Here is a 202643-nt window from a genome sequence, read left to right as displayed (position 1 = left end):
ACTCCGCCGAATACCGTTTCCGTTTTCCCGTCATCGGGTCCGTCCTTCTTCCTGGGCGAACCAAGCTTAGCGAACTGTCCGGGAAACGGGGGCCAGCTCAGGGGCCAGCTCAGACAAACCCGGAGCGGTTCACATCGATCGTGCTGCCAAGCGCTCCCTGGAGATAGCGGAGCCCCGCCCTCAATCTCTGGTTCGGACCCATGATCCTCCATATTTGTTCAGGGATTTGACGCAAATCAACGCCAACTAATACCCTTCAAGGTGACGGTCGTCTCACGGGTTTCCCTGTCTTTCGGCTAACCCTTCACACGCATGCAGTGGAAAAATAGCGCGATACACCCATTGCTGCCCTGGCAAATAGTTGATTTCTAGGTCATGTCATCCGGGAGATGTTCTTTGAACCAAATGGGGCAAGTGAGAGTGGGCAGTCTCTTCTGCGGGTTCGGTGAAGATCCTTGGATGGAGCAGACTGGAGGCCTTGAGGAGCGGCTGCAATCGTTGCATGAGGAGATCCGCGAATGGCCCGGACTGGAGCATCTGCACCGGGTCGCCGTGGCGACCTACGATGCCAGGGGTGAGCGGGTCCGGACGTTCGTCCACAGCAACGTCGGTCCACGGCCCCTCGATCCCCTTTCCCGCAGGCTGTGCGATCATCCTCTTCTAAAGGCGGTCGCCGAGACGGGACGTCCGTGGATTGACAATGCGATCACGTCAGCCCCCGGTTCCACCGGTCCGGGCGGCCAGTTGCTGAGGCAGGGTTTCCGCTCGCGCTTTGTGAGCCGCATTCACTGGCAGGGCAACCTGTATGGATTCCTGTTCCTGAACTCAAGGAAGGAGGGATTCTTCACCGAACCCATCGTGTCGGCGCTCATTCCGTACCGGCGGGTGATCGGTGTGCTCGTTGCGTCCGAGATGACCAGCACACGCGCCATGCTGGCGGCCGTGCACACGGCCCTCGAGGTCAGCCACTACCGTGATGAGGAGACCGGTGCCCATCTCAACCGCATGAGCCGCTACGCCCAGCTTGTCGCAGCGAGAATCGCATCGAAGCACGGCCTTTCGGACGAGTTCATCGAGTATGTTCTCCAGTATGCCCCTCTGCACGATGTCGGTAAGGTGGCGGTACCGGACAGCATCCTGCTCAAGCCTGGCAAGCTGTCGCCGGACGAGTTCGAGGTCATGAAAACGCATGTGACCAAGGGCTTGGACATCATCAACTCGATGATTCACGACCATGGCCTTGGTGCCCTGCCGCATGTCGCCATCTTGCGCAATGTGGTGGCCTGTCACCATGAGGCCTTTGACGGCTCCGGCTATCCCAACGGCCTTTCCGGGGTGGCCATTCCATTGGAGGCCCGCATTGTCGCGGTCGCTGACGTGTTCGACGCGCTCACGTCGGAACGTCCCTACAAGGGGGCCTGGACGAACGAGGCTGCGGCGGCTTTCCTCCGGGAGCAGGCGGGCCGAAAGTTCGATCCGGACTGTGTTGCGGCGCTGCTCACGGACATGAGCGCCATCGCGGCCATCCAGCAGCAGTTCCGCGATACCCCCTCGGGCGATGGCTCCCGATATTTCTCTTGATCGGAGGCGGATCGGCCAGCAGCACTCTGGCCCAAGCCATGTGATTCCGAGGCGCCTCGGCCACCGGCCCGGCCGGCGTGCGCTGTGCCCGAGTCGATCGGGCCAGCCGATCGCTGGCACAACCCGCGCGGTTAACTGCCCATTGAACACCTTGCGCGCGGCTCATTGCTCAGTTGCGGCGCATGCTTCATGCGTGACCGTCGGCCAGGGCCTTGAGTTCGGGTCCACCGCCAACACTACCTCTGGCGGGCGGTCGATCGGGACGGCTTCGTTCTCGACACCCTGCTCCAGAGTCGGCGCGACATCAAGGCAGCCAAGCGCTTGGCTCGCGCAAGCTGTTGAAGAAGCAGGGCCGGGCACCGCGCATGCTGATCACCGACAAGCTGAAACCCCACGCCGCCAAGCGGGAGCTGGCCATGGGCGGGGAACACCGCCAGCACAGGGGGCTGAACAACCGGGCGGAGAACTCCCACCAATCCACCCGGCGGCGTGAGCGGCAGAGGAAGCGCTTCAAGGAGCCCGCCCAGGTCCAGCGCTTCCTATCCTCCACGACCCGATCGCCAACCTCTTCCACCTTCGTCGCGACCGCCGCCCTGCCGCCGACGATCGGGAGGTTCGCACCCAGGCGTTCCAGGTCTGGGCCGCAACGGCCGGCGCGCCACTGGCCGCCCAATCAGCAAACCGTTCCTGGCCGCCGCGCCTTCACTCTGTCCGGTCATCGACACGTTGACGGTGCCGATCCGCCAAAGCGGATTTCAACGCGGTTGGGAATCGGCCACCGGCAGAGCGTGAACCTTCAGGAATTCATCAAGCGCATCCGACAGCGCATCCACGATCCTTTGTTGGGCGATCCGCCCAGCCCACGCGACATGCGGCGTGACGATGACGCTCGGATGGCCCAGAATGGCGCGCACCGGGTCGTCGGCCGTGATTGGTTCCACCGCCAGCACGTCCAGCCCGACGCCGGACACCTGCCCCCTGCCGACCGCGGCGACCAGCGCCGGTCCGTCGATCAGCGCGCCGCGCGCGGTGTTGATCAGGATCGGCCGGCGTTCCATCCGCGCGAACGCCCGGGCGTCGAACAGGCCGCGCGTCTCCGGGGTCAGCGGGCAATGCAGCGACAGCACGTCGGCGGTCGCCAGCGCCTCCTCGAAGGGGATGCGCCCCTCTGCCGCCGCCTGGCCCTTGCGGGCGGCGACCACCACCTCCATGCCGAAGGCCTCGGCGATGCGGCCGACGGCGCCGCCGATGGCCCCGCCGCCGACCAGAGCGAGGCGCGATCCCTGAAGCTCGCGCACCGGGAAGTCGTGGTAGCAGAACTGCCCGCTCTCCTCCCACCGGCCGTCGAGCACGCTCTGACGGTAGGCGATCAGATTGCGACGCAAGGCCAGCAGCAGGGCGAACACATGCTCGGCGACCGTCGCGGCGCCATAGCCGACGACGTTGCGCACCACGATGCCGCGCTCCGCGCAGGCGGCGAGGTCGATGTTGTCCATGCCGGTGGCCGCGACCAGCACCAGCCGCAGCCGGGGCGCGGCGTCGAGCGCCGCGCGGTCGAGGCGGACCTTGTTGACCACCGCGACGGTGGCGTCGCGCAGACGCTCCGCCGCTTCCCCGGTGGCGGTGCGGTCGAAATTCCGCCAGACATGCGGCACGGCGGGGCGGCGCAGGGCGATTCCCGGCGCCAGCGTTGCCCCATCCAGAACGACGATCACGGGGGGGATCACGGGGGCGATCACGGGGGAGGTGTCGTCTGCAAGGCTCATCGGATCAGCACCGCGCGGAAATCGTTGACGTTGGTCAGGGTGGGCCCGGTGACGACGAGGTCGCCGAGCGCCGCGAACACCGTGTAGGCGTCGTTGTCGCCCAGGCGGTCGGCGGGATCAAGACCGGCGGCGCGGGCCCGGCCGGCGGTGGCGCCGTCGGCCAGCGCGCCGGCGTTGGTCTCCGACCCGTCGATGCCATCGGTGTCGCAGGCGATGGCGGCGATGCCCTCCACCTCCTGGATGCCGAGCGCGAAGGACAGCAGGAACTCGGCGTTCCGGCCGCCGCGCCCCTGACCGGCAACGGTCACGCTGGTCTCGCCGCCCGACAGCAGCAGGCAGGGGCGGGACGCCGTGGTGCCGCCCTGGCGGATGGAGCGGGCGATGCCGGCCATGACCGTGCCGACCTGCCGGGCCTCGCCCTCGATGGCGTCGCCCAACACCAACGGCTCGATGCCGGCCGTCCGCGCCGCCTCCGCCGCCGCGTTCAACGCCGACAGGCCGGACGCCATCAGATGGAAACGCCCAGCCCCGAAGGCGTGATGATCGGCGGCAGGGGGCCGCGCGGCGTCGGAGGCGAGGAAGGCGGCCAGCCGTTCCGGCACCGGGATCCGGTAACGGTCCAGCACCGCGTGGGCGAGCGCCGGGCTCGACACCGGCGGCACCGTGGGGCCGGAGGCGATGGTCGCCGGCTCGTCCCCCGGCACGTCGGAGATCGCCAGCGTCACCACCGGGGCGGGCCACGCCGCGACCGCCAGCCGCCCGCCGCCCAGCCGCGACAGCACCGAGCGCACCCGGTTCATGTCGCCGATGGGGGCGCCGCTGCGCAGAAGCGCGCCGTTGACCGCCTTGACCTCCGCCAGGGTCAGCCCGTCGGGCGGCAGCATCATCAGCGACGAGCCGCCGCCGGACAGCAGGCACAGCACCAGATCGTCGGGACCGAGCCCGTCGACCAGCCGCAGGAGCTCGGCCGCCGCCCGCTCGCCCTCCGCGTCGGGGTCGGGGTGGCCGGCCTCGACCACCCGGATGCGGGCGCAGGGGTGGCCGTGGCCGTGGCGGGTGATGACCAGACCGTCCAAGGGGCCGGGCCAATGCGCCTCCAGCGCGGCGGCCATCGACGCCGCCGCCTTGCCGGCCCCGACCACCACCGTGCGCCCGGCGGGCGGTGGCGGCAGGTGCCCGCCGAGGATGCGGTCGGGTCGGCAGACCTCCACCGCGCGGTCGAAGCAGCCGCGCAGGAACCGCCGGGCGCCGTCATCCCGATCCGGAAGCGGGATCATTTCAGCACCCCCGGCAGCCACAGCGTGATCTGCGGCAGGTAGGTGAGGATCAGGATGTCCAGCAGCAGGACGAGGTAGAAGGGCAGCATGTCCTTCAGGATCTGCTCGATGCGCAGGCCGGCGACCTGGCAGGCGACGAACAGGTTGACGCCGACCGGCGGCGTGGTCATGCCGACGGCGAGGTTCACGATCATCACGATGCCGAAATGGACCGGATCGACACCCAGCTTGACCGCCACCGGCGTCAGGATGGGGGCGAGGATGATGATCGCCGCCCCGGTCTCCAGGAACATGCCGACGATCAGCAGCAGCAGGTTGACCAGCAGCAGGAAGACGTAGGGTTCCTGCGAGAACGCCACGAAGGCCTGGGCGATCATGTCCGGGATGCGGTTGGCGGTGAGCACCCAGCCGAACACGCTGGCCGCCGAGATGATCAGCAGGATCACCACGGTGCTGAGCAGGGAGGCGCGCAGCGCCGCCATCACGCTGGCCGCCGTCAGCGTCCGGTACACGGCGCCGCCGAGGAACAGCGCGTAGAACACGGCGACCACCGCCGCCTCGGTCGGGGTGAAGACGCCGCCATAGATGCCGCCGAGGATGATGAGCGGCATCAGCAGCGGCAGGAACGCCTCGCGGAAGGCCCGGCCCTTGGGCGGCGGGTCGCCCAGCGCCCGGAGGCCATGGTCCGCACCGGCGGCGCCGAGGCCATAGCCGCGCTTCCTGCTGATCAGAGAGACGGTCAGCATCAGGGAACCGCCGATCATGACGCCGGGAATGACGCCGGCCACGAACAGATCGCCGATCGACACCGGCACCCCGGCGGTCAAGGCGAAGATGATCATCGGAATCGACGGCGGGATGATGACGCCGAGTTCGCCCGACGCCGCCTGCACGGCGGTGGCGAAACTCTTGGGATAGCCGCGCACGGTCATCGCCGGGATCAGGATGCTGCCGATGGCCGCGGTCGTCGCGGCGCTCGACCCGGAGATGGCGGCGAAGAACATCGCCGAGATGACGGTGACGAGTCCGAGACCACCGGTCGCCCGCCCGACCAGCGACTGCGCGAAGTTGATCAGGCGGTTGGAGATGCCGGCCGATTCCATCAGCGCACCGGCCAGCACGAAGAAGGGAATGGCCGACAGCGGAAAGGAATCCAGCGCCGCGAACATGCGCTGGACCATCGCCTCCAGCGGAATGCCGGATCCGTGCATCGACACGGCCGCCGTCATGCCCAGCGCGACGGCGATGGGGATGCCGGCGGCGAAGAGCAGAAGAAGAATGGCGCCGAAGGCCATCGGTGTCATGGTCGGAGCCTCCTCAGTCGATGATGCCGTCGAGCGATGGCGGTGGCGGGTCGATGGCGACGATGAGCGTGTTGACCAGCGCCAGGGCCGCCCCGATGGGAACGGCGAGATAGACGACCGACATCGGGATTTCCATGTTGCCCGACGTGATGCCCTCCACCGCGTCGAGGATGGCGACGCCGTAACCCAGCAGCACCGCCCAGAACAGGGCGGAGACCAGGGCGCAGACCAGCGACAACGCCCGCCGCAATGGACGGGGAACCGTCTGGGCGATCAATTCCACCGAGGCCAGGAGCCCGCGACGGACGCCGATCCCGGCGCCGAGAAAGACGATCCAGATCAGCGCGTAGCGGATCAGCTCCTCCGACCAGATCAGCGGTTCGCCGACGACGTAGCGGGCGATCACCTGGACGAGCGCCAGGCAGGCCAACACCCCCAGCCCCAGCGACAGAACAGCCAGCAGCGCCGCGTTGAAGCCGTCGACGACGCGGATGACCCGGCGCAGGGCCGGCGGAAGCGGCGCGGGGCCGGCGCTCACCGGCGCCGGCCCCACCGCGCCATGCCCGTCAGCGGGCAACGGCGACGCTTTCATCGACCACCTTCTTGTAGATCGGCTTCAGGGACGGGAAATCGCGGTCGACCACCGGCTCGACCTTGGCGCGGAAGGCCGCCTTGTCCGGTTCGATCAGCGTCATGCCCTGGGCCTGGAGCTGCTTGAGGAAATCGGCCTCGCCGCGCGACACCTCGGCCGCCGCGAACTCCTTGGCACGGGCGTTGACGGCGTCGATGATCGCCTTGCGCTGGTCCTCGGGCAGCTTTTCAAGGCGCTTGCTGTTCATGACCACGGCGATCGGCTCGAACACATGCTCGGTGCGGACGAGATGCTTGACCACCTCGGAGAATTTGGAGTTCAGGATCAGCGACAGCGGATTCTCCTGCCCGTCGATGACGCCCTGTTGCAGGGCGGTGAACACCTCGCCGAAATTCATCGGCGTTGGCGCGGCGCCCAGCGCCTGCCAGGATTTGACGAAGACCGGGCTGTCCGGCACCCGGATCTTGCGGCCGGCGAGGTCGGCCGGGCTGTTGACCGCGCTCTTGGTGGTCAGCCAGCGCGGACCGCGCAGCCAGTAGCCGACCACCTGGTAGCCGGATTCCTTCTTGATGCGTTCGGTGATCTCGGTGCCGACCGGGCCGTTGTAGATCGTCTTGAAATGGTCGATGCCGTTGATCATGAAGTGGATGGTGAAGATCTTCGCGGTGTCGGAGGCGGCCGACAGCACGCCGGCCCCGCCGACCCAGAAATCGACGGTGCCGAACTTCAGCCCCTCGACCAGTTCACGGTCGCTGCCCAGCGTGCTGCCGCCGAACACCTGGATCTTCACCGCGCCGTTGGTCGCCTTGGCGACGTCCTCGGCGAACATCTCGGCCGCCTTGGCGTGGATTTCCGTCTGCGGCCAGACATGGCCCAGCTTCAGAACGGTCTGCGCGAAGGCCGCGCCGGGCAGCAGGGCGGTCGCCGCGACGGCGGCGAACAGAATGGATTTCAAGGTCATCGTTTTTTCCTCCCGGATGGGGCGTGTCGTGTTGTTGTTTGGTGTCGGTCAGGCCTGGACGTAGGCGGCCTTCAGTTCGGTGAAGAAATCCTGGTTGCTGTGGCCGATGGAGTAGGCGCCGTAGCCCGACCCCTTGACGCCGCCGAAAGGCAGATGCGCCTCGCTGGCGGTGCCGTGGTTGACGTGCACCATGCCGGACTGGCTGTCCCGCATGAAACGGAAGGCCTGATCGACGTCGCGGGTGAAGATCGACGCGGCCAGACCATACTCCACCGCGTTGGCGACCTCGAAGGCGCGGTCGGCGTCGGGAACGGCGATGACCGACAGCACCGGGCCGAAGACCTCCTCGCGCGCCAGCTTGGTGTTGGGCTGCACGCGGTCGAGCAGCGTCGGTTCCATGAAATGGCCGGATGCCAGGGCGCCCTGGTCGAGCACGCCGCCGCCGAAGCGCAGCCGGGCGCCCTCGTCCAGGCCGGCGGCAAGGTTGCGCAGGACCGAGACGCGGTGCTGTTCGGTGATCAGCGGCCCCATGGTGGCGGCGGGGTCCCAGGCCGGGCCGACGCGAATGGCGGCCAATTCGGCGGTCAGCGCCTCCGTCACCTCGTCGGCGAGGCTGTCGAGCACGACGACGCGGCTGATCGCGGTGCAGCGCTGGCCGGTGCAGGCGAAGGCGGCCGAGGCGATTTGCTTGGCGACCGGGCCGACGTCGCGGTAGCTCAGCACCACCGCCGGGTTCTTGCCGCCGAGTTCCAACTGGGCGCGCACGAAGCGGCGGGCGAGCTGGGCGTTGATGTCCGCCCCGGTCCTGGTCGAGCCGGTGAAGCTGACGCCGCGCACCAGCGGGTGGCGGACCAGCGCCTCCCCCGCGCCCCGGCCGGAGCCGAGCACGAGGTTGACGACACTCTTCGGGATGCCGGCGTCGCGGAACACGTCCATCAGCCGCACCGCCGACCAGGGCGTCAGGTTGGCCGGCTTCAGCACCACGGTGCAGCCATAGGCCAGCGCCGGACCGATCTTGCGCACCGGGGTCACGATCGGGAAGTTCCACGGCGCGATGGCCGCGACGACGCCGACCGGCGCGCGCATGGTCATGGCGAAGCCGTTGCGCTTCTCGCTGGGCAGGGTGGTGCCGTCGATGCGGCTCGCCTCGCCGGCGGAAAAGCGCAGCTCCTTGGCGGCCCGCATCACCTCGCCGCGCGATTCCGCCAGCACCTTCCCCTGTTCGGCCGACAGGATGAAGGCCAGCTCCTCGACCCGCTGCTCCAGCAGGTCGGCGGCGCGGAACAGCAGGGCGCCGCGTTCGGGCCCCGGCACCTCGCGCCACGTCTTCCAGGCGCGATGGGCCGCGGTGACGGCGCGGTCGACGTCGTCGTTCGAGCTTTCGGCGAAATGGCCGAGGCACTGGTCGCGCCGCGCCGGGTTGTGGATGGCGGAGGCGTTGCCGTTGGCCTCCTCGGCCACGCCGTCGATGATGTTGCCGTAACGGCCGCCGACGGCGCCGTTCAGCCAGCTCTGCATGTCCATGGACGTTGTTCCAACCGGTTAGAGTTCGGCGCGCAGGAGGGACTTCATGTCCTCCAGCGTCGGCTGCCGTGGGTTGACCGGCACGTTGCCGGACTGCATCGCCTCGGTGGCGACGCTGTCGAAATCGGCCTCGGTCAACCCGAAATCGCCGAGCTTGGCGGTGATGCCGATGTCGGTCTTGAGCTGTTCGATGGCGGAGACGGAGCGTTCCGCCGCCTCGCGCAGGCTGAGATGCGCGACGCGTTCGCCGAAGATCTCGGCGATGCGGGCGTATTTCGGCAGGTTGCCCGGCAGGTTGAACCGCATCACCGCCGGCAGCAGGATGGCGTTGACCAGACCGTGCGGGATGTGGAACCGCGCGCCGAGCGGCATCGCGAAGGCGTGGACCAGACCGAGGCGGGTGCTGTTGAAGGCCATCGCCGCGATGGTGCTGGCCAGCAGCAGATCGCCGCGCGCCTGGGCGTTGCCGCCCTGGGCGACGCCGACGCGCAGGCTGCGGGCGATCAGGGTCATCGCCTGTTCCGACATCGCCTCGGAAATCGGCTGGGTCGCGGTGTTGACGTAGGATTCCAGCGCGTGGGTCAGCGCGTCCATGCCGGTCGCCGCCGTGAAGGCCGGCGGCAGCGACATGGTCAGCGCCGGGTCCAGCAGGGCGACGCGCGGGCAGTTCAGCACGCTGCCGACGCTGATCTTGACCTTGTTCGCCTTGTCGGACAGCACCGACCAGATGGTCAGCTCGCTGCCGGTCCCGGCGGTGGTGGGGATGGCGACGACGGGGGCGCCGGCCGTCCCGACCTTGCCGATGCCGACATAGTCGCGGATGGTGCCGGGGTTGGTCAGCATCAGACCGACCGCCTTGGCGGTGTCCAGCGCGCTGCCGCCGCCGACGCCGACCACCAGATCGCAGCCCTGCTGCTTGGCAAGGCGGGCGCCGGCTTCGACCGACGACACGTCGGGATCGCTCTCCACCTCGGTGAAGGCGGCGGCGGGGATGCCGGCCTCGGTCAGGGTGGCGACCACGCGGTCGACGATGCCGGCGCGGGCGACGCCGGGGTCGCCGACGACCAGCACCCGGCTGCCGCCGAGGTCGCGGGCGATCCCCGGCAGGCGGGACAAAGCGCCCCAGCCGAATTCGATGGCCGTGGGGATGTGATAGCTGAAGGACGGAATTCCGGTGCTCATGTGATGAACTCTCCTGGCCGCCGGACGCTCATTGGATCCAGGCGACGTCGTATTGTTGGCCGAGCGCGATCAGTTCCTCGGCGACACGGTCGGGAAGCTCGATGCCGTCGCGGCGGCGGGCGGCTTCCAGCCGGTGCTCCACCTCGCCGGCGTGCAGGATTTCCAGGGTACCGGGGGCCTTCGGCTCCGCCTTCATCAGGTCGATGAAGCCGCCGAGCCGTTCGGTGAAGGTGGGCAGCGGCATGAACCGCTCGATGTCGATGGCGATGAAGAAATGCCCGACATTCTGCGGCTCGGCCCAATTGTCGTACATGTTGTTGACGGTCGGGCCGTAGCCGGCGCCGGTCAGCACGCCGGCCAGGATGTCGATGGCCATCGACAGCCCCGACCCCTTGGCGCCGCCCAGGGGCAGCACGGCGCCGTCCAGCGCGGCCTCCGCGTCGGTGGTCGGGTTGCCGTCCTTGTCCACCGCCCAGCCGAGCGGGATGCTCTCTCCCCGCTTGGCGGCGACGATGATCTTGCCGCGCGCGACGAGGCTGGTCGCCATGTCCAGCACGAAGGGAACCGGCCGTCCGGTGGGAAAGCCGAAGGCGATCGGGTTGGTGCCGATGAAGGGCCGCACACCGCCGGCCGGCGGCATGGTCTGCGAGGCGTTGGACAGCACGATCAGCGCCAGTCCCCGCTCCACCGCCCGCTGGACATAATAGGCGCCGGTGCCGAAATGGTTGGACTGGCGCACGCCCAGCGCGCAGACGCCGTGCCGCTTCGCCCGCTCCATGGCCAGATCCAGCGCCACCGCGCCGACATGGGCGCCGAAATTGTTGCCGCCGTCGGCCAGCGCCGTGCAGCCATCGTCCCGCACCAGCGTCACCGGGGCCTGAGGGTCGACCATCCCCTCGGCGGCGCGCTTCAGATAGATGCCGGTGCGCACGACGCCATGCGATTCCACCCCGCGCAGGTCGGCGTAGACCAGGCTGTCGGCCACCGTCGCGGCGACCGTGGGAGGAACGCCGGCACGCATGAACACGCGGCCGCAATAAGCCGCCAACCGGTCGTGCGGGACGCGGACGCTCATGGGGCCAGCCCCCGCTCGGCCAGCATGCGGTCCACCCAACTGCGATCGACGGTGCCGTCGGCGATGCTGCGCAGGATGCCGCCCTCGCGCTCCTGCTGGGCGCGCGCCAGCGCCAGGATGGCCGGGGCGTCGGCCTGCGGCACCACCAACAGGCCATCCTCGTCGCCGAGCATGATGTCGCCGGGAGCGACCACCATGCCGCCGACCGACACCGTGACGTTGATTTCCCCCGGACCGTCCTTGTAGGGGCCGCGATGGGTGGCGCCACGGGCGTAGACCGGCAGGTCGCCCGCCGCAAGGACCGCGGTGTCGCGCACGGCCCCGTCGATCACGAAGCCGGCCACGCCACGGGTGCGGGCGTAGGACCACATGATCTCGCCGATGATGGAATTGGTGGTGTCGCCGCCGGCGTCGACGACGATCACGTCGCCGGGCTGGGCAAGGTCGAGCGCCTTGTGGACCATGAGATTGTCGCCCGGACGGGTGCGGACGGTCAGCGCCGGTCCGCACAGGATGCCGCTGTGATGAATGGGCCGCAACGCCGTGCCGCCGGCGAACATGCGGTTCATGTTGTCGCTGACGATGGCCGTCGGAACGGTCCTGAACGCGGCGACGAGATCGTGTGACGGACGCGACGGTGCGCGTTCGATCCGGAAACCAATGGTCATCCTGGAGCTTCCCCACTGGGCGCCGACGGCGCCGACTGTTGTCCTACGCCCAGAATGTTGGTTCACAATGCATTCATGGTCCAATATATTGTAGAGCCCCGATTGATACCGTCCTGTTATCAAATGATCGACATTCGCCAGCTCCGCTACTTCCAGGCAGTCGCTGAAGAGTTGCATTTCGGGCGCGCCGCCGCGCGAATACGGATCGCGCAACCGGCGCTTTCCCGCCAAATTCAGAATTTGGAGGAGGACATCGGTGTTGTTCTGTTGAAGCGGACACAACGCACCGTGGAATTGACACCGGCTGGGACTCTGTTCCTCGACCGTGCGGCGCGCATCCTCGACGATCTCGTGAAGGCGCGAACCGACGCCCGCCGTGTCGGCATGGGGGAGTATGGTCATCTGGTCGTCGGCTTCATCCACTCCTCGACCTACGATCTGCTGCCGGCGATCCTCGAACGGTTCCGCCACCTCTACCCGGATGTGGAGTTGGAGTTGCGGGAGATGACCATCGCGCAGCAGTTCGATGCGCTGGGGCGCGGCCTGATCGACATCGGATTGCTGCGCCCACCGTCCTCCGACCCGCGGCTGGAGGTTCAGACAATTCTGACCCAGAATTTCCAGCTCGCGGTTCCGGCCAGCCACCCCTTGGCCGGTCTGGACAGTCTGCCGCTCGCCCGTGTCGCCGAGGAACCGTTCATCATGTTCTCGCAACGGGAGAGTCCGCTGTTCCATTCGCGGATCATGCGGATGTGCGAGGCCGTCGGCTTCGCGCCGCGCGTCGTTCAGAACGCCACGCAAATCCACACCGTGGTCGGTCTGGTCGGCGCCGGAATGGGTGTCGCGCTGGTGCCAGAGGTGGCGCGCAATCTCCATATGACCGGGGTTCGGACCCTGACCCTGGAGGACGCCCACGCACCGGTGCATGTGGCGCTGGGCTGGCAAAGGATGAACGAAACCCCGGCCATTCGTTCGTTCCGTCAGGTCGCGCTGCTGGTCGTGCAACAGCTGGCCGCCAAGCATTCGGGCCACGGTCCGCAGGGCTGAGCTGGTCCCGGGAAACGGGGACCAGCTCTTTTGTCCATGTGCAAACATTTTTGTCCGCCGACAATTATTCCCCATTTGGGGTACTCCAGCGGGAAAGGAAAAATTAACCATAAAAGCGTTTCCTCCGGCCCACAGCACTGGAGGACTTGACCATGACGACCACCGACCAGACGGCCTTCTACGTTTCGACGCAGGGCAACGACAGCTGGTCCGGCCGGCTTGCGGCCCCCAACGCCGACGGCACCGACGGCCCCTTCGCCAGCCTGGAGAAGGCGCGGGATGCGATGCGGGCGGGTGATACCGACACCACCCACGTCCGTGGCGGCACCTACCGCCTCGATGAAACGCTCACCCTCGATTCCCGCGACAGCGGCCACAGCTTCGCCGCCTACGAGGGCGAGACGCCGGTGATCAGCGGCGGCGAGCTGGTGCGCGGCTTCACCGCCGAGGGGAGGGGCCTCTATTCCGCCAAGCTCGATCACGCCAGCGGGCTCGACCTGACCATCGGTGGCGTCCGCCAGACGGTCGCCCAGACCGGCGACGTCGACCCGGCCGACCCGACCAGCGGCTGGCACGTCCTGCGCGCCGCCGAGGGCGGGGCCAGCAAGACCGTCTTCGCCGCCAAGGACGGCGACATCCCGGCCGACCTGACCACCCATGACGGGCTGGTCGTCCAGACCTTCGACACCGAGCGGCTGAAGGACGACATCACGGCGGTGCGCGCCATCGACGGCGACCGCGTCACGCTGGCCGACGACGCCTCCTACGCGCTGCGCTCCGGCGGCACCTACCGGGTGATGAACGACGCCGCGCTGATCCGCGACGCCGGCGAGTTCGGCTGGCGCGCCGGCGACGACGCCCTGGTGGTGAAGCCGGAGGATGCCGCCGCCCTGCTCAAGGACGGCGCCGTGGTGGCGCGGCTCGGCACGCTGATCAGCGCCAAGGACGCCAGCGACCTCTCCATCACCGGCCTGACCTTCACCGATGGGCAATACGACGGCGCGGCGCTGTCGCTGACCGGCGGGCACGGCAACGCGGTCGGCGGCAACCATTTTGTCAATGTCGGCACCGCCATCGCCCTGAACGGCACCGACAACAGCCTGATCGGCGGCAATGCCATGGAGCATCTGGGCTCCAGCGGCATCACCATGAGCAACGCCGCCAACGGCAACCACATCTATGCCAACCGCATGGAGCACATCGGCGAGATCGTGAAGGGCGGGGCCGGGGTCGGGGGCGTCGGCAGCAGCGACAGCGTCATCAGCCACAACGACATCTCCCACGCGCCGCGCTACGGCGTGTCGCTGAAGGAGTGGGATGACGGCCAGATCAACCGAAACAACATGGTCGAGTTCAACAGCATCCACCATGTCGGGCAGGAGACCGCCGACGGCGGCGGCATCGAGATGCTGGGCCGCTCCGGCACCCCGACCGGCTCGGTGATCCGCGGCAACGACGTGCAGGACACCGGCGGTCTTGCCACCGACTCGGATGGCAACTGGTTGACCGACCACAAGGGCTGGGGCATCTCGCTCGACGACCTGACCGGCGGCGTCACCGTGCGCGACAATTTCGTCAAGGGCTTCTCCTGGGGCGGCATCTACGTCCATGGCGGCGACGGCAACCTGCTGGAGAACAATTTCGGCGTCGTCGGCGACCCGGACCACGCCTTCATCCGCGTCGAGTGGGTGCCCAAGGCCGGCGACCAGGCGCGCCCCGACGACACCACCATCATCCGCAACCTCACGGCCGGCGACATGCCGATCGAACAGTATTGGAAGCTGATGAGCCCCGGCCAAAATTTCCTGATGGACGGCAACCTCGCCGCCAACGGGAAGGGCTACGGGCCGAACGACGCGGTGTTCAATCCCGGCTTCACCGACAGCGCGAACGGCGACTATTCGCTGAAGGAGGACGCGGCGGCGCTCTCCCACGGCATCCATGACCTGAGCTGGTCGTCGATGGGCAGCGACGGCTACGGCGCCGACGCCACCATGCCGCATTTCTGGGGCGACGCGGCGTAACGCCGCCGCACCCGCTTCCAGCCCGGCCATAGGCCGCCGTCCAGCCGGACGGCGGCCTTTTTGCTGCCCCGGCTCTTTTTCGAAAAAAACCGCGCCAGCTTTCCCGCCCCGCCCCGTGGATACCCACAGAACGAACGGGCGGCGCCGTCGCGCGGCCCTTCCCTGGACAACACCGGCCTCGCCGCCGCGGACACCCGACCCGGAGTCCGCGAACGGGCCGCGATTTGGGTGGAGAAGGCGATGTCGGTGTCAGCACTCAGCTCCACATACGCGACCAGTTCGACCGCGACGGCCAGCTCCTCGTCGAGCCGCTCGTCGGCCTCGCTGGCCGAGAACTACCAGTCCTTCCTGACCCTGCTGCTGAAGCAGCTGGAGGTCCAGGACCCGACCGATCCGGTGGACGCCAGCGAATACACCAGCCAGCTCGTGCAGCTCGCCTCGCTGGAGCAGCAGATGTCGATCGGCGACAAGCTGGACGATCTGACCACCGCCGTCTCGGCGCTCGGCACCGGCAGCAGCGCCATCGGCTATCTCGGACGCACGGTGGAGGCCGAGGGCGACACCACGGCGCTCCAGGACGGCAGCGCCGAGTGGGAGTACGACCTCGACTCCACCGCCTCCAAGGTCACGCTGACCGTCACCGATTCCTCGGGCAAGACGGTCTACACGACCAGTGGCGAGACGTCGTCGGGCACCCATGCGCTGAGTTGGGACGGCACCGGCAGCAACGGCAGCTCCTACACCAGCGGCACCTACACCCTGGCGGTCACCGCCTTCGATTCCAGCGGCAGCGCCGTCGGCGCCACCACCCGCATCAAGGGCACGGTGACCGGCGTCGACAGCAGCTCGGGATCCGCCGTGCTCGACGTCGGCGGGGTCAGCGTCTCGGCCGACGACGTGCTGGCGATCTCCTGACCGCCATCTCCTGACCGCCATCTCCTGGCCGCCATCTCCTGACTGCCGCATCCACCCGAATTTCCCGATCTATCGACAGGTGCCGCCATGAGCATCACCAGCGCGATGTACAGCGCCATGTCCGGCCTGACCGCCCAGAGCAAGGCGCTCGCCTCGATCTCCAGCAACATCGCCAACTCCAGTACCACCGGCTTCAAGGGCACGGTCACCAGCTTCACCTCCTACATCAACAAGACGACCACGGTCGACGAGCAGGTCGGCGGCGTCATCGCCTCCAACACCCGCAACATCAACCGCCAGGGCGAGATCCAGTCCTCCGCCACCACCACCAACATGGCGATCAATGGCGAGGGCTTCTTCGTCATCTCCGACGCCTCGGCGAACGGCGGGATCGCCTTCACCCGCAACGGCTCCTTCTCGGCCGACGCGTCGGGCTACCTGAAGAACGACGAGGGCAACTACCTCTACGGCTGGAAGCTGGACGAGAGCGGCAAGATCACCGCCAGCAACAAGACCTCCACCGACAGCCTGGAGGCGGTCAACCTGACCAGCATCAAGGGCACGCCCAAGGCGACCTCGACGCTGGGGGTCGAGGCCAACCTGCCGTCCGACGCCGAGACCGGCGACAGCTTCACCACCGACGTCGAGATGTTCGACGCGCTCGGCAACAGCCATTCGGTGACGCTGAGCTGGACCAAGACCGCCGACAACACATGGTCGCTCGACGCGTCGGACCCGGCCAAATCGTCGGACGGCACGGTGACCACCGGCACGATGGCGGGCTTTCCGCTGTCGATCAGCTTCAACAGCGACGGCTCGCTGGCCTCGGCGACGCAGGACGACGGCACCGGCACCATGGTGTCGGTCGATCCATCGGCGATCTCCTTCTCGGTCGGCGGGTGGACCACCGGCGCCACCGACAGCGCGGTCACGCTCGATCTGGGAACGGCCAACGGCACCGACGGGCTGACGCAGTACGCGTCGGGCGACAGCGATCCGTCGGTCGGCGACTGGAGCAGCGCGCAGAACGGCTACGCGCCGGGCACGCTGACCGGCACCACCATCGACGACAGCGGCGTCATCCGCGCCACCTTCGACAACGGCGAGACGCGGGCGATCTACCAGATCCCGATCGCGACCTTCGCCAACGCCGACGGGCTGGACAGCGAGACCGGCAGCACCTTCACCCAGACCTACGAGTCCGGCGCCTACCAGCTGCGCACCGCCGGCGACGGCAAGGCGGGCGAGATTGCCGCCGGCTCGCTGGAAAGCTCCACGGTCGAGCTGACCGATGAGTTCAGCCGGATGATCACCGCGCAACAGGCCTATTCCGCCGCCTCCAAGGTGGTGACGACGGCGCAGGACATGCTGGACACGCTGATCGCCATGAAGCGGTGAGGGCCGGGGCATGGACGCCGATCCGGACCGCTTCGCCGAGCAGGACGCGCTGCTGCTCGACCACAGGCGCGTCGTCGCGCGGGCGCGGCGGCTGCTGGTCGGACCGTCGACGCGGACGGAGCGGCTGGCGCTCGCCGACGACCTGCTGACGCTGATCGAGCGGTTGCAGGAGGCCAGGGCGGCGCTCGGCGTGACGATCCGGCGCGGCGACGCGGCGCGGACGGCGGCGACGGCCTATGGCCGGGCCGGCGGGCTGCGGCGGTAGCGGACGCCGGACGCCGCGGCCCGCCGGCTCACAGCACGGCGAGTTCATGAAACCAGCGCTTGAACGCATCCGAGACGTTGGTGGGCGAGTTGCTCACCCGCTGCGAGCTGGCGCGGGCGTCGCGCGGCGCCATGCCGAACGCGGCGCGGAAGGCGCGGCTGAAGGCGGTTTCGGAGCTGAAGCCCCAACGCCGGGCGATGTCGGCGATGCGCTGGGGCCGGTGCGCCATCAGGTCGGCCAGGCTGCGGGCGAGCCGGCGTTGCAGGATGTAGGCGGCCACCCCGCCCATCGGCTCGAACAGCCGGTACAGCGTCGGCCGCGACATGCGGAAAGCCTCGGCGATGCGCGCCGCATCCAGCTGCGGATCGCCGAGATGGCTGTCGATGTGCCGCTTGATGGCCCTTACGCGCGACGCCTGCATTTCCGGCCGGACGAGATCGAGCGCGTCGACGGTCGGCCCCAGGCAGCCGGCGACGAAGGCGGCGGCGCCGCGCGCCACGCTCAGCGCCTCGCGCGCCGACAGGGTGGACGCGACACGGTGCAGCGATCGGACATGGCCGGCCAGCATCGCGCCCAGCGGGCTGCGGCCGGGCAGCACCAGCCCGTGCAGCGCGTCGGGATCCACCACCAGCGGGGCCAGCATCTCGCGCGGCAGGCAGAGGGTCAGGGTGTCGATGTCGTGGTCGACGGTGCTGACCGTCTGCGCCAGATCCAGGATGCAGACGTCGCCCGTGCGGACGTCGACCTCCCGCGCGCCCATTCGGCCGCGCGAACCACCCCGGTGCTGGAACTGGACCAGATAATGATCGATGCCGCTGCGGGCGATGATCGGCCGGCTGCGTTCGAAGCTCTGGGTCACCGACGCGCAGCGGCCCAGCAGCACGCTGCCCATGTGGTAGGTCTCCAGCACGCCATGGAAGGCGCCGACGGCGTCCCGGTCGGGAACGCTGATCTCGAAGATCGGCGACATCTGATCGCGCCAGAGCCAGAATCCCTCCTCCGGCGCCATGCCGGCGCTGTCGAAGCGAAGAACGGGGGACGCTTCCCCTCCGGTGTCGGCCATCGAACGCGCTCACGCCAGTTCCCCGACATAGCACCATCATTGCACCCGGCTCCTGTCAAGCCGGCTTCCACCGCCGGCCCGTGACCATTTGAGACGGCCGGGCAAGTTTCTGGGACGCCTTGAAGGGTGGGCGCCCACCGTCCCGGCTAAGCTCCCGGCGATCATCAACCGGGGGACGACGGCCATGAGCCAAGCGGAACTGGAGCGGTTCGCCACCGCGGCCCTGAACGAGCCGGCGCTGGCCGAGCGCCACGCGGCGGCGGCCAACCTCGCCGAGCTGGCGGCGCGGCTGCGCGCCGACGGCTACGACGTCACCGACGCCGAGGTCGCGGACGCCCACCGCCGCAGCGTCGAGCTGCCCGACGAGATGCTCGATCAGGTCAGCGGGGGCGCCGGGGTGCTGCTCGGCCTCGGCGGGCTGGCGCTGGTCGGCGGGCTGGTGTTCGGCGCCGTGGTCGCCGCCGACGGGATCAACAACCTCGTCACCGGCAGGCCGGCGGTGATCAACGACGCCCTGCGCAACTTCGCCTCCAAGCTCTATCCCCATTGAACCAGGGCCCGCGGAATCGCGCCCCGATGAGACGCCGCGGCAAGTTTCTGGGACGCGGCGGCGGGCGGCGCCCCGGCCCGGCCTCTAGCATTCCCGGCGGCATGCAGGCGAGACAGGAGTCCCGAACATGAGTCAGGCCGAGATCGAGCGGTTCGCCGCCGCGATCCGGGAAACCCCGGAACTGGCCGAGTCCTACGGCGCGGCGGCCGATCTGCCGGAGCTGGCGGCGCGGCTGCGCGCCGACGGCTACGACGTCGGCGACGACGAGATCGCCGAAACCGCGTCCCGCCTCGCCGAAGGGCCGGACATTGGGCGCCTCCATGAGGAGCGGCCGGATGGGGAGCTGTCGGACGGGGAGCTGGACAGGGTGTCCGGCGGCCTCAAGCAGCGTCCGACGCCGGCCCTGCTTCTCAACATGATCCGGTTCTGACCACCCCGTTTCCCGAGCATCGGAGTCCCCGGGATGAGCCAAGTCGACATCCAACGCTTTGCCGCCGCCGTCCAGGCCGACCCGTCGCTTCTCGACGCCTACCGCGACATCGCCGACCCGGCCGCCCTGGTGGCGCGGCTGCGCGCCGACGGCTACGACGTCAGCGACGACGAGATCGCGGCGGCGATCCGGCGTGGTCGGGAACTTTCGGACGAGCAGCTCGACCAGGTGTCGGGAGGCGGCGTTCTCGTCGCCGTCGGCGTGGCCGCCACGGCCCTGGCCGTCGTCGCCATCACCGGGCTGATCGGCGTGGGGGGCTGGGCCGCCTTCGAGATGGCCAGGGCGGGCCGGCCGCTCGGCGGGCGCTGACACTTTCGACACCAAGGGGGAACCGGACATGAGCCAGACCGATCTTCAGCGTTTCGCCGACGCGATCCGAACCACGCCCGATCTGCTCGAACGCTACGCCGGCCTTGCCGGCCCGGCGGAGGTGGCGGCCCAACTGCGCGCCGACGGCTACGACGTCAGCGGCGACGAGGTCGAGGCCGGGATGCGCCGTGGCCGGGAGCTCTCGGACGAGCAGCTCGACCAGGTGTCGGGCGGCAGCATCCTCGCGACCGCCGCGATCGGCGTGGCGGTCGGGGCCGGCGCCCTGTTCGCCGCCGGCGTCGCCGGCACCTGGATCTGGGCCGTGGCCACCATCGCCCAGGGCGCCGGGCAATCCGCCCCCGCCACCCCCGATCCCCGCAGCTACCGGATCGGCTGGCGGTCCTGAAGCACCCGACCGGAACCATCCGACAGGAAAGGACGACACCCCCATGAGCCAGGCGGAGCTTCAGCGGTTCGCCGCCGCGGTGCAGGCCGATCCGGGGCTGGCCGAATCCTACGGGACGGCCGCCACCCCGGCGGAGCTGGCAGCCCGGCTGCGCGCCGACGGCTACGACATCGGCGACGGCGAGCTGGCGGCGGCGCACCGCGGCGGCAGCGAACTGTCCGACGAGCAGCTCGACGGGGTGTCCGGCGGCTTCGTCGTCGCGACGGTCATGGCGAATCTCTTCGCGCTCGGGTTGGGCGGCGCGCTCGTCGGGGCCGTCGCCGGGATCGTCGCCGACTCCGCCCGGAGGGGCACGCTGCCCAAGGCCTGACCCGCCGTCGGGCCGGACACCGGAAAGGAGGCACGCGCATGAGCCAGACGGAACTCCGCCGGGCGCCCGCCGTCACGGCCCGGGACGATCCGGCGCCCGCGTCGCCGGTGGCGCCCAGCACGCTCGACCTCCTCTTCGCCCAATTGCAGCAACGCATCGGCACGGCGAACCGCGTCGCCGAACCGCCGGACCGCGACCCACCGGAGAAGCAACGATGAGCCAGACCGAATTGGACCGCTTCGCCGCGGCCGTCAGCGACAACCCCGCGCTGGCACAGGATTACAAGGATCTGGGCAGCGCCGCCGCGATGGCGGCCCGCCTGCGCGCCGACGGCTACGACGTCAGCGACGCCGAGCTCGAGGACGCCGCCCGTTCGGGCCGGACCCTGTCGGACGAGCAGCTCGATCGGGTCACCGGCGGGGCGCTCGGCCTCGTCTTCGGCGCGCTGACGGCGGTCGGCGCGGTCGCCACCTTCGGCACGGTGGCGGTGCTCGCCATCGTCCATGGGGTGAAGCCGCCGCCGAAGGCCGGCTGAGCCCGCCACGCCCACCACCAATTCCGCCTGGGAGCGCACGCCATGAGTCTCAAGGAGTTCGAGCGTTTCACCACCGACCTGCGCGCCGATCCGGCGCTGGCCGACGGCTACCGCTCCCTGTCGACCGCCGCCGAGGTGGCGGAGCGGATGCGCCGGGACGGCTACGGCGTCACCGACGACGAGGTCGCGGAGGTCGCCCGCATCGGCGCCGAGCGCGCCGGCAGGCCGGCGGCCGAGCTGGAGCACGAACAGCTCGACCAGGTCACGGGCGGCAGCCTCGCGCTGACCTTCGGCGCCCTCGCCGTCACGCTGGCCATCGTCGCCATCCCCGCCTTCGCCGGGGGAGCCGTCGGAATCGCCCAGAAGCTGGGTGCCCGGATTCCCTGAGCCGGCCCCCGAACGAGCCCACATGTCCCTGTTCCGCAAAAGCGCCCTCGACCGCCTGTCCAGCCCGGAGCGCCTCGACACCGTGTTCGTCGCGGCCTCGCCGGGCTACTGGATCGCCTTTCTCGCCCTGGCGCTGCTGGTGGCGTCGGCGGTGGCCTGGTCGCTGATCGGGCGGCTGCCGACCCGCGTCGCCGGGGACGGCATCCTGCTGAGCGCGCGCGGCGAGGTGTTCTCCGCCGCCGCCAAGGGGCCGGGCTCCCTGCGGGAGTTCCTGGTCCAGCCCGGCGAGCGGGTCTCGGCGGGCCAGACGCTGGCCGTCATCGACCAGTCCCTCGCCGTGCGCCGCCGCGACGCCGAGGCCGCGACGCTGGCCCAGATGGAGGCGCGCCAAGCCGACCTCGTCGCCGAGGACCGCGCCCAGGGCAACCGCCGGGCCGAGATCATCGTCGCCCAGAAGATCGCGCTGGTCGGTCAGCTCCAGCGGGCGCGCGAGCGGCTGGTGGCGGTGCGCGGCCAGGCGACCGACCAGCGCGCGCTGATGGAGCGTGGATTCACCACCCGCGCCCGCGTGCTCGACAGCGACCGCGAGCTGAACGACCTGACCGAGCGCATCGAGGGGCTGGAGCAGAAATCGCTGTCGCTGACCTCCGACGAGATGGCGCGGCAGGCCGAATGGCGGCTCAAGCTGCTCGACCACGAGAACGACGTCAAGCGCCAGCGCGACAAGCTGAAGACCGTGGAGCTTGAGCTGCGCGCCAACTCCGCCGTCGAGGCGCCGGTGGACGGCATCGTCACCGAGCTCGCCGCCTCGCTGGGCGACGTCGTCGCCGCCGGCGCCCCGGTGCTCCGCATCGTGCAGGAGGCGGCGGCGATGGACGCGCTGGTCTTCCTGCCGCCCCTGAAGGCCAAGCAGGTCCGGCCCGGCATGGCGGTCCAGGTCGAGCCCGGCGTGGCGAAGAAGGAGGAGTACGGCGCCGTGCTGGGCCGTGTCCGCACCGTGTCGGACCTGCCGGCCTCGCGCGAGGCCCTGGCGGCGATGCTGCACAACGAGGAGCTGGTCCGCCTCTTCATGAAGGAGGGGCCGCCGGTCATCGTCCGCGCCGATCTGGAGACGGACGGGGAGGGCGTCTCCGGGTTGCGCTGGGCGGGCGGGCGCGGCCCGGACTTCCGCATCGAGCCCGGCACGCTCGCCCGCCTCACCGTGTCGGTGCGCGAACAGGCGCCCGCCTCGCTGGTGCTGCCCTTCCTCCGTTCGCTGATCGGGGCCTGAGATGGCCAACTGGTTCGGGCGCCGCGTGCGGACGCCGACCCTGCTCCAGATGGAGGCGGTCGAGTGCGGCGCCGCGGCGCTCGGCATCGTCCTGCACCACCATGGCCGCCACCCGCCGCTGGAGGAGCTGCGCGTCGAATGCGGGGTGTCGCGCGACGGCAGCAAGGCCAGCGACATCCTGCGCGCCGCCCGCCGCTACGGCTGCGAGGCCAAGGGCATGCGGCTGGAGCCGGCCGCCGCCCTGGAACTCCCCTTTCCCTTCATCGCCCACTGGAACTTCAACCACTTCCTGGTGGTGGAGGGGGTGCGGGGCGGCAGGGTCTTCCTCAACGACCCGGCCACCGGGCCGACCCGCGTGACGCTGGAGGCGTTCGACGCCGCCTTCACCGGCATCGCCCTCACCGTCGAGCCGGGCCCGGAGTTCCGCCGCGACGCCCGGCCGGCCGGCACGCTGCGCCAGTTCGTGCCGCTGCTGCGGCAGGCCGGGTCGGCGGTGCCGCTGTCGGTGCTGATCAGCCTGCTGCTGATCGTGCCGGGGCTGCTGATCCCGGCCTTCACCAAGGTCTTCGTCGACGACGTCCTGATCCACGAGAAGACCGACTGGCTGCGCCCGCTGATCGCCATCATGATCGTCACCGCACTGGTCTATGGCGCGCTCAGCTGGTTGCAGCAGCTCGTCCTGCTGCGGGCGCAGACGGCGCTTGCCGTCGGCGGCTCGGCGCGCTTCCTGTGGCATCTGCTGCGCCTGCCGGTCGAGTTCTTCACCCAGCGCCACACCGGCGACGTCGCCAACCGCGTCGCCGCCAACGACCGGCTGGCCGGGATCGCCGCCAACCAGCTGGGCGCCAGCGCGGTCAACGCCGTCACCGCGCTGTTCTACGCCCTGGTCATGCTGTCGCTCGACACGCCGCTGGCGCTGGCCTGCATCGCGCTCGGCACCACGAACCTCGCGGTGTGGAAGCTGCTGGCCCGCCGGCGCGAGGATGCCGGCCGCCGCCTCGCCCAGGATCTCGGCCGGTTCGAGAGCGCCACCGTCACCGGCATCCTCGCCATCGAGACGCTGAAGGCCACTGCCACCGACGACGACTATTTCGCCCGCTGGTCGGGCTTGCAGGCCAACCACAACGCCAACCAGCGCCAGCTCGGCGGCTACGGCCTCGCCACCGGCGCGGTCGAGCCGCTGATCGGCGGCCTGACCACCGCCGCCATCCTGGGGCTGGGGGGCCTGCGCGTGGTCGAGGGCGACATGACCATCGGCACGCTGGTCGCCTTCCAGATGCTGGTGCAGAGCTTCATGGGGCCGCTGTCCGCCCTGGTCGCCGTGTTCGGCACGCTGGTGGAGGCCAAGGCCGACCTCGCCCGCGTCGGCGACGTGATGCGCCATCCGCAGGCGCGGCCCTTCGCCGAGCCGGTCGGCGAATCCGGGGCGGAGCCGCGCCGCCTGGAGGGCCGCGTGACGCTGGAGGGTGTCGGCTTCGGCTACCAGCGCCACGCGCCGCCCCTGATCGAGGATTTCAATCTGGAGGTCGCGCCCGGCGCCCGTGTCGCCCTGGTCGGCGGTTCGGGCAGCGGCAAGTCGACGGTGGCGAAGCTGATCGCCGGCCTGCACCGGCCATGGAACGGCGTCATCCGTTTCGACGGGGTGCCGATGGAGGATGTGCCGCGTTCCACCCTGATCGCCTCGGTCGGGGTGGTCGGCCAGGAGATCCATGTCCTGTCGGGCAGCGTGCGCGAGAATTTGTCGATGTGGGATCCGACGCTGCCCGACCGCGCGCTGGCCGGCGCGCTGGCCGACGCCGACGTGATGGAAGTGGTGACGGCCCGCCCGCGCGGCCTGTCGGGGCTGATCGACGAGGGGGGCGCCAATTTCAGCGGCGGGCAGGCCCAGCGCCTCGCCATCGCCCGCGCGCTCGCCCGCGACCCGTCGGTCCTGATCCTCGACGAGGCGATGTCGGCGCTCGATCCGCTGACCGAGCAGCGCATCGACGAGGCGATCCGGCGGCGCGGCTGCACCTGCATCGTCGTCGCCCACCGGCTCAGCACGGTGCGCGACGCCGACGAGATCCTCGTGCTCGACCGTGGCCGGGTGGTCGAGCGCGGCAACCACGACGCGCTGATCGCCCGCGACGGCGCCTACCGCCGCCTGATGGGGGCGGAGTGACCGCGATGCTCGGTGACGCGATCCGGATCGGTGGCGAGCCCCTGACCCTGCTGGGCAACCGGCCATTGCGCCTCGATGGGGCGCGGCACCCGCTGCGGGTGACGGACGGGCGGGTCTCCGTCTTCGCGATCCACCTCGACGCGGGTGGCGGGCCGACCGGGACCCGCCGGCATGTCGTCACCGTCGGCGCGGACGACGCCTTGCCCGGCTGGCCGCGGCGCGGCACCGGCATCGGCCTGTTCGCCGTCGCCATCGGCGCCGCCCGGGCGGTTCCCTGGCCGCGTGAAAATCCGGAACCGGGCGAGGCCGGCCGGCTGGACGCGGTGCTGGCCGCCTTGGGCGCCGCCCGCGCGACGACCGGCATCCCGGCGGGGGCGCTGCGCGTCGGGCCCGGCGAGACGTGGCGGTTCGATCAGGCCCGGACGCTGGTCGGCCACCACGTTCTGTGGGCGGAGGTCGAGGGCGACCCCACGCCCCATCTGCTGACGCAGCGCTCCTGGCATCGGGTGGAGGCCGGCCGCGCCGTGCAGGGGCTGACCACGGCGGCGATGGTGGCCCGCCACGGCTGGGCGCCGGTCGACGCGGTGTGCGAGGAGGCCCTGCTCTGGCTCGCCGCCGAGATCGGCGTCGCCGGGCTGGAGGCCCGCGAGGGCATCGCCACACGCGGGGAGCACGACCGCAAGGCCATCGACGGCGCGCTGCGCGCCGCCGCCGGCATCCTGGGCGGTGCGGCCGCCGTCGAGGCGACCGCCATTCCCGACGACCCCGCCGCCGCCGCGCTGCACCGGGTGGCGCACGACCTCGGCATCCCGCTGCGCCCCCCGCCGGAGAGCCAGGGACCGGCGGCGGGCCATGCGCCGGAGGGCGGGGCCGGCGCCGACCTGATGGCCGTGGTTCAGCGCCATGCCCGCAGCGGCGGCTTCCGCTGCCGCGCCATCACCCTGCCCACGGGCTGGTGGCGCCGCGACATCCCGTCCTTCGTCGGCTCGTGGGCCGGAGGCGAGGGGGCGGACGGCGGCGCGGGGAACGGGGCGCCCTGCGCCGTGCTGCGCCGGGGCGTCCGACGCTACGAGGCCATCGATGCCGACGGTCGCCGCCACGCCGTGACCGCCGACGTCGCCCGCCGGCTGGCGCCGGGCGGGATCGCCCTCTACCGCCCGCTGCCGGCCCGCGCGCTGACACCGCTCGACCTGCTTTCGGCCGCCTTCCACGGCTCGGGCGGCGATGTCGGCGGGGCGGTGCTGCTCACCCTCGTCTCGGTGCTGCTCGGCCTGCTGACCCCGGTCGCCACCGGCGTGCTGGTCGACGAGGCGGTGCCCTTCGCCGAGACCGCCAGCATCCTGCACATGGCGCTCGGCCTCGCCGCCATCGCGGTGGGCAGCGCCATGTTCGCCCTGACCCGCGCCCTGCTGCTCCTTCGCTTCGAGGGCCGCGCCGACGCCCAGCTCCAGGCCGCCGTGTGGGACCGGTTGCTCCGTCTGCCGGCGGGGTTCTTCCGCCGCTTCCACACCGGCGACCTGCTGATGCGGGCGCTCGCCCCCACCCAGCTCCGCCGGGTGGTCGCCGACACGCTGCTGTCCACCGGGCTGTCGGGCGTCTTCTCCGTGGTCAATTTCGCGCTGATGCTGACCTACGATTCCCGCCTCGCCGTCGCGGCGCTGGGCGTCGCCGGGGTGGCGGCGCTGCTGCTGTCCCTCACCGGCCTGGTGCAGCTCCGCTTCGAGCGCCGCTCGGTCGAGCGCGCGGCCGAGACCTCATCGGCGCTGATCGACGTGCTGAACGCGCTGCCCACCGTCCGCGTCAACGGGGCGGAGGACCGGCTGTTCGCCCGCTGGCTGCGCCTGTTCGCCGCCCAGCGGCGGGAGGGCTTCCGCGTCGGGCTGGCCGGCGCCGTGTTCGCGGTGCTCAACGCGCTGGTGCCGCTGCTGTCCACCCTGGTGTTCTTCCTGGTCGTCGCGTCGGCCGCCAAGCCCATCCCGGTCGGCGATTTCGTCGCCTTCAACGCCGCCTTCGGGCAGTTCCTCGGGGCCGCGCTGGGCGTGGTGACCGCGCTCACCGCCTCGCTCGACGCGGTGCCGATCCTCAAGCGCATGCGGCCGATCCTCGACGCCGTGCCGGAAAGCACCGACGACAAGCCGGAGATCGCGGCGCTGCATGGCGCGGTGTCGGTCGGCGGCGTCACCTTCCGCTACGGCGACGGGCCGGCGGTGCTCGACGACGTCAGCCTCGACGCGCCGCCGGGGTCCTTCGTCGCCCTGGTCGGTGCGTCCGGCTCGGGCAAATCGACCCTGTTCCGCCTGCTGCTCGGCTTCGAGACGCCGGAGCGGGGGGCGGTGTCCTACGACGGGCGGTCGCTGGCCGACGTCGATCCCGCCTCGGTGCGCCGGCAGCTCGGCGTCGTGCTCCAGCGCGGCGCGCTGCTGCCCGGAAGCATCCTGGAGAACATCGTCGGCTCGGCCCCGCTCGGCCTCGACGACGCCTGGGAGGCGGTGCGGCTCGCCGGGCTCGAGGAGGACGTCAAGGCGATGCCGATGGGTCTGCACACCCTGCTGTCGGACGGGGCGGCGACGCTGTCGGGCGGTCAGCGCCAGCGCCTGATGATCGCGCGGGCCATCGTGCGCCGCCCGCGCGTCCTGCTGCTGGACGAGGCGACCAGCGCGCTCGACAACCGCACCCAGGCGATCGTCGCCGACAGTCTGGCGCGGCTGAACGCCACCCGGATCGTCATCGCCCACCGGCTGAGCACGGTGGTCCACGCCGACCTGATCTGCGTGATGGAGCGCGGCCGCATCGTGCAGCGCGGCACCCACCGCGAGCTGATGGAGCAGGACGGCCCCTTCCGCGCGCTGGCGCGCCGGCAACTGCTGGAGAGCGCCCCCTCCTGACCGGGGCCGGGCGGTCAGGCCGGCCCGGCCGGCTCCACCGGGTTGAGCGAGCCCATCCAGTGCCGGAGGACGCGGTCGGCGGCGCCGGCGTCCTTGGGCGCCAGCAGGCGGCGCATGGCGTCGGCGGTGTCGCGCGCCTCGCTGGGCGACAGGCCGTAGGCGGCGCGGAACGCCCGGCTGAACGAGGCTTCCGACCCGAAGCCCCAGTGCAGCGCGACGTCGATCACCCGCGTCCGCCCCGCCCGTGGCGCGACGAGGTCGGCGAGCGCCCGCGCCAGCCGGCGCCCGCGCACATGGGCCGCCACCCCGCCCAGCGGCTCGAACAGGCGGTAGAGGCTGGACCGCGACAGTCCGAAGTGGCGTCCGATGGCATCGCTGTCGAGGTCCGGCGTTTCGAGCCGCTCGTCGATGAAGCGCTTGATCCGCGCCAGCGTCGCCGCGTGCAGGTCGGCGACCGCGCGTTCTCGCGCGTCGAGCGCCGGCCCCAGGCAGGCGGCGACCAGACCGGCGGTGCCGCCCGCCACCGCCTGGGCCTCGCGGGCGGTCATGGCGGGAATCTGGTCGTGGAGCGTGCGCAGATGGTCGCCCAGCAGCGAGCCCATCGCCGACTCCCCCGGCAGGATCAGGCCGTGCAGCGCGTCCGGCGCCTTGACCAGGGGGGCGAGGCTCTCGCGCGGGACGACGATGGTGAGGTTGCGGAAGTCGCTGGCCCGCGTCGACAGCGGTTGCGTCATGTCGAGCACGCAGACGTCGCCCGTCCGCATCGTGACCTCCTGCCCCCCCACCGTGCCGGCGTAGCCGCCCTCCAGATAGACCTGGACCAGATAATGCTCGATGGCGCCGCGGGCGATGGTGGCGCCGTCGCGGTGGAAGCGCACTCCGGAACCGGCGGTGTCGGACAGCAGCAGCCCCCCCAGATGGTAGGTCCGCATCGATCCGGTGAAGCCGTCGGCGTCGTCGCGATGGGCCAGCTCCACGTCGAAGACGATCGAGAGGATGTCCCGCCACCGCTCGAAGCACGCACCCCCCGAAAGATCGCCACGGTCGAACGCCAGCACGGGAAGCTGGGGAGTGATCGGCGCCATCGCGTCATCCTGCATCGTCAGCGGTGTCTTCCGGGGTGGAGGCACTGACAGAGTGCATCACCGACCGCAACGTTTCCATATGATGCGGCTCCGGTCCGATCCTTTCCCGCTCAAAGGCGTCGGCGTCGGCGTCGTCGCCGCGCGGCGACGGTTCCGTTCAGTCCAGGGCGTTGCCGCGCAACCGCCGCAGCGCGTCCGTCCCGCGCAGGCCGGCCGCCAGCCCCGCCCCGGCCGCCGCCATGCCGACCGGGGCGGCCAGGAAGGCGGCCACGGCGACCATCCCCCCGGCCGCCGAGCCGGCATCGGTGACGCCCGCGACGACGGCCGTCCCGCCAAGCCAGCCCAGAGGTGCCGCCACCGCCGCCACCGCCGCGCCGAGAAGGGAAAACTCCAGCACCACGGCCAGGCCGATCGAACGCCGTCCGATCCCGAGGGCGTGCAGGATCGCCATCTCATGGAGCCGCCGTCTTGCGCTGTTGGCGATGGCGCCCAGCAGGACGAGGCCGCTCGCCCCGAGCGCGACGAACGACAGGCCGTCCAGCAGCCGGCGGACCTGATCGACGGTCGAGCGGAGCGTGCGCAGCAGCCCGGCCGTGCGCAGCGCGGCGGCGTCCGGGACGGCCGTCGCCATCGCCGCTTCCACCGCGGGCACGGCCGCCGCGCCGGACCAGACGGCGGCGACGAGGCTGTGGCGCGGCGGCTCGGCGAAGGGCGAGAGGATCACCGGAAAGTCCAGGTCGAGCCTTGTCCAGTCGATGCGCCGGAGATTGGCGACCGTCGCGGTCAGCGGACCATCCGCCAGGGCCAGGGTGACGGTGTCCCCCACCGCCAGACCCAGCCGGCCGGCCACCTGCGCGTCCAGCGAGGCGAGCGGCGGACCGTCGTAGGCCGGAGGCCACCATGTCCCCGCGACGACCCGGTCCGTCGCGGCGGGCCGGTCGCGCCAGGACAGGCCCCGGTCGCCACGCACCGCCCAGGCCACGGAGCGCGGGACATCCGCCTCGGTCACGGGGATCCCGTTGACGCGGCTGATCCGGGCGTGGAGGAAAGGCGCCGTCTCCACCCGCTCGACCCCGGACAGGGCGGAGAGGCGCTCCCGCACGTTGCGGTCGGCGTGGGGGGCGACGTTCAGGAAGATGAGGGACGGCGTTTCGGCCGGAAGCGTCGCCTCGACATGCTCGACCGCCGCCGTTCCGGTCACGCCGACCGCCACCAGCACGGTCAGCCCGACGCCCAGGGCCACCGCGACCGGAACCGTCGGCGCTCCGGGCCGCCCGAGGTTGGCGACGGCCAGACGGACCAGCGGCCCACGGCCTCGCGCCAGGCGGCGGGCGGCCAGGGCGAGGCCGTGCCCGAGGAGCGCAAAGCCGGCCGCCACCGCCCCGGCGACCGACAGGAAGCCCGCGACCGCCAGCGGCATGCCCGTCCAGGCGGCGAGCAGGCCGGCGAGCGACAGCCCGAGAACGCCGACGGCCATGCGGATCCGCCATCCATGCCGCCATCCGCGCCATTGCCGGGGAGGGCTCCCGGGGCTCCGCCAGATCGCGGCAGGGCTCGTTCCGACCGCGCGGCCCAGCGGCGGCAGGGCGCAGAGGAGCGCCGCAAGGAGGCTCACCGTCGCGGACAGCAGAAAGGCCGGCGGATGGAGGGCGCCCGCCGTTTCCGGAAGCCAATCGAGCGGCAGCGCGTGTGCCACCGCGCCGGCGAGGCCGGCTCCGGCCGCCAGCCCGATCAGGAGCGCGACGGCGACCACGAACAAGGTCTGCAACAGAAAGGCTGTGAAGAGAAGGCGCGGTGAACCGCCCGACGCCTTCAGCGCGGCGATCACCGGCAACCGCCGGTCGAGATGCGCCGACAGCGCGCGACCGATCCCCACGCCACCGACCAGGGTGATCGACAGCGCCCCCAGCAGCAGCAGGGTGCGGGCGAGCTGGACCGTGCGGTCGACGCCGGGGATGCCGTGTGCGGCATCGACGATCCGCCAGCCGGCGTCGGGAAAGCGGCGCTCCAGGTCACGCAGGACGGTGCCGGAGCGGCCTTTCTCCGGCAGGAGAAGGCGGTAGTACCAGTAGACCGGCGCTCCGGGGCCGGCGAGTCCGGTCGCCGCCAGGGCGGGGCGGGCGACGACGACCCGCGGGCCGAGGGAGAAGGCGCGGAACGCCCGGTCCGGCTCATGCCCCAGCACGGCGCGGATCACGACCTCCCCCACGCCGATCCGCAGCCGGTCCCCGATCCCCAGCCGCAGCGCGTCGAGAAGGTCGGCGGAGACCGCCGCGCCCCAGAACCCGTCCCGATGGGCCACGGCGGCGGCGAGGGAAGCCGCGCCGGAGACGGTTGCCGCGCCGACGAGCGGATAGGCCCCGTCGACCGCCTTCAGCTCGACCAGGATCCGGGCGCTGCCGCTCACCGTCCCGGCGGCCGGTCTCAGTTCCGCCGTTTCGCTGACCGTGCCCGCCGCCTCCAGGAAGGCCCGCTGCTCCGGCGTCGCCGGGGCGTGGAAGAGGCGCACGGACAGGTCGCCGCCGACGGCCTCGCGGGCGGACGCCTGCATCCCGTCGAGCACGGCGCCGCCGAGCGAACCCACGGCGGCCATCATGGCGGTGCCGAGCGCCACCCCGAGGACGACGATCCACAGGCCGGCGGTCCCGCCACGCAGGTCCCGCCACGCCAGCCTCAACGCGATGCGCAGGAAGGTCATGCCGGAACCATCGTGGAGGTCCGGCGGCGTGGCAACCACCGGCGTGGCGTTTCCCGCCCGCTTTCCGGCTTCATGTCTCCGGCCTACGCCTCCGGCTTCACCAGATCGCGGTAGGCGTGCCAGCTCGCGTGGCCGATCAGCGGCAGGGCGACGATCAGGCCCAGCATCGCGGTGGCCAGCCCGATGCCGGTGATCAGCACGATCAGCCCGGCCCACAGCATCATGGCGCGCGGATTCCTCAGGACCGCCATGATCGAGACCAGCGCCGCCGCGAAGATGTCCTCCTGGCGGTCGAGCATCATCGGCAGGGCCGTCACGTTGGTGACGAAGGCGATGGCGGCGAAGGCGAAGCCGAGCGCCGTGACGAACAGCGTGAAGGCGATGCCGTCCAGCGTGAAGGTCTGCGCCAGCAGGCTGGACAGGGTCATCGACACGTAGGGGAAGAACAGCGCGAAGGCGATGACGTTCAGCCGGATCCAGATCATCATGAACAGCATCAGCACCAGCCCGGCCGTCAGGATGTGATAGGGGTTGGCCCGCCACGCCATCAGCGCCCGCCCGAAGCGCGGCTTGCGGCCCTCCTCCACATCCTTCGACACCTGATAGAGGCCGAGCGTCAGCAGCGGCGCCACCAGCAGGAAGGCGCCGATCATCGGCGCGATCAGATAGGCCATCCCCGCCAGCGTCAGCCCGGCGGTCAGCGCGAAGCCGATGGCGACGAACAGGGCGCCGTAGGCCATGCTGACCCACCCGGCCGCCCGCATGTCGGCCCAGCCCCTCCACAGCCAGCCGACGACCTGGGACGGCGCGATCGCGCACACCCGGTCCTCGTAGGGGAGGCCGGCAAGGGACGAAGGGGCGGTCGGTCGCGTGTCGGTCATGTCCTGTCTCCACCTGTCATCGGAACGGAATCTGGTGTGTCGGGAGGCTGTTGAAAGTTGGTATGACGAATTATTTAGTAACGAATCTTTTTGCGTATCCGGCAACCGGAAAAAAAGCGGCGGCGGCACGGGACGGCACCGCCGCCGTCACATCCGCCATTGTGCGCCCCTTGCGAATGGGGGCAGAAATCGCCTGTCCGCGATCTGGGAACACCGAAGGCATCCATGGAGTCGACCATCACGCGGCCCGGCGTCCGGCGGCACAAGCCCGCGTCGCGTCGCCGCCGCTCCGCCTTGCGGCTCGTCGCGCTGGCGGTCTGGCTCGTTGCCGGCCAGAGCGCCGCCCAGACTGCCGCCCAGACCGCCGCCACCGCGCAGGCCGTCGCTCCGCCCATCCGTGTCGGCGTGCTGGCCTACCGGGGCGGCGACCACGCGAACGCCGCCTGGGAGCCGACCGTCCGCTATCTGGCCGAGCGCTTTCCGGAGCGCGGGGCCGAGATGGTTCCCCTGGACCTGCTCGGCATGGACACCGCCGTTCAGGCGGGCAGCGTCGATTTCGTGCTGACCAACACCGGCAACTACGTGGAGCTGGAGGCGCGCCACGGCGTGACGCGCATCGCCACGCTGCACTCCGCGCGGGCCGGGGCGTCGGGGGCCGCGATCGGCTCCGCCGTGATCGTCCGGGCCGACCGTTCGGACATCCGCGAGCTGGGCGACCTGAGGGGGCGGACCGTGATGGCGATCGACCCGGACGCCTTCGGCGGTTTCCAGATCGCCTGGGGGGCGATGCTGGAGGCCGGGGTCGATCCCTACCGCGACCTGAGGGAGCTGCGCTTCTCCGGCTTTCCGGTGGACCGGGTCGCCTTCGCGGTCGGCGAGGGGGAGGTGGACGCCGGCATCCTGCGGGCCTGCGTGCTGGAGGAACTGGCGGCGGAGGGCCGCGTCGACGCCGGCCGGTTCCGGGTCCTGGGGGGCGGGGCGTCGCCGGGCTTCGGCTGCGCCCTGTCCACCGGCCTGTACCCGGACTGGCCCCTGGCGCGGCTCGCCTCGACGCCGGAGGAACTGGCGAAGGCGGTCGTCGTCGCCCTGTTCCAGATGCCCGGCGACCATCCGGCGGCCAAGGCCGGCGGCTACGACGGCTGGACGGTGCCGCTCGACTACCAGCCGGTCCACGCCCTGTTCCGCTCCCTGCGCATCGGGCCGTACCGCTCCCTGCGCGAGGTCTCGCTCGTCGAGCTGGCGCGCGAGCATTGGGAATGGCTCGCCGCCGGCGCGCTGGCGCTGCTGTGGTGGGCGGTGCATTCCCTGCGGGTGGAGCATCTGATCAAGGTGCGCACCGCCGAGTTGCGGGCGGCCAACCGCGACCTCCGGCACGAGATGGCCGAGCGGCGCCGCGCCGAGGAGACCGCGCGCGAGCGGCAGAAGGAGATGGACCATGTCGCCCGCCTCTCCATCCTCGGCGAGATGGCCAGCAACCTCGCCCACGAACTGAACCAGCCGCTCGGCGCCATCGCCAACTACGCCCGCGGCTGCACCCGGCGCCTGGAGACGGGGACGGCGGAACCCGCCCAGCTGGCGGAGATCACCCGCGCCATCGCCGAGCAGGCGGAGCGCGCCGGGCACATCATCGCGCGAATCCGCGGCTTCGTGCGCAAGCGGGCCGCCCGGCCGGAGCCGATGGATCTCAACGAGGCCGTCCGCGCGGCGATCCTGCTGTGCGAGCCCCGCGCGCGGGGCGACGGCGTCGCCATCCGGCCGGACCTCGCCGACGGCCTGCCGCCGGTCGTGGCGGACGGCGTCCAGATCGAGCAGGTCGTCCTGAACCTGATCAAGAACGCCCTCGACGCCCTGGAGGGCGCGGCGTCCGGCGCACCGCCGATCACGGTCCGCACCGGGCTCGACGGGGAAGGGCGGGTCGAGGTCGCCGTGGCCGACCGGGGCCCCGGACTGACCGGCGATGCGCGGTCCCGCCTGTTCGATCCCTTCTTCACCACCAAGCCGGATGGCATGGGGCTGGGGCTGTCGATCTGCCGCACCATCGTGGAGGCCCATGGCGGCCATCTTTGGGCCACCGACAACCAGGGGGAGGGGACCGTGATGCGCTTCGTCCTGCCCGCCGCGACCGGCGGGCAAAGGATCGCCGGCAAGGAGCCGCGCCATGCCGTCTGACACCAGCCGCGCCGCCGCCGACCGGATCGTCGCCAACCGCGTCGTCTACGTCGTCGACGACGATCCGGCCATGCGGCACTCGCTGGCCTGGCTGATCGGGTCGCTCGGGGTGCCGGTGGAAAGCTTCGGTTCGGGCGAGGAGTTCATCCGCGCCGTCCGCCCGGACCATCCGGGCTGTCTCGTGACCGACGTGCGGATGCCGGGGATGAGCGGGCTGGAGTTGCAGGACACGCTCGCCCGCGCCGGGTCGCTGCTGGCGGTGGTGGTCATCACCGGCCACGCCGACGTGCCGATGGCGGTGCGGGCGCTGCGGGCGGGGGCCGTCGATTTCATCGAGAAGCCGCTGAACGACCAGATGCTGCTGGACCGGGTCCACGAGGCCCTGGAATCCTCGCACCGGGCCTGGGCCGTGCGGGCGCGCAAGGAGGAACTCCGCGCCCGGCTGGCGCGCCTGACCCCGCGCGAGCGGCAGGTCGCCGATCTGGTCGTCGCCGGCAAGCTGAACAAGGTGATCGCCGCCGAGATCAATCTCAGCCTGAAGACGGTCGAGGTCCACCGGCACAATGTGATGGAGAAGCTGGAGGTCGCCTCGGTCGCCGACCTGACCCGGTTGCTGATCGAGGCCGGCTCCCAGTGATCCCCTGCGGCATGGCGTCACTGGGGAAAACCCCAAAAACTCTGGCGATAGCCCCAATGGGAGGCGGCTGACCGGTCCGCCTATCCTGGGCGCCCAAGGGGGTCGCGGAGCGCGACGCCCGTCAATCCAGGCGCGAGGGGACCGGCCATGGACCGATCACGACGGAATTTCTGCCTTGGCGCCGGGGCCGTGGCGGCGGGCGCGGCATCGCTGGAGCCGGCGCCGGCCGCCGCGATCCAGGCCCGTCGGGGCGGCGATCCGGCGCACCGCTGGGGCATGGTGGTCGATGTGCGCAAATGCGTCGGCTGCCAGGCCTGCACGGTCGCCTGCATCATGGAGAACGACGTCCCGGAAAACAGCTTCCGCACCATCGTCTCGACCTACGAGGTGACGGAGCGGGGCAAGGCCGGCTCCACCATGCTGCCGCGCCTGTGCAACCATTGCGAGGACGCGCCCTGCATCCCCGTCTGCCCGACCGGCGCCACCTTCCAGCGCAGGGACGGCATCGTGGTGGTCGACAACAGCGTCTGCGTCGGCTGCGCCTACTGTGTCCAGGCCTGCCCCTACGATGCGCGCTTCATCAACCACGAAACCCAGACCGCCGACAAATGCACCTTCTGCGTCCACCGGGTGGACGCCGGGCTGCTGCCCGCCTGCGTGGAGACCTGCGTCGGCGGCGCGCGAATCTTCGGCGACCTGAACGACCCGGACAGCAGCGTGTCGCGCCTCGTCCGCGAGGCCGACCCGAAGGTGCTGAAGCCGGAGCAGGGCACCCGGCCACGGGTCTTCTACGTCGGCCTCGACCCGAAATTCCAGGGCAAGGTGGACGGCACGCCGACCCTGTGGCGCCCCAGCGCGCACGCCGACCGCGCCCACGCCGAGAAGGAGCACGCGTGATGGACACCAGCATCGTCGAGCTCATCAACGTGACCCGCGAGGTCGCGTGGCTTCCCTGGGCCGTGCAGTATTTCTTCCTGATCGGCCTGTCGGTCGGCGGCCTGCTGCTGAGCCTGCCCGGCTACGCCTTCGCCACCACCTTTGCTCAGGAGGGCTGGCGCCGGCTCGGCCGGCTGGCCCTGCTGGTGGCCCTGACCTGCGGGCTGGCGGCGCCGGTGGCGCTGCTGTCCGACCTGCACCAGCCTGGCCGCTTCTGGCACTTCTACGTCGTGTTCCGCCCGAGTTCCTGGATGTGGTGGGGCTCGGTCTTCATCCCCTTCTACGTCACCGGGCTGCTGGTCTACGCCTGGGCCTGCCTGCGCGAGGAGTTGCAGGAGCATGGCCGGGTCGACAGCCGTCTCGCCGCTCTCTACCGGCTGGCCGCGCTCGGCGGCGGGCGCGACGACCGGCTGATCCGCGCCACCGGCCTCGTCGTCCTGGGCGGGGCGGCCCTGGTCGCCCTCTACACCGGCGTCGAGGTCGCGGTGGTCAAGGCGCGCCCGCTGTGGCACACGCCCATCCTGCCGCTCCAGTTCCTGACCACCGCGCTGGCCGGGGCCGCCGGGCTGGTGCTGGTGCTGAACCGCTTCGCCGCCGGCAACGACCGCGGCGTCGAACGGCTTGCCAACCGGCTGCTCGCCGGCTTCCTGGGAGCGGTGATGCTGTTCGGCGGGCTGTGGCTGGCGCTCGGCCTGTCCGGGATCGAACGGACGCACGCCGAGGCGCTGGAGAGCGTGGCGAACTCCGAAGCATGGCGCGTCACCGCGCTGTGGGCCGTGCTGGCGACCGTGGTGCCCTTCGCGATCGCCGTCGCCAGGCCGGTGGGAAGCGGCCTGCTGACCGGGCTGATCGCCGTGCACGGCGCCTGGATGTTCCGCTGGACCGTGTTCATCGGCGGGCAGACCGTGCCGAAGACCGGCGCCGGCTTCTACGAGTACGCGCTTCCGGCCGGTCCGGACGGCCTGCTCGGCATCGTCGGCACCGCCGGCCTGTGGCTCTTCCTGCTTCTCGTCATCACCGCCTTCCTGCCGGTCCCGCCCGATCCGGCGTCGCGCCCGATGTCCCGGCCGCTGCGCGCCATGGCCGCCGAATGACCGGGCGCGGGATCAAAGGAGTTTCCACCATGTCCATCTCCCCCAAATCCATTTCCCGTCGCATCCTCTTGAAGACCACCGCCGCGGGCGGCGCTCTCGCCGCCTTCGTCGGCGGCTTCTCCGAAACCGGCCGCAAGCTGGTCAGGGGCGCCTGGGCCGGGGAGCGGCCCGCCGACCCGATCTCCGGCAACGCGCCGGCGCCCGAATTCCGCGTCGATCCGGCGAGCGGCGACATCGCCCTCAATCCAGACCAGATCGTCGCCAACGTCGCCTGCCTCGGCTGCACCACGCTGTGCGGCGTGCGGGTGCGGGTCGACGTCGCGAGGAACAGGGTGCTGCGGGTCGCCGGCAACCCCTACAACCCGCTGTCCACCGACCCGTTCCTGCCCTACGGCACGCCCATCAAGGAAAGCTTCCGGTCGCTGTCGCGGCTGGACGAGAAGGGGCTCCAGGGCCGTTCGACCGCCTGCGGGCGCGGCAACGCGGCGCTGGAGATGCTGACCTCGCCCTTCCGGATCACCACGCCGATGAAGCGCGTCGGCCCGCGCGGCTCCGGCAAATGGGAGCCCATCGCCTTCGACCGGCTGGTCGAGGAGATCGCGGAGGGCGGCGATCTGTTCGGCGAGGGGCCGGTCGAGGGGCTGCGGAGCCTGCGCGACCTGAAGACGCCGATCGATCCGGCGGCGCCGGAGCTGGGCGCGAAGGTCAACCAGGTGGCCCTGCTGTCCTCGGTGAACGACGGGCGCGAGCCCTTCGTGCGCCGCTTCTTCAACCAGGCGTTCGGCACCATCAACTTCGTCGGCCATGGCTCCTATTGCGGCGGCGCCTACCGTTCCGGCTCGGGCGCGGTGTTCGGCGACGCCAAGGCGATGCCGCACGCCAAGCCGGATCTCCAGAACGCCGAGTTCGTGCTGTTCATCGGCACCGCCCCGTCGAACGCCGGCAACCCGTTCAAGCGGCAGGCCATGCTGCTGGCCAAGGGGCGCACCGACGGCGTGCTGAACTACGTCGTCGTCGATCCGGTGCTGACCAACGCCGACAACCGCGCGGTCGGCGGGCGCTCCGACTGGATTCCGATCCGGCCGGGCACCGACGGCGCGCTGGTCATGGGCATGATGCGCTGGATGTTCGAGAACGGGCGCATCGACGCCAAGTACCTGTCCCAGCCCAACGGCAAGGCGGCGGAAGCCGCCGGCGAGGCGGGCTGGTGCAACGCCACCCATCTGGTGATCGTGCGGAAGGGCCACCCGCGCGAGGGACGTCTGCTGCGCGCCTCCGACATGGGCTGGGTGACGCTGGACGAGACGGAGCGCTACGGCGCCAAGGACGCTTTCGTGGTGCTGGACACCGACGGCAAGCCCGTCGCGCACGACGCCCTGGCGGCGGCGGCGACGCTGTTCCACGACGGTCCGGTGGCGACACCGTCGGGCGAGGTGGCGGTGAAGACCGGCCTGACCCTGCTGCGCGATGAAACCATGAAGATGGACCTGCCCGGTTGCGCGGAGGTCTGCGGCGTCCCCGCCGACGTCATCGCCGGTCTGGCCCACGAGTTCACCAGCCATGGCAAGAAGGCCGCCGCCAACGCGCATGGCGGCATGATGGCGGGCAACGGCTTCTACAACGCCTTCGGCGTGGTGACGCTGAACACGCTGATCGGCAACCTGAACTGGAAGGGCGGCACCATCGTCGGCGGCGGCCGCTTTCCGGACGAGCAGGACGGCCCGCGCTACAAGCTCGCCAGCTTCCCCGGTCAGGTGAAGCCCTCGGGCATCGCCATCAGCCGCCCGGTCCCCTACGAGCGGTCGAGCGAGTTCAAGGCGAAGAAGGAGGCGGGCAAACCCTACCCGTCCAGGGCGCCCTGGTACCCCAACGCGCCGCAGCTGACGACCGAGTATCTGACCAGCGGCCTGGTGGACGGCTACCCGTACCCGCTGAAGGCGCTGGTGCTGTGGAACAGCAACCCGGTCTACGGCATTCCTGGAATCCGCGCCGCGGTGGAGGCGAAGCTGCGCGACCCGAAGGCGCTGCCGCTGATCGTCGCCATCGACCCCTTCATCAACGAGACCTCGGCCTTCGCCGACTATCTCGTGCCCGACACGGTGCTGTACGAGACCTGGGGCTGGGCGGCGCCCTGGGCCGGCGTGCCGACCAAGACGACGACCGCGCGCTGGCCGGTGGTCGATCCCCGCACCGACGCGTTGGCGGACGGGCGGCACGTCCAGATGGAGAGCTTCCTCATCGCCATGGCCAAGCGCCTCGGCCTGCCGGGCTTCGGTCCGGACGCCATCGAGGACATGGCGGGCAACACGCATCCCCTGGAACGGCCGGAGGACTGGTACCTGCGCGGCGGCGCCAACATCGCGTGGCTGGGCAAGCAGCCGGTGCCCGACGCCAGCGACGAGGACATCGCGCTGTCCGGGGTCGGGCGCGTGCTGCCCGCGCTGAAGACGGTGCTGAAGCCGGAGGAATGGCGCAAGGTCGCCTTCATCCTTGCCCGTGGCGGCCGTTACCAGAACCAAGCGGAGGGCTTCGAGGGCGACAAGGCGACCCACCGCTTCGCCAAGCCGCTGCTCGTCTACAACGAGGCGCTCGGCGCCTCGAGGAGCAGCGTCACCGGCCGGCGCTGGACCGGCACGGCGGCTTGGATGGCGCCCGTCTTCGCCGACGGCACGCCGGTGGACCGCGTCCACAGGCCGGCGGACTGGCCCTTCCGTCTGGTCAGCTCGAAGTCGGTGCTGGTCAGCGCCTACACCATCGCCGCCAGCCGCCTGCGCCATCTGCACCCGGAGAACCCGGTCGGCATCAACGCGGAAGACGCCCGGAGCCTCGGCATCGAGACCGGCGACCGCATCCGCATCGCGACACCGGGCGGTGCCGAGCTGGCGACCGCCATCGTCCGCCACGGTGTCATGCCGGGCGTGCTGGCGGTGGAGCACGGCTTCGGCCACAAGGAGTACGGTGCCCGTCCGCACGTCATCGGCGGCAGAAGCCAGCCTGCGGTCCCGGAGATCGGCGCGGGCGTCAACCTCAACGACCTCGGCCTCGCCGACCCGACCCGCCAGGGAGCGTCGGTGTGGGTCGATCCCGTCGCGGGGACGGCCGTCCGCCAGGGCATTCCGGCGCGTCTGGAGCGTATCGCCGCCGCGGCATGAGTCAGCGTGGCGAGGCCTATGCCGTTGGCCATGGCGGATCGGCGGAACCGCCGAGTCTGGGCGGGGCGGACCGTTGGCGGTAGAACGCATTTCCGAGCGTTCTTCGACCAAGCTCCTGTTTTCCCGGTGCTTTCTCCGAATTAGCTTTGGATGGCACGACCGAGACCGGCGGCACCCCGAATGGCGGGGCCGCCCTTCACAGCAGGGAACCCGGCCATGACCCCGACCACCGTTGTCCTCGTCGACCCGAACCGTCTGTTCCGCGAGGGAATGAAGCGGTTGTTCGACGGCTCGCGCTTCCAGATCGTCGGCGAGGCCGCCGATCCGCGCGCCACCGTCGCGTCGCAGGCCGCGATCCTGCTGATCGACCCGGTGGAGGACCTCACCTCCGACACCGTCCAGACGCTGCGCGCCGCGCATCCGAAGGCCCGCCTCGTGGTGCTGACCGGCGAACTGGACGCCCAGCGCCTGACCAGCGCGCTGAAGGCCGGCGTCGACGGCTATCTGCGCAAGGACATCGCCAGCGAGGCGCTGATGCAGTCGCTGACCCTGGTGACGATGGGCGAGAAGGTGTTCCCGACCGACCTCGCCGCCCTGCTGATCGGCGGCCGTGGCGAGGCCCTGGTCGAGGAACCGGCCCCGCGCAAGGGACTGTCGCAGCGGGAGCGGCAGATCCTCCAATGCCTGCTGCGCGGCCACAGCAACAAGATGATCGCCAACCATCTGGCCATCACCGAGGCGACGGTGAAGGTCCACCTGAAGAGCCTGCTGCGCAAGATCAACGCCTCCAACCGCACCCAGGCCGCCATCTGGGCGATGAACAACGGCATCGGCCAGGATGCCGCCGAGACGGCGGCCATGCCCGTCTGACCCAGGCCGACCGGCCTTCGTCTTCACCGGTCGGGGCTCCGGCTCCGCCGGTTCCGCCGGGTTCATCGGGGCGACCGTGCCGTCATGGCGCGGTCGCCTTTTTCTTGGGCGCGCGGCGGATGGCCGACGGCGCGGTTCGCCGGCCTCCCCGGCGGGCGCGTCACCAGGGAGCGAGGGCGTTCGGACGCCCGGTCTCCGCATCCCTGAAAAAACCGCGCCAGTTCCTTCCCCTCCACCCGTGCAAGGAAGCGTTCGACCCCACCCAAGGAGCCCCGCCATGACGACCACGCCGGCAAACACCGTCTTCCTGCGTGTCGATCCGGTGGAGGTTCTGGAGGGCTTTGCCGCCGAGCTGGACGCCCACGCCGCCGCCGCGGCGAAGGCCGTGCGCGAGGGCCGCGCGCGCGACGCCCTGCTGGCGGCCGGCGCCATGCAGTCGCTGCTCGCCGCCTGGAAGGATCGGCTGGCCGATGCGTTGGGGCAGGCGCGCAGCAAGCGCGTGCCGCCCGCCGTCCGCGCCGCCGCCCGGCGGGCCGCCGCGCGCGTGCTGCCGGTGCTGCGCGACCCGATGCGCGAGATGGAGGCGCGGATCCGCATTCACCGCGACCGGCAGGCTGCCATTGGTGCCGCCCTGCGCGCCGCCTCCACCGCCCCGGCGATGTCCTACGGCGCCAGCGCCCGCTACGGCGTGCGGGTGGGGGAGCGCACGGTGCGCCACGCGCTGGCCGTCACCGTCTGACGCCGCGAGCCCGCCCCCACATCCCCCCGTTCTTCCGGAGACGCCGCCATGTCCCTTCGTGTCGCGGGTTCCATCGCCACCTCGGCGCTCCGCACGGCGGAGGTCGGCATGGCGGTGGCCGCCTCCAACGTCGCCAACGCCGGCACCGACGGCTACACGCGCAAGGTGGCGTCCAACGCCACCAGCGACACCGCCGTCGGCTACGCCAGCGTCGACGTCGCCAGGATCGGCAGCACCGTCAACCAGTTCCTGCTGAAGACCATCGTCACGGCGATGTCCGGCCTGGGCGCCGCGGAGACCCGCAACAGCTACCTGGACCAGCTCCAGTCGGCGATGGGCAGCGTGACGGCCGACGAGGACAGCGGCGGCAGCGACCTCGGCTCAATGATCAACGCGGTGGCCGACGTCGCCGCCACGCTCGCCACCTCGCCGGAAAGCCAGAGCGCCAAGGCGGCCGTCGTGCAGTCGGTCTCCGATCTGGCGGAGAGCCTGCGCAACATCTCGGCCTCGGTGCAGGCGCTGCGCGCGCAGGCCGACGACGGGATCGCCACCACGGTCGACAGCATCAACCGGTCGCTGGGCACGCTCGACGACCTCAACGGCCGCATCGTGAAGGGCAGGGCGCTCGGCCAGAACACCGCCGACCTGGAGGACCAGCGCAACGAGGCGCTGAAGGGCCTCGCCGAGACCATCGGCGTCACCTACCAGATCGACGGCAACGGCCTGATGCGCATCTCGACGACATCCGGCAAGTCGCTGCTGGATTCCTCGGTCCACGCGCTGTCCTACACGGCGGCGGCCTCGGTCGGCGCCGGCACGCTCTACAGCCCGACCGGGACCAGCGGCTTCCAGGGCATCATGATCGACGGCATCGACATCACGACGTCGCTGAAGGGCGGCACGCTGAGCGCGCTGGTCGCGTTGCGCGACACCGACCTGCCGGCGCAGCAGGCGCAGCTCGACGAGCTGGCGACGACGCTGAAGGAGTCGCTGAACGCCATCCAGAACCAGGGCACCGCCTACCCGCCGCCGCAGAGTCTGACCGGAACCGCGACAGTCGCCGGCACCGACGCGCTGGCCGTCACCGGCGGCACGTTGCGCGTCGCCGTCACCGACGCCACGGGCACGGCGGCGGAGGTGCTCGACATCGACCTGTCGACGATGGCGACCATGCAGGACGTCGTCGACGCCATCAACATGATGGGCAACGCCAACGCCTCGATCTCCACCGACGGCAAGCTGGTCATCTCGGCCAACGGCGCCGGCAGCGGCATCGCGCTCGGCGGCGACGGCGGGGCGTTTTCGGCCGCCTACGGGATGAACGACCTGCTGACCGGCTCCGGAGCCTCGGACATCCGGATTTCCAGTGCCGTCGGGGCCAACAGCGCGCTTCTGGCAACCGGGGCGCTGTCGGCGGCGTCGGGTCTGGCGGCGGGGGACACCGCGCTGACCAGCGGCGACGGGTCGGTGGCGCGCTCGCTCAGCGCCGCCTTCTCCGCCTCGCGCGGCTTCGACGCGGCGGGTGGGCTCGCCGGCCGCAGCACCAGTTTCGCCGGCTACGCCGGGGCGGTCATCCAGAGCGCGGCGACGCTCGCCGCCAAGGCGGCGACCGCCTACGAGAGCCAGAGCAGCTACGCCAACGGCCTGGAGACGAGTTTCGCGTCCCAGAGCGGCGTCAACGTCGACGAGGAGACCGCGGCGATCTCCACCCTGCAATCCGCCTACGAGGCCGCCGCGGCGGTGATGTCGGCGTTGCAGGAGATGTTCGACGCGGCGCTGAACATGGTCCAGTAGAGGAGACCGCGATGGAACGGGTCGCGACCTACAACCACCAGAACACGCTCGTCCAGTACATGATGAAGGCGGAGGCGAAGGTCGCCGCCGAACAGGTGCGTTCGGCCAGCGGTCTGAACTCGACCGACTACAAGGGCATCGCGACGGACAGCGGCCGGCTCGTCAATCTGGAAAGCCACTACAGGCGGCTGGAGCGGTACATCGACGAGGGCGAGGTCGTGAACGGCCGGATCCAGAGCATGTACGACGCGGTCGGCGGCATGGCCGACCTGACGTCGCGGCTCAGCGCGCTGGTGGTCGGGCTCCAGGGCAACAACGCCGCCGGGGTCGAGGGCGTCGTCGCCGAGGCGGCGGAGCTGATGAAGGAGTTCGCCGGTCTGCTGAACACCCGGCAGGAGGGGCGCTACCTGTTCGCCGGCGGGCGCACCGACCAGCCGGCCGTGACCATCGACGGCGCCGCCTACCCGGCGGCGACGACCGTGCCGTCGAGCGCCGACACCCGCTATTACCAGGGCGATTCGACGGTCGCGCATTTCCAGGCGGCCGACGATCTGATCCTGTCCTATGGCGTGACGGCGAACGAGCCCGGCTTCGAGAAGGCGCTGCGCGCCTTCAACCTGCTCGCCAACCTGGCGACCAATCCGGTGGACACCGCCGTTCTCGACGAGGTGACGAGGCTCGCCTCGGATTCGACCGACGCGCTGGCGGTGACGCAGGCCAGGCTGGGCGCGGCCAGCGCCTCGCTGGAGCGCACCATCGACCGCCACGTCGACGAGCAGCTCGTGCTGCAAAGCCACGTCGACGACATCCGCAGCGTCGATCTGGCGGAATCCACCACCCGCCTGTCGCAGCTCCAGGCCTCGCTGGAGGCGACGATGAGCCTGATGAAGATCCTCGAAGAGAACAATCTGTCCAAGTACCTGTGACGGCTTCGCTTTTCCTCCCTCTCCCGCCCCTGGGGAGGGAATTCGGGGGAGAGGAAAAAATCGAAGGCACCGCGAAAAACCCCGCCAGCTTTCGGTCCACCGCCCGTGAGTCCCTGTGAGGGTCGCCGAAACGGCCCGGTTCGATCCAGGAGACCACACCATGCCCGTCATCACGACCAACACCGCCTCCAACTCGGCCCTCCGGTACCTGAACATCAACTCCGACAACCAGGCGAACTCGGTGTCCAAGATCGCCAGCGGGTCGCGGATCACCAAGGCGTCGGACGACGCGGCCGGTCTGGCGGTCGGCACCTCGCTTCAGTCGGACATCACGGTGCTGAACCAGGCCGCCACCAACGCCTCGCACGGCTCGTCGATCCTGCAAACCGCCGACGGCGGCATGTCCAGCATCTCCGACATCGTGCAGCGCATGCGCTCGCTGGCGACCCAGGCGCTGTCCGGCTCGGTCACCGACAACGAGCGCACCTATCTCGACGCCGAGTTCCAGCAGCTCCAGGACGAAATCGACGGCATCGCGTCGGGCACGCGATTCAACGACGAATCGCTGCTCGACGGCACCGAGAACTGGGCGACCGGCGTCGATTTCCGCGTCGGCACCACGGCCAACGACAAGATCACCGTGTCGATCGCCAACGTGACGACCACCGGGCTCGCCATCAACACCAACGACATCACCAGCTCGGCCAACGCCGCCACCGCGCTGACCGCGCTGGACGCGGCGGTCACCACCCTGTCGGACGCCCGCGCCGACGTCGGCGCGCTGATCTCGCGCTTCGAGTTCCGCAGCGACATGATCGACACGACCATCGAGAACACCGAGGCGGCGCAGTCCGCCATCATGGACGTCGACGTCGCCGCCGAACAGTCGAAGCTGGCCTCGACCAAGGTGCTGACCCAGGCCGCCATCGCCGTGCTTTCCCAGGCGAACTCGATGCCCGAGCAGCTTCTCTCCCTGCTCCGCTGACGGTTCGTCGACCGCCGGTCCCCAGGGAAACCCGGACCGTCCGCGCCGCCTCGCAAACGGCGGGCGTCCGCCACGGACCGGCGGTCACTTCCCTTTCGTCCCTTCGCCCGCACCCCCGCCGCCGACGCGCCGCCGTCCGCTGGCCACAGGATGGGTTTGCCGCCATGACGACCGTGTCCTCGACGTCAACGACCACATCGACCTCGGCTGGCACCGGCTATTCCGCCCTGTCCTCCAGCAGCTCCGGCACCGGCATCGACTATTCGCTGCTGATCGAGGCCAAGGTGCAGGCGCGTCTGGTGCGGGCCGACCGCATCGACGCCAAGATCACCGCCAACGAGGCGAAGGTCAGTGCCTACGGCGACCTGCAAAGTCTCCTCCAGACCGTCAACAGTTCGCTGGACGGCCTGCGCAACCGCTCCACCGCGACCGGCGCGTCGAGCAACCTGTTCGGCCAGCGCACCGCCTACATCGGCGACGGCGACGTGTTCAGCGCCACGGTGGCCGACGGGACCGAGACCGGCACCTACTCCGTGGTCGTCCAGCAGCTCGCCACCAGGCACAAGATCGGCGCCGACGCGGTCGGCAGCAAGACGAGCGCGCTCGGCCAGTCGGGCAGCTTCACCCTGCAAGCGGCCGACGGCAGCGCGGTGACGATCGTCATGGACGCCGACGACAGCCTGACCGACCTGCGCGACGCCATCAACGCGCGGAAAGCGGCGAGCGGCGTCACCGCCAGCATCGTGCAGGTCAGCAACAGCAGCTACCAGCTCATCCTGACCGCCAACAACACCGGCGAGGCGATCTCGGTGACCGACGGCGGCGGCAGCGGGCTGGCGGGCGCGCTCGGGCTGACCGACGGCTCCGGCAACGTGAGGAACGAGCTGGTCGCCGTGCAGGAGGCCATCGTCCAGATCGACGGCGTGACGATCACCCGCAGTTCCAACACCATCGCCGACGCCATCGAGGGCGTGACGCTGAACCTCTACACCGCCAGTCCCGACACCGCGGTGTCGATGGAGGTGTCGACCGACCTGTCCTCGATCAAGACGGCGATCACCGGCTTCGTCGACGCCTACAACGCGCTGCGCGACTTCGTGGTGCAGCAGCAGGCGACCAACAGCAACGGCACCAAGACCGACAGCGCCACCCTGTTCGCCGACAGCCTGCTGCGGCAGGTCACCAAGTCGGTCTATGCGGCGCTGAACACGTCGGTCGCCACCGACGACGGCAACGTGCTGTCGCTCGCCTCGCTCGGCATCGGCTTCGACAGCTCCAACAATCTGGAGCTGGACGAGGACACGCTGAACAGCTTCCTGACCAGCGACATCGACGCGGTCCGGCAGCTGCTCGGCCTGAACATGACCGCGTCGTCGAGCCAGATCTCACTGCTGCGCTACAACACCGGCCTGACCAGCGCGTCCTTCACGCTGGACATCGAGGTCGGCTCGGACGGGTCGCTCGGTTCGGTGTCCGTCGGCGGTGACAGCTCGCTGTTCACGGTCAGCGGCAACCGCATCATCGGCGCCACCGGCTCGATCTACGACGGCATCGTCATGGTCTACACCGGGGGAGGCGGCAGCGTCGACGTCGACTTCTCCCAGGGGCTGGCCGACCGGCTCTACACGACGATCGACAAGTTCGCCAACCGCTACAGCGGCGACCTCGCCACCATCATCAACAGCCTTGAAGCCAACGACACCGAGCTGCAAAGCCGGTCCGACGACATCCGGGCCAAGGCGGAAACCTACCGCACCACCCTGACCGCCTACTACGCCCGGCTGGAGGCCGCCGCCGAGACCGCGGCGCTGCTGCTGAAGCAGCTCACCTACAAGTCGAACGACGACGACGATTGACGACGGCCAAGACGGCGACCGACGGCGGGCGCTCCCCTCCACCCGGCCGGTTTCCCTCCGGCCAGACCGCACAGAAGGACCTGCGCCATGCGCAACCCGTTCCTCAACAAAGCCATTTCCGCCTACACCACCGCCAACAGCGCGGTGCCGCCGCTGGTCGCCGTGGTGCGGCTCTACGAACGGGCGATGGCCCATCTGTACGCGGCGCGCGCCGCCGCCGCCGCGGGCCGGTTCGAGGCGCATCACGACGCGGTGAATCGCGCCGTCATGATCTTCGCGGGCCTTGATTCCATTCTGATTTTCGACAAATATGAGGATGTGGCTACGACGCTGCGGCAGTTCTACCGCCGCCTCATCGTCCAGGCCGGGGCAGCGGCGAGCCGGCGGGATCCGGTGGCCGCCTGCGACTCGCTCATCAGCCAGCTGTCCTTCATGCTGAAGGCGTGGCAGTCCATCGCCGCAGAACGCGGCGAGGCATCCAGTGTCGCCGGTGCGACGGCCAAAGGGCCGCATGCATCCGTCGTCGGGAGAACGATGGATCATGCACATGGCGGAATCTCGGCTTGACGAGCGCGGCGGCGCCGTGAACCGCGGGCCGGTCACGGCGGGCGTCAACATCGCGACGGGCGAGGAGCCGGACGAGGCGCTGATGGCGCTGATCCGCGCCGGCGACCAGACGGCCTACCGCCGCCTGGTGCACCGCCACCTGAAGCGCACCTACGGGCTGGCGCGCCGCCTGTGCGGCAACGAGGCGGAGGCCGAGGACATCGTCCAGGACGCCTTTCTCCAGGTCTGGCAGCGCCGCGCTCAATGGACCGACGAGGGGGCGAAATTCACCACTTGGCTGTACCGCGTGGTGGTGAACCGCTGCATCGACCACAAGCGCCGCCCGGTCGGCCAGGACATCGAGGCGGTGCCGGAACCCGCCGACGTCGCTCCCGACGCCGTTCACACCATCCAGCGCCGGCAGGTCGCCGCCCGGCTCGCCGACGCCCAGACAATGCTGACGCCGCAGCAGCGCGCCGCCGTGACCCTGTTTTATTACGAGAATTTAAGCAACGCGGACATCGCGATCGTTATGCGGATCAGCGTGGGTGCTGTAGAGTCCCTGCTGAAACGCGCGCGCCAGCAGCTCCGCCTGCTGCTGCGGGCGAGCGCGCAGGCGGCCAAGGATTCGTTCGATGACGGATGAGGAGTTCCGCGACCATCTGGATCGCTTCGGCGGCGACCTCGCCCTGTGGCCGCCCCCGGCGGCGCGGGACGCGCGGCGCCTTCTGCTGCGTTCGATTCCCGCGCAGAGGATGCTGGACGAGGCAACGGCGGTCGAGCTGGGGTTGAGCCGGCCGGAACCGGGGCCTCCGGCGGGGCTGGCCGACCGCATCTTCGAGGCGGCCTTCCGCTCGGAACCGTCCGACCGGGGATTCGACGAGGAGCTGGAGCGGCCGAAACGGCTGATGTGACGGGTCAGCGCCTTTTCCGGCCGCTTTCCTTCTTTCCACCCTCCACCCGCGGCAAACGGCGCAGTTCCGCGGCGATGCGCGCCAGCACATCCCCCAGCCCCTGGCCGGACAGCGGCTGGAACACGCGCATCGACGGGTACCAGGGGCGGTTGGCGGTGCCCAGATGGGTCCAGTCGCGATGGCCGAAGCGCCAGACCGGGACGCCCAGCGCCCCGGCCAGCTCGGCCACCGAATTGGCCGGGGCGATCACCAGATCCAGGTTGGCGATCAGCGCCGCCGTCTCCTCGAAATCGTCGCGCAGGTCGAGCCCGGTCCAGCCATGGATCGGGCGGCCGAAGCGCGCCTCGGCCTGCGCGATCTCGGCGCGGCATTCGTCGTATTGCAGGTTGACGAAGGTGACGCCCGGCACCGCGAAGACCGGCCCCCATTGATCGAGCGGCAGGTAGGACGCCCGGCGTTCCTCGGCCATCAGCTGGCTGCGCCAGCTGATCCCGACCCGGAGCCCGGTCCCGTCGGCCTCCAGCCGCTCGCGCCAGTCGGCGACCAGCGCCGTGTCGGGGAACAGCCAGGAGGACCGCGCGGGAAAGCTCCCCAGCGTGTCGCGCAGCCGGCGGGGCAGCGAGCCGGCCGGGATGTGGCAGTCGCAATCGACGACCTCCGCCTCGGTCAGCCCGTGCAGCGGCTGCTCGGCGCGGACCAGGGCGCGCGGGAAGGAGCGGGTGAACAGCGGCACCAGCCGCCGCTCGCATTCGATCACCACCGAACCGGCCATGCGGATGGCGTCGGCGTAGCAGGAGGCGAAGAGGAACTCGTCGCCGACCCCCTGCTCGCGCCAGACGAACAGCCGCTTGCCGGCCAGCGGCTCGCCCTGCCATTCGGGAATGGTGAAGCGGCGCTCCGGCCGCGCCCGCCCGGCCCGGAACCGGCTGGCGTAGTCGGCCCAGCCGCTGCTCAACGCGCCCTGTTCGAGCGCCAGCAGGCCGCGGTTGAAGCGGGCCAGCGCGTGGCCGGGCAGGGCCGCGACCGCGCGGTCGAACAGGCGGTGCGCGCCGGGCCGGCCCAGGCGCTGCTCGACCAGCCCCAGCGTGCAGAGCGGGTCGGCCAGCGCCGGCGCCAGCGCCAGGGCGGTGCGGCAGGCGCGGGCCGCCTCGATCAGGCGTCCGGCGCCGCTCAGCGCGTAGGCGAGCACCGCATGCAGCGGCGCGTGCTCCGGCATCAGCCGCAAGGCGCGGCGCAGATGCAGCGCGGCCGGGGCGAAGCGCTCCTGGTCGCGCAACTCGCCCCCGAGGTTGCCGAGCGCGTCGGCAAAGCCGGGGTTGAGCGCCAGCGCGCGTGCCCAGCACTCCGCCGCCTCGGCGCGGCGGCCGGTGGCTTTCAAGACGTTGCCGAGGTTGTTCCAAGCCTCCGGTTGCCGGCGGTCGAGGGCGATGGCGCGCCGCTGGAAGGCTTCGGCCGGACCCCAGGCGCCCAGCGCCGCGTTGGCCAGCCCGATGTTGATGAGGGCCGGCGCATGGTGCGGGACCAGCGCCAGCACGGCGGCGAAGCAGCCGCGCGCCTCGGCGTGGCGTCCTAGCCCGTGCAGCAGCAGGCCGAGGTTGTTGCGCGCCTCGACATTCTCCGGCTGCCGGCGCAGCGCCTCGACGTGGCAGTCCCGCGCCCGTTCCGTCTGTCCCAGGGTCTGCCAGACCGCTCCCAGGTTGGCCCAGACCGAGGCGTTGCCGACGTCGCGCTTCAGGGCCTCCTGGTAGGCGTGGACGGCGTCGGCCGGGCGGCCCCGGCGGCGCAGCGCGTTGGCCAGCGTGATCCAGGCGCCCGCGTCGCCGGGGCGCATCCGCACCGCCAGCCGGTAGCAGCCGATCGCGGCGTCGATCCGCCGCAGATCCTCGAGCGCGCGGCCCAGCCCGAGCCGGGCTTCCGGTGCCGTCGGGACCAGCCGGACGGCGGCGTTGAAGGCGCGGAGCGCCAGCGTCGGCCGCCCCAGCCGGCCGGCGGCGGCGCCCAGCAGGCACAGCGCGTCGGCGTCGTCGGGGTTGAGCGCCAGGGCGCGCCGGGCGCAGGCGAGGGCCGGGGCGGCACGCCCCTCCTCCAGCAGCGATTGGCCGAGCGCGAGATGGTAGGAGCCGACGGTGGCGTTGCCGCGCGCCGCCGTGACGAACAGCGCGGTCGCCGCCTTGCGGCGCCCGTCCTGGTAGACGATGTGGCCCAGCAGATGCGCCGCGTCGCTGTGGGTCGGGTCGATGCGCAGGATTTCGCGGTAGAACCGCTCCGCCCGCTCGGTCTGTCCGGCGTTGTGATGCTGAACCGCCAGCCGCAGCAAGCTGTCGGTCTGCCGTGTCGCGTTCCCGGTCATGGTCCGTCGCCGTCCCGTCTGTCGGATGATGGGCGGTGAGTTCACCGCGCCTGTTCCTTGTACGGGGCTGTTGGGAATTTCCTGCGGCGGCGTGCGGTCTTTTCTTTCGGATGTTCGGACTTTACCTGCGCGCCGTTCGCGGCTCAGCCATGAAGCAGCGGTCGGGCGGGGGCGTCGGGGTGCTCCCCGTGATGCCTCAGGTAGGCGCGCGGGTCGCAGTCCTGCCCCAGCGCCACGGCGCGGGCGCGGTGGATGTGCTGCATCAGGATGTCGCGGAACTCCTGCGCGGCGAGGTCGCTCCATTCCGGGGTCTCGCTGGCGAAGGTCATCTGGCCGGCGGTCGCCTCGAACAGCCGCAGCCACTCGTCGGCCTTGGCCGCCGGGTCGCCCGACTGGCGGAACAGCTCCTCCATCAGCTTGGCCATCAAGGTGCCCAGGGCCAGCAGATTGACGTGCAGCAGCATGTTGCCCAGCTTCACGTCCGGCTTCGCGTCGAGCATGGGATCCTCTCCTTGGGGGCGGGTGATCCATCACACGGACGGGGCGGCGAAAGCTGGCGCGGTTTTTCTTGGTGCGCCGCGCGGCGGTCAGGTCGTCGACGTCACCTTGGAGAGGTTGGCCGGCCGGTCGGGGTCGAGCCCCCTGCGGCGGGCCACCGCCTCGATCATCCGGTAATAGCAGGCGATCGACACCAGCGGGTCGATCAGGCCGAAGCCGGTCGTCGGAACCGTGCCGCCGGAACCGGGCAGGGGGCTCGCCGACAGCGGCCGGGCGATGGCGCCGAGGGCGGTCAGCCGTTCCAGGGCCTGCCGGCCGTGGTCGAAGGCGGCGTCGTCGGGGACGAAGGCGACGACCGGGAAGCCGGCGCCGACCAGCCGCAGCGGCCCGTGCATCAGCTCCGCCAGGGAGAAGGCCTCGGCGTGGATGCCGGCGGTCTCCTTGGCCTTCAGCGCCGCCTCCAGGGCGATGGCGTAACCGGGGCCGCGACCGGCGGTGTAGAAGGAGGTCGCTTCGGCGAGCGCGTCGGCGATCCCCGAGCTGTCGACGGCGGCCGTGGCGGCGAGCGCTTTGGGCAGCGCATGGACGCCTTTGCGCAGCGCATCGTCCCCGGAAACGGCGGCGACCGTGGCGGCGAGCGCGGCGCCGGTGGCGATGAAGGACTTCGTTGCGGCGACGCTGCGCTCCGCCCCCGCGTGCAGCGCCAGCACGAGGTCGGCCTCGCGGGCGAGCGGGCTGTCGGTGACGTTGACGACGGCGACGGCGACGGCGCCGCCGCGCCTGGCGGCGGCCTGGAGCGCCACGATGTCCGGGCTCGCCCCCGATTGCGAGACGGTGACGTGGACGCCGCCGTCAAGCCGCAGGGGCGCCTCGTAGACCGAGGCCACCGACGGGCCGATCGAGGCGACCGGGATGCCGGTCCGGATCTCCATCAGATATTTGAAGAAGGTCGCGGCGTGGTCGGACGAGCCGCGCGCGGCGGTGGTCACCACCGTCGGGCGCCGCGCCGCGAACAGGCGGGCGATCTCGGTGAAAACCGCCACCTCACGATCGAGCAGGGCCGCGACCACGGCCGGCGATTCGTTGGTTTCGGTCAGCATCAGCGATTGAGTGGTCGTCATCGGTCGCATCCCGTCATCAGGAGGTCTCAGGCCGCCGGGCACGGGGCGCCCCGCCGGCGTGGCCGACCGAGGCGCTGCCGGTGGCGATCGCCGCCGCGAGGCAGTCCCGGTGCCCATGCCCGTCCAGCCAGGCGTCGAGGAAGCCGGCGTTGAAGGCGTCCCCCGCCCCGGTGGTGTCCACCACGGAAACCGCTTCCGCCGCCATCGCCAGCCGCCGGCCGCCGGCCCCGGCCAGCAGCGCGCCGGCGCCGCCGCGCTTCACCACCGTCAGCGGAAAGGTATCGGCGAGGCGGTCGAGCCCGTCCTCGACGCCGGTGCAGCCGGTGATGGCGCGCAGTTCCTCCTCGTTGGGGAGGAACAGGTCGATCCCGGCGCAGGCCGCCAGCAGGGCGGGGTCGCGGATCAGCGCATCGTCCCAGCTCGGGTCGAGCGACAGCGTCAGGCCGCGCGCCTTGGCTTGGCCGATGAGGCCGGGGATCTCGTGGAGTGTCGCGTATTCGGCGATGTGCAGGTGACGGACCCGCCGGTCGGCGAGCGCCGCGTCGAGCGTCGCCGGGCGCGCGCTGCCGGCGCGGCGCGAGACGAAGGCCCGCTCGCTGCCCCGCACCAGCGCGACGGTCGGCTGCGGTCCGGCCCCGGCGGAGCGCTCCAGGTGGCTGAGGTCGACGCCGCTCGCCGCCAATTCCGCTTCCAGCGCGCAGGACAGGGAGTCGAGCCCGAGACGGCTGGCGAGGAAGGCCCGGCGGCCGCGCGCCGCCAGATGCGCGGCGGTGATGTAGGCGCCGCCGCCGGCCGAAAGGGTGAAATCCTCGGCGAAGCGCTCCCGCCCGAGCTCGGGCATCGCGGCGAGTCCGGTGAACAGCAGGTCGCAATAGAGGCGCCCGAGGCATAGGATTCCGTGGGTGTCGGCGTTGGTCGGCATGGGTCAGGGCTGCTGGAGAAGGGGGCGCGGGAAGGCGCGCTCCGTCGCGGCGTCGAACAGGTGCAGGGCGGCCGGGTCGGCGGCCAGCGTCACCCGCTGGCCTGGAACCGGAACGGCCCGGCCGGGGGCGAGTCCAATGACGCTGCGGCGGCCGATGTCGACATGGACCAGCGTCTCGGTGCCCAGCGTCTCGACGACGGCGACGGTGCCGGACAGGGTGAAGGCGCCGGCGTCGGGCGAGCCCGTCAGCACCAGATCGTGCGGGCGGACGCCGAGCAGCACGTTTGTCCCACCACCACCGCCAGTCAGCGCGATGGGGGGGCGGACGAAGGCACCGCCGTCCTCCAGCGCCACGCCGTCGGCGCCGTCGCGGCTGGCCAGGGCGCCGGGCAGCAGGTTCATCGTCGGACTGCCGATGAAGCGGGCGGTGAAGACGTCGATTGGCCGTTCGTACAGCTCCATCGGTGCGCCGATCTGGAGGATGCGGCCCTCGCGCATCACCACGATGCGGTCGGCCATCGTCATCGCCTCGACCTGGTCGTGGGTGACGAAGACCGAGGTGGCGCCGAGCTTCTGGTGCAGCCGCTTGATCTCGATGCGCATCTGGCCGCGCAGCTGGGCGTCGAGGTTGGACAGCGGTTCGTCGAACAGGAAGGCCGAGGGGTTGCGCACCATGGCGCGGCCGATCGCCACGCGCTGGCGCTGGCCGCCCGACAGCTGCGCCGGCCGGCGGTCGAGCAGCGCCTCCAGACCCAGCGAGCGGGCGACCTCCTGGATGCGCGCCTGCTTCTCCGCCTTCGGCAGCGTGCTGGTGTAGAGCCCGAAGCCGATGTTCTCGGCGACCGTCACATGCGGGTAGATGGCGTAGTTCTGGAACACCATCGCGATGTTGCGGCCCTTCGGCTCGACCTGGTTCACCACCCGGCCGTCGATGCGGATGAGGCCGTCGGAGACGTCCTCCAGCCCGGCGATCATCCGCAGCGTCGTCGATTTGCCGCAGCCGCTGGGGCCGACCAGCACGACGAATTCGCCCTCGGCGACCGTCAGGTCGATGCCCTGGACGATGGTGGTCGGCCCATAGCGCTTGACCAGCTTTTCCAACGCGATCGTGGCCATGGGATCAGTCTCCGAGAAGGGCGGCGAAGGCGGCGGCGCGGCGTTCGGCGGCGTCGCGCTCGCGGGCGGCGTTGGCGTCGGCGTCCGCCTTCAGGGCGGCGAGCTCGGCGTCGTAGCGGGCGAAGGCGGCGTCGAGCGCCGCCGGGGCCGGGCCGCCCAGCCGGTCGCGCACGGCGATGAAATGCCCGACCGAGACGATGCGGGCGTAATCCGCGGCGGACAGCACGCTCTCCCGGCCGGTGGCCTGGGCGAAGGCGGCGCGGAACGGCTCGTAGCCGTCGCTGGCGATGTCGCCCTCCACCGCCACCACGGCGCGGGCGACGGCGGCGGCGATCTCGTGCGCCTGCCGGAAGGACAGATCCTCGCGGCGCACCAGGCTGTCGGCCAGCTCGGTGATGGTGATGCAGCTCCGCCGCGTGTTGCGGGCGACCTTGGCCGGGTCGATGCGCACCGCCTCGATCAGCGCGGTGTAGAGCGCCAGCACCCGGTCGGCCTGGGCGAAGGCCTCGTGGCCGAAGCCTTGGGACTCGCCCTCGCTGTCGTTCATGTCGGTGAAGGGGGTGTTGTGCATGATGGTGACGACCGCGTGGGCGCGCGCCGCCGTCTGCGAGGCGAGGTGGCGCAGATGCTCGATCGGCACCGGGTTGCGCTTCTGCGGCATGATCGAGCTGATCTGCACGAAGGCGTTGGGGGCGTAGATCTGCCCGACCTCGAAGGAGGTCCAGACCTGGAGATCCTGGATCGGGCGGCCGAGATGCAGCGCGAACAGTTCCAGCGCCGAATAGGTCGAGGTCACGTAATCGACGGCGGCGATGCAGCCGTAGGAGTTCTCCAGCGGCCGGGCGAAGCCGAGCAGGTCCGCCATCCGCGCGCGGTCGATCGGAAAGCCGGAGGTGGTGATCGCCGCCGCCCCCATCGGGCAGCGGTCGACGATGCCGCGCGCCGCCGCCATGCGGGCGGTGTCGCGCAGCACCACCTCGATCACCGCCGACAGATAATGGCCGAAGGTCGATGGCTGGGCCGGCTGGCCGTGGGTGTAGGCGACGATGGGGGTGTCTCGGTCGCGCCGGGCGACGCGCAGCAGCGTCTCGGCGAGCGCGAAGGCGCGGGCCAGGAAGCCGTCGATGCGGTCCTTCAGCGCCAGCTTGAACAGCGTGTGGTCGATGTCGTTGCGCGAGCGCGCGGTGTGCAGCCGGCCGGCGACGTCGGGGCCGAGCCGGCCCTTCAGCTCCTTCTCGATCAGGAAGAAGAAGTCCTCGACCTCGCCGGTGTAGGTCAGGGCGGGGACGTCGATCTCGCGGTCGATGGCCTCCAGCGCGCGGGCGATGGCCTGGGCGGTCGATTGGTCGAGGATGCCGGTCTCCACCAGCATCACCAGATGCGCGCGGTCGATGGCGCGGAAGCCCTCGACATGCGCCGCCTTGGCGCCGTCGAACAGCGGGCGCAGCACCGTCTCCTTGTAGACGGGGTCGGGGAAGCGGCTGTCGTCCGCGCCGCGCGGGTCGAGGCTGCGCGGGTCGGGGCTGCGTGGGTCGGACATCGCGATCACCCTTTCAATCCGGCCAGCATGACGCCGCGCACGATGAAGCGTTGCAGAACGAGGAAGACGAGGAGAGTCGGCAGCGTGGCGATGGCCGCCCCGGTCATGATCATCTCCCAGGCGACCGACTGCTCGACCGAGAAGCTCGACAGCCCGACCGGCAGCGTGAACATCTCGGCGCGGGTCGAGACGATCAGCGGCCAGATGAAGGCCGTCCAGTTGCCGAGGAAGGTGAAGATCGCCAGCGCCGACAGGGCCGGCGTCACCAGCGGCATCGCCACCTTCCACCAGATGGTGAACTCGTTCAGCCCGTCGATGCGCGCCGCCTCCAGAAAGTCGTCGGGGACGGTCTCGAAGAACTGGCGCATCAGGAAGGTGCCGAAGGCGGTCATCAGGCCGGGGAAGACGATGCCCCAATAGCTGTCGAGCCAGCCGAAGCGGCTCGCCATCAGGTACCAGGGGATGACCAGCATCTCGGTCGGGATCATCAGCGTCGACAGGATGGCGAGGAAGACCAGCCGGCGGCCGGGAAAGCGGAACTTGGCCAGCGTGTAGCCGACCAGCCCGTCGAAGAAGACGTTGGAGACCGTCGCCAGCACGGCGATGAACAGCGAGTTGAGGAACCAGCGCAGGAAGCGCCCGTCCTCCAGGATGGTGCGGTAATTGTCCAGCGTCGGCTCGGCCGGGACCAGCCGCAGGTCGAAGACCTGGGAGGAATCCTTCAGCGAGGTCGAGAACATGAACAGGATCGGCGTCACCATCACGACGCCGCCGAGGAACAGCAGGGTCCAGGCCACCACTTGGCCGGGCCGGGCCTTCGAAAGGGCGGTCATGTCGGTTGCCTCATCAGCCGGAGCTGGAGCAGGGAGAGCACCAGCAGGATCAGGAACAGCACCACCGTCTGGGCCGACGCGTAGCCGATGTCGTAGGACTTGAAGGCGGTCTGGTAGATCATGATCACCAGCGGCTTGGTCGAATCGAGCGGCCCGCCGGGATCGTTGGTGTTCATGTTGTAGACGTAGTCGAAGATGCGCAGGAAGCCGATCGAGGCGAACACCACCAGGAAGACCAGCGTCGGCTTCAGCAGCGGCAGGGTGATGCGCCACAGGATGGCGCGCTCGCTCAGGCCGTCGATGCGCGCCGCCTCGTAGTAGGAGGTCGGGATGGCGCGCAGCCCGGCCAGGAAGATGATGATCTGGAAGCCCATGCCGGCCCACACCGCCGGCACCAGGATGGTCGGCAGCGCCTGGACGGTGGAGCGCAGGAAGGGCTGCGCCGGCAGGCCGAGCGAGGCCAGAAGATTGTTGATCGGCCCGATCGGCACCGGCTGGAAAAAATAGCGCCACACCCAGGCCATCGCCACGGCGGTGGTCAGGAAGGGCAGGAAGTAGAGCGCGCGCAGGAAGCCGTGCAGGAAGCGCACGCGGTCGAGATGGTAGGCGATGGCGAAGGACAGCACGAGGCTGACCGGCGTTCCCAGGATCAGGTAGAGGAAGGTGTTGGCGAACACCTTCCAGAACAACGGATCGGCGAGCAGCCGCCGGTAGTTGTCCAGCCCGACGAACTGGGCGGGGCGCAGCAGGTTCCAGTCGGTGAAGGAGATCCAGAAGGCCTCCGCCGTCGGCCAGAAGCGGATGGCCCCGTAGAAGACCACCGGCACCGCCAGGAACAGCCACGCCCACAGCACGCGCTTGGTGGAGAGGGTGAGCCGGTCCGACAGGCGGCCGGCCTTCCCCTCCGTTCCATGCGCCGTTGCCGGAGCCTCGCGCATGTCCAGCCCCGTCACTTCTTGGTCACGCGGTCGATCAGCGCCTGCTCGGCGGTCGCCGCCGCCGCCACGGCGTCGGCCGGGCTCTGGCCTTGCAGCAGCACGCGGTTGACCATGTCCATGGTGATCTGCCGCTGGGCGGCCTCGTCGACGAACATGGTGGTGTGGGCGTTGGTCAGCCCGGCCAGGAAGGGGCCGTGGATCGGGTTGGCGAGGTTGGCGTCGGTCAAGGCCACCGCGCGGCGCGCCGGCAGCTCGCCCACCACCTTCAGCCAGACCTCCATCGCCTCGGGCGAGGTGAGGTAGGACAGGAACTTGGCGGCGGCGGCCTTCTTCTCGCCCTCGGCCTTGGCGGTGATGGCGTTGGCGAAGTAGCTGGCGTAGTTGCTGCGCACCCCTTGCGCGTTGGCCGGCAGCTCCGCCACGCCCCACTCGAAGCCCTTGATGGCGGAGAAGGCGCCGAGGCGGAAGGTGCCGTCGATGGTGAAGGTCGCCTTGCCGGCCTTGAAGGCGGCCTGCGCCTCGTCCATGAAGCCGAGCTGGCCGACCTTCCGCTTGAGCTGGAGGTCGGTGTAGAAGGCGAGCGCCTTGGCCCCGGCCGCGTCGCCGTAGGTCACCTTGCGGTCGCCCTCGGCGTAGGGGGCGCCGCCGAACTGGCGCACCAGCACCTCGCGCCACCACTGGTGGTCCTGCCCGGCCATGTCGAGCGCGAAGCCTTCCGACGTGATGTTGCCGGCGCCGTCGCGCTTGACGGTCTTCTCGGCCATGGTCACGAGGTCGTCGAGAGTCTTGGGCGGGGCGTTGGGGTCGAGCCCGGCGTCGGCCAGCAGCTTCTTGTTGTAGAACAGCGCCAGCGAGCGCACCGCCGTCGGCAGGCCGTAATAGTCGTCGCCGCGCTTCATCGCCGAGACGATGGGGAAGAAGTCGGCCTCGATCGCCGCGTTGGGGAAGGCATCCTTGGGCAGCGGCTGGATCAGCTTGGCGGCGACGAAGCCGTCGAGCCAGCCGTAGAAGAGCTGGACCACGTCGGGGCCGTTGCCGGCGGCGACGGCGGCCGACACCTTGGTCTGGTAGTCGGCGTAGGGGAAGGTGGTCTGCTTGACCTTGATGTCGGGGTTGGCGGCCTGGAACTTGCCGATCAGCTGGTCCATCGCCTTGACGCGGGTGTCGAAGATGTACTGCCAATACTCGATCTCGACGGCCCCGGCCTGTCCGGCGAGCGTCAACCCGATTCCGAAGGCCGCACCGGCGAGGAGCTTTTTGGTGAAGGAATTCCTGGCAATCCGTTTCGACATCCGCATGCGTCACCTCCATCGGGGCCGGCGGCGCGAGGCCGGGCCTGCGAGCGTTGTTGGTTCACCCACGGTCGCTGTTGCCGCGCCGCTGACACAAAGGTGACCCACCCCCGACGACCCTGTCAATAAGATAACTAACTTGAGTTATTCATGAGACGACCGCATCCTCCGTTCCGGGGGCGAAGGCTCCGCACCACGCCGCGAGGACCAGAATGACGCCGCCATCGCAGCACGCCATCGGCAACAACCCCGGACGCAGCCGCTCGCACAACCGCCGGGTCGTGCTGGAGGCCGTCCGCCTGCATGGCCCGCTCGGCCGCACCGACATCGCGCGGATCGCCCATCTGACGGCGCAGGCGGTGTCCAACATCGTCGGCGAACTGCTCGCCGAGGGGCTGCTGGTCGAGGACGGCCGGCGGCGCAGCGGGCGCGGGCAGCCGCCGATCCAGTTCGCGGTCAACCCGGATGGCGGTGTCACGCTGGGCATCGAGATCGGCGCGCACCGGCTGACCACGCTGGCGGTCGATCTCGCCGGGCGGCTGCGCGCCCAGCGCGAGCGGCCCATCGCCGCCACCGACCCGGCCCATGTCCTGCCGCTGATCGTGGAGGAGGTCGCGGCCATCCGCGCCACCGGCTCGATCCGCCGCTCCGCCCTGCTCGGCGTCGGGGTGGTGATGCCGGGGCCGTTCGGGGTGGATGGCTTGATCGCCGGCGGGCCGACCACGCTGGGGGGCTGGGACGGGCTCGACCCGGCGGCGCTGATCGAGGCCGCTCTGGCGGAGGCGGAACTGGGCGAGCCGGTGCTGCTCGGCAACGACGCCACCGCCGCCGCCGTCGGCGAGCGGTTGCACGGTGCCGCGCGCAGCCTGCGCAACTTCTGCCACCTCTATTTCGGCCAGGGACTCGGGCTCGGCATCATGATCGACGGGCGGCCGTTCGGCGGCGCCTTCGGCAACGCCGGCGAGATCGGCCATGTCGTCGTCGAGGCCGGCGGCCGTGCCTGCGCCTGCGGCAACCGGGGCTGCCTGGAGCAGTACGCCTCCCTACAGGCGCTGGAGGAGCAACTCGCCGCCGCCGGGATCGGGGCCGTGGACAGCGACGCCATCGACCGGCTGCACCGCGAGGGCCATCCGGTGGTGACGGGCTGGATCGCCGATGCCGCCGCCCGGCTCGCCCCGCAGATCGTGACGCTGGAGAATCTGTTCGACCCCGAGGCCATCGTCTTCGGCGGGATCCTGCCCGAGGGCGTCATCGCCGCCCTGATCGCCGCCCTGGATCCGCTGCCGACCTCCGTCGCCGGCCGGCGCCACCGCGGCGTGCCGCGCGTGATCGCCGGCACCACCGGCCGCCTGACCGCCGCGCTGGGCGGCGCCGCCCTGCCGCTGCTGGAGACGATGACCCCGAAGCTCGACCGCACCCCGCCGCCGGAGGTGGTGGGCTGACGTCCCGTGGGAACCGGGCTTACGTAATTTCTGGAACGGAGAGGGGGATGATGCTCAGGGACGGAATTTGAACCACCGACACGGGGATTTTCAATTGCAATCGAACCAAGTGAAGTTCTTGTTTCATATATGCTGCAACGCAGCATGTGCTGGGTGTGTGCTAGCGGTGCGGACCAGATTCTCTGAACGACGCGTTGAACCGCTGGTACGCCTGAGTTCCAAGCGGTCTTGATCAACGAGTGGCGGGATCGCCGAGCAGGGCATCGAGGCCACGGTCGGCCCTGCGCTTCGCACCAAGCGCGGCTCGGCACCAGCGCGCTCAGCACCGGGAGTCCCCAGATATGACTGGTAATGGGAATCTCGACCAGTAGAACAGCGGTCGTCCAGCGCAACCCGCGGCTGGTGACTGTCTGCTCCGTCAAGGATCGGGCGGAATTAAAGCAATGGCTGGCTGGACGAACATGCGTTCCACGACGCCGCTCCAGGGTGTGCTCGACCCCGATGACGGGCGGCTCGTCCGGGACAAAGGTGTTGGCAAGGACGTTCAGCAGGAAGCGTGCAAGGTTCTGAAATAACCAAAAGTTGTATTCGGGCGTGCGGTGAAAGGCGGTGAAGCCGTGTCGCCGGTCAAGCCGAAGATGCGCGGCAGGGTGACCACGGTGCAAGGGAGTATCTCAATGCTGTATAGGGGTTGCTCCTAGATATTTTCGATATCGACATATGCGGTAAGCAGGGAGGACTGCGGAGGAACACATCCGCGCCTCCTGGAGCCGACGAATGGCCGACCCAACCCCACACGTCACGGTTGTTTTTGACAAGCCGGCGACGATCATATCCATCGAAGCCATCTGCAATCACTTGAATGACGCGCTCCAGACGGCCTCGGTGGTTGAGGTCGACTGCCGGGCGGTGACAGAGGTGGATGTCTGCTTTCTGCAAGCCCTCATCTCGGCTCGGGTGGTGGCCAAGCGGCGTGGGGTGGAGTTGCGGTTGCGGCAGCCACTTGCCCGGACGCTCTCCGACGCACTGGAGCGCAGTGGCCTCGTCGCGAAGTCCGGGCCTCCGCGTCCGGATCAGGCATTCTGGGCTGGGGGGGTGTAAAGACATGACGAAATCGATCCTCGCCGTCGATGATTCCGCGAGCATGCGCCAGATGGTCAAATTGACCTTGTCTTCCGCCGGCTACCAAGTGGTGGAGGCCGCAGACGGGCGCGAAGCGCTGACCAAGGCCAAGTCCGGCACCTTCCATCTGGTGCTGACCGACCTGAACATGCCGAACATGGACGGCTTGGCGCTGATCCGCGAATTGCGGGCCTTGCCGGCCTATCGCGGCGTTCCGATCGTTTTCCTGACCACCGAGTCCGACACCGGCAAGAAGGCCGAAGCCAAGACGGCCGGCGCCACCGCCTGGATCGTCAAGCCGTTCCAGCAGGACCAGCTGCTGGGTGTCGTCCGCAAGATCGTCGGCGCATGACCGCCGGCGATCCGGGCCAGATCTTCCGCGAAGAGGCGGCGGAACTGCTGGCCGATCTCGAAGCCGCGCTGCTCCAGCTGGAGCAGAATCCCACCGACCGTGAGCCGCTCGACACGGCCTTCCGCGCTCTGCACACGATCAAGGGCTCCGGCTCGATGTTCGGGTTCGAGGGCGCGGCGAGCTTCACCCATCATCTGGAAAGCGCGTTCGATCGGATGCGCAAGGGCGAACTGGCCGCGACGCCCGCCATGATCGGCATCGCCCTTGCCGCCAAGGACCACATCCGCATCCTGATCGACGATCCGGCAAGCGCCGACGCCGCGGCTGGCGACGGCATCCTGGCCCGGTTGGTCGAACAGAGCGGCAGCGCCACGCTGTCGGCGTGCCCTCGTCAGGAGCATGACGATGCGGAACGCCGGGCGAGCTGGCGCGTCCGCTTCCGGCTCGCCCCCGACGTGCTCGAGCGCGGAACAAACCCGCTGCTGCTGCTCGACGAACTGCGCGAGCTGGGGGAGGCCGAGGTCGTCGCCCTGACCGACGGGGTTCCGCCTCTGGAGGAGTTGGAGCCGACCCGCTGCCACATCGCATGGGACGTGATCCTCACCACCGCCCACCCGCGCTCGACCATCGAAGACGTGTTCATCTTCGTGATCGACGAGACCGAGCTGACGATCGAGCCCCTGTCGGCATCGGCATCGGCATCGGCATCGGTATCGGCGCCCGTGCTGGCGATGGCGTCCGACGGGCCCGCCCCGTCCCCCCAGGAGCCGCTTGACGCTGTTCCGCAGGCGCGGCCGTCGGCCCCGTCGAAGGCGGAGGCCGGGCCGGAGAAGGGAAGGGCGCAGCCGGCGACCAATTCGATCCGTGTTCCGGCGGAACGGCTCGACGATCTGATGGATCAGGTCGGCGAACTGGTGATCGCCCATGCCCGGCTGAAGCAGCTCATTTCCGACGGCGTCGATCTTCAGATCAAGTCGGTCACCGAGGAGATCGAGCGGCTGTCCAACGGGCTGCGCGACATCACCATGGGGATCCGCATGGTGCCGGTGGAATCGCTGTTCGGCCGGTTCCGCCGGCTGGTCCGCGATCTGTCGCAGGAACTCGGCAAGGACGTGGTCCTGACGATGTCCGGCGAGGAGACCGAGCTGGACAAGACGATGATCGAGCGGTTGAACGATCCGCTTGTCCACATCATCCGCAACAGTCTGGACCATGGGCTGGAGCCGGCGGCCGACCGGGTCGCGGCGGGCAAGCCGCCGCAGGGCCGCATCCACCTGTCGGCGCGCCATGCGGGAACCCGCGTGCTGATGACCATCCGCGACGACGGGCGCGGGCTGGACCGCGACCGCATCCGGGCCAAGGCCGAGGAGCAGGACCTCATCCCGCCCGGCGCCAAGCTGTCGGACGCCGAACTGTTCCAGCTGATCTTCCATCCCGGCTTCTCGACGGCGCGGACCCTGACCAGCGTGTCGGGGCGCGGCATCGGCATGGATGTGGTCAAACGCACGATCGACGGGCTGCGCGGCACCATCGAGGTGTCCAGCACCGCCGGCGGCGGCACCGAGATCACCCTCGGCCTGCCGCTGACGCTGGCGATCATCGACGGCCTGCTGGTCCGGGTCGGGCAGGGGCGCTACGTCATTCCGCTGTTCGCCGTCGAGGAATGCGTGGAGCTGCCGCCGGACGTCGAGCGGCGCCACGCCAACCGCAATTTCCTGAACATACGCGGCGCGCTGGTGCCGTTCCTGCGGCTTCGCGACAGCTTCGGCGTCCGCCATCCTCCCGATCTCTACCAGAAGGTCGTCATCATCTCCTCCGGCGACAAGCGGGTCGGGCTGGTGGTGGATCAGGTTCTGGGCGACCACCAGACCGTCATCAAGTCGATGTCGAAGCTGCACGCCGACGTCGCCAACTTCTCCGGCGCCACCATCCTGGGCGACGGGTCGGTGGCGCTGATCATGGACATCGCCCAGATCGTCGCGGCCGGACAGATCCAGGAGCCGCGGCGCGAAGCCTCGTGACATCCGCCGGGCACCGCGCCGGCCTCTCTTCAAGAGACTGACTTCAGGGGGACGACATGACCGTCACCGAAACCCGATCCTTCGAAGCGCTGACCCTGGGGCTGGGCGGCGAGATCTTCGCCATCGACGCCAATTCGGTCCACGAGATCCTGGACATCGTTCCGCAGACCGAGGTTCCGGGCGCGCCGCCGCTGGTCAGCCATCTGATCAACGTGCGCGGCAAGGTGGTGCCGCTCGCCGACCTGCGGATACGGTTCGGGATGGACCGCACGCCGCCGACCATCGACACCCGCATCGTCGTCGTCGAAATCCTGCTGGACGGGGAACCGACCGTGGTCGGGCTGCTGGCCGACAAGGTCCATGAGGTGACCAGCATCGCCGGCGCCTCGATCGAGGAAACCCCGGACATCGGCATGCGCTGGAACCCCGACCTGATCAAGGGAATCGGCAAGCGCGGCGACGACTTCATCGTCATTCCGGACATCGTCCGGATCGTCACGACCCACTGACCCACTGAAATTCCGGCCAACGGAAACCGCCCGACCGGCCCCGTCCCACCAACAGGGCGCGCCGTACCAGCAAGGAACGACCATGCGCATCTCCATCAAAGCCAAAATCGTCGCGGCATTCGGCACGGTCATCCTGCTGTCCGCCGCCACCGCCGGCATCGCCCTGAACGGCTTGTCGGATCTGAACGAAAAGATCGAACAGCTGGTCAGCGTCTCCGCCCAGCGGATCAACATCGCCCGGCAGATGCCGACCACGGTCTATCTGCTCCAGCGCGAGGAAAAGAACTTCCTGCTGTCGAACAACGAAGAGGACATGGAGCGCTTCGACAAGGGGATGCTGGCCCGCCGGGAGGAGTTCAAGGGGATCCTGGAGCAGTTCCACCGGATCGCCGATGCCGAAGGCAACCGCAAGGCGACTCAGATCGAGGCGCTGATGACGGAGTTCACCAGCGCCCAGGACAAGGTCCGATCGATCGGCCGCATCCACTCCAATTCCAAGGGTGCCGAACTGCTGACCGGTTCGGGCAACGATTCGGTCGCCACGGCGCAGGAGGCCCTGCGGCCCCTGCTCGATCGGGTGGAAAATGGGTCCCAGGCGACGGGGGAACAGGTCGCCATCGCCCATCTGGTCCGGCGCATGACGACGGACTGGGCCAATGCGCGCATCATCGTCAGGAATTCCCTGCTTGTTCCCGACGATGTGGCGACCGCTGCGATCCTCAAGCCGCTGCCCGATCTTCTGAAGAACATTTCCCAGCAGCAGGATTACATCCGCGGCCGCCTGACGGCCGACGAAGACATCCGGGCGTTCAACAGCTTCCTCGACCGCTATCGCGCTTACGAGCGCATCACCAACGATGCCGTCGCCCTGGCCTTGAAGAACACCGAAGTCAAGGCGCTGGCGCTGTCCATCGGCGAGGTTCGCACGGCCGCCAGCAAGCTGGGCCTGGCCGCCAACGAACTGGTCGCCGACGCCGAAAAAGGCATGGCGGCGGACAAGCAGGCGGCCGAGGCGACCTACGCCCAGATCCGCGCGCTCACCATCGGTGCCGTCGCCCTTGCCCTGCTGATCGCCATCGCCGCCGGCGCCTACATCGCGATTTCCATCGCCCGCGGCCTCGGCAAGGCGGTCGGGCTGGCCGACGCGGTGGCGGTCGGCGACCTTGGCCAGAAGGTCGAGGTGTCGAGCGACGACGAGATCAAGGATCTGGTGACGGCGCTCAACAGCATGACCGCCAACCTGCGGGCGACGGCGGATGTGGCCGAGGAAATCTCCCGCGGCAACCTGACCGTCCAGGCCCGTCCGCTGTCCGACAAGGACACGCTGGGCATGGCGCTGGAAACCATGCTGGAGAAGCTGCGCGGCGTCGTGACCGACGCGCTGTCCGCCTCCGACAACGTGGCGGCGGGCAGCCAGCAGCTCTCGGCCAGCTCGGAGGAGCTGTCGCAGGGCTCCACCGAACAGGCCTCCGCCGCCGAGGAGGCGTCGGCCTCGATGGAGGAGATGGCCGCCAACATCAAGCAGAACGCCGAGAACGCCACCCAGACGGAGAAGATCGCCCGCCAGTCGTCCAAGGACGCCCAGTCCTCGGGCGAGGCGGTCAACAAGGCGGTGCAGGCGATGCAGACCATCGCCGAGAAGATCAGCATCGTCCAGGAGATCGCCCGCCAGACCGACCTGCTGGCGCTGAACGCGGCGGTGGAGGCGGCGCGGGCCGGCGAGCATGGCCGCGGCTTCGCCGTGGTCGCCTCGGAGGTGCGCAAGCTGGCCGAGCGCAGCCAGGGGGCGGCGGCGGAGATCAGCTCGCTGTCGGCGGAATCGACCAAGATCGCCCAGGAGGCCGGCCAGATGCTGGCCCGGCTGGTGCCCGACATCCGCAAGACCGCCGAACTGGTCGAGGAGATCAGCGCCGCCTGCCGCGAGCAGGACATCGGCGCCGAGCAGATCAACCAGGCGATCCAGCAGCTCGACAAGGTGACGCAGCAGAATTCCAGCGCGTCGGAACAGATGGCGGCGACGTCGGAGGAACTGTCCTCGATGGCGACACAGTTGCAGGGGACGATCTCCTACTTCACGGTGGAGGAGAAGGCCGCCGCCCGGTCCGCCGTCCGGAGCCCGGCCGTCCAGGCAGCCCAGGCGCGGCCGACGCAAGCCCAGGCCTCCCGCCGTCCCGCCTCGGTCATCGCCCTGCCGCACAAGCCGGCGGCGAAGCCGAACGGCAAGGACCGCGGGGTGAAGATCGCGCTCGAAGGCGGCAACGGCCCCGACGAGCTGGACGCCCGCTACAGCGCGTTCTGATCGCACCGGGAGGGGGCGGCGCGCGGAGCGCCGTCCCCGGAGTGCAGCCCCCGTCCCCCCGAACCGGAAGCCGCAGATGACCAGCGCGACCGCGCCCCGCGAACCGGCGCAATATGTGACGATCGGCATCGATCGCGAAGTGTTCGCCATAGAGGTCGGCATCGTGCGCGAGATCCTCGACCTCCAGCCGATCACCCGCCTGCCGCACGCGCCCCCGTTCCTCATCGGCATGATCGACGTGCGGGGACAAGGGGTGCCCACCGTCGACCTGCGGGTCAAGCTGGGGTTGCCGGCGGCCCAGCCCACCGCCAACACCCGGATCATCGTGCTCGACGTGCCCCAGCAGGGGCAGGGGAGCTTGCCGGCCGAGGGGCGGGGGGGCCCGCTGACCGTTGGTGTCGTCGCCGACCGGGTTTTCGAAGTCACGTCGCTCGACGGTCAGGAGCTGGAAACGCCGCCCCAGGTGGGGGGGCGCTGGCGGTCCGACTGCATCCAGGCGATCGGTCGTTCCAATGGAACCTTCGTCATCGTCTTCGACATCGCCCGCCTGTTCGCCCAGGACGACGTGGCCCTGCTGGGCAGGGCGGACGCGGCATGATGAGCGAGGTCGAGGCCCCGCGGTTCATCGGCGAACCGGCTCCGCCGTCTTCCCGCGACGGTCTGTCGCCGCGGGATTTCGGCCGGCTGGCCGTCATCATCGAATCCCACACCGGCATCCGCATGCCGCCGACCAAGCGGACGATGGTGGAAGGCCGGCTGCGGCGCCGGCTGAGGACATTGGGCTTGCCGGACCTGAACGCCTATTGCCGCCATGTGCTGGACGGCGGCGGGCTGGACGGCGAACTGGTCAACCTGATCGACGCCGTTACCACCAACAAGACCGACTTCTTCCGCGAGATCGACCATTTCCGCTACCTGATGGGCACCGCCATTCCGGCATTGTCCCGCCTTCCCCATCACCCCGGCCGCGACCGCCCGTTGAAGATCTGGAGCGCCGCCTGCTCGACCGGGGCCGAACCCTACACGGTGGCCATGCTGCTGCTGGAGCAGGCACGCGCCGGCATGCCGATCCGCCACGAGATCGTCGCGACCGACATCTGCACGGAGGCGCTCGCCACGGCCAGGATGGGCATCTATCCCGCCGATATGGCCGGGATGGTGCCCGAGCCCTTCGCATCCCGCTATCTGATGCGGTCGCGCGACCCGGAGGACGCCACGGTCAGGCTGGTGCCGCCGGTCCGCCAGTCCGTCCGTTTCGGCCGACTCAACATGATGGATCCGGCCTATCCGGTTTCAACGGACATGGATGTGATCTTCTTCCGCAACATATTGATCTACTTCGACAAGGCGACGCAAAAAAAGGTGCTGGAGAAGCTGTGCGGCCATCTGCGCCCCGGCGGCTGCCTGTTCATCGGCCACAGCGAGACCATCACCAACATGGACCTGCCGCTGAAACAGGCCGGCTCCGCAATCTTCATCCGGAGTTGAGCGATGAGCCAGAGGATACGCGTGCTGATCGTCGATGACTCCGCGACCGTCCGCCGGACCCTGACGGACATCCTGTCGTCCGATCCGGAGATCGAGGTGATGGGGACGGCAGCCGATCCCTACGCCGCCGTCCGCCGGATCGGGGAGGAGGCGCCGGACGTCATCACCCTGGACGTCGAGATGCCGCGCATGGACGGCATCACCTTCCTGCGCAAGCTGATGAGCCAGCACCCCATACCGGTGGTGATGTGTTCCTCCCTGGTGGAGGACGGCAGCGAGACCCTGATGCAGGCGCTCGAAGCCGGTGCCGCCGACGTCATTCTGAAGCCGCGGATCGACACCCGCCAGAGCCTGCTCGACGCCCAGGTGCGCATCTGCGACACGGTCAAGGCGGCGGCCCGCGCCCGCGTCCGCCCGCGCCCGCGTGTCGCCGTTGCCGCGCAGGCGACCGCAAGCCCCCGCATCCCGGAGCCGAAGCTGAGCGCCGATGTCATGATGCCGGCGCCCGGAAAAGGGGCGATGGCGCGCACGACCGAGCGCATCGTCTGCATCGGCGCCTCGACCGGCGGCACCGAGGCCCTGCGCGAGGTGCTGGAGGCGTTGCCCGCCGACAGCCCCGGCATCCTCATCGTCCAGCATATGCCGGAAAGCTTCACCGCGGCCTTCGCCCGTCGCCTCGACAGCCTGTGCGAGGTCACGGTGCGCGAGGCGCGCGACGGCGACACGGTTCTGCGCGGACAGGTTCTGATCGCGCCGGGCAACCGGCACATGCTGCTGCAACGCAGCGGCGCCCGCTATCTGGTGGCGGTGAAGGACGGGCCGCTCGTCTCCCGCCACCGGCCGTCGGTCGACGTGCTGTTCCGCTCGACCGCGCACTGCGCTGGGGCCAATGCCGTCGGTGTCATCATGACCGGCATGGGTGACGACGGCGCCACCGGGATGCGCGAGATGCGCGAAGCCGGCGCCTTCACGCTGGCCCAGGACGAAGAGAGCTGCGTCGTGTTCGGAATGCCGAAGGAGGCGATCGCCCGGGGCGGTGTTGGAAAGGTGGTCGGGCTTTCCTCGATCACCCGCGAAATCCTGCGCCATGACCGGTCGTGACGCAGCCTGCTCTCCTTCCGACACATCTGACCGCACAAAGGCTTCGGCATGGACAGCATCCTTGACACAGCCGCCTTCGGGGATTTTGCCCGCGCCGACACCGGGATTCCATCGTCCGGCCTCGGCATCGGGGTTGTTCGGTCGCTGAAGGCCGAGCTGCACGACGCATCGGCGCCGATCGAAACGGCGTTCCTGGCAGTCGGCGAGACCCTGTCGCAGATTCTGGACCGCATGGCGGCCATCGGCGAGCGGTTTCGCGCCCTGTCGGTGCTGATCGACAGTGAAGACGGCGTCGATGCATCGGGCCGGCTGGGGAGAATTCGCGCGGTGACCGACGGGCTGGCGGCGAATCTCGAACAGACGCTGGCTGACCTGACCGGCCTTGACGAGGCGGGCGCCGACATGGCGGCCCTGCTCGGCAACCTGTCCCGGATCATCGGCGAGATCACCGCCCTGGCGATCAACGCAAAAGTCCAATCGGTTCAGATCCGCTCCGGCACCGATGATTTCAGTGTCTTCAATCGCGAGATCGACCGCCTCCATCGGTTGGCGGAGGAGGCGACGACACAGGCGATCGGCCATCTCGGGGCTTTGCGGAACGCCATCTCGTCGGCCAAGGATGGCGCGGCCGTCTTCCAACGTGACAACCGGATGCGCCTGGTCGATGTCGGGCGCCGGTTGCAGGACAGTCTGGACAAGCTGACGGCCTGCCGCAGCACCGCGCAGCAGGCTGCCCGCCGTTTCGCCGACCGTATCGGTGAGGTCGGCCAGCGGATCGCCCGCTGCATCAGCGAGCTCCAGGTCGGCGACCTCACCTGTCAGCGGCTGTCCCACATCGGTGCGGCGCTGGATGTGCTTGGGCTGCTGGCCGAGACGCCACAGGCAGCGGCGTTGCCGCAGGAGCGGCGGTGGCTTGCGGATCTGGACGACCGTCACCGGATCGACCTGTCGGCGGCGATCTGTGCGCTCCAGATCCGCCAATACGAGGAGGCGAGCGGTGATTTCAGCAGCCAGGTTGCGTCCCTGAAGGCCAATCTGGAGGCGTTGGTCCGGGATGCCGACGCCATCGCACGGGAAGCGGCGACGCTGTTCGGTTCGGAGCGTGGCCATCTCGGGGGCGATCATCCACCAGGTGCCGCCAAGACTCCCGGCGGCTCCATGCTTGGGGATGTCGCGACCGATGTCGACCGCGCCCTGGGCCTGTTGCAGCACTATTGCCGGTCCGACGACGCTCTCAGGGAGCGGGTGTTCGAGGTTTCGCATGGCTTCGATGCCATGGGGCGGGATGTCCTGGCCATCCGCTCCATCGACACCGACATGCGCCTGATGGGGCTGAACACGACGTTGAAATGCACGCGTCTCGGACCGGAGGGGCGCGGGCTGGGCGTGGTGGCGCAGGAGTTGCGCGCGTGCAGCCGGCGGACCGAGGGCGTGTCGAAGGCGATCACCGGAGCCATCCAGTCAGCCACCCGGCGCGCGGCCGCACTGGACCAGAGGTCGGGCACCAGTCATCAGGCAGCCAGGGAAGTGGCTGGAGAGATGTCGAATTCGATGGATTGCCTGAACCGGCTGCACGCTGATCAGATGCGCTCCCTGTCGGCTCTGACCGGGGATTGCCTGGAGGTGTCGAGGCTTCTGACCGGGACCATAGACCGTCTTGCCATCGAGCAGCGGCTGGAGGCTTCCACTCTGCGCTTTGTCGAACGGGTGGAGGCGGCCTCCAAGATCGGGGAGATCCACGCTTCCGGGATTGCCGACGATCTGCATCGCCTGTTTGCCAATCTCTACACCGCGGAACGGGAGCGGAAAACGCACTCGCAACTCTTCGGTGGCGGTTGCCCGGACGAGAGCCAGGGCCAGGGCCAGGATGGAGCCATGGATGACTTTTTCCTGTAAAAACCTGTCCTAAAAGATTGTTTCCGCCTGAGGCGGCGACTCATCGGCCGGATCACTGCGATTCGGATGAAGGCGACGGATGTCGACAGGTACGCTTCTTGATGGCGCACCAAGCGGCGGCATCGGGTGAACCATGACAGGATGCGCGCTCAAGGCCGGCGATCATGGTCCGCGTCGTCGAGATCCAGGTGCCGGCCACTGCGCCGAGTCGGCGCGGGACCAACACCTCCATGACCTGTCACCGCTCACCGCCTGCGCCCTCCGCATCACACGGCGCGGGGATCCGATCATGGAGATGCGGGCGGACCGGCTGGAGCAGCCGACGCTCGAAGTGGCGGCGCCGGGATGGCCGAACTCGCCGAAGCCGGCCACCCGGGGCTTCTCGCCTTCCTGGCGGCCCGGGCCAGGGCTCGGCTGGTGGAGCGATGGGCCCGCCCTTCTCGCGATGCTGACGGACGAGACCGACCGTTATGAAATGGTGATCGGCGAAATGGCGATCGGCGCTTTTCGCCACGCCACGCCGGGCGGCATCGACCGACTGCGGTGGAGCGATCGGGCGCGCTGGCGCGACGGTCCTCGCGCGCGCCATCGACCTGGCGTGCGGCCGGCACCCCGCTCAGACGAACACCATCGCCCTGCAGGGGGCCGCCGCCAGCAGGATCGGCCCGCCGATGCGGGAGGAAATCTGCTCCGCCGGCGGCAGCGGAGCGAACAGGTGGCTGGCCCAGGCAGCGGACCGCTACTCCGCCATCCCTTGCCTTCACCATGCGGACGGGCTGGTCAACCGCTTCGTGTCCGCCACAAGGTTCGAAGCAGCGGAGGCACCGCTGGGGCGTTCTGGCACGTCACACCCGGTCGGGCAGCACCGCCCCGGTTGCTTCGACGTTCGTTGTCCTTCGTCGAGAACCCCGCGGTCGAGGAGGCTCTCGACCAGCGCGACCTTCTCCATCACCGGGTAGTTGCGCCAGATCTCGCGCTTCATCGCTTCCGGCGAGCCGCCCCCGTGCAGGGAGATGACCGAATACCAGCCGGCTTGGTTGGACACGGTCAGATCCTCGATGAAGCGCGACACCTCCAGGCGCTGTTCCATCGGAATGTCGGTCCGGCCGCCCAGCACCGCGGCCAGCGACCCCTTGGTCTCGGGATTGTGGTCCTCGTCCGGACCCGGCAGGGCGACGATCAACCCACCCGAAACGTAATGGGCGATCCGGTGCATGTCGTAGATCCTGGTGGCGAGCAGCAGCTTGCCGATGTTCGAAAACACAGCCTCCGGGATCACCGTCCCCGACGGATCCTTGGTGCAATAGACCGACGCGGCGACGCCGCAGGCGTAGAAGCTCTCGGTGATGGTGATGAGTTCGACCATCGCCTCGCGGATGTGGCCGTGGCGCTCGGGATCGAGGCCGTTGGCCTCCACCATCAGGGCACCGGCCCCGATCAGCAGATCGCCGAAGCCGGCGCGGGCGCCGATGCAGGAGTGGCGGTGGTGCGCGGCGTAGGTCGTGGTCAGGAAGCCGCCCTCCTCCGTCTCGCCGGCGAGGAACACGCGGTCGTGCGGCACGAGCACGTCGTCGAAGATCACGACGCCGGTCGACTGCCCATACTTCGCCGAGAACTTGGCGGCGGCCTCGCCCGGCCGTCCCGCCGGGCGCGCCACGATGGTGACGCCCGGCGCGTCGATCGGCACGGCGCAGCACACGGCGAAGGCGGCGTCCTCCGGGCTGTGCGTCCGGCATGGCATGACCAGGAACTCGTGCATGTAGGGGGCGCCGGTGACGATCGCCTTGGTGCCGCGGATGACGATGCCGTCGGGCCGGCGCTCGACGATGTGGACGTAGACGTCGGGGTTGGCCTGCCGGCCCGGCCGCTTTGAGCGATCGCCCTTGGCGTCCGTCATCGCCACCCCCAGCGTCAGGTCGCGGTCCTGCACCTCGTGGAGGTAATTCAGGAAGCGTTGGCTGTAGTCCGTGCCGTGCGCGTCGTCGGTGCGCCTGGCCGCCTGGAAGATGCCGTTCAGGGCGTCGTGCGTCAGGTAGCGCTGCGCGCAGCCGGACACCTTGCAGACGAGCCGGACGGCTTCGAGCTTGTGGAGGAGGTCGGTCGAGCTCTCGTTGATGTGGAGCATCCGGTTGACCGTTTTCCCCGACGTCCCCTGCCGGGCGGTCATGATGGCCCGATGCTCCGGCGCATGGGCGAAGTCATAGGTGATGCCGACGGCGTTGACGCCGGGCGCCAGAAGCGGCTCGTCGGCCACGCTCTCGACGACCCGTCCGTTGACGAACACCCGCGGTTTGTAGGCACGCAGCGACTCCCGATAGTCGGCGGCGGTCATCAGCATGAGATCCTCCCTGATTAATGTTCTAAAATTTGAACATTGTTCATAAAAATGATCAACGATAGAGTCTCCTTCGGGATCGTTCGAGGAGGCATCGTGGCGGAGCGGCAGCGGGTCAGCCGGCGGGAAGCGGTGAGCGAGCATAAGCGTGGCCTGATCATGCAGGCCGCCCGCGACGTGTTCGAGGCCGAAGGGTTGGAAGGCGCCAGCCTGCGCGCCGTCGCGACGCGCGCCGGCTACACGCCCGGCGCGCTCTATTCCTACTTCGATTCCAAGGAGGCGATTTACGCCGAGGTGCTGCGGACATCGCTCGCCGCGCTGGGCCAGGCGGTGGACGAGGCGGTGGCGAGGGTCGAGGCTCCGGCGGACCGCCTCGCCGCCGCCGCCATGGGGTTCTTCGGCTTCTACGCCGCCAACCCGCGCGACCTCGATCTCGGCTTCTACCTGTTCCGTGGCGGCATGAAGCCGTTGGGCCTGGGACGCGAGCGCGACGAGGAGCTGAACCGGGCGCTGAACGCCGCCCTCCGGCCGGTTGCCGACGCGGCCGAGGCGCTGGGCGCGTCGAAGGCGGCCGCCGACCTGCTCCTGGTCGATGTCTTCGCCCACGCGACCGGGCTGCTGCTTCTGCTGCACACCGGGCGCATCCGCATGTTCGGTGCCTCGGCCCCGGCGCTGATGGAGGCTTATGTCCAGCTTCGGATCGACACCCTGAGGCAGGGTGAGCCCGGACGCGGCGGGTGACGTCCGCCGCGCCGACGGCCCTCCTCAGGCAGGGGCGACCATGGCCCGCCGCACGATCGTCCGGGCCATGGGCTGATCGACGGTCAGGGCCAACGTCCCATAGTGCGCGCCCCAGGCCCCCGCGGCCCCGGGCGCGCGGGTGGCGAGGAACACGTCCACCACCTCCCGTGGGCTGTGGCGCAGCAGTTCAGCGCCCTGTAGAACGCGCGCCACCGCCTCGGTCATCGGGCGGGCCAGGAACTCGTCCCGCACCGCCTCGCGCACCAGGGTTTCGGTGTGCCGGACCAGGGCGTCGAAGCGGGCGTCCTGGCCGGCGAGCGGCCGGACCTCGTCAAACAGGGCGTCGATCGTGCGCGTGTCCTTGATCATGGCCCGGCGGACATCCATGCACATCATGTTGGCGGTGCCTTCCCAGACGCTGTTGAGCGGGGCTTCGCGGTACAGGCGCGCCATCGGGTTCTCCTCGATGAACCCGTTGCCGCCGTGGCACTGCAACGCCTCGTAGACGATGGACGGCGCTCGCGAGCAGTTGAAGAACTTGGCCGCCGGGGTGGCCACGCGCGCCAGCAGGCGCTCGTGCTCGTTCTCCGCCAACTGGTCGGTGGCCTTGGCCACGCGCAGCGCCATCAGCGTCGCCGCCTCGACCTCGACGGCCATGTCCGCCAGCACGTTGGTCATCATCGGCCGGTCGGCGATGGTCGTCCCGAAGGCGTTACGGGTCGTGGTGTGCCGCAGCGCCAGCGTCAGCGCCTGGCGCATCAGCCCGGCCGAACCGATGGCGAAGTCCAGGCGGGTCAGATGGGCGTGCGAGAGGATCTCGCGGATGCCGCGCCCCTCCTCGCCGACACGGATCGCCAGCGTCCCGGCGTACTCCACCTCGCTGGAGGCGTTCGACTTGTTCCCGGCCTTGTCCTTGAGGCGCTGGACGAAGAAGCGGTTGTAGCTCCCGTCGGGCAGCGTTCGCGGCAGGAAGAAGCAGGTGACCCCGCCACCGACCTTGGCCAGGGTGAAGAAGCCGTCCGACTGCGGCACCGAACAGAACCATTTGTGGCCGGTCAGCTCGTACCAGTGCGCCGTCTTTCCGTGGTAGTCGGCCGAATGCGAAAAGCGCGCGGTGGTCTGGGTCTCGCGCAGGTCGGACCCACCCTGCTTCTCGGTCATGGCGTAGCCGATGACGACCGACGGCTTGTCGCCGACCTCCCTGCGGCTGAACTCATACTCGGTGCCCTTGGATTTTTCCGCCCAGACGGCGAGGGCCGGCTCGGCCTCGAAACCGGCGTGGGAGGCGTAGGCCATGCCCGTGGGACAGCCTGTGCCCTGCTCGACCTGGTTCCAGAGGTAGGACAGCACGGCGCGGGCGACGTGGCCATTCTTCTGGTTGGTGCGCCAGGCGAGGGTGGGGACTTCGTGCTTCCACGCCAGCGACATCAGCTGGTGCCAGCTCGGGTGGAAGTCGACCCAGTCGACGCGGTTGCCGAAGCGGTCGTGCGTCTTGAGTTCGGGCAGGTGCCGGTTGGCCAGGCGCGCCAACTCCTGGACGGCCTCGTCGCCGGCGACGGCGCCGAGCGCCGCGCAGCGGTCCGCCGCCCAGGGTGCCTCGCGATCGATGGCCGCGCGGAGCACCGCGTCGCCGCTGAAGGCGTTGAACCCGCTGGCGGGCTGCGCCTGGTTGAGGACCGTGTGCGTGCTGTAGCGGCCGGCCGTCTCGGTCTGGATGGCGGCGGAGAGGGTGCTGCTCATGATGGACTCCACGAGAGGTTCCGAACCGTGGCCGTCGAGGGCGCCACGCCGACGCGGGCCGGCGCGGCGGTCGGATCGGCCGGCATGGCCACGTCATGCCGGCAGGAATGCGCTGTGAAATGGCGGAGGACGGCGATCTCCTGGTGCCGGTTGGCCTTCCGGAGCAGGCTCTTCTGGATCGTGCCCGCCGCCGCGCGGTTCCACGAACGCCCACCGGCCCCTCGCCCCATTCTTCGTCCGGCGTCGCCACCACGGGCCGCCGCCATGAGCGCTGCCATGACCGCCGTCATAACCGCCGGGTGAGCGCAGAGGATGACGGCAACGCCGGTGGTCAGGAGAACTGGGTCAGGGTCAGGGTCGCAGCGGAATGGCCTGTGCGGCGCTTTCCGTGCGGGGGGCGTGGTGCAGAAGCGGATGCCCGGACTTTGCCACGGCGGCCAGGCACAGGTCGGCGATCGCGTCGGCGATTTCGTCGGCCCGCTCCTGAATGCCGCCGGTGTCCGGCGCGAGCGATCCCACCAGCCCCTCCATGAAGGCGCCGACCAGAAAGGCGCCCGCGACCTCGACGTCGACATCCCGGAACTCGCCGGCAGCGATGCCCTCGCGGATGATGGTCTCGAACACCCGCGCGATGGCGCGCCGGTACTTCAGGCGGGTGCTTTCCACCTCCGGATCGATCGGCTCGAAGATCAAGCCGTAGGCGAGCCGGCGGCCGCGCATCGCGCGGGCGGCGAAGGTGCGCACGGCGTCCCGCACCTTCCGGGAAGGCTCGCCCTCGGCCACTGCGATCCCCGACAGGACGTCGACCTCGCGCTGGGAGGTGACGCTGACGATGGCCGCGCACAGCTCGGCCCGGGACGGGAAGTAGCGGTAGATCGTGCCCACCGCCACGCCGGCGGCGGCGGCGACCGCGTTCATCTGCAACTCGCGAAAGCCGCCATCCATGACGACGGAGCGGGCCGCGCGCAGGATCTGGGTCTTCTTGTCGAGCGCGCGGCTGGGCTTGGGGCTCATGATGGGCTGTCCTCGATGAGCGATGTGGCAGACGGCGGTGGCGCGAAGCGGTTGTGATGGATGGTCCGCATCGCCCTGACCACCCCCGATGAGCCTCCCACCGAAATGAATATGAATTCATTTTCATTTCTAAGCCGGGCATCACTGAACGTCAAGACCTTTGTACGCCTCGCAATCAATCCGTTTGGCCAGCGTGGCGGCATCATGAAAGTGAATGCCAATTCAACAAAACCCGAGGGGCAGGAGAAGCCGACCGCAGGCCGGCGCCATTCCCGCCAACGACATGGGACCCAAGCCGCTTTCGTCGCCCGCCTGTCCGGTGTCGCCATCTGATGCCGCCGTCACGGCACGCCGCGCCTGCCGGCAGGCCGTGCAACGGAACCGCAAAACACGTTCACACCCCCGTCGACCCTCGGGCTGCCACGGCGATTTCCTCCCGAAGCCAGCGATGCGGCGCGTCCTTTTCGCGACGACGATGCCAAGTCTGCACGAATGGAAAGCCGGCGAGACGGAACGGCGGTTCGCTGCACCGGAGGCTTCCCTTCCCCAGAGTCTCAAGGCTTCGCTTCGCCGCGGTCAGCACGAGATCGGTGCCCCTGACAAGCTCGGGAGCGGCGGACCAATGCGGGATTTGGATGGCGATGCGGCGCTTGTGGCCCAGGCGGGCAAGCGCCGCGTCGATCTCGCTGTCATCCTCCAGCGCGACGGTGACCCTGACATGCGGCCGCGCAAGGTAACGCTCGATCGAGAGCGCCCCCGGTTGGTCCGATTCATCGGACAGGCAGGCGAATGTCTCTTGGAACAGAAGATCGCTCCTGAGATCGCGGCGACCCGCCGTCGCCAGTTCGGGATAAACACCGACGGCCAGATCGATCTCCCCGTCGATCAGCGCCGCAAGTGCCCGGTCCCTGCCATAGGACACGACGGACAGATCGATGAGCGGCGCGGCCTTTCGCAACCGCGCGACCAGGGGCGGCAGCAGGATCGCCGTCCCATAATCCGACAGGGACAAACGGAAGTGGCGGCTGCATCGCCCGATATCGAAGGTCGGCGGATCGGCCATCGAACGCACCAGCGCAAGGGCCTCGGCCAGCGGTTCGGCAAGTTGGAGTGCGCGCGCCGTCGGCTGTAAACCTCCTTCGCCCCTCACCAGCAGCGGGTCGCCAAAGATGTCCCTCAGCCTCGCAAGGGCATGGCTGACCGCTGGTTGCGAGCGGTTCAGCCGCATCGCCGCGCGCGAGACATGCCGCTCTTCGAGCAGGGCCTCGAGCACCAGCAGCAGGTTCAGGTCGGAGGACGGAAGATCATTCTTTCTGTGCATGGTCTGCATATCACATTCTAATTTCCATAATTTTCATCGATGAAGCAAGCTGTCCCGGAAAGGAGATGTGAGCATGACCCAATCCCTCAATCCGGATCTCGGGCTGTCCCATGTGGCGCTGCTCGTGCGCGATCTCGACAGCAGCATCGCCTTCTATCGGGAGTTTGCCGATCTTCGGGTGGTTCATCGCCGGACCGCGGGTGGCGATGTCAAGGAGGTGGCGTGGATGGCGGATGGGGTGCGCCCGTTCGCCCTCGTCCTCGTGGCATCGGCACGTCTGACCGACACGCCGCTCGGACCGTTCGGGCATCTCGGTGTCGCCTGCGCGACGCGCGAGGATGTCTTGAACCGGGCGGCCGAAGCCGGACGCCGGGGCATCCTGCGCTCCGCTCCCCGCGATTCCGGACCTCCCGTCGGTCTCTGGACCTACATCGCCGACCCGGATGGCAACACGCTTGAACTGTCCTTCGGGCAGGAAATCGCCTTCACGGTGGAGAGGGCCGACAACAAGGCCGGAACGTCCTGACGTCCGGCTCCGGCATCGGCCGCGACGGCGGGGCGGCTCGCTCCCTGGGAAATCGGGGCGCGGCCCCCGCGAACCGGTTCCTACCCCCGTCCGCAGTCCAGCCGGAAGGCGAGCCGGCGCCGCCATCATGGTCGCCGTTCCCATGCCGCGAAGGAAGGGGCGCCGACCGCTGGCATCTTCTGCACAATCTCACCGATGCGTTGCGTGAGATTCTTACCGGTCGTCATCGGGACCTGCGGGCGGCGGCCAAGCTGGCCGTCGCTCCCGTTGACGGAACCGGACAAGAGGCGCAGGCGCCACAGCCCGATCAGGATGGCAAACCACCGCCCCGTCGCGAGCAGCGGGGTGCAGCCATCCAAGCCGCCCGCCATGCCCGTTTCGAGGAGGTCGTCGCGCTGGACGCTTGCGGCTGGTCACAAATCCGCATCGCCCAGACGCTCGGCCTCGATCGCAAGACGGTGCGGGCGTGGCTGCTGGCAACCGACGGCACGGCCATGGCGGGATTCGCCGGTGGCCTGAAGCGTGATCCGGCGGCGGTGCGCGCGGCCTTGTCGTTGCTGTGGAGCACCGGCCCGGTGGAGGGCCAGATCAGCAGTCTGAAGACGATCAGGCGCACGATGAACGGTCGCGGTGGCTTCGACCTGCTGCGTCAGCGAGTCCTCGAAGCTGCCTGCATGGTACCGTTCACGCTGACCCCCTGCACCGAAAATGCGGATGGACCCATCTAGCGCCTGATGATGCCGGGGAACTACACTGCTGTCGAGGCTGTGCGAGCACAGCGAAAATCGGCATTCAAAAATGGAAGAAAACAACGGCTTAGCGGGAGAGGAAAGTTGTCCTCTGCGACTGCGCTGGGTCTGTGCTAGGTAAGCCGGCTTTGCCCGCTTCGCCATTAACTCTTTGATTTATAAGAGAAAATGGTGCCCAGGGACGGAATTGAACCGCCGACACGGGGATTTTCAGTCCCCTGCTCTACCAACTGAGCTACCTGGGCATCCGGCGCTGCGCGGTTGGCCGTGTCGGCCGGTGCAGCGCGTCGAGGGCCGCTTTGTAGAAAAAATCCCACGGCCTGTCCAAACAAAAATCGACGATTCTTCACGCCGCATTCGAGACTCTGGCGGTCGCCGGTGGCACGCGCTAGGGTTCCGCCTCCCAAGTCACGGCAACGCGACGGGCCAGGAGGCCGGAGACCAGGATGCCGAAGGCGATGCCCAGGCCGGCAATGCGCAAGCGGACGACGGCCGTCGAGGTGGCGCGGCTGGCCGGGGTGTCGCAGTCGGCCGTGTCGCGCTGCTTCACCGACGGGGCCAGCGTCTCGCCCGACATGCGGGCGCGCGTGCTGGAGGCGGCGGAGCAACTCTCCTACCGGCCGAACGTCATCGCGCGCAGCCTGACCACCGCCCGCACCAACCTGGTCGGCGTCGTCATGGGCGACCTCGACGGGCCGTTCCAGCCCTATCTGTTCGAGAGCCTGACACGCGGCCTCGCCGGGCTCGGCAAGCAGCCGCTGCTGATCCGTGGCGGGCCGGCCGACGGGCTGGGCGGGGCCTCGATGGCGGCGCTCGACTATCAGGTGGATGCCGTCGTGGTGACGGCCGGAAGCGTGTCGCCGGCGGTGGTCCGCTCAATCTGGCGATCCGGCTGGAGGCGGGCGGGCGCGTCTTCGCCTATTCCGGCGACGGCCGGCCGACGGCGGAATCGGAGGGATTGTTCCGCGGTGCCGACCTGCTGTTCCACGAATGCTTTACGGTCGAGGCCGACCCGAGCCAGATCTTCCACGCCAGCTTCGCCATGCTGGCCGACACGCCGGAGCGGTTGGGGATCGGAGCGTTGCGCCTCTACCATGTCCGGCGCGACCGGCGGGCGGTGCTGGCGGCCTGCGCGGGGAACGGCCGGATCGCGCTCGCCGTGCCGGGCGAGCGCATCGCGGTGTGACGCCTTTTTTCGGTGTCAGCGGGCGAGTTCGAAGCGGATCGGCTGCGCGCCCTGCCACAGGGTGCGCTTGCCGAGTTCCGCCAGATTCTCCAGCCCCTCGGTGATGGTGATGAAGTGGTTGCCGGCGAGCTGGCCCATCTTGCTGGAGAACTGGACGCCGCCATAGGCCAGCAGGATCTCGGTCTCGCTGATGCCGCCCGGATAGAGGATGATCTGGCCCGGCGCCGGGTGGCTGGTGTGGTTCTCGTAGCCGAGGCCGAAGTCGGTGTCGCCCAGCGGGATCCACACGCCTTCGCCGCTCCAGCGGACATGGACGATCTGGCCCTCGTAGGGCAGCAGGCTGCGGAACTTGGCGCAGGTCTTGGGCGCTGCGGCGGACTCGAAGCGGGCGCCGAAGGTGAAGGGGCCGGCGGTGATGGTCAGGGCGTCCATGGTTGGGTGATCCTCGTTTCTTGGGGGCAAGTGTTCTTTTAATCCGCCGCCACCTTCGGCCGCGCCAGATCGGGCGTGTCGCAGCGCAGGAAGGTACCGCGGCCGGGCTGCGCCACGCAGGTGCCGCCCTCCACCACGATGTCGCCGCGCGACAGCACGGTCTCCGGCCAGCCGGTCACCTCCAGCCCTTCGTACGGCGTGTAGTCGACGTTGTGGTGCAGCAGGCTGTTGGTGATCGTCACCTTGCGGTCCGGGTCGTAGATCACGATGTCGGCGTCGGCGCCGATGGCGAGGCTGCCCTTGCGCGGGTGCAAGCCGTACATCTTGGCCGGGTTGGTCGAGGACAGCTCGACGAAGCGTTGCAGGCTGATGCGGCCCTTCTTCACCCCTTCTGAGAACAGGATCGGCAGGCGCGTCTCGATGCCCGGCACGCCGTTGGGGATCCAGTTGAAGGGCGTGTTGGCGCCGTGCAGCATCTTGCCCTTCGGGTCCTGGTAGCGGAAGGGCGCGTGGTCGGACGACACGATGTGGAAGGTGCCGCCGGCCAGCGCGTCCCAGATCACCGCTTGGTTCGCCTTGTCGCGCGGCGGCGGGCTGCAGATGCACTTCGCCCCCTCCATGCCGTGGCCGTGCAGGTCGTGCTCGGTCAGCACCATGTATTGCGGGCAGGTCTCGGCGTAGATGCGCATGCCGCGGCCCTGCGCCCAATGGATCTGCTCGATCGCCTCGCGCCCGGAGACATGGACGATCAGGATCGGCACGTCGGCGAGCTCGGCCATGGCGATGGCCCGGTGGGTCGCCTCGCGCTCGACCAGCATCGGCCGGGAGTCGGCGTGGTAGCGCGGCGCGGTGTGGCCGGCGGCGAGCAGCTTGTCGGTCAGCCAGCCGATGAAGTCGGCGTTCTCGGCGTGGATCATCGCCATGGCGCCGTCGCGCCGGGCGACGCTCAGCAGTTCCAGCACCTGCCGGTCGTTCAGCTTCATGTCGTCGTAGGTCATGTAGATCTTGAACGACGTGTAGCCGTCATGGATCAGCGCCGGCAGATCCTGGCCGAGCAGCTGGTCGGTCGGGTCGCTGACGATGAGGTGGAAGGCGTAGTCGATCACCGCCTTGCCGTCGGCCCGCCGGTGGTAGTCGGTGACCGCGTCGCGCAGCGACTGGCCCTTGAACTGGCAGGCGAAGGGGATGACCGTCGTCGTTCCGCCGCAGGCCGCCGAGCGCGTGCCGGTCTCGAAATCGTCGGCCGACTGCGAGCCGTCGCTGGTCGGCTGGTCGAGGTGGCAATGGCCGTCGACGCCGCCGGGCAGCACCAGTCTGCCGGTCGCGTCGATCTCGCGCGCCCCCGGCCCCAGCCCGGTGCCGATGGCGGCGATGCGGCCGCCGATCACGCCGAGGTCGGCGGCGAACACGTCGGACGCGGTGGCCAGCGTGCCGTGGCGGATGACGGTGTCGAACTGCGGCATGGAACTCTCCTTGGTCCTTAAGGGGCGGTCCTTGGAACGCGTGAACGAATGCTTCCGGCTTTCCGACGCGTCATGCCCGTGCTCGACACGGGCATCCATGGGCAAGCCTGACGTTTCCGCGTGGATGACCGGGCCAAGCCCGGTCATGACGAAAGACGGCGATGGAGCGGGCTTTCCAAATCACAGGAAATAGCCGCCCGGATTGGCCTCGGCGGCGATGGCGCGGCGGGCGTCGTCCTGGAGGTTGCGCAGATGCGCCAGCATGGCGGCCTTGGCCGCGCCGATGTCGCGCCGCTCGGCGGCCTCCAGCACCGCCCGGTGCTCGGTGTCGATCTCGCGCTTGCGATGGAAGGTGCTGGAGATGCGGAACAGACGGGCGACCACCCGCATCCGCGTGATGGTGTCGGCCAGCGTCGCGTTGCCGCTGACGCGGGCGAAGAAGCTGTGGAAGTGGTTGTCGTAGAGCCAGTGCTGCATGTCGTCCTCGCCGTCGCTTTCGAGCGCGTCGAGTCCGCGCCGCAACTCGGCGAGGTCGGCGTCGCCGACCAGCGGCACCGCCGCTTCGATGGCGTGGCACTCCAGCAGCTCGCGCATCTGCATGCACTCGAAGAACTCGCGGGCCGAGACGACGCGGACCCGGTAGCTGCGCTCGCTGGTGCGCTCCAGCAGCCCCTCGCCGACCAGCCGGACCAGCGCCTCGCGCATCGGCGTGCGCGACACGTTGAGCCGCTCGGCGAGCCGGCCCTCCGGCACCTCGGCGCCGCCGGGGATCTGGCGGCTGAGGATCAGCTCGCGCAGATGCCCGTGGGCCTGATCGCCGAGGTTGGCGGGTCGGGGGAACAGCGGGTCGGCCGGGGGGAGGGGAGGACTCATCGGCGGGCGCCTTACTGGCCGTCGACGATCGCGATGTTGCGGTAGGCGCGGCCGAAGTGACGCTCGATGCGGCGCTGGACGATGTCCCACAGCGAGGTCATCAGCAGGTAGTAGAGGGCGGCCACCGTGAACAGCTCCAGCACCATGAAGCGCTCCTGGATGAGCAGCTGGGTGCTGCGCAGAAGCTCCTCCATCGAGATGACCGAGGTGACCGAGGTGGTCTTCAGCAGCCCGTTCACGCTGTTGCCCAGCGCCGGGATGATGATGCGGATGGCCTGCGGCAGCACGATGTAGACCATCACCTGGGCCGAGTTGAGGCCGAGCGCGCGGCCGGCGTTGCTCTGCCCGGCGGCGACGCCGAGGATGCCGCCGCGGATGATCTCGGCCAGATAGGCGGCCTCGTTGAGGATCAGGCCGATCAGCGCGGATTCCGTCACCGACAGCTTGATGCCGATCTGCGGCAGGCCGGTGTAGATGATGATGAGCTGGACCAGCAGCGGCGTGCCGCGGAACACCCAGATGTAGGCCTTGGCCGCCGCCGACACCCAGCGGTAGGGCGATAGCCGCAGCAGCGCCAGCAGGCAGCCGACCACGAGGCCGCCGGCGATGCCCGCGAGCGTCAGCCACAGAGTGGTGATCGCCCCGCTGAGCAGATACCCGTTGAACAGGTACTCGAAGAAGCCGTCCCAGTTCCAGCCGCTGGTCATTCCATCAACCTTTCGCTCTTCTTATCCGGCGTGCCAGGCGGCGGCGGGGACACACCCCGCCGCCGCCTGGCACCCGCGTCTCACATGCCGGGGCCGTTGACCTTGAAGGCGCCGTCGTTGGGCAGCAGGCCGTATTCGTCCATCAGCTTCTTGTACGACCCGTCCTTCTGCATGTCGTTGAGGACGGCCACCACGGCCTCGCTCAGCGGCTTGCTCTTCATCGCCAGGGCGACCGGGGTCGGGAACAGGCCGTGCAGGGCGCGGTCGAAGTCGCCGCGCTTGCTGTATTCCGCCGCCGTCGGGTCGATCGCCACCGACGCCTCGGTCTGGCCGGCGCGCAGCGCCTGGTAGGCCGTGGCGAAATTGTCGAAGGTCTTGATCTCGATGCCCTTCAGGCCCTTGGCGGTCAGCATCTTGTCGAGCTCGCGCAGCTTGCGCTCCTCGAAGCCGCCCAGCTCGACGCCGACCGGCCGGCCCGCCAGATCCTCCGGCTTGGTGATCTTCAGCGGGTTGCCCTTGGCGACCGAGATGCTGATCGCCTGCGATTCATAGTTGATCATCGGCATCATCTTGGCCCGCTCCTCGGTCCAGAAGATGCCGGTGTTGATCAGGTCCCAGCGGCCGGCCTGGAGGCCGGGGATCATCGCCGAGAACTCGATGCGGACATATTCCGGTTTCAGGCAGAGCCGCTTGGCGATCTCGTCGCCGAGCGTGACGCGCATGCCCTTCAACTGGCCGTTGGAATCGACGAACTGCATCGGCGGCAGGGTCGGGTTCATCGACATCACCAGCGTGCCCGGCTTGACCAGCTCGGAATCGGCGACCGCCGGTTTGCAGGTGGTTTGGGCGGCGGCCGGCAGGGCGAACAGGGTCAGGCCGGCGGCGATCAACAGCTTGCGGATGGTCATCATGGTCACCTTCTGTGTTGGTTGGCCGTCATACTCGAGTGGCCCAGCACTCACACCCGGTCAGCGCCCGGCCCCGGCGGGGGAGGCACCCAGGGAATCGATCAGGCCGTACGCCGCCAGATCGGCGCGCAGGGCCTCGGCGTCGGCCGCCGGCAGCGGCAGGCGCGGCGCGCGCGGATCGCCGACCGGCAGGCCCATCATGCCCAGCCCGGTCTTCGACGCGGCGACGTAGCGGTGGCCGCCGACCCAGCGGACGATCGGCAGCATCTTCTTGTAGAGCGCCAGCGCCTGCTCCTTGTCGCCGTGGTCGGCCACCAGCTCGAACAGCCGGGCCGAATCGCGCGGGATCAGGTTGGAGCAGACGGCGACCCAGCCCTGGGCGCCGAGCCAGAAGGATTCGTAGCCGAGGATGCCGGCGAACACCGTCATGCGGTCGCCGCACAGCTCGATGATGTCGCGGACCCGCGTCACCTCGAGCGTCGATTCCTTGATGTAGAGCACGTTGTCGATCTCGCTCAGCCGGGCGACGATCGGCGGGGTGAGGTCGACGTTGGCGGTCGCCGGGTTGTTGTAGATCATCACCGGCAGCGAGATCGCCTCGCCGATGCGGCGGTAATGCTCGAACAGCTCGTCCGGGGTGGGGGAGCTGTAGAAGGGCGGGATCACCATGATGCCGTCGGCGCCCATCCGCTCCGCTTCCTTGGCGTGGGCCACCGCGTCGCGGGTCCATTCGGCGCCGGTGCCGATCAGCACGGGCACGCGGCCCGCCGATTCCTGCACGCAGATCTCGATGACCTGGGCCCGCTCCTCCGGGGTCATCGACAGGAACTCGCCGGTGCTGCCGAGCGGGATCAGGCCGTGGATGCCCTGCTCGATCTGCCAGTTCACCAGTCGCTTCAGGGCGGGGACGTCCACAGCACCACCGTCGGCGGTGAAGGGGGTGATCAGGACCGTGTAGGTGCCGCGCAATGCCGTCATGGGTCTCCCCAAGCTCCTGCCTAATTTTTGACCTTGCCTAAATACTACTCGTATACTATCTGTATACAGGAATCCAGCGCAAATTGACGCAGCCCTCGAAAACCGCTTCCCTCGCCGCCGCCTTCTTGAAACCGCCTCCCCACCGCAATCCGGAAAAGCCGCCCCACCCATGCGCCTCGAACATCCCAGCGTCCGCCGCGACGGCGCCTTCATCGAGATCACCTATGACGGCGAGCGCGTCCCCGCGCTGGCCGGGGAGACGGTGGCGGCGGCGCTGGCGGCGCATGGTGTCGCCGCCTACCGCCATACCCGCGACGGCGGGCGGCGCGGCCTCTATTGCGGCATGGGCGCCTGCTTCGAGTGCCTGGTGACGGTGGACGGCAAGGCCAGCCAGCGCGCCTGCCTGACCAAGGTGGCGGATGGCCAGACCATCCGCTCGCAGCCGCCGGCCGGCACACCGGAGGATCCGCTGGCCCCGCTGGTGCCGCCACCGCAGGGCAAGGCGCCGGAGGAACGGACGCTCGACCTGCTGGTCATCGGCGCCGGGCCGGCCGGTCTGGCGGCGGCGGAGGCCGCGGCGCGGCGCGGCGCCGACGTGGTGGTGCTCGACGAGCGGCCGCAGAGCGGCGGCCAGTATTTCAAGCCGCTCGCCCCCTCGCACCGCGCCGACCGGCCGGCCGACCGCCAGTTCCGCGCCGGCCTCGCCCTGGTCGAGGCGGCGAAGGCGGCTGGTGCGTCCATCGTCCAGGAGGCGACGGTGTGGGGCGCCCACGCCCCCGACGAGGTGGTCGCCGTCGTCGCCGGGCGCGAAACCGTCTACCGGCCGCGCCGGCTGGTGATCGCCGGCGGCGCCTACGAGCGGCCGGCGCCCTTCGCGGGCTGGACGCTGCCCGGCGTGATGACGACCGGCGCCGGCCAGACGCTGGCGCGTGCCTACCGGGTGGCGCCCGGCCGCCGGGTGGTGGTCGCCGGCAACGGCCCGCTCAACCTGCAACTGGCCTGCGAGCTGGTGGAGGGCGGCGTCGAGGTGGTCGCCGTGCTGGAAAGCGCGCCGCGCCCATCGCCCGGCCAGTGGCGCGACCTGCTCAAGGCCGTGCGCTCGGCCCCCGGCCTGATCGGCGACGGCGCGCGCTACATGCTGACGCTGCGCCGCGCCGGGGTGCCGGTGTTGTGGTCGCACGGGATCGTCGCGGCGACGGGCGGGGAGCGCTTGGACCATGTCCGCTACGCCCCGCTCGGCGCCGACGGCGCCCCCCGGCTGGCCGAGGCCGTCACCGTTCCCGCCGATGCGCTGTGCCTGGGCTACGGTTTCATCCCCTCGACCGAGATCGCCCGCGCGCTCGGCTGCGCGCACCGGCTGGTCGACCGCCATCTCGGCTACCTCGCCACCGAGACGGCGGTGGACGGCGCCACCAGCCTGCCGGGGGTCTTCGCGGTCGGCGACGGCGTCGATCTCGGCGGCTCACGGGTGGCGCAGGCGCGCGGGGCCCTCGCCGGCATCGCCGCCGCGACCCAGCTCGGGCTGGCCGACAGCTTTCCGGAGGACAGCCGGCGGGCGCTGGCCGACCTGAAACGGGCCGACGGCTTCCAGGCGGCGCTGTGGTCGATCTACCGGGCGCCGCCGGTGCGGCTCGATTCCGTGCCCGACGACGCCATGCTGTGCCGTTGCGAGGAGGTCACCTTCGGCCGTGTCCGCGCCGAGATCGCCGCCGGTCACGACAGCCTCGCGGCGCTGAAGCGCAACACCCGGCTCGGCATGGGCCGCTGCCAGGGCCGCTACTGCGCGGCGACCGCCGCCCTGCTGCTGGAGCAGGCCACCGGCCGGCCACGCACCCCCGATCAGTATCTGGCGCCGCGCCTGCCGGCCAAGCCGACGCCGGCCGGCGCCTTCGCCTTCGAGAAGCCGGAATGGGGCGGCCACCAGCGCGCCATCACCCCCAACCTCGCCCGCCCGCTGGAGGATGGCCCGCTGCCCGACCAGGAGGCCGAGATCCTGATCGTCGGCGGCGGCGTGGTCGGCGCCTGCCTCGCCTACTACCTGACCCAGGCCGGCCGCGACGTGCTGGTGGTCGAGCGCGGCGACACCAACCTCCAGGCCTCGGGCGCCAACGCCGGCAGCCTGCACGTCCAACTCCTGTCCTTCGACTTCGGCGCGCGGGCCGAGGCGGGCGGCGGCCCGGCAGCGGCGACGCTGACGCTCGGCCCGCGCTCCGTCGGGCTGTGGCGGGAGTTGGAGAAGGCCTGCGGCGCCGACTTCGAGCTGGCCGTCACCGGCGGGCTGATGGTGGCCGACAGCCCGGCCGGCATGGAGTTCCTCCGCGCCAAGGCGGCGCTGGAGCGGCGGTACGGCGTCGAGAACGCCATCATCGACGCCGCCGAGTTGCGCCGCCTCGCCCCCGCCCTGTCCGACGGGCTGGTCGGCGCCGAATACGCCCCGCAGGAAGGGAAGATCAACCCGCTGCGCGCGACCTACGCGGTGCTGGAGCAGGCGCGCCGCCAGGGTGCCCGCTTCCTGCGCGGGGTCAACGTCACCGGCATCGCCGCCGCTCCGGCGGTCGAGGGCGGCGGCTGGCGGGTCGAGACCCCGCGCTGCCGCATCCGCGCGAAACAGATCATCAACGCCAGCGGCCCCTGGGCGCGCGAGACCGGGCGACTGGTCGGCATCGACGTGCCGGTGCACAGCGCGCCGCTCCAGATGATCGTCACCGAGCCGGCGCCCAAGCTGGTCAGCCAGCTCGTCGCCCACGCCGACCGCCATCTCAGCCTGAAGCAGGCGGTCACCGGCGGGCTGATCATCGGCGGCGCCTGGACCGCCGTCTTCGACCCGGCGCGCCGCTTCAACACGGTGTCGCGCCCCAGCATCGAGGGCAATCTGTGGGTCGCCCGCCATGTGCTGCCGCAGGTCGCCGGGCTGCATGTGGTGCGCGCCTGGGCGGCGATGAACATCAACATCGACGGCGCGCCGATTCTCGGCCCGGTGCCGGGATTGCCGGGGTTCTTCAACACGGTGACGTCGAACGGCTTTACCCTGGCCCCGGTGGTCGCCCGCATGACTGCCGACCTGCTGCTCGACGGCCGCACCGACATCGACCCGACGCCCTTCCTGATCGACCGCTTCCGCTGAAACGCCTCCCTTCCTCCAACCGTTCCGGCGCCGCAGCGGCGCCGCCCATCCGCAAGAGAAGCCGCATGATCGCCATCGAGAACGTCAGCAAGCACTACGGCACCTTCCAGGTTTTGAAGGACTGCACGACCACCGTGCGGAAGGGGGAGGTGGTGGTGGTCTGCGGCCCCTCCGGGTCGGGCAAGTCGACTCTGATCAAATGCGTCAACGGGCTGGAGCCCTTCCAGTCGGGCAGCATCAAGGTGGACGGCATCGACGTCGGCGGGCGGGGGACCAACATGTCGGCGCTGCGCGCCCGTGTCGGCATGGTGTTCCAGAATTTCGAGCTGTTCCCCCATCTGACCATCATGCAGAACCTGACCCTGTCGCAGCGCAAGGTGCTGGGCCGCGCGACCGCCGAGGCCGAGGCCAAGGGCGAGGCGCTGCTGGCGCGGGTCGGGCTTGCCAGCCAGGCGCACAAGTTCCCCGGCCAGCTTTCCGGCGGGCAGCAGCAGCGCGTCGCCATCGCCCGCGCCCTGGCGATGGACCCGATCGCCATCCTGTTCGACGAACCGACCTCGGCGCTCGACCCGGAGATGATCAACGAGGTGCTCGACGTCATGGTCGAGCTGGCCAACGAGGGCATGACGATGATCTGCGTGACCCACGAGATGGGCTTCGCCCGCAAGGTCGCCCACCGGGTGATCTTCATGGACCATGGCAGCATCATCGAGGACTGCACCAAGACCGAGTTCTTCGAAACCCAGCGCTCGGAGCGCGCCACCCAGTTCCTCGCCAAGATCCTGCAACACTGAGTGCAGCGTGCGCGGCGCACCCCGCCCGCCGGACGGATCGTTGAGAAGCTTTGCAGGACAACGATCCGTCTGCTTTGTTAGGGAGGGATCAGCGTCAGGTGGCAGGACTTGGTATGAGCATGGACATGGACAGCCCGAAAACCGCCGCTCCGGCCGCCGCCGGTGTGAATCTGGCGAGCATGGCCTACCGGACCATCCTGGAGATGATCCTCGACCGCCGCATTCCCAGCGGCGAGGTGATCGTCGAGGACCGGCTCGCCACCGCGCTCAGCATCTCGCGCACGCCGATCCGCGAGGCGCTGGTGCGGCTGGCCAGCGAGGGGCTGATCCGCAAGGAGTTCAACCGCCCCTACCGCGTCCGCGAGGTCTCCAACCGCGAGTATTTCCAGAGCATGCGGCTTCGGGAAATCCTGGAGGGGGAGGCCATCGCCGCCGCCGCGCCGCGGATCGACCCGGTCCGCCTCCAGGCGATGAAGAATGAAATGCTGCGGCTGCGCGACGAGCCCAAGATCCGCTTCGAGGACCATTGGGCCGCCGACGAGGAACTGCACACCCTGATCGCCGAGGCGTCCGGCAACGCGGTGCTGGCGCAGATCATCCGCGACCTGCGGGTGACGACGCGGCTCTTCGAGCTGTCCGGCCTGCCGTCGCGCATCCGCCCCGACTGCGACGAGCATCTCGACGTCATCGCCGCGCTGGAGACCGGCGACCCGGCCGAGGCCCGCGCCGCCATGGAACGTCACATCCAGAGCTTGGCCAAGGACGTGCTCGGCGAGATCGCCAAGAGCTGACGCGAGGCCCGTCCCGGTCCCGCGCCAGCCCTGCGGCCGCTCGGGCTTACAGCCCGTAGGGCGGATCGCCGGCCAGGATGTCGGCGGTCACGTCGCGGACGTCGCGCAGGCCGCACATCGCCATGGTGACGTCCAGTTCCTTGCGGATGACCTCCAGGCATTGCGACACGCCGGCCTCGCCGCCGGCGCCCAGCCCGTAGAGGAAGGCGCGGCCGATGTAGACGCCCTTGGCGCCCAGCGCCAGCGCCTTGATCACGTCCTGGCCGGTGCGGATGCCGCCGTCCATGTGGACCTCGATCCTGTCGCCGACCGCCTCGACGATCGACGGCAGCGCCGCGATCGAGGAGACGGCGCCGTCGAGCTGGCGCCCGCCATGGTTCGACACGATCAGCGCGTCGGCGCCGGAGTGGGCGGCGGCGGCGGCGTCCTCCGGATCGAGGATGCCCTTCAGGATCAGCTTGCCGTCCCACTGGTCGCGGATGCGCTTGACGTCGTCCCAGTTCAGCCGGGGATCGAACTGCTCGGCGGTCCAGGAGGACAGCGAGCGCAGGTCGCCCACCCCGGTGGCGTGGCCGACGATGTTGCGGAAGGTCCGCCGCCGGGTCTGGAGCATGTTCAGACACCAGTAGGGCTTGGTCGCCATGTCCAGCATGTTGGGGATGGTCAGGCGCGGCGGGGTCGACAGGCCGTTCTTGATGTCCTTGTGGCGCTGTCCGAGGATCTGGAGGTCGAGCGTCAGCACCAGCGCCGAGCATTGCGCCGCCTTGGCCCGCGCGATCAGCCGGTCGATGAAGTCGCGGTCGCGCATGACGTAGAGCTGGAACCAGAAGGGCCGGTCCGTGTTCTCGGCGACGTCCTCGATCGAGCAGATGCTCATGGTCGACAGCGTGAAGGGGATGCCGGCCCTGGCCGCCGCGCGCGCCGCGTGGATCTCGCCGTCGGCGTGCTGCATGCCGGTCAGGCCGGTCGGCGCGATGGCGACGGGCATGCCGACCGGCTGGCCGACCATCGTGCTGGCCAGCGTGCGGTTGGTCATGTCGACCGCGACGCGCTGGCGCAGCTTGATCTTCTGGAAGTCGCTCTCGTTCGCCCGGTAGGTCGATTCCGTGTAGGAGCCGGAATCCGCGTAGTCGTAGAACATGCGCGGGACGCGCCGCTTGGCGAGCCGCCGCAGATCCTCCACGCAGGTGACGTGACCGAGGGAGAACAGCTTCTCCCACTGCGACGGCGGCTTGGAGGAGGGCATCTTGGTGGCGGTCATGACGGGGCGTTCCGGTTCAGGTCGGCGACGGGAAGAAGGCCGCGATTTGGCCACCGACGGGGCCGCATCGTCAAGCCCGCGCTGCCGTCTTTCCAGAACTCCTCAAGCTCCCTCCCGCGTCGGAATGCCGCGCCCCGGCAGCCGTTCGCGGCCATGCGGCGCGTCGAGATCCAGCGCCGGCCCCTTCGGCACGATCAGCGTCGGGTTGATCGCCGGGTTGGTGTAGTAGCCGGTCTTGATCGCGTCGATCCGCACCGTCGCGGCGATGCCGGGCCACTGGTACAGCTCGCGCAGATAGCCCGACAGGTTCGGGCGGTCGGCGATGCGGTGCAGGTTGCACTTGAAGGCGCCGTGATAGGCGGCGTCGAAGCGCACCAGCGTCACGAACAGCCGCCAGTCGGCCTCGGTCAACCATTCGCCGGCCAGATAGCGGCTGGAGGCCAGATGCTTTTCAAGCGTATCGAGCGTCGCGAACAGCGCGTCGAACGCCGCGTCGTAGCTGGCCTGGCTCTTGGCGAAGCCGCAGCGGTACACGCCGTTGTTGACCGTCGGGTAGATCAGGTCGTTCCAGCGGTCGATCTCCGGGCGCAGGGACTCCGGGTAGAGGTCCAGCCGGTTCCCGGTCAGACGGTCGAAGGCACCGTTCAGGATGCGGATGATGTCGGCGGATTCGTTGTTGACGATCCGCCCCTTCCGCCGGTCCCACAGCACGGGCACGGAGACCTTGCCGGTGTAGGTCGGGTCGCTCGTCGTGTAGAGCTGGTGGTGGTACCGGAAGCGGGGCAGGGCGGGGCCGGCGTCCTCGTCGGTGGGGTAGACCCAGCCGTCCTCGCCGATCACCGGTCCGGCGACCGAGACGCCGACGACGTCCTCCAGCCCCTTCAGCGCGCGGAAGATCAGGGTGCGCGACGCCCAGGGGCACAGGTAGGAGACGTAGAGGTGATAGCGCCCGGCCTCGGCCGGCAGCGCCGCCTCGCCCTGCGGGCCGGGCCCGCCGTCCGGCGTGATCCAGCCGCGAAAGCGCGTCGGCTCGCGGTGGAAGGCGCCGTCCTTGATCTCCCCGGCGGCGATGTCGCCCTTGACCCACACGCCGTTCACCAGTTGCGGCATCCCGCCCTCCCGCTGCTTGGAAAAGAAAAGGGCGCGGCGGAGGACTCCGCCGCGCCCCTCATGCACAACACGCGATCAGGCGTGCGAGGTCAGGACTTGACCGCCTCGGCCTCGATCAGGATCTGGATCTCGTCGCCGATGTTGGGGACGCCGTACTTCATGCCGAAGTCGCTGCGCTTGATCGTGCCGCGCGCCGAGAAGCCGGCGGTCTCCAGCTTCGAGGCGGCGCTGACGCCGTCCTTGTTGAAGGTGACGTTCAGAACCACCGGCTTGGTCACGCCCAGCATGGTGAGATCGCCGGTCAGCGTGCCGGTGGCCTCGCCGGTCTTCTCGATCTTGGTGCTCTTGAAGGTCAGCTTGGGGAACTCCTTCGTGTTGAAGAAGTCCGGCGAGCGCAGGTGCTCGTCGCGCTTGGCGTGGTTGGTGTCGATGCTGGCGGCGTCGATGCTGACCGACAGGCTGCTCGTCTCGACGGCGGCCTTGTCGAAGCTGAGCTCGCCGGCGGCGGTGTTGAAGCGGCCGATCAGGTTGGCGAAGCCGAGATGGTTGACGATGAAGGCGACGCTGAGGTGGCCCGGGTCGATCTTGTAGGCGACCGGGGCGGCGAAGGCCGGGGCCGTGGTCAGCGAGGCGAACAGAACGGCGGCGGACAGAATCTTCTTCATGATGCTTTGGGTTCCCAGGATAGGAGGATGGAGGAAGGACGTCAGTAGGGGGAGGCTTCGCCGCCGGTCAGCAGCCAGGAGGCGCCGATGGCGACGAGGGCGGGCAGGACGGCCAGCACCGTCACCGCCACCGTGCCGAGCGCCGGGCCGAAGCCGGTGTCGGGGATCGGCAGGCGGCGGCGCAGCGGGCCGGCGGCCAGGGCGGGCAGGGCAAGCAGAAGCGTGGCGGCCTGCACCTGGGTGTAGAGGGCGAGGATGGCGGCGAGCAGCACCGGCAGGCCGAGCGCGATCCGGCCCGACGCCCCCCACAGATGACGCTCGGTCGGCCAGTTCCACAGCAGGAAGCCGCCGGTCGCCGCCGTCAGCGCCAGCCCGAGCTGGGCCAGCGAGGCCGAGGATCCGATCAGCGCGGTGACGCCGACCGACAGGGAAAGCGCCAGCAGCACGGCGGCCGAGGCGGCGGGCCGGTCCTCGGACGCGGCCGAGTCGGCGAAGGCGACCCAGGCGCCGACCGCCAGCAGCACGGCCAGCGGCAATGCGGCGGCGACCGAGTCGAGGGCCGGTCCGGCGATCCAGCCGAGCGCCAGCGCCAGCCAGCCGGCGACCGCCAGCGAGGCCGCGCGGCCCTTGACCCCGGCGAGGTCGAGGCTGGCGCCGAGGACCAGGCCGCCAGCGGCCGACCAGAACAGCTTGCCCATGCTCGACGGCGGCGGGAAGGCCGGGACGCCGACGACCAGCGCGAAGATCAGCAGGAAGGCCAGCGCGATGCCGGCCGGCGCCAACGACCGCCCGGATTGGCCCCCGGCCAGCCGCAGCAGCCCCACCGCGGCCACGCCGAGCAGCAGCGGCAGCAGGCTGGATTGGACGAAGGGATCGTGCAGCAGGTCGGTCATGGCGGGGCGCGGGTCCGTGTTGGTGAGAAACCGGCGTCGGTGCGCCGTCTCTCTTCCCGCTCAAGCTAGCGTGTGCGTAAATGAGCGGGAATTCGGTTTCGTCGCATAAGGGGTCTGCATGAACGCACAGAACGACTGGGACGACGTCCGCTATTTCCTGGCGGTGGCGCGGCAGGGCTCACTGTCGTCGGCGTCGCGGCTGCTCGGGGTCAACCACTCGACCGTGCTGCGCCGCGTCGCCGGGCTGGAGGCGGCGATGGGGGTGCGGCTGTTCGACAAGCTGCCGCGCGGCTATGTGCTGACGGCGGCGGGCGAGGATCTGCGCGACAGCGCACTGGCGATGGAGGAGACGCTGGCGGCGGCCAGCCGCCGGCTGTCCGGGCGCGACACCCAGCTCGAAGGCAGCCTGCGGGTGACGACGGTGGACATCATGGCGATGCATGTGCTGCCGCGCCATCTGGTCGCCTTCCGCGCCCTGCATCCCGGCATCCGGCTGGACGTCAGCGTGTCGGAGGCCAGCCTCAGCCTGACCCGGCGAGAGGCCGACGTCGCCATCCGCCTGATCGCCCACCCGCCCGACAATCTGGTCGGGCGCGCCCTGTCCGGCCTCGCCTTCGCCCCCTATGGCGCGGTGTCGCTGGCGGAGCGCTCGGGCGGTGCCACCCCGGATCAGGCTGGCTGGGCCGGGCTGGACGAGAGCTTCGACCACACCGCCATGGCCCGCTGGCTGAAGGCGGCGGTGCCGGCTGAGCGGATCGTCTACCGGGTCAATTCGGTGGCGACGCTGGTCGAGGCGGTGCGGGCCGGGGTGGGTTTCGGCCTGCTGCCCTGCGTCCTGGCCGACCGCATGCCGGATCTGCGGCGCGTCGGCCCGCCAGTGGAGGATTTCGGCGTCCGCGTCTGGCTGCTGACCCACCGCGACCTGCGGATGATGGGGCGGGTCCGCGCCTTCCTGGATTTCATGGCCGCCGCGCTCACCGGCGACCGCGACCTGTTGGAGGGGCGCGGCGGCTGAGCCGCCCGCCCCCCTGGCTCCTACCGCTCCACGGCGACGGGAACGTTCAGCGCGTTGCGTTTCGCCACCGCCTCGTAGACCGGCGGGAAGGCCGGCCGGTTCACGTAGCGGCCGGCGCCGCGCACCGCGCGGCTTTCGCCGAGCGCGTGGACGACCCGGCCCTGGCTCAGCGTGTAGGCCGGTGCGCCGGTGACCGTCATGCCCTCGAAGATGTTCAGGCCGACCTTCTGCATCTGGGTCTTCGCCGAAATCGTCTTCGTCGCCGCCGGGTCCCACACCACCAGATCGGCGTCCGCCCCGACGCTGACCGAGCCCTTGCGCGGGTAGAGGTTGAAGATCTTCGCCGCGTTGGCCGAGGTCACCGCGACGAACTCGTTCATCGTCAGCCGGCCGGTGTTCACGCCGTGGGTCCACAGGGCGGTCATGCGATCCTCGATGCCGGCGGTGCCGTTCGGAATCCGGGTGAAGTCGTTCCTTCCCATCGCCTTCTGCTCGGCGCAGAAGCAGCAATGGTCGGTCGCCGTCGTGTGCAGCCGCCCGGACTGGAGCCCGCGCCACAGCGCCTCCTGGTGCTCCTTCGGGCGGAAGGGCGGGCTCATCACATGGCCGGCGGCGAAGTCCCAGTCGGGGCTGCGGTAGACGCTGTCATCAATCAGCAGGTGGCCGGCCAGCACCTCGCCGAACACCCGCTGGCCGTCGTTCTGGCCGCGCTCGATGGCGGCGAGCGCCTCCTTGGCCGAGACATGGACGATGTAGACCGGCACGCCGAACACCTTGGCGACCTGGATGGCACGGTTGGCGGCCTCGCCCTCGACCTCCGGCGGACGGGACAGCGGGTGCGCCTCCGGCCCGGTCAGGCCGCGCGCCAGCAGAGTCTTCTGGAGCTGGAAGACCAGCTCGCCGTTCTCGGCGTGGACGGTGGGGATGGCGCCCAGCTCCAGGCAGCGCTGGAAGCTGTTCACCAGCGTCTCGTCGTCGGCCATGATGGCGTTCTTGTAGGCCATGAAGTGCTTGAAGCTGTTCACCCCATGGTCGGCGACCAGCGTTCCCATGTCGGCGCGCACGCTCTCGTCCCACCAGGTCACCGCGACGTGGAAGGAATAGTCGCCGGCCGCCTTCTCCGCCCAGCCGCGCCAGGTGTGGTAGGCCTCCATCAGGCTCTGTTTCGGGTTGGGAATGACGAAGTCGATGATCGTCGTCGTTCCGCCCGCGAAACCGGCCGCCGTGCCGCTGAAGAAATCCTCGGTCGTCACGGTGCCCATGAAGGGCAGCTCCATGTGGGTGTGCGGGTCGATGCCACCGGGCATGACGATGCAGCCGCCGGCCTCCACCAGCTCCGCCCCGGCCGGCACGTCGAGCGCCGGCCCCACCGCCTTGATCGTTCCGTCCTCGCAATAGACGTCGGCGCGGAAGGTCTGTTCGGCTGTGACGACGGTTCCACCGCGAATGACGATACCCATGGACGGTGCTCCCTTATGCGTTTGGCGGGGAAGGGTTGAGTTCGGGCGTTTCGACGTCCGGCAGCCCGGCGGCGCGCAGGACCAGTTGTAGGACCCCGGCCGTGATGTGGGCGAAGTCCTGCCGCGTCAGCGCGCGGCGGCCCAGCAGCTTGCGGATCTGGACGTCGAAGTCGGCGTAATGCTGGGTCACCGCCCAGATCATGAAGAGGAACTGGCGGGCGTCGAGCGGGGCGATCCGGCCCGCCGCCACCCAGCCGTCGATGACGGCGGCCTTGGCGTCGACCAGCCGGCGCAGGTCGCCGGCCAGGAAACCCTCGATCTGGGTGGCGCCGTGCAGGATCTCGTTGGCGAAGACCTTGGAGGCGTGGGGACGGGTGCGCGACAGCTCCAGCTTGGCGGTGACGTAGGCGGTCAGCGCCGTGGCCGGGTCGGCTTCGGGGGTCAGCGCCTGGATCGGCGTCAGCCACAGCCGCAGGATGTTGTCGAGCACCGCCCGGTAAAGGTCCTCCTTGGTGCCGAAGTAATAATGCAGATTTGCCTTGGGCAGTCCGGCCCTGTCGGCGATGTCGGCCATGGTCGCCCCGGCGCAACCGGCCTCGGCGAAGACGAGTTCGGCCGCCTTGAGGATGCGCTCGACATTCTCGCGGCGGATGCGCCCCTGGGTGGGGGCCGAGGTCGGGGGCGGGTCGGTGTCCAGTGTCATCGCCTTTGTCGTTCTGTTGGATTTCCTCTCCCGGGGCGGGAGAGGGACACCATCATTCGGTGGCATTGGCCCTTTCCAGCACGGCGTGCAGCAACACCTCGCAGCCGGCCGTCGCCCATTCCGGGGTGGTCTCCTCGATCTCGTTGTGGCTGATGCCGTCGATGCAGGGGATGAAGACCATGGCGGTCGGCGCCACCTTCGACAGATAGCAGGCGTCGTGCCCGGCGCCCGAGACGATGTCGCGGAAGGAATGGCCGGTCCGCTCCACCCCCTGGCGCACCGCCGCGACGCACGCCTCGTCGAACCTGATCGGCGCGTAGTACCAGATTTGCTGGAGGTCGCTTTCCAACCCGATGGTCCTGGCGATCTCGGCCACGGCGGCGCGCAGCTCGGCGTCCATCGCGGCGAGGACCGCGTCGTCGGGGTGGCGGAAATCCACGGTGAAGAAGACCCGCCCCGGAATGACGTTGCGCGAGTTCGGATGGATCTGCATCAGCCCGACCGTGGCGCAGGCGAAGGGGGCGTGCGCCAGCCCGATGCGGTTCACCGCCTCGACCACCCGCGCCGCTCCCAGCAGGGCGTCCTTGCGCCGGCCCATCGGTGTCGGGCCGGCGTGCGCCTCCTGGCCGGTGAAGGTGATCTCGTACCAGCGCTGGCCCTGGCAGTCGGTGACGACGCCGATGGTCTTGCCCTCGGCCTCCAGGATCGGACCCTGCTCGATGTGGGCCTCGAAATAGGCGCCGACCTTGCGCCCGCCGACCGGCAGGTCGCCGGCGTAGCCGATGCGTTCCAGTTCCCCGCCCATCGTCTTGCCGTCGAGGTCGGCGCGCGACAGACCGTACTCCAGGTCGAACACCCCGGCGAAGACGCCGGACGACACCATGGCCGGGGCGAAGCGCGAACCCTCCTCGTTGGTCCACACCGCGACCTCGACCGGCGCCTCGGTGACGTAGCCGAGATCGTTCAGGCTGCGCACCACCTCCAGCCCGGCGAGCACGCCATAGACCCCGTCATACTTGCCGCCGGTCGGCTGGCTGTCGAGATGGCTGCCCATGATGACGGGGGGCAGGCTGTCGTCGCGGCCGGGGCGGCGGGCGAAGATGTTGCCCATCTGGTCGACGCTGACGGTGCAGCCGGCCTCCTCGCACCAGCGCACGAACAGGTCGCGGCTCTCGCGGTCGAGGTCGGTCAGGGCCAGCCGGCAGACGCCGCCCTTGGGCGTCGCGCCGATCCGCGCCATGTCCATCAGGCTCTGCCACAGGCGGGAGCCGTTCACGGCGACGTTCTGAGGATAGGACATCGGGGTAGTCTCCCAGGCTTATTCGGCGGCGGCAGGAACAGGGGACGGGGAGGCGCGCAGCGGGTTGCGGGCGTCCTCCGGCCAGGTGACGTAGGGAAGCCCGTTCTCCTCGGGCCGCATGGTGATGCAGTCCGGCACCGGGCAGACGTGGGAGCACAGGTTGCAGCCCACGCACTCCGCGTCGATCACCGTGAAGAGGCGGTGCCCCTCCCGCCCCGCGCCCGGATCGATGCGGATCGCCTGGTGCGAGGTATCCTCGCAGACGATGTGGCAGCGCCCGCAATCGATGCACAAGGCGGGGTCGATCACCGCCTTGGTCGAGAAGTTCATGTTCAGGTCGTTCCAGTTCACCACGTTGCGCACCGCGCGGCCGGAAAGCTGGTCGAGCCCCTCATAGCCCTTCTCGTCCATCCAGTTGGACAGGCCGTCGATCATGTCCTCGACGATCTTGAAGCCGAAGGTCATGGCGGCGGTGCAGACCTGCACGTTGGTGGCGCCGAGCGCCAGGAACTCCGCCGCGTCGCGCCACGTCGTGACGCCGCCGATGCCGGAGATGGGCAGGCCGCGCGTCTCCGGGTTGCGGGCGATCTCCGCCACCATGTTGAGCGCGATGGGCTTCACCGCCGGGCCGCAATAGCCGCCGTGGCTGCCCTTGCCGTCGACCACCGGGGTCGGCGCCATGGCGTCGAGGTCGACGGCGACGATCGAGTTCACCGTGTTGATCAGCGACACCGCGTCGGCGCCGCCGCGCTTGGCCGCCTCGGCCGACCACAGGATGTTGGTGATGTTGGGAGTCAGCTTGACGATCACCGGCATGCGGGTGGCGGCCTTGGCCCATCGCGTGACCTGCTCCACCAGCTCCGGTACCTGTCCGGTCGCCGACCCCATGCCGCGCTCGCACATGCCGTGCGGGCAGCCGAGGTTGAGTTCGATCCCGTCGGCTCCGGTCGCCTCGACCTTGCGGATCAGCCCGGCCCAGGCCTCCTCCTCGATGCGGGCCATCAGCGAGACGACCAGCGCGCGGTCCGGCCAGTCGCGCTTGACCTGGACGATCTCCTGGAGGTTGACCTCCAGCGGGCGGTCGGAGATCAGCTCGATGTTGTTCAGCCCGATCAGCCGGCGCTCGTTGTCGAGATGGGCGCCGTAGCGGCTGGAGACGTTGACGACGGGCGGGTCCTCGCCCAGCGTCTTCCACACCACGCCGCCCCAGCCGGCCTTGAAGGCGCGGACGACGTTGGTCAGCTTGTCGGTGGGCGGAGCGGAGGCCAGCCAGAAGGGATTCGGCGAGCGGATTCCGGCGAGGGTGCTGCGCAGGTCGGCCATGGTTCGGCTCCCTCCTCAAGCGCTCAGATGGCGGTGGATGGCCAGGGCGGCGAGCTTGCCGTCCTGCACCGACTGGACCGTCAGATCCTCGCCCGTCGCGACGCAGTCGCCGCCCGCGAAGACGCCGGCCAGCGCGGTGCGGTACTCCGCATCCACGGCGATCTTGCCGCCGGCGATCTCCAGCCCCGCCAGCGATTTCCGCGCCAGCATCTGGCCGACCGCCTTCAGCACTTGGTCGGCGGCGATGGTGAGGGTCTCGCCGGTACCGACGAGCCGGCCTTCCTCCAGCCGGGTGCGCTCGAAGGTGACGCCCTCATCGCCGATGGCGACCGGAGCGGCGAAGGTGCGCAGCGTCACGCCGTTGGTCTGGGCCAACTCCTGCTCCCACGCGGTGGCGCCCATCTGGGCGCGCCCGCGCCGGTAGGCGAGCGTCACCTCCTCCGCCCCCAGCCGTTTCGCCTGGATGGCGGCGTCCACGGCGGTGTTGCCGCCGCCGATCACCACCACGCGGCGGCCGACGGCCGGCGGAGCCTCCGGCGTCGCCTGCCGCACCCGCTCGATGAAGGCGGTCGCGTCCTCCACGCCGGCGCGCTCCTCGCCGGGGATGTTCAGGCGGTTGTTGCCGCCGAGCCCGACGCCGAGGAACACCGCGTCATGACCGGCGCACAGTTCCTCCAGCGACAGGTCGGCGCCGAGGCGGCGGCCATGCTCGACCGTGATGCCGCCGATGCCGAGGATGAAGGCGACCTCGCGCTGGGCGAAGTCGTCGGCCATCTTGTAGGGGGCGAGGCCGTATTCGTTCAGGCCGCCGGCCTTCGGCTTGGCCTCGAACACCGTGACCGCGTGGCCCATCATGGCGAGCCGGTGCGCGCAGGACAGGCCGGCCGGGCCGGCGCCGACCACGGCGACGCGCTTGCCGGTGGAATCCGCACGGGCGAAGGGATGGGCGGCGGCGGTGGCCAGAAGCCGGTCGGTGGCGTGGCGCTGCAAGCGGCCGATGGCGACCGGCCTCTCCTCCGCCGTGTTGCGGACGCAGGCCTGCTCGCACAGCGTCTCGGTCGGGCAGACCCGGCCGCAGGTGCCGCCCATGATGTTTTCCGACAGGATCGTCCGCGCGGCCCCCTTCAGGTTGCCGGTGGCGATGGAGCGGATGAAGGCGGGGATGTCGATCCCGGTCGGACAGGCCCGGACGCAGGCGGCGTCGTAGCAGAACAGGCAACGGTTGGCCTCGGCGAGCGCCTGCACCGCGGTCAGCGGCGGCGTGAGGTCGGCGTAGGGCGAGGCCGGGCGGTCGGCGGTTGGAGGCGTGTCAGCGGTCAGGGTCATGGCGGATGGCTTCCCTTGTGTCGCTAGACGTGTGTGTCGCTGGGCGTGTGATCGATTGGCTTGTGTCTCGCTGGATTGGCCTGCGCCATGTGGGCGTGGCGTCCCGAGCCTCAGCAACCCGCATGCCAAGCCGGACCAAGGGCGACGCAGGGGCGGAAAAGCTGACTGTTCGGTCAGAAATTGACGCTTTGGACAATCATGGCAGCCATGCGCGTTGCACGCAACTCAGCCTTTCGGCGCCTGCTTTTGCGGCGTTCGCGGGAAGTGGAGGGAGGATGCGGCCGGTAGCTGGCAGGAAACGCAACCCGTTCAACGGCTTGTGGGACCGGGGGGATGCCTCGCTTTTCGGCAGCCGGAGGACGGCCCACCACACCGGCCGATCACGCAAAGGGGCTATGCCCGGAAAGGCCCGCGTGGAATCCTGCCCCGGCTCCTCCGCTGCACCGGACCGCCCGCCGATGGCCGAACCGCTCCACCTGCTGATCGACCGGACCGACACGCCCATCGGCGAACTGATCGTCGTCGCCGATCCGGACGGCCATCTGCGCGCCGTCGATTGGACCGAGCACGAGCCGCGCATGCACCGGCTGCTGCGGCTTCATTACGGCACCGGATTCACCCTCACCCCGGCGCATGACCCGGCCGGGCTGACCGACGCGATGGCCACCTATTTCGCGGGCGACCTCGCGATCATCGACCGTCTGCCGGTTCGCACCGGCGGCACCGGCTTCCAGCGGACGGTGTGGGAGGCGCTGCGCGGCGTTCCCTGCGGAACCACCATCACTTACACGGAACTGGCGCGGCGGGCCGGACGGCCAGCGGCGGTGCGGGCGGCCGGGCACGCCAACGGGGCGAACCCGGTGGGCATCGTGGTGCCCTGCCACCGGGTCGTCGGCACCGACGGGTCGCTCACCGGCTATGGCGGCGGCATCGAGCGCAAACGCTGGCTGCTGGCCCACGAGCGGCAGAGCCGCGCTGCGGTGGACGCCCCGAGCGGAGCGTGACGATCCGCCGGCGGGCAATTGGTCAGGGCGCGTTGCGGCTTCCGGTTCGCAAGGCCGGCAGCAGCAGGTCGCGCAGCACGGTCATCGGGACGCGCCATTGGTCGGGGGCGTCGTAGTTGCCGGCAAGGACCGTGACCACCAGCCGCAGCCGGGGCAGCAGGAACAGATACTGTCCGCCGTTTCCGATGGCGCGGACGGTCTCCTCCCACCGCACGCCGCCCGCGCCGTCGTCGGCCGGAACGGCCCCCAGATACCATTGGTAGCCATAGTGCCGCCCGTCCGGCAGCGGCACCGCCGGGCTGAACGAGGCGGCGAGCCAATCCGCCGGCACGATCCGCCGTTCCCGCCAGAAACCGCCGTCCAGGATCATCGTGCCGATCCGCGTCAGATCGCGTGGAGCCATACGCAGCCCGGACGCCGCGATCGCCTCTCCGTCCGCTCCGGTTTCCCATTCGGTGCGCATGATGCCGAGCGGTTCGAACAGGGTCTCGCGCGCGAACGCTTCCAACCGCCGCCCTGTTCCCTTCGCGATCAGGCGCGCGAGCAGCGCCGTAGCGCCACCATTGTAGATCCAACGCTGTCCAGGCGGTTCGACGACCGGCCGCCCCAGCACGTAGCGGCAGCGGTCGGCCGCGTGGTCCATCGCGATCTCGCTGTTCCGCGGGTCGGAATAGGGGAGGGTGGTTTCGTCCCACTCCGTGCCGAGCGTCATCGTCAGCGCGTGCCGGACGGTCAGGGCGTCCCGTGCCCGGTCTCCGGCGAGTTCGGGATATTCGGGGAATTGCGCGACCAGCCCTGCTTCGGGAGACGGAACCTGCCCGTGCGACATGGCGATTCCATAGAGCAGCCCGACGATGCTCTTCGTGACCGAGCGCAGATCGTGCAGCGTGTCGGGTTCGAAGCGCACCACGCCCAGCGGCCGGGCGCGGGCCGCGTCGAGCCCTGCCCAATAGCGTTCGAAAAGCACCCGCTCTCCCCGGGCCGCCACCACGCCGTGGACGTTCGGCAGAAGCCCGGCGTCTCGGGCGATGTCGAAAGCTTTGTTCAGATCGGCGGCGAACTCCGTTTCGACGACCGCCGCCTTCGTTCCGGTTTCCATCGTCGCCACGAGCCTCCCCGTTCCGCCCCGGTTCGGAAATCCGGGCATCGGCCGCATGGTGAGGCGGAGAGGCTCGCCCTGTCGAGCGCGTCTGGGCCGATCCGAAGTCGCCTGCGTCGGATTGCCGCAGTCCTGGCCGGTCGCCCACGAACGGCCGGCCCGGTCTTGCCTCATCCCGTCAGGCGCGTCAGGTGGTTGTCCCAGCGGAAGGCGGGGTCGCGCCGCTGGTCGGCGGCGCTCGCCGTCGGGGCGGACACCGTCTCGATCACGCCGAGGCCGCTGGTGGCCTTGAAGCCGCCCTCGCCGGGGGCCAGGCCGCAGCCGTCGGGCAGGGCGGTGGAGCCGAGCCACGCGCCCGACATCGCGTCCCACAGGCCGATCAGCCCGCCCTTGGGCGAGCTGGCGGCGACCGTGTGCCCATCGGAGGCGACGCTGCCGATGTAGCCGTCGAGCCGGACCAGGATGTCGTCGGGCGTCTCGAACAGGCGGACGGCGCCGCTGCCCGGACGGTGGGCGCCGGTCAAGGGCTGGAGTTCCCCGATCGGCCGCTCGTCCTGCACGCCGAAGGCGACGCCGCCGTCGGCCAGCGGGGCGATGTGGCGGATGCCGAGGTTGGCGTGCCGCTCCGGCAGCCGCACCTTGTCGAGCAGCCGGCCGGTCGCCGCCTCGACGTAGGTCAGCGAGGCGTCCATCTCGTCGAGGTTCAGCTTCGCCCGCCCGGTGTCGGGGTGGGTGATGACGCCGCCGTTGGCGACGGCCAGCACCGTGCCGCCGTCCAGCATCAGCAGTTCGTGCGGGCCGAGCCCGTGGGTCGGCAGCACGCCGATCCGGCGGTAGCCGTCGTTGGCGTCGTAGACGCCGATGGCGCCGGTCTCGTTGGGGACGTCGTCCTCGGCCACATAGAGCAACGCGCCGTCGGCGGAGAAGGCGCCGTGGCCGGTGAAGCGGCGGTCGTCGGGCGCCCGCACCACCGGGCCGGCGGCCCCGTCGGTCAGCGACAGCGGCATGAACCAGCGGCCGGGCCGGCGGGCGAAGGCGACCGCCTCCGGCCGGGTCGGGTGCGGTTCGATGGCGTGGGCGCGGCCCGGCGTGGCGGTGGTGAACAGAACCCGCCCGGCCTTGTCGAGCCCGGCGACGCCGAAATCGGGCGTCGCCCCGGCGGTGGCGTAGGCGTTGAGGTAGACCGGCGCGCCCGTGGCGCCGAAGGCGCGGGCCAGCCCGGCAACGGCGTCGAGCAGGCCGCTGCCCAGCGCGCCGCCGCCCAGCAGGCCCATGATGTTCCGGCGGTTCATTGTCTGACGATTCAGGGCCATGGTCAGTCCCCGTCCAACTCGTTGAAGCCCAGCGTGATGTCGAGCAGCGGCGCCAGCGTGCCCAGCATCTCGACCCGCGCCGCCTTGATCAGGCGCAGCGCGCCGTCCACCGTCTTGCGCATCGCCGGATCGGCGACCGCGAGGTTGAGCGGGGCGGGGATGGCGGCGGCGGCCCCGATGGCGGCGGCGAAGCTTTCGTCGAGCGCCTGCTTGGCGGTGGCGCCGTCGTCGTTGGCGGGCAGCAGCGCGGCGAAGCCGGGGCCGCCCTTCTCGCCCAGCATCAGCGCCCGCATGGCTTCCAGGTTGATGACGATGTTGCGCGAGGAACGGCCGCTGCGCAGCGCCTCGACCACCGCCGGCTTGGCCTCGACGGCGCTGGTGCCGAGCGGGGCCATCAGCTTCTGGTCGACGACCACCTGCATGGCGGTGACGGCCGAGGAGAACAGCGTGTTGACCGCCTCGGTCGGCGTCGGGCCGAGAATGGTCGCCTGCCCGGCGGCCAGCGGCGCCTCCAGCGCCTTCCAGCCGTCGCGCGCCTCGGCGGCCATGGCGGCGAGGTTGCGGGCAGCGGCGGCGGCCAGCGCGCCCCGGAAGCGCTTGGCGTCGTCGCCGGCGAAGCTGTCGGCGGTGACGCCCTCGTCGAACAGCAGCCGCTCCAGCACGGTCAGCCCCTGCACGGCGGCGCTCTGGCGGGCCAGGGCGCCGGGCTCCAGCAGCTTCGCGTTGCGGTCGCGCAGGATCTGGGCGATCTGGCGCTGGACCACGCCGGGGCGCTCCGGCCAGAAGGCGATGCGGTCGGAGCGCAGGTCGGTGGTCAGCGGGCCGGGGCGGAGATGCTGGATGCCGGCCCAGGCGTCGGTGACGGCCCGGTGGGCGGCGCGCGCCTCCTCCAGCCCGGCGGCGTCGGGGGCCGCCGCGAAGCGGTCGAGCCTGTCGGCGTAGGCGGTCGTCGCGGCGACGAACGTCTCGAAGCGGGGCAGGGCGTGGGTGCGGAGCAGGCCGACCAGGAAGCCGGTGTCCTTCGACGCCTCCCGCGCGGCCAGGGCGGAGCGTCCCGGCATCAGGGCCGCCAGGGCGGCGGCGGCGGACATCAGACCAAGCAGGACGCGGCGGCGCATGTTCTCTTCCTCGTTGCCGTTCGGCGGGGCCGGTCCCGGCCACCCGTCTCCTTTACAAACCCAGCACGTAGCGCACCAGCGCTTTCCGCGACCCGGCGGGCAAATCCATGAAATTACTGCGGGCTTTCTCCGCCTCGCCGCCATGCCAGAGGATCGCCTCGGTCACGCTGCGGGCGCGGCCGTCGTGCAGCAGCGACAGGCGGCCGTCGTCCTTGGCCAGCCGGTTCAGCCCCCACAGCGGCGTGGTGCGCCAGTCCCGCCCGCGCGCCTCGCCCATCGGCACGTCGTCGGCCAGCCCGTCGCCCATGTCGTGCAGCAGCAGATCGCTGTGCGGGAAGATCGTCCCCACGGCCGGGCCGGCGTCCTTGCCCGGCTCGCCATCCGTCACCGGGTAGGAGGGGCGGTGGCAGGCGGCGCAGCCGGTCGCGGCGAACAGGTCGCCGCCGGCCTTGTCCCTGGGCGCCTTCAGCCCGCCGTCGGGCGGCAGGGAGCGCAGATACACGTCGATCAGCCCGATGACGGTGGAAGGAATCTCCAGCCCCTCGAACTGCTTGGAATCGCCGTGCCTGGCCTCGCGGCAGGTGGTCTGCGCCGGCGTGCAGTCGCCCCACGGGTCGGGGAAGGCCGGGGTCGACATGCCGATGTCGAGGCTGAAGGCTTCGGAATCCTGGTGGGTCAGGGTCGGGTGGGTGGCCTTCCAGCCGAAACGGCCGATGCGCGGCGCGGTCTCCCCCACGGAGGTCATCGTGATGCGGTTGGGGCGGCCGGCGACGACGCCCTCGCGGGCCTGCCGGTCGGCCTCGGCCTGGATCGCGGCCTCCGGGATGCGGTCGAGCAGCCCCATGCCGTGGACGCGCGGCGCCACGCGCGCCGACAGCGCCGTCGCCTCGGCGAGCGGGCCGTAGCCGAGATCCTTCACCTCGTAGGCCGGGCGGCGCAGCCGGACGATCTCGCCGTCGTCGAAGCGGACAGGGTCCTCGCGGTAGGCGACGCCCGGCCGGCCTTCGATGATCTGGCCGAGAAGGGCGTTCGACTGGATCTGCCGGCCATAGACCGGGTCGTCGTTCAGCTTGATGGCGAAGCCGACGCCCTGGTCGCCCTCCACCGCCGGATCGGGCGGGCGTCCGCCGCCGCCGCGCGGGTGGCAGGTGGCGCAGGAGCGCGCGTTGTAGAGCGGCCCCAGCCCGTCGGCCGCCTGGGTGGCGGTGGGAGCGGCGACCCACATGCGGCGGAACAGCCCCTCGCCGATGCGGGCGTCGAGCCCGTCGGCGGCCGGAGCCGCGCCGGAGGGCAGGGCGAACAGCAACGCGGCGGTCAGGCCGAGCGGCAGACGACGCATGGATCGGCGGAACGGGGAGAGGAAGAAGGTGTCAGGCAACGCGGATGTACCCCATCATGCCGGTGTCCTGATGCTCGATGATGTGGCAGTGGAACATCCAGTCGCCGGGGTTGTCGGCCTTGATGGCGACGCGCAGCCGCTCCTTCGGCTCCAGCAGCACGGTGTCGGCGTGATGCGGCACCACCTTGCGCTGGTCCGACGACAGCACCGAGAAGGTGTAGCCATGGATGTGGATCGGGTGCAGGTGCGGCGTCAGGTTGGCCAGCTCGAAGACGTAGCTGCGCCCCAGTTCCAGCGTGGTGATCGGCGGCGGCAGCCGCTCGTGCCCGCCCTCCGGCCAGCTCTGCTGGTTGATCGCCCAGAAGGTCTTCTGCGACAGGCACAGCGAATCGGCATAGGGCAGGGTCGTCAGCAGCGCCTCGTCGAAGACCTGCGCCACGGCGGTCGCCGAGAAGGCCATCGGAATGACCTGGGCGTTCCTCAGATCCGGCTTCGGGATGTCGGCGGCCGGCAGGGCTCGCGGGGCGAAGCGCTTGTTGGGCAGGCTCGGGCCGGCGGCGCGGAAGACGGCCAGCGGCTTGGGCTCGGCGGAATAGACGTTGAGCAGACGGATCGTCCTGCCGGCCTCCCTCGGCGCGCGGAAGACCACGTCGACCCGCATCGCCGGGCCCATCGGCCAGCCGTCGAGCGGGCGGGGCGGCAGCGGGTTGCCGTCCACCGCGATGATCCAGGCGTCCGCCCCCTCGACCTTCAGGTCGATGACCCGGCTGCTGTCGACGTTGTAGAAACGCGCGCGGACGTCACCGTTGGCCGGCACGTCGATCACCGGCTCGATCAGCCCGTTGACGGTGGAAACGCCGCCGAAGGTCCCGGCGCGCGAGGCGCCGCGGTCGCTGGTGAAGGCACCGAACGCCCCGGTCTTGTCGAGGATCCAGTCCTTGATCATGCAGACGAGGTCGGCGTCGAATTCGGGGCCGCCCTCCTCCTCGACGATCAGGGCGCCGGCCAGACCGCGCCCCAGCAGCTCCACCGTGTTGCAATGGGGGTGGAAGAAGAAGGAACCGGAATCGGGCGGGGTGAATTCGTAGACGTGCCGCTCGCCTGGTTTGGTCGCCGGCTGGGTCAGGAAGGGAACGCCGTCCTCGGCGTTGGGCAGGCGGATGCCGTGCCAGTGGATCGAGGTGTGCTCCTCCAGCTCGTTGACCAGCGTGGCGCGCAGCCGCTGGCCCTTGCGCATGCGGATCACCGGGCCGGGAAAGCGTTCGGCGTAGGTGATCAGCGGCGAGGGGCCCGCCGGTTCCGCCAGGATGCGCTGGAACCGCTGCCTGGCGACCAGTTCCACCTCGACAAGGTCGCCGTCCGCCGTTGCGGGGCGCGGGGCGGCGATGGAAGCGGCGCCACCCGGTCCGCCGCCCACCGCCGACGCCGCCAGAGCCGCCCCGCCCGCCCACAGCAGGCTGCGGCGGGACAAACGGGACTCGAAGGGATGCGTCATGGCGGGCGTCCGGACAGGCACGGGAAAAAACAGGGAAACGGTTTCCGGCCCCGCCCTCCCGCGCGCGACGGCTCGGAAGGGAAGGGAAGCGTCCCGGCGTGGGGGCGGGACCGGAAACGGCGTGTCGGACCCTTACTTGCCGATCTTCGACGGGTCGTCGAGGCTGTCGGAGCCCTGGACGTTGATCGACACGCCCAGCGCCGCGACCGCGCCCTCCAGGGCCTTCTTCTGGGCGACGAGGCTGTCCACCGCGTCGGAGACCAGCTTGTTGCCCTCGGGGTTGTCGGCGCCGATCATCTGGTCGTAGGCCATCTTGTGGCTGTCGGCCGTGTCCTTGATCGCCTGCATCGACTTAGTGGTCGCGGCCATCGCCTGCTTCACCTGGGCGTCGGCCTCGGCCGACTTGGCCGCCACGAGCTGCGACAGCGACGCGCCCGACACGACCTTGCCGTCGGTCCGCTTGTAGGTGCCGCCATAGACGTTCACCATGCCGACCTGGTCGTAGTAGTGCGAGTTGTGCGTGTTGTCGGAGAAGCAGTCATGCTCCTCCTCCGGGTCGTGCAGCATCAGGCCGAGCTTCATGCGCTCGCCGGCCAGCTCGCCGTAGCTCAAGGACCCGAGGCCGGTGAGGATGCGGGCGACGCCCTCCTCCTCCTTGGCCTTGGCGATCGAGGCGCGGGCCTTGCCCTTGGCGCCCCAGGCCTCGACCATCTCGCCCAGATCCTCGACCAGCATCTGGCTGGCGACCTTCAGGAACTGCGCGCGGCGGTCGCAGTTGCCGTTGGTGCAGTCCTTGCCCTTGGCGTAGTCGGTCGCCTTGCGCTCGCCAGCGCCCGGACCGGTGCCGTGCAGGTCCTGGCCCCACAGCAGGAACTCGATGGCGTGGTAGCCGGTGGCGACGTTCGCCTCGACCTTGCCGGCCTCGTGCAGCTTGTCGGCCAGCAGCTCCTTGGTGATCTTGGAGGCGTTGATCGTCTTGCCGCCGGCCGTGATCTTCGGATTGGCGATGACGTTGGCCTTGGCGTAGGGGTTGCTCTCCCCGCCGCCGTAGCTCTCGTCGACATAGTCGATCAGGCCCTCGTCGAGCGGCCAGGCGTTGACCTTGCCCTCCCAGGCGTCGACGATCGGGTTGCCGAAGCGGAAGGCCTCGGTCTGCATGTAGGGCACGCGGGCGTTCAACCAGGCGGTGCGGGCCTTGGCGAGGTTCTCCTCGGTCGGCTGGGCGACGAGCGCATCGATGGCCGTCTTCAGCGCCTTGGCGCCGTTGGCCGAATCCTCGTAGGCGGCGTGGGCGATGTCGGCGTAGGTCTTCGCGACGTCCTTGTAGGCCGGCTTGGCCGTCTGGGCGTGGGCGGCGAAGGGCAGCAGGGCAACAACGGCCACGGCGGCAAGGCCGGCAGCGCGCTTCGACATGGAGGTCTCCTCGAACGGCGGTGAGCCCGTGGGCGGGCGAGAGTGAACCTGTGCAAGTGCGAATGATTTTCACGGATTAACGTCGCGAATCGTTCGCACTGTCAAGCCCTAACCGCCTTATGGCTATCACGATCGGAACGGGACGGCGGGACGGGACGGCGGGGCGTGCCGCCGTCCCGTTCCCTCAACGGTCGGCGCGCAGCGGCCCATGCTCCACCGGGACCCAGGCGTAACCGTTCCCCTCGGCGCGGACATGGCCGATGCCGGGGAAGGGCAGGTGGGCGCCCGCCACCCACAGCCGGTCGCGCGCCGCGTCGGCCAGGATCGCCTTGCGGGTCGCCACCGCCTTGGGCTGGTCGGTGTCGAACTCGATGGCGACCTCGGGCCGCGGGAACTGGACCGCGTGGTTGTGGATGATGTCGCCCCAGGCCAGCAGGCTCTTGCCGCCCGACGCGATGAGGTAGCCGGTGTGGCCGGGGGTGTGACCGAACGCCGCGACCGGCGTGATCCCCGGCAGCAGCTCGGCGCCGCCCTGGAACGTCTTGAAGCGGCCGGCGGCGCGGTAGGGCGCCACGGAGTCGCTCGCCATCTTGAAGAAGGGCTTCATCCCGTCGGGCGCCTTGGCGGCGGTCGCCTCGTCGAGCCAGAAATCGGCCTCCTCCTTGGCCGCCCGCACCTCGGCGTTGGGAAACAGCGGCTTGCCGTCCGGGGTCAGCAGCCCGGCGGCGTGGTCGGCGTGCAGATGGGTCAGCAACACCGTGTCGATCTGCGCCGGCTCGTAGCCGGCGGCGCGGATGGCGTCGCGCAGGCCACCCAGCGTCGGGCCGAAGGCGCCGGCCGCCCCGACATCGACCAGCACCAGATTGGAGCCGGTGTGGACCAGGAAGGCGTTCACCGCCGTCTGCACGCCCGGCGTCGCCTCCTGGAACATGCGGGCGAGCAGGCTTTGCAGGTCGCCGGCGCTGACCCCGGTCATCAGGGTGGGGGCGAGGTCGATGTAGCCGTCGTAGAGCGCCGTCACCTCGAAGGCGCCCAGCGCCATCCGGTAATAGCCCGGAACCTGGGTCTTCTGCTGGGCCGGCGGCGCCGCGAGGGCGGAGGCCGCCGGCAGCGCCACCGGGGCGGCGACGGCCAGCGCGACCAGCGCGGCCCGGGTCAAGGTGGACAGACGGTGCGCCATGGATTGGGTCCTCGCCGTTGGGTCAGCCGTTCACCCACGCGTCCTTGCGTGGCGGCGGGCGGATTCGGGATCCGCGTTCGCCGCCATCCTCCGAAAGCACGGCAAGCCCGTCAACCGCGTCTGGCGCGAGGCAGGCAACCGGCGCGTGCCGGTTGATCGGTGGCGGTCACAAGGGGCGCCGTCTCGAGACACGGATGAACGCGGATATCCAAGGACGAACACGGATTTCGTTGCGTCCCGATCCCGTTCATCCGTGAGCCGTCGCAGCCGGAATCCGTGTTCATCCGCGTCAAGAAGCACGTCAACCGGCGCGACGCAGCGCCTGGTCGAGATCCGCGAACAGGTCGTCGGGCGACTCCAGACCGACCGACAGGCGCAGCAGGTCGCCCGGCACCGGGGAGTTCGGCCCCTCGATGCTCGACCGGTGCTCGATCAGGCTCTCCACCCCGCCCAGCGACGTGGCGCGGCGCCAGATGCCGACGTTGGCGGCTGTGGATATCGCCGCCTGGGTGCCGGCCTTGACGCGGATCGACAGCATGCCGCCGTAGCCGCCGGTCATTTGGCGCGCGGCGATGCCGTGGCCGGGGAAGCCGGGCAGGCCGGGGTAGAGCACGTCGGACACCACCGGGTGCGCCTGTAGCTTTTCGGCCAAGCCCTGCGCCGCCGCGCTCTGCCAGCGGACGCGGGCGAACAGAGTGCGCAGGCCACGCTGGAGCAGCCACGCCTCGAAGCTGCCGAGGATGCCGCCCTGCTGGCCCTGCACCGCCTTGATGCGCGCCCAATGCTCGTCCTTGCGGGCGGTGGTCAGGGTGCCGGCGATCACGTCGGAATGGCCGTTCAGGTACTTGGTCGCCGAATGCATGACGAGGTCGGCGCCGAGGTCGAGCGGGCGGGTGTGAACCGGCGTCGCCACCGTGCTGTCCACCGCCAGCCGGGCGCCGGCCTCGTGCGCCAGCCCGGCGACGGCGGCGATGTCGGTGACTGTCCACAGCGGGTTGGCCGGCGTCTCCACCCAGACCAGCCTGGTCTCGCCGGGGCGGAGCGCGGCGCGCACCGCGTCGCTGTCGCTGGTGTCGACGCCCTCGACCCGCAGGCCCCAGCGGGTGGCGGATCCGTGCAGCCAGTTGCGCAACGCCCAGTACATGACGTCCGGCACCAGCACATGGTCGCCGGGGTCGAGCGCCTGGAAGACCGCCGTCGCCGCCGCCATGCCCGAGGCGAACAGCAGCGTGTCGGCGCCGTTCTCCAGCGCGCTCAGCGTGCGGGCCGGCGTGTCGAAGGTCGGGTTGTCGGCGCGGGCGTAGACCCGGCCCCGGCCGTAGGCGTTGTCGGGGTCGCGGATGTAGGTGGTGGAGGGGTGGATCGGCGGGATGATGGCGCCGCTGTCCGCGTCCTCGTAGCCGAGCGCGCCGGCGGCGACGGTCTCCGGACGGTGGGGGTGGTCGGTCATCGCCGGGGAACTCCAGATCGGGGAATAACCTTGCAGGGAAAGCCAAGAATAGCGGGCGCCGCCGCGCTTGTCGCTTTTCCCGGACGGTCTATCCGCTCTTGATTGGATTGCCGCGACCCGGCCGGTTTCGCTATGACAGTGGGACCTTGGACCGAGGAGACCACGCCCTGGACCGCCCGCCAGACCATCACGACGCCATGGACCGGCATCTCCTGTCGCTGCGCGACAGCCCGACCGGCGCGCTGGTCGCGGCCTTCGACTGGTCGGCGACCAGCCTCGGCCCCATCACGGACTGGCCGCGGAGCCTGCGCACGGTCGTCGATCTGGTGGTGCACTCCCCGGTCCCGATGGTGCTGATGTGGGGGCCGGACCACCGCATGGTCTACAACGACGGCTACGCGCGGATCGCCGGCGGCAAGCACCCCCAGGCGCTGGGCGGCACCGTCCCCGGCGTCTGGCCGGAGATCTGGGACTGGAACCGCGCCATCCTGGAGAAGGGCTTCCGCGGCGAGGTGCAGGCCCACACCGACCATCTCTTCCTGCTGGAGCGCAACGGCGCGCCGGAGGAGGTGTGGTGCGACCTGTTCTACAGCCCGGTTCCCGACGAGAGCGGGCGGGTCGCCGGTGTGCTCTGCACCGTCATCGAGACCACCGCGCGCATCCACGCCATGCGCGCCACCGAACGCAGCGAGGAACGGCTGCGCCACGCGCTGGACGCGGCGGCGGCGGTCGGCGTGTGGGACTGGGACGTCGGCAGTGGCCTGGTCCACACCGACGCCGCCTACGCGCGGCTCTTCTCGGTCGATCCGGCGGCGGCGGCGGCCGGGGCGCCGCTGTCCAACTTCGTCGACGGCATCCTGCCGGAGGACCGTGACGGCGTCCGGCGCTGCCTGGACGCGGCGATGCGGGACGGCCGCCGCTTCACCATCGAATACCGTCTGCTCTCGGATGGCGGGATGCGCTGGGTGTCCAGCCATGGGCGCCGCCTGTCGGGCTCCGAGGGCGCGCCACCGCGCATATCCGGCGTGACGGTGGACATCACCGAGCGCAAGGCGATCGAGGAGGCGCTGCGCGCCAGCGAGAACCGCCTGCGCCGGGCGCAGGAGGCCGGCCGGGTCGGCACCTTCGAGGTCGACATCGCCGGCTCCACCGTGACCGGCTCGGACATGTTCTTCCGCCTGTGGGGGCTGGAGCCGATGGAAAGCGCCCCGGCCGCCCTGTTCGAGGGCATGCTGGTGACGGAGGACCGGGCGCTGTCCTCCAACGACGGCAGCCGGGCGGCGGGCAGCGCGGTGACGGCGGTGGAGTATCGCATCCGCCGCGCCGACACCGGCGAGGAGCGCTGGCTGTCCCGCCACGCCGATTTCCTGCGCGACGGCGACGGCCGCCCGGTGCGGCTGGTCGGCACGCTGCACGACGTGACCGAACGCAAGCGGGCCGAGACCGCGCTGCGCGCGCTGAACGCCGAGCTGGAGGCCCGCGTCGCCGAACGCACGCGCGAGCGCGACCGCATCTGGGCGGTGTCGCAGGATCTGCTGTGCATCGCCGACCTGGACGGCGTGCTTCTGAGCGTCAACCCGGCCTGGAGCCGGACGCTGGGCTGGTCGGATTCGGAGATCGTCGGGCGGACCGCCACCTGGATGGAGCACCCCGACGATCACGAGCGCAGCCGGCGGACGGTCGCCGGGCTGGCGGCCGGGACGCCGACGCTGAACTATGAGAACCGCCTGCGCTGCCGCGACGGCACCTACCGCTGGCTGTCCTGGGCGGCGGTGCTCGACAACGACTTTGTCTACGGCGTCGCCCGCGACATCACCGCCGGGAAGGAGCGCGACGCCGAGCTGGAACGCGCCCGCGAGCAGCTCCGCCAGAGCCAGAAGATGGAGGCGATCGGCCAGCTCACCGGCGGCATCGCCCATGATTTCAACAACCTGCTCCAGGCCATGTCGGGCTGCCTGCAACTGATCGGCCGGCGCGCCGGGGAGCGGCCGGGGGTGGCGCCGCTGATCGACGCCGGGCGGCAGGCGGTGGACCGTGGGGCACGGCTGGTCCAGCAGCTGATGGCCTTCGCCCGCAAGCAGAGCCTGCACCCGGAGCCCTTCGACCTGCGCGACCGGCTGCTCGGCATGACCGGCCTGCTGGAGCGCGCGCTGCGCGCCGACATCCAGTCCTCGATGGATCTCGCCGCCGGGCTGTGGGCGGTGGAGGCCGATCCGACGCAGTTCGAGCTGGCGGTGCTGAACCTCGCCGTCAACGCGCGCGACGCCATGCCGGGCGGCGGACACCTCGTCATCGCCGCCTGCAACGTCACGCTGGGCGGAGCCGCCACCGGCGGGCCGGGACCGGACGGGCTGGCCGGCGATTTCCTGCGCATCCGCGTCACCGACACCGGAACCGGCATGGCGCCGGAGGTGGCGGCGCACGCCTTCGAGCCCTTCTTCACCACCAAGCCGGTCGGCAAGGGCACCGGGCTCGGCCTGTCCCAGGTCTACGGCTTCGCCCGCCAGTCGGGCGGCACGGTTATGGTCGACAGCGCCCCCGGCCAGGGCACCACCGTGACCCTGCTGCTGCCGCGTGCCACCGGCAACAAGGCCGGCGGCGCGACCGGCGAACCGATGGCCGGGGACGGAGCCGCCCCGCCCGGACGCGGCCTGCGCATCCTGATGGTGGAGGACGACCCGCTGGTCGCCCCGGTGGTGAGGGCGGCGCTGGAGGAGATGGGCTACACGGTCGCCCATGCGGGCAGCGGCCACGAGGCGCTGGTCCGCCTGCGCGGCGGCGAGCCGGCCGATCTGCTGTTCTCCGACGTGGTCATGCCGGGAACGGTCAGCGGTGTCGATCTGGCGCGCGAGATCCGCCGCCTGCGCCCCGGCCTGCCGGTGCTGCTGACCACCGGCTACAACGAGGACCTGACCGGGATGGAAACGTTCCGCGTCCTGCCCAAGCCCTACCGCATCGAGGATCTGGGCGCCATCATCGAGGCGGAGCTGGCCGCCGGGCGCGGGTGAGACCAACCCGGCCGGCGGGCCGGGTCAGGCGTAGCGGGTGATCAGCCGGGCCAGCGGCGGTCCGGACAGGACGACGACGAACAGCCGCAGGGTCTGCAACGCCAGCACCAGCGGCAGGTTGACGTTGGCGCCGAGCGCGATGACCACCACCGAATCCAGCCCGCCGGGGCTGGTCGCCAGATAGGCGGTCAGCGGATCGGTCGGCAGCAGCGTCACCAGGATCCAGGCCGACACCCCGCACAGCGCGATCATCAGCCCGGTCGACAGCAGCATCTGCGGGATGGCGCGAAAGGCGTGCCCCAGCACCTCGCGGGTGAAGCGCAGGCCGATGCTCCAGCCCAGCACCGCGTAGGTGACGGTCAGCAGCGGGTGCGGCAGTTGCAGCGTGACGCCGCCGCCGGCCTGGAGCAGCGCCCCGGCGACCATCGGCACCAGCAGCGCCCCCGAGGGCACGCGGAAGCGCGTGCCGGCCCAGCCGCCGATCCCGGCCACCGCCAGGGTCGCGACGAACCCCAGCGGGTCGAGCGCCTCCACCCGCGCGACCGGCGCGTTCGCCGCCGGAGCCGTCCCGTCCATCAGGATGTGCGAGACGATGGACGCGCTGAGCACCACCAGCACGACGCGCAGATACTGCATCACCGCGACCAGCCGCGCGTCGGCGCCGTACTCCCCGGCCATGGCGACCATCGCCGCGGCGGCTCCCGGCGAGGTGCCCCAGGCGGCGGTGGTGCCGGGCAGGCTGCCATAGCGCACGAACAGCCAGCCGACGACGCCGCTGACCAGCACGGTGACGCCGACCGTCGCCAGCATCAGCGGCCAGTTCTGGACGATGGACAGCAGGATGTCCGACGTGACGGCGTGGGCGACGAGGCAGCCGATGACCGCCTGCGCCCCGATGAAGCCGCTGCCCGGCACCCGGATCGCCGCGCCGCCGACCCCCAGCGCGATGGCCGCGACCATCGGACCGATCAGCCAGGCGGCGGGCAGGGCGGCGGCGTCCAGCCCCAGCGTCAGCCCGGCCGACAGCGCGAACAGCCCCGCCCATTGCCCGGCGGCTCTCTTCCACCCCATTCCAAACCCCAGACGCCCCAGCCCATCGAAGGCCGCCATGGTGCCGGCCGGGGGCGTTCCCGTCCAGCCGCGCGGGTGCCGGCGGACGTGGCGGCTGCCATGCGCGGACCGGAACCGGTCCCGGAAGGCTAGCGCACCGAGCGGATGCGGGCCAGGAAGTCGCCGACGCCCCGGCTCAGCCCGTCCGCCTGCCCGTGCAGGGTGCCGGCGGCCTCCAGCACCTCGCGCGCGATGTCGCCGGTCTCGGTCGAGGAACGGGTGACGCTGCCGATCGAGGCGGTGACGCGGCGGGCGCCGACCGCGACCTCCTGCACGTTGCGGGTGATCTCCTGGGTGGCGGCGGTCTGCTCCTCCACCGTGGCGGCCACGGCGGTGACGATCTCGTTGATCTGGGTGATCGTCTTGCCGACGTCCTGGATCGCCCCGGCGGCGCTGCCGGCGGCGTTCTGCATGCCGGTGATCTGGCTGGAGATGTCCTCCGTCGCCTTCGCCGTCTGGTTGGCGAGGTTCTTCACCTCGCTGGCGACGACGGCGAAGCCCTTCCCCGCCTCCCCGGCGCGGGCCGCCTCGATGGTGGCGTTCAGCGCCAGCAGGTTGGTCTGGCTGGCGATGCTGTTGATCAGGCTGACCACCTCGCCGATCCGCTGGGCGGCCTCGACCAGCCCGCTGACCGTGGCCTTGGTGCGCTCCGCCTCGGCGACCGCCGCGTTGGAGATGCGCGAGGTCTCGCTGACGTGGCGGCTGATGTCGGCGATGGAGGTCGCGAGCTGCTCCGACGCGCTCGCCACCGTCTGCATGCTGGCCGAGGCCTGCTCCGTCTCCGAGGCGACCTCGGTCGATTGCCGGCTGGCGGCCGACGCGATCTCGCTCATCCGGCGGGCGTGGCCCTGCATCCGGTCCGACGCGGCGACGGTGCCGGCGACGATGCTCTGGACGCTGCCCTCGAAATTGCCGGCCAGCTCCGCCAGGGTGGCGCGCTGGCTCTCCGCCTCGGCGGACGCGTAGGTCTCCATCAGCAGTTCCAGGTCCATCCAGGTGACCTTGGTCAGCGCGTCCCGCATCGCCGCGCGGGTCCGGCGCGCGGCGCCGCCGAGCAGCCCGGCGATCGGCCCCGATTCCCGGCTGCCGTCCAGATCCAGCGCGCGGATGATGCCGGCGCTGACCGTGTAGTGGCAGAGCGCCACGGCATAGCCGGGAACACCGTTCCGGTAGAAGGCGGTCGCCAGCCGCCGCGCCGACTCCTCGAAGCCGTCGTCGATTCGGCCGGAGGCGGCGCGGGTCCAATGCTCGACGCGGGCGGCGTGGACCTCCGGCAGCTTCAGCGCCGCCTGGATCTCCGGCCACTGCGCGAACAGCCCGTGCCACTCCGCCAGCAGGCCGGGGAGTTGCCGCTCCGCGAAATCGCGGTTGCCACGCAGCAGGGCGAGGTCGTCGGGGGTGATGGAGAAGGTCGAGAATCTCCGGACCTGACCATTGGACACAGCCGCGCTCATCTCTTGATCACCCTCTCCAAAAGCCCCGATGCCGACGTTGCGCCGAACTCAGCAGGCGCAGCCCTTTCGGGCAAGCCGCCATTCGCAAGACGTCCGGTTGAACGAACATTGCATAACGGAGTATGACGCTCGGACATTCAATCATGGAATCCGCACAGGATACAGTGTAATTTTCCTGATAATTGATGGCAATTTTATCCTTTTGCAACCTTCCGTTCCCCCACGACCGTGGAGACGCGGGACGCCCTGGTGGAGCGGGCGGGAAAAGCGGGGATCAGGCGGCGCGGATGCCGACCAGGAAGCGCTCGACCTCGCCCTTCAGCCGATCCGACTGGCGCGCCAGCTCGCCGGACGCGCCGAGCACCTGGGAGGCGGCGGCGCCGGTCTGGTTGGCGGCCTCGCTGACGCTGACGATGTTGCTGGTGACGGCCTGGGTGCCGGACGCCGCCTCCTGGACGTTGCGGGCGATCTCGCCGGTCGCCGCCCCCTGCTCCTCGACGGCCGCGGCGATGGAGGCGGCGACCTCGCGGATCGTGCCGATGGTGCGGCCGATGCCGTGGATGGCCCGCGCCGCCCCGTCGGTGGCGCCCTGCATCGAGGCGATCTGGCCGGAGATGTCCTCGGTGGCCCTGGCGGTCTGGTTGGCAAGGCTCTTGACCTCGCTGGCGACCACGGCGAAGCCCTTGCCGGCCTCGCCGGCGCGCGCCGCCTCGATCGTCGCGTTCAAGGCCAGCAGGTTGGTCTGCGAGGCTATGTCGGTGATCAGCCGGACGATCTCGCCGATGCGCTGGGCCTGCTCGACCAGCCCCTGGACCTGGGCGTTGGTGTGGCCGGCCTCCTCGCCGGCCCGGTTGGCGATGTCGGTGGAGCGGGCGACCTGTCCGCTGATCTCGGTGATCGAGACGCTCAGTTCCTCGGAGGCGGACGCGACGGTCTGGACGTTGACCGACGCCTCCTCGGCGGCGCGGGCGGTGGCCGCGGCGCGGGCGTTGGTCCGCTCGGCGATGCCGGTCATGCTGCGGGCGGTGGCGTCCAGCTCGATCGCGGCGGCGGTCACGGTGTGCAGGATGTCGCCGATTCCGGCCTCGAAGCCCGCGATCAGCCGCTCGACCTCGGCGGCGCGCCGTTCCCGCGCCAGGCGGGCCTGGGCCTGCTCGGCCTCCAGCCGGTCGGCGGTCCGCATGGCGTCGCGGAACACCGCCACGGCGCCGGCCATGGTGCCGACCTCGTCGGTGCGCGCCGCGTCGGACAGGTCGACGCCATACTCCTTGCGCGACAGCTTGCTCATCGCGTCGGTCAGCCGGCCGAGCGGCCGGACGATGCCACGGCGCGCGATCAGCAGCGACAGCAGCACGCCGGCCAGGATCCCCAGCAGCCCGACCGTCCACACCAGCGTCCGGACAAAGCCCTCGACCCGCTCCAGATCGGCGGTCAGCCGGTCGATCTCCCGCGCGCCCTCCTCGATCAGCGGGTCGGTCAGCCGGGAGGCGGCGCGCTCCTCGGCGCGCAGGTCGGACTGGAACAGCGCCTCGGCCTCCGCCCGCTTGCCGGCGAGCGCGAGGTCGCGGACGCGCGCCAGGGTGCCGGCGACCTTGGCCTGCAAGCCGGCGATGGCGCGGTCCTGTTCACGCCCGCCGTCGGCGAGGAAACCGGCCAGCGCCTTGATGCCGTGCTCCATCTCCTCCAGACGCCCGGCGAAGCGGCCCTTCAGCTCCGCCTGCCCCTTCGCATCCTCGTCGATCAGGTTCAGCGCGTCGCGCTGCAAGGCGCGGCTGACCGACCGCAGCTCCGACGCGGTCAGCACCATCCGGTTGGTGTGCAGCAGCGCCAGCGTTGCGTCGCCGGTGCGCTGGAAACCCCACGTGGAAATTCCACCCAGCGTCGCCGCCACCCCGGAGAGTATGACGACGGGCATCAATATCTTCGTTGAAACCTTCATCAAATTTCTCCGAGAAAAAATTGTGCGCAGGCAACGGAAGCACAAACGCAACATCTTCCCCGGATTATCAGCCAAATGACCTTTTTGAGCAGTCAGGCAAAACCCCGAGACGGGACGAATTTTCCAGTTTTCACTTGCTGGCCTGGTGAAACAGGGCAGGCGGTTGCCTGGAATATTTGCTGATCTGTCCATTTCTTGCGAAGCGGCGACCCGTCCCGCAACGACTCTTTTTTTGATTGAACGTTCAATAAAAAACAAAGCGCGGCCTGTTGTCGCCGCCGCCACGGCCCGATCACCAAAATGCAATTCAGATGAAACGCGCTCTCGACCGCGACGGGGTGCTCGGGGCAATCTACGGCCTTTCCCGGTTTCCGGGACATCATCGCGACCGAGGCCGCCCTCATGACGCTGATCCTGCCTTCCGAAACCGCCTCGTCTTCGACGGGACCGGCGGAAGTGCGCCTGGAGGTCCGTCGTCTCTGCAAGATCTTCGCCGACGACCCGCGCCCGGCCCTGTCGCTTCTGGAGGCCGGCGCCGGCAAGGCCGAGGTGCTGCGCCGGCTGAACGTCAATGTCGGGGTGGTCGACGCCAGCTTCGACATCCGGGCCGGCGAGATCTTCGTCATCATGGGGCTGTCCGGCTCGGGCAAGTCGACGATGGTCCGGCTGCTGAACCGGCTGATCGAGCCGAGCCGCGGCGAGATCCGGCTGGACGGCCGCGACCTGACCCGGCTGCCCAAGCGCGAGCTGGTCGAGGTGCTGCGCCGCGACATGAGCATGGTCTTCCAGTCCTTCGCCCTGCTGCCCAACCGCACCGCGCTGGAGAACGCCGCCTTCGGGCTGGAGGTGGCCGGGGTCGGCAAGGCGGCCCGCCGCGCCGCCGCCCTCCGGGCGCTGGAGCAGGTGGGGCTGGGCGCCTACGCCGGGCGCTACCCGCGCGAGCTGTCGGGCGGCATGCAGCAGCGTGTCGGGCTGGCCCGAGCGCTCGCCAAGAACCCGACCATCATGCTGATGGACGAGGCCTTTTCCGCCCTCGACCCGCTGATCCGCGCCGAGATGCAGAACGAGCTGCTGCGGTTGCAGCGCGAGCAGGCGCGCACCATCGTCTTCATCTCCCACGACGCGGAGGAGGCGATGCGCATCGCCGACCGCATCGCGGTGATGGAGGACGGCCGCATCGTCCAGATCGGCACCCCGGCGGAGATCCTGCGCGAGCCCGCCGACGAGTATGTCCGCGCCTTCTTCCGCGGGGTGGATTCCTCCCGCGTGCTGCGGGCGCGCGATCTCGCCCGCTGCGACGCGGCCACCGTGCTGCTCGACGAGGCCGACGACCGCCGCCCGGCGCTGCGGCGGCTGAGCGAACTCGGCGCCGGCTACGGCTATGTCCGCGACCGCGCCGGCCGCTTCCGGGGGGTCCTGTCGCGCGACGGCGCCGACCTGCTGGACGGGGTGGAGCCGGCGGCCGGCGACGCGCCGGTGCACGCGCTGCTGCGCCGGGTGGCGACGGCGCCCTGCCCGTTGCCGGTGGTGGACGGGCAGGGGGTTTTCCTCGGCGTCGTCTCGCGCGCCGCCCTGCTGGAGACTCTCGACCGCGGGAGCCTCGGCGATGGATGAGGATCTGGCCGCGGCCATCGGCGGCGGCATCGGGGTGTGGTCGGAACGGCTGGTCAACGCGATCCTCGACCATGGCCAGCCGGCGCTGGACGTCGTGGCCGCGCTGGTGGACGGCTTCGGCGGCGCCATCGACGGGGCGCTGCTGGGGGCGCCGCCCTGGGCGCTCGGCGGAGCGATCACGGCGGCGGCCCTGTGGCGCGTCGGCAAGGGCTTCGCCCTGTTCACGGCCCTGGCCTTCGCCGCCATCTTCGCCATGGATCTGTGGGAACCGACGGTCTCGACGCTCGGGCTGGTGCTGGCCTCCACCGCGCTCAGCCTCGCGGCGGGGGTGCCGCTCGGCATCTGGATGGCGCGCAGCCGGATCGCCGACGGGCTGGGCAAGACGCTGCTCGACCTGATGCAGACGATGCCGGCCTTCGTCTACCTGATCCCGGCGGTGATGTTCTTCGGGCTGGGGCGGGTGCCGGGCATCATCGCCACGGTGATCTTCGCCATGCCGCCGGCCGTGCGGCTGACCGCGCTCGGCATCCGGCAGGTGCCGCCGGAGCTGGTCGAGGCCGGCCGCGCCTTCGGCTGCCGCGATCACCAGCTGCTGTTCAAGGTGCAGTTGCCCAACGCGCTGCCCTCGATCATGGCCGGGGTCAACCAGACCATGATGATGGCGCTGTCGATGATCGTCGTCGCCTCGATGATCGGGGCGGGCGGCCTGGGCAACGTCGTGCTCCAGGGTATCCAGCGGCTCGACATCGGGCTGGGGGTGGAGAGCGGGCTGGCGGTCGTGCTGCTGGCGGTGGTGATCGACCGCATCACCCAGAGCTTCGGCACCGGCAGGGGAGGGAAGGCGCGGTGACGTTGCTCCCCGCCCCGAACCCTCCCCCGCCGGGTGGGGTGGGGGCAGGTCCGCGACTACTTGCCCAGCTCGGCGTCGAGATAGCCGATCGCCACGGCGCGCGCCTCGCGGCCGTCCATCTCCCCGCTCAGGCCGCCGCTGAGCGCGAAGCGCAGCCACAGCCCGTCGATCATCGCCGTCAGCCCGACCGCGACCCGCTCGGCCCGCTCGGGCGGCAGCAGGGCGCGCAGGCTGTGCAGGAAGTTGGAGTGCAGACGGCGCGCGTTGATCCGTTGCAGGCGCGACAGCGCCGGGTTGTGCGGCGCCTGGGCCCAGAAGCCCAGCCAGGCGGCGACCACCTGCGGCTGGAACTGTTCGGCGGCGAAGTTGCAGTCGATGATCGCCTCCAGCCGGGCGCGCGGCGACGGGCCGGCGGCGGCCAGCCGTTCGGTCACGTCGGTGCGGAGCTGCACCAGCATGCTGCGCATGGTCGCGGCCAGCAGCTCGTCCTTGCCGCCGAAATAGTGGTGGATGATGCCGGGCGACACGCCGGCGCCCCGGCTGATCGTCTGCACGGTGGTGTCCGCCAGCCCGTGCTTGCCCATCGACGCGATGGTGGCGTCGATCAACTGCCGGCGGCGGATCGGTTCCATTCCAACTTTGGGCATGCGGCCTGTCCGACGGTTCCGAAAACGCTGTCCGGCCAAGGCGGTCCGCAACCGGAGCCTTGGCCTCCCACCCAACACATGCGCCCTTTTCGCCGCCCCGTCGATGGCGAAAAAAGCGGGGCCGCTCCCTTGAAACGCGCCCCCTGAAGCGCGCGCCTTGAACCGCATCGACCCAACCACGCTTACCCACAGATCGAGGAGTTGACGAGCATGACGTCCTGGAAGGCCCTGGCGGCGAAGACCGCGATGGCGGCGGCACTGGCGGCGACCGCGCTGGCCTTCGCCGGAACGGCGCAGGCGGCCGATCCCGCCGCCTGCAAGGCGGTGCGTTTCGGCGACGTCGGCTGGACCGACATCGCGGCGACGACGGCGCTCGCCTCGGTGACGCTGGAGGGGCTGGGCTACACGCCGACCACCACCATGACCTCGGTCCCGCTGGTCTACACCGGGCTGAAGACCAAGTCGCTCGACGTCTTCCTCGGCAACTGGATGCCGACGATGGAGACCTTCCTGAAGCCGGCGGTCGAGGACGGCTCGGTCGAGGTGACGCGGGTCAATCTGGAGGGTGCCAAATACACGCTGGCGGTGCCGAAATACGCCGCCGACGCCGGGCTGACCAGCTTCGCCGACCTCGCCAAGTTCAAGGACAAGCTGGACGGCAGGATTTACGGCATCGAGGCCGGCAACGACGGCAACCTGATCATCGACAAGATGCTGAAGGCCGAGGCGTTCGGGCTGAAGGGCTTCAAGCTGGTCGAGTCCAGCGAGGCCGGCATGCTGGCCGAGGTCAAGCGCGCGGTGCGCGCCAAGAAGTTCATCGCCTTCCTGGGCTGGACCCCGCACCCGATGAACAAGTCGTTCGAGCTGACCTATCTGGCCGGCGGCGACGAGTGGTTCGGCCCGGATTTCGGCGGCGCCACGGTCAGCACCAACACCCGCAAGGGCTACGCCGCCGACTGCCCCAACGTCGGCCGGCTGCTGGCCAACCTGTCCTTCACGCTGGAGATGGAGAACGCGGTGATGGACGACATCATGAACGCCAGCAAGAAGCCGGACGCCGCCGCCAAGGCCTGGCTGAAGAAGAACCCCGACGTGCTGAAGGCCTGGCTGTCCGGCGTCACCACGCTGGACGGCAAGGACGGCCTCGCCGCCGTCCAGGCCAAGCTGGGCATCGCCGCCAAGTCGTGAGGTCCCGGCCCATGAGGCCGTAGGGGGCTCCGGCGCTTCCCCGGGCACCGGCTTTCGATGCAAAAGCCAGTGTCCGGATGCGCCGCCCTCAGGTTCCCGCGGTGACCGGGCCACCCGCCGAGCGCTTCGACGGGACGCCGCGGACCAGACGGGTCAGCGGCCGTTCGACGCCGTGATGGAAGACCAGGCCGGCCGCCACCGGCAGAAGCAGCAGCACGGCGAACAGCGTGCCTTCGGAAAGCCACCCGTCGGGCCGGCCGTGGAAGGCAAGGTTCAGCACCATCGACTGGACCACCGCGTGCACGAGATAGATGGCGTAGGAGGCCGCCCCGAGCGCGCCGAGCCAGGACGGAACGCGCAGGCGCCCGGACCGCTCCAGCTCCACCAGCCCCAGAACGACCAGAAGCGACGCGGCGCCGTAGACGAAGCGCTGGACATCCCAGCCCAGATGACCGCCCAGTTCCAGCACCCAGGCCACCGCCACCACGGCCACCCCCAGCAGCAGCACCAGCGCGGGCTTCGGCACGGCGCGGCGGGCGATCAGCAGGGCACCGCCGACCCCCGCCAGGAACAGCAGGTTGTACAGGCTGAGGAGGAAGGAGCCGGGGAAGGGCAACGGCCAGACATACTGGTTCGCCAGGATCAGCGCGACCCAGCCGGCGATCGCCGGCACCATGAATCGGCGATTCAGGATGAACAGGCCGAACAGCGCGTAGAACAGCACCTCGTGCGTCAGCGTCCAGGCGACCCCCAGCACCGGCTGCGAACTCTGCGGGATCAGCAGGATCGACGAGAGCAGATAGAGCGGGTCGCGCTTGTCCGCCGTGCCCATGCCGGTGAACAGATAGGCGGGGATCAGGACCGCCAGGACCGCCCAGTAGGGAAGGTAGATGCGCGAGGCGCGGCGCCAGAGATAGCTCCCCAGCCGCTTCGGCCGCCCGAGATCCCCCTGGTGCACATGCATGATGATGAAGCCGCTGAGGACGAAGAAGAACTCCACCCCCATATGGCCGGGGAAGAAGTAGCCGTTCAGCGGCTGGTAGCCGAGAAAGCGGGGCTCCACCGGAATCAGCGTCGCGTGGTGCAGAACCACCAGAAGGGCCGCGACGAAGCGGGCGGCTTCAAGCGAAACTATTTTCGCCATACACCTGTTTGTTTGCATGACGGATCATTTCTCCGAAGCGGACAGCGTCCTACTAAGCTTGGAAGGAGAAATCGTCCGTGCAATTTGACCAAAGACTCCAGCCGGGGCCAAACCGCGCTACCCCGGGGGAGAGGCGCGGCGGGCCACGGAGCCGGCAATGGGAGGAAAAGGCTTACGGCCGCTCGGCCGATTGCGGAGCGGCCCCGCCGCCGCCGCTGACCCGCCAGACCGCGTTGCCGACGTCGTCGGCGACCAGCAGGGCGCCGTCGCGGGCAAGGGCGACACCGACCGGACGGCCGCGCGCCGTCTCGTCCGGGCCGAGGAAGCCGGTCAGCACGTCCACCGGCTCGCCGGACGGGCGGCCCTGGGCGAAGGGCACGAAGACCACCTTGTAGCCGCTGTGCGGCTTGCGGTTCCAAGAGCCGTGCTGGCCGATGAAGACGCCCTCGGCGAAGGCCGGCGGCAGGCTGCCCGGCCGCCCGGCGTCCGGTTTGGCGAAGACCAGCCCGAGCGAGGCGGTGTGCGGCCCCAGCGCGTAGTCGGGCGGGATCGCCTTGGCGACGAGATCGGGGCGCTGCGGCGTGACCCGCTGGTCGACATGCTGTCCGTAGTAGCTGTAGGGCCAGCCGTAGAAGCCGCCGTCCTTCACCGAGGTCATGTAGTCGGGCACGAGGTCGCTGCCGATCTCGTCGCGCTCGTTCACCGCCGTCCACAGCGCGCCGGTGCGCGGCTCCCAGTCCATGCCGTTGGGGTTGCGCAGGCCCGACGCGAAGACGCGGCGCGCGCCCGTCTTCAGATCGATCTCCAGGATGGCGGCACGGTCCTGCTCGGCCTCGATGCCGTTCTCGGCGACGTTGCTGTTGGAGCCGACCGTCGCGTAGAGCCTGGCGCCGTCGCGGCTGGCGATGATGTTCTTGGTCCAGTGGTGATTGATCGGCCCGGCCGGCAGGTCGACGACCTTGGTGGCGGGGACGGTGATCCGGGTGTCGCCCGCGCGGTAGGGGAAACGGACGACCGCGTCGCTGTTGGCGACGTACAGGGTGTCGCCGACCAGCGCCATGCCGAAGGGCGAGTTCAGCCCCTCCAGGAAGGGGAAGCGCGTCTCCGCCACCCCGTCGCCGTCGGCGTCGCGCAGCAGGGTGATGCGGTTGGCGCTGGGCGTCGTCGCCCCGGCCTTGCCCATCACCAGCCCCATGACCCAGCCCTTGATGCCCTTGCCGTCCTCCGGCTTGGGCGGGGCGTTGGTCTCGGCCACCAGCACGTCGCCGTTGGGCAGCGGCAGCAGCCAGCGCGGGTGGTCCAGCCCGGCGGCGAAGGGCGTCACCGTCATCCCGGCGGCGGCGGTCGGGGCGGTGCCGTCCGGCCAGCGGGCCACCGTCGCGATGTTCACGGTGGGGAACATGGTCTCCTTCGGCTCCGGCAGCGTCGGGTTCGGGCCGGTGCCGGCGGACACCGGCAGGGTCGCCTGCTCGCCGCAGCCGGCCAGGGTCGTGGCGGCCAGGGTCATGGCGGCCAGAGCGGCGGCCAGGGTCGGGAAAGACACGGGAAGAGTGCGCATCGGCCGGACGCCTCGGGTTTCTTGCGATGTCGGAAAGTGCTTCCGATCAACGGCCCCGACGCCGGGTTGGTTCCGCCTTCAGAGCGGTTGCGCAACACGGCGCCCACGCGGACGCCGGCCCCCTCCGGGCCCGGCGCGGGGGAGAGAGGGACCCCGCGCCGAACCATGGAACCGGCGTCCGCGCCGCCGCAGGATGGAGAGGGATCCGAGGAGGCGGATCCATGATCTCCGAACCATGGACGCATCCTATTCCAGAACGGCGCCTATTGCAAATGATAATCACTATCAGTTAATGAGGGGGAGAGAGGTGCATCGACCGATGGACCGACGGCGCCGCAGTGGATGGCGATGCCGCTCGACAAGGGCAGGGACCGGCACCGGAGAGCCACGGCGCCGGTCCCCCCTGTGCCGGCACCTCCCGTGCCGCAGCCCTCAGATCAACAAACCTCAGATCAGCTCGACCCGCTGGGCGACCGGCGCGTCCTCCGACCCGACCGCCAGATAGCGGACGTCCTCGCCGTCGGCCACGATGTCCAGGCCGGACAGGCGCAGGGTGGCGCGGTCGAAGAACACGTCGGCCCCGTCCTCCCACGGCTCGATCAGGCCGGACTGGCTGTCGAGGTTGTACCAGCGCACCGTGCCATAGGCCATCACCGCCGGACCGGCCGGTTCGGCGGGAGGACGCTCGCGGCGTTCGCGCGGCGGCTTGGGTGCGCGGGGGGCGGGCGCTTCGCCGGTCTCGGCCGCCGTCGGGGCGCCGCCGCGGGGCGGGCGCGGAGCGCGGGCGCGCGGGGCCGGGGGAGCTTCCGGCGGGGTGACGGAATGGATGGCGACGACCTGCGGTCCCTTGGCGCCCTGCGCCATGTCGCAGACCAGGGTGGTGCCCTCCATCGGGTTGGGGAGGGAGGCGGCGGCCAGAACAGAGGCGTGCAGGAACGCCTCGCCGGAACCGTCGGCAAGGCGGACGAACCCAAAACCCTTTTCCGGCTTGAACCACTTCACCGTCGCCGTGACGTTTTTCAACTCTTCGCTCAAGACAGGTCCCTTTCACGTCCCGAAGGCCGGGGCGGCGGCGGGGCGTCCCGTGACCTGGGCCCTGCACCGCGCCTGAAGTCCCAGAATGGCCCCCGGCACCAAGACCCTATCATAAAATTCCCGGAAGGAAGCCATGCAGGCGGTGGTTCTTTCCCTGATCGGGACGAAAAACACGGAGTCGGACCCTTGGAACGCGGAACCGGCCGGCGGCGGCTGGACGCTCACGCCGCGTCCCTCCCGCGGAGCGGCAGGCAACCGGACAAATTATATTGATACTCATTCGCATTTACGATATCCTGGAAAGGCATCCGAAGCCGCTTGGGCCGGTTCACGGCACGAGCGGACTTCCGGGAGCGGACTTCCGGCGCACCGTGAGCGCCGCCGCGACGGAGCGGGCGCCTTGCGGGATCGGTCGCTGGCACCGCGGCCAAGCCGTGAACCGGCCCGACCCGCAAGGACAATCCACGCCCATACGGAACCGCCCCATGCCGACGAGGATCAGGAAGACCGCCAGGGTGACGGCCCGTCTGCCCGCGCCGTTGCGCCAGCGACTGGCGGTGCTCTCGCGCATCATCGCCGCGGTGGCCGGAGGCTATGTTCTGGCCACCGCGGCGACCGCCCTCCTGCCGCAGGCCCTGGCGCAGGGCGACCTGTCCGGCCGCGGGGACGCCGTGCTGGCGGCCACCCTGCTGGGGATCGCCGTCCACACCGGGGCGACCCTGTGGGTCTTCACGGCCTCCAGCGCGGGTCGGGCCTGGGTCGGCCTGGGGACGCCGGCCCTGCTCCTCGGCGGGGTGGCCTGGCTGATGCGCGGCGCGGGGATGCCGTGAAGGCCGGAGCGCCGGCCGGAGCCGCGTGAGGAAAATCCGCTATGCGACGTCGCAAGTCCGGCCGGAAACCCCGGACCTGCGACGGGCCTTCCATCACCAGCGCAGGAACAGGCCGACATCGCCCGGCATGCCGCCGGGGTAGTTGAGGATTGCCGCCTCCAGACGGTAGCCAAGCGGCCTCAGATTCGCCTCGTAGGCCTCATGGATCTCGCGGGCGTAGCCGGTCAGTGAGCGCGGCCAGTCCGGTTCGAAATTGTTGATCGCCCGCCCGCCGTCCGAGCAGTAGCTGCTGGGAAAATGCAGGAGTTGCAGTTCGCGAAGGCCGTTCTCGGCGGCGATGCGGACGGCACGGGTGAAACGATCCCGCGCGTCCGCGCGGATGTGCTGGTGCAGGAAGGCGTCGCGCAGGGCGTCGTGCTCCTCCTGCCTCCTCTTCTCCTCCTCGGCCGCCTTGCGGGCGACCTCCCGCTCATGCTCCTCGGTGATCGTCCGCAGTTCCTTGGGGGTCAACAGCCCCCCGGCGGCCGGCGGCGCGAAAGCCTCGGCGGCTTTGTCCGGCGAAGCGTGATCGGCGTTGGACATGCTGCGATCTCCTCGTGACTGTGATCGAGAGGCGGACACTTCTCGCGCCGCGTCGGAACGATCGGATCGCGCGACAAGGCCCGCTCCCGCTCCAGCGAGCGGGGTTCGACCCATGATACTCCCGGCCAGCCTGGAGGCCAGCACCGATCTGGCCGCCGGGCGGGAAGCCACCGGCCCCGGTTCGGCCGCTTCGGATGCTTGGCCAGGACGCCATCAAACCGACATCGGGCTGGTCGTCGTCAACGCGGTCACCGCCCGCAACGCCCCGATGGCGGCGATGAAGGACCGGCGCGGGGCCACCCAACCGGGGACGCGGTGCTGCGCATGGTCGCCGAACCGATCCGCGACACCCCGCGCAGCCAGGGCATCCTGCTGCACCGCGTCGACAAGGCGCTCCACGCCGCCAAGGCGGCCGGACGCGACCGGGTGCTGCGGGCCGACGCGGTCGGGTGCGGGGAATAAAGCCGAGACGCCGGGCGTCCCACCCCCGGCGAAAGCCACCGAACCAATGCGGAATCAAGGGAGGAACAGATGACGAGCACGCAAATCCTGACCCCGATCGCGGCGGCGCTGCTGATGCTGGGGGCCGGCGCATCGGTCCAGGCCCAAACCCAGACGTCGCAGGGCGGGGCCGCCGCCATGTCCTTCTTCGTCACCAGCGCCGGCTCCGGCAAGGGCGCCGACCTCGGCGGGCTGGAGGGGGCGGACCGCCATTGCCAACAGCTGGCCCAGGCTGCCGGCGCCGGCAGCCGGACGTGGCGCGCCTATCTCAGCACCCAGGCGGCGGGCGGCCAGCCGGCGGTCAACGCGCGCGACCGCATCGGTTCCGGTCCCTGGCAGAACGCCAAGGGCGAGATCATCGCCCGCAACGTCGCGGAACTGCACGGCACGAACAACCTGAACAAGCAGACGGCGCTGACCGAGAAGGGCGCGGTGGTCAACGGGCGGGGCGATCAGCCCAACACCCATGACATCCTGACCGGCTCGCAGACGGACGGCACCGCCTTCGCCGGCGCCGAGGACATGACCTGCGGCAACTGGACCCGCAGCGGCAGCGAGGGCGCCGTCATGGTCGGCCACCACGACCGCATGGGCCTGGACGAGCAGCCGCCGGCCAAGTCCTGGAACAGCTCGCACGCCTCGCGCGGCGGGTGCAGCCAGGACGCGCTGAAGAGCACCGGTGGCGCCGGGCTGCTCTACTGCTTCGCCGCCGACTGAGGGCGGAACCGCCCTTCGCTCCGGTTCACCGCGCCAGCGCGATAGGTTTACTGCGCCATGCGCACCGGCGCGAAGGGCAGCCCCGCCTGGTCGAGCGCGCGGTCAATCACCGCGTCCGACTTCTGGTCGAACAGCTGCACCAGCAACTCGTCCACCATCCAGTCGTTGGTCGGCGTGCAGGCGGTGAACAGCTCGCCGATCACCTCGGCCTGGAAATCCTCGCGACCGGCCTCGGCGCCGTCGTAGCGTGTCCGCTTGGCGACGCCGACCGCCACCTGGAAGGGCTGCAACAGCCCGCTTGCCACCCGCGCCCGCTTCAGCAGCGCCGCCATTCCCAGCTCGCCGTCGTCCCAGGCGAGCGCCCGCGCGTTCTCCGGCGGGATGCCGGCGCGGGCGGCCATGCCGGCGGCGAACAGCGCGAGGTCGCCAGCGCACAGCGCGCGGAACAGCAGGGCCGGGGTCAGGCGCCGGTTGGCGTGCAGCCACTGGATCACCGAATCGACGTCCTCGGCCCCGCGCAGCACCGGGCGCAGCAGACGCATGGTCGCCGCCTCCCGCCCATGCTCGACCAGCCGCTCGACCAGCTCGCGCGACAGGCCATGCGCCCGCGTCAGCGTCTCCCGCATCGACTCCGACACGAAGGCGACCATCCGCTCGACCACCGCCAGCGACAGGCCGGGACGGGTCGCCGCCGCCTCGCTGACCATGCGGACGCGGCCGAAGCGGTCGAGCGCCCGGTGCAGCGCCGGCTCCGGCACGTCGGCCCCGTCGTTGCGCAGCAACGCCGTCACCGCGATGACGTTGCCATGCTCGGCGATGGCGCCCGACACCCGCGCCGAGACGCTGGCACGGCCGGCCACCGCCAGATGCTTGCCGGAATCGGGGTCGGACAGCACGTCGAGCAGCAGCTCGTCGGTCAGCCCGGCGGTGTCGCGCAGGATCGGGAAGGCGACCCGCCCGACGTCGCGGACCAGCCGCTCGGCGAGATCCCCGGTCAGCAGCGGGCTGTTGCGGAGCTGCCAGGCCACCGCCTCGCGCACCGCCGTCTGGGCGTCGCCGGCGAAGCAGTGCATCACCTCGATGGCCAGCGAGCGCTCGGCCGGGCTGAGCGCGCCGGCCTCCAGATCGTCGAACAGCTTGCGCATCGTCTCGATCCGCGCCTCGGCGGACGGCGAGGCCAGCAGGCGCTCGACGTCGCGGGAGGAGAGGGAGGCCGGCTTCGGGGGAGGCTGCGTCGCAAGGTCGGTCATCGGGTCACCCGTCTCGGCCATCAGTCGAAATCCAGGCTGGAATAGCGCACCATGTCGCCCCACACGCGGTCGAGCCGGCGCAGCGTGCGGTAGGCCGCCTTGAGGTCGCGGACCTCCGCCTCGTTGCGCACCAGCGCCTCGGCCTGGAGTTGCTCCAGCTTGGTCAGCTCGGCCCGCAGGGCACGGCCCTTGTCGGTGAGCTGAAGCCTTGCCGTCCGCCGGTCGCGCTGGTTGGCGGCACGGTTGATGTAGCCGGCGTCCACCAGAATCTTCAGGCTGTAGGAAGCGTTGGATCCCAGGTAATAGCCGCGCTCCATCAGGTCGCGCACCGACAGCTCGTCCTCGCCGATCAGCATGATCATCAGCGCCTGCACCGGCCCGACATCCTCGATGCCCTGCTTCAGCAGGCTGACGCGCACGACGTCGAGGTAACGGCGGTGCATCCGCTCGATCAGCCGGGCGAGCCCGTGATAGTCGGCGAGGTCGAGCCCCTCCCCCGATTCCTCGGAGGAGGGCTCGTCCCAGCGCTGGCTGTTGCCGTTCGTCACCGGTCCCGCCATGCTTACTCCGCCGCCTCGGCCAAGCCGCGGTATCCGCTGGGATGGGCGCTGCGCCACGCCCAGGCACTGCCGATGATGGCGTCCAGCTCCGGGAAGCGCGGCTGCCAGCCGAGGTCGCGGCGGATGCGCTCCGACGAGGCGATCAACACCGGCAGGTCGCCGGGGCGGCGCGGCCCGACCACCACGGGGACGCGGCGGCCGGTGATGCGCTCGACCGAGGCGATCACCTCGCGGACGCTGTAGCCGGTGCCGTTGCCGAGGTTGTAGCGGACGCTGCGCTCCTCCAGCGCGTCGAGCACCCGCAGATGGGCGTCGGCGAGGTCGCAGACATGGATGTAGTCGCGCACGCAGGTGCCGTCCGGCGTCGCGTAGTCGTCGCCGAAGATCTCGATGTGGGCGCGCCGGCCGACCGCCGCGTCGAGCACCAGCGGGATCAGGTGCGTCTCCGGGCTGTGGTCCTCGCCGAGCCGGCCGTTGGGGTGCGCGCCGGCGGCGTTGAAGTAGCGCAGGCAGGCCGAGCGCAGCCCGTGGCAGCGGTCGGCCCAGTACAACGCCCGCTCGATCATGAACTTCGATTCGCCGTAGGGGCTGCCGGGGTCGATCGCCTCGTCCTCGTCGATCGGCATGCGGGCCGGCGAGCCGAACAGGTTGGCGGTGGAGGAGAAGACCAGCTTGCGCACGCCCGCCACCACCGCGGCACGGATCAGGTTCAGCGAGGTGACGGTGTTGCCGTGCAGGTAGGCGTGCGGGTCGCGCATCGATTCGCCGACCACCGACAGCGCGGCGAAATGGAACACGGCGTCGAAGCGCCATTGCCCGAACACGCGCGCCAGCGCCGATTCGTCGGCGAGGTCGGCCTGGACGAAGGCGGCCTCGGGCGGGACGGCGGCGGCGTGGCCCTGGCGCAGATTGTCGAAGACGACGACGCGGTGGCCGCGCTCCAGCAATTCCGCCACGCAATGACTGCCGACGTAACCGGCGCCGCCGGTCACGAGAATGGTCTTTGGGTCGGTCATCGGACGATGTCCTCGAACGTTGGTGGACGTTGGTCCTGGGCCCAGAGGCGGGAGGGGGAGGGAAGGGGAAAACGGGCGGGGGGAAGCCCGGACATCCTTCGCGTCGCAGCATGCCGATTGCCGCGCGCTCTTGCCAGAGGTCAGGAAAAGCCTGTGCGAAAGCGTTACGACCTTCGGTGAAGTGTGGTTTTATCATTTTAAATCAATGCGTTATAGAAGAGCCTCTACCCCTTTCGATAGCGGCTGGACGGGGCGGGGCCGAAACTTGTCACACGCCTCTAAAAAGCCTTCGACGTAAGCGTAGGCATACGGATTCCGGAAGCGCTCCCCCCACGCCCGGATTCCATCGCCGCGTCCGGGCAGCACCGCCGGTTCCACCGATCCCCGGACCGTCCCCCCCCGATCCCACGCGACCGCCCGATCCCATCGCGGACCGGGCCACCGGGAAGGAAGACCACCCATGAGTTCTGCGGATCGGCCGCTGCTGACCCAGGCGTACCGGAAGATCGGGCAGGGGCTCCTCCTCGCCGGAATCCTCAGCCTGTTCGTGAACATCCTGATGCTGGTGGTGCCGCTCTACACGATGCAGGTCTACGACCGCGTCATGAGCAGCCGCAGCCTGGAGACGCTGGCGATGCTGGCGGTCATCGCGGTGGGGGCGCTGGCGCTCTACGGCGTGCTCGACTTCATCCGCGCCCGCGCCTTCCTGGTGACGGGGGCGGTGATCGCCCACCGCTTCAACGTTCCGGCGCTGGAGGCCTCCATCGTCGACGCGCTGGGCGGCGGCGCGCGCAACGCCGGCCAGACGATGCGCGACCTCAACGACCTGCGCGGCTTCATGACCAGCAGCGCGGTGACCGCCCCGCTGGAGCTGGCCTGGGCGCCGATCTTCCTGGCCATCCTGTTCCTGCTGCACCCGGTCTATGGCTGGATCGCCATCGGCTCGGCGCTGCTGCTGCTCGCCATGGGGGTGCTGGCCGACGCGCTGACCCGCCGGCCGCTGGCCCAGGCGAACGAGGCGTCGGCGCGCGCCTTCGCCGACGTCGCCGGCGCCGTGCGCCACGCCGAGGCGATCGAGGCGATGGGCATGCTGCCGGCCCTGGCGCGGCGCTGGCAGACGGCGCAGACCGGCTCCGCCTCGCTGGTCGATCGCGGCGCCACCACCTCGCGCGCCATGGCGTCGGCCTCGCGCTCGCTGCGGCTGATGCTCCAGGTCGGGATCGTCGCCGCCGGCGCCACGCTGGTGATCGACAACCTCGTCACCCCCGGCAGCATGATGGCCGCCAGCCTGATCACCGCCCGGCTGCTCCAGCCCTTCGAGCAGCTCGTCGACGGCTGGCGCCAGTGGATCAAGGCGCTGGAGGCGCACCGCCGCATCCGCGAGCTGCTGAACAACGAGGCCTCGCAGCGCTCCACCATGCCGCTGCCACCGCCGCAAGGGACCCTCACGGTCGACCGCGTCACCCATGTGCCGGCCGGGCTCAACCGCCCGGTGCTGCGCAACGTCTCCTTCAGCGTCCAGGCGGGCGAGGTGGTCGGCATCATCGGCCCGTCGGGCGCCGGCAAATCGACGCTGGCCCGCCTGCTGGTCGGCGTCTGGCAGCCGACGGCCGGCGGCATCTACCTCGACGGCACCAGCACCTTCCTGTGGGAGCGCGAGAGCTTCGGCCGTTACGTCGGCTACGTGCCGCAGGCGGTGGCGCTGCTCGACGGCACCATCGGCGAGAACATCGCCCGCATGGCCGACGCCGACCCGGCGGAGATCGTGCGCGCCGCCCGGCTGGCCGGCGTCCACGAGATGATCGGCCGGCTGCCCTTCGGCTACGACACGCCGGTCGGCGACAACGCCTTCTCCCTGTCCGGCGGGCAGCGGCAGCGCATCGCGCTGGCCCGCGCGCTGTTCGGCCGCCCGCGCCTGCTGGTGCTGGACGAGCCCAACTCCAACCTCGACCATGAGGGGGAGCAGGCGCTGCTGCACGCCATCGGCAAAATCCGGGCGGAGGGCACCACGGTGGTGATGATCGCGCACCGCCCCTCCATCGTGTCGGTCGCCGACACGCTGGTGGTGATGAAGGACGGCATGGTCGAGCATTTCGGCGCCCGCGCCGACGTGCTGAAGCGGGTGCAGCCTGGCGTTCCCGCCGGAGTCACCCGCCTGCGCACCGGCGACCAGCTCCGCACGGGAGAACAACGATGAGCGGCGTTCCGACTCCGATGACGACATCGCCGGCTCCGGCAATGGCCTCCGCGACCTGGGCCCCGACCCTCGACGCCGTTCCGGTCGAACCCTCGCTGCGCGGCACCGCGCTGGCCGGCGCGCTCGCCGTGGTGATCGGCTTCGGCGGCTTCCTGACCTGGGGCTTCACCGCCAGCCTCGACAGCGCGGCGCTCGCCGCCGGCACCGTGATGGTGGAGAGCCACCGCAAGACCGTCTCGCACCTGGAGGGCGGCATCCTGCGCGACCTGCTGGTCAAGGACGGCGACATGGTAAGCGCCGGGCAGGTGCTGCTGCGGCTCGATTCGACGCAGAGCCAGGCGGTGGTCTCGCAGATCCAGGGGCAGCACTGGACGGCGCTCGCCCGGCTGGCGCGGCTGCGCGCCGAGCAGTCGGACGCCGACAAGCCGGCCTTCGCCGCCGAGCTGGTGGCGGCGGCGCGCGACAACCCGGTCGCCGCCGAGGCGCTGACGGTGGAGGAACGGCTGTTCGCCTCGCGCCGCGACAGTCACGAAGGCCAGCTCGCCATCCAGCGCAAGCGCATCTCCCAGCTGCGCGACGAGATCGTCGCGCTGGAGGCCCAGCGGGCGGCGACCTTCGACCGGCTGCGCTACACCGAGGACGAGCAGCGCGTCGTCGAGGCGCTGCTCGCCAAGGGCTACGAGCGCAAGCCGCGCCTGCTCGAACTCCAGCGCAACGTCGCCGATTCGCGCGGCCGGCTGGGCGAGCTGATGGCCAACAAGTCCAAGGCGGAGCAGGGCATCGCCGCCGCCGAGCTGGAGATGATCAACCTCGGCAACACCCGCCGCTCGGAGGTCTCGACCGATCTGCAAGCCGTGCAGGCCGCCGTCTCCGACCTGTCGGAGCGGCTGCGCGGGGCCGACGACGTGCTGCTGCGCCAGGCCGTCACCGCCCCGCAGGCCGGGCGCGTGACGGGCCTGCGCTACTACACGCCGGGCGGCGTCATCCCGGCGGGGGTCGGCATCCTCGACATCGTGCCGCAGGACGACAGCATGATCGTCGAGGCCCGCGTGTCGCCCTCCGACGTGCAGAATGTCGAGACCGGGGGTCGGGCGATGGTGAAGCTGACCGGCTACCGCCAGCGCCAGGTGCCGCCGGTGCCGGGCACGGTGATCGCGCTGTCGGCCGACCAGCTCCAGGACGAGCGGACCGGCGCGCCCTATTTCGCGGCGCGGGTCAGCCTCGACGCCGCGACGCTGAAGAGCATTCCGAACGTCGAGCTGCACCCCGGCATGCCGGCCGAGGTGATGATCCACGGCCACGCCCGCAAGGCGATCGACTATTTCCTGACGCCGCTGACCGACGGCATGCACCGCGCCTTCCGCGAGAATTGATGCGCTTTGGCAGGTTGGAGCGCCTAACAGAAGCTTGAGTCGTCTCTCGCCTCGTCATCCCCGCGAAGGCGGGGATCCAGAGTTTTCCGAGCGGAACCAATGGGAAAAGCCTGGATCCCCGCCTTCGCGGGGATGCCGGTTCCATGGGGCATCGATGGCGAAAACGGAATTCTGCTAGGCGCTCTTAGCCCCCATCCCACCCCTCTCCAGCTGGGCGGGGGAGGATAGGTGGGGGCTGACTTGGCAATGCCAGCGCCTATGCGCGAAGGCGGGCTGGGCGGAACGATCTCCCGACCCGGTTTTCAAAAGGGGCCGGCGCACCATGCGCCGGCCCCTTTTCGCTTGAAGAGTTCGCGAGTCCAGCACGTCTGAAAGCGCCCTTTCAACCTATGGATCGTCCGCCATGCCAGCCATTTTTAAAACGTAAAATGGAATGAAATTCGAAAGAGTTCAATATTACTGTCTTTTTGAAAATATTGAGAATGCAGTTGTCTGAGAGATTTTGCATTTTGACTCTTTTTTCTCTTTCGAGTGACCGTGTTTTATCACAGGATCATCCGCAGGATTTTGGATACACCGAAAGAGACGGCTCGCGATTTCGAGTTAGGTCGCTCCCGCGGCCACGTCCAAACACTTCGCCAAAGGAGACAGCAAAAATGGCTACGGTTCCTGGGGGCACTTACGACGATCTTCATTTCGGGACCAACAAGGGCGACCTGCTCGACGGCGGCGTGGGTGATGACACGCTGTTCGGCGGCAACGGCGCCGACACGCTGCTCGGCGGCGATGGTCGCGACGCCCTGTTGGGCGGCAACGGTGCGGACTACGTCCATGGCGGCAGCGGGGCCGACGTGCTGCTCGGCGGCAACGGCGGCGACACGCTCGACGGCGGCGACGGCGACGACATCATCCTGGGGGGGAATGGTGACGACGTCCTGATCGGTGGCCGAGGCCGCGACATGCTCGACGGCGGCAAGGGCGACGACGTCCTGTCCGGCGGCGACGGCGACGACATCCTGACCGGCGGCACCGGCGACGACACCCTGATGGGCGGCGGCCACAACGACATCCTCGACGGCGGCAAGGGCAACGATTACCTGCGCGGCGGCACCGGCGACGACATCCTGCGCGGTGGCGACGGTGACGACATCCTGATGGGCGACGCCGGCAACGACCGCCTGGAAGGCGGCAAGGGCGACGACATCCTGTCGGGCGGCGAGGGCCACGACGTCTTCATCTTCTCCGGCGGCGGCGGCCAGGACGTGGTCCTGGACTTCAAGGCCGGCGAGGACGTGTTGCAGATCGCCCGCAACATCAACGGCCTGAAGGTGACCGACGCCGCCGATCTGGCCAGCCGCGTCACCGACCAGCACGGCGACGCGGTGATCGACCTCGGCAACGGCGACAGCATCACGCTGAAGGGGGTGTCGGCCGACGACATCCACACCCATCCCAACGATTACTTCGTCATCCACTAAGCGGTTCCCATCCGCCGACCTCGCCTGAGGACAGGACCGGCGGCGCCGAGCCGCCGCCGGTCCGACCTCGAAGACTTCAACGAAACGCCGGGATCGTCCTCCATGACCGTGCTCGCCGTCCTGCCGACCTCGGCCTCGATCGCCCCCGCGCAGAGCCTTGCGCTGGGCCGGCGTTTCCTGCTCGCGTCCTGGACGTCGGACGCGGGGGTTGACGACCATGAGGGTCCGATCAAGCCCGGCATCGATTCCGGGGCGATCCGCCCGCCCTTCACCACACTGACCCTGCGCACCGAATGGGGCGGCCGGCGGGTGCTGGCGATCCTGCGGGCGCCGCAGGATCCGGCGACGCCGATCCACTTCATCGCGCGGGACCGCGTCATCGCCGAACTGCGCGCGGAAAGCGGGGCCGACGCCCTCGACCCGGCGGGGCTGCTGGGCAGCCTCGATTCGGCGGCCCGGCTGCGCGTGCTGCGCTTCCTCTTCGATTTCGCCTGCTCGACCCCGGTGCTGCGCGCCGACGCCGGCTTCGCCGCCCTGTGCCGGACCCTGGTGCTCGGGCTGTCGCCGACGCCGGCCCCGATGACGGTCCGGGCGACGGCTGGCGGCGACCTGACGCTGTGCTCCGGCCTGCTGTCGGCCCGCTTCGGCGCGGTGACCGGCGCCGTGGTGGTCGGCCCCGGCGCGGTCGGGCCGGCGCCCTTCGGCGTCTGCGTCGGCGACGCCGATCCCCGGCGCGACCGCGCCGTCTTCGACCTGCTGATCGACCGCGCGCTCTGCGCGCCGGGCAATCTGCTGGTGGTGCTGGGCGCCAACGGCGTTGCCTGCCGCCGCTTCCCGGCGCCGCCGGCGGCGCTGCCGGCCCTGACGGACCATCTGGCGGCCCAACGCGACGCCGACGCCGCCCTGCGCCCCTACCTGCTGCGCGGCCTTGCCCGGCGCGGCCTCAGCGACCCGGCCGCCGCCTCGGCCGTCGGCGAGTTGCAGGCCCTGGCGCCGCTGCCCCGCCGGCAGGCGGCCGACGCCAAGCGCCCGATCGGCGCCTCGCTCGACCTCGCCGTCCCGACCGAGGATGGCGGGCTGTTCCTCGCCGGCTGGATCCACGACCCGCACGGGCTGGCCGCCGGGCTGACGGTGCACACGCCCTTCGGCGGCGAACGGCACCTCGACCGCCTCGTTCACCGCTTCCCGCGCGCCGATGTCGCCAAGCTCTACGGCGACACCGGCATCGACCGCAGCGGCTTCGTTGCCCATCTGCCCGGCACGCCCGAACCGGCCGCCGCCCTCCAGGTCAGCGCCGAGCTGCGGCTCGCCTCCGGCGGAAGCATCCGGCTGGTGCCGCCGCCGCGCCCGCGCGCCCACGCCGACGCCCGCGCCGCCGTGCTGGGCAGCCTGCCGCCGCGCTTCGCCACGCCGGAGCTGCTGGAGAGCGTGATCGCCCCGGCGGTGGCCCCGCTGCACGCCGCCCATCTGGCGACGCGCGGGGCTCCCGAACTGGTGGTCTTCGGCGAGCGGCCGGCCAAGCCGGCGGTGTCGGTCATCATCCCGCTCTACCGGACGCTGGAGTTCCTGCGCTTCCAGATCGCCAGCTTCGCCACCGATCCGGGCATGGCCGGGGCCGAGCTGATCTTCGTGCTCGACAGCCCGGAGCAGCGCGACGAGGTGGTGCATCTGCTGCGCGGCTTCCACGGGCTCTACGGCCTGCCGATGGTCCTGCTGGTGCAGTCGGCCAACTTCGGCTATTCGGCCGCCAACAACGCCGGGGTCGCCGACGCCCGCGCACAGCACCTGCTGTTCCTCAACTCCGACGTCATTCCCGACCGCGCCGGCTGGCTGGAGCCGCTGGTGGCGGCGCTGGAGGCGCGGCCCGGCATCGGCGCCCCCGGCATCGGCGCCATCGGGCCGAAGCTGCTGTTCGACGACGACAGCCTCCAGCACGCCGGCCTCTATTTCGAGCGCGACCTCCAGGGCCACTGGTACAACCACCATTACTTCAAGGGCCTGCCGCGCGACTTCGCCCCGGCCTGCCGGGCGCGCTCCGTCCCCGGCGTGACCGGCGCCTGCCTGCTGACGACGCGCGCCGTCTACGAGGCGGTCGGCGGCTTCTGCGAGGATTACGTCATCGGCGATTTCGAGGATTCGGACCTCTGCCTGCGCATCCGCGAGGCCGGGCTCGACATCCGCTACGTCCCCGCGGTCGAGCTGTACCATCTGGAGCGCCGCTCGATCGGCCGGCACCAGGGCTACACGCGGGGCGTCGCCTCCGAACACAACCGCTGGCTCCATGGCCGCCGCTGGGCCGCCCAGATGGCCGATCTGATGGCCCGCCCCTGGGAGGCCGGCGACGACAGGCCCGCCGCCAAGGGCCGGACGGCGACGCGCAAGGCTCCGCGCGCCGGAAAGAAACAGGTGATCCGATGAACGCGATTCTGCCCAACCCCCAGCTCGCCGTCCTGCGCCGCCGGACCGACCCGCATCTGGAATGGCTGTGCGCCCAGATCGCCCGCAACCGCTTCCTGCCGGTGCCGCCGCAGGAGCGCCAGTTCATCGGCGACGGCGACTTCCGCGCCATCGGCGCCGAGTTCCTGCGCCATTTCGTGCGGCTGGGCGGGCTGCGCCCCGACCACCGGGTGCTGGAGATCGGCTGCGGCATCGGCCGCATGGCGCTGCCGCTGACCCAGTATCTCGACTCCGCCTATGACGGCATCGACATCGTGCTCGACGGCATCCGCTGGTGCGCCGAGACGATCACGCCGGCCTACCCGTCCTTCCGCTTCCACCATCTCGACGTCGCCAACGGGCTGTACAACCCGGACGGCCGGCTCGACGGCGGGGCGGCGAACCTGCCCTTCGCGGCGGGCGGCTACGACTTCGTCCTCCTGACCTCGGTGGTCACCCACCTGCGCACGGCCGAGACGGCGCGCTACGCGGCGGAGATCGCCCGCGTTCTGAAGCCGGGCGGGCGCTGCTTCCTCAGCCTGTTCCTGGTCGACGCGACGGCGCGGGCCGGCATGGCCAAGGGCGCCGCGCGCCCGCCCTTCCCCGACGCGCCCGGCCCGGAGCTGCTGGCCGACCCGGCCAACCCGAACGCCGCCGTCGCCTACGACGAGGCGTTCCTGCTCGACCTGTTCGCGGCGCAGGGCCTGCACCTCGCCCGGCCGGTGCTGCACGGCCATTGGAGCGGCCGGGCCGACGCCGAGAATTTCCAGGATCTGCTGGTCCTCCGGAAAGGGGACGCCGCATGAGCCGCGCCGCCCGCCGCCGCCTGCCGCCGCTGGTTCCGCCCGGCGTGACCGCCGCCACCGCACCCGCCGCCACCCCGGCCGTGGCGCGGGCGCCGCGCGTCCTGGTGATCGCGCACAACCACCCGAGCCTGCATCCGGGCGGCACCGAGATCTTCGCGCACGAGTTGTTCGGCGGTCTGAAGGCGGCGGGGGCCGAGGCCCTGTTCCTCGCCTGCACCAACGACACCCACCGCCGGCCGCGCCCCGGCACCGGCTTCCAGACGCTGGGCCGCAGCGCCGACGAGGTGCTGCTGTGGGCCGGTCATTTCGACCAGTTCCACCAGAGCCAGATCGACCTGCACGGGCTGGTCCCCGACCTGTCGGGGCTGCTGCGCGCCTTCCGGCCCAACATCGTCCACATCCACCACACCCTTCTGCTGGGCGTGGAAATGCTGTTCCTGATCCGCCGCGTCTGCCCGGACGCGAAGATCGTCTACACGCTGCACGACTACTACCCGATCTGCGCCAACGACGGGCAGATGGTCACCACGGGCGGACAAGGGGGGGCCGGGCAGGCGCTGTGCACCGGCGCCTCGCCCGACGCCTGCAACCGCTGCTTCCCCGACCGGCCGGCCGACCAGTTCCTGCTGCGCGAGAAGCACATCAAGGCGATGTTCGGCCTCGTCGACCGCTTCCTGGCGCCGAGCCGCTTCCTGCGCGACCGCTACGTCGCCTGGGGGCTGGCGCCCGAGCGCATCCAGGTGATGGCGAACAGCCGCCCGGCGGTGGCGCCGGCGGCGGCGCGCACGCTCGCTCCCGGCGGGCGGCGCGACGCCTTCGCCTATTTCGGCAATTTGAACCCATTCAAGGGCGTCACCGTGGCGCTCGACGCGGCGGCGCGGCTGGCCCGCCAGGGGCTCGGCCCCACGCTCGCCGTGCATGGCGGCAGCCATTACCAAGCCGACGCCTTCCGCCAGCGCGTCGCCGACGGCTTCGAGGCGGCGCGCGGCACCGCCGTCGCCCACGGCCCCTACCGGCGCGAGGAGATGCCGTCCCTGATGGCCGCCGCCGACTGGGTGGTGATGCCGTCGGTCTGGTGGGAGAACGCGCCGCTGGTGATCCAGGAGGCGTTCCAGCACGGCCGCCCGGTCATCTGCAGCGGCATCGGCGGCATGGCCGAGGCGGTGCGCGACGGAATCGACGGACTGCACGTCCGTCCCAACGACGCCGCCGACCTCGCCCGCGTGATGGCCCGCGCGATGACCGAACCCGGCCTGTGGGAGCGGCTGTCCGCCAACATCCCGGCGGTCCGCAGCACCGGGGAGGCCGCGGCCGCGCACATCGCCCTCTACGACGAATTGATGACCGCGACCAAGCCCACCGACACCCCACCCCTCGCTTCAGGGAGCCGCAACCGATGAAGGATCGCGCCGCCACCAAGGCCGACATCACCGCCGCCGTCCTGCTGGACGAGGACACGCTGCTGCTGTTCGGCGCCACCGACGAGCCCCTGCCGGCCGACAGCCTCGTCCTGCTCGACGGGACCACCGAGGGGCGTTTCGTCGGCGGCTGCTGGACCGACGGGCAGGGCGAGCGCTGGTTCCTCGGCGCCATCCGGGTCGGCGGGCTGGCGCAGATGCGCCCCTCGCGCATCGAGATCGTCGACGCCACGGCCAAGCGGCTGGTGCTGCCCCGCCTGTCCAACGTCCGCACCAACCCGGCGCATCTGGTCGCCGCGCTGAAGGAGGAGCAGCCGGGCGCCCTGTCGGCGGCGCTCGACTTCGCCTGCACCCTGCTGCCCGCCACCGGCGGCCGGGGAGGGGAGGGCGCGTCGGACCGCCGGCTGCGGCTGCTCGCCGGGCTCGTCCAGGAGGCGTCGAAGCCCGACGGCTTCGCCGAGGTGCTCGGCCGTTTCCGCGACGGCGGGCTGATGGTGCAGGGCTGGTCGCACGGGTTGGCGGGCGGCGAACAGGCGATGCTGGTCGAGACCGACGACCTCCGCCTGCACGACGCCGCCGCCGCGTCCTTCCATCGCCCCGACCTGCCGTCCGAGGCCGCCGGTTTGCTCGCCGTGCTGACCGGGCCGGTGGCGCCGCCCGACAGCATCCGCCGCATCCATTACCGCGCCGCCGACGGCTGGCGGCATCTGGCGATCTTCGAGCACCGCAAGCTCCTGGCCGACGGCGTGGCGCCGGCCCACGCCCGCGACATGCTGGGCAACCTGCGCGACGACGGCGCCCGCCGCGCCGTCACCGCCGCCACCGCCGCCCGCTACAACGGGGTGGAGACGGTGTCGCAGCTCGACGCGCCGGTGCGCATCGGGCTCGACATGGCGCTGCGGGTTCCCGGCGCCGGGCTGTTCGTCTGCGGCTGGCTGCTCGACCCGGCGCGGCTGGTGCGGGCGGTCACGCTGAAGGGCCCCGGCCTCGCCGTCCGGCTCGACGGCGACTGGATGCGCAGCGCGCGGCGCGACGTGTCCGAGGCCTTCGCCGCCGACCCGCTGATCGCCGGCCGGCTGGTTCCCGGCAGCGATTCCCACGGCTTCACCGCCTTCGCCAGCGAACCGGCCAAGGGGGCGAGTGAACTGCCGATGGTCGCCGAGTTCCATCTGGAACTGGCCTTCGACGACGGCGTCGCCTTCCTGCCGCTGCCCTGCCAGCCGCCGACACCCGATGCGCTGCGCCGTATGCTCGGCGCGGTCAACCCGGACAGCCCGTCGATCGACCGCATCGTCGCCGCCCATCTCGGCCCGATGCTGCGCGCCGCCGCTGGCGGCGTGCAGTCGCCGGCCGCCATCCTCCACCCGATGGGGCGGACGGTGAAAGCGCCCCGCGTCTCGGTCATCCTGCCGGTCACCGACGGGCGCGAGGACATCGACCTCAACCTCGCCCGGCTGTCCAACGACCCCGACTTCGCCGACACCGAGATCCTGGTCGCCGCCGGCGCCGCCGCGCACGAGCGGTTGGCCGGCATGGTGCGGCAGGCCGCCGCCTTCTACCGCTTGGCCGTCGGCTTCGTCGCCGCGCCGTCCGCCACCGACCCGTTCGAGGCGGTCGCCGCCGCCCTGCCGCACGCGCGGGCCGAGCGGGTGCTGCTGCTGTCGCCCTCGGTGCTGCCGACCGAGCCCGGTTGGCTGTCGGCGCTGGAGCGGGCGATGCGCAAGCCGGTGGCCGCCGGTGCCGCCATCAACACCGCCATGGCACCGGTGATGGTCAGCCCGACCCTGCTCTACGAGGACCATTCGATCCGCTTCGCCGGCATCGTCGCGGTGGAGGGGCCGGACGGCGCCGTCACCTACGAGCGCCGCTTCGCCGGCTACCCGCGCGACTGGCTGAAGGAGAAGGACGCGGCACCGGTCGACGCGGCGGCGGCGGACTGCGCCCTGCTGCCGCGCGAGCTGCTGGCCCGCGCGCTGGCGGCCGGCGGCCGCTATCTCGGCGCCGACCACAAGGGGCTCGACCTCTGCCTGCGGGTGCGCGCGGCCGGCGGCTCCTGCCTGTGGCTGCCGCGCGTGCGTCTGGTGGCGCTCGACGAGCAGCCGCGCGACGCCCACGACCCGCGCTGGCGCCGGATGAGCGCGCTGGTCGACCAATGGAGCTTCGCCGAAAGCTGGTCGGCGGCCATTGCTGCCTGACCGAAATCATCCAGAACCCTCCCGACAGACGAGCGGCCACGACATGAGCCAGACCAAGCGCGCCCTGATCATCAGCCATGGCCACCCCTCCTTCTCGCTGGGCGGGGGGGAGGTCGCCTCCTACAACCTGCATCTCGGCCTGCACGATCTGCCGGGCTGGGAGAGCCATTACCTGGCGCGCGTCGCCCCGCCCATCGCCCAGCACCGGGGCTCCGCCCTGATGGCGCTGCGCCAGAAGGAGCGGGAGGTCCTCTACTACGCCAACGACTACGACCATTTCCGCCTGTCGAACCGCAACCTGCCGGGGCTGGACAAGGATTTCGTCCGCTACGTCCGCGACCTCCAGCCGGACGTGGTGAACTTCCACCATTTCCTCGGCCTCGGCATCGAGACGATCCAGGCGGTGCGGCAGGCTCTGCCGCGCGTGCCGATCGTCGTGACCTTCCACGAGTATCTGTCGATCTGCCACCACCACGGCCAGATGGTGAAGACCAGCCGCAACACGCTGTGCTACCGCTCCAGCCCGGCCGACTGCGCCGGCTGCTTCCCGCACATCGGCGAGGCGGAGTTCTTCAAGCGCGAGCTGTTCCTCAAGACCTTCCTGGAGCAGGCCGACTTCTACGTCAGCCCGTCGAACTTCCTGATCGACCGCTACGTCGAGTGGGGGCTGCCACGCGAGAAGTTCCGCATGATCGAGAACGGCCTGACCGTCGAGGGCATCGCGCCGCCCCGGCCGCTGGCGCGCGGCGGCCGGCGCAACCGCTTCGCCTTCTTCGGCCAGCTCACCGAGTTCAAGGGCGCCCATGTGCTGGTCGAGGCGGTCTCCCGCATCTCCGACAAGGCGTGGGGCGAGGACGGCGCGCTGATGATCTTCGGCGGCAACCTGGAACGCCAGCCGGAAGCCTACCAGAAGCGCTTCAACGACGCGGTGGAGAAGGCCGGCGACCGCGTGCGCTTCTACGGCAGTTACCGCTCGGCCGAGCTGCCGGGGCTGATGAAGGACGTCGACTGGATGGTCATCCCGTCGATCTGGTGGGAGAACTCGCCGGTCGTCATCCAGGAGGCCTTCCTGCACGGCCGCCCGATCATCGCCAGCAACATCGGCGGCATGGCGGAGAAGGTGACGCACGGCGTCGACGGCCTGAACTTCCGCAGCGGCAGCGTCGAGGATCTGGTGGACCGCATGACCGAGGCGCTGACCAGCCCGGAGCTGTGGGACCGCCTGCGCCTGCGCATCCGCCGCCCGATCGACCGCGCCGAATGCGCCCGCCAGCACGCCGGAGTCTACGAGGCGCTGATCAACGCCGCCGGTGGCGGCGTGGTTGGCGGAGCCGCCGCTGCCCCGGCGCTGCCCGAGCGCGCCGTGGCGCAGCGGTTCTGAGGACGGATGGTGTCGGTGATGCGCGGCGCTCTTCTGGCGGCTTTCCTCATGACGGCGGCGGTGCCCGGCCACGCGGCCGAGTTGCGCGCCGCCGAGTTGCACGCCGCCGAGTTGCGCGCCATCGTGCCGCCAGACGCCCGCCCGGAGACGGTGTTCGACTGGCGCACCCAGGCCTGCGAGGACTGGGACGTGCCGGACGCGCCAGCCCGTGCGTGGCGGAGCGCCGACGGCACCGTGCATCTGCTGGCCGCCCACACCACCGCCCGCGCGCTGACCGGCCCCTCACTCGACCGCGTGGCGCCGGACTGCCGCGTCGTCTTCGACTCCGGGCACCAGGACGACCCGGCCCGTTACGACGACCGGGGCTGGCTCGCCGCCCCCTACACGACCGACGGCCGCACCGTCTACGCGCTGGTCCACAACGAGTTCCACGGGCACGAGCGCCGCGCCCTCTGCCCGGCCGGCGACTACGCCGCCTGCTGGTGGAACAGCGTGACGCTGGCGGTGTCGGAGGATGGCGGGCGCCGCTTCCGTGGCGCCGGCTACGTCGCCGGCATCCCCTACCGCTTCCGCGGCGACCTCGGCCGCCGCGCCGGGCTGTTCGGCCCCAGCAACATCGTCGCGCAGGACGGCTGGTACTACGCCACCGCCTTCGCCGAGGAGACGGGGGCGCAGAAGCGCGGGGTCTGCCTGATGCGGACCCGCGACCTGTCGGCACCCGGCTCCTGGCGCGGCTGGGACGGGCGTGACTTCACCGTGCGCTTCCTCGACCCCTACGCCGCCTCCGCGTCGTCCGAGACCCCCGCCGGCCATGTCTGCCAGCCGATGCCGGCCGGCCGGCTGCCCTTCACCGTCACCGGCCTCGTCCGCCACGCGCCGAGCGGCCTCACCCTCGCCGTCATGGCCGGCCGCCATGCCGAGCGGCCGGGGGCGGAGCCGGTGTCCGGCGTCTGGGTGTCGAGTTCCGCCGACCTGCGCTCCTGGTCGGTGCCCCGCCTCGCCTGGGCGGCCCCGCTGATGACCGACAGGGACCGCTGCGGGACGGCCGAGACCCTGTACTACCCGTCGATCCTCGACCCCGACAGTTTGTCACGGAATTTCGAGGACACCGACGGCGACGCTTTCCTTTACCTGACGCGTCTGCGGATGTCCGGCTGCAAGCCGACCCGCGAGCGCGATCTGGTCCGCGTGCCGATCCACATCGATGCGGTCGCCGACCGCTGATCCCTTTCCAGCCGCTCCATCTTCCAGGAGAACAGCCGTGGCCAACATCCTCGTTATGATTCCTTCCGGCGAAGTCTACGATCACGACTGTGTGCGCTGGTACAATCACAGTGACGTTCAAGGCAGCATCGACCACTACCACAACATCGGCGACGCCTTCGTCTACGACTCGTCGCTGAAGCTGCTGACCTACGACCGCCTCGACGTGGTCGAGATCCGCGAGTTCAAGCAGGACCTCGTGGACCGCGCCAACGCCGAATACGACTACGTGTTCCTGCGCGGCTCCAACTACATCCACGATTCGATCAACTGGCCGGCCAACACCGAGAAGGTGCTGTCCAAGCTGCGCATCCCGGTGATCGCCTTCGGCGTCGGCGCCCAGGCGCCGGCCACCGGCAAGCTGGAGCTGTCGGAGGAGAGCAAGCGCATCTGGCGCATGTTCGCCGACAAATCGACCACGCTCGGCGTGCGCGGCACCTACACCGCCGAGGTGCTGTGGGATCTGGGCATCAAGAACACCCGCATCGTCGGCTGTCCGACCGCCTTCCGCAACCGCGACCCGGAGCTGCGCATCGACCTGCCGGCGCTCGACAGCGTGCGCAAGGTCGGCATCACCATGCGGCGCGAGGTGTCGCGCCACTATTCGCCCGACGTCCGCACCTATCTGGAGCGCCACCGCGACTTCGTGAAGGACATGTCCCGCCGCTTCGACACCGTGCTGATGATGCAGGGCGAGGTCGAGGAGAAGAAGCTGATGTGGGGCACCGAGGAGCAGAAGGCCGAGGCGTGGCGGCAGCTGCATGACAGCGACTGGCTGAAGAACTGGTACTTCGACGCGGAGATGGACGAGCTGTACCGCTCGCGCCTGTGGTATTCGGACGTCGTCGCCGACTACGAGAACCTCGTGCGCTCGAAGGATCTGGTGCTCGGCTACCGGCTGCACGGCAACCTGATGGCGCTGTCGAACGGCACGCCGTCGGTCTATTTCAGCTACGACAGCCGCACCGCCGAGTTCGCCGAGACCTTCGCCATCCCCTGCTACAACGTCTATTCCGGCAAGCCCTTCGTGCTGGAGGAGTACTGGGACCAGTCGCGCTTCGAGGCGTTCAACCGCACCTACTACGCGCGCTACCGCGACATGCGCGAGTTCCTCGACGAGAACTACATCCCGCACCGCATGCCGAGCCCGACCGCCCGCAAGGCGGTGGAGCGCAAGGCCGCATAAAGACGGCCCTGGCGGCCCCCTTCTCCGAGCAGGGAGGGGGCCTTTTTCCTTTTCCGCACACGCCATCCGGAGACCGCGACCATGCCCGCCACCGCCACCATCGTCGAACTGCGCGAGGTCGCCCCGCAGCCCGCCGACACCCCGGCCACGGATCCCGTCGTCATCGCCGCCGCGATCGAGGGGCACATCGACGCCGTCCAGGAGGGCCGCGTCTTCGGTTGGGCCTGGGACCGCGCCCATCCCGACGATCGGTTGGAGGTGGAGCTTCGTCTGGAGCGCGACGGCGGGGCGCCGCTGGTGCTGGGCCGCGTGCTCGCGGACCGTCCGCGCGCCGACCTCGCCGCCAACGGCATCGGCGACGGCGGCCATGCCTTCGAGGCGGAGACCGCCCTGCCGGAGGACGGCGACCCGCGCCGGGTCGTCGCCGTCATCCGATCCCCCAGCACCGGCGCGGTCGAGACCTTCCGCCAGCCCGACGCCGAGGAGCAGCGGCTCGACCGGCTGCTGGCCCCGCATCTCCAGCGGATCGCCGAACGCATCGATTCGGTGCGGCGCGACCAACGCCAGCTCGCCGCCGCCCAGCAAGGGGTGGGGCGTCTGCTGCGCGACCTGAACGAGGGGATTGCCGCTGACCGCGCCACCGGAGCCCAGGCCGGCCACGCGCAGGCCGACCGCCAGGAGGCGCTCGCCGAGGCGGTCCGCGAACTGACCGAGCGGATCGGCGGGCTGGAGGTGTTCCTGGTGCGCATGGATTCCACGTTGCGCGGCTTCGACAGCGCCATCGCCGACAACGGCACGAAGGGGAACCGGCCATCGGCCCTGGCGATGCTCAGCGGTGCGGCGGGGGCCTTCGTCGCAACGCTGTCGGGTTTCGCCCTGTTCCATTGGATGGCGTAGCGGGCCTGTCCCCAAGCCCTTTTCCTTGCGCGGAACGGGGCTTTACCGGTTCGGCAGGCGTTTGGCGCGAAGGAAGGGCAGGGAGGGGAAGGCGGCGCGAAGGAAGGCCGGCCGGTTGGATCCGGTCGAGCCGCGCGATGCCCGGTTGTCGATCGGAGAGCTACCAGCCCCAATCAAGCTGGCTGTCCGCCGCGGACTGCGGACCGTAAGGGCGGAGGCCATAGCCGCTCTCGTAGGACGTGCTGGGGATCGGCCCCGCGGAGGTGAAACCGGGAAGGTCGGCGCATCCGGCTGCAAGAAGGCAGGCGGAAAGGACGAGGAATTTCAACATGCCCTGGATCATGAGCGCTTTGGCATCCATGACATTCTGCGACAGTTTGCGCGGAATGGAGCGCGGGAGCTGTGGCTGGGTTGCCGATGCGCAAGCGGGAAAATGGCGGACCCGACGAGATTCGAACTCATGACCTCTGCCTTCGGAGGGCAGATATCCGGGTCATGTTCGGTGTAAGTTCTCTGATTATTCCCGCTTTATTCATGGTTGACAAGGCTTCGTTTCGGTTCGGGCGGCGGGGATACGGGGATGCATGCGGGGATCTTGAAAGGTAGGGGAGGGGCGTCCGCGACTCGGGCGCCCTTTCGCTTTTCGGCCCCTACTGCATCCCCCTTCACCTTCTCGAAGGTACGGTATCCCCACCTGACAGTTTCTGAACAACGATCCGCCTCGACATGACGCCCCCGCCGCAGGCACCCTGCCGTATGCCCTGGTGGTCCGACCTCATCACCCGAGTCAGCCTGCGCGACGCCATGGACTGGTGGGCCGTGCTGTGGACGGTCGGCGGCGCCCTGATCGCAGGGCACCGGCTCGACCGCCACATCCTTCGTCAGCGGGGCGTGCCACCCTGGTACCGGACCGACATGGGTGCGTGGGCGGGGTTGGCTGTGGGCGTCCTAATTTCTATACTAAGTTGAGCGAAGCAACCGCATTGGTGTCAAATGAATACCCCTGAATTGGCGCCAGAGCGTCAAGAATCCGAACAAGATGATCTGACTAATGCTCAGCAGTTCGAGATCTTCAAAGCCCGACTTCAGTGTGAGGTTGAAAGCCATAAAGCGTTCGAGCAGCATGCCCTTCTTGGGCGCCAGATGCGAAACAACCGGCGCTTGGAGATGTGGAAGCAGAAGCTGAACGTGCGGCAGATACACGAGCGCGCACAAATCGACTTCGGCTTATCGGCTTTGCGCGGCCTGTTCGTGGCGAATGGCGGCGGCATTGTCGCTCTGATTGCCTTCATGGGGCATATTTGGAGCAAAGACCCTTCCGGACATCAGATTATCTCGAAACTTTACCCAGCGATTAATATATTTTCGCTTGGAGTTACGCTAAGCATAGTGGCATCTGGCCTTTCCTATATAACACAGGCTCTTTTCAATGACTTCAAGGGGAGGCGCGCCTTGGGGAATTTCTTCCGCTTTTGTGCGCTTGGAGCGGGGCTGCTGGCCATAGCCTGCTTCCCGCTCGGCGTCTTTTTCGCGGCTAACGCGATCCGCTGATAGATTTCATCGCATTCCCTCGAACGTCTCCCGCCGCCGCTCGCCCAGCTGCTCGAGCTTCTTCGTCAGCCGCTCCATGGCCCGTTCGAAGCCGGTCTCGCTGAGCAGGCCCCGCTCCCGGTCGTTGCTGGCCCGGCGCGCCTCCGCCTGAAGGTCGCGCTCGGCTTTGCCGAACTCCCGGCCCCAGGCAGCAAAGCCCTCCTGTACATCCTGGGGCTTCACCTTGATGCCGACGGACGAGGCGACCGCCTGCGGGACCGAGTAGGGCCGGCCCGACCAGTCCCGCGCGCCGGTGATGGCGTTCCCGATCCGGTCCCAGTACCAGCTTCCGGGGATCCAGGCGGCCGACGGTATCCACGACTTGTAGGCGTGACCGGCGGCCTTGCCGATTCGCTCGCCGACGGTGTCCGTCAGTTTGTTGCTGATGTCCTGACCGGTGAAGGCAGAGCGGTTCAGCAGCAGTTCCGCGGCGATCATCAACGGCCCGCCCGGCTGCATCCAGCCCGGCAGCGGCACCACCGATTGCCCCTGCCCGGTATCAAAGACGTCGCCCGCGGGGATCCAGCGCCGGACGTCGAGGAACACCGGGTTGCCGTGCTGGTCGTGGGTGGGCAGCCGCAGCATGCGCGGGATGCCGGTCCAGGCCCAGCCCTGCTCATTCTCGCGCAGGGAGCGGCGCTCCTCATCCTCGTCGCCGCCGTCGATGGCGTAGGCGAGCGCGTTCAGCGCGTACATCATCGTGAAGTACTTCGCCAGTTTCCACGGCCGCGCCATCAGCGTGCGGGCGATCATCGGCGCGGCCCGATAGGTGTAGGAGATGAAGGGCAAGGCGTAGCGCTTGGCCGCGTTCACCCAGGGCGCGCGGATGTCGTAGTCCAAGAAGGTGTCCTTGGCCTCCAGCGCCGCTTGCTCGGGCGAGGCGCCCTGGTCGCGGCGGCGCAGGTAGAGCGCCATGCGGAACACCTCGTCCTCTATCTGGTAGGCGTTCATCATCTTCCGGTCGGCGGCCTTCACGCCGGCGAACAGCCGGTCCGCCAGCTTGCCGGCCACCCCGAAGCGCGCCTCCATTGCCCCCATGTTGGCCTGCCCCTGCCGCTCGATCTCCTCCAAGATCGGCTTCAACACCTCCTCCCGGATTTCCTGCGCCAGCATGTTCGAGCCGAAGGCACCCTGGTCGAGCGCCTCACGATAGAGGTCATCGCGCTTCTGCAAGGAGATCATGGCCCGCACCAAATCGGCGGCCCGGACGTCGGCCATGTCCATGAACATGACGTTGGACATGATGTTGTTCATGTGGACGACCGGGCTGCGGTAGGTCTTGTTGGCCTTCCATTGCCGCATGATGCTGTCCCACAGGCCGGGCTTCTGCATCGCCTCCAGTTCGGCCATGTCGCGCCAGATTTCCGCCCGCACGAACCGGCCGGAGAGCGCGCCGTACCGCTTGGTGTTGCTCTTCGGGATCTTGGTGTCGGGCACCTTCACCCATTGGATGGCGGGATCGGCCAGGAACCGGCTGTACTCTCCGGCCTCCTTCCAGGTGGCGGACGGGGGCTCGTCCTGCCCGTCGCGTGACCATTCGGCGTTCTGCGCGATGTCGCGGAAGAACCGGCCGGTGGACAGGTCATGGGCCATCAGCATGTAGGTCTTGGCGACCGTGTAACGGGCGTCGACGATCTCGCCCATCGCTTGGCGCTCGGCCTTCTCGAAGTCGCGCCAGATCACGACCTTGCCGTTCTTCTCGCCGCGCACCTCCCACACGCCGCGGTCCTGGTAGCCCTCCATATCCTGCGGCACCGCCGCGCCCTCCGGCAGATACGCGCGGCGGGTTACGCGCGGCCGCTCGCCATCATTTGCCTCGCCCAGCTTGTCGAGTACCCGGAATCGCTGGCCCTTGGCCGCCTTCAACTCGTCGGCGGCGAACAGGCGCGTCTCGGTCTCGACGATGCGGCCATTCACGTCGGCCAACTGGCCGTTGATGCGGTCGACCAGTGCGCGGGCTCGCTGGTTGCGCAGGTTCTGCCGGGTTAGGGCGGCGGCCTGCTCGCGTACCTGCCCCTCAATCCCCTCCCGGTCTGTGACGACGTCGCCACCCGTCCGCTCGATGCGCTGGTCAACCGCCGCAATTTCGTGATCGAGCCTGGTCAGCGCTTCGCGGGCGCGCTCTGCCTTCGCTGATTGGCGCGTCAGAGCCACGCCCTGCTCGCGGGCTTGCCCCTTCTGGAACGCACTCGGCCGTAGATCCGACGAGGCGCCGCTCTGCCCGTCGATGCGGGCGGCATCGGTGACGCTCATGCGGCGACCAAGCACCGCCTCCGATTCGCCGGACATCGCCCGCAGTTCGGCGGCGACCTCCGCTCGCTGACGCTCCAGCGTGGCCCGGCGATCACGCAACGCAGCGACCTTGCGCTCGGCCCCCCGCGCCGCGACGGGATCGGCCAGGCGCTCCCTGGCGTCCGCACGTCGCTCCAGCGTCGCCCCCATCTCGTCGCGCCGCTCATCGGCACGCGCTTCCGCCAACTCGCGCCGGCGCAGCAGCTCATCGCGGCGCCTTTCCAGGGCCCGCAACTGGCCGGACCGCGCCCGCGCCGTCTGGGCCTCGTCGGTGTAGCGGATCAGCGTGTTGTGCGTCACCTCCATGAACAAGCCGCGCCCCTTGAACTGATCGCCGATGACCTTGCGGCGCCGGCCGGTCATCTTCCGGTCCACCCAGGCCACCAGACTGCCCTGGTCGGCCTCGTGCTTGGCGTAGACCCGGTGCAGGTATTTGCCCCGGTAGCGCTCAAAGGCCTCGGGCGACAAGAGTCCAAGCTCGACCGCCTCGGCGCCCAGTTGGTCGATGGCCTGCCGGATCGGGGTGGCGATGCCCTCCCACCGGGCGTCAGCCACCTCCTCGCCGGTCAGGATCGCCTGGAGCGTCTGCATTTCCTCCGGCTTCACATCCTGGTCGGCGAGCATCTTCATCAGCTCCGGCACCTGCGCCATGATGCGGCGCTCGTCGAGACCGCGCTGCCGGTCGCGCTCGACATAGGCGGCGTCGAGGCCGTAGCGGTCGATCAAGCCGGCGCGGGCCTTGTGCAGAATGCCGTTCATCCAGCCCAAGCGCCCACCGTCCGCAAACTCCGCTTCGGTGATGATGCGCGCGGCCTGTCGGTTCAGGTAGAGGCCGCCCTTCCATTCATTCCGGCCGTTCAGCCCGCCGAACAGGTCGAAGGGGAGGCGGGCCACGCGGTCGATGGGCTGGGCGCCAGCCAGCCGGGTCATGAGGGAGCGGCGCGCTTCGGCGGCCTGCGGCGCGGGGGCGGCTGCCGGATCCTCCAACGAGAAGCGGTCCTCCGGCGCGCCGGGGATGAACCGCCCCTGCTGGTCGCGCGGCTGCATCTGCGCGTGGTGGGCTTCGGCCAGGCCGCTGGTTGCCGCCTCGCCCTCGGCGCCGCGCCGCCCGATCGCGCCCCGGTCGATGGCCCGGAACACGCTGTCGACGGTCCGGAACCCTTCGCCGCGCAGCGCCTGCCCGACGGCGCGCAGGAAGTCGCGGATGCGCTCCAGGGTGACGCGGACAAAGCCCTTGGCCTGGACACGGCCGGCCTGCCACTCGGCGAACAGGTCGGCGACGGCCTCCTCAACGATGCGGTCGGTGCGCTCGGGTCGATCGCCGATGCGGCCATACTCCGGGTAGCGTTCGCGCACCCCAGCCATCCGCTTGTTGTCCTGAAGCACCTCCCGTTGCAGCGCCCGCCACTCCAACGGCCGGATCAGTTCCAGATCGCGCAGGGCGTGGATCACCTCGTGATCGAAGGTGAAGGTGCGGTTTTCCGCCCCGAGCGCCACCTCGATGATCCGGCGGTCGTAGAGGTAGCGGCCCTTGGCATCGAAGCGCCTCCCGTCGATGATGACGGGGGGCAGGGGCTCCCCAGTCAGTCGGTTGCGGATCGCGTCCACCAGCCGCAGGCCGACGCGGTCGGCGATGCCGTAGCGCTGGAGACGGGCCCGGAGGTCCGCCTCGATGGTTGGGAGCGCCTGCTCGAACTCGGGCGCGAGGCGGAAGGAATCGGCCTCGCTCTTGCCGTCCCGCCGCTCCGGTGCCACATTGGGCTCACCGGCCTGGGCCCTTGCGCTGAAGGGGGCGGGCGAGGTGGCAACCCCACCGTTCGAGCCCGTGGCGTCTCGCCGTGCAGAACGCCTCCAGGCCGGCTCTTGCTTCCCCATGAAGTCCATACGAGTCGGCGTCGCCGTCTTCACGTCGTAGAAATCGCCGTTGGCTGACGGCTCAAGCTGAATCCACGTTGCGCCCGACCGCCGCCCGTCGCGCTTTACGAGGATGAGCGCGCGCCCTTTCCCCTTATGGATCTCGTCGTAGTTCCGAGCGACGTCGGCGATCATCGCCTCGACCGAATCATAGCCGCGCTGCCGGGCGTCTTCCGTGTGGCCTGCGCGGATGTGGGCGAGGCCGGAGGCTGCGTCGCCTTCCCGAAGGCGGATCGCACCGGGCTGTCGGCCAATGGCTGTAGCAGCATCCGCGCCGATCTCGCCGAAATTAGGGGAGCCGTCGGGCGCGCGAACGAAGCCGCTGTCGTCCCGCTCGATGGAGAAGCGGTCCGCCGGGAGCTTCTCGATATTGCCACGCACCGTGCGGATGGTGTCGGCGTCCGCCGGCAGGTTGTAGCGGGTCTCCTGGCCCCGCGAGGTGCGCGCCGTGATGTCGATGGTCTCGTCGCCATCCGGGCGCGGGTTCTCCTCCAGCCAGGCGCGCGCCTCCAGCACGCCAGCCCGGTAGGCGGCCGGAAACTCGGGGTCGATAGACGGCCGGCCGGCCAAGGCATCGTTCCAGCCGGTGCGGTATTCCATCTCCTGGGTCGAGTAATACCCCCGCTCCCATTCCTTCGGGCGCACCGCCCCTGACCGGGCGTTCCGCTCGGCGTTGGAGCGAGCCTTCCAGTCGGGCACGCCGGACGCGGCGGCCTCATCGAACTGCCGAAGGGTATCGGCCTTGGCGGCTTCCGACGCTCTGCGCTGCTCCGGCGTCTGGCGAGCGCGGTTGCGCGTCTCGTCGGCGCGTCGGATCGATGCCTCCAGCAAGGCCGGCGAACGGGCCGCGTCGTTGATGCGGGTTTGCCGGGGCGGGAGCAGCTGGCCGAGGTCGCGTGGAGCGGCGGGCGGCTGGACGACTTCCGGTGTCGGCGGCGTGATCTCGTCCACAGCGCCTTGAGAGCCTTGCTGCGCCTGGGCTTCGGGCTGGGCGACATTTGGCTGCGGCGCGGCGGGCTGGTCCACTGTCCGCAACCCCCACCCATCCTCGACCCGCACCGGCTCCAGCGCTCGCCCCTTGAGGTCCGGCCGCTGCCGGGCCGCGAGCGCCGCCGCCTTCTCGGTGGAGAACGGCTTTCCGTTCTTCGTCAGGATGGGCGGGGCGGCGCCGCCATCCTGCTGCATGGGGGTGGACAGGCTGTCCATACCTTGCGACGCAACCTGTTGATCCTGTTCCGATATGGGAATTCCCATATCGGCCGCCGACAGGGTTGCGCCGGGAAATCCATCCCGCCCATCCTGTTGCTCCAGCTCCCGTAGCCCGGTCACATCGAGGGCCGGCGCGGCGGGCGCTGTGGAGGGCGTGTTCATTTCCGCCGCCTCCAACGAGGGCGGGAAAATCGACACAGCCGTTTCCGGCATTGCGCTTGACCCGAGTTCGGGATTTTGGGCATCCGCTTGCGGGAGCGCCCGCGCTTCCCCCAGCGGCACCGGCCCGTCAACCGAGAGCGGGGCGGCGCCCGGCTCCAGCGGCGTCAGGCCGGAGACATCCAGGGTGGCAGGCTCGGGCGCAATCGTCGTCTCCGCAGCGGGCAGAGCGGGCGCCGCCTCGACCGGCGGTGGCAGGGGCGCAGGGGCCTCGGCCGCTTCCACCTGTCCGAGCAGCACCTCCGCCGGAACCGCCCCTTGTGGCAGATCAGCGACGTTCTCGGCGCCGACCGGCTTGGGCGCCAGCAGGTCGTCGACGATGGCGCGGCCCGAGGAGATCAGGTCCGTGGGGATGGGTGATGCGATGTCGGCCGGGGTAACGTTGGGCGGGGCGATGTCGACCGGCGGGCGGGCCGCATGGCGCAGCGCCAGCACCTCCGCCGGCGCGCCGAACGCCTCGCCGACCACCTCGCCCAGCACTTGGCCGGGTTCGGTGATGCGGCCTTCGGTGGCGATCTGGGCTCCCGCCTCGGCCGCGCCGCCGGCAGCCCCCTGCGCGGCGATCTGCGCCGGGACGTTCAGAGCCTCGCGCGCCAAGCGGCCCCGCACCGCCTGCGGCACCAGCGTCTTGCCAGCAAGCCCCATGGTGGCGCCATCGACGGTGCCGATGATGCCCGCACGGGTCGCGGCGTGATCCCGGACACGCGCCATCAGCTCCGGATTGCGGAACGCCTGCGCGAGAGCGGCTTCGTTGTTGGTGTCCACGCCCTCGTTGGCCAGCCCCTCCAGCACGGAGGAGAGGTATTCGGTGCCTGCCGACGACGCGCCCATGGCGACGCCGCCCGCCACCGGCCCGCCGACGGCCCCGGCCAGCAACGCGGGAACGGTCGCCGGGAGCGATTGCAGGCCGACCGAGGTAATGACGCCCAACGGGTCGCTCCAGAACGCCCGCCCCGCATCGCCCCAGGTCTTGGCGCCCATCATGCGCTGCGCCGCCGGGTTCTGCGGAATGTCGGCGATCCGCCGTCCGGTCTCCACCGCCATGCCGGCGGATTGCCCGATCTCCGCTTCGGCCTGACGCCGTGCCGCCGCGCGCTGTTCGGGCGCCATGTGCTGGTAGCCGACTGGGTCCTCCATGTCGGGGACAGTTTCGCCGCGGTCTACCCGGTCCATCACGGCCAGCGATCGGCCCGACAGGTCGGCGCCGAGACCGGCGGCGCCCTGCTTCAGGCTGAGCGCGCCAGCAGTCAGCGGGTTCAGCGCCTTGTCGATGAGGGAGGTGTTCTTCCACGCCTCCTCGCCGCCGGCCGGGCCGGCAGGCTGCTGCGCTCGCTGTGGCTCCTCCATGGGCGTGAGGCCCGAGGCGTCCAGCGGGGTCAGCCCGGACACGTCGAGAGCATCACCGCCAGCCGGGCGCAGGCCGATGGTGTCGAGCGGCGTCAGGCCGGAGACGTCGAAATTCATGCCGATCTCACTTCACGTAGGGCTTGCCGTTGACGACGATCACGGCACCCTTCGGCGCCAAGTTTTTGAACCACTCGATATCGGCTTGCGACGCGGCCTGGAACGGTTCCGCCTGGGTCCCCTTACCGGATGGGGGATTGCCGGCCGGCTGACCGGCGGATGATGGCTGCACCACCGGGCTGCCGACATTCCCCGTCTGGGCGCGGTTGGCGGGCGAGCCACCCCCACTGCCGCCGCGCGCCGGAGGCCGCAGATCCTTCGGAATCTCCAGCCGCTCCCAGCCCTGCGGATCAGGCGAGCCGAACGCGAAGGCGGCCAAATCGTCACGCCCCCCAGCCTGAAGGTCGCGACCGACGGCGCCCCAGTCGGTCTTTTTCAACATCGGATCCGTGTAGCGCTCCACGACCGAGTCATAGACCCGCTTGTCATCGGCGCTCATCTGGGCCTTTTTCGCTGCGCTCGATCCGGAGCCACCCTGCCCACCACCCTGCGCCAACGCCGCCAGACGGGGGTTACCGGACGCCGCCAGGGCCTGCCGCATCTTCTCCGGATCGTCGCCATACAGCCCGTCGAGCGCCTTGAACTGGCGCTGATCGTCGGCGTTGAGGCCAGAGGTGTCGCCGTAGAGGTCCCGGCGCGCCCGCGCCTTGGCGTCGGCTGTGCGGTCGATCTTCTCCAATTCCCGACTGAACTGCCGCTCGTCGCGCTGAGTCTGTTGTTCGTTGGCGATGCCCAGACGCTCGCGCTCCCAGTCGCGGCCCCTCTGCGCTTCCCCCGCGCGAAACGCCCGGTCGGCGCCGGCTTGCCCCGCCTGAAACCCTCGCGACTTCTCGCTTTCGCTTGCCTGGAAGGTCTGCGACGCCTCGCGCTCACCCGTTCGGAACTTGCGGTCGAGGTCGGACTGCCCCGCTTGAAAGTCGCGTCCCTTCTGGGCTTCGCCGGCCTGGAACTGCTGCTGCGCGCCCATCTCCGTCATGCGATAGCCGTGCTGCAACTCCATCAGCCGCGCCTCGCGCTTGGCCTTCCCGTCCTCGGCCGCCTGATCGGTCATGCCCTGCCCGATGCCGGCCAACGTGCCGCCGAGCGCGCTCAACAAGCCCGCCATCTCACATCCCTCCCTGCTGCGGCTGACGCAGGAGCCCGCGCGACGGCGGTGCTTGGTTGGCCGGCGGCTGCCCGCCCTGCCCGAGCTGCGGCAGCATCTCGCCCAGCCGCCCCTGCTGGTCGGCCTGCATGAGCGCATCCCAGTCCTGCTGGTAGGGCCTCGGGTCGCCACCGCCGCGCCGCTCCATCGTCCGGTAGAGGTCGAGGGCGCGATACAGAGCCTTCTCCATCTCCTCCGGGGTGTACTGGTAGATGCCAGCCTTTGCCGCGGTGTCGGCGACGTCCTCCAGCAGCTCGGCGCCGCCGTGATAGAGCACGTCCGGGCTGATCTCGACGCCCTGCTGCTTGGCGGAGTCGCGCAGCCGGGTCACCACCATCACGACGACGGCCGCCAGCCCTTCGACCGGATCGGGCGTGGCGGTCAAGCGCTTCAAGATCGTCGGGAAGCTCTTCTGATCGTAAATGAGCCGGAACGCCCGATCGATGAACTGGTCGTACTGCGCCTGCTCCTCGGGCGTGACGTTGGGCTGGTCGTACTGCGCGCCGCCCTGATCGGAAGCGCCCTGCTGTTGCAGCGATCCACCGGCGGAAGGCGTCCCGGCCGACACCCCGGCGGGAGGCCGCTGCGGACCGGACGGGGCGGCTTGCGCCTGCTGGGCACTGAGAAGTCCTGCCATATGTTTCTCCTCAGGCCGTAGCCTGCTGCTGCACCAGCGTGTAGCGGCCGGTGGCAGGGTCGTAGACGTATTGCCCCATCACGCCGGCCTGGCTGAACCGCTGCTGCGGCGTCATGCCGGGCGCCTGGGCGGCAGAAGCCTGCTGCGCGTTGCTGGCGGTCAGAAGCCCAGTGCGCGGGGCGCCGTAGTTGTTGCGGACGATCTCCGACCGCTGCTGGAGCACCTTCACCTGGGCGTCGCCGTCGGCGGCCAGCAGCCCCTTGCCGAGACCGGTCAGGGTGTTGCCGACCAGCGTTCCGTTGCGCTCGACCCAACCACCCTTGTCGAGGACGCCGGGGTTCGCCGCCGCCGAGGTAGTGCTGGACGGTGCGCCGGTGGCGGCGTTGCTGGGCGAGGCTGCGGAGGTCGCGGTCGAGCCCGGCTGGTTGGTGCGCATCAGGCTGCCGCCGCCGCCCTGCGCTGCGTCGCTGGCCGGCGGGCTGGCGTCCACCCGCGCATCGGTCGCTGCGCCCCCGCCGCCCTCGGTCGCGGCCGTGGTGGGCGAGGTTCCGGCGTAGCTGTCGTAGGCTCCCTTGGCCCCGCCCAGCACTGCGCCGGCCGCCGCGCCATACTGCGCGCCCTGCATCGCGCTGCCGCCGGATAGCGCACTGGTGGCGGCCCCGGCAACCGCCCCATACCCAGCGTTCGTGATCGCCCCGCTGAGGACGTTCGACAGCGTGCTGCCCGCCCCCAGGCTGTCGGTCACGCTCTTGACCGCATCACCCCAACTCGACGTGACGCCCAGCGCGTTCCCGGCCGTGAACATCACGGCACCGGCGGCGAGCGCCACCGGCAGGATCTTCGACGCGCCGGACGCGACCTTCTTGAACACCTTGCCGACACCCTTCACCACACCGCTCATCCGAGCCTCCTGACATACATGGCGCCGTCGAGGCGCAATCCCTTGCGTTCCCAGAGCTTCCCGGCCCGGCCCCACGCCTCCATGGCGCCGGACACGCCCGGCCGCACCTCGATCACGCTCGGCACCGCCTCCGCCCAGCCGAGAAAGGCGTCGGCGAGCCGAGAGGCGGCGCGCACATCGGCGGCTGGACTGGCGTAGAAGAAGAGGTCGGTGGCATAGAATTCCCGGCTGATGCCATAGAGCCGGTCAATCACGCCGACGATGAAGCCTTCGACCCGGCCGCCGGTCTCGGCGACGAACAGGCACGAGCCCTTGCCGTGGTTCTGGATGGCCGGGACGCACAGTTTCTTGAAGCGGTCGATCTCCAGCGTCGCACGATCGGCGTAGACGCTGCGCGCGTGCATCTCGACGGCCAGCTCAGCGAGGCGGAGGATATCCACAAACTTGGCGGGACGGATCACTAGGACCTCCGTGACGGCAGTAGGCCGCGGCGAGCGCGTAGACGGATCTCAGTGGATGGAGCGAGCCGCCCGGCGCCAGCGGTCGTTCCGGCTGGATCGCCAGGACCGGAGAAGCCCTTGTCCGTGCTGTCGAGCCCGATGGACGCCAAACCCCGGTCAATCATGCCGCCAATCGCCTCGGCCGCTTCGCGCCCATAGCTCACCCCGAGCCCAACCGGTCCGCCGAGCAAGCCAACGCCAAGGCCAAGTGCCCCAGGATTCTTTCCGTCCACAGCAAGCCTTCCTTCAAGAACCCCCATTGGATCCGAGAAGAATCCTCCGCCGCCGTCTGTTGTGCCGTCGGCGCCATAGGCCGCGTCGCGAGCGGCCGTCGATGACTGGTTCTGGCCATGCGCTGCGTTCTCGCCGCCCATGGGGCCGGCGCCGTTCGAGTTGCTTCCCGGAGAAGCACTCCCGCTCGACCCTGACGAGGAGCTGCCGCTCGCGCCACCTCCGCCCGTGTCGCCCACGCCGCCGCTCTCCCCTTCGAGGAACTCCTCCAAACCCGTCTTGGGGTTGCGGCTGGCCTCCTCCGAACCGACGATGAAGCGGTTCGGGTTGAGTCCCCGCTCATGCGCGGCCTTGGCGAACGCCTCCATCAGCTCCGGCGACTGGCAGGACTTCGGCACCACCAGTTCGCCCGGAGTCAGATGCCCGAGCACACGATCGCCGCCGCGCCCGGCCTGCTCTGCAACCAGCAAACCCTGCCGGGACACCCTCCCTCGTTCGTCCGCCATGGCTTACACCTGTGAGGCTGGGGCGGCCGGAGACGCCCAGTTGAGGTCGATCCCGTACATCTGCTCGACCAGATTGAGGCTGCTCTCGCGCAGGCTGGCGATGTGGCCGAGGTACAGGTTGCGCGCCTCGGCCGGCAGTTCGGTGTTGTTGGCGAGGGCGTTGAATTGGCTGGAGTAAAGTTGCTCCATGGCCGTAAGCGCCGACATCGCGCGCTCCTTCTCGTACTGCGAGACGTTCCAGGAGGCGATCTTCTCCTTCGACGCGTTGTCAACGTTCAGCAACCCGAGTTTCTGGCGGAAATCCTGATCCGACAGCGCCGCGTCCGTCGCCGCCTTCTCGCCCTGGAGGCGCGAATCCCACTGGCCTTGGAGCTGCGTGAGCCCCGCCTTCTGGGTGGCGTCCTGGGTGGAGAGGGCGGAATCATAGCCGTATTTCTGCTCTTGCAGGCCCCGGCTCTGCTGGTAGCCCTGATTGGACAGGTAGGAGTTCTGGCGAAAATCCTGGTCGGACAGGTTCGATTTCTGCTGGAAGTCCTGGTAGGATAGGTCCTTGTCGTAGCCGAATTTTTGTTCCTGGAGCCCCCGGCTCTGGCCGTATTCCTGCGTCGAAAGGTTCTTCTGCGCAGTCTGCGCCGCGTTCTGGGCGGCCATCGGCAGGGCGGCATTGAGCACCGCTGCCTGGCTGGAGCCGACCGCCATCGAGCTGTTCAACAGGCCGCGCCGCTGGGCCGTCGCCAGCCCGTCGGTCTTGGCCTGCTGCATGAGCGGGCCACCTTTGGACGTGATCCGGGAGACCTCGGCATCAACCTTGTCGTCCTCGGGCGTCCAGGTGGCGCCACCGCCGTTCGCTGGGCTGTAGGCCATGGGGTGGCCCTCCTCAGTTCAGGGCAGAGCCGGCGAGCGCCTGCAACGTCGCCACGAGCAGGCCTTGCAGGTCGAGGTCGCCGGTCAGGTAGCTGATGACTGGCCCGACGAGGACCGCCGCCAGCAACAGGTACCGCTTCTTACCGGCGAGCATGCCGCCGCGCTTGATGGTGGCGAGGTTCATATGAGTGCCCTCCGTTTCAGGAAATGCCCATGGCCGCAGCCGTCTTCGGCCCGACGATCCCATCGGCCTTGAGGAAGTGGACGGCCTGCCACCGCGCCACGGCGGCGTGGGTGGCCGGACCGTAGATGCCGTCCACTTTGGCGCCGACGATCCGCTGTATGGTACGCACCCGATTCCGCTCGGCCCCAGCCGGAGCGAGGCCCATCTGCGGCATAGCCAGCGGCGGGGTTGGGACGGCCGGGATGGTGACCGACCGAAACAGCGCCGCCTCGGCCGCGCGACGACTGACGAGGCCCGGCAGTTGCGTCGGCACGCCGTCGACGGTGGCGTAGACCCAGCGGCCGAACTGGCCGGCGGCCCCCTGGTAGTCGCCCGCGTTCAGCAGCCGGAGCAGTGTCGAGCTGGCGAGGCTGCCGCCCCCGAGGTTGAACACGAAGGAGGCGAGCGCGCCGCGCTGATCGGGAGTCAGGGCCACCCTGGCCAACCCATCCACCTGTCCGGCGGCGGCGGTCAGGTCGGCGGACAGGAAGGCGTCCGCCTGGGCGGCGGTGATCCGGCGCCGTCCGATGTCCGCCTCGGTAACGCCGGCGGTGTGACCGAAGCCGATGGTCGGCACCCCGGCCGGGCAGCGGTAGGCGGTCAGGTAAAGCCCCTCGAAATGCTTCACCAGATCGACGGCAGCGGCGCATACGGGGCTGGTCATTGGTCGACTCCCGTGCGGTTCGCGCGGTGCCACCGCCACAGCAGGAAGGCGATGCCGAGCAGCAGCGACGTGGTGGTCAGCACCGCGTTGACGTCGGCGAGCAAGGTAGCCCAGCCGGGTGCGGTGAGGGTGACTGCGGCGGCAGCGTTGTCGGTGGGATGATCGAACATGATGGACTCCGCATGGAGATCTGCGAACGGGGTGTGCGGGTAGGTGTTGGGTCAGGACGGATCGGGCGACGGGTAGTCCGCGCTGTCCCGCGCCGCCTGTATCGCCGGCATGTCGCTGGCCACCTCGATGGCGAGGTTGACGCGCTCGCGCTCGGCCTCGATTTGGCGGCCTACCGTCTCCCAGGCGGCGGTAACGGCTTCCCACTCCGCCAGCACCTCGGCGACGGTAACGGCGCGCAGTTGCGCCCGGTCGCCAGCCCACGGGTAGGCATCGGCGGTCACGTCGGCCAGGCGGCCCGAGACGACCCAGCGCATCATCTCCGCCTGCTTGGCGGCGTAGGTCGTCGCCTGTCCCGGCACGGCGGTCAGGTAGGCCTCGCGCGCCCGGCCGGCGGCGGCGTTGTTGGCGAGCACGGCGGCAGCACGAGCAGTCGCGAGCGCGGCGGCGATTTCCTCAGGCGGGATCGGCTCGATGGCCCACACGCGGACGACCCGGTTGTTGTCCGTGTCCGGCGTGTCGGTGTAGGCGGCAGCCTGCCGGTGCGTGGCCGCGTCGAAGGTCCGGATTTTCTCGAAGATTTCCATGGGAGAAGTCACCTCAAAGCGGCGTAAAGCCGGCGGGCGGCGCGTAGATCAACCCGGCATTGATTTTCCAGGATTGGGCACCGCTTGTGCCGTCCATGTAACCGGCCGGGTAATAGACGCCGGGCGACAGCGTGAACATGGGATTTGCCCCCGTTACAGGATCGCCACCGCCTTGCCACACATTGTTCTTTGCAGCCCAAATGCCGAGCGTGTTGGTGTTGACTGCAAACCCCATAACGTCACCGGTTGTATACGTTGCGCCGAATGAGTTTCCTGACGCGCTGTTCGCTTTGGTGCCGTTGCTGTTGTACCCGTAACCCCGCGCGTTTCCGATGAATGCTGTATTCGTCAGGGCCGCGCCAGCAACACACACGCCAGCAATCCTTTGTCCGGCCCCCGCATCAAGCGCCGTCAGCTCGAAATACTTGAGGCCGGTGATGGCGGTGTTGCCAAGAGCGGAGCCATAACTTGTTGTAGAAACAACGGTATTGGCAGACGATAGCGTCAAGCCGGTCCCGATCTGTGTCGGGTCCCAAGTCCAGCTACCATCCGTAGCGGGGATACCGATGGCCTGCCATCCCGCGCCGTCGCAAACGAGGATCGCCGATGCCCCATGCGGGACCGCTATCGTCGCGCTGCCGTTGACGGTCTCGCTGCCCGCCGGATCAACCGTGATCGTGCCCGACGACGTGTTCTTGAGCAGGATCGAGAACCCATTGCCGGCACTCGCGGCGGCAGGCAGCGCGAGGGTCCAGGTCCCGGACGCCAGGATGAGTACGCCGGCATCGGCGGTGGTGACGGTGTAGGCCGACGCCTTCGTCACCACCCCCGCGAAGCGGAGGCCACCGAGGCTGGAGGGCCGCACCCACCGGACCACGGCGCCGGACGCATCGTAGAGGGGGATTCGGTCCGCCTCCCGATCGATGTTCAGCGCGGTCAGCTCGGTCAGGTTCGGGAGCCAGCCGGCAAGGGCTGCCGGTGTTACGGCCTTGGTGGTGCTGGTGCCGGTGGCGGCCTCGGCGCCGGTGGCGGCGGTGAACAACCCGTCGGCACCGACGTTGCCCGCGCGCGCGACCGACACGGCCACGACATCGGCGGCGACGAGCCCGCCGGGGCCGGTCGGGTTGGCGAGCGTCAACGTCCACCACGCGCCGTTGTCGGTCGCGGCGGTGACGTCGGCTTCGAGCCAGACGGTCAGGTTCAGGCGATGGGCGATGCGCAGCCGCCCCTTGATCGCGTTCGTCGACGCGGTCCATGAGGCGAAGACGGCGGCGAGGTTGGCGCCGGCGGCGTCGGTCTCGGAGATGTGGAGAGCGGTGACGCTGGCGAGCGTGGCGCTGTTGACGCGGACCTTGCCGGCGCCGGGATCGGTGGCCGACGTCCCAGCGTCCCAGGACAAGCGCGCGGACGGGGCGGCGCCACCGGCTGCCGACGCGTTCTGGTCGGCGAGGACCGCACTGTTGGCGGCTGCGGTGGCGCTGCCCGCCGCCGCGCCCGCCGAGGAAGATGCCGCTCCGGCGCTGCCGGCAGCAGCGCCGGCCGATCCCGCCGCCGCTCCGGCGCTCAACGCGGCAGCACCGGCGCTGCCCGCCGCCGCGCCCGCTGATCCGGCTGCCGCCTGCTCTGAGGCCAGGGCCGCCGCCGCGCTGCTCGCTGCCGCCACGATGTCGCCGCCCTGGATGCCTGCCAGCCGGAACGTGGTGCCGTCGTAGCGCAGCGTGGTCGGGCCTCCGGCGACCAGATCGAGAGCCAGCGGCGAGTCCCCGTTCTGCCGCTTGATGCTCTTCACGCCCAGCAGCCCGGACACGCCGACGATATTGACCGTACACGGCCCGCCTGTGTTCGCAGCCAACGGCCGGAAGACGATCTCCATGCCCTCGGTGTAGGCGGCAGGCGCGTAGGGCAGCGTGACGACGTAGGCGTTCGCGGCGCCGCTGTCGGTGCCGTAGGTCGCGCGCCCCTGCTTCAGCTGATCCTCGGTCGGGAGCTTGTCGAAGCCGTCCTGAACCGCCTGAAAGGTGGCGTTGATGCTCTCAGCCCGCGCCAGCGTGCGGCGCGATTCCGGATTGTCGTGGTTGAAGAAGCCGTTGGTCATCGCTTCAGGCCCCGCGCTGAGGTGTGCAAGGTCAGGCCGTGGATGGTGTGCGGATCCTCGTGCGTCGCCTCGGTGCCGATCGCCAGTGAGATGCTCGTGCCGGAGCCGTCGATGTACGCCTCGGCAAGCCCCTCCACTGGAGCGGACCAGTAGAATTCGTTCCAGGCGGCTTCATTCCAGAAGCCACCGCGGCCGGCGACGTCGAAGCCCTGCTCGGCGGCGGACGGCAGATCGGGATTGCCGTAATCGAAGTCAGCCGAGGCGTAGAGCGTCGTGTTCGGGGCGGCCGTGATCTCCACCGTCGCCTTGTGGAAGCGCTTGTTGAGCGTCGGCGATCCGAGGTGGTTGAAGGCGAGGCGCACATAGGCCTCGACCGGCTGGCCGTCGAAACTGGTGCCGCTGTCGAGCCGGTAGACGAAGCCGCCGTCGGAGCCGAAATACAGCTGCTCGGCCCCGTCCGCGCCCTCGACCGACACAGCGCAGCGAACGACGCGGCCAAGGGCGAGCGGCATGAAGGCCGGGCCGGTGCCGCTGAGATCCATCACCAGCCCGGTCCCGTCCGACCAGAAGAGCCGGTACTGGTTGAGGTCGCGCACGCGCAGGCTGGACACCACCGTGGCGCCAGCCCGGCGCTTGGCGTCGAGGTAGGGCTTGATCAGACGCGACAGGGTGCCGGCCTGGAAATCGCCGAACTCCTGGACGCTGGCGAGGTTGCGCACCCCTCGGTCATCCAGGAAGATCGGCTGCGCCATGGCCTGCACCGACCACTCGACCGCACCGGCCTCCTCCGTGATGATCTTCAGGTCGCCGTCAGCGCTCGTGCCGCCACCGAACACCGTGCCGTAGAGGATGCCGATGCGGTTGCGGCCGAAGGCGACCAGCGTACCGGCGTAGCCCGCGACCAAGCCGGTGATGGCTTCGCCGATCGACAGCTCACCTGCGCCGGCCAGCACCGACCACTCGTAGGGCGAGCCCAGCCCGCTGAACTGGAGCGAGGCGTCGAAGGCGAGAAACAGGTAGTTGGAATGGGCGGCGATGTGGCGGGGCATGTCCGCCGTCATGCCGGTCAGGATCAGCGCGAAGACCACGCCATCCCATTCGAAGGCCGGGTTGACGCCGTCGCAGCCGTACATGCGGGCGGCGCCAGCGAGGCCGGTGAAGTTGTAGGTCGTGAATTCGAAGCGGCCGCCGGGCAGCAGCGTGATCGTCGACGAGGCGCCATCGGCCACGGCCTTCTTCACGCCGCCGACGCGCAGCTCCTCGCCGTTGAGGAAGGCGCCGGAGATGGTGGCGAACACCAGCTGGCCGACCGCCTCGTTGCCCGCAGTCCAATCGCCCTCGCGCACCACGACACGCGTAACGACGCCGGTCGCGCCGGAGGTCCCACCCGCGACCGTCTGGCCCTCGGTGATGAGGCCCGTCCCATCCGTGAACTTCACGCGGCTGCCCAGCGCCTGCGCCACCCAGCCGGCGGCCGTCGCCTTGTGCATGACGCAGGCTGTGCCGCCTGCGTTGTTCCGGAAGGCGTAGAGGTTGCCGCCGTAGCCCCAGACGCCCCGGATCGGGCCGGAACCAGGCACGTCCCCGATTTTGGCCCGCTGCGTCTCGACGGCGTCGCGCAGCCACGCCTGGTCGTCGGGGTCGTTCGTGGCGCCGCGCTCGGTCGCGGTGTCGGCGGCGGTCGCCTTGGTCACGCCGCCGACCTTCAGCGCCTCGCCATTCTGGAACGTCCCGGTCACAGCGGTCAGCACCAGATAGCCGGCGGCGCTGCCGGCGCCATAGGTGCCGCTCTCGATCACAGCGGCGATCAGCGCCTCTCCCGTGGCGCCGCTGGCGGCGCCAGTGACGGTCTGCCCTTCGGTGATGGCGCCGGCGCCGGTGGTGAAAGGCAGCACCCAGTAGGAGGCCGTGGAGGCGAGCGGGCGCCCGTCGACACGCTCATGGCCGGCGACGCGGGTGTAGCCCTCCAGGCGCGGCTCGTAGTTCACGCCGCCGATCGCGGCGCCGGGGTCGCGCTTGATGGCGGGGGTCACGAGGTCGAGGCCGCCGACGGTCGAGAAGTGCGCGGTGGTCTGGCTCACGCGAGCGGCCCTCCGCCGATGGTGACCTGGGGCAGTTGGTCGCGCTCCAGGGCGGCCAGCACGCGCGCGTAGTTCACAGCGGCGGTCGTCATGGCGGTGGGCGCCTCGTCGTGCTCGGCCAGCAGTTGGAGGGCGCGCCATTTGATCGCCTCATGGAAGCGGGCCGGCAGGGTCGGCACGTCGCCGTTGGCGGCCAGAACCTGCGGCACGGTCCGGTATTCGCCGCGCACGACGTAGACGCCATCCGGTACCGGGCCGAGCAGCAGCGACCCGTTGGGCTTGATGGCGCAGGCGATGGGACGCATGGCGGTCTGGACGCCCCGGCCGTAGAGGCGGCGGTAATACTGCCAGCCGATGACCTCGATCTCGCCCTCATCGGCCGGGCCGACGGCTTGGTCGTAGATCGTGATCGAGCCGGGCTCGACGATCCACTCGGCGAGGTCGGCGATGTTCCAGGCGGCCGGCGTGTATTCGCCGGTGCCGGCGATGGTCACGCCCTCGAACTCCGCCCGCATCCATTCCCACGCGCTGCGGCTGTTCTGGATGTCGGTCCACGCCTGCGACACGAAGCTGACGATCTTCGCCAGCCGGCCCGTCTGCCCGGTCACGCTGGTCGGCTGCGCGCCGGAGACGGTGCCGCTGTCACGCGCGACCATCTGGCAGAGTTCGAGGAAGGTGGCCATGGTCCGGCGCTCCGATCAGGCCGCCGCCGGCATGGACAGGACGCGCATCGGGTAGAGCGGAACGTCGCGCGAGCTGATGTTGCCCTCGTCGTCCATGTCGTAGACGGTTTGGACGGCGTTCTGGAGGGCCTCGACGTAGGGCACGCCGACGTCGCAGGGCTTGCCGCGTGGGATGATGATCGATTTGCCGTTGACGGCGACGAACACGCCGCGGTCGCCGCCGGGCCCTTCCTGACGCTCGATGAGGATCTGGGCGCGCGGACCACGCTGGTAGCTGCCGGGATCGACCGCATGGGCCGGCACCTGATCGGCGGCGGGGGTTTCGCCCGCATCGCCCAGGCTGTCGGGCACGACGATCTCGTCGCGGCCATATCCGGCGCTCGAGATCTTGGCGCGCAGGGTCTCAGCCTTGATGTTGGGGTTCGGACCGAGATCCAGCCCCAGCACCACACCTGCGTGGTAGCGGAGCTGTTCAACGGTGGCGGTGGCGATCTTGACGGTGATGTCCTTGGACACGGGCGGTGCTCCAGGCGGTGCGAAGGGGTGGGCCGCCAGAGCGGCCCGGAGGATCAGCCGCGCGGGCTGCGCATCGCGATCCAGACGATCTTCTCGCCGGACGCGTTGAGGTCGGTGTCGGTGCCGATGGTGAAGCCCTCGGCCGCCGAGGCGCTCCCGGCGTAGGCGCTGATGCCGCCGGAGGTCACGTAGGCGTGGCTCTTGTTGGTGGTGGTGGCGTTGTCGACGATGCGCAGGTACTTCATGCCGGCGGCGGCGGGCATGTCGACGGTCCACTCGATGATGGCGTCGAGCGCCCCCGCGTCGGCGATGTTCATCACCTTCACGTAGTCGGGCTGCCAGCCGAGGCTGACGTTGATGGCGGCGCCGGTGCCGTTGACGGTGCCGGTGCGGATGTTGCTGGCCATGGGATGGTCTTTCGTCGCGAGGGGGAGCGACGGGCCGGAGCGAGCCGGCCCGTGTCGAGCCGGTTAGAGGGCGGTGACGCTGACTTCGAGGCGCGCCATCCAGTTCTGATTCAGGATGACGGCGGTGAAGTAGGTCTTCCAGCTGACGTAGCCGCGCTGCCCCATGGGATCGGACTTGTCCGGCTTGCCGGGGTTCAGGACCATCGGGGTGATGGCGCCGGCGCCCTTGAGGGGGACGGTTCCGAACGCCTCCTTGCCCAGGTAGAGCACCGGGTAGACGTCGGCGCTGGTGCCGCTCGTCGTCACCATCGAGCCGGCGGCGCCGCCGGCGTTCGGCCACGAGGACAGTTCGGGCGACAGGACGTAGCGGACATCCTCGACGGAACCGATCTCTTCCGGGCACACCGGCTTGCGGCTGCCGTAGGCCGCGACGGGAATGAAGCCGGCCATGCCGCGGATGTCCGACTCCAGGTCGGTGTGGGCGACCGCGACATAGCTCGCCTCGATGGGCTTGGTGCCGTAGTTCGGGCTGCCGTCGAGGATGGAGGTGAGCTTCTGCGCCTTCTGGGCCTTCAGGAAGCGGGTGATAGCCCGCTGCTTGTTCAGGCTGATCGGCGTGTTGACGGCCGAGCGACTGGAGCCGTTGGCGTAGAAGACGCTGGTGCCGGCCTTGACCACGCCGTAGGTCACCATCTCGACGGTGAGAGCGGCCTGCTCGCCAGCCAGCATGGAGGCGTCCTTGAGGACCGGGTCCTCGGCGAGGTCATCGACGACGTCGGTGATCTCGGTCGGCTTGCCGTACTGCTTCAGCTGCGCCGGGACGTCCTCGTAGGCCATCTTCTGCGGGCTGGGGGTGACACCCTCCACCAGCGGCGTGGTCGCCGCCGGGAAGGGGATTGGCCGGCGGAATTTCACCGTGTCGGCCTTGTTCTTCGGCATGGGCTTCGTCATGCCGAACTTGCCGAGCACGATGACCGGCTCGGCGTGCTTCAGCATTTCGGAGGCGGCCCACGCGGCGGTGCGCTGGTTGATGTCGCCGTAGGTGGTCTGACCGGTGGCCATGGGGCGGTGCCCTGTCGGTTAGCGACCCTTCTTCCCGGCGAAGTAGTTGAACGCTGCCTCGAAGTCGTCGGGCGGTCCGCCGGCCGGGCCTGCGCCTCGGCTCGTGACCGCAGCCCCTGACTCCAGCTGGCGTTGCCGGCGGGCCGCGAGGTTCGCGGGTGCGCCCGTTGCCATGGCTCCGGACGCGGGTTGTGCCGCCGTTGCTGTGCCTGCCACCCCTTGGTGGGCCTTGAAGCGGGCGATGATGTCGCCGGCCTCGGCCGCGTCCTGGATGGCCTCTCCGTTGCGCTGGATTGCCTCGACCACGTAGCGGGGCTGGGTTTTCAGCCAGTCGCTGAACGCGGAGGAAGCCGCCACCTGCGCCCAGTCCGGGTGCTGCTGGGCCAGGGCCTGTTCCTCGCGGTCGAGGGCCTGTTCCCGCTCCCGTTGAGCCTCCGTGGAGTCCCGCTGGTTGAGGCGCGCCTGCGTTTCGGAGAGCTGCGTCCGCAACGACGAAAGCTCTTTGAGGACAGGGCGTGCGACCTCGGGGTATTCCTCCTGCAGCCGGCGGATGTCGGCCTCGGTGGCGCCTTGGTCCTGGCCCGTCGAACCGGCGGCCCCTTTTTGCAGGGCGGCCAACTGGGATTTGACGGTGTCGAGTTCACGCTGCAGGGACGAGACGCGGCCCCGGTTGGAGCGGCTGTCGTGTTCCAGCGTCTTCAGCTGTGCCTGGGCGGCCTCGTAGGCGGCCCGCTGCTGCTCGCTTGCGGATGACCATAGGTCTCCTTCCGGGGCATTTCCACCCCTTCCGGGTTCATTTCTTTCGGGCGCGCCTACCTCATCGGTGGAGGCGGGTCGCTCGCCGACGTGCGACGGCTCGCCGCCGGTCGAATCGCCGTCGGTCGTGGCGGGGGTGTCGGCTTGAGCAGCCACGCCAGCGTCCGCTTCGGTGCCCGTGCTGGAGGCCCCGGCGAACTCCGCGAAGGCCGCCTCGAAGCTGTCGGCCGCCGCATCCGTGGTGGTGGCCGCTTGCCCGTCGGCCGGCGGGGTGGTGTTCGTCGTCATAGCCCGTAGGTCTCCTGGGTGATGGCAATGGCGGGGCGCTCCTCGGCGAGGGCGAGCAGGTCGGCGATGGCGGCCAGCTGGCCGCGCAGCACCTGGGTGTGGTCGTGCGAGGTGGCCGGGCTGTCGATCTGGTCGCGGATGGAGGCGCGCTCACGTTCCGCCCATGCGGTGACGGCCGCCCATGTGGCGGAATGCTGGTCGATCCTGGTCACGGCGCGAACCTCGTGCCGGCGGCGGGCTCTGACGGTTGGGCGGAAGCCGGTGCGGGCAACGCCTGCGCGGCGAGTTCCTTCGCTGACTGCCGATCCTTGAAGCCGACCTCGGCGGCGAAGATGCGCTCCTTGTGCGCCTGGTCGGTCTCCTGCATCTGCACCTTGGCGCGCAGCTGCTCGATGGTGAGGTTCTGCTGAGCCGCCAGCTTGACGAGTTCGGTCTCGCGGTTGATCTCGGCGACCTGGATTTTGGTCTGGGCGTCGAGCTGGGCGCGCTGCATGTCCGCCTGGATCTTCTGCATCTCGATGGCGGCGCGCGGGTCCTCCTGCTGTTGGTCCTGCGCTTCCTGCTGGGCCTGCTGCTCCTTGGCGATCTCGTCGTCGGTCTTGACCAACTCGTCGGCCGACAGCATGTGCGCCTGCACCGTCTTGCGCAGCAGTTGCACCGGCTTCATCAGCGGCCCGAGCACCGGGTGCGCCGTGAACTGTAGGCACATGGCCATCAGGTTCTGCGCTTGCGCCTCGCGGACCAGCAGCACCGACGTGCCGCGGGCGTCGACCTCGAAGTCGCCTTTGATCGACTCCTTCGGGTTGAACTGCATGTTCCAGTCGTAGAGCCGACGGATGTTGGGCGTCGTGACCTCGTCGTCCCAGTCCTTCACCGCGTCGCGGAAGATGACGTTGGCCGCGTTCTGTAGCATCGACATGCCGTTCGCGGTCTGCGTCTGGTGCGCGCCTGCCTCGCCCTGGGAGATCAGCGGCAAGCTGACCTCGTCATCGACGAACTCCTTGGCGATCTTGATGATGTTCAGCAACTCGCTCTGACGGCTGTCGATCGGGTAGGTCTCGAAGACGGACCGCAAGCCCTGCTGACCGATGCTGTCGGTCTTGGCGTACCAGACCTTGCGGGGCTTCAGATCCCAATTGCCGTCGACCGGCTCCACCTTGTTGCGGTCGATGACGATCTGCGGCCCGGTCGAGAGGGCGGCGTTGTCCATCATCATGCGCCATGCGGCGTTCATGGCCGCCTGGGTGTCCCGCATCAGCGACGGCACGCCGTGCCCCCAGAAGCTGCCCTTGTCGCGCGAGAAGCAGAATGCCGAATAGATTGGGTCCTGGCTGTCGAGGATGTGGATCCCGAACTTCAGGACCTCGTTCTGGCAGAACCACACGACGGCCTGCACCTCGTCGAGCGGGTCGATCTCGTCGTAGTCCGCCGCGGCTCCGGCGTCGCCCCGCGCCATGTAGAGGCACCGCAACTGCTCGGCCGTCAGCGGGCCGTTGTATTCCCACACCGTGAACTTGCCCTCGACCGAGGCTTGGTCGCCGTCGGTGATGGAGCGCAACTGCGCCATCCAAGGCGGCGGCGCTTCGCGGGAATCCTCGCGCAACAACCGACGGATGGCGTCAGCCGAGAAGCCCGGTTTCTTGGCCAGCCGACGCAGTTCCGTCTTCGTGAGGAGGTGCAGCTCGAAGAAATACTCGCACTCCTCCACCCGGTTGCCGTTGGGATCGGGGTAGAGGCGCCACGGGTCTACGCGGGTGTACTTCGGGCGTGGGTCCTGCACCTCGACCAGCGCATCGACCGCCAGCGGCTGTCCGTCCGGCCCCCCTACCGGCACCTTGCCCCAACTGCGTCGCGTGCGGCTGTCCACCACCGGCCCCTTCAGGATCCCGGTGCCAAGCTGGCAGGCGTCATCGATGGCCTCGCGGGCGTGGATGCCGTAACGGCTCTCGGTCAGCTGGTCCTCGATCTCCGACTGCATGGCGTCGGCGCGGGCCTGCGCCTCTTCCAGCATCCGGCGCGCTTGCTGGCCGGCCTCCGCCTGCTGTGGATCGGGGTGGTCCTCCGGCGTCTTGGCGGCGGTGGACAACTCCGGCACCGGCGTCGGCTGGATGCCCCAGTTCCGGTCGTCGGTCGGAAACAGCAGGTCCGAAAGCCGAGCCTTCCAGGCGTTCGTCTTAGGTCGCGTCTGGTTCACGAACAGGCGCGAGCGATCGCCCTGACGCAGCTTCGTCTCGGTGGCCGCGTCGTAGCGGCCGTGGTACTGGCGCAGATCGGCGTACCAGCGGTCCTCGATGGTGACGCGCTTGCTGATGGCGTCCTTCGCCAAGCGGTCGAGGTCGTTGGCGATCTGGCGGGCGCGCTCCTGGAGGCGCATCTGGGCCTGCACCGCCTCGGCCTGCGCCTGCTGCTCGTCCATCGCGTCGGCGAGGGGCATGTCAATACCCGGCATGGGCGTCTCCGATGGACTGATGGGCGATGGCGGTGCGGGCATGTGCGGGCGTGACGCTGGCCAGCCCCAGCCCGGTGCGGATCAGGTAGCGGGTGGTGTCCATCAGGTGATCGTTGGCCTTGACGATCTTGCCCTTCTCGTCCCGGCGGTAGAGCCGGTACTCCGCGAACCAGTTGAGGCAGGTCCGGAACACCTTCAGCCGGCCGGTGGCGAGCCGCATCCAGACGTCGTCGATTCCGGCATCCACCGCGTTGTCGGCCTTGGTCAGCTTGAGCCCGAGGTCGAGGTAGTTCTGGAGGAGCTGCTGTCCGTCCACTTGGGAGCGGCCACGCGACGCGGGGTCGATGGCGCCCGGCACCCAGTCGCCGCGCGCCCGGATGGCAGCGGCATGGACGGACGGCTCGGCCTGCCCCCGGTAGTGCTCGGCATAGAGATAGACGGTATCGGTGTTGGTGTCGTGGGCGCCCCAAATGGCGGCGGTGCGGTTCCAGCCGACATCGAGGCCATAGGCACGCGGCCAGTAGGCGGGCAGCACGAACGGCTCGACCATCACCTCGCTCTCCGGCACCGGGTAGATGGCGCCGGCCCCCAGCGACGGAATGCCCTTGGAGCGGGCGTCGCGCAGGTAGGGCTGCGTCGAGGCCAGCAGTTCGCGCTTGGTGTCGGCGTCGAGATGGGGCACATCGTCCCAGCCGGCCTGCACGAGGTAGCGGGAATCGCTGATCGCCGGCATGACCTCAGCCCCCCATGTGCCGGATGGCGTGGTGGAGGGCGTCGGCCTGCGGAGTGCCGACGGCATACTTCGGCGGGGGCGGTGGCGGCGCCGGCTGCGCTGTGGTGCTGGAGAACGGCGGCACGCTCGGCGACGGGAGCGGGGCGACCGCTTGCAGCACGCCATCCAGCGGACAGCCGTCAAAGTGCGGCATGCCAGGCCGGGCGCCGCAGTCGCGGCAGGACTGGAGGTTCATGTTGACGGACATGCTCAGCCTCCCACGGCGAAGAACGCCACCCACCCGCTCTTGCGGATGCGGGCGATGGTCTGGCTGGAGCGGCGGCGGTCGTGCTGCGCCAGCCAGCCCGAGGCGAGGATCCGGCGGAACGGGACGGCGACGGCCAGCAGGAGGAGCAGCAGGGCGAAGGCGACGAGGTGGAGCATCGCGTCAACCCTCCCGGCACACGGTCGCCGCCCACAGGGGCGTGGTGCTGGCGAGCAGGAAGGAACGGAACGGGACCGGCACGCCGAGGAAAGTCGGGCGCGGCTCGGTCAGGCGAAGCGCGGGCAAGGACTCCATGGGCGCGCCTCCTGTCAACCGACCAAAAGCCAGTCGTCGGCGAGCATGTCCGTCTGGCTGGCTCGCCAGCCGATGACGATGCTGCCGTCGGCCGCGCGCATGTCGATATGCGGGAGGATCGCCACCTCCTTCACACCCTCCGCCTCGACCTGGGCCTTGCATGCGCCGCTGCGGGCGAATTCGGCCGGAATCGAGGAACCGGGCGTGAGAGCCAGCCACATCCCCTTACCGTTCCAGCCGGCGCGGGCCACGCGCTTGCCCGCCTTCAGGGCGGCGATGGCGGCGCCGAAGTCGAGGCCGCTCGTCGGCGCAACACAGGGGTTGCCGCAGCCCGGCGAAACCGGAGGCGCCAGTTGATAGCCCGCCTCGAACGCAGCCTTCGGGCTGTGGCTCATGTAGCCGTCGTCGTAGATCACGAGGTAGTCGCCCAGCGCGGGCGTGGAGCGGGCGAAGAAGCCGTTGGGGACGGCGACGGTCGGCGCCATGTACTCGGGGCCGCCGGGGAGCAACTCCCAATAGACCCGGACGGTTCCGTTGGCGACATCCATCTGACGGATTTCGGCGGCCTGCACCCGCTTGTGGCACTGGTAGATGGGGAGGTCGTTCATTTCTCGCTGAGCCTCATCTCGGAAGGAAGGAACTGCATCACCACCTCGCTCATGCCTTCGAGCGGGGTGAACGTGATCATCACGATGCCGCGCGTCGTGGCGGTGCGGATCAGCACCTCGCCGTAGACGTCCATGGGCGGCTCCTCGTCGAGCCAAACGACGTGCTGGGCGGTGCCCTCGAAGGCGCCGCGCCCCTGGTCGAAGCTCTTGAAGCCCAGCACCGACCAGCCGCCGGAGACGTGCCGGACCTTGATGGTGTCGACGAGGTCCTGCACCCCCTGCTTCCAGGTCGGGCGGCTCAACAGGTGGCCGGGTATGACGCCGCGCCCGTCCAGCCCCTTGCGGGAACCGTCCTGGGCGACCTGGCCGAGCAGGGTCAGCTGGAGGATGTCGCGGGTCGTCTCGTTCTTCTTGCCGGCCGCCCAGGCGGAGATCGGAGTCGCGAACCGCCGCCCCTCCCACCAGTCCGGATACAGGCCGGTCAGGTGCGCGGCGGTCTCGTAGCCGCCCATGCCGAAGGTCTTTCCGACGCGGTTCGCGCACATGGCGCAGCGCTCGCGGAACGACGCGCCGGCCCGGAAGAACTCCAGGTGCCGGGGGTATTTCTCTCGCGCGTGCAGCAGCTGACCCTCGGTCACCAACCCCTTCATGATGGTGGAGCCCGGCCAGACGGAATCGGTCTCGGGGTAGAGCGAGAAGAACAGGCGCTGATCCTGGCGGCGGCGCCGTTCCTCCAGCAGGATCAGCAGTTCCTCCCGCTCGGTGCGGGTCAGGTCGGCGCTCATGCCCCACCGCCTTTCCGGCCACGCGCCGCCAACTCCGCAATCCGGGCGTCAAGGTCGGCGTCGCTCATCGCCTTCACCTTGAGTTCGCCGGACATCTCCAGTTTGTCGTTCCACATGCCGAGGTGCCGGCCGAGCAGCTCCAGCGCCTTGTCCTTGGGGTGGAGCTTCATCTCCAAGCCGTCGCGGGTGGTCTTCACCCCGGCGTAGAGGGCCTTGGCGCCGGCGGATGCGGTTGTACTGTCGCGGAAGACGGGCCGGCTGTGGCCCTCGCCGAAGCATTCCGGGCAGTTCGGGTGCGGCTCACGGGTGGCGTTGAAGCCCTCGCCGCCGGCCTCGTCGAAGGGCGGAATCAGGTCGGGGGGGGGCTCCTGCTTCTGGGCCGCCTTCAGGTCTCGCTCATAGGCGGCGCGTGCCTGCCGCATCTCGTTGGGCGTGCGCTGGTAGAGGTGGCCCTTGCCCCAGCAGAACCGGCAGCAGCACACCCGGTGCTCGACCAGCTCGTTCGTGTCGGCGGTCGCCATGCCCCAGAGTTCGACCAGCACGCGGTCGGCGGTGATGGCGGTCCGTTCCGAGCGTTTCGCCTGTCCGGCCTGGATGGCGGCTTGCACGTCTACATCGGTCAACAGCCGTGCGCCCTGCGCTTTCGCGGTGCGCGCGCTGTAGCCGGCAGCCGTGGCCGCCCGCGTCGCGTTCAGGTCGACGAGGTATTCCTGTGCGAACTGGGCTTTCTTCGGAGTGAGCGCCATGCCTACGACCTTCGATCGTGGTAGGCGCGTTCTCAATAGGTTCGCAGGTGTTGCGGGCGCCGCCGTTGCGATGACACGGCCGGACAATTACACTCGCCGGGTTGCCTGTTGAGGGCGGAAGACCCAACCGCCACGCCCGCGGCTTCGGCCGCTGGTACGATTAAGGACTTCGGTCCCCAAGGGATCCGCAATGGGGCACGGCTCAGGCAACACCACCGGCCCGAAGCACCTCGACAACCCCCACATGCCGCCCGTCGAGCATCCAGCTTCCGTGACGGCCCGGCTGAACCCTGCGCCCCAGCCCATCAAGCGCCCTGTCAAGCGGTGACGGCTCCGGCCGGCGGATCGTGACCACGGTGCGTCGCGCCTCGGGTCGGGGATCGTGTGGACGACGCAACCCCAGCCGCAGGCGATGCACCTCGACGGTCCGGGCTCCGACGGCGTAGCGCTCGCCGATCTCGGCGTCGGTCAGCCGCTCGGCCGTCACCAGCCCGCGCAGGGTGTCGTCGGAGCAGGGCCATCCCGCATGGTTCGGCAGCCCGAGCTTGGAGCGTGAGCACGCGACCTGCCAAGCCTCCAGCCCCCACTCGGCGGCGATGGCGGCATCGGTCATCCGACGGACCAGCACCAGCATCGGCAGGGCGCGGCGCAGGCCTTCGGGTACACGGCGGCGGGGCTGGGGCGGATTGGCGATGGCGACGCTCATGCGGCATCCCTCCCGGCTGGGGTGCTGGTGGCGATGACGACCTCGACCGTGTCGACGCCGAGGGCGAGGCGGAGCTTGGGCTCCAGGCGCTGGGTCAGCCAGTCGGCGTGCATCCGGTTCGGGGCGGCGATGCAGCCGACGCCGTCGATGACCTGGACGTGGCACAGGGCGATCCAGCGCTCGTACTCGACCGGCTCGAAGTGACCGGCGTAAGGTTCCGGCACGGTGGCGGGCGGCTTGCTGGCCTTGGCCGGGCGAGCGGCGGCGATGGCGCGGCGAACGTCGTCGTCGAGCACAGCGCGCAGGCTGCGGGGCTGGCCGGAGCCCTTGGCCTCCAGGCGCTGGAACTGGCGGTGGACCTCCTCGACCACGGCCGACGCGGTGTCGGCGGGCGACAGGCCCCGCTCGGCGCCGGCGGCGATCCAGGCGGCGAAAAGCTCGTCGTCGGCCGGGGCAAACGGTCGGTCCTGATCCCCGAACCAGCGCTCGAAGGCGGCCGTGACACCTCGCTGGACGGCGGAAATCCCAGCCTCCGAGCCATCGGGCGGCGGGCGGGCATCGTCTCGCGCGCCTGCGCGAAGCCCGCCAGCCGAGGATTTTACGACTCTGGAACTTCCTTCTTCCCTATCCCTGTCTCTGTCCCTATCCCTGTCTCTTGGAGCGCGTTTCCCTGGGGACGGCGCGGGGACGTCCTCGACGACATGAGAGGGGACGGGATCGGGACATTCCTCGCTTGTCCCCGGAGACTCCGCGCCCGTGTCCCTGGGGACATCGCCCCTTTGTCCCGCGATTCCGAAGGCGGCGGCGAACTCCTCCCAGGTGGGCATCGGCAGGGCGGCACCCCTCTGGTTGGCCTTCTTGATCCGGGCGCATTCGGTCTTGAACCGCTGGAAAATCTTGCGCTCCCACGCCTCCATCACGCCCTCGGCCACCACCTTGTGATGCAGCCGGCCGTCGGAGCAGCGGAACCAACCATGGAGCGCGCCGGCCCGCAGCTTGCGCCACGTCTTGATGTCCCGGCCCAACTCGGCCAGCCGGCAGAGGTCGATGTCGTCGTCGGGGAGCGTGCCGGCGGGAACCTGATCCCAGGACTTCAGCCAGAGCGTGACGCCGGCCCTCCATTCCCCATCGCTGGTGCGGGCGTGGAACGTCGAGCCGAACAGGCGCGACCGGAAGATCGGGGTGAACGGGAAATCACGGAGATCCACGTCGGCGGGCACCAGAGGATCGGGAGCGGACTCGGTGGCCATGGGTCTCTACTCCGCCGCCGGCGTGAGAAGGTCGGCCTGCGCGGCGCGGGCCTCGTCGCGGGCGAGGCGGCGGGCTTCGCGCTCCAGGTCGTTGGCCAGCTCGAAATAGGCGCTCCACCAGCCGGTGCTGGTCGGCTGATCCTCACGAGCCTTGAGCGCCTTGGCGCGCAGCCAGTCAGCGCAGAACCGGACGCCTGGGGTGATGTCGACGGTGGTGGTCATGCTGCGGATCCTTCGGCGGGCCAGTCGCTGTCCCGGTCCAGCGCCTTGCGGCACGGCGGGATCCAGCGCAGGCGGGTGTCGGTGTTGCCGCGCGCCCAGACGATCCAGGCGTAGCTGGTCGCGGTGCTGGCGGTGCGATCGAGGCGGCCCTTGACCATCGGCACGCGCTCAACGAACTGCGCGACGACGGTCGGTGGGTGATCGGTGAAGAGGCGGTGGCGCTCGACCGATTCCAGGAAGGCGGTGCGCACCAGCAGGGCGACGCCGCGCCGGACGAACGGAGCCTCCAGCGCGCGCCGGGCGAACTGGACGCCCAGCCGGAACGGCGGGTTGGTGACGATCAGGTCAATGCCCTGCGCCTCGATGCAGGGGCTCTCCGAGCCGTGCAGGAGGAAGTCGGTCACGCGCTCCTGGTCGGGCCAGAGGTGGGAATAGTCGTGAACGTCGGAGGCGTAGACCCGGCGGAACCGCTCCTGGAGAGGTCGGACCATGGCGCCGATACCGCAGGCGGGCTCCCAGACGCTCATATCCTCGGTGGGGCCGAACATCTCACGCAGGACGTGCCAGCACAGCGCCCGCGTGGCCCAGGCCGGCGTCGGGAAGAAGTCCAAGCTGTCGTGCGGCTCGGCGCGCTGCGCCATGACGGCGTGGCTGCGGTTCTGGGTCATCCGTACCTCCGCTGCATGTAGCCGTGCGCCTTCGCGGCGGCCCGATCGTTCAGCACGCGCTGCACCCAGCCGCGCTTATAGCCCTTGATGGCGGCCACGCGGCGGAGGTCCTCCTCCGTCTGGGCAAGCGGTAGAATATCCGTCAACTTCATGCGGGCGATCCGGTCGGCGGAGACATCGCCGATGCCCGGCATGGTGGCGAGCGCGACCTCGGGCACGGCGGTCACGCCAGCACCGCCTCGCGGACGCGCTTCGCGACCTGCCCGACGGCGCGGACCTCGATCTGGCGGACGCGCTCCTTGCTGATGCCGTACTGGGTGCCGAGCGCATCCAGCGTCGCCGGCTCGTCGGCCAGGGTGCGGGTGATGACGATCTCGCGCTCCCGGTCCGGCAGGCTGTCGACCGCCCGATGCAACTGGCGCCGCTGGTCGGCGGCATTGCGCTGGTCGGTCACCGCCTCCTCCGGAGTCGGCCGATCGTCGGACAGCAACTCAACCCAGGCGGAGACGTCGCCCGCTTCGGACACCGGCGCGTCGAGCGACCAGTCCCCGGCATCGAGCGTCGCAGCGACGCGCTCGACCTCGGCGGCGGGAACGCCGAAATGGGCGGCCAGAGCTTCGGTGATGGCGGAGGGCAACGCCTCCGGCATCTCGACCTCCAGACGGCTCCGCTCGCGGCGCAGTTTGAAGAACATGGATTTCTGCGTGGCGCCGGTGCCGATGCGCACGAGGGAGCTATTGCGGATGACGAGGTCCTGCACCTCGGACCGCGCCCACCAGCCGGCATAGGTTGCGAAGCGGGTGCCGCGCGCCGGGTCGAAGCGGTCGAGCGCCAGCGACAGGCCGACGCATCCGGCCTGGAACAGGTCCTCCAACGGCTGGCCGGCGTGGCGGAAGTCGGTGGCCGCCTTGACGGCCATGCGCATGTGCGCCCGGATGACGCGGTCGGCGGCGCGCCGGTTGCCGGCCTGGGCGGCGGCGATCAGGGTGGGCTCCTCGTCCCTGGTCAGCATGGGCGCGTCCATGGCGAGGCGCGCCATGCGGCGGAAGGTGTCCGACATGGGTCATGTCCTCCCGAGACGGGCGCGCAGGCGCCCGAGGATGGTGATGGGGATGGCGCGGCGTTCGGTCTCCACCAGATCGGCGAAGATGCGCGCGGCCAGGGCGGCGCGGACGCTGGGCGGAACGGCGGCGGCCGAGCGGAAGAGCGATTCCGGATCGGCGCCGAGCTGCACCAGCAGGGCCTCACGCTCGCGGACCATGGCGGCGACGCCGTCGTCGAGCTGGCGCAGCTTCCAGATGGCCTCCTGGCGGGCCGGCGTGCTGGCGTCGTCGAACAGGTGGATGACGAAGGCCAGTCCCCAGCGCTGCCGCATCTCTTCGAGGTAGCGCGGGCTCGCGAGGTGACCCTCGACCCAGCGGCGGGCGGTGGCGTCGGAAACGCCGAAGGTCTCGCCGACAATGGAGTGGATCGCCAGCATCGCCCGGGGCGCGCCTCGCTCGTCGGCGGCGAACTCCCGCAGCAGCCACAGGCCCTGCCGTGCCCCAGCACCCCGTTGCCTGCTCAATTTTTGAACGAGCCTTTCCGTGGACGGCGCGCGCGAGTTGCGTAGCATCCGCAGCATGAGTTCACGCCTCCACACGATGAGGGACACGCGGGCCGGTCATCGGTCAGCCCTGGGCGGCGAGCTGCTGGGCGGCGTACCAGCGCGCCGCCTCGGTGCGGTTGCGCGCGTCGATCTTTTCGAGGGTGGTGCGGACGTGATAGGCGACCGTCTCCCCAGCGATGCCGATCCGGGCGCCGATCTCCTTGTTGGACAGCCCCTCCGCGATCAGCGGCAGCACCTGCGCCTCGCGCGCGGTGAAGGTGGGGATCGTGCGCGGCACGCCGCCGGCGAGCGGAAAGTGCTGGATGAAGCCCTGACGGCGGACCGCTCCGAGCTTCTTCATCGCCGCCTTGACGTGGATCTTCACCGCGCCTTCGCTGATGCCGCGGATTTGGGCGATCTCCTTGTTGGACAGCCCCTCGGCGGCGAGCCGGGCAACAGCCTCCTGCACCGGCGCCAGCGGGCGCACCCGGCGGCGGGGCGTGGTGCCCAATTCGGGGGTGGCGACTTCACCGACCGCGCCATGGACGGGCGTGGGCTTGGCGGGGTAGATGTCGGAGGTGGAATCGAGAGGCATCATCGGTTCTCCAATCTTCGAGCGCCGGCGCGGGTGGGGATCTGCGGCCGGCGTTCGTGCGTCTGGGGGTCAGGGCAATCGAGCCGCGTCGCGGGCGGCGAGGCAGGTCAGGAAGCCCGCGACCGCGATCGACGGGACGGCAATCAGCAGCGCCGCCCATGCGCCAACCGTCGCCGAGAAGGCGGCGAGCAGCAGCAGGGCATGGGCCATGGCGAGGGCTTCGGCGAGGTCACGCATCAGGCGGCCTCGCTGGGGCGGGGAGTGGTGGCGCCATCCTCCGGCGGGGCCACGAAATCGGCGGGGATGACCCGCTCGATCGCGAGCGCGGTGGACACCCTCGCGTCACCGTTCAGCAGGTTGTTGACGGCGTGCCAGTTCAGGCCAGCGGCTTCCGCGACCTTGGCTCGGTTGACGCCCGGCGCCTTCAGGTAGGAGCGAGCGCGGTGGATGCCTTCTTGGATCGTCATGCACGCATTATCGCGTTTTTACGCGATCAGTCAATGTGCGAGATCGCGTTTCTACGCGGTCGCGTTTTGACGCGATTTAGCGAGAATGGAGCTATGACAAGCTCCACCAACACTACGTCCGATCAGCGCCGGCTTGCGCTCGTTCAGTGGACTGCGCTGCTGAAGGAGCGTGGCCTTATAACGAGCCGAAGCAATTGGTGCGCACAAACGAAAGCGTCAGAGTCTGGAGTTCGGGAATTTATTAAAGGGAAGACTGACAGTCTAAATGAACTCACCTATAGAAAATTAGCTTCTCTACCCGGCGTTACCCCGGACGCTCTACGCCTCCCTCCGGTGTTATCGGATGAAGAGGAAGAGAAGGGGGCGAAGCTGCGGGATCAGGCTGCGGCTTTCATTGACCGACTGACGCTGGAGCAGTTGGAGAAGGCCCTCCCATTTCTGGAAAGTCTTGTTCCTGAGAAATCTCAAGATGAAAGCGAAGAGAAGTAAGGGCATCCTCTTGCTCTGAGAAGGTCAGCTGATTCCATAGTGACCAGAAGCGCTCCTCCAGATCTGCCCGCGCATCCTGCTCCATGCCGCCCGCCTCAACCATCCCCACCCCCCTCGTCTCTTCCATCTGTCCCATCCGCCCATCCCACCACACCCGCATTTCTCACGCCGCTCCGCGCACCGCACGTTTCTTGCGGGTTTAACCCGCCACAGATTCGTTAGGGTTCGTGCTGATTGCTTTCCCCTGCACTTGAACACACCCTAGTATGTCCAAGGGATGAGAGCGGATGGAAGGAAAACAGGTGGAACAAATGTTCCACCCCCTGCGATTTTTCGCGGATTGGGGGTGGATGTTTTGCCTGACGCATTTCGAGATGGAAACAGAAGAGCGATTTGCATCAATCCGTGACTGCCCTTTCTTTTCTGGGGCTGGCGAATCTGCTCTTTCCGCCCTCGCGAATGCATCGCAACTGCGCAGTTTTGTCGCAGGCCAAACGCTGTTTCGTGCTGGAAGCCCTGGCGACTGCCTGTACGTGATCGCCTCTGGCCGGGTCAGCGTGTCGACCACGCGCGGCGGGCGCTATGCGTGGCTGAACGAACTGGGGGCGCCCGCATCGGTCGGCGAGGTCGGGGCAATCCAAGGGGCTCCACGGACGGCGACGGTTATTGCCGAAACCGACGTGACGGCAATCCGGATCGAGCGCGACGATCTGCAAGCGGCGCTTGCCGCCCACCCGCCTCTTGTGCTGGCGGCGCTGCATGCGGTCTGCGATCTCGTTGGCCGGCTGGCGGAACGTGAGGGCGCGCACGCCCTCGGCCTGCCGGAGCGGCTCGCGGCCCTGCTGCTCGATCTGGCCGGCAGCGATGGGGTGGTGCAGCACACGCAAGGCGACGTTGCCCACCGCCTGGGAACGCGCCGGGAGACCGTCGTCCGGCTGTTGCGGCAGTTTCGACAGCAGGGGCTGGTTGCCGCGCAGGGTGGCAAGACGCAGGTAATCGATCGAGCCGCTCTATATGAAATTGCCCGCCCCAGGTAACTCTCCATCTTGCACGCGCATAACATCGCAGACATGATCGGATGAGGTGCGATCCAAGGAGTAAGGGCATGCCTCAGGCGGTAGATGAGCGTGTGGCGGTTTCCAGGCGGCAGCGCCTGTCGGGCGGAGGGCCGCTGGGACCGGACCGCGACAACCTCGCCGTAATCCTCAGCCTTGCCGGCTTTGTCGAGGCTGGCCTTGGCGGCGCCCCGGCCGATGTGCTCAAGCGGCGGCTCATCAACCTCCTCGACGCGACCGACGCGGCGATCGACCTCGGCGCGCTGCCGGAACTGGTGCGCCCGACCTTCGACAATCTCGTCGAGCGCGTGCTGGTGGCGGCCGACAACCGGTCCGCCGAGGCGTCCGACCACTTCGCGAAGGCCGTGTCGTCTATGGAGCAGGATGCCGAGGAACTCCCCTCAAGTGCGGAGTCGCATTCCGTTTCTGGCGCCGACGGCCGGTCCGTAGTAGAGCGAATCTGGGATTCGCTCTCACCACGCATGGCGAAATGACCGGACTTGTCCTTGATGCTCGCTCACTGACGCTGCCCACGCTGCGGTTGGGCGCTCCGGCCATCATCCGCTCGCGGGGCGAGCCACCGCCACTGCCGCCGGCAGAGGTAACGGTGACGATCCACCGGCAGCCGCTGGCCGTCGCGGCCGACGCCCAGGTGGCCGTGCTCGACCACTGGCGTGCCCACCGCTTGGAGCCGTCGCCCACCATGGGCTCCGATCTGCGAGAGGCCGGACTGCTGCACCACTGCGGATTTCTCAGCGCCGATCCGGGCGGGCCGTTGATCTTCCGGCGCATCGCCGACGCGACCGTCAAGGCGCTGGGCCGCGAATGGGCCAGGCAGCAGCTCGGCAAACCCAACGACGACGACCCCTATTCCGAGTACGCGATCCAGCTCGCCACGCATTACGACGAGGCCATCCAAGGGGGCGAGCCCGTCTACAACCATTTGGTCATCCACGGACTCGCCCACCCGGTCGTCTATAGCCACCTGCTGGTCGGCTGGACGTCACCGACCGGCCAGCAGGCGCTGCTGACGGTCATCGATTGGCCAGGCGTTTAGGCGACGGCCGACACCTCCTCCATGGCGAGCATCGCCAAGTCACCGAAGAAGTGCGACCGATTGAACAGCACGAAGTGCATCGGGAACGTCCCGTTGCCGATCTGGTGATACGTGATGGTCGTTTCCGGATCCATGTACCGGATCCCCATGTGCTTCTCGGCCCAGACCGGCACGATGTGCGGCTCGACCACCGACACCATGGCGTCCGGCTGCCACAGCAGCCAACTCGCCAGCTTGTTCGCCCGCTGGGCGGTCTTGAACAGGCCCCGCTTGCCACGGCGCCAATCCGGATGCGTCCAGCCGGCGTTGGTCCACACCACTCGTCCGCCAAGGCCAAGCGCAGCCTCTGAGGACACCTCACACCATTCACCGGCCGGCGCCTGGAGCGTCGGCTCGTCGTAGAACACCGTCAGGTCGACGAAGCGTTGCCCGAGCGAGCGCTCCCGGCAGTCGTAGAGCAACCCGGCCTGCACCGTGACCGTCTCGCCCTCCGGCGAACGCCCGTCGATCCAATAGGCGTTGCTGGCGTCCAGCTTTCGGCAACGGGGCGAGGCCGCCGGCAGGATAGCGTCCCAGCTCCCCTCAACCATGGCGCGGGCGTTGACCTCCAACAGCCCCTCCATGTCCGGATTGATCCATAGCGTCACGCCGACCTGTTCCGCGGAGGCGCAAAGCGCATCGCGAGCCGCCGTCAGCAAGCCTTCCAGCGGGCCGGAAGCGACGGGAAAATCGGCCAGACGAATGGGAGCGTCGAAAGAAAAGCTGTGCATTGATGTCTCCATGCATTGATGCGGCTCCCGATGGAGTCGCCAATGCATGGTGACGAGCGGCCACAACTCGCGGAACAGCCCCGTATGCATTTCTCGAAAATGCAATGGTTATGGGCACAGGCCGAAGCTGTGAAGGATTTCACTGCCTCGGCCTCTACCATTGAGGGAAAATCATACGAACGTCACCAAAAAATTGGATCGGGGATAGCGATGAGCCTAATTGCGAGAAACGTGACGATTGATGGGCGTCGCACATCCATGCGCTTGGAGCCCCTCATGTGGAGCGCGCTCAATGAGATCGCTCACCGTGAGGGAATGAGGGTCAACGCCTTGATCTCCCGCATCGCCGCTCAATCAACGAAGAATCTGTCCAGTGACGTCAGGTCATTCGTCGCCGGCTATTACCGGGCAGCGGCTACCGAGGCGGGCCATGCAGCCGCCGGGCATGGCTTTGGCAACCCGCTGGCGAACGGCGGACATCCGGTCGATGCCGCCGCCCACGCCTCGGTGTCAGGAGAGGCTGGGGCAACAGCCTGACCCGCTCCGTTGTCGCTGGCACCCCAACCCCTCATCCGGCTATCCAGAGGCTCGGGACCGGGGGAGGGAATGATGGCCGAGGGCAGGTACAAGTCGAGCGCCGAACTGTACGGCGCCCAGGGCGAGGGCGTCATGCTGTTCGGCGTGCGGGGCTACGCGGCCGAGGGTGACGAGTTCCCGACGGTCGTCTACCGCGCCTACGCGGCCTCGCCCGACCAGGCGCACGAGATCATCAGGGCGAGCGGCATGGCAGAGGGAATCCACCTCGGGGAGCCGCGCAACCTGTCGTGCGGCGCGGCCAGCGGCACGAAAGCTCCGCACCTGGAATACGCCGGCCCGTGGCCGTGGCCGGGGAAGGCGGCGTGAGGGCACAGAAAAGCCCGTCGGCGGGTGCGGGCGGGCTGGGGTGCTTTTGCGATTGCCTTTACAGGACCGCCTTGGGAGGCGGCTTTATGTTCGGCCAGAGATCGGCAATGGAGGCGCACGCTGCTTCCATGTTCTTGAAACAACGGACTGAGTCCCCAGGGGCCGCATGAACGGCGCCCGTGACCGCGTCTATGGTGAGGCACAGTGCCTGCTCAACCTCGGTGCTTTCATCAACGCCAATGGCGTTCAGGTATCCGTACGTGAAAGCGCTCTGCCAATTGGCAACTTCCTTGGGAAGTGCTTTTCCTTTTGAGTACCGAAATGAGGCTGCCCCAACCTTCACTTTGTTTGTTCTGGTCACACGACGAAGTCTAAAGTTGAAATCAATAGTTACTCTTGTCCCGCTCAAAGTGATAGGTTGCGCTCGATCTGACTGCCCAATTTCTGCGGTCGGAAGATTGATTTTATCGTACACACTAGCAAAAGTTTCTATGTAATCAGCATTATGTTGAAAAAGTTCTCGTTCAAAATCGCTTTCGGCTATTTTATTTCTTATTTGATGTGCTCTCTCAAGTATATTTGAAAGATTTATGGTTTCATCAAGGATAAAATTTGTTATGGTTGCCTTGGCTTCATCGTGCTGTATGAGGCGGGCAATTGGCCGATATTTGCACCCTCTGATGATGGTGCGTCTAGCGGTTTCAGATGCTGCCATATAATCGGCAAGAAAGCGGGCGGTTATCTGTGGGTTTGCCATTTCACGGTGTGTTTTGGGCTTTAACATTATCTCTCCGGGAGGTTTCAGATGGAAGGATACTATTTCAGCACAAACATTGATAATGATCGAGTTTTGTGCCTCTCGCCGCTTAGTAACCGGAAAATTGAGCTTTCAGGGCAAGAGTTGGCTGATACAAGTGGGTACTTTTTGTATGAGCAGCGTGGTAGTGATGAGCTACAGAGTATCGAGATCATCGCACACGTACTTACCGATGATGGAGTTTGGAAGTTAAGAGAGGCGTTTGGCATGGAATAGTCTCCATATATATTTTTATTTCTCCTATCATCATCTTGCCAGCCTAGCCGACCGTTCTCGCAGCGCCGCCAACCCGGCCTCGACCGTGTAGCCGGGCATCTTGGCGCCGGTCTCGTCGATCAACCCCGCCTCCAGCTCGGCCGCCGCGCAATGCCAGTGCCCATCCACCCAGGCGGCGATCTCCGCCTCGGTCGACGGCACCCGGCGAGCGATCTGCTCCGTGATCGCGCGGGCGAGGGGTTCGATGTTGTCGGGTGGGTCGGATGGGTCAGCCATGCTCACAAACTCCCCAAGATGGCCCGCCGCCGCTCGTCGTGCTCCTGCTGGGTGATCACCTTGCGGTCGAGCCTCTGGAAGCGGTTCATGGGGAGTTGCGCCGAGCCTCAAGCCATCTCCCGACAAGCCGTCGAAGCAGGTAGATGACGGCGAAGATGCCGCCAATGACGGCCCCGCCGATTCCGGCAGCAATTATCTTCCCCGGCGCGGGCTCTGCGGCCTGGGCGGCGTGACAGTAGGCGATTGCCAGGGCGGCGAGCATGAGGGTGGATCGCATCATTGCCTCCGGTTATGGGGCGCTGAAGGCGCTTGCGCCTTACCGGCAGTTCAGCCCGTAGCACGGCGTCCGCTGCTGGCTGCCGTATCCGCTGTAGGGGTTCGCCGGCGCGGCGTAGGGGTTCACGGTCCCAGCCTGCCCCGTGTAGGGGTTCACGTTCCCCCGGGTGGAGTAGTTATCGAAGGGGTTGCTGTTCCGCGGCGTGCTGAAGTGCGGCTGCACGTAGGTTCCATCGCGGCGCACGTACCCCCTGGTGTAGGTGTCCGCCAGCGAAGCCGTGCTGACCAAGACCAGCCCGGCCACCACAATCCATTTCCGCATCATTCCCTCCTCAGACGCTGAACGCGCGAGCGTTTCCTGCTCAACGCAACCGATGCAGTTTGAGCCGATAGCCATCGAAATGCAGTCGCGTAAAAACGCGATTTTTAATCTTGACGATATCGCGTAAAAACGCGAATATCTCTTCACCACCCCACCCCGAGGCCCCGATGAACCCCAAGGAATATTCCGAACTCATGAAGACGGCCATCTGCGCCGAAGGCCGCATCGGTGGCGGGCTCCGTGGCGGTCTGATCCATGCTGGCGAGTTCCACGCGAACGGGGCTGGCGGGTGCATCTACAGCGGTCCGGTCGAAACCATCGCCGACCTGAAGATCTACCCCGACCACGTCCAGCGCGAAGGCCGCCCCGACTGGCAGCCCCCCGCCGCCTGAGTTTCGCGCTTCGGCGCTCCACCCGCACCGCGTCCCTCTGGCGCAGCGCTTCCCGGACCGACTTGCCGCCGGCCTTCAGAGGGTCGGCGGCTCCTTTCCAAGAGGATCGACGACATGCTTTTCGGAACAATGCCCGTCGAAATGAAGAGCCCGATCACCGGTGAGATGGTTCCAACCACCTGGGACCAGGACAAGGAGATGGTCCGCTACGAAGAGGCCGCCGCTACCGACTACTCGCTCGGTGCCCACATCCCGCCCGCGCAGTGGAGACTCCCCTAACCCCAGCCCGGCCGCCGGCCGGTTCCCAGAGCTGCCACCGACGTGCGGCGGCTCCGGCAACCGAACCCATCGGCGGAGGCCGTCCACCAGGGTGCAAGGCCCGATCCCCATCCACCAACCATGAAAGGCTCATTGCGGCAGGTGTATCGGGCCGGTCCCTCGGCGGGGGGGGGGGGGGGGGGCGGCCACCTCTCCAGGCTGGTGGACGGTGCAAGCCCGTCGCCGGCCTTGGGGCGTCAGAGGGTGCCGCGGCGCCAGCCCGACCGGGAAAACTGCATCAGCAGGACCGAGGTCGGGCCCCTGGCCGGCACCGGCGCGTGAGGTAGATCGCCGGCCCCTCGACCCTTTCCCCCTCGACCCGAGGTGATCCCCGATGCCCACCCCCAAGTTCATCACGCTGACCGACACGGACGGCAACAAGGACCGCGTCAACGCCGATCACATCACATGGTACACCGCCAATAATAAAGGCGGATCGCGCGTCCTGCTGATCGATCACGACAGCGCGAATTACTACGCCGAAACACCCGAGCAGATCGACGCGCTGATCGCCGGCCGGAAGGCGGACCGTCGCCAACAGCGCAAGCAGACGAAGCGCGCGCTGCTGGTCGAGTTGGCCAGCCGGCCCGAGGGCGTCACCCTGGAGGAGATGCTCGACGCCGTCGGCTGGAAGGAGTGCCGAGGCACGCTCGGCGAGGCCTGCCGGGAGTCGGGCCTCGGCCTGGAGTGCCGCGACGGCCGCTACTACGCGGTCAAGCAGGAGGCGGCCTGAGCCATGAGCCGTCGCCCCACGCTCTCCCAACTCCAGGCCCAAGTCGAGGCATGGAACGCCGACCACCCGATCGGCTCGCCGGTTGTGGTCCGGCTCGACACCGGCGAGACCCGTCACACGATCACCCGCAGTTCGGCCTACGTCCTGAGCGGCCACAGCGCCGTCATCTTCCTCGACGGGATCCGTGGCTGCTACCTGCTCGACCGCGTCCGCCCCGGCAAGCCTGAGGTGCTGGCCGAGAAGGTGGCGTGACCGTGCTGCTCGCGCTCGCATCCATCCTCGCCAGCCTGCTGGTCGCCCTGATCTGGCTGGCTGCCTCCGGAGACGGCAAATGAACCTCATCGCCGCCACCATCCCGCTCGGCGCGCCGGGGCTCGCCCTGGAGGTGCTCGACGGAATCGCGTGGGTGCATCTCGACCGGCTGGTGATCGACACCGCCGAGGTGTCGCCGGCCGTGGCCGGGGTTCTGGTCGCCGACGCCCGCCGCTGGATTTTGCTGGGCAGCCGCGATGCGGAGGCGTGGTTCTCCCGCACCCTCGACCGGGCTCGGCAGGCTGGCCGACTGTTCGCGGCGGCGGAGTAGAGGCCATGGGTCGCCGCGCCGTCACCGCCGCCGAGTTCGAGGGACTGCTGCGCGCCGGCCTGTCGGCTCGCGAGTTCCGGCGGTCGCTCTACGCGCTGGAGAACGCCCCCGGCGCCCTGCGGCTGCTCGACCGGCGGAACCGCCTCGACACCGACGCCCGGCTCTACCGCAACGCGCTGGGCGCGGCCTGCGCGCGGGTCCGGGACGGCTCCATCCAGCGCTACCAGCTCCAGTGGCTGGCCCAGTCCTTCACCGCGTGGCGCCTCGCTGCGGCCGCGCTCGCTGAACTCGAATCGCCCCGGCGGCTGCCGGCGGCTGCGGAGTGAACCATCATGCCCCGCGACATTCCCATCATCTTCAGCGCGCCGATGGTGCGCGCCCTGCTCGACGGCCGGAAGACGCAGACGCGGAGGCTGGCGCATCAGGACGTACGGTCGCAGCGCAATCAGCCTCTCGCCACCAAGATCAGGCGAGACAGCCCGTGGCGCGAAGTCCAGCCCGGCGACCGGCTGTGGGTGCGGGAGAATTTCGCCACGTCTGACGCCTACGGTTATCCGGAAATTCTTGGTGTGGAATACGCCGCCGATGGATCGACGTTGGCCTATGCTAACGGCGAACTGCATCACAAGGAGCACGGCTGCGCCCAATACACCGGGCCATGGAAGCCCTCCATCCACATGCCGCGCTGGGCGAGCCGCCTGACGCTGATCGTCGAAGGCGTGAAGGTCGAGCGGTTGCAGGACATCAGTGAGGATGATGCGGAGGTCGAGGGCGTCGTCAACGGTCTGCACGACTGGGATTGCCGCCATCCCTACTTCCCCGATCCGGCCGGCTACTGCGTCTCTGGCTGCGGCAGCAGCTCCTATCAGGAGGTGTTCCAGCGCCTCTGGAACAGCATCAACGGCCCCGATGCTTGGGACGCCAACCCGTGGGTGGTAGCGATCAGTTTCCGCGTTGAGCGCGCCAACATCGACGCGCTGAAGGGGGCGGCTTGACCATGTCCGCCACCCTCAACACCGACGTCACCGGGCGCGACGACCTCAGCGCCGCCCGGTATCTGGTCGCCACCCCCCAGGGCCTGCTGCTGGTGCAGGGCTGCGTCTTCGGGGATTTCGGGATCCACCCGGACGGCGGCGACGTCGCCCTGGTCCACCTGCCGACCGGCCGGACGCTGGGCCGCTTCGACGACCTCCAGCACGCCTACACCGCCATGGCCGAGGTCGGGCGGGGCTTCGGGAGGGCGTGAGCCATGGCGACCAAGAACCCGCGCAAAAACGTGGCGCTGCCGACATGGCTGGTCGCCCGCATCGAAACCCTCGCCGTCCACTGGGGCACGTCCGAATCCAACGTCATGCGGATGCTGATCGAGCAGGGCGTGAAGTCGGTAGACACCGCCGAGACGCTGCTCGACAGGCTGCGTGATGAGGGCTTCTCCGCCGCCGCCGGAACGCTGGCCGGCCACCCGCTGATCGCCGAGACGGTCCTTAGCAAGGGGCTGGTGCGAGCCACGCTGACCGATGGCCGACGGCTGGTTTTTCCCCGCGATGGCGTCCCGACGCTCGAACAGCGCGCCGCCGCCCAGGAGGCCACATGACCCCGCACACCCACACGCCGTCGCCGATCCGCCGCGACATCCGCTGGGCGGCCGAGCGGCACCAACCCGTCACGCTGACCGCTGAGGAAGTGGCCAGCCTCGAAGAGCACCTCGAAGCCCTGGAAGAGGGCTGGGAACAGGAGACCCACGCGTCATGACGACCGACACCGCCACCATCGACCGCCCCGCGCCCGGCAAGGGCCTCGCCATCATCGCCGACCTGACGCCCGAGATCTTCACGGCCGAGAAGGCGACCGAGATCGTCGCCGGCCTGCGCGCCGAGATCATGCTGATCGACCGGGACGTCAGCACCCAGAAGGGTCGGGACAACATCCGCTCCATGGCTGCGAAGATCGCCAGCAGCAAGACGGCGGCCGACAAGTTCGCCAAGAGCCTGAAGGACGAATACCAGAAGAAGGCCAACGGCATCCAGGCGATCCGCAACATCTTCTGGGACGGCCTGGAGGCTTTGCAGAAGGACTTCCGGGCCCCGCTGACCGAGTTCGAGGATGCGGAGAAGGCGCGCGTCGCGGGTCACGAGGCGGCGCTCGCCGAAATCGGCCTTCTGCCGCTGTTCGATGGCACGCCGACCACCGACGCCATTGCCGACCGGCTGACCATCGCCCAGGCCATCGCCACCAGCACGTTCCAGGAATTCACGCCGCGTGCCGACGCCGCCAAGGCCGACGCGGTCGCCAAGCTGGAGGCGATGCTGGCCGCCGCCCAGCAGCGCGACGCCGAGCGGGCCGAGCTGGATCGCCTGCGTCGGGAGGCCGAGGAGCGCGCCGCCCGCGAGGCTGCCGAGAAGGCCGAGCGGGAGGCGAAGGAGCGCGAGGCGCGCGCCGCCGACGAGGCCCGCCAGGAAGCCGAGCGTGCCGCCGCCGCCGAACTCGAGAGGGTCGAGCAGGCGCGCCAGCAGGTCGAGCGCGAGAAGGCCGCGGCGGAAGAGCGTGCCGCCCAGGCCGAGCGCGACCGGCTGGCCGCCATCGAGCAGGCGAAGCGCGACGCCGACGCGGCGGTCGAGCGGGAGCGGCAGCGGGCCGAGGCGCAGAAGCGGGCCGAGGAAGAGGCCGCCCGCAAGCGCGAGGCCGACAAGGCGCACCGGGGCCGGATCAACCGCGCCGCCATGGAGGCGCTGATCGTCGCGATGTCGAATGATCATTCTGGCAACGCCGCCGAGGCCGAAGCGATTGCCCGGGCGATCATCGCCGCCATCGCCAAGGGGCAGGTCCCCGCCGTCAAGATCTCCTACTGAGCGGAGCTGTCATGATCCTCGCCTTCGACACGGAGACCACCGGCCTGCCCATCTGGCGGTCGCCGTCCTCCGCCCCCGGCCAGCCGCACATCGTCCAGCTGGCGGCCCTGCTGCAATCCGGCCCGGACGCCGAGGCCGGCAGCATGAACGTCATCATCCGCCCCGACGGCTACGACACGATGCCGGCCGAGGCGTTCAAGACGCACGGCATCTCCTACGAGCGCGCCATGGACGAGGGGGTTCCCCGCGCCGATGCGCTCGACCAGTTCAACGCGCTGCTGGAGCGGGCAGAGACCTTGGTCGCCCACAACATCGACTTCGACGCTCGGCTGGTGCGGATCGCCTACCAGCGGGCCGAGAAGGCGCCGTCGCGCGAGAACCTGCCGAAGTTCTGCACCATGGCGGCATGCCTGCGCATCGTGAACCTGCCGCCGACGCCGAAGATGCTGGCTGCCGGCTTCAACAAGCCGAAGCCGCCGCAGCTGAAGGAGTGCGTCGCCCATTTCTGGGGCGAGACGCTGGACGGCGCCCACGACGCCATGGTCGACGTCCGCGCCTGCGCTCGCGTCTATTGGCATCTCCAGAGCCTTGGGGTGTCGGCATGAACGCCATCGTCCCCAAGGACCGCGCCGACTGGCACGCCCTGCGCGCCCAGCACATCGGCGGCAGCGAGGTCGCCAGCCTGTTCTACCTGTGGCGCCTGGTCAACGGCTCGCTGGCCTACCTCCACATGTTCGAGGTCCCGCCCCCCGGCGCCGAGTGCCTGGGCTGCGTCAGCCGCCACACCACCGGCTATCGGCTGTACTGGCAGAAGCGCGGCGTGCTGCCGGCCGACGACCTTGACGGAGTCGAGCGGGTCCAGGCCGGGCAGTTCCTGGAGCCGGCCATCGCCGCGTGGGCCGCGCACCGCTGGGCCCCGTGGCCGCTGCGCAAGGTCCACCGCTACCTGCGCCACCCGACCGTCGCCGGCATGGGCGCCAGCCGGGATTTCGAGGAACACGCAGCCGGTCTGCCGCCGGTCGAGATCAAGAACGTCGACTATCTGGTGTTCCGCGACCTCTGGAAGGTTGAAGGCGACCAGATCACCGCGCCGCCGATCGACATCACGCTCCAGCTGATGCACCAGATCGCGTGCGAGGGCCGGGCGCGGGCCGACCATGGCTGGATCGTCGCCTGCGTCGGCGGGAACAAGCTCTACCGGGGCCAGATCGCCCGACACGAGCCGACCATCGCCCGCATCGAGGCCGCTGTCGCCGCGTTCTGGAAGGCCATCGAGGACGAGACCCCGCCGCTCGACGTCGCCGACTTCGACACGGTCGCCGAGCTGTCGTTGCTGGGCGCCGAGACCCGCGCTGCACCGCTCGACCTGACGACCGACAACGAGCTGCCGATCCTGTGCGCGGAGTACCTGCGCGAGGACGTCGACATCAAGGCCCGCGAGGCGAAGCGCAGCGCCATCAAGGCGCAGATCACGCGCCGGCTCGGCGACGCCCCGGAGACGATCCGGGCCAGGGCCAGCGGCTTCAACCTGACTTGGGTTTACGCGAACGGCAAGAACGGCCCGTACCGCGGCGCCCTCACCATCAAGGAAATCTGATCATGAGCAACGCCGTCGCCCAACGCGATCCGGTCAAGGAACTCCAGGCGGAGTTCTCCAAGGACGCCGTGAAGGGTCAGCTCGCCGCCGTGCTGCCCGCGCACGTCACCCCGGAGCGGTTCACCCGCATCGTCATGACCGCCATCGCCAAGAATCCGGATCTGGTCGATGCTGACCGCCGGTCCCTCTTCAATTCCTGCCTGGAGTGCGCTGCTGACGGCCTCGTGCCGAACGGCAAGGAGGCGGCCCTGGTGATCTTCAACACCAAGGAAAAGCGCAACGGCAAGGAGGTGTGGCTCAAGAAGGTCCAGTACATGCCGATGGTCCGCGGCATCCGGAAGCTGGCCTTCAACAGCGGCTCCATCAAGGTGCTGGACGCCTTCTGCGTCTACGCCAACGACGAGTTCCATTACGAGCTTGGCTTCGAGCCGACCGTCACGCACCAGCCGCCGAAGCTCGGCCAGGACCGCGGCCCCATCATCGGGGTCTATGCCGTCAGCGTGACCAAGGACGGCGAGCGGTCGCTGGAGGTGATGGACCGCAACGCCGTGGAGAAGGTGCGCTCCGTCAGCCGCAGCAAGGACTCGGGGCCGTGGGTGCAATGGTGGGACGAGATGGCGCGCAAGACCGTCCTGCGCCGGCTCGCCAAGCGGCTCCCGATGTCGGAGGAACTGGAGCGGACGATCCACCGGGACGACGCGCTCTACGAGGTCGAGAAGCGGCGCGAGGCGACCGCACTCCCCGCCCCGGCGCCCCAGACTGCCGCGGGCCAACTCGCCGCGTTCGTCACCCCGACCATGCTGGAGCATGACGCCGACGACGAGGACGATGGCCAGGACGAGACCCCGCACGACCCGGAAACCGGCGAGGTGATCGAGGGAAGCGCACCGGCGGGCGCCCAGGCCGACGAGCCCGCCACCGACTGGCCGGCCACGCTCGCCGCGCTCCGCGAGGGCGCCGGGAAGTGCGCCGACATCGCCGCGCTGACGGCCTTCAAGACCGAGCGGGCCGCGATCATCAAGGCGATGCCGGACGACGTGTTTGCCGACTGGTCGGACTTCATCGACGGCCGCGTCGCCGAACTGAAGGGCGGTGCGAAATGACCCGCCGCCCCAGCTCGCGCGAGATCGCGCAGACCCGCCGTGTCGTCGAGCGGCACCGGTTCGACCACCTGCGGCCGGCGACCGAGCCCGCCGATGGCGACGACATCCCCAGCCTGCCGGCGCTCGGCCTGGCGCTGGTCCGCATGGACGCCGAGGCGCACCGCGCCGGCTGCTGAACCCACCAACCGCGTCCGGTCCGACCGGCCACGCAGAGCGCAGGAGCGCATCATGAGCAAGTTCATCACCTTGACCGATGCACAGGACGGCACGCGCCGCCGCATCAACGCCGACAGCATCGCCCAGTATTTCGCCAGCGGCTACACGATGGTGCTTTCGGAAAGCGGATCGTTTGACGCCCTGGAGACCCCCGAGCAGATCGACGCCATGCTGGGGGTGACGGAGACACCGACGACCGATGATCGCGCGGCCCGGCTGCTGGCCTTCTGCGGCGAGTTCATTTCCGCCCAGCGCATAACCTGCCCCGAAACCATCGCCCAGTGCGATCGCGTGATCGTCGCCGCCTACGAGTTCATCGAGGGCGTTTGCGACATCGCCGGTTACGACGCGCGGGAGGATTGAGCCATGAGCAAGCATACCCCCGGCCCCTGGTACGTCGTCAACATGCGCGGTTGGGGAGGCCTTTGCATCGGTCGCCGACCGCAGGATCAGGCCGACACCACCGCTGGTGACGCGCCGATTGCGCGGGTGATCGAGAAGGCCCCGCACTGGCCGGACGCATTTCCGGCGGAAGCCAACGCCCGCCTGATCGCCGCCGCGCCGGACCTGCTGACCGCATTGGACGATTTGACCGAATGCGTCCTCTTCCATGCGCGGCGTGGCGAGAGCATTCCGCTCGACAACGAGCACATTGTCGCGGCACGGGTCGCCATCGCCCGCGCCACCCCCGCCGAGTGACCGCCATGACGACCGACAGCAACCGCACCATCACCCCCGAACAGCTTGCGACCGCCCTCGAAGGCATGGCCGTCAACCCCAAGGGCGGGAAGATGGCCTCCATCGCCTACAGGCATTCGGCGCGGCTGATCCGCGACAAGCTCGCCCCCTCCTCCTCCGCCCCCGGCCAGCCGCAGGATACCGACGCCACCTTCTGGAAGGACCAGACCCGCGACCTTCAGGACTTCCTGAAGAAGCTCTACGACGCCCCGACCATGGAGGCCGGTTACGCCATCCTCGCGGATTGGGGATCGCAGTTCTGGTACGACGGCCCCGCCGCCCTCAAGGACGCGCAGCAGCCCGGCCAGGACGTGACCGAGCGGGCGAAGGCCATCGCGTGGGCTCACTGGCAGGATTACCATCCGCACAAAACCCGCCACACCGCCGAAAGCGTGTGGGCTTCATTTAGTGACAGGAGCCGATCCGCATGGATCGCAGCAGCGCGGGCTGTCCCTGCCGCCGCGCCGCAGGACGCCCTACCCATCGGCTACATCCCGCTTCCGCAGGGCCTGCATCCCGACACGGCCAAGCTGGTCACCGCCTTCGCGGAGGCCGTGGCTGCCAAGCTCCGCCTGTCCGAGATCAAGTACGGCTGGACGGCCAACTGGTCGCGTGACGGCTGGCGCGACGAACTGGTCACCGAACTGCTGCGCCACGTCCACAAGGGCGACCCGCGCGACGTGGCCGCCTACTGCGCCTTCGCGTGGCATCACGGCTGGGACGTTTCGCCCCCGGCCCCTGGCGCCGCCCTCCCGCAGCAGCCCCATCCGGCCGACGCGGTGGGAGAGGTGGTGAAGGCGCTGGACCAGTTGCTCATCGACGTTGCCATCGCGCAGGGCAACATGCGGGACGCCGCCAAGCGTGACCATCGCTGGGAGGGGTGTGCCGAGGCCATCCAGCCCCGCGTTGATGCCGCTCGGGCCGCCCTCCGTGCCGCGCGCCAGCACACCGGGGAGGGCCGCTGATGACCGAAAAGCCACCTGTCCCGGCAACGCTGATCGAGCGCCTGCGCGGCGTTGTCCGCATCCCTGTCAACGACGGGGCCGGGCTTCTCGACGGAAAGGACTTCTTCGAACGGCATTTCCCCGCGTCGAAACTTGCCTTGGAAGCCGCCGCCCGCATTGAGGAGTTGGAGGCCGCCTCGCCTGCGCCGCCTGCGCCGTCGGCTGACCCTCTCGCCCCGATCCGTCAGGCCATCGCCGATTACCACTACGCGCTGGACGGTGACCATGGAGTGGATATCGGAGTTAAGTCTGGACGCGCGCTCCACGCCATCGAGGCGGCGTTGGACATGCGGTGGCAGCCCGGCGCCGAGAAGGCCCGCAGGGACGCGGCACAGGCGGAGGGCGCGAAGTGAGCCAGACCACCACGCAACCGCTTCGGGTCTTGAGCCTCGGCGCCGGGGTCCAGTCCACCACGCTGGCCCTGATGGCGGCGACGGCAGAGGTCGGTCCGATGCCTGACTGCGCGATCTTCGCTGATACCGAATGGGAGCCGCACGGCGTCTACGAGCATCTCGACTGGCTGGAAACGCAGTTGCCGTTTCCGGTGCTGTCAATCGGCCTCGAAAAACCAGCCATCATCGGCGTCCAATTTCCAGCCACGCTTCCAGTTGCAGAAGCCCGTTGTCCAGGGAGTCCACGGGAG

The 202643-nt window shown here is 69.7% G+C and carries 197 protein-coding genes, 1 tRNA gene and 4 pseudogenes; 100 read left to right on the top strand and 102 right to left on the bottom strand.

The window, feature by feature from the left end; translation table 11 throughout:
* The first annotated feature begins 459 nt into the window (after nucleotides 1-459).
* From J2847_RS21265 to J2847_RS34955, 3 genes and pseudogenes are all read left to right on the top strand, one after another.
* Entirely contained in the window at nucleotides 460-1581 is a 1122-nt protein-coding gene (locus J2847_RS21265) for an HD domain-containing phosphohydrolase (protein WP_209780833.1), read from the top strand.
* A 240-nt stretch (nucleotides 1582-1821) separates the two neighbouring features.
* Nucleotides 1822-1923, top strand: a pseudogene (locus tag J2847_RS34960) (DDE-type integrase/transposase/recombinase); the annotation flags it as partial.
* A pseudogene (locus tag J2847_RS34955) lies at nucleotides 1920-2114 on the top strand (DDE-type integrase/transposase/recombinase); the annotation flags it as partial. The pseudogenes J2847_RS34960 and J2847_RS34955, both read left to right, overlap by 4 nt.
* Nucleotides 2115-2336: 222 nt before the next feature.
* Here the strand turns inward: J2847_RS34955 and J2847_RS21255 are convergent.
* The 9 genes from J2847_RS21255 to J2847_RS21215 are packed head-to-tail and all read right to left on the bottom strand — an operon-like array spanning nucleotide 2337 to nucleotide 11930.
* Nucleotides 2337-3347, bottom strand: a complete 1011-nt coding sequence (locus J2847_RS21255) for an NAD(P)-dependent oxidoreductase (protein WP_209780832.1) — start codon at nucleotides 3345-3347, stop codon at nucleotides 2337-2339.
* Nucleotides 3344-4624: a glycerate kinase type-2 family protein gene (locus tag J2847_RS21250; protein ID WP_209780831.1), complete on the bottom strand. Its 1281-nt coding sequence runs from the start codon at nucleotides 4622-4624 to the stop codon at nucleotides 3344-3346. The genes J2847_RS21255 and J2847_RS21250 overlap by 4 nt, the downstream gene beginning before the upstream one ends.
* Complete coding sequence (locus tag J2847_RS21245) at nucleotides 4621-5928, bottom strand: TRAP transporter large permease (RefSeq protein WP_233474677.1); 1308 nt, start codon at nucleotides 5926-5928, stop codon at nucleotides 4621-4623. The genes J2847_RS21250 and J2847_RS21245 overlap by 4 nt, the downstream gene beginning before the upstream one ends.
* 13 nt (nucleotides 5929-5941) lie before the next feature.
* Nucleotides 5942-6520 (bottom strand): TRAP transporter small permease, encoded by a 579-nt coding sequence (locus tag J2847_RS21240; RefSeq protein ID WP_209780830.1) that lies wholly within the window; start codon nucleotides 6518-6520, stop codon nucleotides 5942-5944.
* On the bottom strand, nucleotides 6495-7481 hold the full coding sequence (locus J2847_RS21235; RefSeq protein WP_209780829.1) for a TRAP transporter substrate-binding protein: 987 nt from the start codon (nucleotides 7479-7481) through the stop codon (nucleotides 6495-6497). The genes J2847_RS21240 and J2847_RS21235 overlap by 26 nt, the downstream gene beginning before the upstream one ends.
* Nucleotides 7482-7529: 48 nt before the next feature.
* Nucleotides 7530-9005 carry an aldehyde dehydrogenase family protein gene (locus J2847_RS21230; RefSeq protein ID WP_209780828.1) on the bottom strand — a complete coding sequence of 492 codons (1476 nt, stop codon included), beginning with the start codon at nucleotides 9003-9005 and terminating at the stop codon, nucleotides 7530-7532.
* A gap of 18 nt (nucleotides 9006-9023) precedes the next feature.
* On the bottom strand, nucleotides 9024-10187 hold the full coding sequence (locus tag J2847_RS21225) for an iron-containing alcohol dehydrogenase (protein ID WP_209780827.1): 1164 nt from the start codon (nucleotides 10185-10187) through the stop codon (nucleotides 9024-9026).
* A gap of 28 nt (nucleotides 10188-10215) precedes the next feature.
* Nucleotides 10216-11262 carry an Ldh family oxidoreductase gene (locus tag J2847_RS21220; protein ID WP_209780826.1) on the bottom strand — a complete coding sequence of 349 codons (1047 nt, stop codon included), beginning with the start codon at nucleotides 11260-11262 and terminating at the stop codon, nucleotides 10216-10218.
* Nucleotides 11259-11930 (bottom strand): RraA family protein, encoded by a 672-nt coding sequence (locus tag J2847_RS21215; RefSeq protein WP_209780825.1) that lies wholly within the window; start codon nucleotides 11928-11930, stop codon nucleotides 11259-11261. The genes J2847_RS21220 and J2847_RS21215 overlap by 4 nt, the downstream gene beginning before the upstream one ends.
* 123 nt (nucleotides 11931-12053) lie before the next feature.
* Between J2847_RS21215 and J2847_RS21210 the strand changes: the two genes are divergently transcribed.
* From J2847_RS21210 to J2847_RS21190, 5 genes are all read left to right on the top strand, one after another.
* Complete coding sequence (locus J2847_RS21210) at nucleotides 12054-12977, top strand: LysR family transcriptional regulator (protein ID WP_209780824.1); 924 nt, start codon at nucleotides 12054-12056, stop codon at nucleotides 12975-12977.
* A 152-nt stretch (nucleotides 12978-13129) separates the two neighbouring features.
* Nucleotides 13130-15001 carry a right-handed parallel beta-helix repeat-containing protein gene (locus J2847_RS21205; protein ID WP_209780823.1) on the top strand — a complete coding sequence of 624 codons (1872 nt, stop codon included), beginning with the start codon at nucleotides 13130-13132 and terminating at the stop codon, nucleotides 14999-15001.
* 240 nt (nucleotides 15002-15241) lie between these two features.
* Nucleotides 15242-15916, top strand: coding sequence for a flagellar hook assembly protein FlgD (locus J2847_RS21200; protein ID WP_209780822.1), 675 nt, complete (start codon nucleotides 15242-15244; stop codon nucleotides 15914-15916).
* An 87-nt stretch (nucleotides 15917-16003) separates the two neighbouring features.
* On the top strand, nucleotides 16004-17314 hold the full coding sequence (gene flgE, locus J2847_RS21195) for a flagellar hook protein FlgE (RefSeq protein ID WP_209780821.1): 1311 nt from the start codon (nucleotides 16004-16006) through the stop codon (nucleotides 17312-17314).
* Between the two features lie 10 nt (nucleotides 17315-17324).
* On the top strand, nucleotides 17325-17579 hold the full coding sequence (locus J2847_RS21190; RefSeq protein ID WP_209780820.1) for a hypothetical protein: 255 nt from the start codon (nucleotides 17325-17327) through the stop codon (nucleotides 17577-17579).
* A 28-nt stretch (nucleotides 17580-17607) separates the two neighbouring features.
* Here the strand turns inward: J2847_RS21190 and J2847_RS21185 are convergent, their stop codons facing one another.
* On the bottom strand, nucleotides 17608-18642 hold the full coding sequence (locus tag J2847_RS21185) for a helix-turn-helix domain-containing protein (RefSeq protein WP_209780819.1): 1035 nt from the start codon (nucleotides 18640-18642) through the stop codon (nucleotides 17608-17610).
* Nucleotides 18643-18826: 184 nt separating this feature from the next.
* On the opposite strand from J2847_RS21185, the gene J2847_RS21180 reads away from it, so the two are divergent.
* The 11 genes from J2847_RS21180 (at nucleotide 18827) to J2847_RS21130 (ending at nucleotide 28005) form a co-directional block, all read left to right on the top strand.
* Nucleotides 18827-19192 carry a Nif11-like leader peptide family RiPP precursor gene (locus tag J2847_RS21180; protein WP_085552013.1) on the top strand — a complete coding sequence of 122 codons (366 nt, stop codon included), beginning with the start codon at nucleotides 18827-18829 and terminating at the stop codon, nucleotides 19190-19192.
* Nucleotides 19193-19319: 127 nt separating this feature from the next.
* Entirely contained in the window at nucleotides 19320-19622 is a 303-nt protein-coding gene (locus J2847_RS21175) for a Nif11-like leader peptide family natural product precursor (RefSeq protein WP_085552014.1), read from the top strand.
* A 33-nt stretch (nucleotides 19623-19655) separates the two neighbouring features.
* Nucleotides 19656-19991 carry a Nif11-like leader peptide family RiPP precursor gene (locus J2847_RS21170; RefSeq protein WP_085552015.1) on the top strand — a complete coding sequence of 112 codons (336 nt, stop codon included), beginning with the start codon at nucleotides 19656-19658 and terminating at the stop codon, nucleotides 19989-19991.
* Nucleotides 19992-20019: 28 nt separating this feature from the next.
* Nucleotides 20020-20397 carry a Nif11-like leader peptide family RiPP precursor gene (locus tag J2847_RS21165; RefSeq protein WP_209780818.1) on the top strand — a complete coding sequence of 126 codons (378 nt, stop codon included), beginning with the start codon at nucleotides 20020-20022 and terminating at the stop codon, nucleotides 20395-20397.
* 43 nt (nucleotides 20398-20440) lie between these two features.
* A complete protein-coding gene (locus J2847_RS21160; RefSeq protein ID WP_209780817.1) occupies nucleotides 20441-20767 on the top strand; it encodes a Nif11-like leader peptide family RiPP precursor in 327 nt (108 codons plus the stop codon).
* Nucleotides 20768-20805: 38 nt separating this feature from the next.
* Nucleotides 20806-20985 (top strand): hypothetical protein, encoded by a 180-nt coding sequence (locus tag J2847_RS21155; RefSeq protein WP_209780816.1) that lies wholly within the window; start codon nucleotides 20806-20808, stop codon nucleotides 20983-20985.
* A complete protein-coding gene (locus tag J2847_RS21150; protein ID WP_209780815.1) occupies nucleotides 20982-21302 on the top strand; it encodes a Nif11-like leader peptide family RiPP precursor in 321 nt (106 codons plus the stop codon). The genes J2847_RS21155 and J2847_RS21150 overlap by 4 nt, the downstream gene beginning before the upstream one ends.
* A 42-nt stretch (nucleotides 21303-21344) precedes the next feature.
* Nucleotides 21345-21689, top strand: a complete 345-nt coding sequence (locus J2847_RS21145; protein ID WP_209780814.1) for a Nif11-like leader peptide family natural product precursor — start codon at nucleotides 21345-21347, stop codon at nucleotides 21687-21689.
* Between the two features lie 22 nt (nucleotides 21690-21711).
* On the top strand, nucleotides 21712-22959 hold the full coding sequence (locus J2847_RS21140) for an NHLP bacteriocin system secretion protein (RefSeq protein WP_209780813.1): 1248 nt from the start codon (nucleotides 21712-21714) through the stop codon (nucleotides 22957-22959).
* Between the two features lies 1 nt (nucleotide 22960).
* On the top strand, nucleotides 22961-25120 hold the full coding sequence (locus tag J2847_RS21135) for an NHLP family bacteriocin export ABC transporter peptidase/permease/ATPase subunit (RefSeq protein ID WP_209780812.1): 2160 nt from the start codon (nucleotides 22961-22963) through the stop codon (nucleotides 25118-25120).
* A 5-nt stretch (nucleotides 25121-25125) separates the two neighbouring features.
* The gene (locus J2847_RS21130) at nucleotides 25126-28005 is read left to right on the top strand and encodes an NHLP bacteriocin export ABC transporter permease/ATPase subunit (protein WP_209780811.1); all 2880 of its coding nucleotides are present in this window, start codon (nucleotides 25126-25128) and stop codon (nucleotides 28003-28005) included.
* A gap of 14 nt (nucleotides 28006-28019) precedes the next feature.
* On the opposite strand, the gene J2847_RS21125 is transcribed toward J2847_RS21130, so the two are convergent.
* The 3 genes from J2847_RS21125 to J2847_RS21115 all read right to left on the bottom strand — a co-directional run bounded on the left by J2847_RS21125 (nucleotide 28020) and on the right by J2847_RS21115 (nucleotide 32669).
* Nucleotides 28020-29090 carry an AraC-like ligand-binding domain-containing protein gene (locus J2847_RS21125; protein WP_209780810.1) on the bottom strand — a complete coding sequence of 357 codons (1071 nt, stop codon included), beginning with the start codon at nucleotides 29088-29090 and terminating at the stop codon, nucleotides 28020-28022.
* Between the two features lie 157 nt (nucleotides 29091-29247).
* Nucleotides 29248-31788, bottom strand: coding sequence for an ABC transporter permease (locus J2847_RS21120; RefSeq protein ID WP_209780809.1), 2541 nt, complete (start codon nucleotides 31786-31788; stop codon nucleotides 29248-29250).
* A gap of 83 nt (nucleotides 31789-31871) precedes the next feature.
* A complete protein-coding gene (locus tag J2847_RS21115; protein WP_209780808.1) occupies nucleotides 31872-32669 on the bottom strand; it encodes a DUF2189 domain-containing protein in 798 nt (265 codons plus the stop codon).
* A gap of 225 nt (nucleotides 32670-32894) precedes the next feature.
* Here J2847_RS21115 and J2847_RS21110 point away from each other — a divergent pair, with 225 nt between their 5' ends.
* From J2847_RS21110 to J2847_RS21045, 14 genes are all read left to right on the top strand, one after another.
* Nucleotides 32895-34838 (top strand): sensor histidine kinase, encoded by a 1944-nt coding sequence (locus J2847_RS21110; protein WP_209780807.1) that lies wholly within the window; start codon nucleotides 32895-32897, stop codon nucleotides 34836-34838.
* Nucleotides 34828-35475: a response regulator transcription factor gene (locus tag J2847_RS21105; RefSeq protein WP_209780806.1), complete on the top strand. Its 648-nt coding sequence runs from the start codon at nucleotides 34828-34830 to the stop codon at nucleotides 35473-35475. Before J2847_RS21110 ends, J2847_RS21105 begins: the two co-directional genes overlap by 11 nt.
* A 147-nt stretch (nucleotides 35476-35622) precedes the next feature.
* Nucleotides 35623-36372: a sulfate reduction electron transfer complex DsrMKJOP subunit DsrO gene (gene dsrO, locus J2847_RS21100; RefSeq protein WP_209780805.1), complete on the top strand. Its 750-nt coding sequence runs from the start codon at nucleotides 35623-35625 to the stop codon at nucleotides 36370-36372.
* Nucleotides 36372-37505 carry an NrfD/PsrC family molybdoenzyme membrane anchor subunit gene (gene nrfD / locus J2847_RS21095; RefSeq protein WP_211114804.1) on the top strand — a complete coding sequence of 378 codons (1134 nt, stop codon included), beginning with the start codon at nucleotides 36372-36374 and terminating at the stop codon, nucleotides 37503-37505. The genes dsrO and nrfD overlap by 1 nt, the downstream gene beginning before the upstream one ends.
* 29 nt (nucleotides 37506-37534) lie before the next feature.
* Nucleotides 37535-40657 (top strand): molybdopterin dinucleotide binding domain-containing protein, encoded by a 3123-nt coding sequence (locus J2847_RS21090; RefSeq protein WP_209780803.1) that lies wholly within the window; start codon nucleotides 37535-37537, stop codon nucleotides 40655-40657.
* A gap of 216 nt (nucleotides 40658-40873) precedes the next feature.
* Nucleotides 40874-41527 carry a LuxR C-terminal-related transcriptional regulator gene (locus J2847_RS21085; protein WP_209780802.1) on the top strand — a complete coding sequence of 218 codons (654 nt, stop codon included), beginning with the start codon at nucleotides 40874-40876 and terminating at the stop codon, nucleotides 41525-41527.
* Between the two features lie 277 nt (nucleotides 41528-41804).
* Nucleotides 41805-42266 (top strand): hypothetical protein, encoded by a 462-nt coding sequence (locus tag J2847_RS21080; RefSeq protein WP_209780801.1) that lies wholly within the window; start codon nucleotides 41805-41807, stop codon nucleotides 42264-42266.
* Nucleotides 42267-42314: 48 nt separating this feature from the next.
* A complete protein-coding gene (gene flgK / locus J2847_RS21075; protein WP_209780800.1) occupies nucleotides 42315-44060 on the top strand; it encodes a flagellar hook-associated protein FlgK in 1746 nt (581 codons plus the stop codon).
* A gap of 11 nt (nucleotides 44061-44071) precedes the next feature.
* Nucleotides 44072-44986: a flagellin N-terminal helical domain-containing protein gene (locus tag J2847_RS21070; RefSeq protein WP_209780799.1), complete on the top strand. Its 915-nt coding sequence runs from the start codon at nucleotides 44072-44074 to the stop codon at nucleotides 44984-44986.
* Nucleotides 44987-45146: 160 nt separating this feature from the next.
* The gene (locus J2847_RS21065) at nucleotides 45147-45971 is read left to right on the top strand and encodes a flagellin (RefSeq protein ID WP_085552036.1); all 825 of its coding nucleotides are present in this window, start codon (nucleotides 45147-45149) and stop codon (nucleotides 45969-45971) included.
* Between the two features lie 164 nt (nucleotides 45972-46135).
* Nucleotides 46136-47827 (top strand): flagellar filament capping protein FliD, encoded by a 1692-nt coding sequence (fliD, locus tag J2847_RS21060; protein WP_209780798.1) that lies wholly within the window; start codon nucleotides 46136-46138, stop codon nucleotides 47825-47827.
* Between the two features lie 87 nt (nucleotides 47828-47914).
* Complete coding sequence (locus tag J2847_RS21055) at nucleotides 47915-48394, top strand: flagellar export chaperone FliS (protein WP_209780797.1); 480 nt, start codon at nucleotides 47915-47917, stop codon at nucleotides 48392-48394.
* Nucleotides 48375-49019: an RNA polymerase sigma factor gene (locus J2847_RS21050; protein ID WP_233474676.1), complete on the top strand. Its 645-nt coding sequence runs from the start codon at nucleotides 48375-48377 to the stop codon at nucleotides 49017-49019. Before J2847_RS21055 ends, J2847_RS21050 begins: the two co-directional genes overlap by 20 nt.
* Nucleotides 49009-49287 (top strand): hypothetical protein, encoded by a 279-nt coding sequence (locus tag J2847_RS21045; protein WP_209780795.1) that lies wholly within the window; start codon nucleotides 49009-49011, stop codon nucleotides 49285-49287. The genes J2847_RS21050 and J2847_RS21045 overlap by 11 nt, the downstream gene beginning before the upstream one ends.
* Before the next feature lie 4 nt (nucleotides 49288-49291).
* Here the strand turns inward: J2847_RS21045 and J2847_RS21040 are convergent, their stop codons facing one another.
* The 9 genes from J2847_RS21040 to J2847_RS21000 all read right to left on the bottom strand — a co-directional run bounded on the left by J2847_RS21040 (nucleotide 49292) and on the right by J2847_RS21000 (nucleotide 59897).
* Complete coding sequence (locus J2847_RS21040; RefSeq protein WP_209780794.1) at nucleotides 49292-51637, bottom strand: tetratricopeptide repeat protein; 2346 nt, start codon at nucleotides 51635-51637, stop codon at nucleotides 49292-49294.
* Between the two features lie 143 nt (nucleotides 51638-51780).
* On the bottom strand, nucleotides 51781-52137 hold the full coding sequence (locus J2847_RS21035) for a hypothetical protein (RefSeq protein WP_209780793.1): 357 nt from the start codon (nucleotides 52135-52137) through the stop codon (nucleotides 51781-51783).
* Nucleotides 52138-52224: 87 nt separating this feature from the next.
* Nucleotides 52225-53256, bottom strand: a complete 1032-nt coding sequence (locus J2847_RS21030) for an SIS domain-containing protein (protein WP_209780792.1) — start codon at nucleotides 53254-53256, stop codon at nucleotides 52225-52227.
* Nucleotides 53257-53272: 16 nt separating this feature from the next.
* The gene (locus J2847_RS21025; RefSeq protein ID WP_209780791.1) at nucleotides 53273-54178 is read right to left on the bottom strand and encodes a carbohydrate kinase family protein; all 906 of its coding nucleotides are present in this window, start codon (nucleotides 54176-54178) and stop codon (nucleotides 53273-53275) included.
* Nucleotides 54179-54181: 3 nt separating this feature from the next.
* A complete protein-coding gene (locus J2847_RS21020) occupies nucleotides 54182-55294 on the bottom strand; it encodes an ABC transporter ATP-binding protein (protein ID WP_209780790.1) in 1113 nt (370 codons plus the stop codon).
* A gap of 4 nt (nucleotides 55295-55298) precedes the next feature.
* Nucleotides 55299-56834, bottom strand: a complete 1536-nt coding sequence (locus tag J2847_RS21015) for an argininosuccinate lyase (protein WP_209780789.1) — start codon at nucleotides 56832-56834, stop codon at nucleotides 55299-55301.
* A 5-nt stretch (nucleotides 56835-56839) separates the two neighbouring features.
* Nucleotides 56840-57667 carry a carbohydrate ABC transporter permease gene (locus tag J2847_RS21010; RefSeq protein ID WP_209780788.1) on the bottom strand — a complete coding sequence of 276 codons (828 nt, stop codon included), beginning with the start codon at nucleotides 57665-57667 and terminating at the stop codon, nucleotides 56840-56842.
* A complete protein-coding gene (locus tag J2847_RS21005; protein ID WP_209780787.1) occupies nucleotides 57664-58605 on the bottom strand; it encodes a carbohydrate ABC transporter permease in 942 nt (313 codons plus the stop codon). The genes J2847_RS21010 and J2847_RS21005 overlap by 4 nt, the downstream gene beginning before the upstream one ends.
* Before the next feature lie 11 nt (nucleotides 58606-58616).
* Nucleotides 58617-59897 carry an extracellular solute-binding protein gene (locus J2847_RS21000; protein ID WP_209780786.1) on the bottom strand — a complete coding sequence of 427 codons (1281 nt, stop codon included), beginning with the start codon at nucleotides 59895-59897 and terminating at the stop codon, nucleotides 58617-58619.
* Nucleotides 59898-60109: 212 nt separating this feature from the next.
* Here J2847_RS21000 and J2847_RS20995 point away from each other — a divergent pair, with 212 nt between their 5' ends.
* From J2847_RS20995 to J2847_RS20950, 10 genes are all read left to right on the top strand, one after another.
* Nucleotides 60110-61339, top strand: coding sequence for an ROK family transcriptional regulator (locus J2847_RS20995; protein ID WP_209780785.1), 1230 nt, complete (start codon nucleotides 60110-60112; stop codon nucleotides 61337-61339).
* A 777-nt stretch (nucleotides 61340-62116) separates the two neighbouring features.
* Complete coding sequence (locus J2847_RS20990) at nucleotides 62117-62440, top strand: STAS domain-containing protein (protein WP_209780784.1); 324 nt, start codon at nucleotides 62117-62119, stop codon at nucleotides 62438-62440.
* 4 nt (nucleotides 62441-62444) lie between these two features.
* Nucleotides 62445-62813 (top strand): response regulator, encoded by a 369-nt coding sequence (locus tag J2847_RS20985; RefSeq protein ID WP_209780783.1) that lies wholly within the window; start codon nucleotides 62445-62447, stop codon nucleotides 62811-62813.
* Nucleotides 62810-64834: a chemotaxis protein CheA gene (locus J2847_RS20980; protein ID WP_209780782.1), complete on the top strand. Its 2025-nt coding sequence runs from the start codon at nucleotides 62810-62812 to the stop codon at nucleotides 64832-64834. Before J2847_RS20985 ends, J2847_RS20980 begins: the two co-directional genes overlap by 4 nt.
* 56 nt (nucleotides 64835-64890) lie before the next feature.
* Nucleotides 64891-65343, top strand: a complete 453-nt coding sequence (locus J2847_RS20975; RefSeq protein ID WP_085552054.1) for a chemotaxis protein CheW — start codon at nucleotides 64891-64893, stop codon at nucleotides 65341-65343.
* Nucleotides 65344-65425: 82 nt separating this feature from the next.
* Entirely contained in the window at nucleotides 65426-67642 is a 2217-nt protein-coding gene (locus tag J2847_RS20970) for a HAMP domain-containing methyl-accepting chemotaxis protein (RefSeq protein ID WP_209780781.1), read from the top strand.
* Between the two features lie 76 nt (nucleotides 67643-67718).
* A complete protein-coding gene (locus J2847_RS20965; protein ID WP_209780780.1) occupies nucleotides 67719-68240 on the top strand; it encodes a chemotaxis protein CheW in 522 nt (173 codons plus the stop codon).
* Complete coding sequence (locus J2847_RS20960; protein ID WP_233474675.1) at nucleotides 68237-69130, top strand: CheR family methyltransferase; 894 nt, start codon at nucleotides 68237-68239, stop codon at nucleotides 69128-69130. Before J2847_RS20965 ends, J2847_RS20960 begins: the two co-directional genes overlap by 4 nt.
* A 3-nt stretch (nucleotides 69131-69133) precedes the next feature.
* Nucleotides 69134-70231: a protein-glutamate methylesterase/protein-glutamine glutaminase gene (locus tag J2847_RS20955; RefSeq protein ID WP_209780779.1), complete on the top strand. Its 1098-nt coding sequence runs from the start codon at nucleotides 69134-69136 to the stop codon at nucleotides 70229-70231.
* 48 nt (nucleotides 70232-70279) lie between these two features.
* Nucleotides 70280-72127: a hypothetical protein gene (locus tag J2847_RS20950; protein ID WP_209780778.1), complete on the top strand. Its 1848-nt coding sequence runs from the start codon at nucleotides 70280-70282 to the stop codon at nucleotides 72125-72127.
* Between the two features lie 760 nt (nucleotides 72128-72887).
* Here the strand turns inward: J2847_RS20950 and J2847_RS20945 are convergent.
* Complete coding sequence (locus J2847_RS20945) at nucleotides 72888-74465, bottom strand: 4-hydroxyphenylacetate 3-hydroxylase family protein (protein ID WP_209780777.1); 1578 nt, start codon at nucleotides 74463-74465, stop codon at nucleotides 72888-72890.
* 129 nt (nucleotides 74466-74594) lie between these two features.
* Here J2847_RS20945 and J2847_RS20940 point away from each other — a divergent pair, with 129 nt between their 5' ends.
* Nucleotides 74595-75203, top strand: coding sequence for a TetR/AcrR family transcriptional regulator (locus J2847_RS20940; RefSeq protein WP_209780776.1), 609 nt, complete (start codon nucleotides 74595-74597; stop codon nucleotides 75201-75203).
* Between the two features lie 24 nt (nucleotides 75204-75227).
* Here J2847_RS20940 and J2847_RS20935 read toward each other — a convergent pair whose 3' ends face one another.
* Nucleotides 75228-76943, bottom strand: a complete 1716-nt coding sequence (locus J2847_RS20935; RefSeq protein WP_209780775.1) for an acyl-CoA dehydrogenase family protein — start codon at nucleotides 76941-76943, stop codon at nucleotides 75228-75230.
* A 351-nt stretch (nucleotides 76944-77294) separates the two neighbouring features.
* On the bottom strand, nucleotides 77295-77957 hold the full coding sequence (locus J2847_RS20930; RefSeq protein WP_209780774.1) for a TetR family transcriptional regulator: 663 nt from the start codon (nucleotides 77955-77957) through the stop codon (nucleotides 77295-77297).
* Between the two features lie 60 nt (nucleotides 77958-78017).
* Between J2847_RS20930 and J2847_RS20925 the strand changes: the two genes are divergently transcribed.
* The gene (locus J2847_RS20925) at nucleotides 78018-78290 is read left to right on the top strand and encodes a hypothetical protein (RefSeq protein ID WP_209780773.1); all 273 of its coding nucleotides are present in this window, start codon (nucleotides 78018-78020) and stop codon (nucleotides 78288-78290) included.
* A gap of 61 nt (nucleotides 78291-78351) precedes the next feature.
* Here the strand turns inward: J2847_RS20925 and J2847_RS20920 are convergent, their stop codons facing one another.
* Nucleotides 78352-79287, bottom strand: a complete 936-nt coding sequence (locus J2847_RS20920; protein ID WP_233474674.1) for a LysR family transcriptional regulator — start codon at nucleotides 79285-79287, stop codon at nucleotides 78352-78354.
* 64 nt (nucleotides 79288-79351) lie between these two features.
* Between J2847_RS20920 and J2847_RS20915 the strand changes: the two genes are divergently transcribed.
* Complete coding sequence (locus tag J2847_RS20915; RefSeq protein ID WP_209780772.1) at nucleotides 79352-79804, top strand: VOC family protein; 453 nt, start codon at nucleotides 79352-79354, stop codon at nucleotides 79802-79804.
* Between the two features lie 161 nt (nucleotides 79805-79965).
* Nucleotides 79966-80532 (top strand): annotated as a pseudogene (locus J2847_RS20910) (transposase); the annotation flags it as partial.
* Between the two features lie 190 nt (nucleotides 80533-80722).
* On the opposite strand, the gene J2847_RS20905 reads toward J2847_RS20910, so the two are convergent.
* Nucleotides 80723-80798: transfer RNA gene (locus tag J2847_RS20905), tRNA-Phe, on the bottom strand.
* A 201-nt stretch (nucleotides 80799-80999) separates the two neighbouring features.
* Here J2847_RS20905 and J2847_RS34265 point away from each other — a divergent pair.
* Together J2847_RS34265 and J2847_RS20895 are read left to right on the top strand one after the other, a co-directional pair.
* Nucleotides 81000-81119, top strand: a pseudogene (locus J2847_RS34265) (hypothetical protein); the annotation flags it as partial.
* A gap of 392 nt (nucleotides 81120-81511) precedes the next feature.
* Complete coding sequence (locus J2847_RS20895; RefSeq protein WP_209780844.1) at nucleotides 81512-81739, top strand: hypothetical protein; 228 nt, start codon at nucleotides 81512-81514, stop codon at nucleotides 81737-81739.
* 15 nt (nucleotides 81740-81754) lie between these two features.
* Here the strand turns inward: J2847_RS20895 and J2847_RS20890 are convergent, their stop codons facing one another.
* The 6 genes from J2847_RS20890 to dapA all read right to left on the bottom strand — a co-directional run bounded on the left by J2847_RS20890 (nucleotide 81755) and on the right by dapA (nucleotide 87100).
* Complete coding sequence (locus J2847_RS20890) at nucleotides 81755-82171, bottom strand: DUF3830 family protein (RefSeq protein WP_040137713.1); 417 nt, start codon at nucleotides 82169-82171, stop codon at nucleotides 81755-81757.
* Nucleotides 82172-82209: 38 nt separating this feature from the next.
* Nucleotides 82210-83634 (bottom strand): dihydropyrimidinase, encoded by a 1425-nt coding sequence (gene hydA, locus J2847_RS20885; protein ID WP_209780771.1) that lies wholly within the window; start codon nucleotides 83632-83634, stop codon nucleotides 82210-82212.
* Between the two features lie 180 nt (nucleotides 83635-83814).
* Entirely contained in the window at nucleotides 83815-84507 is a 693-nt protein-coding gene (locus J2847_RS20880) for a GntR family transcriptional regulator (RefSeq protein ID WP_209780770.1), read from the bottom strand.
* 11 nt (nucleotides 84508-84518) lie between these two features.
* Complete coding sequence (locus tag J2847_RS20875) at nucleotides 84519-85214, bottom strand: amino acid ABC transporter permease (RefSeq protein ID WP_085552063.1); 696 nt, start codon at nucleotides 85212-85214, stop codon at nucleotides 84519-84521.
* An 80-nt stretch (nucleotides 85215-85294) separates the two neighbouring features.
* On the bottom strand, nucleotides 85295-86125 hold the full coding sequence (locus J2847_RS20870) for an ABC transporter substrate-binding protein (RefSeq protein WP_233474673.1): 831 nt from the start codon (nucleotides 86123-86125) through the stop codon (nucleotides 85295-85297).
* 57 nt (nucleotides 86126-86182) lie between these two features.
* Nucleotides 86183-87100: a 4-hydroxy-tetrahydrodipicolinate synthase gene (gene dapA, locus J2847_RS20865; protein WP_209780769.1), complete on the bottom strand. Its 918-nt coding sequence runs from the start codon at nucleotides 87098-87100 to the stop codon at nucleotides 86183-86185.
* Between the two features lie 169 nt (nucleotides 87101-87269).
* Here dapA and J2847_RS20860 point away from each other — a divergent pair, with 169 nt between their 5' ends.
* The 3 genes from J2847_RS20860 to J2847_RS20850 all read left to right on the top strand — a co-directional run bounded on the left by J2847_RS20860 (nucleotide 87270) and on the right by J2847_RS20850 (nucleotide 91809).
* Nucleotides 87270-90224, top strand: coding sequence for an FAD-dependent oxidoreductase (locus J2847_RS20860; RefSeq protein WP_209780768.1), 2955 nt, complete (start codon nucleotides 87270-87272; stop codon nucleotides 90222-90224).
* Nucleotides 90225-90289: 65 nt separating this feature from the next.
* On the top strand, nucleotides 90290-91018 hold the full coding sequence (locus tag J2847_RS20855) for an amino acid ABC transporter ATP-binding protein (RefSeq protein ID WP_209780767.1): 729 nt from the start codon (nucleotides 90290-90292) through the stop codon (nucleotides 91016-91018).
* 113 nt (nucleotides 91019-91131) lie between these two features.
* Nucleotides 91132-91809: a GntR family transcriptional regulator gene (locus J2847_RS20850; RefSeq protein ID WP_209780766.1), complete on the top strand. Its 678-nt coding sequence runs from the start codon at nucleotides 91132-91134 to the stop codon at nucleotides 91807-91809.
* Between the two features lie 46 nt (nucleotides 91810-91855).
* Here the strand turns inward: J2847_RS20850 and J2847_RS20845 are convergent, their stop codons facing one another.
* From J2847_RS20845 to J2847_RS20830, 4 genes are all read right to left on the bottom strand, one after another.
* Complete coding sequence (locus tag J2847_RS20845; protein WP_209780765.1) at nucleotides 91856-93070, bottom strand: alpha-hydroxy acid oxidase; 1215 nt, start codon at nucleotides 93068-93070, stop codon at nucleotides 91856-91858.
* Between the two features lie 102 nt (nucleotides 93071-93172).
* Nucleotides 93173-94180, bottom strand: coding sequence for a glutathione S-transferase family protein (locus tag J2847_RS20840; protein WP_209780764.1), 1008 nt, complete (start codon nucleotides 94178-94180; stop codon nucleotides 93173-93175).
* A gap of 89 nt (nucleotides 94181-94269) precedes the next feature.
* Nucleotides 94270-94845, bottom strand: coding sequence for a YceI family protein (locus J2847_RS20835; protein WP_209780763.1), 576 nt, complete (start codon nucleotides 94843-94845; stop codon nucleotides 94270-94272).
* A gap of 41 nt (nucleotides 94846-94886) precedes the next feature.
* On the bottom strand, nucleotides 94887-95738 hold the full coding sequence (locus tag J2847_RS20830) for a hypothetical protein (RefSeq protein ID WP_209780762.1): 852 nt from the start codon (nucleotides 95736-95738) through the stop codon (nucleotides 94887-94889).
* 118 nt (nucleotides 95739-95856) lie between these two features.
* Between J2847_RS20830 and J2847_RS20825 the strand changes: the two genes are divergently transcribed.
* Nucleotides 95857-96753, top strand: coding sequence for a LysR family transcriptional regulator (locus tag J2847_RS20825; protein ID WP_209780761.1), 897 nt, complete (start codon nucleotides 95857-95859; stop codon nucleotides 96751-96753).
* 20 nt (nucleotides 96754-96773) lie between these two features.
* Here the strand turns inward: J2847_RS20825 and hydA (J2847_RS20820) are convergent, their stop codons facing one another.
* Genes hydA (J2847_RS20820) through J2847_RS20800 form a run of 5 tightly spaced genes read right to left on the bottom strand, consistent with a single transcriptional unit; the run spans nucleotide 96774 to nucleotide 102865 of the window.
* Nucleotides 96774-98213, bottom strand: coding sequence for a dihydropyrimidinase (gene hydA, locus J2847_RS20820; RefSeq protein ID WP_209780760.1), 1440 nt, complete (start codon nucleotides 98211-98213; stop codon nucleotides 96774-96776).
* Between the two features lie 13 nt (nucleotides 98214-98226).
* Nucleotides 98227-98916: a TetR/AcrR family transcriptional regulator gene (locus J2847_RS20815; protein ID WP_209780759.1), complete on the bottom strand. Its 690-nt coding sequence runs from the start codon at nucleotides 98914-98916 to the stop codon at nucleotides 98227-98229.
* A 52-nt stretch (nucleotides 98917-98968) separates the two neighbouring features.
* Entirely contained in the window at nucleotides 98969-100216 is a 1248-nt protein-coding gene (locus J2847_RS20810) for a Zn-dependent hydrolase (protein ID WP_209780758.1), read from the bottom strand.
* Nucleotides 100217-100234: 18 nt separating this feature from the next.
* Nucleotides 100235-101539, bottom strand: a complete 1305-nt coding sequence (gene preA / locus J2847_RS20805; RefSeq protein ID WP_209780757.1) for an NAD-dependent dihydropyrimidine dehydrogenase subunit PreA — start codon at nucleotides 101537-101539, stop codon at nucleotides 100235-100237.
* A gap of 15 nt (nucleotides 101540-101554) precedes the next feature.
* Nucleotides 101555-102865 (bottom strand): NAD(P)-dependent oxidoreductase, encoded by a 1311-nt coding sequence (locus J2847_RS20800; protein ID WP_209780756.1) that lies wholly within the window; start codon nucleotides 102863-102865, stop codon nucleotides 101555-101557.
* A gap of 458 nt (nucleotides 102866-103323) precedes the next feature.
* On the opposite strand from J2847_RS20800, the gene ogt reads away from it, so the two are divergent.
* Entirely contained in the window at nucleotides 103324-103869 is a 546-nt protein-coding gene (gene ogt / locus J2847_RS20795) for a methylated-DNA--[protein]-cysteine S-methyltransferase (protein WP_209780755.1), read from the top strand.
* Nucleotides 103870-103891: 22 nt separating this feature from the next.
* Here ogt and J2847_RS20790 read toward each other — a convergent pair whose 3' ends face one another.
* The 8 genes from J2847_RS20790 to J2847_RS20755 form a co-directional block, all read right to left on the bottom strand.
* The gene (locus J2847_RS20790; protein ID WP_233474682.1) at nucleotides 103892-104968 is read right to left on the bottom strand and encodes a serine hydrolase domain-containing protein; all 1077 of its coding nucleotides are present in this window, start codon (nucleotides 104966-104968) and stop codon (nucleotides 103892-103894) included.
* Nucleotides 104969-105138: 170 nt separating this feature from the next.
* Nucleotides 105139-106281, bottom strand: a complete 1143-nt coding sequence (locus J2847_RS20785) for a DUF1513 domain-containing protein (RefSeq protein WP_233474672.1) — start codon at nucleotides 106279-106281, stop codon at nucleotides 105139-105141.
* Nucleotides 106282-106283: 2 nt separating this feature from the next.
* A complete protein-coding gene (locus J2847_RS20780; RefSeq protein ID WP_233474671.1) occupies nucleotides 106284-107399 on the bottom strand; it encodes an imelysin family protein in 1116 nt (371 codons plus the stop codon).
* Between the two features lie 52 nt (nucleotides 107400-107451).
* Nucleotides 107452-108738 carry a di-heme oxidoredictase family protein gene (locus tag J2847_RS20775; RefSeq protein WP_209780753.1) on the bottom strand — a complete coding sequence of 429 codons (1287 nt, stop codon included), beginning with the start codon at nucleotides 108736-108738 and terminating at the stop codon, nucleotides 107452-107454.
* 31 nt (nucleotides 108739-108769) lie between these two features.
* The gene (locus J2847_RS20770) at nucleotides 108770-110233 is read right to left on the bottom strand and encodes a multicopper oxidase family protein (protein ID WP_209780752.1); all 1464 of its coding nucleotides are present in this window, start codon (nucleotides 110231-110233) and stop codon (nucleotides 108770-108772) included.
* A gap of 132 nt (nucleotides 110234-110365) precedes the next feature.
* Entirely contained in the window at nucleotides 110366-111646 is a 1281-nt protein-coding gene (locus tag J2847_RS20765) for an imelysin family protein (protein WP_209780751.1), read from the bottom strand.
* Between the two features lie 184 nt (nucleotides 111647-111830).
* On the bottom strand, nucleotides 111831-112826 hold the full coding sequence (locus J2847_RS20760) for an MBL fold metallo-hydrolase (RefSeq protein ID WP_209780750.1): 996 nt from the start codon (nucleotides 112824-112826) through the stop codon (nucleotides 111831-111833).
* 301 nt (nucleotides 112827-113127) lie between these two features.
* The gene (locus tag J2847_RS20755; RefSeq protein WP_209780749.1) at nucleotides 113128-114276 is read right to left on the bottom strand and encodes a trans-sulfuration enzyme family protein; all 1149 of its coding nucleotides are present in this window, start codon (nucleotides 114274-114276) and stop codon (nucleotides 113128-113130) included.
* A 197-nt stretch (nucleotides 114277-114473) separates the two neighbouring features.
* Between J2847_RS20755 and J2847_RS20750 the strand changes: the two genes are divergently transcribed.
* On the top strand, nucleotides 114474-117284 hold the full coding sequence (locus J2847_RS20750; RefSeq protein WP_209780748.1) for a hybrid sensor histidine kinase/response regulator: 2811 nt from the start codon (nucleotides 114474-114476) through the stop codon (nucleotides 117282-117284).
* A 24-nt stretch (nucleotides 117285-117308) separates the two neighbouring features.
* On the opposite strand, the gene J2847_RS20745 is transcribed toward J2847_RS20750, so the two are convergent.
* The 4 genes from J2847_RS20745 to J2847_RS20730 form a co-directional block, all read right to left on the bottom strand.
* On the bottom strand, nucleotides 117309-118355 hold the full coding sequence (locus tag J2847_RS20745; RefSeq protein ID WP_209780747.1) for an AbrB family transcriptional regulator: 1047 nt from the start codon (nucleotides 118353-118355) through the stop codon (nucleotides 117309-117311).
* 128 nt (nucleotides 118356-118483) lie between these two features.
* Nucleotides 118484-119848 carry a globin-coupled sensor protein gene (locus tag J2847_RS20740; RefSeq protein WP_209780746.1) on the bottom strand — a complete coding sequence of 455 codons (1365 nt, stop codon included), beginning with the start codon at nucleotides 119846-119848 and terminating at the stop codon, nucleotides 118484-118486.
* Between the two features lie 274 nt (nucleotides 119849-120122).
* Nucleotides 120123-121763 (bottom strand): methyl-accepting chemotaxis protein, encoded by a 1641-nt coding sequence (locus tag J2847_RS34260; protein ID WP_233474670.1) that lies wholly within the window; start codon nucleotides 121761-121763, stop codon nucleotides 120123-120125.
* A 116-nt stretch (nucleotides 121764-121879) separates the two neighbouring features.
* Nucleotides 121880-122191: a hypothetical protein gene (locus tag J2847_RS20730; RefSeq protein ID WP_209780745.1), complete on the bottom strand. Its 312-nt coding sequence runs from the start codon at nucleotides 122189-122191 to the stop codon at nucleotides 121880-121882.
* On the opposite strand from J2847_RS20730, the gene J2847_RS20725 reads away from it, so the two are divergent.
* Complete coding sequence (locus J2847_RS20725; protein WP_209780744.1) at nucleotides 122190-123401, top strand: quaternary amine ABC transporter ATP-binding protein; 1212 nt, start codon at nucleotides 122190-122192, stop codon at nucleotides 123399-123401. The genes J2847_RS20730 and J2847_RS20725 overlap by 2 nt on opposite strands.
* Nucleotides 123394-124251 carry an ABC transporter permease gene (locus tag J2847_RS20720; RefSeq protein WP_209780743.1) on the top strand — a complete coding sequence of 286 codons (858 nt, stop codon included), beginning with the start codon at nucleotides 123394-123396 and terminating at the stop codon, nucleotides 124249-124251. Before J2847_RS20725 ends, J2847_RS20720 begins: the two co-directional genes overlap by 8 nt.
* Before the next feature lie 56 nt (nucleotides 124252-124307).
* On the opposite strand, the gene betI is transcribed toward J2847_RS20720, so the two are convergent.
* The gene (betI, locus tag J2847_RS20715) at nucleotides 124308-124898 is read right to left on the bottom strand and encodes a transcriptional regulator BetI (protein WP_209780742.1); all 591 of its coding nucleotides are present in this window, start codon (nucleotides 124896-124898) and stop codon (nucleotides 124308-124310) included.
* Between the two features lie 210 nt (nucleotides 124899-125108).
* Here betI and J2847_RS20710 point away from each other — a divergent pair, with 210 nt between their 5' ends.
* Nucleotides 125109-126086 carry a choline ABC transporter substrate-binding protein gene (locus J2847_RS20710; RefSeq protein WP_209780741.1) on the top strand — a complete coding sequence of 326 codons (978 nt, stop codon included), beginning with the start codon at nucleotides 125109-125111 and terminating at the stop codon, nucleotides 126084-126086.
* 88 nt (nucleotides 126087-126174) lie between these two features.
* On the opposite strand, the gene J2847_RS20705 is transcribed toward J2847_RS20710, so the two are convergent.
* The 3 genes from J2847_RS20705 to J2847_RS20695 form a co-directional block, all read right to left on the bottom strand.
* Entirely contained in the window at nucleotides 126175-127230 is a 1056-nt protein-coding gene (locus J2847_RS20705) for an acyltransferase family protein (protein WP_209780740.1), read from the bottom strand.
* Nucleotides 127231-127402: 172 nt separating this feature from the next.
* Entirely contained in the window at nucleotides 127403-128788 is a 1386-nt protein-coding gene (locus tag J2847_RS20700) for a PQQ-dependent sugar dehydrogenase (protein ID WP_209780739.1), read from the bottom strand.
* A gap of 447 nt (nucleotides 128789-129235) precedes the next feature.
* Nucleotides 129236-129823, bottom strand: coding sequence for a cold-shock protein (locus J2847_RS20695; protein WP_085552095.1), 588 nt, complete (start codon nucleotides 129821-129823; stop codon nucleotides 129236-129238).
* Nucleotides 129824-130308: 485 nt separating this feature from the next.
* Between J2847_RS20695 and J2847_RS20690 the strand changes: the two genes are divergently transcribed.
* Nucleotides 130309-130653: a DUF3649 domain-containing protein gene (locus tag J2847_RS20690; protein ID WP_209780738.1), complete on the top strand. Its 345-nt coding sequence runs from the start codon at nucleotides 130309-130311 to the stop codon at nucleotides 130651-130653.
* A gap of 93 nt (nucleotides 130654-130746) precedes the next feature.
* Here the strand turns inward: J2847_RS20690 and J2847_RS20685 are convergent, their stop codons facing one another.
* The gene (locus J2847_RS20685; RefSeq protein ID WP_085552098.1) at nucleotides 130747-131235 is read right to left on the bottom strand and encodes a PIN domain-containing protein; all 489 of its coding nucleotides are present in this window, start codon (nucleotides 131233-131235) and stop codon (nucleotides 130747-130749) included.
* Between the two features lie 324 nt (nucleotides 131236-131559).
* Here J2847_RS20685 and J2847_RS20680 point away from each other — a divergent pair, with 324 nt between their 5' ends.
* Nucleotides 131560-131697: a hypothetical protein gene (locus tag J2847_RS20680; protein WP_209780737.1), complete on the top strand. Its 138-nt coding sequence runs from the start codon at nucleotides 131560-131562 to the stop codon at nucleotides 131695-131697.
* A 69-nt stretch (nucleotides 131698-131766) separates the two neighbouring features.
* Complete coding sequence (locus J2847_RS20675) at nucleotides 131767-132453, top strand: hypothetical protein (protein WP_209780736.1); 687 nt, start codon at nucleotides 131767-131769, stop codon at nucleotides 132451-132453.
* A 47-nt stretch (nucleotides 132454-132500) separates the two neighbouring features.
* On the opposite strand, the gene J2847_RS20670 is transcribed toward J2847_RS20675, so the two are convergent.
* The 3 genes from J2847_RS20670 to galE are packed head-to-tail and all read right to left on the bottom strand — an operon-like array spanning nucleotide 132501 to nucleotide 135279.
* The gene (locus J2847_RS20670) at nucleotides 132501-133724 is read right to left on the bottom strand and encodes a DUF2336 domain-containing protein (protein WP_209780735.1); all 1224 of its coding nucleotides are present in this window, start codon (nucleotides 133722-133724) and stop codon (nucleotides 132501-132503) included.
* The gene (locus J2847_RS20665; RefSeq protein WP_209780734.1) at nucleotides 133724-134263 is read right to left on the bottom strand and encodes a MarR family winged helix-turn-helix transcriptional regulator; all 540 of its coding nucleotides are present in this window, start codon (nucleotides 134261-134263) and stop codon (nucleotides 133724-133726) included. Before J2847_RS20665 ends, J2847_RS20670 begins: the two co-directional genes overlap by 1 nt.
* A 2-nt stretch (nucleotides 134264-134265) precedes the next feature.
* A complete protein-coding gene (gene galE, locus J2847_RS20660) occupies nucleotides 134266-135279 on the bottom strand; it encodes a UDP-glucose 4-epimerase GalE (RefSeq protein ID WP_209780733.1) in 1014 nt (337 codons plus the stop codon).
* Nucleotides 135280-135739: 460 nt separating this feature from the next.
* On the opposite strand from galE, the gene J2847_RS20655 reads away from it, so the two are divergent.
* The 12 genes from J2847_RS20655 (at nucleotide 135740) to J2847_RS20600 (ending at nucleotide 153460) form a co-directional block, all read left to right on the top strand.
* Complete coding sequence (locus tag J2847_RS20655; RefSeq protein ID WP_209780732.1) at nucleotides 135740-137476, top strand: type I secretion system permease/ATPase; 1737 nt, start codon at nucleotides 135740-135742, stop codon at nucleotides 137474-137476.
* Nucleotides 137473-138849, top strand: coding sequence for an HlyD family type I secretion periplasmic adaptor subunit (locus J2847_RS20650; RefSeq protein WP_233474669.1), 1377 nt, complete (start codon nucleotides 137473-137475; stop codon nucleotides 138847-138849). Before J2847_RS20655 ends, J2847_RS20650 begins: the two co-directional genes overlap by 4 nt.
* Nucleotides 138850-139505: 656 nt before the next feature.
* Nucleotides 139506-140327 carry a calcium-binding protein gene (locus tag J2847_RS34670; protein ID WP_209780731.1) on the top strand — a complete coding sequence of 274 codons (822 nt, stop codon included), beginning with the start codon at nucleotides 139506-139508 and terminating at the stop codon, nucleotides 140325-140327.
* 102 nt (nucleotides 140328-140429) lie between these two features.
* Nucleotides 140430-142745, top strand: a complete 2316-nt coding sequence (locus tag J2847_RS20640) for a glycosyltransferase (protein WP_209780730.1) — start codon at nucleotides 140430-140432, stop codon at nucleotides 142743-142745.
* On the top strand, nucleotides 142742-143569 hold the full coding sequence (locus J2847_RS20635; RefSeq protein ID WP_209780729.1) for a class I SAM-dependent methyltransferase: 828 nt from the start codon (nucleotides 142742-142744) through the stop codon (nucleotides 143567-143569). Before J2847_RS20640 ends, J2847_RS20635 begins: the two co-directional genes overlap by 4 nt.
* Nucleotides 143566-144969 (top strand): glycosyltransferase family 4 protein, encoded by a 1404-nt coding sequence (locus tag J2847_RS20630; RefSeq protein WP_209780728.1) that lies wholly within the window; start codon nucleotides 143566-143568, stop codon nucleotides 144967-144969. Before J2847_RS20635 ends, J2847_RS20630 begins: the two co-directional genes overlap by 4 nt.
* On the top strand, nucleotides 144966-147182 hold the full coding sequence (locus tag J2847_RS20625; RefSeq protein ID WP_209780727.1) for a glycosyltransferase family 2 protein: 2217 nt from the start codon (nucleotides 144966-144968) through the stop codon (nucleotides 147180-147182). The genes J2847_RS20630 and J2847_RS20625 overlap by 4 nt, the downstream gene beginning before the upstream one ends.
* 43 nt (nucleotides 147183-147225) lie before the next feature.
* On the top strand, nucleotides 147226-148563 hold the full coding sequence (locus J2847_RS20620; protein ID WP_209780726.1) for a glycosyltransferase family 4 protein: 1338 nt from the start codon (nucleotides 147226-147228) through the stop codon (nucleotides 148561-148563).
* 18 nt (nucleotides 148564-148581) lie between these two features.
* Nucleotides 148582-149787, top strand: a complete 1206-nt coding sequence (locus J2847_RS20615; protein ID WP_209780725.1) for a hypothetical protein — start codon at nucleotides 148582-148584, stop codon at nucleotides 149785-149787.
* 37 nt (nucleotides 149788-149824) lie between these two features.
* Entirely contained in the window at nucleotides 149825-151012 is a 1188-nt protein-coding gene (locus J2847_RS20610; protein ID WP_085552111.1) for a polysaccharide pyruvyl transferase family protein, read from the top strand.
* An 81-nt stretch (nucleotides 151013-151093) separates the two neighbouring features.
* A complete protein-coding gene (locus J2847_RS20605; RefSeq protein WP_209780724.1) occupies nucleotides 151094-151909 on the top strand; it encodes a hypothetical protein in 816 nt (271 codons plus the stop codon).
* Between the two features lie 993 nt (nucleotides 151910-152902).
* Nucleotides 152903-153460, top strand: a complete 558-nt coding sequence (locus J2847_RS20600) for a hypothetical protein (RefSeq protein WP_209780723.1) — start codon at nucleotides 152903-152905, stop codon at nucleotides 153458-153460.
* 6 nt (nucleotides 153461-153466) lie between these two features.
* Here the strand turns inward: J2847_RS20600 and J2847_RS20595 are convergent, their stop codons facing one another.
* The 37 genes from J2847_RS20595 to J2847_RS20415 all read right to left on the bottom strand — a co-directional run bounded on the left by J2847_RS20595 (nucleotide 153467) and on the right by J2847_RS20415 (nucleotide 186286).
* Complete coding sequence (locus tag J2847_RS20595; protein ID WP_209780722.1) at nucleotides 153467-160597, bottom strand: hypothetical protein; 7131 nt, start codon at nucleotides 160595-160597, stop codon at nucleotides 153467-153469.
* A 7-nt stretch (nucleotides 160598-160604) separates the two neighbouring features.
* Nucleotides 160605-161702 (bottom strand): hypothetical protein, encoded by a 1098-nt coding sequence (locus tag J2847_RS20590; RefSeq protein ID WP_209780721.1) that lies wholly within the window; start codon nucleotides 161700-161702, stop codon nucleotides 160605-160607.
* A gap of 1 nt (nucleotide 161703) precedes the next feature.
* Nucleotides 161704-162378 carry a hypothetical protein gene (locus J2847_RS20585; protein ID WP_209780720.1) on the bottom strand — a complete coding sequence of 225 codons (675 nt, stop codon included), beginning with the start codon at nucleotides 162376-162378 and terminating at the stop codon, nucleotides 161704-161706.
* A 10-nt stretch (nucleotides 162379-162388) separates the two neighbouring features.
* Complete coding sequence (locus tag J2847_RS20580) at nucleotides 162389-163279, bottom strand: hypothetical protein (RefSeq protein ID WP_209780719.1); 891 nt, start codon at nucleotides 163277-163279, stop codon at nucleotides 162389-162391.
* Nucleotides 163276-163740, bottom strand: a complete 465-nt coding sequence (locus J2847_RS20575) for a hypothetical protein (RefSeq protein ID WP_209780718.1) — start codon at nucleotides 163738-163740, stop codon at nucleotides 163276-163278. Before J2847_RS20575 ends, J2847_RS20580 begins: the two co-directional genes overlap by 4 nt.
* Nucleotides 163740-164516, bottom strand: coding sequence for a hypothetical protein (locus tag J2847_RS20570; RefSeq protein ID WP_209780717.1), 777 nt, complete (start codon nucleotides 164514-164516; stop codon nucleotides 163740-163742). Before J2847_RS20570 ends, J2847_RS20575 begins: the two co-directional genes overlap by 1 nt.
* Before the next feature lie 3 nt (nucleotides 164517-164519).
* Nucleotides 164520-165380: a hypothetical protein gene (locus J2847_RS20565; protein WP_209780716.1), complete on the bottom strand. Its 861-nt coding sequence runs from the start codon at nucleotides 165378-165380 to the stop codon at nucleotides 164520-164522.
* Nucleotides 165381-165393: 13 nt separating this feature from the next.
* A complete protein-coding gene (locus tag J2847_RS20560) occupies nucleotides 165394-165564 on the bottom strand; it encodes a hypothetical protein (RefSeq protein WP_209780715.1) in 171 nt (56 codons plus the stop codon).
* Nucleotides 165565-165580: 16 nt separating this feature from the next.
* Nucleotides 165581-166267, bottom strand: a complete 687-nt coding sequence (locus J2847_RS20550; protein ID WP_211114803.1) for a glycoside hydrolase family protein — start codon at nucleotides 166265-166267, stop codon at nucleotides 165581-165583.
* Entirely contained in the window at nucleotides 166264-166437 is a 174-nt protein-coding gene (locus J2847_RS20545) for a hypothetical protein (RefSeq protein WP_209780714.1), read from the bottom strand. The genes J2847_RS20550 and J2847_RS20545 overlap by 4 nt, the downstream gene beginning before the upstream one ends.
* A gap of 51 nt (nucleotides 166438-166488) precedes the next feature.
* The gene (locus tag J2847_RS20540; protein ID WP_209780713.1) at nucleotides 166489-167022 is read right to left on the bottom strand and encodes a hypothetical protein; all 534 of its coding nucleotides are present in this window, start codon (nucleotides 167020-167022) and stop codon (nucleotides 166489-166491) included.
* A gap of 13 nt (nucleotides 167023-167035) precedes the next feature.
* Nucleotides 167036-169117 carry an SPRY domain-containing protein gene (locus J2847_RS20535; RefSeq protein ID WP_209780712.1) on the bottom strand — a complete coding sequence of 694 codons (2082 nt, stop codon included), beginning with the start codon at nucleotides 169115-169117 and terminating at the stop codon, nucleotides 167036-167038.
* Nucleotides 169114-171198: a hypothetical protein gene (locus tag J2847_RS20530; RefSeq protein ID WP_209780711.1), complete on the bottom strand. Its 2085-nt coding sequence runs from the start codon at nucleotides 171196-171198 to the stop codon at nucleotides 169114-169116. Before J2847_RS20530 ends, J2847_RS20535 begins: the two co-directional genes overlap by 4 nt.
* The gene (locus J2847_RS20525; RefSeq protein ID WP_209780710.1) at nucleotides 171195-171881 is read right to left on the bottom strand and encodes a phage adaptor protein; all 687 of its coding nucleotides are present in this window, start codon (nucleotides 171879-171881) and stop codon (nucleotides 171195-171197) included. The genes J2847_RS20530 and J2847_RS20525 overlap by 4 nt, the downstream gene beginning before the upstream one ends.
* Nucleotides 171882-171896: 15 nt before the next feature.
* The gene (locus tag J2847_RS20520; protein ID WP_209780709.1) at nucleotides 171897-172397 is read right to left on the bottom strand and encodes a hypothetical protein; all 501 of its coding nucleotides are present in this window, start codon (nucleotides 172395-172397) and stop codon (nucleotides 171897-171899) included.
* A 53-nt stretch (nucleotides 172398-172450) separates the two neighbouring features.
* Complete coding sequence (locus J2847_RS20515) at nucleotides 172451-172804, bottom strand: hypothetical protein (RefSeq protein WP_209780708.1); 354 nt, start codon at nucleotides 172802-172804, stop codon at nucleotides 172451-172453.
* Between the two features lie 63 nt (nucleotides 172805-172867).
* The gene (locus J2847_RS20510) at nucleotides 172868-173866 is read right to left on the bottom strand and encodes a N4-gp56 family major capsid protein (protein WP_209780707.1); all 999 of its coding nucleotides are present in this window, start codon (nucleotides 173864-173866) and stop codon (nucleotides 172868-172870) included.
* A gap of 18 nt (nucleotides 173867-173884) precedes the next feature.
* Nucleotides 173885-174910, bottom strand: coding sequence for a hypothetical protein (locus tag J2847_RS20505; protein ID WP_209780706.1), 1026 nt, complete (start codon nucleotides 174908-174910; stop codon nucleotides 173885-173887).
* Complete coding sequence (locus J2847_RS20500) at nucleotides 174907-175122, bottom strand: hypothetical protein (protein WP_209780705.1); 216 nt, start codon at nucleotides 175120-175122, stop codon at nucleotides 174907-174909. The genes J2847_RS20505 and J2847_RS20500 overlap by 4 nt, the downstream gene beginning before the upstream one ends.
* The gene (locus tag J2847_RS20495; protein ID WP_209780704.1) at nucleotides 175119-177359 is read right to left on the bottom strand and encodes a portal protein; all 2241 of its coding nucleotides are present in this window, start codon (nucleotides 177357-177359) and stop codon (nucleotides 175119-175121) included. Before J2847_RS20495 ends, J2847_RS20500 begins: the two co-directional genes overlap by 4 nt.
* Nucleotides 177346-178092 (bottom strand): hypothetical protein, encoded by a 747-nt coding sequence (locus J2847_RS20490; protein ID WP_209780703.1) that lies wholly within the window; start codon nucleotides 178090-178092, stop codon nucleotides 177346-177348. Before J2847_RS20490 ends, J2847_RS20495 begins: the two co-directional genes overlap by 14 nt.
* 4 nt (nucleotides 178093-178096) lie before the next feature.
* On the bottom strand, nucleotides 178097-178339 hold the full coding sequence (locus J2847_RS20485) for a hypothetical protein (RefSeq protein ID WP_209780702.1): 243 nt from the start codon (nucleotides 178337-178339) through the stop codon (nucleotides 178097-178099).
* Nucleotides 178340-178341: 2 nt separating this feature from the next.
* Nucleotides 178342-178515 carry a hypothetical protein gene (locus J2847_RS20480; RefSeq protein WP_209780701.1) on the bottom strand — a complete coding sequence of 58 codons (174 nt, stop codon included), beginning with the start codon at nucleotides 178513-178515 and terminating at the stop codon, nucleotides 178342-178344.
* 4 nt (nucleotides 178516-178519) lie between these two features.
* Nucleotides 178520-178651: a hypothetical protein gene (locus J2847_RS34665; protein WP_267912550.1), complete on the bottom strand. Its 132-nt coding sequence runs from the start codon at nucleotides 178649-178651 to the stop codon at nucleotides 178520-178522.
* 14 nt (nucleotides 178652-178665) lie between these two features.
* Nucleotides 178666-179259, bottom strand: a complete 594-nt coding sequence (locus tag J2847_RS20475; RefSeq protein WP_209780700.1) for a DUF2829 domain-containing protein — start codon at nucleotides 179257-179259, stop codon at nucleotides 178666-178668.
* Nucleotides 179256-180044: a terminase large subunit domain-containing protein gene (locus J2847_RS20470; protein ID WP_209780699.1), complete on the bottom strand. Its 789-nt coding sequence runs from the start codon at nucleotides 180042-180044 to the stop codon at nucleotides 179256-179258. The genes J2847_RS20475 and J2847_RS20470 overlap by 4 nt, the downstream gene beginning before the upstream one ends.
* Nucleotides 180041-180790, bottom strand: coding sequence for a terminase small subunit (locus J2847_RS20465; protein WP_209780698.1), 750 nt, complete (start codon nucleotides 180788-180790; stop codon nucleotides 180041-180043). The genes J2847_RS20470 and J2847_RS20465 overlap by 4 nt, the downstream gene beginning before the upstream one ends.
* 202 nt (nucleotides 180791-180992) lie before the next feature.
* Complete coding sequence (locus J2847_RS20460) at nucleotides 180993-181496, bottom strand: hypothetical protein (protein ID WP_209780697.1); 504 nt, start codon at nucleotides 181494-181496, stop codon at nucleotides 180993-180995.
* Nucleotides 181493-182746 (bottom strand): DUF1376 domain-containing protein, encoded by a 1254-nt coding sequence (locus J2847_RS20455; protein WP_209780696.1) that lies wholly within the window; start codon nucleotides 182744-182746, stop codon nucleotides 181493-181495. The genes J2847_RS20460 and J2847_RS20455 overlap by 4 nt, the downstream gene beginning before the upstream one ends.
* Before the next feature lie 6 nt (nucleotides 182747-182752).
* Nucleotides 182753-182968 carry a hypothetical protein gene (locus J2847_RS20450; protein ID WP_209780695.1) on the bottom strand — a complete coding sequence of 72 codons (216 nt, stop codon included), beginning with the start codon at nucleotides 182966-182968 and terminating at the stop codon, nucleotides 182753-182755.
* Nucleotides 182965-183636 carry a DNA methyltransferase family protein gene (locus J2847_RS20445; protein ID WP_209780694.1) on the bottom strand — a complete coding sequence of 224 codons (672 nt, stop codon included), beginning with the start codon at nucleotides 183634-183636 and terminating at the stop codon, nucleotides 182965-182967. The genes J2847_RS20450 and J2847_RS20445 overlap by 4 nt, the downstream gene beginning before the upstream one ends.
* The gene (locus tag J2847_RS20440) at nucleotides 183633-183863 is read right to left on the bottom strand and encodes a hypothetical protein (protein ID WP_209780693.1); all 231 of its coding nucleotides are present in this window, start codon (nucleotides 183861-183863) and stop codon (nucleotides 183633-183635) included. The genes J2847_RS20445 and J2847_RS20440 overlap by 4 nt, the downstream gene beginning before the upstream one ends.
* Nucleotides 183860-184696, bottom strand: a complete 837-nt coding sequence (locus tag J2847_RS20435) for a sigma-70 family RNA polymerase sigma factor (protein WP_209780692.1) — start codon at nucleotides 184694-184696, stop codon at nucleotides 183860-183862. Before J2847_RS20435 ends, J2847_RS20440 begins: the two co-directional genes overlap by 4 nt.
* Nucleotides 184697-184699: 3 nt before the next feature.
* Entirely contained in the window at nucleotides 184700-185203 is a 504-nt protein-coding gene (locus J2847_RS20430; RefSeq protein WP_209780691.1) for a hypothetical protein, read from the bottom strand.
* Between the two features lie 103 nt (nucleotides 185204-185306).
* The gene (locus J2847_RS20425; protein WP_209780690.1) at nucleotides 185307-185822 is read right to left on the bottom strand and encodes a LuxR family transcriptional regulator; all 516 of its coding nucleotides are present in this window, start codon (nucleotides 185820-185822) and stop codon (nucleotides 185307-185309) included.
* Between the two features lie 66 nt (nucleotides 185823-185888).
* Nucleotides 185889-186056 carry a hypothetical protein gene (locus J2847_RS20420; RefSeq protein ID WP_209780689.1) on the bottom strand — a complete coding sequence of 56 codons (168 nt, stop codon included), beginning with the start codon at nucleotides 186054-186056 and terminating at the stop codon, nucleotides 185889-185891.
* Nucleotides 186056-186286 carry a hypothetical protein gene (locus J2847_RS20415; protein WP_209780688.1) on the bottom strand — a complete coding sequence of 77 codons (231 nt, stop codon included), beginning with the start codon at nucleotides 186284-186286 and terminating at the stop codon, nucleotides 186056-186058. Before J2847_RS20415 ends, J2847_RS20420 begins: the two co-directional genes overlap by 1 nt.
* 93 nt (nucleotides 186287-186379) lie before the next feature.
* On the opposite strand from J2847_RS20415, the gene J2847_RS20410 reads away from it, so the two are divergent.
* The 4 genes from J2847_RS20410 to J2847_RS20395 all read left to right on the top strand — a co-directional run bounded on the left by J2847_RS20410 (nucleotide 186380) and on the right by J2847_RS20395 (nucleotide 188887).
* Entirely contained in the window at nucleotides 186380-186775 is a 396-nt protein-coding gene (locus J2847_RS20410) for a hypothetical protein (RefSeq protein ID WP_209780687.1), read from the top strand.
* 287 nt (nucleotides 186776-187062) lie between these two features.
* Nucleotides 187063-187812, top strand: a complete 750-nt coding sequence (locus tag J2847_RS20405) for a Crp/Fnr family transcriptional regulator (RefSeq protein WP_209780686.1) — start codon at nucleotides 187063-187065, stop codon at nucleotides 187810-187812.
* A 68-nt stretch (nucleotides 187813-187880) separates the two neighbouring features.
* Nucleotides 187881-188324, top strand: coding sequence for a hypothetical protein (locus J2847_RS20400; RefSeq protein ID WP_209780685.1), 444 nt, complete (start codon nucleotides 187881-187883; stop codon nucleotides 188322-188324).
* Nucleotides 188321-188887 carry a hypothetical protein gene (locus J2847_RS20395; RefSeq protein WP_209780684.1) on the top strand — a complete coding sequence of 189 codons (567 nt, stop codon included), beginning with the start codon at nucleotides 188321-188323 and terminating at the stop codon, nucleotides 188885-188887. Before J2847_RS20400 ends, J2847_RS20395 begins: the two co-directional genes overlap by 4 nt.
* On the opposite strand, the gene J2847_RS20390 is transcribed toward J2847_RS20395, so the two are convergent.
* On the bottom strand, nucleotides 188884-189657 hold the full coding sequence (locus J2847_RS20390; RefSeq protein ID WP_233474668.1) for a hypothetical protein: 774 nt from the start codon (nucleotides 189655-189657) through the stop codon (nucleotides 188884-188886). The two genes, J2847_RS20395 and J2847_RS20390, sit on opposite strands and share 4 nt — an antisense overlap.
* 42 nt (nucleotides 189658-189699) lie before the next feature.
* On the opposite strand from J2847_RS20390, the gene J2847_RS20385 reads away from it, so the two are divergent.
* Both J2847_RS20385 and J2847_RS20380 read left to right on the top strand, forming a co-directional pair.
* Nucleotides 189700-190194: a ribbon-helix-helix domain-containing protein gene (locus J2847_RS20385; protein ID WP_233474667.1), complete on the top strand. Its 495-nt coding sequence runs from the start codon at nucleotides 189700-189702 to the stop codon at nucleotides 190192-190194.
* 72 nt (nucleotides 190195-190266) lie between these two features.
* Complete coding sequence (locus J2847_RS20380; RefSeq protein WP_209780682.1) at nucleotides 190267-190560, top strand: hypothetical protein; 294 nt, start codon at nucleotides 190267-190269, stop codon at nucleotides 190558-190560.
* A gap of 58 nt (nucleotides 190561-190618) precedes the next feature.
* Here J2847_RS20380 and J2847_RS20375 read toward each other — a convergent pair whose 3' ends face one another.
* Nucleotides 190619-191344, bottom strand: a complete 726-nt coding sequence (locus tag J2847_RS20375) for a hypothetical protein (protein ID WP_209780681.1) — start codon at nucleotides 191342-191344, stop codon at nucleotides 190619-190621.
* A gap of 21 nt (nucleotides 191345-191365) precedes the next feature.
* On the opposite strand from J2847_RS20375, the gene J2847_RS20370 reads away from it, so the two are divergent.
* Nucleotides 191366-191593, top strand: coding sequence for a hypothetical protein (locus J2847_RS20370; RefSeq protein WP_209780680.1), 228 nt, complete (start codon nucleotides 191366-191368; stop codon nucleotides 191591-191593).
* 30 nt (nucleotides 191594-191623) lie between these two features.
* Here the strand turns inward: J2847_RS20370 and J2847_RS20365 are convergent, their stop codons facing one another.
* On the bottom strand, nucleotides 191624-191869 hold the full coding sequence (locus tag J2847_RS20365) for a hypothetical protein (protein WP_209780679.1): 246 nt from the start codon (nucleotides 191867-191869) through the stop codon (nucleotides 191624-191626).
* Nucleotides 191870-192423: 554 nt separating this feature from the next.
* On the opposite strand from J2847_RS20365, the gene J2847_RS20360 reads away from it, so the two are divergent.
* From J2847_RS20360 to J2847_RS20265, 20 genes are all read left to right on the top strand, one after another.
* Nucleotides 192424-192594: a hypothetical protein gene (locus J2847_RS20360; protein ID WP_209780678.1), complete on the top strand. Its 171-nt coding sequence runs from the start codon at nucleotides 192424-192426 to the stop codon at nucleotides 192592-192594.
* Between the two features lie 67 nt (nucleotides 192595-192661).
* On the top strand, nucleotides 192662-192859 hold the full coding sequence (locus J2847_RS20355) for a hypothetical protein (protein ID WP_209780677.1): 198 nt from the start codon (nucleotides 192662-192664) through the stop codon (nucleotides 192857-192859).
* A 652-nt stretch (nucleotides 192860-193511) separates the two neighbouring features.
* Complete coding sequence (locus J2847_RS20350; RefSeq protein WP_209780676.1) at nucleotides 193512-193910, top strand: DUF3489 domain-containing protein; 399 nt, start codon at nucleotides 193512-193514, stop codon at nucleotides 193908-193910.
* 3 nt (nucleotides 193911-193913) lie between these two features.
* Nucleotides 193914-194162, top strand: coding sequence for a hypothetical protein (locus tag J2847_RS20345; RefSeq protein ID WP_209780675.1), 249 nt, complete (start codon nucleotides 193914-193916; stop codon nucleotides 194160-194162).
* A gap of 79 nt (nucleotides 194163-194241) precedes the next feature.
* Nucleotides 194242-194493 carry a hypothetical protein gene (locus J2847_RS20340; protein ID WP_209780674.1) on the top strand — a complete coding sequence of 84 codons (252 nt, stop codon included), beginning with the start codon at nucleotides 194242-194244 and terminating at the stop codon, nucleotides 194491-194493.
* 5 nt (nucleotides 194494-194498) lie between these two features.
* Nucleotides 194499-194819, top strand: coding sequence for a hypothetical protein (locus J2847_RS20335; RefSeq protein WP_209780673.1), 321 nt, complete (start codon nucleotides 194499-194501; stop codon nucleotides 194817-194819).
* Nucleotides 194820-194825: 6 nt separating this feature from the next.
* Nucleotides 194826-195488 (top strand): hypothetical protein, encoded by a 663-nt coding sequence (locus J2847_RS20330; protein WP_209780672.1) that lies wholly within the window; start codon nucleotides 194826-194828, stop codon nucleotides 195486-195488.
* Nucleotides 195489-195490: 2 nt separating this feature from the next.
* On the top strand, nucleotides 195491-195739 hold the full coding sequence (locus J2847_RS20325; protein ID WP_209780671.1) for a hypothetical protein: 249 nt from the start codon (nucleotides 195491-195493) through the stop codon (nucleotides 195737-195739).
* A 3-nt stretch (nucleotides 195740-195742) separates the two neighbouring features.
* Nucleotides 195743-196087 (top strand): hypothetical protein, encoded by a 345-nt coding sequence (locus tag J2847_RS20320; protein WP_209780670.1) that lies wholly within the window; start codon nucleotides 195743-195745, stop codon nucleotides 196085-196087.
* On the top strand, nucleotides 196084-196245 hold the full coding sequence (locus J2847_RS20315) for a hypothetical protein (RefSeq protein ID WP_209780669.1): 162 nt from the start codon (nucleotides 196084-196086) through the stop codon (nucleotides 196243-196245). Before J2847_RS20320 ends, J2847_RS20315 begins: the two co-directional genes overlap by 4 nt.
* Nucleotides 196242-197342, top strand: coding sequence for a hypothetical protein (locus J2847_RS20310; protein ID WP_209780668.1), 1101 nt, complete (start codon nucleotides 196242-196244; stop codon nucleotides 197340-197342). Before J2847_RS20315 ends, J2847_RS20310 begins: the two co-directional genes overlap by 4 nt.
* A gap of 11 nt (nucleotides 197343-197353) precedes the next feature.
* Entirely contained in the window at nucleotides 197354-197947 is a 594-nt protein-coding gene (locus tag J2847_RS20305) for a 3'-5' exonuclease (protein ID WP_209780667.1), read from the top strand.
* On the top strand, nucleotides 197944-198939 hold the full coding sequence (locus J2847_RS20300; RefSeq protein ID WP_209780666.1) for a hypothetical protein: 996 nt from the start codon (nucleotides 197944-197946) through the stop codon (nucleotides 198937-198939). Before J2847_RS20305 ends, J2847_RS20300 begins: the two co-directional genes overlap by 4 nt.
* Before the next feature lie 2 nt (nucleotides 198940-198941).
* Entirely contained in the window at nucleotides 198942-200042 is a 1101-nt protein-coding gene (locus tag J2847_RS20295) for a recombinase RecT (protein ID WP_209780665.1), read from the top strand.
* The gene (locus J2847_RS20290) at nucleotides 200039-200218 is read left to right on the top strand and encodes a hypothetical protein (protein ID WP_209780664.1); all 180 of its coding nucleotides are present in this window, start codon (nucleotides 200039-200041) and stop codon (nucleotides 200216-200218) included. Before J2847_RS20295 ends, J2847_RS20290 begins: the two co-directional genes overlap by 4 nt.
* Before the next feature lie 52 nt (nucleotides 200219-200270).
* A complete protein-coding gene (locus J2847_RS20285) occupies nucleotides 200271-200621 on the top strand; it encodes a hypothetical protein (RefSeq protein ID WP_209780663.1) in 351 nt (116 codons plus the stop codon).
* A 3-nt stretch (nucleotides 200622-200624) separates the two neighbouring features.
* A complete protein-coding gene (locus tag J2847_RS20280) occupies nucleotides 200625-200957 on the top strand; it encodes a hypothetical protein (protein ID WP_209780662.1) in 333 nt (110 codons plus the stop codon).
* 5 nt (nucleotides 200958-200962) lie between these two features.
* Nucleotides 200963-201961, top strand: coding sequence for a hypothetical protein (locus J2847_RS20275; RefSeq protein ID WP_209780661.1), 999 nt, complete (start codon nucleotides 200963-200965; stop codon nucleotides 201959-201961).
* Entirely contained in the window at nucleotides 201961-202353 is a 393-nt protein-coding gene (locus tag J2847_RS20270) for a hypothetical protein (RefSeq protein WP_209780660.1), read from the top strand. Before J2847_RS20275 ends, J2847_RS20270 begins: the two co-directional genes overlap by 1 nt.
* A partial coding sequence (locus J2847_RS20265) for a hypothetical protein (RefSeq protein ID WP_459208597.1) occupies nucleotides 202350-202643 on the top strand: 294 nt, incomplete at its 3' end. The genes J2847_RS20270 and J2847_RS20265, both read left to right, overlap by 4 nt.

The sequence above is a fragment of the Azospirillum agricola genome, from assembly GCF_017876095.1.
Lineage (GTDB): Bacteria > Pseudomonadota > Alphaproteobacteria > Azospirillales > Azospirillaceae > Azospirillum > Azospirillum agricola.
This window is presented reverse-complemented; position numbering and strand designations above follow the sequence as displayed.

Excerpts from the sequence above, each read along its gene's own strand:
- J2847_RS21265 (WP_209780833.1), top strand. The coding sequence starts at position 460 with ATGGAGCAGACTGGAGGCCTTGAGGAGCGGCTGCAATCGTTGCATGAG.
- J2847_RS21255 (WP_209780832.1), bottom strand. The coding sequence starts at position 3,347 with ATGAGCCTTGCAGACGACACCTCCCCCGTGATCGCCCCCGTGATCCCC.
- J2847_RS21250 (WP_209780831.1), bottom strand. The coding sequence starts at position 4,624 with ATGATCCCGCTTCCGGATCGGGATGACGGCGCCCGGCGGTTCCTGCGC.
- J2847_RS21245 (WP_233474677.1), bottom strand. The coding sequence starts at position 5,928 with ATGACACCGATGGCCTTCGGCGCCATTCTTCTTCTGCTCTTCGCCGCC.
- J2847_RS21240 (WP_209780830.1), bottom strand. The coding sequence starts at position 6,520 with ATGAAAGCGTCGCCGTTGCCCGCTGACGGGCATGGCGCGGTGGGGCCG.
- J2847_RS21235 (WP_209780829.1), bottom strand. The coding sequence starts at position 7,481 with ATGACCTTGAAATCCATTCTGTTCGCCGCCGTCGCGGCGACCGCCCTG.
- J2847_RS21230 (WP_209780828.1), bottom strand. The coding sequence starts at position 9,005 with ATGGACATGCAGAGCTGGCTGAACGGCGCCGTCGGCGGCCGTTACGGC.
- J2847_RS21225 (WP_209780827.1), bottom strand. The coding sequence starts at position 10,187 with ATGAGCACCGGAATTCCGTCCTTCAGCTATCACATCCCCACGGCCATC.
- J2847_RS21220 (WP_209780826.1), bottom strand. The coding sequence starts at position 11,262 with ATGAGCGTCCGCGTCCCGCACGACCGGTTGGCGGCTTATTGCGGCCGC.
- J2847_RS21215 (WP_209780825.1), bottom strand. The coding sequence starts at position 11,930 with ATGACCATTGGTTTCCGGATCGAACGCGCACCGTCGCGTCCGTCACAC.
- J2847_RS21210 (WP_209780824.1), top strand. The coding sequence starts at position 12,054 with ATGATCGACATTCGCCAGCTCCGCTACTTCCAGGCAGTCGCTGAAGAG.
- J2847_RS21205 (WP_209780823.1), top strand. The coding sequence starts at position 13,130 with ATGACGACCACCGACCAGACGGCCTTCTACGTTTCGACGCAGGGCAAC.
- J2847_RS21200 (WP_209780822.1), top strand. The coding sequence starts at position 15,242 with ATGTCGGTGTCAGCACTCAGCTCCACATACGCGACCAGTTCGACCGCG.
- flgE (WP_209780821.1), top strand. The coding sequence starts at position 16,004 with ATGAGCATCACCAGCGCGATGTACAGCGCCATGTCCGGCCTGACCGCC.
- J2847_RS21190 (WP_209780820.1), top strand. The coding sequence starts at position 17,325 with ATGGACGCCGATCCGGACCGCTTCGCCGAGCAGGACGCGCTGCTGCTC.
- J2847_RS21185 (WP_209780819.1), bottom strand. The coding sequence starts at position 18,642 with ATGGCCGACACCGGAGGGGAAGCGTCCCCCGTTCTTCGCTTCGACAGC.
- J2847_RS21180 (WP_085552013.1), top strand. The coding sequence starts at position 18,827 with ATGAGCCAAGCGGAACTGGAGCGGTTCGCCACCGCGGCCCTGAACGAG.
- J2847_RS21175 (WP_085552014.1), top strand. The coding sequence starts at position 19,320 with ATGAGTCAGGCCGAGATCGAGCGGTTCGCCGCCGCGATCCGGGAAACC.
- J2847_RS21170 (WP_085552015.1), top strand. The coding sequence starts at position 19,656 with ATGAGCCAAGTCGACATCCAACGCTTTGCCGCCGCCGTCCAGGCCGAC.
- J2847_RS21165 (WP_209780818.1), top strand. The coding sequence starts at position 20,020 with ATGAGCCAGACCGATCTTCAGCGTTTCGCCGACGCGATCCGAACCACG.
- J2847_RS21160 (WP_209780817.1), top strand. The coding sequence starts at position 20,441 with ATGAGCCAGGCGGAGCTTCAGCGGTTCGCCGCCGCGGTGCAGGCCGAT.
- J2847_RS21155 (WP_209780816.1), top strand. The coding sequence starts at position 20,806 with ATGAGCCAGACGGAACTCCGCCGGGCGCCCGCCGTCACGGCCCGGGAC.
- J2847_RS21150 (WP_209780815.1), top strand. The coding sequence starts at position 20,982 with ATGAGCCAGACCGAATTGGACCGCTTCGCCGCGGCCGTCAGCGACAAC.
- J2847_RS21145 (WP_209780814.1), top strand. The coding sequence starts at position 21,345 with ATGAGTCTCAAGGAGTTCGAGCGTTTCACCACCGACCTGCGCGCCGAT.
- J2847_RS21140 (WP_209780813.1), top strand. The coding sequence starts at position 21,712 with ATGTCCCTGTTCCGCAAAAGCGCCCTCGACCGCCTGTCCAGCCCGGAG.
- J2847_RS21135 (WP_209780812.1), top strand. The coding sequence starts at position 22,961 with ATGGCCAACTGGTTCGGGCGCCGCGTGCGGACGCCGACCCTGCTCCAG.
- J2847_RS21130 (WP_209780811.1), top strand. The coding sequence starts at position 25,126 with ATGCTCGGTGACGCGATCCGGATCGGTGGCGAGCCCCTGACCCTGCTG.
- J2847_RS21125 (WP_209780810.1), bottom strand. The coding sequence starts at position 29,090 with ATGGCGCCGATCACTCCCCAGCTTCCCGTGCTGGCGTTCGACCGTGGC.
- J2847_RS21120 (WP_209780809.1), bottom strand. The coding sequence starts at position 31,788 with ATGACCTTCCTGCGCATCGCGTTGAGGCTGGCGTGGCGGGACCTGCGT.
- J2847_RS21115 (WP_209780808.1), bottom strand. The coding sequence starts at position 32,669 with ATGACCGACACGCGACCGACCGCCCCTTCGTCCCTTGCCGGCCTCCCC.
- J2847_RS21110 (WP_209780807.1), top strand. The coding sequence starts at position 32,895 with ATGGAGTCGACCATCACGCGGCCCGGCGTCCGGCGGCACAAGCCCGCG.
- J2847_RS21105 (WP_209780806.1), top strand. The coding sequence starts at position 34,828 with ATGCCGTCTGACACCAGCCGCGCCGCCGCCGACCGGATCGTCGCCAAC.
- dsrO (WP_209780805.1), top strand. The coding sequence starts at position 35,623 with ATGGACCGATCACGACGGAATTTCTGCCTTGGCGCCGGGGCCGTGGCG.
- nrfD (WP_211114804.1), top strand. The coding sequence starts at position 36,372 with ATGGACACCAGCATCGTCGAGCTCATCAACGTGACCCGCGAGGTCGCG.
- J2847_RS21090 (WP_209780803.1), top strand. The coding sequence starts at position 37,535 with ATGTCCATCTCCCCCAAATCCATTTCCCGTCGCATCCTCTTGAAGACC.
- J2847_RS21085 (WP_209780802.1), top strand. The coding sequence starts at position 40,874 with ATGACCCCGACCACCGTTGTCCTCGTCGACCCGAACCGTCTGTTCCGC.
- J2847_RS21080 (WP_209780801.1), top strand. The coding sequence starts at position 41,805 with ATGACGACCACGCCGGCAAACACCGTCTTCCTGCGTGTCGATCCGGTG.
- flgK (WP_209780800.1), top strand. The coding sequence starts at position 42,315 with ATGTCCCTTCGTGTCGCGGGTTCCATCGCCACCTCGGCGCTCCGCACG.
- J2847_RS21070 (WP_209780799.1), top strand. The coding sequence starts at position 44,072 with ATGGAACGGGTCGCGACCTACAACCACCAGAACACGCTCGTCCAGTAC.
- J2847_RS21065 (WP_085552036.1), top strand. The coding sequence starts at position 45,147 with ATGCCCGTCATCACGACCAACACCGCCTCCAACTCGGCCCTCCGGTAC.
- fliD (WP_209780798.1), top strand. The coding sequence starts at position 46,136 with ATGACGACCGTGTCCTCGACGTCAACGACCACATCGACCTCGGCTGGC.
- J2847_RS21055 (WP_209780797.1), top strand. The coding sequence starts at position 47,915 with ATGCGCAACCCGTTCCTCAACAAAGCCATTTCCGCCTACACCACCGCC.
- J2847_RS21050 (WP_233474676.1), top strand. The coding sequence starts at position 48,375 with ATGGCGGAATCTCGGCTTGACGAGCGCGGCGGCGCCGTGAACCGCGGG.
- J2847_RS21045 (WP_209780795.1), top strand. The coding sequence starts at position 49,009 with ATGACGGATGAGGAGTTCCGCGACCATCTGGATCGCTTCGGCGGCGAC.
- J2847_RS21040 (WP_209780794.1), bottom strand. The coding sequence starts at position 51,637 with ATGACCGGGAACGCGACACGGCAGACCGACAGCTTGCTGCGGCTGGCG.
- J2847_RS21035 (WP_209780793.1), bottom strand. The coding sequence starts at position 52,137 with ATGCTCGACGCGAAGCCGGACGTGAAGCTGGGCAACATGCTGCTGCAC.
- J2847_RS21030 (WP_209780792.1), bottom strand. The coding sequence starts at position 53,256 with ATGACGACCACTCAATCGCTGATGCTGACCGAAACCAACGAATCGCCG.
- J2847_RS21025 (WP_209780791.1), bottom strand. The coding sequence starts at position 54,178 with ATGCCGACCAACGCCGACACCCACGGAATCCTATGCCTCGGGCGCCTC.
- J2847_RS21020 (WP_209780790.1), bottom strand. The coding sequence starts at position 55,294 with ATGGCCACGATCGCGTTGGAAAAGCTGGTCAAGCGCTATGGGCCGACC.
- J2847_RS21015 (WP_209780789.1), bottom strand. The coding sequence starts at position 56,834 with ATGTCCGACCCACGCAGCCCCGACCCGCGCAGCCTCGACCCGCGCGGC.
- J2847_RS21010 (WP_209780788.1), bottom strand. The coding sequence starts at position 57,667 with ATGACCGCCCTTTCGAAGGCCCGGCCCGGCCAAGTGGTGGCCTGGACC.
- J2847_RS21005 (WP_209780787.1), bottom strand. The coding sequence starts at position 58,605 with ATGCGCGAGGCTCCGGCAACGGCGCATGGAACGGAGGGGAAGGCCGGC.
- J2847_RS21000 (WP_209780786.1), bottom strand. The coding sequence starts at position 59,897 with ATGTCGAAACGGATTGCCAGGAATTCCTTCACCAAAAAGCTCCTCGCC.
- J2847_RS20995 (WP_209780785.1), top strand. The coding sequence starts at position 60,110 with ATGACGCCGCCATCGCAGCACGCCATCGGCAACAACCCCGGACGCAGC.
- J2847_RS20990 (WP_209780784.1), top strand. The coding sequence starts at position 62,117 with ATGGCCGACCCAACCCCACACGTCACGGTTGTTTTTGACAAGCCGGCG.
- J2847_RS20985 (WP_209780783.1), top strand. The coding sequence starts at position 62,445 with ATGACGAAATCGATCCTCGCCGTCGATGATTCCGCGAGCATGCGCCAG.
- J2847_RS20980 (WP_209780782.1), top strand. The coding sequence starts at position 62,810 with ATGACCGCCGGCGATCCGGGCCAGATCTTCCGCGAAGAGGCGGCGGAA.
- J2847_RS20975 (WP_085552054.1), top strand. The coding sequence starts at position 64,891 with ATGACCGTCACCGAAACCCGATCCTTCGAAGCGCTGACCCTGGGGCTG.
- J2847_RS20970 (WP_209780781.1), top strand. The coding sequence starts at position 65,426 with ATGCGCATCTCCATCAAAGCCAAAATCGTCGCGGCATTCGGCACGGTC.
- J2847_RS20965 (WP_209780780.1), top strand. The coding sequence starts at position 67,719 with ATGACCAGCGCGACCGCGCCCCGCGAACCGGCGCAATATGTGACGATC.
- J2847_RS20960 (WP_233474675.1), top strand. The coding sequence starts at position 68,237 with ATGATGAGCGAGGTCGAGGCCCCGCGGTTCATCGGCGAACCGGCTCCG.
- J2847_RS20955 (WP_209780779.1), top strand. The coding sequence starts at position 69,134 with ATGAGCCAGAGGATACGCGTGCTGATCGTCGATGACTCCGCGACCGTC.
- J2847_RS20950 (WP_209780778.1), top strand. The coding sequence starts at position 70,280 with ATGGACAGCATCCTTGACACAGCCGCCTTCGGGGATTTTGCCCGCGCC.
- J2847_RS20945 (WP_209780777.1), bottom strand. The coding sequence starts at position 74,465 with ATGCTGATGACCGCCGCCGACTATCGGGAGTCGCTGCGTGCCTACAAA.
- J2847_RS20935 (WP_209780775.1), bottom strand. The coding sequence starts at position 76,943 with ATGAGCAGCACCCTCTCCGCCGCCATCCAGACCGAGACGGCCGGCCGC.
- J2847_RS20930 (WP_209780774.1), bottom strand. The coding sequence starts at position 77,957 with ATGAGCCCCAAGCCCAGCCGCGCGCTCGACAAGAAGACCCAGATCCTG.
- J2847_RS20925 (WP_209780773.1), top strand. The coding sequence starts at position 78,018 with ATGGTCCGCATCGCCCTGACCACCCCCGATGAGCCTCCCACCGAAATG.
- J2847_RS20920 (WP_233474674.1), bottom strand. The coding sequence starts at position 79,287 with ATGCAGACCATGCACAGAAAGAATGATCTTCCGTCCTCCGACCTGAAC.
- J2847_RS20915 (WP_209780772.1), top strand. The coding sequence starts at position 79,352 with ATGACCCAATCCCTCAATCCGGATCTCGGGCTGTCCCATGTGGCGCTG.
- J2847_RS20890 (WP_040137713.1), bottom strand. The coding sequence starts at position 82,171 with ATGGACGCCCTGACCATCACCGCCGGCCCCTTCACCTTCGGCGCCCGC.
- hydA (WP_209780771.1), bottom strand. The coding sequence starts at position 83,634 with ATGCCGCAGTTCGACACCGTCATCCGCCACGGCACGCTGGCCACCGCG.
- J2847_RS20880 (WP_209780770.1), bottom strand. The coding sequence starts at position 84,507 with ATGAGTCCTCCCCTCCCCCCGGCCGACCCGCTGTTCCCCCGACCCGCC.
- J2847_RS20875 (WP_085552063.1), bottom strand. The coding sequence starts at position 85,214 with ATGACCAGCGGCTGGAACTGGGACGGCTTCTTCGAGTACCTGTTCAAC.
- J2847_RS20870 (WP_233474673.1), bottom strand. The coding sequence starts at position 86,125 with ATGATGACCATCCGCAAGCTGTTGATCGCCGCCGGCCTGACCCTGTTC.
- dapA (WP_209780769.1), bottom strand. The coding sequence starts at position 87,100 with ATGACGGCATTGCGCGGCACCTACACGGTCCTGATCACCCCCTTCACC.
- J2847_RS20860 (WP_209780768.1), top strand. The coding sequence starts at position 87,270 with ATGCGCCTCGAACATCCCAGCGTCCGCCGCGACGGCGCCTTCATCGAG.
- J2847_RS20855 (WP_209780767.1), top strand. The coding sequence starts at position 90,290 with ATGATCGCCATCGAGAACGTCAGCAAGCACTACGGCACCTTCCAGGTT.
- J2847_RS20850 (WP_209780766.1), top strand. The coding sequence starts at position 91,132 with ATGAGCATGGACATGGACAGCCCGAAAACCGCCGCTCCGGCCGCCGCC.
- J2847_RS20845 (WP_209780765.1), bottom strand. The coding sequence starts at position 93,070 with ATGACCGCCACCAAGATGCCCTCCTCCAAGCCGCCGTCGCAGTGGGAG.
- J2847_RS20840 (WP_209780764.1), bottom strand. The coding sequence starts at position 94,180 with ATGCCGCAACTGGTGAACGGCGTGTGGGTCAAGGGCGACATCGCCGCC.
- J2847_RS20835 (WP_209780763.1), bottom strand. The coding sequence starts at position 94,845 with ATGAAGAAGATTCTGTCCGCCGCCGTTCTGTTCGCCTCGCTGACCACG.
- J2847_RS20830 (WP_209780762.1), bottom strand. The coding sequence starts at position 95,738 with ATGACCGACCTGCTGCACGATCCCTTCGTCCAATCCAGCCTGCTGCCG.
- J2847_RS20825 (WP_209780761.1), top strand. The coding sequence starts at position 95,857 with ATGAACGCACAGAACGACTGGGACGACGTCCGCTATTTCCTGGCGGTG.
- hydA (WP_209780760.1), bottom strand. The coding sequence starts at position 98,213 with ATGGGTATCGTCATTCGCGGTGGAACCGTCGTCACAGCCGAACAGACC.
- J2847_RS20815 (WP_209780759.1), bottom strand. The coding sequence starts at position 98,916 with ATGACACTGGACACCGACCCGCCCCCGACCTCGGCCCCCACCCAGGGG.
- J2847_RS20810 (WP_209780758.1), bottom strand. The coding sequence starts at position 100,216 with ATGTCCTATCCTCAGAACGTCGCCGTGAACGGCTCCCGCCTGTGGCAG.
- preA (WP_209780757.1), bottom strand. The coding sequence starts at position 101,539 with ATGGCCGACCTGCGCAGCACCCTCGCCGGAATCCGCTCGCCGAATCCC.
- J2847_RS20800 (WP_209780756.1), bottom strand. The coding sequence starts at position 102,865 with ATGACCCTGACCGCTGACACGCCTCCAACCGCCGACCGCCCGGCCTCG.
- ogt (WP_209780755.1), top strand. The coding sequence starts at position 103,324 with ATGGCCGAACCGCTCCACCTGCTGATCGACCGGACCGACACGCCCATC.
- J2847_RS20790 (WP_233474682.1), bottom strand. The coding sequence starts at position 104,968 with ATGGAAACCGGAACGAAGGCGGCGGTCGTCGAAACGGAGTTCGCCGCC.
- J2847_RS20785 (WP_233474672.1), bottom strand. The coding sequence starts at position 106,281 with ATGGCCCTGAATCGTCAGACAATGAACCGCCGGAACATCATGGGCCTG.
- J2847_RS20780 (WP_233474671.1), bottom strand. The coding sequence starts at position 107,399 with ATGCGCCGCCGCGTCCTGCTTGGTCTGATGTCCGCCGCCGCCGCCCTG.
- J2847_RS20775 (WP_209780753.1), bottom strand. The coding sequence starts at position 108,738 with ATGCGTCGTCTGCCGCTCGGCCTGACCGCCGCGTTGCTGTTCGCCCTG.
- J2847_RS20770 (WP_209780752.1), bottom strand. The coding sequence starts at position 110,233 with ATGACGCATCCCTTCGAGTCCCGTTTGTCCCGCCGCAGCCTGCTGTGG.
- J2847_RS20765 (WP_209780751.1), bottom strand. The coding sequence starts at position 111,646 with ATGTCGAAGCGCGCTGCCGGCCTTGCCGCCGTGGCCGTTGTTGCCCTG.
- J2847_RS20760 (WP_209780750.1), bottom strand. The coding sequence starts at position 112,826 with ATGGCGCACCGTCTGTCCACCTTGACCCGGGCCGCGCTGGTCGCGCTG.
- J2847_RS20755 (WP_209780749.1), bottom strand. The coding sequence starts at position 114,276 with ATGACCGACCACCCCCACCGTCCGGAGACCGTCGCCGCCGGCGCGCTC.
- J2847_RS20750 (WP_209780748.1), top strand. The coding sequence starts at position 114,474 with ATGGACCGGCATCTCCTGTCGCTGCGCGACAGCCCGACCGGCGCGCTG.
- J2847_RS20745 (WP_209780747.1), bottom strand. The coding sequence starts at position 118,355 with ATGGGGTGGAAGAGAGCCGCCGGGCAATGGGCGGGGCTGTTCGCGCTG.
- J2847_RS20740 (WP_209780746.1), bottom strand. The coding sequence starts at position 119,848 with ATGAGCGCGGCTGTGTCCAATGGTCAGGTCCGGAGATTCTCGACCTTC.
- J2847_RS34260 (WP_233474670.1), bottom strand. The coding sequence starts at position 121,763 with ATGCCCGTCGTCATACTCTCCGGGGTGGCGGCGACGCTGGGTGGAATT.
- J2847_RS20725 (WP_209780744.1), top strand. The coding sequence starts at position 122,190 with ATGACGCTGATCCTGCCTTCCGAAACCGCCTCGTCTTCGACGGGACCG.
- J2847_RS20730 (WP_209780745.1), bottom strand. The coding sequence starts at position 122,191 with ATGAGGGCGGCCTCGGTCGCGATGATGTCCCGGAAACCGGGAAAGGCC.
- J2847_RS20720 (WP_209780743.1), top strand. The coding sequence starts at position 123,394 with ATGGATGAGGATCTGGCCGCGGCCATCGGCGGCGGCATCGGGGTGTGG.
- betI (WP_209780742.1), bottom strand. The coding sequence starts at position 124,898 with ATGCCCAAAGTTGGAATGGAACCGATCCGCCGCCGGCAGTTGATCGAC.
- J2847_RS20710 (WP_209780741.1), top strand. The coding sequence starts at position 125,109 with ATGACGTCCTGGAAGGCCCTGGCGGCGAAGACCGCGATGGCGGCGGCA.
- J2847_RS20705 (WP_209780740.1), bottom strand. The coding sequence starts at position 127,230 with ATGGCGAAAATAGTTTCGCTTGAAGCCGCCCGCTTCGTCGCGGCCCTT.
- J2847_RS20700 (WP_209780739.1), bottom strand. The coding sequence starts at position 128,788 with ATGCGCACTCTTCCCGTGTCTTTCCCGACCCTGGCCGCCGCTCTGGCC.
- J2847_RS20690 (WP_209780738.1), top strand. The coding sequence starts at position 130,309 with ATGCCGACGAGGATCAGGAAGACCGCCAGGGTGACGGCCCGTCTGCCC.
- J2847_RS20685 (WP_085552098.1), bottom strand. The coding sequence starts at position 131,235 with ATGTCCAACGCCGATCACGCTTCGCCGGACAAAGCCGCCGAGGCTTTC.
- J2847_RS20680 (WP_209780737.1), top strand. The coding sequence starts at position 131,560 with ATGGTCGCCGAACCGATCCGCGACACCCCGCGCAGCCAGGGCATCCTG.
- J2847_RS20675 (WP_209780736.1), top strand. The coding sequence starts at position 131,767 with ATGACGAGCACGCAAATCCTGACCCCGATCGCGGCGGCGCTGCTGATG.
- J2847_RS20670 (WP_209780735.1), bottom strand. The coding sequence starts at position 133,724 with ATGGCCGAGACGGGTGACCCGATGACCGACCTTGCGACGCAGCCTCCC.
- J2847_RS20665 (WP_209780734.1), bottom strand. The coding sequence starts at position 134,263 with ATGGCGGGACCGGTGACGAACGGCAACAGCCAGCGCTGGGACGAGCCC.
- galE (WP_209780733.1), bottom strand. The coding sequence starts at position 135,279 with ATGACCGACCCAAAGACCATTCTCGTGACCGGCGGCGCCGGTTACGTC.
- J2847_RS20655 (WP_209780732.1), top strand. The coding sequence starts at position 135,740 with ATGAGTTCTGCGGATCGGCCGCTGCTGACCCAGGCGTACCGGAAGATC.
- J2847_RS20650 (WP_233474669.1), top strand. The coding sequence starts at position 137,473 with ATGAGCGGCGTTCCGACTCCGATGACGACATCGCCGGCTCCGGCAATG.
- J2847_RS34670 (WP_209780731.1), top strand. The coding sequence starts at position 139,506 with ATGGCTACGGTTCCTGGGGGCACTTACGACGATCTTCATTTCGGGACC.
- J2847_RS20640 (WP_209780730.1), top strand. The coding sequence starts at position 140,430 with ATGACCGTGCTCGCCGTCCTGCCGACCTCGGCCTCGATCGCCCCCGCG.
- J2847_RS20635 (WP_209780729.1), top strand. The coding sequence starts at position 142,742 with ATGAACGCGATTCTGCCCAACCCCCAGCTCGCCGTCCTGCGCCGCCGG.
- J2847_RS20630 (WP_209780728.1), top strand. The coding sequence starts at position 143,566 with ATGAGCCGCGCCGCCCGCCGCCGCCTGCCGCCGCTGGTTCCGCCCGGC.
- J2847_RS20625 (WP_209780727.1), top strand. The coding sequence starts at position 144,966 with ATGAAGGATCGCGCCGCCACCAAGGCCGACATCACCGCCGCCGTCCTG.
- J2847_RS20620 (WP_209780726.1), top strand. The coding sequence starts at position 147,226 with ATGAGCCAGACCAAGCGCGCCCTGATCATCAGCCATGGCCACCCCTCC.
- J2847_RS20615 (WP_209780725.1), top strand. The coding sequence starts at position 148,582 with ATGCGCGGCGCTCTTCTGGCGGCTTTCCTCATGACGGCGGCGGTGCCC.
- J2847_RS20605 (WP_209780724.1), top strand. The coding sequence starts at position 151,094 with ATGCCCGCCACCGCCACCATCGTCGAACTGCGCGAGGTCGCCCCGCAG.
- J2847_RS20600 (WP_209780723.1), top strand. The coding sequence starts at position 152,903 with ATGAATACCCCTGAATTGGCGCCAGAGCGTCAAGAATCCGAACAAGAT.
- J2847_RS20595 (WP_209780722.1), bottom strand. The coding sequence starts at position 160,597 with ATGAATTTCGACGTCTCCGGCCTGACGCCGCTCGACACCATCGGCCTG.
- J2847_RS20590 (WP_209780721.1), bottom strand. The coding sequence starts at position 161,702 with ATGGCGGGCTTGTTGAGCGCGCTCGGCGGCACGTTGGCCGGCATCGGG.
- J2847_RS20585 (WP_209780720.1), bottom strand. The coding sequence starts at position 162,378 with ATGGCAGGACTTCTCAGTGCCCAGCAGGCGCAAGCCGCCCCGTCCGGT.
- J2847_RS20580 (WP_209780719.1), bottom strand. The coding sequence starts at position 163,279 with ATGAGCGGTGTGGTGAAGGGTGTCGGCAAGGTGTTCAAGAAGGTCGCG.
- J2847_RS20570 (WP_209780717.1), bottom strand. The coding sequence starts at position 164,516 with ATGGCGGACGAACGAGGGAGGGTGTCCCGGCAGGGTTTGCTGGTTGCA.
- J2847_RS20565 (WP_209780716.1), bottom strand. The coding sequence starts at position 165,380 with ATGGCCTACAGCCCAGCGAACGGCGGTGGCGCCACCTGGACGCCCGAG.
- J2847_RS20560 (WP_209780715.1), bottom strand. The coding sequence starts at position 165,564 with ATGAACCTCGCCACCATCAAGCGCGGCGGCATGCTCGCCGGTAAGAAG.
- J2847_RS20550 (WP_211114803.1), bottom strand. The coding sequence starts at position 166,267 with ATGACCAGCCCCGTATGCGCCGCTGCCGTCGATCTGGTGAAGCATTTC.
- J2847_RS20545 (WP_209780714.1), bottom strand. The coding sequence starts at position 166,437 with ATGTTCGATCATCCCACCGACAACGCTGCCGCCGCAGTCACCCTCACC.
- J2847_RS20540 (WP_209780713.1), bottom strand. The coding sequence starts at position 167,022 with ATGGAAATCTTCGAGAAAATCCGGACCTTCGACGCGGCCACGCACCGG.
- J2847_RS20535 (WP_209780712.1), bottom strand. The coding sequence starts at position 169,117 with ATGACCAACGGCTTCTTCAACCACGACAATCCGGAATCGCGCCGCACG.
- J2847_RS20525 (WP_209780710.1), bottom strand. The coding sequence starts at position 171,881 with ATGGCCACCTTCCTCGAACTCTGCCAGATGGTCGCGCGTGACAGCGGC.
- J2847_RS20515 (WP_209780708.1), bottom strand. The coding sequence starts at position 172,804 with ATGGCCAGCAACATCCGCACCGGCACCGTCAACGGCACCGGCGCCGCC.
- J2847_RS20510 (WP_209780707.1), bottom strand. The coding sequence starts at position 173,866 with ATGGCCACCGGTCAGACCACCTACGGCGACATCAACCAGCGCACCGCC.
- J2847_RS20505 (WP_209780706.1), bottom strand. The coding sequence starts at position 174,910 with ATGACGACGAACACCACCCCGCCGGCCGACGGGCAAGCGGCCACCACC.
- J2847_RS20495 (WP_209780704.1), bottom strand. The coding sequence starts at position 177,359 with ATGCCGGGTATTGACATGCCCCTCGCCGACGCGATGGACGAGCAGCAG.
- J2847_RS20490 (WP_209780703.1), bottom strand. The coding sequence starts at position 178,092 with ATGCCGGCGATCAGCGATTCCCGCTACCTCGTGCAGGCCGGCTGGGAC.
- J2847_RS20485 (WP_209780702.1), bottom strand. The coding sequence starts at position 178,339 with ATGTCCGTCAACATGAACCTCCAGTCCTGCCGCGACTGCGGCGCCCGG.
- J2847_RS20480 (WP_209780701.1), bottom strand. The coding sequence starts at position 178,515 with ATGCTCCACCTCGTCGCCTTCGCCCTGCTGCTCCTCCTGCTGGCCGTC.
- J2847_RS34665 (WP_267912550.1), bottom strand. The coding sequence starts at position 178,651 with ATGGAGTCCTTGCCCGCGCTTCGCCTGACCGAGCCGCGCCCGACTTTC.
- J2847_RS20475 (WP_209780700.1), bottom strand. The coding sequence starts at position 179,259 with ATGAACGACCTCCCCATCTACCAGTGCCACAAGCGGGTGCAGGCCGCC.
- J2847_RS20470 (WP_209780699.1), bottom strand. The coding sequence starts at position 180,044 with ATGAGCGCCGACCTGACCCGCACCGAGCGGGAGGAACTGCTGATCCTG.
- J2847_RS20465 (WP_209780698.1), bottom strand. The coding sequence starts at position 180,790 with ATGGCGCTCACTCCGAAGAAAGCCCAGTTCGCACAGGAATACCTCGTC.
- J2847_RS20460 (WP_209780697.1), bottom strand. The coding sequence starts at position 181,496 with ATGAGCGTCGCCATCGCCAATCCGCCCCAGCCCCGCCGCCGTGTACCC.
- J2847_RS20455 (WP_209780696.1), bottom strand. The coding sequence starts at position 182,746 with ATGGCCACCGAGTCCGCTCCCGATCCTCTGGTGCCCGCCGACGTGGAT.
- J2847_RS20450 (WP_209780695.1), bottom strand. The coding sequence starts at position 182,968 with ATGACCACCACCGTCGACATCACCCCAGGCGTCCGGTTCTGCGCTGAC.
- J2847_RS20445 (WP_209780694.1), bottom strand. The coding sequence starts at position 183,636 with ATGACCCAGAACCGCAGCCACGCCGTCATGGCGCAGCGCGCCGAGCCG.
- J2847_RS20435 (WP_209780692.1), bottom strand. The coding sequence starts at position 184,696 with ATGTCGGACACCTTCCGCCGCATGGCGCGCCTCGCCATGGACGCGCCC.
- J2847_RS20425 (WP_209780690.1), bottom strand. The coding sequence starts at position 185,822 with ATGATGCCTCTCGATTCCACCTCCGACATCTACCCCGCCAAGCCCACG.
- J2847_RS20420 (WP_209780689.1), bottom strand. The coding sequence starts at position 186,056 with ATGCGTGACCTCGCCGAAGCCCTCGCCATGGCCCATGCCCTGCTGCTG.
- J2847_RS20415 (WP_209780688.1), bottom strand. The coding sequence starts at position 186,286 with ATGACGATCCAAGAAGGCATCCACCGCGCTCGCTCCTACCTGAAGGCG.
- J2847_RS20410 (WP_209780687.1), top strand. The coding sequence starts at position 186,380 with ATGACAAGCTCCACCAACACTACGTCCGATCAGCGCCGGCTTGCGCTC.
- J2847_RS20405 (WP_209780686.1), top strand. The coding sequence starts at position 187,063 with ATGGAAGGAAAACAGGTGGAACAAATGTTCCACCCCCTGCGATTTTTC.
- J2847_RS20400 (WP_209780685.1), top strand. The coding sequence starts at position 187,881 with ATGCCTCAGGCGGTAGATGAGCGTGTGGCGGTTTCCAGGCGGCAGCGC.
- J2847_RS20395 (WP_209780684.1), top strand. The coding sequence starts at position 188,321 with ATGACCGGACTTGTCCTTGATGCTCGCTCACTGACGCTGCCCACGCTG.
- J2847_RS20390 (WP_233474668.1), bottom strand. The coding sequence starts at position 189,657 with ATGCACAGCTTTTCTTTCGACGCTCCCATTCGTCTGGCCGATTTTCCC.
- J2847_RS20385 (WP_233474667.1), top strand. The coding sequence starts at position 189,700 with ATGCATGGTGACGAGCGGCCACAACTCGCGGAACAGCCCCGTATGCAT.
- J2847_RS20380 (WP_209780682.1), top strand. The coding sequence starts at position 190,267 with ATGGCCGAGGGCAGGTACAAGTCGAGCGCCGAACTGTACGGCGCCCAG.
- J2847_RS20375 (WP_209780681.1), bottom strand. The coding sequence starts at position 191,344 with ATGTTAAAGCCCAAAACACACCGTGAAATGGCAAACCCACAGATAACC.
- J2847_RS20370 (WP_209780680.1), top strand. The coding sequence starts at position 191,366 with ATGGAAGGATACTATTTCAGCACAAACATTGATAATGATCGAGTTTTG.
- J2847_RS20365 (WP_209780679.1), bottom strand. The coding sequence starts at position 191,869 with ATGGCTGACCCATCCGACCCACCCGACAACATCGAACCCCTCGCCCGC.
- J2847_RS20355 (WP_209780677.1), top strand. The coding sequence starts at position 192,662 with ATGAAGACGGCCATCTGCGCCGAAGGCCGCATCGGTGGCGGGCTCCGT.
- J2847_RS20350 (WP_209780676.1), top strand. The coding sequence starts at position 193,512 with ATGCCCACCCCCAAGTTCATCACGCTGACCGACACGGACGGCAACAAG.
- J2847_RS20345 (WP_209780675.1), top strand. The coding sequence starts at position 193,914 with ATGAGCCGTCGCCCCACGCTCTCCCAACTCCAGGCCCAAGTCGAGGCA.
- J2847_RS20340 (WP_209780674.1), top strand. The coding sequence starts at position 194,242 with ATGAACCTCATCGCCGCCACCATCCCGCTCGGCGCGCCGGGGCTCGCC.
- J2847_RS20335 (WP_209780673.1), top strand. The coding sequence starts at position 194,499 with ATGGGTCGCCGCGCCGTCACCGCCGCCGAGTTCGAGGGACTGCTGCGC.
- J2847_RS20330 (WP_209780672.1), top strand. The coding sequence starts at position 194,826 with ATGCCCCGCGACATTCCCATCATCTTCAGCGCGCCGATGGTGCGCGCC.
- J2847_RS20325 (WP_209780671.1), top strand. The coding sequence starts at position 195,491 with ATGTCCGCCACCCTCAACACCGACGTCACCGGGCGCGACGACCTCAGC.
- J2847_RS20320 (WP_209780670.1), top strand. The coding sequence starts at position 195,743 with ATGGCGACCAAGAACCCGCGCAAAAACGTGGCGCTGCCGACATGGCTG.
- J2847_RS20315 (WP_209780669.1), top strand. The coding sequence starts at position 196,084 with ATGACCCCGCACACCCACACGCCGTCGCCGATCCGCCGCGACATCCGC.
- J2847_RS20310 (WP_209780668.1), top strand. The coding sequence starts at position 196,242 with ATGACGACCGACACCGCCACCATCGACCGCCCCGCGCCCGGCAAGGGC.
- J2847_RS20305 (WP_209780667.1), top strand. The coding sequence starts at position 197,354 with ATGATCCTCGCCTTCGACACGGAGACCACCGGCCTGCCCATCTGGCGG.
- J2847_RS20300 (WP_209780666.1), top strand. The coding sequence starts at position 197,944 with ATGAACGCCATCGTCCCCAAGGACCGCGCCGACTGGCACGCCCTGCGC.
- J2847_RS20295 (WP_209780665.1), top strand. The coding sequence starts at position 198,942 with ATGAGCAACGCCGTCGCCCAACGCGATCCGGTCAAGGAACTCCAGGCG.
- J2847_RS20290 (WP_209780664.1), top strand. The coding sequence starts at position 200,039 with ATGACCCGCCGCCCCAGCTCGCGCGAGATCGCGCAGACCCGCCGTGTC.
- J2847_RS20285 (WP_209780663.1), top strand. The coding sequence starts at position 200,271 with ATGAGCAAGTTCATCACCTTGACCGATGCACAGGACGGCACGCGCCGC.
- J2847_RS20280 (WP_209780662.1), top strand. The coding sequence starts at position 200,625 with ATGAGCAAGCATACCCCCGGCCCCTGGTACGTCGTCAACATGCGCGGT.
- J2847_RS20275 (WP_209780661.1), top strand. The coding sequence starts at position 200,963 with ATGACGACCGACAGCAACCGCACCATCACCCCCGAACAGCTTGCGACC.
- J2847_RS20270 (WP_209780660.1), top strand. The coding sequence starts at position 201,961 with ATGACCGAAAAGCCACCTGTCCCGGCAACGCTGATCGAGCGCCTGCGC.